The organism is Mesorhizobium wenxiniae, from assembly GCF_002284535.1.
Lineage (GTDB): Bacteria > Pseudomonadota > Alphaproteobacteria > Rhizobiales > Rhizobiaceae > Mesorhizobium > Mesorhizobium wenxiniae.
Genome location: NZ_NPKH01000020.1, coordinates 906,571 through 1,131,365 on the forward strand (window position 1 = coordinate 906,571; position 224,795 = coordinate 1,131,365).

Genomic DNA, 224,795 nt, shown 5'->3' on the forward strand with positions numbered 1-224,795 from the left:
CGCGAGCTTCGCCGTGCCGCCGCTTGTCGCCACGTCGCGCGTCTCCTGCGGATGGCGCGGAAACATCATCGAGTAGACGATCAGTGTGTCCTTGCCAGGCGAAAACAGCTCCGACAGTTTTATCCGGGCCGGCTTGCCGTCGGGGCCAAGCCCGTCGAACACATAGTCCTCAGGCACCAGCCCGCCCGGCGGCAGTGCGCGACGGGCGACGGCTACATCCTCCATGGCGCGGCGCAGCTCGATCTCCTTCTGCAAAAGGGTTTCGCGGGCGGCGCGGTATTCCTGGGATTCGTTGGGAAAGGTGATCATCGTCATCTCCATCAGCCGTGCGTTTGACGACGCCTGCCTGTTTGCGGCAACGCGCCTTGCCTCTCAAGGACGCATCGCGAAGGACGGTTCCGACATTTTTGCACACGCAGGCGGCAGAAGTCCCCTCACCCAGCCTCCGCTTCGCTGCTGACCTCCCCAAGGGAGAGGAGACTGTCAACGCCGGTGCCAACCTCTTCTCCCCGCCGGGGAGAAGGTGGCCGCCCACGGCTCTTGCCTCCGCAAGCCCGAGGACAGGCTCCGCGGTCGGATGAGGGGGACCTCACATGGGATACCGGGACAAACGAAGTTACTGCGCCGCCGGCACCGGGCAGTTGGCATCGCCTTCCTGGCAATTGAGGTAGCCCTGGAAATCCCTCAGCCGGTTGTCGGTAACGCCCTCCTGGCAGCCGGCGACGACCATTGGATACATGCTGCCGGCCATGTCGGGCGGGCCGCCCTGAAATTTGCACTCGGCATCGCGGAAAGCGACCCAGGCGCGCTGCGCATCGACCAGCAGCTTCTTTGACGCCGCATTGTCCTTCAGCCGACCCTCGATCTGCTTGTAGGCGTCGTTGAGCTTTTTGTCGGCCTTCGCGAGCGACTTGCCGGCGCATTCGTTCATGGTCGTTTGATCCATCGCATTGGCGCAATCGTCGGCCGCTCGCGCCTCGTTGGCGAATAGCGGAACGGCGAGGATAAAGGTGGCGAGGCCGGTTTTGGGAAGCCGCATCGTGTTTCTCCGATTTTCGAGGGCCCCCCGCTGTAACAAAGCTTAACCGTGAGACGAATACAGGCAAGATGCAGCTTGTCGCTTTGGTGGACAGTTCCTTTCAGGTCGGCTCCAACAACTGCGAAGCAATAGCGTTGCGGAACGGGATGCATCTCACCGCATTTTTCGTTCAGGATTATAGGTCCATATCGGGGAAGAACCATGCGCGAAGCCGACAATGACGAAATCGACCTGCGCTGCCCGCAGATCGTTGCCGACAATGCCGCCATGGGCCTCAGGCTGCGCGGCATATTTGGTCGCGGCGGCACCGAGGTCGGGGTTGCGCGGGCGACCGAGCTCAAGAACCGCGATAAACTTTCGCCCTCCACCATCCAGCGCATGGTCAGCTATTTCGCCCGCCATGAGGTCGACAAGAAGGGCCGTAACTTCGGCAGTGAAGAAAACCCGTCGGCCGGTTACATCGCCTGGCTTCTATGGGGCGGCGACGAAGGCCGCTCCTGGGCGCTCGAGCTCAAGCAGAAGATCGGCAACGCGCCGACTGAGCGATAACAAAGCAGTTGGCCTTGGAAACAGGAAGATTCGCGGGCGGGCGGATCCCGAACCCACCTCGGGACCGGCCGTGGAGCGCGGCTGACACATGCCGGTGCAGCCCCCTCCGACACCTTCCGTTCGTTACCCCGACCGAACGGCGTGGCAGGGTGTTAGCATTTGCGGATGGCGACCTATGTGAAGCAGTTTCACAACAATACACTTTCCGCAGCGTGAGGGCGGAACCGACCAGAGCCGGGCTAGCCTTCCCAGTCGACTTCGAACATTCCCAGTCGCTCATAGAGCCTGACCGCGGCGGCATTTTCGACCGTGTTGGTTTTGAGATCGACATGCGCAGCGTCCCGTGCGCGAAAGGCGGCGAAGACGTGCCACATCAGCGCTTCGGCGATGCCTCGGCCGCGCGCCTCGGGATGGACGGCAAGGTCCTTCACGAACGCCCTCGTCCAGCACAGCGCCGCGCCCGCCAGCCGACCCTTGCTGTCGATGACCAGGTAACACAAGGCAGGGTCGAATTCCGCGTCGCTTGAAATTCGCGGCCACCATTCGTCGAACGGCCCGTCGGCGCCATCGTCGAACACGGTGGTCAGCAGCGCATGCAAAGCGAGCGCGTCGGTGGCATCGAAGCCGCGCATGAAAAAACCTTCCGGCCAGCGCGGCGGAGCAAGCGTGTCGTCGAGGATCTTGCGCAGCCTTATGTCGTTCGGCGCCGGCGGGCGCGGCTCAGGCATGGTGTTCAGGCATCGGGCTGCAGGCGACGGCGGCCGCGGTCGCGGCCAAGGCCGGTTTCTTCCAGCATGCCCTTGCGCCTGGCGTCGTAATAATAGCCGCTCTGGTAGAGGCGGTCGGCGCGCTTGGCGTTACCGCCGGCCACCAGCCAGGCGCCGCGCAGATATTTCACCGCATATTTCAGATTAGTCTCGGCGTCGAACAACCCGCTCGCCGGCCCGTCATAGCCCATGCCGCGCGCCGTCGCATGCTTGATCTGCATCAGCCCCCAATGGCCGCGATTGTAGGCCTTGGGATTGAAGGTGCTCTCGCGGCTGACGACACGGCGCACCAGATCGACCGGCACCTCGTAGAGGACGGCATATTTCTCGATCAGCCGTTCGATCTCGCCGCGCGGTCCCGCCGAATACTCTTTGGCAGGGCTGGTCGAAAGCAGGGCGGATGGGTCGTCAGGCGCGACATAGGCGGCCTGCTGAACGCCGGGCATCGTCTTGCCTGTCTCGCCGGTGACCGGCATGGCGACAGCGGCCGTCGCATAGACAGGTGCTGCGCCGGCTGGGGCGGCACCGGCCGTCATGGCTGCAGGTGCAGTTGCGGCCAGCGGGGTCGGTCCGGCAAAGGCTGCTGGCTGGACGGGCGTCGCGGCGGGGTCGACGGCCAGCGCCACCGCCTGGACAGGCGCGATGCCGGACGATTCCGGCAGCACCGAAACCGTGTCGGGCAGAGCCAGCGTAAAGCCGGCATCAGCGCCCGCGGCGGCGGTTTCAGTCAGGGAAGGCACGGCCTTCGTCTGCGAGGTCGAGCTGCAGCCGCTGAGACCGGCCGCAGCGAGCATCACGCCGATCGCGGGAAAAATGATTTTTGCTGGCAAGCCGCGCTCGGGTCCGGTTCGTCTGTTAAGAAAGTCCTTACACCAGCGCCTTTCCCCCGGCAATCCGCAGCCTGTTGTGGACTTCGAATGATTTTCGGGTGGCAACAGCAACCTGAAAATGCGATATCTCGTTCTCGATATGTACTGGATTCCCATCCGTTTCTGCGGAAGGAGCACATCATGGAAAGCACCTCTCAGGCCACCGCCGGCCACGCGGTCTTCGAAACCGCGATCGGCTTCATGGGGATCGCCTGGAGCGAGGCCGGACTGACGAGGCTTTGCCTGCCCCAACGCAACCGCGACGCGGTGGAACGCCGGCTGCTGCGCCACGCCGGCAGCGCCGGTTCGAGCGCCCAACCGCAATGGGTTACCGAGCTGATCGGGTCGATACAGGCCTATGCAGCCGGCGAAGACATCGATTTCTCCGGTGTGCCGGTCGATCTCACCGGCGTCGACGATTTCCGCCTCGCCATCTACGACGCGGCGCGCAAGCTCGCCTTCGGCGAGACCACCACCTATGGCGAACTGGCCAAGCGCGCCGGCCATGCTGGGCTGGCGCGTGAGACGGGTGCGGCGCTCGGCGCCAACCCGGTGCCGCTGGTCATCCCTTGCCACCGCATTCTTGCCGCCGGCGGCAAGATCGGCGGTTTTTCTGCGCCGGGCGGCTCGACCACCAAGGGAAAGATGCTGGCGATGGAAGGCGTGCGTGTCGGCCCGCCGCCGCCGGCGCAGGTATCATTCGGATTCTGAGCCTTGCTAGTCCGGAAAGATGCGCCGGCGGAAACGCCGGTCTGTGTCCACCCGCTTGCATTTGTAGACGATGCAGGACTTCGTATCGGCGCTTGGCACTGACGCCCGTGCCCTGACCTCCCCCATGTTGCAGAAACCCTGGCTCCGCACATAGCGGTCGTAGAGCGGCAGCCCCGGCGTGCGCGTCGACTGGTAACGCAGGATGACGGCGCCTTCTCGCGCGATCGTCGCCCGCACTCTGCCGCAGCTCATGCGGCTCGGATCGTAGCGCGAGATCGCCTGCGCCTCGGCGGCCATCAGCGTCAGGCAGGCGGCAAGCAGAACAGCTTTCATGGTCCTCTCCCAAAACAGGACCTGACGCCCGAAGGCGGCACGATCCTTCCCCGCAACGTGCGCGACAGGCGATGCGAACCTCCGCAACGCGCGACGTTGCAAGGCTTTCACGCGATTGGGGCGGCCGTTGGGCAGCGCCGCATCAGCGCCTTTTTCGTACCGTCTTGTTTTTTGCGGAGAAGCGGACTATATGAGGTCCATTGATATTTCGGCCGATCGATCCGGGCCTCGCGATATTCGCGTTTGCTGACGTCTATCTCCAAAATCTCGATACAAACCGGCTGGACTTCGGTTCGGTCAAGCTAAAGCAAACGTATAAGGACTATCGAAATGGCAACAGGTACGGTCAAGTGGTTTAATTCCACCAAGGGTTTCGGCTTCATCCAGCCTGACAGCGGCGGCGCGGACGTTTTCGTCCACATCTCCGCAGTCGAGCGCGCTGGGCTGTCGACCCTGGTCGAAGGCCAGAAGATCAACTTCGAGATCGAGCAGGACCGCCGCACTGGCAAGTCGTCCGCTGGATCTCTGAGCAAGGCAGCCTGATTTTGCGAATGGCGCGCGCCGGGCGATAGCTCGGGGCGCGCGGCAAGTCACGGATGTACTGACGGTCGCGCGAGAAGCGCACCGGAGCGAAAAACCCCGACAAGCCGAAGCAGCAGATTGCTGCCGGCCCGGACCAAACGCTCCCGATCAGGCTTCCAAGCATGGAAGGCGGGATTTTGTCCCGCCTTTTTGCTGTTCGGATTCCATCTCTGTTCGGTTTTCGTGTCCCGGCCGAAGGCCGCAAGCCCCGCCGGGCGTTGCGCCTTTTGGTGCGTCCTGCCCGGAGCGAGCCGCGAAGCGGCGACGAGTGAGGACGGTACTACCCCAGCCACTCCATGGGCACATGCCCCGGATCAGCCTCCACTCGTTTCAGCCAAGCCGCCACCGCCGGATAGGCGTCGAGCTGAAAACCGCCCATCTCGGCCGTATGCGTATAGGCGTAGAGCGCGATGTCGGCGACGCTCAATGCCTCACCGGCAAAGAACGCACTGCCCGCCAGATGCTTGTTCATTACGCCGAGCGCCTTGTTGCCGCGCTCCAGCGTCACCGCCAGCCGTTCCGGCGTCGCATCCTTGGCCCGTTCGGGAAAGGTGAGCAGCGCCTTGCGCACCGCGATATAGGGTTCGTGGCTGTACTGCTCGAAGAACAGCCACTGATAGGCCAGCGCCCGCTCGTATCTGTCGGCCGGCAGGAACCGCGTGCCTTCGGCGAGGTAAAGCAGGATGGCGTTGGATTCGGCAAGCCGCCTGCCGTCGTCGAGCTCGAGCAGCGGCACCATGGCGTTCGGGTTCTTGGCGACATAGGCGGGCTTGCGCGTGTCGCCGGTGTGCGAGCTCACCTCGACATTGGTGAAAGGGATGCCGAGCTTGGCCATCAACAGCCGCGGCTTGTAGCAATTGCCGCTATCGATCATTCCATAGAGTGTGGTCATTTTTGCTCCCATCGCCGCTCCCCCTCGGGAGCCGCCTTACCGGCAATTATCCTGGCAGCGAGGGCTTATTCCAGTGATTTGTTTTGGCGCAACCATCAGCGCCGCTGATAGATCACCCAAACAACGGCACGACGTTGTTGTCTCTGCCAAGCAGCCTGTCGATGGGCAGCGGCTCCTCGTCGAAGTTCGTGCCGGCCAGCGCCGGGCGGGCAAGGTAAAAACCCTGCATCAGGTCGACGCCGCCGTCGAGTGCCACGCGCAGATGCGTGGATTGCTCGATGCCTTCGACCAGCACCTTGGTGCCGCGGTCGTGCAACGCGGAGACCAGCGGCCGGAAAAACCGTTCGGCGGCGGCATGGCGACAGAATTCCGCGAACCAGGTGCCGTCGATCTTGACGATGTCGGGCCGGACAAGCGCAACCCGCTCTTCCGTCGAATGCCCGGTACCGAAATCGTCGATGGCGATGCGGATGCCGTCACGCCGCATCTCGCGCGCCAGGCTGACGAGCACCTTGTCGTCGGCCGCCTGTTCGGTGATTTCGCAGACCAGCATGCCGGGGTACAGATCGAACTCGGCGAGATGCCTGGTCATCAGCCTGATCTCAGCCAGCGCTCGCCCGGGGTCATCGTTGATCAGCGGATTGTAGTTGAAGAATAGGTCGAGCCCGTCGACGCCGATGTTGCGGAAGTTCCGGAGATGCAGCACCCGGCACATCGTCTCGACGAACAGGCGATCCGCCACGGGTACGCCCTCGAAAAATACGCGTGGCGCGACCGACCTGCCGGCGCGGTGCGGCTCGATCAGGCCTTCGACCGCGACGGCCTTCAAAAAGCTGCCGCGCGGCGCGAAGATCGGCTGGTAGGCGCTCCTCAGCCGGAACGCGCCATAGACGCCGTATTCGATACCGACCTCGTCGGCAAAGATTGCCTCGCCGACATTGCGCCGCCTGTCGGGCCGCCCGGTCATGGTACCACCTTGCGTCCGAAAGCCCGTTTCGGCCTCGGCGAAGGCGAGACAGTCGCAGGCACCTCGTCGGCATCGGGCACTGCCACCGGCATCTGCCTGTCCTTGCCGAAGACGTGAAAGCTGGTCGGCGCAAGCTCCGGGCGCGCCAGCGCGAATCCCTGCACCATCGAGGCTCCCGATTTTTCAGCCAGTTCAAGCTGCCAGCTCTCCTCGATGCCCTCGAACACGGTGCGGATGCCTTGCTGTTCGAAACTTGCCACCATGGCGGTCAGCAGTGCGAAACCGGCGCCGGACTCCATCAGTTGCATGAGCCAGTGGGCATCGAATTTGACGATGTCCGGCCTGAGCTCCTTGATGCGGTTGATGTCGGACTCGTCGGCGCCGTAGTCGTCGACCGCTATGCGAAATCCGTTGGCCCTGAGTGCCTCGACGAAATTGTAGAGCGTTTCCTGCGACGCCGATTTCTGCTCGGTCACCTCGCAGACGACCCGGTTCGCATCGATCTCAGCCTCATGCAGCACCAGCCGCATGTCGCGCAGCGCCTTGTCGGCGATGCTGCGATCGGTGAACACCGACGGATCGAAGTTAATGAAAATGAATGCCTCTTGCGGCAGGCAGGCGCCGGCGTTCAAAAGATGCAGCGTCCTTGTCAGCGCCTCGATGTGCAGGCGGTCGACCGTTGGACAGGTGTTGAAAAAGCTCACCGGCGACTGCGGCTCGCCGTCGCGGAACGGCCGGATCAGCCCCTCGAATCCGGTGACGGACAATTTGCCGTTGCTGAAGGCGAAGATCGGCTGGAAAGCGCTCTGCAGCGTATAGATGCCCCAGACACCGCTGGCGGTGCCGTCGTCATGACGGACGATATGGTCATGCCCGATGCTGCGCGACACGGTTCCTCGCTCTGCGAGACTGGCGGAATGGATCGTGATCCAGCCACTCGGGGTTTTACCGCGTGTAGGTGAATTTATTGTTGCCGAATTTGCCGGGGATTTGAGATCTGGCTCATCCGACAGTGCTTGCGCTTGGCGGAATGATGCGACATGAGAAGCGCCGCGGTTAGATGGACCGCCTGCATCCCCAAGGAGATAACATCGTCATGGCCTTTCTTGCTGACGTTCTTTCCCGCGTAAAGCCTTCCGCGACCATCGCGGTGACGCAGAAAGCACGCGAGCTGAAAAACGCCGGCCGAGACGTGATCGGGTTGGGTGCCGGCGAACCGGACTTCGACACGCCGGACAACATCAAGAACGCTGCGATCGAGGCTATCCGCCGCGGCGAAACGAAATATCCTCCGGTTTCCGGCATCGTGCCGCTGCGCGAGGCGATCGTCGAAAAATTCAAGCGCGAGAACAATCTCGACTACCGGCCGGAGCAGACCATCGTCGGCACCGGCGGCAAGCAGATCCTATTCAATGCCTTTATGGCGACGCTGAATCCCGGCGACGAGGTCATCATTCCGAGGCCGTACTGGGTCAGCTATCCCGAGATGGTAGCGATCTGCGGCGGCACCCCGGCATTTGCCGACACCTCCATCGACAACGGCTTCAAGCTGACGGCGGCGGCGTTGGAAAAGGCGATTACGCCGCGCACCAAATGGCTGTTGATGAACTCACCGTCGAACCCGTCGGGCGCTGCCTACACCGAGTCTGAATTGCGCGCTCTGGCCAACGTGCTGTTGAAGCATCCCGATGTCTGGGTGCTGACCGACGACATGTACGAGCACCTGATCTATGGTGACTTCGTCTTCAAGACCATCGCCGAGGTCGAGCCGAAGCTTTATGAGCGCACGCTGACGATGAACGGCGTCTCGAAGGCCTATGCCATGACTGGCTGGCGCATCGGCTATGCGGCCGGGCCCGTGGCGCTGATCAAGGCAATGGATATGATACAGGGCCAGCAGACCTCCGGCGCCTGCACCATCGCCCAGTGGGCATCGGTGGAGGCGCTGAACGGTCCGCAGGATTTCATTGCGAAAAACAAGGCGATCTTCCAGGCTCGGCGCGATCTCGTCGTGTCGATGCTCAATCAGGCGCGCGGCATCACATGTCCGTCACCCGAAGGTGCTTTCTACGTCTATCCGTCCTGCGCCCAGTTGATCGGCAGGAAGACCAAAGCCGGCAAGGTGATCGACAGCGACGAAGCCTTCTGCTCGGAGCTGCTCGAGGCCGAGGGCGTAGCGGTGGTGTTCGGTTCGGCCTTCGGCCTCGGCCCCAACTTCCGCATCTCTTATGCCACGTCGGAGGCGTTGCTCGAAGAGGCCTGCACGCGCATCCAGCGCTTCGCCGCCTCGCTGACCTGATCAGGCGCATCTCGAACACCAAACCCGGCTCGCGGTCGGGTTTGGTGGGCTCAAAAGCCTCAGCCGCCATACTGCTCGTCTGTCACCATTTCCAGCCAGTCGGCATGGACGTCGTCGAGCGCCTCCTGCATGGCTATATGCGCCATCGCCGATTTTGGACCGGCGCCGTGCCAATGCTTTTCATCAGGAGCGAACGAAATGACGTCGCCGGCCCTGATCGCCTGTACCGGCTCGCCCCAGCTTTGCGCGAGGCCGGCGCCTGATATGACATAGAGCGTCTGGCCCAGCGGATGCGTATGCCAGTGGGTACGCGCGCCGGGCTCGAAACTGACCATGATGGCGCGCAGCCGCGCTGGCGCTTCCTTCTCGATGATTGGCGTCTGCCACACGCGGCCGGTGAAGTACTTTTCCGGCGCAATGGCGGTCGGCACGCTGCCGCAGGCAATGATCTTCATCGTCGCGAGTCCTCAGGCTGACGGCGGATCGGTCGGCGACGGCCGTTCCTTTTTGTCGCAAGAAGCGGGCACTTTCGTCCGATAACCATCACGGCGCAACCGCTTTTGCGGCTGTTCGGCGACGGGCTTTGTTACGGGATTTGATGGGAGGCTGGGCTCGCATCCGACGGCTTCGCCGATCAGGGCTCAACATCCACGACATCAGGCGATCCTCAAATCCCTTGCCCTCCCGGCTAACCCGTGGGACGATGCCTTTGGGTAGGTGGCAAACTGAAAAAAGCCCCGCCCGCGACGGTCGACAGGCCGGCCGCCGCTCCCAGGGAAACGCCTGAGTGGAGGTCAGTCATGGGAACTCGCGCCGGAGGACGACGCACGGGACCGAAATGCATTGCCATAGTCGGTCCCTTTGCAAGCGGTAAGACGACACTTCTCGAAGCCATATTGGCCCGCACGGGCGCCATTCCCCGCCAGAATCCCGTTTCCTCGGGAAACACCGTTTCCGATCATTCGCCCGAGGCACGCGCCCACGCCATGAGCGTCGAGGCGACGTTTGCGACCACCGAATTCATGGGCGAGCAACTCACTTTCGTCGATTGTCCCGGCTCCATCGAATTCTCCTTCGAGGCAGAGCCGGTCCTCGCCGCCTGCGACATCGCCGTGGTCGTCGCCGAAGCCGACGAGAAGAAGATCCCTGCCCTGCAGCTGATCATGCGCAAGCTCGACGATCTCGGCGTGCCGCGCATCATGTTCCTCAACAAGGTCGATAAGGCGATATCGGGCGTGCGCGACACGCTGAAGTTGCTGCAGCCGGCAAGCTCGGTACCGTTGCTGCTTCGCCAGATTCCGCTGCGCAAGAACGGCGTCGTCATCGGCTCGATCGATCTCGCTCTGGAGCGCGCCTACATCTATCGCGAATATGCCGAAAGCGAGGTCGCCCAGATTCCCAGCGACGACAAGGCGCGCGAACTGGAGGCGCGCTTTTCCATGCTGGAGACGCTCGCTGATCATGACGACCAGTTGATGGAGCAGCTTCTCGAAGAGATTGAGCCGCCGAAGGACGCGATTTTCGACGACCTCGCCGCCGATCTGCGTGACGGCGCCGTGACGCCGGTGCTGATCGGCACCGCCGAGAAGGGCAATGGCGTGCTGCGCCTGTTGAAGACGATCCGCCACGACGCGCCCGACATCGAGGCGACCCGCAAGCGCCTTGGTGCACCTGATGGCAATGCGACCGTGGTCCAGGTGATGAAGACCATTCACACCGCCCATGGCGGCAAGCTGTCGGTCTCGCGCATCCTGTCCGGCCAGCTTGCCGACGCCTCCGAGCTCTTCCTTTCGAATGGCACCACGGCAAAAGTCTCCGGCATCTACAAAATGCTCGGCAAGGACCAGACCAAGCTCACCTCGGCCAGGGCCGGCGACACGGTCGCGCTCGGCAAGCTGGACGACGTCACGACCGGTCAGACCTTGAGCTCGGCAAAGGGCGGCATCAAGCCACTGGTCACGCTGATGCCGCCGCAGCCGGTCTTTGCGTTCGCGCTGCGCCCGAAGGAGCGCAAAGACGAAGTGAAGATGTCGGCAGCCATCCAGCGACTTGCCGAAGAAGACCCCTCGCTCAGCCTGCGCCACAATCAGGATTCGGCCGAAACCGTGCTGTCGGGCCATGGCGAGATGCATCTGCGTGTCGTGCGCGAGCGGCTGGAGGGCAAGAACCAGATCCCGGTCGAAGGCCATGCGCCGGCCGTGCCTTATCGCGAGACGATCCGCAAAACGGCGCAGCAGCGCGGCCGCCACAAGAAGCAGTCGGGCGGCCATGGCCAGTTCGGCGACGTGGTGATCGAGATCAAGCCGCTGCCGCGCGGCTCCGGCTTCCAGTTCACCGACACCATCACCGGCGGCGCCGTGCCGAAGACCTACATCCAGTCGGTCGAGACCGGCGTGCGCGATTATTTGAAATCCGGCCCGCTCGGCTTTCCGGTGGTCGATGTCGCCGTCAACCTGTCCGACGGCTCCTATCACGCTGTCGATTCGTCGGACATGGCCTTCCAGATGGCGGCGAAGCTGGCGATGAAGGAAGGCATGGCGGCCTGCTCGCCGGTGCTGCTCGAACCGATCATGAAGGTCGAGATCGTCACGCCGTCCGATGCGACGTCGAAGATCATCGCCCTGATCCCGCAACGGCGGGGCCAGATCCTCCGTTATGACGCGCGGCCCGGCTGGCCGGGATGGGATATCGTCGAGGCGACCATGCCGCAGGCCGAGATCGGCGATCTGATCATCGAGCTGCGTTCGGCTACCGCCGGCGTGGCCAGCTATCGCGCGACCTTCGACCATATGGCCGAACTCACCGGCCGCTTGGCCGACGAGGCGATGAACGCCAACGGCAAGGCCGCCTGACACTGGATTTTGGCGCCAGTATCGCAGGCTGCAGAACACAAGGAAACGGCGTCCGGAAAGATCCGGACGCCGCTCTCTTGCGGACCGTCTTCGTGGGAGGCGAAACGGCAGGTCCGCCGCACATGCCGCCAGCGCCTGACGGCCTCAGCGGAAGAATGGTTCGGACGCGGTAGCCGCCTGAGCCCGGATCGCCCGAGTGATGCCCCCATCTCCCGCACGAACCACACCGCGTCCTATGATCTGCTTAGTCGATGCTGGGCGCCTGTGACAGGTTACCTGAGGTTACATGTCACTGTTACGTGACAATTTCGGTCGGCTTTCCCTCAGCGCCAGCAGGTTTCGGGCAACAAAAAAGCCGGATCAATGAAGATCCGGCTGAGTTTGATTGGAAGTGCCTGTTAGGGCTAACCTCCAGAGGGGAACACTCGAGGGCGCTAATGGGAGGAGAACGCGCCCAGGAGATGATCTATATATGTGCTCATCATGCTCAAGAAACAAGCATCTATTTTGCAACACACGCATGCAAAATGACACAGGCTGTGGTCTAACCCATTCCTTGGCCTCATAGGACCAGCAGAATCGTCGAAATGCGGTGCACGGCCAGGCAAAGATCATTGGGAAATAGCGAATCAGAGCCAATTCTCGGCCCGAAACGCAAAAACAACGAATGACGTCGAATCAGGCAATACGCGTTTATTTTTGCAGCAGCCGCATCGGCCCGAGATAGGAATCGCTTTTCGGAAGGCACGATGCGTAGATTTCAAGTGCTAGACCGTATTTTGTGCGTCCAAGTGGACGCACGTCGCTCTGGAAGGAAGCCTCGATGAGGACACGTCAGGCGATCGCCGGCAGCGCGCTATTCTTCATCGCAGCGCCCGGCATGGTCGCGGGATTGCTGCCCTGGCTGTTGACCGATCGCTATCGTCTGCCATGGTCGACCCAGCCCGGCTTGGTCCCGGTCGCCTGGGTCCTGATTGTGGTCGCAGCGGCCTTGCTGCTTCATGCCTTCGCCCGTTTTGCTTTCGAAGGCCTGGGCACGCCCGCCCCGGTTGCGCCGACCGGGCAACTGGTTGTCGGTGGTATCTACCGCCATGTCCGCAACCCGATGTATGTGGCGGTGCTGTCGATCATCCTTGGCCAGGCACTGTTGTTTTCGAGCTGGGCTCTCGTCGCCTATGCCACTATCGCCGCCATTGCCATGGTCTCGTTCGTGAAGTTCTACGAGGAACCGACGCTTGCCCGCCGCTATGGCGCCGGCTACGAGGCCTACCGCCGCGCCGTCCCAGGCTGGCTGCCCCGCCTGACCCCATGGCGCTGCCAGTAAGAGTTGTCGTCGGCGGTGCAAGGCGGAAGCGATTTTCTGAAAGTTAGAACGACCAGCTTCGGGCCTTGGCGATAATGAAATCTCGGAAGACGTGCAGTTTCGCCTGGTTCTTCATCGCATCGGGATAAGCGAAATAGGTGTCGAAGGACGGCACTTCGGTCTCCGGCAGCAATTGCACCAGCCCTGAGTCCTTGCTGACCACATAGTCGGGCAGCATGGCGATGCCGGCGCCACCCTGTACCGCGCGCTTTATCGACAATATGTCGTTGATCTGCAGCGTCGGCACCCTTTGCCCGCCTTCGAAATCGCCGACCGTTTCCAGCCAATTCAATTCCGACAAATGCGCCGGCACCGGCACGCCGAAGGTGACGATGCGATGGCTCTTCAACTCGGCGATCGACGCCGGCTTGCCATACTTGTTGACGTAAGAAGGAGCGGCGTAGAGATGGAAATGCACGGTGAACAGGCGGCGCTGGATGAGATCAGGCTGCTGCGGCTGGCGCAGCCGGATCGCGCAGTCCGCCCGGCGCATGGTGAGGTCGAGTTCCTCGTTCGCCAGGATCAACTGCAGGCTGATCTCGGGATAGAGCTCGATGAATTCCTGCACGCGCTCGGTCAGCCAGCCGGCACCGAGCCCGACCGTGGTCGTCACCCTGAGCACGCCGGAGGGCCGATCCTTGGCCTCGGTCAGCCGCGACTTGATCGTCTCCAGCTTCATCAGCACGTCATGCGCCGTGCGGAACAGCATCTCACCCTGCTCGGTCAGCACCAGGCCGCGGGCATGGCGATTGAACAGCGGCACGCCGACGTCATGTTCGAGCGCGCTGACCTGCCGCGAGATCGCCGATTGCGACAGATGCAGTGTCTCGGCGGCATGGGTGAACGACCCAGCTTCCGCCGCAGCGTGAAACACGCGTAGCTTGTCCCAGTCCAACGCCATGATGCCCCTCGCTCTGTTTTTTTGGCGTTTGAATGAAAAATCAGGCTTTTGCGCGGCTTTTCTCGGCCGCTTCCTTACTCCGCCGCTTCGCGGTGAACTTCGATCCCGGCGAGGTACTTTTCCGCCTCGAGCGCGGCCATGCAGCCGAGCCCCGCCGCCGTCACTGCCTGGCGGTAGATGTCGTCGGTCACGTCGCCGGCGGCGAACACTCCCGGCACGTCGGTGCAGGTCGAATCCGGCGCCGTCCACAGATAGCCGTTCGGCTTCTGCTTTAGCTTGCCAGCGAACAGCTCAACCGCCGGCGCATGGCCGATCGCCACGAATACGCCGTCGACCGTCAGATGCATCTCCTGACCGCTCACCAGATTGCGCAGCTTCAGTCCCTCCACCGACGGCGGCAGCGGCATCTTGCCGGACTGACCGGTGATCTCGTCAACGACGGTGTCCCAGATGACGCGGACATTGTCCTTCTTGAACAGCCGCTCGCTCAGGATGCGCTCGGCGCGGAAGTCGCTGCGCCGGTGGATGACCGTCACGCTCTTTGCCAGATTGGAAAGATAGAGCGCCTCCTCCACCGCCGAATTGCCGCCGCCGATCACGGCGACATCCTTGCCGCGATAGAAGAAGCCGTCGCAGGTGGCGCAGGCCGATACGCCGAAGCCCATGAAGGTCTGTTCGCTCGGGATACCCAGCCATTTCGCCTGCGCGCCGGTGGCGATGATCAGCGCGTCGGCCGTATAGGTGGTGCCGGAATCGCCCTTGGCGCGGAACGGCCGCACATTGAGGTCGACCTCAGTGATGATGTCGTTGATGACGTCGGTGCCGACATGCTCAGCCTGCTTCAGCATTTGTTCCATCAGCCACGGACCCTGGATCGGATCGGCAAAGCCCGGATAGTTTTCGACATCGGTGGTGATCATCAACTGACCGCCCTGCTGCAGGCCGGCGACGAGCATCGGCTTCAGCATGGCGCGGGCGGCGTAGATTGCCGCCGTATAGCCAGCGGGACCGGAGCCGATGATGAGAACAGGCGCGTGCTTGGTGGTCATGGACGGGCTTTCACAACAACCGGACGCGAATGAAGCGTCCGGCACAAGGATCGATATCGGCCCCTAATCTAGGTGTTGCAGGCGACGCCAGCAAGACGACCGCGCCGTCGTCCCCGGAAAGCTTCCGCACAAACAGACGATCCATGAACATCTTGCGCTGTGACTGTCCGAAAATCACCGACTGAGGGATGGAATGGACACCGAAGTCGTTTAATTACAAGATCACGAAAGATTCTTGCGTGAAGCGCCGAAGGTATCCATGCCGCTCAAAGCCGATCTCGACGCCATCGACTGGAAGATCCTGCGCGAGCTTCAGCACGACGGGCGCATGACCAATGTCGAGCTGTCCGGCCGCGTCGGCATTTCGGCGCCGCCATGCCTGCGCCGTGTCAGGCGGCTGGAAGAGACCGGCATCATCCGCAGCTATCGCGCCCTGCTCAATGCGCCGGCGCTCGGCCTGGATGTCGTCGCCTTCTGCCTCATCGGCCTGCATCACCAGGCCGATGCGGAGCTGAAAACCTTCGCCGAACGCACCCGCGGTTGGCCGATCGTGCGCGACGCCTGGATGGTATCGGGCGAATCCGATTTCCTGCTGCATTGCGTGGCGAGCGACCTCGGCGCCTTTCAGACTTTCGTCATCGAGGAACTGGCCTCGGCGCCGAATGTCGACACGGTGCGCACTGCACTGACCATCCGTCGCGTCAAGGACGAAGGCCTGGTGGCTTTCAGCGAAAAGAGAACCTAATCCCTGCCGAGTTCGGCGATGGTCTCGCAGAGTTTGCTGTGATCGTTGCTGGTCGTCAGTTTGCGCGTCGCGAACATACCATCGCCAGAAGTCCGATTGGATCTGCCGTGCACCAGCCAGCCTTCGCATAGCCCGGCTCGCCGTCCGGCCTCCATATCATCAGCCTTGTCGCCGACGATGATCGATCGGCTGATATCCACGTCCAGCAGATCGCGGGCGCGCAGAAGCATGCCCGGATTGGGCTTGCGCATCGGATGGTCACCTACTGCGAGTTCACCCGTCCCGCTCGAATGGTAGGCGCAGGCGAGCACCAGATCGATCCGGCAATTCTGCGCTTCGAGAAGCGCTAGCAGCCAGGCATTGACTGCGGCGAAATCCGGCCAGCCGAAATAGCCGCGGGCAATGCCCGACTGGTTGGAGACTACGATCGCAGGAAGGCCGACGATGTTGGCCGTTCGGATCACCGGCAGCATCTCCGGCCGCAGCACTATGTCAGCCGGATCACTGGGATAGCCGCTATCGACGTTGATGGTGCCGTCGCGGTCGAGGAACAGCGCCGGCGTGCCAGTTGGAAAGGCCGCAGTACCGATCCGTTCGACCCAGAGCCCCGGCTCTTCGAGCGGATACGGCTGCGAGGTCGTGACAGCGTCCCTGTCAGCCATCACAGAGGCGCGCTTCGACCATTTCGCACAGATGATGATAGAGACAAAGATGCCCCTGCTGGATGATCGGTGTCGAGGTCGAGGGCACGTTGAGCAGGATGTCGGAGAGCGGCTTGAGCTTGCCGCCGGTGTCGCCGGTCAGGCTGATCACCGTCATGTCCATCATGCGCGCCTGTTCGGCGGCGGCAAGGGTGCTGGCCGAGTTGCCGCTGGTCGAGATGGCGAGCAGCACAGCACCCGCCGCGCCATGTGCCTCGACCTGGCGTGAAAACACCGTGTCGAAGCCGTAATCATTGCCCCAGGCGGTCAGCACCGCCGCATTGGCCGGCAGTGCGATGACGTTGTAGGCCTTGCGCTCCTTCAGGAAGCGGCCGACCAGTTCGCCGGCGATGTGGATGGCGTCGCTGGCCGAACCGCCATTGCCGCAGATCAGCAGCGCCTTGCCTTGCGAAAGCGCCGCGACGACGGCGGTCACCGCCCGCTCCATCTCGCTGGTGAGGTCGCGCTCGACCATCGCGGTGATCGCGGCCGCCGAGCGGACCAGGTATTCGTTCAGTTCGGACATGAAAACCTCAGTTTGTACTGCCGGCGCGCAACTTGCCGATGGTGCCGGTCGTGCTCTTGCCGACGACGAGATCGACCAGCACGACGCGGCCGCCCGCCTTTCGCACGATTTCGGCACCGACCACCTGATCGATCGTATAGTCGGCGCCCTTGACCAGTATGTCGGGCTTGAGCGCCTCGATCAGCGCGAGCGGCGTGTCCTCCTCGAAGACGACGACGGCGTCGACCGAGGCAAGCGCCGCAAGCACGCAGGCGCGGTCATGCTCGTCGTTGACCGGGCGTCCCGGCCCTTTCAGCCGGCGCACCGAGGCATCGCTGTTGAGGCCCAGAACCAGCCGGTCGCATTGGCTGCGTGCCGCGTGCAAAAGGCTGACATGGCCGGCGTGAAGGATATCGAAGCAGCCATTGGTGAAACCGACACTCAGGCCTTCGTCCTTCCACGTCGCCACCAGCCTTGCAGCGGCAGCGGCATCGAGGATTGCGTCCTTATGGGCAATCGGGCCGTGCGAGCGAAACAGCGCGCCGGTAAGCTCTTCGACCGTCAGCCGCGCGGTGCCGCGCTTTCCAACCACCACGCCACCCGCCGCGTTGGCAATGGCGGCGGCAACGACGCGGTCGGCGCCCGCAGCCAGAGCCAGCGCAAACGTCGCAATGACAGTATCGCCGGCGCCTGAAACGTCGAACACTTCCCGCGCCTGCGTGGCGATGTGGCGGGCATCGTCCGAGCCGACGACGCTCATGCCCTTTTCGCTGCGCGTCGCGACGACGAAATCGAAGCCGTGTGCCGAGATCAGCTCACGTGCCGCTGCCACGATCTCGTCATCGCCAAACACCGCGCGTCCGACCGCTTCGCCGAGTTCCTTGCGATTGGGCGTGATCGCCGTCGCCCCGGCATAGCACGCATAATCGCGGCCCTTGGGGTCGACGAGCACCGGTTTTCCCGCCTGGCGGCAGATCGAGATCAGCTCGCCGGCGACGCCGTCGAGCAACATGCCCTTGCCGTAGTCGGACAGGATAACGATGTCGGCTTGCGCGAGCGCGGCGCGGAAATGCCGGACCAGCGTTGCTCGCTCAGCGTCGCCCAGCGGCTTGATTTCCTCTTCGTCGAAGCGCAGCACCTGCTGGTTGAGCGCGCTGAAGCGGCTTTTCGACGAGGTCATCCGGTTCGCGTCCTGCGCGAGGCCGCCAGTGTCGACGCCAAACTCGGCGAGAATGCGCATCAGATTGACGCCGGCCTGATCGGCGCCGATCACCGAGACCGGTATCGCGGCGGCCCCGAGCGAGACGATGTTGGCGACGACATTGCCGGCGCCGCCCATCGCCGACGTTTCGCCACGCCCGCGCAGCACCGGAATGGGCGCTTCAGGCGAAATCCGCTCGATGACGCCGTTGACGAAACGGTCGAGAATAAAGTCGCCGACCACCAGCACGGTGACGTTGCCGAATCGCGAGATGGCGCGGTGAAGGGGTTCGGGAGAAGGCAGGTATTGCTCGCTCATGTCATCCGCGACGTGCAAAGAGAGCCGGTCCCCAAGCTGTGAAAGCGCTGGACTGGCGGGCTGGTCGTTCATGGCGAAGCCGATATACCGCAATTCGGTCCAGCGCAACGGCAGGCATCGAACGGACCACAGCCAACGCCGGTTGACGGATCAGCTTTTCTGCAAAGCCACATGAACGCCCAATCCGACGAGCACCGCACCGCCCGCACGCCGCATGAGGCGCTGCGCGTGGCTCGAGCGCCGCAGCCTGGTGACCAGCGCACCTGCCAGCACCACGCACATGACATCCGCCGAAGAGAACATCAGATTGACGATCGTCCCGAGGACGAGGAATTGGAGCCAGACGGCAAACGTCGCGGACGCGTCGATGAATTGTGGCAGGAACGCCATGAAGAAGATTGCAGTCTTGGGATTGAGCACCTCGACGGTGATACTCTCGAAAAAGGCGCGGCGGGCGGATTTCGGCTCAATACCTGAGATAACAGCATCGTCTTGCGCCCTGGCGCGAAACAGCGAGACACCCAGCCAGATCAGATAGAGTGCGCCGGCCAGCTTGACCGCGATGTAGAGCGTCGGCACGGCGTGGAAAAGCACGGACAACCCGGCAGCGGCGGCGACGACGTGCACATAGCCGCCAAGATGGATACCCAACGCCGCCGTCAGGCCGGACCAGCGGCCCCGCGCCATGGTTTGCGCAGCCGCGTAAAGCATCGCCGGACCGGGGATGTAGGCAAAGATCGCCGTGGTGGCGAAAAAGGCGATAAGCAGTTCGGTCGACGGCATTATCCTTGCTCCTGTCGTGCCTCGCCGGTGGATCGCCGACTGAAGCGAAAGCTTGCGGCGGCACTGTGGCGCTCACCCAACCGCCGGATTGCGACCTGCTTTATCGACAGCCCCGCAAGCCTCCCCTATAAGGGCCGGAATCGGCACGAGATACCAGAGGCTTTCATGATCATCGTCACGGGCGGCGCCGGCATGATCGGCTCCAACATCGTCGCCGCGCTCAATGCCGAAGGGATCAGCGACATCGTCGTCGTCGACGACCTGACCGACGGCCACAAGATTGCCAATCTCGCCGACCTGCAGATCGCCGATTATCTCGACAAGGACGATTTCCTGCCGCGGATGGAGGCCGGGGACCACGGCCGCATCGAGGCTGTCTTCCACCAGGGCGCCTGCTCGACGACCACCGAATGGAACGGCAAGTTCATGATGGAGGTGAACTACGCTTATTCGAAGCGGCTGCTGCATGCCTGCCTGGCACTGCGGGTGCCTTTCCTCTACGCCTCCTCAGCCTCGGTCTATGGCGGCGGCGCCGAGTTTCGCGAGGAGCCGGAATGCGAACGCCCGCTCAATGTCTATGCCTATTCAAAGAAGCTGTTCGACGACTATGTCCGCCGCACCGTCTTCGATACCGATCATTCGCCGGTTGCGGGCCTGCGCTATTTCAACGTCTATGGACCGCGCGAGGCGCATAAGGGCGCCATGGCCTCGGTCGCCTTCCATCTGTTCAATCAGGTCGAGCAAGGCCAGAACCCGAAACTGTTCGGCGCCTATGACGGTTTCGGACCTGGCGAGCAGAGCCGCGATTTCATCCATGTCGGCGATGTCGCCGAGGTCAATCTGTGGCTATGGAAACGGGGCTCAAGCGGCATCTTCAACTGCGGCACCGGCCTTGCCCAGCCGTTCCGCGCCATAGCCGAAACGGTGATCGGCACGCTGGGGAAAGGCGAGATCGAATTCATCGACTTCCCCGACCACCTGAAGGGAAGCTACCAGAGTTTTACGCAAGCTGATATGTCCCGGTTGCGCGCCGCCGGTTACAATGGTCAGTTTCGCACAGTGGAAACCGGCGTCAGAGACTATGTCGAATGGCTGAAAGCCCAACGATCCTCGTGATCGGCCCACGCTGGGTGGGCGACATGGTGATGGCGCAGTGCCTGTTCTCGGCGCTAAGAGAGCTTCACCCGAACGCCGCGATCGATGTGCTGGCCCCGGCATGGGCGGCGCCACTGGTCAAGCGCATGCCCGAAATACGCCAGCAGATCGATCTGCCGCTGAAATCCGGCGCGCTGGAATTCCGCATGCGAAGGCGCTTCGGCCGCCTGCTGCGCGGCCACTACGGCATCGCCTATGTTATGCCTGGGAGCTGGAAGTCGGCGCTCGTCCCGTTCTTTGCCCGCATTCCGCGCCGCGTCGGCCATCTCAAGGAAATGCGCTACGGGCTGCTGACCGATATCGTTCCCTTGCCCGACCATTTGAAACGGCGCACGGCGCAGGCCTATTTCGGCCTCGCGCGGGGGGGCACGTTCCGCGCTCCCAAGCTCGCTGTCGATACAAAAAACCAGGCGGAATTGCTGGGCCGCTTCGGGCTGGAGGCGAAAAAATTCGTCGCGCTGATGCCCGGCGCCGAATTCGGCCCGGCCAAGCGCTGGCCGAGCGAACGCTATGCCGGCCTTGCCCGCGACATGATGGCCAAAGGTTTTGAGGTCGCGCTGTTCGGATCGAAGAACGACGCCGACGTAACGGCGGAAATCGCCACGCTTGCACCTGGCGTCGTCGATCTCGCCGGCCAGACGCGGCTGGAGGACGCCATCGACCTGATCGCCGCGGCCAGGCTTGCGGTGTCGAACGACAGTGGGCTGATGCATGTTGCCGCCGCAGTCGGCACGCCGATCGTTGCCGTCTACGGCTCGACCTCGCCGCAGAATACGCCGCCCCTCGCCGAGCAGCGCGAACTGGTCTGGCTCGGCCTGTCCTGTTCGCCCTGCCACCGGAAAATCTGCCCGCTCAGCCATCTCAATTGCCTGAACACGCTCGAGGTGGCACAGGTCGCGGCAGCGGCGGAACGGCTGCTGGAAATGCCGGCCGCCGCATGAGGATGCTTATCGTCAAGACATCCTCGATGGGTGACGTCATCCACACCTTTCCGGCCGTCGAGGATGCGCGCCGCAACCGGCCGGATGTGTCGCTCGACTGGTGTGTGGAAGAGGCTTTTGCCGGCATCGTGGCGCTGCATCCGGCGATCGCAACCATCCACACAGTGGCAATCCGGCGCTGGCGCACAAGCCCACTCGGCCGCGGCACATGGCGCGAGGCAGCGGGATTGCGCCGCGCCTTGCGGGATTGCCGCTACGATTTCGTCGTCGACGCGCAAGGATTGCTGAAGTCGGCCCTGGTGGCGAAACAGGCCGCGGCGCCGATCGTCGGCTTCGACCGGTCGAGCGCTCGCGAGCCTTCGGCGACTTTGTTCTACGACCGCCGCTACGCTGTGCCGCGCGATCTGCACGCCATAGAACGCACAAGGCGGCTGTTCGGGCTGGCGCTCGGCTATGAACCGGATTTTTCCGGGCTCGAGTCCGGCATCATGCCGCCGGCCGGCGGTTCGAACTTTGTCGGGGGAAAAACCGCCTTCCTGCTGCATGGCACCAGCCGCGAGGACAAGAAATGGCCGGTCGGCGACTGGATCGAAACTGCCCGGCTTCTCGTGGGAAGAGGAATGACGCCGGTCACCACCTGGTCCAACGACAGGGAAAAGGCGATTGCCGAGGCGATCGCCCAAGCCGTTCCGCAGACCGTGCTGATGCCGAAATCACCGCTTGCCGAGATCGCCGCGATCATCGGCCGATCGGTGCTGGTCATCGGCGCGGACACCGGTCTCACCCACCTCGCCAGTGCCTTCGGCCTGCCGACGGTCGCGGTGTTTCTGGCGACAGAACCCGGCCTGACCGGCCCGCGCGGGCCGTTCTCGTCAACGCTGCTGGCCGCGCCCGGCGGCCGTGTCGTGCCTGCGGAAGTGGTGGCGGAGGCGGAGAGGCTTATGGAGCGCCAAGCGCACGATCTGGCAACCGGAAGGCATTGAATTATTGAATCAATCCAAATGGAAAGGTCGGCGCCGCCCCATCCGCCTGCCGGCACCTTCTCCCCGTATAGTGACGGGGAGAAGGGGGCTGGACGCGAACTCGGCGCCTGTCCTGCAACGCTGATAATTGGCGAAACCGTCGGTCACGGCGTCCTTCTCCCCGTCACTATACGGGGAGAAGTGCCCGGCAGGGCGATGAGCGGCAGCGCAAACCTCGGGCTAAAACAGTGCGATTCAGGAACCAATCCTGCCCGCTCTACCCCTAGATGAACTGCACCTGGACGATCTCATAGCCCCGCGCACCGCCTGGCGCGTTGACCTCGATCGCATCGCCGACTTCCTTGCCGATCAGCGCCCGCGCGATCGGCGAGGAGATCGAGATGCGGCCGGACTTCACATCCGCTTCCTGGTCGCCGACGATCTGGTAGGTCTTCTTCTCTTCCGTGTCCTCGTCGACCAGCACCACGGTCGCGCCGAACTTGACCTTTTCGCCGCTGAGCTTGGTGATGTCGATCACCTCGGCACGGGCGATGAAGTCCTCGAGCTCGTTGACGCGACCCTCATTGAGGCTTTGCGCCTCTTTCGCCGCGTGGTACTCGGCATTTTCGGAAAGATCGCCATGCGAGCGCGCTTCGGAGATCGCTTCGATGATGCGCGGCCGCTCTTCCTGCTGGCGCCAGCGCAGTTCTTCCTTCAATGACGCGAACCCCTCGCCTGTCATCGGGACCTTGATCATGATGCCTGACCTTTCCTGCCGCCGCCCCCGCATTCCGGGAGCGACCTTGTCGATGGGTACAAAAAGAAAACGGTCCGGCAGCCTCGGGCTAACGGAACCGTCTCACCGCAATTTCCCCCAATATAGCAATCTTCGTGGGTTTTTCACGCCAAAAAATCGGTTTTGAAAAATTCACCCGCCATTTTTTGAAATGCCGTCACGGCAGCACGGCTGGCCGGGCGAGCGGTAAAAAACCGGCTGCGATTGCTCACAGCCGGAGTGAGGAGCGTTTTGGGCTTCGAATCAGCTCTTCATGAAACGGTCTATCTGCTCAGACAGCATGCCGTATTCACGAGATCCCTTGCCGGTGCGCTTCTCGATCTCGCGCAGCTGTTCCCGGGCACCGGCGAGATCGCCGATCTGCAGATGCGCCTCGCCGAGATATTCACGTACCAGCGTATAATCAGGATCGATGCGCAGCGCTTCCTCATAATAGCCGAGACCGACGGTGACGCGTCCGGAATGGCGGTGCGAGTAGCCGAGGTAGTTGAGGATGCGAGGGTCTTCCTTGTCTGCAGCCAGGCTGAGCACCGCAATCGCCTCGTCATAACGTCCGGCCATCGCCAGCGCGCGGCCGGCTTCATAGATGTTGTCGTCGTCCAGCATGCCTTGCTTCGGTGCCACGCATTTTTGCTTCTTCTTGTCCCAGACCATGCCTTTCTTACACTGCGTGACGGTCTGGTTGCCGCCGCCGCCACCTCCACCTTCACCGGCCGAAAACACCGGAACAGCAAACAGCGGCAGGGCGGCAACCGCCAGAACCTGGATCAGCAATCGTCTGCGCATCGGACTCTCCTTGAAGCATGACAATGCAAGACTAACGCCGGGCAAAAGCCGTTTCATCCCGGAAAAAAGTCATGGCCATTGAACGCTTTTTGAACGGTCCGCGCCAGTCGGAAAATAGAAGTGCCGAACATGACGTGACGAGCGCTGCAAATTCGCTATCATCCAGCAAACGGCAACGGAGTATGCGGAGAAAGCCAGTGCAGCGGCGCCTTGAAAAGGAATGGGAGCTTTCGATCGGTCCCGACACCGTGCGCCTGTTCATCCTCAAGGCGAAGGCGCTGAGCGCCGCCGTCAACGAAGACTATGCCGATGGCGCCGAGCACGAGGTCGAACTCGACGGCGAGGCGCATGACAATCATCATCATGACGGTCTCGTCGAGGAAAGTTCCGAAAACCTCACCGAAGAAGAATTGCGCGAACTGATCAACGACCTCAATGTCGACGAGGCGGCCGAACTGGTCGCCCTGGCCTGGGTTGGACGCGGCGACTATGACGCCTCGGAATGGGCCGACGCGCTGGCGGCCGCGCGCGAGCGCGCCAACAAGCGCACGGCGAAATATCTGCTCGGCATGCCGCTCTTGGCCGACTGGCTGGAGGAAGGGCTGGAAGCGATCGGTGCGTAACACCGCGGTTACCGTTCGTGATCGGCCAAAACCCTCGTTCAGGCAACTTCCGCATTCGCTCACCGTTAACGGCGAATGGCGGCGCTGACCCCTCCCACATTGATCAGATTGGCCACATTGATCAGATTGGCCGGATTGAACAGATTGGCGTTGTCTTTGGCGGCGGCGATGCTGTCCGCAGGATCGGCCCTGGCCCAAGCTCCGGAATTGCCTGAAACCGTGCCTGTCCCGGAGCTCAATCAGCCGCAACCAGCGCAAGAAGCCGCGCCTGCCGACGTGCCGATCCCCGAACCGCGCCCTGCGGATGGGCCAAAGCCTGATCAACCTGCGACCGACAAAATGGACCAGCAGGACCAGCATAAGGAAGCCCGGCCGGAGCCGCCGGCAATCGCTCCAACGCCGAGCGAAAAGCCCGCCGAGGCCGAACCACCGGCCGCCACCCCGAAACCACCGGAGAAGCCGGCGCAAGCGCAGGAGAAAGAAATCCCTCCCGACCCGCGCTCGGCCTCTGTGCCGCAGGAAAATATGCCGGACGAGGAACTTGCTTGCCGGAGGCGGCTGAAGTCGATGGGTGTCGACTTCGAGGAACGCAAGGCCGAGCACGATGCGGCGGTCGGCTGCTCTATCCCCTATCCGATCGCGCTGAAGACGCTGGGCAAGTCATTGGATATCCACCCCGAAACCGAGCTGAACTGCCAGATGGCCGAGGCCGCCGCGCGCTTCGCTGCCAATACCATCCAGCCGGCGGCCAAGGCCGAACTCGGCGCCAATCTCAAGTCGGTCGGCCAGGCATCCGCCTATGTCTGCCGGCCGCGCCACGGCGGAGGGAAACTGTCCGAGCACGCTTTCGGCAATGCGCTCGATATCGCGAGCTTCACCTTGTCGAACGGGAGAAGGATCGACGTCGGCCCAGTGCCGCCGGAAAAGGACGCGAAATTCCTGAACGCGGTGCGCAAGGCAGCCTGCGGACCGTTCAAGACCGTGCTAGGCCCGGGCAGCGATACGGATCATTCGCAGCATCTCCATCTCGATCTTGCACCGCGCCGCAACGGCGGCGCCTTCTGCCAGTGACGACCGACATGCGCGCCGCAATTTGGCCGCAGCCGTAAACGCGGCCGCTGATTTTTCCTTTACTCTTGGCGGTTAAGCTCTGTCTCATCTGATCATGAGCCCGAAAAGTGGGATCCGGTTTTCGGAGAATGATCATGATCAAACATCGAGACAGAGCCTGATCGGGACCAGGCTCGGGGACAGGGATCTTGTCGATGGCCGGGATATTTCGCGCCGCGCTTATCGCCGTGCGGCAAACCAGACGCGCGCGCATGATTCCCGGCTCGCTTGCCATCGCAGCGATCTCGGCATGCACCACCGGCAGCGTACTTTCGCTGGAACCGGCCGTCGATGTCGGAAGCCAGACATCAGCCGTTCCGAACTACGCGGGCATGCAGCGCCTCGTCCCCTCCAACCCATACATGACCGCCGCCTATCCGCGCATGGACGAGCCGATGGCGCCAACCGAACAGATGCCGGCCAGCGAGGTCGACTGCCGCAAGGAATTGAAGCGCCTGGGCGTCGTCTACACCGACCTTGCGCCGATCCGCGAAGGCCAGTGCGGCATCGACTATCCAGTCAAGGTCTCGGCTATCGGCAGCATCGGGATGAAGCCGGCCGCGACACTGACCTGCGACATGGCCGCCACCTTCGCCGGCTGGACCAGGAATGAACTCGTGCCCTCCGCCCGCTGGCGTTATTTCTCCGGCGTCAAGACCATTCGCCAGGGCTCGAGCTATTCCTGCCGCAGGATCGCCGGCGAAGGCGTGCTGTCGGAGCACGGCAAGGGCAACGCCCTCGACGTCATGAGCATCGAGCTCGGCAATGGCAAAGATATCGACGTGCGCAAGCCCGGCCTATTCGCCTTCCGCACGCGCGGCTTCCTCAACACTGTGCGCGCCGACGGCTGTGAGTATTTCACCACTGTGCTCGGCCCCGGCTACAATTACGATCACCGCAACCATTTCCATTTCGACATCAAGAACCGTAAGAACGGCTACCGCGCCTGCCGCTGAGCCCAAGCGATGCCCACTGCCCAAGTTCTGCGCCGCCGCGTAGAATGACGCCGCATAAGGTGATGCCGTATCGCCTGGGTGGTATCTCGTGAGCCGACGAAGCCTTCGACGACGCGCAACGATCTGGCTGGTGGCGTTCTGTGCCGGCTATCTCGTGCTCGCCTATTTCGCCGCACCGGAATTCTGGACCCTGCGGGACCGCAACTTCCGAACGCAGCGCTTCGAGATGGTGACACACACGCCGCAGGGCATTGCGGGCGATCCGATCAATGTCGGCCTCGTCGGTACCAAAAAAGAGCTGGTCCACGCCTTCGCCGTCGCCGGATGGGACACGGCCGACGCCCTCACGCTGAAGACCGCGATCGAGATCGGCGAAAGCGTGCTGTTCGATCGGCCCTATCCCGACGCGCCGGTCAGCCGGTTGTTATTCGAAGGCCGTGCACAGGATCTCGCCTTCGAGAAGCCGGTCGGCGACAGTGCCGACCGGCGTCATCACGTCCGCTTCTGGCAGACAGATGCGACCGGAGACGATGGCCGGCCGCTCTGGCTGGGTGCGGCAAGCTTCGATCGCGGCGTCGGCCTCAGCCACGACACCGGCGCGATCACCCACCATATCGGTCCCGACATCGACGCCGAGCGCGACTTCCTGATCCGGGACCTTTCTGCCTCAGGCATGCTGATCTTGACCAGCGAGATATCAGGCATCGGTGCGACAAAGACCGGGCGCAATGGCGGCGGTGATCCCTATTTCACCGACGGCAAGGCGGTGGTGGGCGTGCTGCTGCAGTTGCCGTAGGCGCAAGACGAGCCGCTGGCCTCCGGCTCATCGTCGCCCTGATCGAGCATTTTTCGTCGCCACCATGGGATGCCGTGTGAGATGGTTGCGCCCCGCCGCCATGAAAAATGACGTCCATCTATTTTCGAAGACCTCACCGCAATGCTATTGACCCCTCATGCTTTACGCTGAAATCGCTATCGTGGTCGTCCTCATCTGCGTGAACGGCCTTCTGGCAATGTCCGAGCTTGCCATCGTCTCGTCACGGCCTGCCCGCCTCATGGCGATGATCGACCGCAACGTGACGGGTGCCGGACGCGCCTTGGCGCTCGGTTCCAATCCAGGCAAATTCCTGTCGTCCGTGCAGATCGGCATCACCCTGGTCGGTGTTTTGTCAGGCGCCTTTTCCGGCGCCACGCTCGGTGAGCGGCTGTCCGTGTTCCTGGCATCGACCGGCATCCGCGAAAGCCTTGCCGACCCGATCGGCGTCGGCATCGTCGTCGCCCTCATCACCTACTTCTCGCTCATCATCGGCGAACTGGTGCCCAAGCAGATCGCGCTGCGCGATCCCGAACGCGTCGCCGCCAGGGTTGCTCCGGCGATGACCATCCTTGCCACCGTCTCGGCGCCGCTGGTCTTCCTGCTCGACATTTCCGGCCGCGCTATGCTCTGGCTGCTCGGCCAGCGCGGTGAAAGCGAGGAGAAGGTCACCGACGAGGAGATCAAGATGCTGGTCGCGGAGGCCGAGCATCACGGCACCATCGAATCCGACGAGCGGCGCATGATCGCCGGCGTTATGCGGCTCGGCGACCGCGCCGTCCGCGCGGTGATGACGCCGCGCACCGAGGTCGACTGGATCAACCTGCAGTCCGATGACGTGGCGACCCGCAAGCTCTTGATGGAGACCCAGCATTCGCGCCTGCCAGCCGGCGATGGCAGTGTCGACGCCATGATCGGCGTCGTCCAGACCCGCGACGTGCTGGCCGCGATGCTTGGCGGTCGCGCACTCGACCCGCGCCGGCACGTACGCACCGCTCCCATCGTCCATGACCAGGCCGACGCGCTGGATGTCCTTTCGACACTCAAGGGATCCAACGTGCCGATGGCGCTGGTCCATGACGAATACGGCCATTTCGAAGGCATTGTCACCCCGGCGGACATACTGGAAGCTATCACCGGCGTCTTCCGGGCGGACCTCGACGCCGGCGACGAGGAAAACGCCGTCAAGCGCGAGGACGGCTCATGGCTGCTCGCCGGCTACATGCAGGCCGACGAGATGGCGGACGTTCTCGGCATCGACCTGCCCGAGAACCGCGACTACGAGACTGTCGCCGGTTACGTGCTGTCGCACCTGCACCATCTGCCGACGACCGGCGAATGCGTGGACGCGCAGGGCTGGCGCTTCGAGGTCGTCGACCTCGACGGCCGCCGCATCGACAAGCTCATCGCCACGCGCCTGCCCGGCGGCCATCGCGAAATCGTGCGCTAACAATCAACACGATGTATGGGCCTGTTCGCAAGCAGGAATGAGCCTGTTCCGGTTAGGGTGTCCTAATGGTGGTGCCCGTCCTGCTCCGGCAAGGATATCCCGAAAACCCGCACCAAATCGGCGACCTGTTCCGGCGATAGGTAGCGGGGATTGAGGCCGCGCAACAGCAGATAGAGCTTTGCGGTTTCTTCCAGCTCCTCGGTAGCGAATACGGCGGCCTCGAGCGTTTCGCCCGCGACCACGGGACCGTGGTTTGCCAGCAGCACTGAGGAGTAGCGCCCGGCGAGGCCCTTGATCGCAGCGACAACCGCCGGGTCGCCTGGGCGATGATAGGACACCAGCGCGGTTTGTCCGGCGCGCATCAGGTAGTAGGGCGTCATCGGCGGCAGCACCGCCTTGGAATCTATTTCCGGCAGCATGGAAAGGGCGACTGCGTGGGTCGAGTGCAGGTGCACGATGGCGCGCGCCTCTGCCCTCGTCTGATAGAGCGCAGTATGCAATGGAATTTCCTTGGTCGGCGCATCGCCAGACGTCAGCCTGCCTTGCGCATCGAGGCGGGAAATTCGGGCAGGATCCAGGAATCCTAGCGAGGCATTCGTGGGAGTGACCAGCCAGCCCCCATCATCGAGCCGCAGGCTGATATTGCCTGACGATCCCGGCGTCAGCCCGCGCTCGAACAACGAACGTCCGAAGCGGCAGATATCGTCCCTCAGCTTGGTTTCAGTCACGTCGTCGCCCCTTCAATCAGCTCGAACCCGATATCGACCACTGCGGATGGCCCATCGGAGCAGACGAGCCGTGCTCCGATCTCACCGACGGTCACTCGCGGCGTCAGGATGGTCGAAAGTGGCTGCGGCGCACTTCTGGCTACATCGAGACCGTTGTAGCCGAAGATCGCCAGCCGGTCCGGTATCGTGATGCCGTGGGCGAGACAGTGGAAATAGCCGCCGATCGCCATGTCGTCGTTGGAGAAGTAAACCGCATCCAGATCGGGACACCGCTCCAGCAATCGAGCCAGCCCGTCGCGCCCGGCTTCGATCGAAGATGCGGCACGAATGATTTCTTCTCCGATGATGCTCAGCCCGGCTTCGCCCAGGGCCGCACGAAACGCTGCGAAACGCTTGGCCGCGCGGAGGTCCAGGCTGAGGTCGTGGCCGACGTAGCCGATGCAGCGATAGCCGCGCGACATCAAATGCTGAGCGCTCACCCGGCCTGCCTTGCGGTTGGAAAAGCCCACGACGATGTCGATGCCCTCTCCATCGGTATCGAGCAATTCGGCCACTCTGATTCGGGCGTTCCGCAGCATCGCTCCGGTGCGCTCGGTGTGCTCGAGCCCCGCTACCATCATCCCGGCTGGGCGCCAGCTGAGGAGTGACTCGATGACGCTCTCCTCTCGCTCCGGATCGTAGTCGGTCACCGCGACGACAGGTTGGAAGCCGGCGCCGACCAGTACCGTATTGGCGCCGCGCAGCACATCCGGAAAGACGATGTTGCTTAGCGAGGGAATGACGACACCGACGAGCTTGGACCCCATGGAGGCCAGGGTTCCCGCGATCCGGTTTGGCACATAGCCGAGGCTCCGCGCGGCAGTGAGTACGCTCTCGCGTGTCTTGGTCGAGAAGGAACCATGCCCTCGCAACACGCGCGAGGCGGTGCTTTCGCCGACGCCAGCCGCGCGCGCGACGTCAGTGAGGGTTATCATCGCGCCGGTTTGCGTACCGTCTTCTGCTTCGCTCTGCATTCCGGTTTCTCGGCTCGATGCGTCGGTACGACTCCAATTCCTGACGCTTCTTTTGTCACATTCCAGCGCCGCACTCAACAGGATTTGGCAGCGCTGCCACTTTTCGTTTGGCAGCGCTGCCATTCTCGTGCTATGGGCTATGCAAGCGCTGCCAAAATTCAGCCAGGCGCGTGAGACCTGAGGGACCACCGCTACGTTATGGGAGGACACAGATGACGATACTGACCCCGACGCTTCCGGCTGAGGCCGGAGCAGAAGACGACATCAAAAGGATTGCCTACAGCAAAGTTTTCTGGCGCATCGTGCCGTTTCTGATGCTGTGTTATGTCGTTGCCTATCTCGATCGGGTCAACGTCGGCTTTGCCAAGCTGCAGATGTCGATCGACCTTGCCTTCAGTGAAACCGTCTACGGCCTCGGCGCCGGCATCTTCTTCATCGGCTATTTCCTGTTCGAGGTCCCGAGCAACGTCATCCTGCACAAAGTAGGGGCACGCGTCTGGATCGCCCGCATAATGATCACCTGGGGCCTGATTTCAGCCGGTTTCATGTTCACTGCATCTGCCCCGATGTTCTACCTGCTGCGCTTCCTGCTCGGTGTCGCCGAGGCTGGTTTCTACCCCGGCATCATCCTCTTCCTCACCTACTGGTATCCCTCGCATCGGCGCGCCAAGATCATCGCGATATTCATGTCCGCGATCCCCATCTCGGGGATTTTCGGTAATCCGCTTTCTGGCTGGATCATGGATTCGTTCCATGGCAGCAACGGCCTTGCTGGCTGGCAGTGGATGTTCCTGATCGAAGCGGTTCCAGCAATCCTGCTCGGCATCGCAGTCTTTTTCTTCCTTGACAACGGCATCCGTCAGGCCAAGTGGCTGAGCGAAGCGGAGAAGCAGGCGATCGAGCGAGAGATCGCCCAGGAAGAGCACGGCAAGGAACGCTCACACTCCGTCGCCGGCATTTTCCGCGATCCCCGGATCTGGCTGATGTGTCTGATCTATTTCTGCTTCGTATTGGGCCAGTACGGATTGACGTTCTGGATGCCCACGCTGGTCAAGGCGACGGGCGTCGCCGGCAACCTCAACATCGGACTAATCAGCGCAATCCCGTTTATCTGCGCTGTGATCGCCATGAACTTTTTTGGCCGCAGCGCCGACAGATATCGCGAGCGCCGCTGGCACCTGGTGGTTCCCGCTCTCTTTGGAGCAGTCGGCTTTGTGATTGCAGCTACCTCGCCCGATCCCACCATCGCGATTGCCTTTTTGTCGCTGGCCGCAGCGGGTGCGATCACTTGTGCGCCGCTATTCTGGTCGCTGCCCACAGCGTTCCTCGGCGGAACTGGTGCTGCGGCTGGTATTGCGCTCATCAATTCGGTCGGAAATCTCGCCGGCTTCGTCAGCCCCTATCTCGTTGGCTATCTCAAGGATCTGACAGGAACGACCCAGGTCGGCATGTACGCGCTGGCCGCAATTCTAGTGGTCGGCGCGATCCTGGTTCTGACGGTCCCACCCAAACTGGTCAACCGCTAGCCGAACCGCCTCATGCAGGAGTTTCCATTATGACCACCACCGACAAGCAGAAGGATATCCCAGCTGCAGCCGCACTACGGGTCGCGGTTATTGGCCTCGGGTCGATGGGATTTGGGATGGCGGCATCGCTTCGCCGCGCCCGGTTCGAGGTGACCGGCTTCGACGTCAACGAGCAGATGGTGGCGCGCCTTGTCGCTAACGGCGGGCGGGGGGCACAAACCCCCGCCGAGGCCGCCCAGGCCGCGGACGTCGTGGTTTCTGTCGTCGTCAACGCGGCGCAGACCGAAGCGATCCTCTTTGGTGCGGATGGAGTGGCCGAAACCCTGACAGATGGCGCGGTGTTCGTCTCCTCAGCCACCATGGATCCTGACGTTGCACGCAATCTGGCCGCCCGGTTGGAAACCACCGGACGGCTCTATCTCGACGCGCCAATCAGTGGCGGGTCGGTCCGCGCGGCGGAAGGCGCCCTCACTATTCTGGCCTCCGGCAGCGCCGCCGCCTTTGCCAGGGCGCGGCCCGCACTCGACGCGATGGCAACCAAGCTTTATGAACTTGGAGATGAACCGGGCGTCGGCGCGGCATTCAAGATGATAAACCAGTTGCTCGCCGGTGTGCATATCGCGGCAGCGAGCGAAGCCATCGCCTTGGCCGCACGGCAAGGGCTCGATATTCGCAAGGTCTACGAGGTCATCACCGCCTCGGCCGGCAATTCATGGATGTTCGAGAACCGGATTCCGCACGTGCTCGACGGCGACTATGCCCCACGCAGCGCCGTCGACATTTTCGTCAAGGATCTCGGTATCATCCAGGATATGGCGCGCAGCGCCAAGTTCCCCGTGCCGGTCGCGGCCGCAGCGCTGCAGATGTTCCTGATGACCTCGGCGGCCGGGATGGGGCGCGATGACGATGCTTCGGTCGCCCGACTCTACGCAAAGATCACGGGCACCGACTTGCCCGGCGAACCGCAAACCTGACCAGAACCGGACCCAGCCATGCCCCGCTTCGCCGCCAATCTCACCATGATGTTCAACGAATGGCCGTTCCTCGACCGGTTCGCTGCGGCCGCCGCTGCCGGCTTTGAAGCGGTCGAGTTCCTTTTCCCTTACGAGCATAGACCCGATGCGATCGCGGAACGCCTCGCAAAGAACGGTCTTAGCCAGGTCCTGTTCAACCTGCCGCCCGGTAACTGGGCTGCCGGTGAGCGTGGACTGGCCTCCCTGGCAGAACGGTTCGATGAGCTTCAGGTCGGCGTTGAAACAGCGCTCTCCTACGCAGAGGCGACCGGCGTCAAGCGCCTCCATCTCATGTCGGGCATTGCCTCTCGCGACGACAAGGAAGCTGTCGAGGCCTACCGGAAGGCCATCGTCTGGACGGCCGGGAAACTTGCCGACCGAGGCATCCATCTCTTGATCGAGCCGATCAACGGCCGTGACATGCCGGGTTACTTCCTCAACGACTTCGGCTTCGCTGAAGCTCTCGTCCGCGACCTGGCGCTACCCAATCTCAAGCTGCAATTCGACATCTACCATCGTCAGATCATGCATGGTGACGTCACCATGGCGCTTCGCCGGCTGATGCCGCTCATTGGTCACATCCAGATCGCCAGCGTGCCTTCGCGGCATGAACCGGCGACCGGGGAACTCGATGATCACTTCATTTTCGACGAGCTGGACCGGCTAGGATATGCCGGCTTTGTCGGCTGCGAATACCGGCCGAGGAGCAAGACGCTCGACGGGCTCAGCTGGCTCGTTCCCTATACCGGCGAGCGCCAGAGCCCAATTTCCGGTGCCAAGCGTGGAGTTCTACCATGACGCTCTCGCTCGGCTGCATCGCGGACGATTACACCGGTGCCTCGGACCTGGCGAACACGCTGGCCAAAGAGGGTCTGCGTACGATCCAGACCATCGGAATTCCCACGGACCACCTGGCTTTGCCCGAAGTCGATGCGATCGTCGTTTCGCTGAAAATCCGGTCGATCGCCGCATCTGAGGCGGTCGAACGTGCCCGTGCCTCTGATCGCTGGCTGCGCGAGCGCGGCGCCGATCATGTCATGTACAAGATCTGTTCCACCTTCGATTCGACTGACAAGGGCAATATCGGCCCGGTGCTCGATTCCCTGCGCGCCGATGCCGGTGAAACAACGGTGCTGGTGACGCCGGCCTTTCCGCAGACCGGTCGCACCGTTTATCAGGGCAATCTATTCGTCGGTGCGGCGCCGCTCAACGAAAGCCCGCTTAAGGATCATCCGCTCAACCCCATGCACGATGCCAACCTGGTCCGCGTTCTAGCTCGGCAGAGTGCTGCGTCGGTTGGACTCGTCGATCTCTCAATCGTTGCGCGTGGCGCGGAGGCGATCGTCGAGCGGCTGGCACAGCTGGCCTCCGATGGGAACGGAGCAGCCATCACCGATGCCGTCTTCGAGAGCGACCTCGAAGCAATTGGCGCGGCGGCACTTCGTCAGCGATTGTCGATCGGAGCGTCGGGTTTGGGATTGGGTCTTGCGCGCGGCCTGATTGCAGCGGGCACCGTACGTCGCCACGAGAGGACTGCTGTTTACGGCAAGCCGGTCGCGGGACCGGCAGCTATTCTTGCCGGAAGCTGCTCACAGGCAACCTTGAAACAGATCGCCAAAGCCGAGCAGACAATGCCCGTCCTGCGGCTCGATCCGGAAAAGCTTATGAATGGGCGGGAGGAGGCCCAGCTTGCCCTCGATTGGGCGGCCGAGCGGATGGCCCGAACTCCCGTCATCATCGCCAGCAGCTCCAATCCGGATGATGTATCAAGGTTGCAAACCCGCTACGGACGCGATGCGGTCGGCCAGGTCATCGAACAATCCCTCGCGGCGATTGCCGAAGGCCTGGTGGAACGCGGCGTGCGCCGGCTGATCGTAGCGGGCGGAGAGACATCCGGCGCGGTGGTCGACCGGCTTGCCATTCCAGCATTTAGACTCGGGCAGGAAATCGTTGCGGGCGTGCCCGTCTTGCACAGTATCGGAGGTCGCCACGGCGACATGGTGTTGGCTCTTAAATCTGGAAATTTCGGCGGCGAAAGCTTCTTCGCGGACGCTTTGGCCATCATGGCATAAGCGCCGTGGCGGCTCTGGGGCCGTTTCCAGACGGTCAGGTTTCAGATGCGGCTCAGGGAGCTGCCGTTCATCCAGGAGGCGCTGGCGCAAATATCCTGACGCGTCGTCGCGAATGTCGTCACGGCGCTCTTCATGTAAGGAGGGCGGCCCTGCCTGCTGGAAATGAGAGAGGCCACTGGTCGCTCAACCCGTTTTAGAGCGAACCATCCGCCAGCAACTCGCGGGTGAGTTTCAGCGTCGAGAGGAGGGCGGCCTTGTAGCCCTGGTCGCTGTCGAACTGCGCCTGCTCGGCCTGCTCCTCGGGGCCGTTCGGCTCTTTGCCGCGCAGGCCGATATAGCAGTAGAACCGAAGTTGCAGTTCGCCGGCATCATCCTCGAACAGTTCGTTGCGTGCCTCTTCGATCCGGACAATACCGGCTCCGTAAACGTCGCCCTGAAATGCCGTTATCGCGAGATAACCAGAACGAGCTACAAGGGGTCGCCGACAATCCTGTTCGAACGCGAACGGACAACCGCCTAACTTGCGGCTGTCGAAACCGGTGCGCTTACCGCCGCGGGGGCATAGACCATGGTAGACTCGCCGCGCCCCTTTACGGTGATCTCGCGCAGCGGGGTCAGCGGAATCCTGTCTGACACCAGTTCGGCGGTCGCCCGGCCGATCACCAGCGGAACGCCGAGATCCTTCGAGGCGCCCTCCAGCCGCGATGCCAGATTGACCGCGTCGCCGAGCGCCGAATAGTCGAAGCGCTGCTCCGATCCGACATTGCCGACGACGCATTGCCCGGTGTTGACGCCGATGCCGATGCGCAGCGCAATCGGCGTTTCGCCGCGCGTTTCGGCCTCCGCCTGCAATTGTGCGTTCAGCCGATCTAGCGCGGCGAGCATTTCGAGGCTGGCCTCCACCGCATGGATGGCGTGGTCTGGATCGTCCAGCGGCGCGTTCCAGAATGCCATCAGGCAGTCGCCGATATATTTGTCGATGGTGCCGCCATGCGCCATCACGACGTCGGAAAGCGGCGTCAGCAGCCGGTTGATCAGCGTCGTCAGCCGCTCGGGATCGCCCTTCATCGCCTCCGCGATGGTGGTGAAGCCGCGAATGTCGCAAAAGAGAATGGTCAGCGTGCGGACCTCGCCGCCAAGGCGAAGCTGCGTCGGGTCGCGCGCCAGGCGTTCCACCAGGGCCGGCGACAGATATTGCGAGAAGGCGCGCGTTATGCCGCGCCTAAGCTTCCGCTCCGCCGCGAAATCGCGCGCCGCCTGCGCGCTTGCGACAAGAGTAAAGACAAGCGCTGGCGCCAGCGGCGCGACGAAGACACGGCCGTAGCGCAGCGCCATATAGCTGCCGGCGAGGAGCGCCAGCACGGCAACCACAGCGCCGGCCAGGGTCTTCCATCCGGTCGACTTCCAGACGGCAAGAACGCTAATGCCCGCGCCAAGCAGGATCGAGAGAATTGCCGCCCATGCCGGGGCGCGCGCGATGAACAGCTGATGCGCCAGATTGTCGAAGACCGTCGCCTGGATCTCGACGCCGGAAACGAGCCTGCCGGTGCGGATGGTGAACGGCGAGGCGTGGACGTCGGCGCCGCCTTGCGACAGCGTCGGCGCGTTCTGCAGGCTGAGCCCGACCATGACTATGCGGCCGCGGAAAAAATTCTCCGGCAGGAAACTGTCGGGATCGAGCGCCTGATAGTAGGAGACGGTCGGATATGTGCGAGACGGGCCGAAGGCCTGCAGCAGCGCGTTTCGCGGTACAGTGGCCGGCCGGCCGGCGGCGTTCAGAAGCTCTGCCGCAAAGCCGTCGCCATAGCCCGGCACGCGCCGCAGGATGCCGTCGCCGTCGGGCGCGATTGAGGCGATGCCGGTTGCGGCGCTCGTCGCGGTGAAAATGGCCAGCGGCTCGACCCGGACATGCTGGGCGGCCTGCTCGGTCTCGATGAATGTCTCGTCGCCGGCCAGAACCACGTCCGGGCCAAGGCTCTTGACCAACGCTTCGTCCGCGGCCGGCGTCGACGGCTCGGCAAAGATGATGTCGAGCCCGACGGCTTTCGCTCCAGCGCGGCGCAGAGCCTCGACGAGCCGCCCGTGAAGATCGCGCGGCCATGGCCATTGCGGGCCGATCTCGGCAAGCGAGGGCTCGTCGATGGCGACAATGACCGGCCCGTCATCGGGCGGGGGCGGCGGCGAAATAGTCGAGAGATAATCGAAAGCGCGCGCCTCGACGAGCTTCCATGGCGTGAGCAGGGACAGACCAGCAACCAGCAGCACGGCGAGGACCGCGATCGCAAGAATGCCGTTGCGGCGGGAGGGGGTTCCGGGCGTGGAAGCGCCAAGGCCCTTCCACCACGGCCCGCCTGCAAACATCAGAACCGGACCTTCAGCGAACCGACGATGCTGCGGCCCCAGCCGGGGGTGAACGATGCGACCTGAAACTCCTCGTCGAACAGATTGTACGCGGCAATTTCGAGTTCAAATCGTTTGTCGAAAGGTTCCCAGGTCAGGAAGGCATCCGTCGACCAGTAGGATTCGAGCTCAGTCCCCGCCGCATCGCCGGTGCGTGAGCCGACATAGGTTTCGGCCAGCGTGACCTTGATGTTGGACGGGTGAACCCAGGTCAGGCCAAACCGCGCGGACGTTTCGGGGACAAAGGGCAGCGGGCCGCCGAAGCCTGGACTTGTCGGATCTTCGTTCTCTGAATCGGCGTAGGCAAAGGTCGCGAACGCGCCGAAGCCGTTGCCGATCCAGACGTTGGCCGTGGCGCTGATCCGGTCGAGCCGGCCCTCGCTGAGATCGATTGTGGTGGCGGAAGCCGGAACGCCGATCGAAAGTTTCTCGAATTCCTGATGCTGGTAATCGACGGCCGTAAAAAGGCGGCTGTTCCACTCGGCGTCCCAGCGCGCGGCAAACGTGTCCGAAAAGCCGTCGACAGCTAGAGAATTCTGATTGGATTGCAGGCCGAGTATTCCGACCGGCGCCAAGGTCGCCGACGTTATGAACGAGCCTTCGCGCAGGAACCCGGCGCGTAGGTAATGGCCTTCGAAAGGCGTCCAGGCGACACCGAGGCGAGGCTCCAGGCGTTGTTCATCAATCGTGCCACCGTCGAGATAAGTGCCGAATAGGGCTCCCTCCACTTTGAGATTGGGGTTGAACTCGTAGACGGCGTCGAAATAGACTCGCCCAATGGCGACATCGACTGCCGTAGTGGATTCGGATATGATTGTGTCCGGGATAAAAGGAAACACGAAAGAAAACGTTTCGTCTTTTGAGACTTCCAATAGTCCGCCCTCACCTCCGTATCGGAGAGTCAAGTCACCGGTTCCGTAGATGTGATTGAATGCGGCGAGATAGGATTGCTGGCTGGTCTCACTCTCCAGAATGAATCCTGTTTCCCCGAAGCCGATTTCCTCCAAGCGGGTTCTGTTGCTTCGATCCGTAATGTCGGTCGCAAACAGCGCCGCGCTGGCAACGTTCTGGTAACCAAATGTATGGCTCCAGGCGACCCCGGCGTTGCCGGTTCGGGTGTCGCCGGAGTCGGCATACGTTCCTCCTAGCGGCAGAACGGTAGGGTCCAGCACTGTGCTTAGGTCGAACTCGAAGTCCTTGACATCGATATACGCCACCACCCGGTCATTCGGCGTCGGCTTCATGGCCATATAGCCTGTGCCGGTGATCGACCGGTCCTCGAGATCGAACTGGCCGGTCGCTGGATCATCGCCGCGACGCGTGTCGGTCTCCAAACCGTTGATCCTGCCGTAGAAGCTCCAGGGAAAGGGAGCTGCTTGATACCCTTGGGTTTCGGTTTCGCTGTTCCAACCCAGATCGCCGTCATCGGCGACAAAACCCCCGCCGACGGTGGTTTCGATGAAAGGTCGCCGGAGAATGTTGGCGCTCCTCTGGCGGCCGGCCAGCATTTGCGGGTCGAGCATCAAGCCTTGGAAAAACGATGAGAAGCTGGTTGTATTAGGGCCCGGTTCCGTCGGCACGTCGCCGAAACGCAGATTGTTGACGAAGGGATTTAAGCTACCGGCAAGCGCCTGGTCGACATAGCCGGAGCCGGTGAAGGGATCAAAAACCGCGTCGCCGTAGTAGCGGCCCCAGGCGTTGAGATTGAGTAGCCGGAACGCGTCGTTCAACGTCGAGCCGGTGTCGCGATTGGCGCTGAGCGCGGCATAGTCGCCGCCGCGCGCTCTGGTGCGCTTCAGCGCTTCCTGTGCGCTGGCGATCGCCTTGTCGGCTTCGTACTCGTCGATTGCAACCGCCGTGCGGAAGGATGAAATCACCGGATCGTTCGGATCAAGGCGGTCGGCGTTTTCGATAGCCTGTTCGGCGGGTTCCAGCTCGCCGGCTTCGTAATAGGCGACGGCAAGCAGCAGCAATCCATTGGAATAGGCCGGATTGGCGGTCGTGCCGGCGAGCAGGTCGTCACGCGCTTTGTCCAGTTCGCCGGTCTGCAGATAGTAGCGGCCGCGCGCAACCAGCCCGATGTCGAACGCCGGATCGACTGCGAGCGCCGTGTCGATTTCGGCCTTCGCTTCGGCCGTGCGGTCCTGCTCGAGATAGATGATGGCGAGGTTGGCGTGGGGGACAGGATCTTTCGGGTCGAGTTCGATAGCGCGCTTCAGCGCCGCCTCCGCCTCGCGAGTGGCGCCGCGCGCGCTCTGAACGAGGCCGAGAGCGTTCCAGCTCGCCGAGCCGGGCGCCAGCTCCACCGCGCGCTCGAGGTCGGCAAGCGCGCCTTCAAGATCGCCCTTGATTCCGGCCCGATAACTGGCGCGTGCTTGGAGCGCGATCATATTATCCGGGTCGAGCGACAAAGCGCGATCGATTGCCGCTTCCACCTGTTCGCGGTCGTCGAGCAGGAACGCAATTTGTGCCCTGAGGGCGGGCAGCGTCGGATCACCGGGATAGCGCCGTTCGGCTCTTTCGAGAACGGCAATTGCAGCTTTGAGGTCGACCAGAAATCCGGCCGTCAGAGCCTCGGCGATGGCCGCGGCGACGCCGGCATCCGCATTGACCGGCGGAGCTTCGAAATGGCTGGGGTCAGCCAGCGAGCGCGCATAGTAGCCGCCATAGCGCGCCATGACACGCCGGCTGGGATCGAGATGCGGCGCCGCGCGTTCGAACAGATGCGCCGCCTCGGCATAGCGCTGTTCGGCGCCGGCGATCAACGCGTCGATCAGATCGAGCCGGGCTTCCTGCGCGCGCGTCAGCGGGAATTGTCGCGCCTGCCTGGCCGCGTCGCGCGCCGCTTCCCGCCCTTCAAAGTCAAGATTAACCTCGGCCAATGTCACCCAGTCCTCGGCGGATCGGGACGACGGCTCCATCGCCTTTATCTTGGCGCGCGCCTTGCGCATGTCCAGGCTCGACAATGCCGATGCTGGCAGGACGGTGAAAGCGTCGCGCAAGGAGTAGTAGAACAGCATCTGCTCGCGGTCGTCCGAATCGACGATGACGACCTTCGTCGGCGCCGAGCCGATGGTGGCCGCCGCGGCTTCGCCTTCGGCGACGCTGACCGAGCCGAATTCGTTGGCGAGTTCTACCGTGCCTTCCAGCACGATCAGCGAGGTGCGGCCGTTGCCGTCGACGGTCATCGTCCAGTCGGTGCCGCGGATGGCGGCGGCGGCGGCGGGCGTGTCGATGGTCAGCCCTTCGCCGCCGCGCTCTGCTCGCGCCCAGATGGTGCCGCTCTCCAGCTTGAACTCGGTGTCGGACGCCGCGCCGATCTTTTTGACCAGGAGCGTCGTATTGCGGCCAAGCCGCATCTGGGTGCGGTCGGCAAACAGCACTGCTAGGCTGCCGGTGGCGTTGGTGCGCAGATAGTCGCCGGGGACGACGTCCTGCCTGAGATCGACCACCTGCCAAGAGGCGAATTCTAGGAAGCGCACTTCCTCGCCCGATTTGCGGGCAATGACCGACCCGGCCGCCGGCTGGTTGCGCGGCACGACATCGGCCGCTGCCGGCTGGATGCCGACGAGCGCCGTCAACAACAGCGAAAAACTTACCGCCCCCCGCATCGCAGTTCTGAAGCTCCCCCTCTTCGAACGGCTTTATGACGGTTCATTCATCGAACTGTCAAATACTCCGTTGCAGCAGATCGCCGAGCACGGCAAACGTTGCTGCCCGGACACACAGCATCGGAAAACAGGCGGTATGTCCGGGCGGCTGTGACCTATAAGCAGTTGAGTGAAGGGAGTTCAAAGTGGGACCATCTTCGTCGCTTGAAAACCCGTGGCTGACCGAAGCCAGCTGCTTCTGGACAGCGTCGTCCAGACTGTGAAAAGACTGAGGGCGTAGCCCTCCGCAACTCCGCTTTGGGTGACTCCGACCAATGCGCGAAGGGCAGCTTTGAAGGAGCGCCCTGAAGGTCGCGTTATGGCGCAACAACGATGTCCAAGGTGGTCGCCGGCAACGTCCGCTATCGGGCAACAGCTAAAGTCACCTCAACGGCCGACATGCGGCGCAAAGCGGACAGGTTCCACGATTGGCCTGTGCGCAGTTAATCGTCGACCACGATACTAGAGCGGTTCATCGTTTCACGGAAACGCCGAACCGCTCTATCTCTTTGCTTTTGCGCAATTCCGGACGGAAAACCGCTCACACTTTTCCTAAAATTGCTAAGGTATCAGCACGACCTTGCCGGTCGAGCGACGCTCCTCCAGCGAGCGATGTGCTTCGGCTGCCTGGTCCGAGCGGATAGCGGCCGCCCTGCGTCACGGCAAGCTGGCCGCTGGCGGCCAGGTGGAAAAGCTCCGACAGGCCGGCCCTGAGGCCATCGGCAGAGAGCAGCGGAAGCAGGGCAAAACCTCGCAAGGACTGGTTTCGGGTGATCATCGCTTCCAGTTCCGCAGCGCCGATCGCGTATCTGCCCAGCGCCGCAAAGACCAACTCTCCGCCAGGCGCGAGAGCTTGTAGCGACGCCGCCGTCACCGGGCCGCCGACAATGTCGTAGACGACATCGACGCTGGCGCCGCCTGCCGCTTCCCGGACACGCGCGGGCCAATCCGACGTGCTGTAGTCGACCGCGGCATCGGCTCCAAGCGACAGGGCAAGATCGAGCTTGGCCCTGCTGCCGGCGACCGCGATCACGGTGCTGGCGCCCTGGCGTTTGGCGAGCTGGACAAGCAACGAGCCGACACCGCCCGCGGCTGCAGTGACCAGCACCGATTTGCCGGCTGGCGGGCTTTGCCGCAGCAGATGAAAAGCCGTCAGCCCCTGCACCATCGAGTCCGTCGCGTCTTCGAACGAGAGCGCGTCGGGCAAAGGCACGGCCAGCTTTGCGTCGATCGTCACATAGTCGGCATATCCGCCAAAGGGACGCTTCGAAGCGAACAGCGGCGGCGCGACGCGTGTTCCGGTCAGCGAGATATCCACCCCTTGACCAAGCGCCTCCACGGTGCCGGCAGCCTCAACGCCGAGAACCATCGGCAATTGCGGCGTCACCGCGTAGCGATCCCCGCGCATCAGCACTTCGAAGAAATTCACGCCGGCCGCGCGAACACGGATCAGCACCTCGCCGGCCTCCGGCAGCGGCTTCGGCATTTCGACGACGTCGAAGACGTCGGGACCGCCGAAACGGTTCAGTTGAATGGCTCTCATGCATGCACCCATCGCTATGGCATCGGCTGCTGTTTGCCACTATCTGCCTGATCGCGACTACACACTCATTTGTCCCCTGCTGACCAGGAGGTGACCATGGCCAAGCTGGCCAAAAGGCTGCAAACCAAGAGACTGCCTCTGCTGCCGGCGGAACGCGCCCTGAAAGTGATCTCGGGCCGATGGAAGGCTGTTATTCTCTACCATCTCTTCGACGGCCCCCGAAGGCTTTCGGTGCTGAAGACGCTGGTTCCCGATATCACCCAGAAAGTGCTGATCCAGCAGCTTCGTGAAATGGAGGAACACGGTCTTGTCAGACGCGAGATCTTTGCCGAAATTCCCTCGGGCGTCGAATATTCGGCGACGCGACTCGGCCCTCGAGCCTATCCTTTTGGCGCTCTGCGAGTGGGGCCAGCACCATGCGGGTGAGCTGAACGAAATGGACTGCCTTGCCGATTGCATCATCAGGCCTCGGCAGGCGCGGCAGCCAGCCTTAGCCTAATCAAAAAGGGGCGACGCAAGCGCCGCCCCGGAATCCTTGGGAGGATTGTTCTGGTCTGCGGTTCAGGCCGCCTTGACTTCCTCGGCCACCGCGTCAGCCTGACGCGCCGCCTTCAGCACTTTGGCCCACCATGCAACGTCGTTGACCAGCGCGGTCGCCGCCTGGTTCAGGTGCTCAAGCTCGTCGAGCTTCTTTTCACCTTGCCTGACGGCGAGGAAATCGGCCCAGGCAATATGGACGGCGGACTTGACCGGCGCCATCTGGAGCTCAACCGCATGCAGCCTCAGCTGCTCGACGGCCCGCGCGCCGCCGACGCTGCCATAGCCGACGAAGCCGGCCGGCTTCTTATTCCATTCATTGGCGGCGTAGTCGATCGCGTTCTTCAGCACGGCGGTCGGGCCATGGTTGTATTCGGCGGCGGTGAAGATGAAGCCATCGAACTCGGCGACCTTCTTCTGCCAGCGCTTTGCCACTTCATTCTGCGACGGCGCCCAGGCGGACGATGCGACCTCGTCAAAAAACGGCAGCGGGAAGTCGCGCAGGTCGACCACCTCCACGTCGATGTCGGCATGCGACTTGGCGATCTTGGCGATCCACTGGGTCGGAACGTCGGCAAATCGTGCGGCGCGGGTCGAACCGACGACAATGGCGATTTTGGGTTTGGACATAGAGGGGCTCTCCTTCAGGCAAATTTCTGGTATCGTTTAGATACCTGAGCTATATGAGTGACTGCACTCACGAGGCGCAAGGAGGCACCTTTTTGTTACCAAGGCACCCGCACCGCACTGAGGACTGCCGCGCCATCTCGGAAATCCTGCAGCGCGTCGGCGACAAATGGACCGTACTCGTCGTCGGTAAGCTCGGTGACGGGCCGCTGCGCTTCAACGAATTGCGCAGCGCCGTCGGCGGCATTTCGCAGAAGATGCTGACCACCACATTGCGCGGGCTTGAGCGCGACGGCTTCGTCACCCGCACCGTGTTTCCGACCATTCCGCCGCGCGTCGACTATGAGCTGACCGATCTTGGCTACGAGCTTCTTGTGCCGGTCGGTGCGCTCGGCGAATGGGCGCGCAAGAACACCGAGCGGGTCAAGGCGGCGCGGGCGAGGTTCGATGGGATTCACGCCTGAAACTCTTGCGCTGCAAGGGTTTGTGCGCGGCGTGTAGCTTATACGATTTCTACGGCTGCATCGGCAGTCCGGCCCGCAGTGGGCTTTCGGTCCGTTTCGATTTCGTCCCCGATTGACACCTTGCTTCGATGGCGCAGGCCGCCCCTTTGCCGCAATTGCTCACGCTCATCGCGCCGGTGTGGCACGTCGTTGCAACGCAGATTTCGCACCTGCTCGCTTGCCGATTGAGGGTGTAGTTTTCCGAGGCGCAGCTGGCTTCGGCCTCGTCGTGTTTGACCTCGGTATAGGCGGTTGCGGCCAGCAGGCAGAACAAGGCCGCAAGCGCGCCCACCAATGCGTCGTTCAGCAATCGTTGACGCATTGTCTTGTCCCCATGTCCTGCCGGACATGGTCACGAAAATGTGCGAACGCGAATATAAAAAGCATCACACAGCATCGCTGCTCCCATCTCCTTGCGAGAGGCTGGAAGCGGCGTTGCCGTTCGACTTTAAGCCGACGACATCCAGCCGGTCAGCTTTCGGCAGGAACGGCCTTCGGCTTGCCTTCGCCGTCCAGCGCCACCATGACGAAATCGGCATGGGTGACCTTCTCCATCAGGTCGGAGAGGTAGCGCTGCGCCCAGGCCTCGACCTTGAGAGTCATCGAGGTGCGGCCGACGCGCTCGACATGCGTATAGATGCACAGCGTGTCGCCGATCTTCATCGGCTTGGCGAACGACATTTCCTTCACCGCTGCCGTCACCACTCGGCCCTTGGCGCGCTCGGCGGCGCGGATGCCGCAGGCCAGATCCATCTGCGCCATCACCCAGCCGCCGAAGATGTCGCCCGCCGCATTGGCGTCCGAGGGCATGGCAAGCGTCCTGAGCGTCAGATCGCCGATCGGCCGTCCATCCGCATAATGCACCATGCGCCAAATCCCTTCGAGATCGATCGTCCCGATCCCGTATCGGGATGGCGATGATGCGTCAACGCGCCACCAGCCGGCAATGTCGCAGTTTGAAATTCGACTAAGGGCTCAATTGAGCCGTTCCGTTGCCGATGATCGAGTAGCGGGTGAGGCCGAGTGCGGGAGGTCTCGGCGCTTGTGGCGTCGCCATGCATGTTTCTCGCGTCGCCGCGCGCCATGATGATTTCCGTGATTGTTCAAGTGGTGAACGCTGGTTGTCGGGAAGCACCAACGGTGGTTACCTTGATGACAACGTGGGAGGAACAGCCTGATGCCCGGCAAGCGGGCGAAATGCAGAGATTGGAGGAGACGATGCCAGGCGTGGAAGCCGCGATTAGGGAACTGCTGGAGAGTCGATCGGCTGCCATGGGCGCCAAAGACATCGAGTGGCTTATGTCCCTTTACTCCAACGACATAGTCTATTTCGACCTCGTACCGCCGCTTCGGTATGTGGGTTCCAACGCCCTTCGCGAGCGGTTCCTGGATTGGTTTCCCCGCTGGTCTGGTCCGATTGGCCAGGAGCTTGGCCAACTGGATGTTGCGGCCGGCGATGCGGTTGCCGCCGCCTGGATGCTTATCCGAGCGCGTGGCATCCTGAAAACCGGCGCGAAAGTCGACTACTGGGTGCGCGTGAGCAATGCATTTCGTCGAGCTGGAGACAGATGGACGATCACGCACGAGCACGTTTCCCTCCCCGTCGACATGCGGAGCAGGACAGCAGTCTTGGGCTTGACCCCATAGCGTCGCCGGAACGACGTTGGACAGGGGATTTTGATGTCGTTCTTCACGCCTAAAGCAACAGGACTTGAGGGCCTTTCCACCCGTGCGCCCGCTGATCCGAAGGGAATGCATGCTTTTCCGCGATCGGCCGACCATCCGCGTAGTGCACCATGCGCCAAATCCCCTCGATATCGATCTTCTCCCGATCTCGTCGTGGCGCTGATGCGTCACCGCGCCAGCAGGTACTAGACTGAGCAGAGTGAGTTGAGGAAGGCTGACATGAAACTTACCTCATGCCGTCTGACGCCCGATCTATGGTCCGCGCTCGAGGACCTGTTCGATGAGAGCGCCGTCTGCAGTCGATGTTGGTGTATGTACGGGCGTATCGGCAGTGCTTATCGAAAGCGACCAGGTGAGGAAAACAAGGCCGCGTTCCGGCAAGCCGTCGAGCTTGGTCCGCCTCCAGACGTGCTTGCTCTCGACGGCAATACTGCTGTCGGATGGTGCCAGGTGACACCGCGAGATGCCGTGCCCTGGCTCGATCGGCTGTGGCAGCTCAGGCGAGTGGATGATGCGCCGGTCTGGTCCTTGTCCTGCCTCTACGTGCGAAAAAGATACCGCCGGCAGGGCGTCACGTCCCACCTGATCGCAGCGGCGCTGCAAGCTGCAAGGCGCGCAAATGCCCATGCGCTTGAGGCCTATCCTTTTGATGCCGATGTATCGCCGAGTGCTTCCGGCAGTGGATACGCCTCCACCTTCGCTCGCGCCGGGTTCAGGGTCGTCGCTCGCAGGGTGCCAGCCCGCCCGATCATGCGTTATGATTTCAAGCAAAATCCTGATGATGGCGTATGATACTCCGACCGCTTGTCCACGAGGCAAGGGCCGCTTCGGGCAAGACACCGAATGCAGCGAAGTACCGGTCGCTTTTTTCACAGAGCGTGCCGGAAGCTCCGGTGATCGCGGCGGCTTGCGGCGTCTAGGTTGAGCGAAAATTCGGAGCCGGCCGCAGCCACCATGCAGACTTATGATTTCATCGTCGTCGGCTCCGGCTCGGCCGGCTCGGTCCTCGCCGAACGGCTTTCCGCCTCCGGCCGCTTCTCGGTGCTGGTGCTCGAGGCCGGCGGCACCGATCGGCGCTTCTACGTGCAGATGCCGCTTGGCTACGGCAAGACCTTCTTCGACCCAGCGGTCAACTGGAACTACAAGACCGACCCGGATCCCGGGCTCGACAACAACACCGATCACTGGCCGCGCGGCAAGCTGCTCGGCGGCTCGAGCTCGATCAACGCGATGGTCTGGATCAGAGGCGCGCGCGAGGATTTCGATGCCTGGCGAGATGCCGGCAATCCCGGCTGGAGCTACGACGATCTGCTGCCGGCCTTCAAGGCGCTGGAGGACAATGAGGCCGGCGCCGACCAATGGCGCGGCATCGGCGGCCCACTGCACATCACCGACTGCTCGACCGCCGTCCATCCGCTAACCAACCGCTACCTGGCGGCCGGTCAGCAAGCCGGCCTGCCACTCAATCGCGATTTCAACGGTGCCGTTCAGGAAGGCGTCGGCATCTACCAGATCACCACCAGGAACGGCCGCCGCATGTCGGCCGCCCGCGCCTTCCTGCGCCCGGCGATGAAGCGCAAAAACGTCCGCGTCGAGATGAATGCGCTGGCGACCAGAATCCTTTTTGAGGGCAAGCGTGCCGTTGGCATTGAGTACCTGCAGAACGGTGAGACGAAGACTGCCCGCGCCGGTCGCGAAGTCATTCTGTCGGGCGGCTCGATCAACTCGCCTCAATTGCTGCAGCTTTCCGGCATCGGTCCCTCGGCGCTCCTTGGAGCGCTCGGTATTCCCGTCATTCACGCCAATGAGAATGTCGGCGCGAACCTGCAGGACCATGTCGGCATCAACTACACGTATCGGGGCAGGCTGCCGACACTCAACCAGATCCTGCGGCCGTGGTGGGGCAAGCTCATGGTCGGCATGCAATATGTCCTTTTGCGCTCGGGCCCGCTGTCGCTGTCGATGAACAATGCCGGCGGCTTCTTCCGCACCGACCCGGCGCTTTCACGGCCCAACATGCAGCTTTATTTCCAGGCATTCTCGACCGTCATCCCGAAGAGCGGCGAGCGTCCGATCCTGACGCCCGACCCGTGGCCGGGCTTTTCCATCGGCCTGTCCAACTGCCGTCCATCGAGCCGTGGCGAGATCATGATCCGCTCCAGCAATCCGCGTGACTATCCGAAGATCGTCGCCAATGCCTTCTCGACCGAAGCGGACGTCGCCGAAATGCTGGCGGCGGTGAAGTTCGTCCGGAAGATCGCCGCCATGCCGGCGATGGCCGACATCATCGAGGAAGAGGTTTTGCCGGGCCCATCAATCAAGTCCGACGCGGATCTCATTCAGGATTTCAGGAAACGCTCCGGCACTGTCTACCACCCGGTCTCGACATGTCGCATGGGACCGGACGCTGCGCGCGCCGTCGTCGGCCCGCGCCTGCGGGTTCACGGCCTCGCCGGCTTGCGCGTCATCGATGCCTCGATCTTTCCCGATAACATCACCGGCAACACCAACGCCGCCTCGATCGTGACCGGATGGAAGGGTGCCGAACTGGTTCTGGAGGATCAAAAATGAAAATCACCGACGTAAAGACCTGGGTTGTCGGCAATCCGCCGCCCGGCATCGGCGGCAAGTATTTCATCTTCGTCAAGCTCACCACCGACGGCGGCGTCGTCGGCTATGGCGAGGCCTACAACGCCACCTTCTCCGCCCACGTCACCGCAAGAATGATCGAGGACATGGCCGAGCGCTACCTCATCGGCCGCGATCCGCACGACATCGAAAACTTCTTCCGCCGTGCCTATTCGTCCGGCTTCACCCAGCGCCCCGACGTGTCCGGGATGGGCTGTTTTTCGGCGCTCGAAATCGCCTGCTGGGACATTATCGGCAAGGAGGCCGGCAAGCCGGTCTACAAGCTGCTCGGCGGGCAGGTGCACGAAACGCTGCGTTCCTATACTTACCTCTACCCACACAGCGGCAGCGTCCACTCGGAGGATGCGCGCGGCAAGAACGTCTACAACGATCCCGATATGGCGGCCGAATGCGCGCTCGAATATGTCGAGCAGGGCTTCACTGCCGTCAAGCTCGACCCGGCCGGCCCCTACACTGCGTTTGACGGTCACCAGCCGCGTCTCGTCGATATCGACCTCTCCGCCCGCATGATCAAGGCGATCCGCGAGGCGGTCGGCACCAGGGCCGACATCCTGTTCGGCACGCATGGCCAGTTCACCGCGTCGGGCGCGCTGCGCATGGCCCGCGCCATTGAGCCCTATGATCCGCTGTGGTTCGAGGAGCCGGTGCCGCCCGATATGCCGGAAGTGATGGCTCAGGTGGCGCGCGGCACGCCTATCCCGATCGCCACCGGCGAGCGGCTGACGACCAAGTTCGAATTCGCCCGGGTCATCGAGAACCGTGCTGCGACCATTTTGCAGCCGGATCTCGGCCGCTCCGGCGGCATTCTCGAAACCAAGAAGATCGCCGCCATGGCCGAGGTCTACCACATCCAAATCGCACCGCACTGCTATTGCGGGCCGATCGTCGGTGCGGCCAACATCCAGCTTGCCGTGACCTTGCCCAACTTCCTCATTCTGGAATCGCTGAAGCAGTGGGACGGCTTTCACGAAAAGCTGCTGAAGAAAAAGATCGAATGGCAGGACGGCAACGTCATTCCGTCGGCGGAACCAGGCCTTGGCGTCGAACTCGACGAAGCCGTCTGCGAGGCGCATCCCTGGACCGGCAAGGACCTGCATCTGCAGATGATGCAGACGCCGTTGATGCCGTGAGCTGTCTTTAGAAACGTCGTCACCAGTTTGCCGCGCAAACGGGTGAAGAGTATTTACACGCAAGAACGCCGGGCTTTTCCTGCCAAGAGCGAGACCTGACAGGCGGATTGTGAAGCGATTCCAGCATATTGGCCGGATCGCCAGAATCACAATCGAAACGAGCTGAATCAAAGTCTCAACACCTTGATTCAATATCTGAGCGTCAGCGCGCCGGGTAGGATCTCGAAGGTCGCCGGTATGCGCCCGGGGGATTCGCCGTCTACGTCGAGCAGCGCGGCGTTCTTTTGCGCATCACCGAGCGGTTCGACAACCACTTTCTTGCCACGCAAAATGGTGATTGCCGGATGGTTGCGGTGCCGTCCGCCATAGAGCAGACGGATGTCCCAGATCAGTTTCAGCTTGCCGGCCGCACGCAAGATGACGATGTCGAATTCACCGTCGTCCAGTTCGGCATCCGGCGCGATCATCATGCCGCCGCCGAAGAATTTTCCGTTGGCCACCGCCACCAGCGCCACGCGCGCCTCGACCGGGACGCCGTCATCGACGGTGATCACAACGTCCTGGAACCGGTAGCGCATGAATTCCCACACGGTGCGCCAGTAGAACAGCGCCTTGGCCGACACCTTGCCCTTGCGCTTGTCGGCGTTGACCGCGCGGTCGGTGGCGCCTGAAAGCCCGAGGCTGGCGATGTTGATGAAATGGCGGCTGGCCAGCGCGCCATGGTCGTCGACATAGGAGATGCGGCCGGCATCGACGTTGTGGGCCTTGGCATCGGCGATGCGCTTCAATGTCAGGTCGACCTCGCCAGATAGGCCGAGCCCGCGGGCGAAATCGATGCCGGCGCCGCAAGGCAGCAGGCCGAGTTCGGCCGTCCGGCCGCTTTCCGCAAACGCCTGCAGCAGCCCGTCGGCCACTTCGCTGGCGGTGCCGTCGCCGCCCGCCGCGATCACCAGGTCGAAGCCGCTGGCTGCAAGGACGAGCGCCAGCCGTTCGGCGTCGCCGGTCGCCTGCGTTTCGCGCAGCTCGAAATCGCCGAAATGTTTCCTGAGCGAAGCACTGACCTCCGGCCAATGCCGTTTGAGCCGGCTGCCACCGGCAATCGGATTGAGAACCACCCCGACCTTCAAGAACGCCCTCCCAAAGGATCGCAGCGACACTGGTGTCCTAAAATCCTTTGCCGGCATTGAAGCCCGCGCCGCGATGTGGGGCAAGAGCCGAATGTTTGATCATGCTGCTCGCCGCAGATTGGGCGTGTCCCGACCCCCCTCGAAAAAACGCTCGGCCGCCGAGCTCAGTCCCCGATAATCCCGCTATCCACAGGCTCGCGGCTGTTTCGCCAAACGCTCACTCGGCGTACATTAAACCCATCTCAGGCGGCTACCGATTGCCAAGTCGAAAGACAAAGCGAAACGGCGGATTTCCTGAGGCCCGTACGGCCCCTGAATGAAAGCAGGCTTGCCTGTTTTGACGAGGGATGCCGAGACCTACGGGGCCGCGGAAAGCGTGCGAACGCCTACGGCGGACCGATGCTGCCATGAAGGACGGCAAAAACCTTCGATGGCGCGCTGGACGAAGCTCGCAAGGGTGGAGACTGGCGAGGTCCCGAACGGACGCTGCCCTCGGGCGGTGGCTGGCAGGACCGTCAACATCAAGGCCGGCATGGCGCGACGTCTTTACGGAAGTTGCTGCCGCGACCGTGTCCTGATCTGACAGGGAGGCGCTGGGAGAAATCCCGGCGCCGACTGTCTTTCATGGCCATCCCCGCGATGTTGTTGGCGCGGCTTCAGCGTACGCCGGACACCTTGGCCGAGCGCGATCTGCGGTGCCGAGGGCACGATCTTCATCACCAGGCGCAATCGAGCTGCACTCCGTTCTGCCGGCACTGATGAAGGCAGGCGCCACGCTTGAGAACGTCTGCGACTTCTGATGAAGTTCGGCCACAGGCGGAACTCCTGAGACCTTCCCTTGTACTTCGCCACGCACATTCCACAATCGCGGCCAAATCCCGCCTTGATCTACGGCGATTGGTGAACGCACCAGCGCCGCACGTCCTTGTAGCACTCGCCAAGGCAATTCGAAGGGACAAGACCGTGATTAAGACCACCCTTGTCGCCATGACCATCATCGGCTGCGACTGCGATGCCAGGCTTTGCGAGTATATCGGCGAGACGCCGGCCAAGTGGTCGACCATCGCCGATTGCGAAGCAGCGATGAAAAGCCAGATGTCGCATGCGCGCAATTTCAACTACCCACTCGTGTCCGGCATCTGCCGCACGACGCAGACCTCGTCGCGGCTTGCCGCGACGGGCTCGACGCCTGAGTTGGCGGCGGCAGCGCAGACCGCCACCGACCCACTCCCGTCCGAATTGAGCCGTCGGCCCAGCGTTGCTGTCGGGTCGCAGGCAACAGCCACGGAAACAGAGGTTGCCAGGCCGGTCGCCTTTGAAGCCGCGGTCGATGGCGGACGCTCGGTGCTGTATCGCACGAAGAACGGTTACGCCTTGGTCAAAACCGACCTTGGCCGCGCCGCATCCGCGACCCTCGGAATGGCCAAGCGGTCGGCGAACTGGCTGGCGGCGAAAATGCCGAACGGTTTGTAAGCGCCCTCAGGCGATGCCGCTCAGCGCCTTGATCGCAGCCGACCATGGCTGAACGTCAGCGGCTAACCCGCCGCCTCGTCCTTTGCGCCGATCTTGCGCACCAGCGCCGCCGTTGCCAGCATCGCGCCCATGTCTGATATCATCGGCGCGACATGCTTGGCGTAGTCTAGCGGCACCGATTTAGGCAGGTCGAAGAAGTCCTTCGTCTGCGGCAACAGTAGAAAACCGTCGCCGCCATTGAGCGCAACCCGCGCCGGATCATCAGGCCAGGTCTCGCTGAGCCATGTCAGCGCCCGCGCCAGGCGGCCACTCACCAGCGGCTGCGCCGCCTCAACATTGTCGGTGCGGAAGTCGTAGGCGGCATCGAGCTCGGGCACGCCGCATGATAATTCCTGCATCTTGCTGGCGAACATGCCGCGGAAGAACCCGACGGCCACGTCAGTCCGGCGGGCGGCCACCAATATGCCGGGGAACGGCACGATGGTCTCGAAGGCGACGACGATCCCCTTGAATGCTATCGTGCCGCTCTTGCCCGTGCCTTGCCGGAGATCGGCTTCGTAAAGCTCGAACGGAAATCCCTCGTAGCGGCCGGATACGATGTCGTCGAAGCGCTTGCTGTTAAAAGTGCCGATCGTCTCGCGCGGCAGCCGGTCGAACGAATTCGGCGTTACCTCATGCTGGTACCGCATATCCTCAATGAAACCGAAGATGATCGGCAGCAGCGTTTTGCGGAACGACTGCTGCAAGGTGCTCGCCGGCTTGATCGCCTGGAAATAGAGCAGGATCGCCGCCACGAACCCGACGACATAGAGCAGCACATGCGGCGTCGAGAACCATCGCTCGTATGGATCGGCGACCGTGTTGAAAAGCCAGGCCACCAGCGCCACGAATACCAGCAGCAGGGAGATGAACAGCGGCACCCGCCAGCGGACTTGCCGGTAGGCTGCAGCCCTTCCGACCTCATAGGCCTCGAGATTCCTTTTGATGCCGGCGATGTCAGCTTCATCAGGCATGAAATCCGCTGCTTCCATCGCCATCCCACCGTCGAAAGACCGAACACCCAGCTCGGACAATAGCCGATTTTGCCGAAAGTCGCGCGACTACAGCGTTGGGATGGTGGTGAGGCCACACGATTCATCCGAGCACCAGTCAACTATGGCTATCAATTCCCGTTACCAAAAACCGCAACGAAACGGGCCGTAACCTTTTGCCTTAATGCGCCCTCCAGCGCCTCAACGGGAACCAGCCGCTCATGGTCGCCGGCGCGCAGCCGCATGAAGGGATGCAGCCGGTAGGCGGCAATGGCGCCACGCGTGCCGGCGTCAGCGCTGATATCGGCGGTCAGGATGCCCCCGATGCGGCCGGGCCACGGCTGGCGCGCAAAGGCGGTGCCTAGAAAATCGCCGAGCCCATAGGCGACGAGCGCTTTGCCGATCCGCTCCACCGGCTGCACGACATGGGCATGATGGCCAGCGATCAACCCGACGCCTTGCGCGGCCAAATGCCGTGCCAATGCCCGCGTGGCGGCCTGTGGAAAATGCCGGAATTCCCAATCCCAATGTGGCACGGCACAGGTGAGGTCGACGGCGGCGCCGCGCGGCCATCGTGCCGGGTCGGCTTGCATCGACACACGGCCCGCGAACGCAGCCGCGCCGGCATTGCGCCACAGCGTGAAGGCGGCAAAGCCAATTGTCAGCGGTCCGATCGCAAGGCGCTCGACCGGACCGCCGGCGGCGGTACCGATGCTGCGGATGCCGAGACGGGTCAGCGCCGCCACGGTCTCGTCGAAACCCTCGACGCCTTGGTCGAGCACATGGTTGTTGGCGAGCGACAAAACCAGCTTCTCGCGCGAGATGCCGGCGGCCTCCAGCGCCTCGGCGAGAAACCGCTCGGTCATGGCATGATGGGTGCCAAGCTTCGTTCCCGTCGTCGCGCTCGGCCGCTCCACCACCGGGCTTTCGCAATTGCCGATCACCAGATCGGCGGAGCCGAGCAACATGGCGATCGCCGGGTCGCATTGCGGCGCTCTGCGATTGGCCACCGCCGAGATATCGCCGACGAAAGCGAGCCGCACCGTCCGCGCCGGCGGCGGCATCATCGTCGCTGCGGCTGCCGGCGCAAAGCCTTGTTGATCGCCGCTGAGCGAGGGCTTCAAGAAGCGTGGCAGCCAAGACAATTTGTAGGAAAACGGATAGTTCGACACGCGCAGCCTGCACCGGGATGAACGGCCACGGTAGACGATGCGTACGATATAGCGAAGCGCCTCCGTTCGGAATCGTGCTGCCAGATGCCCCGCAGTAGGCGTAACACACAAGATGCGTATATGGTTGCCGCCGAACGGCATACCGGAGGACCAAGATGACGCGATTTTCGAGTTTGCTGGCATCCGCCCTTATTCTGCTGCTGCCGGTTTCTTCCGCCGGGGCCGCAGCCCCCGAACCGGCCGCCCTGTTCGAGGCAAAAACCGTAGCGGACCGCGACAGCACGCTTACTGCGCTGGAAGCCGCCGCGCCCACTGATCCCGCGTCGGCTTACGCCGGCGGCGCCAGCCAATTCTTCACCGCGCTGGAGATCCTGGCCGGCGGCCTGCACCGCCACGGTTTCGAAAGCCCGCAATCATTCATACTGCCGCTGATGCGGCTGCCGGTCCCAGACAATCCCAATCCCGAGCCGCTGACCTACGACGGCTTCCGCGCCATCCTGGTCGCCTTCCGCGATCGGCTGGAAAAGTCCGCCGCCACGCTTGGCTCCGTGCCTGCCGATGCCGGCATCGGCATGGAGGTCGACCTCACCCGTCTCGGCATCGATCTCAACGAGGATGGCCAGATCGCGCCGGACGAAAGTGCCGCCGCGATCATGGCATCCCTGTCACGCGGCGGTGCGCCAGACCCGGCCGCACCCGCCCTCACCTTTCGCTTCGACCGAGCCGACGGCTATTGGCTGCAGGGCTATGCCGAATTCCTGATGGCGCAGGCCGATTTCTGGCTGGCGCATGATTTCAGGAACGCCTTCGACGGTTCGTTCCACATGCTGTTTCCGCGCGCCAAACTGCCGCTGCAGGACACGCTCGTTCCGCCGGACGGCGGCATGAGCGGCGGCATGTTGTCGTCCGAATGGCGCATCGCCGACTTCATCTCGCTGGTTCATCTGGTCAACTGGCCGGTCGTCGAACCGGAGCGCCGGCAGGCGGCACGCCGCCATCTCATTGAGATGATCCGGCTGTCGCGCGAAGACTGGAAGGCGATCCGCGCCGAGACCGACAACGACCGTGAATGGCTGCCCGGCCCGCAACAGAAAGGCGCCAGCCCCCTCACCGGCCTGGAGGTCGGCGAGGAGCAGGTCCAGGCCTGGCACGCCGCGCTTGATTTGGCTGAGGACCTGCTCGACGGCCGCACCTTGCTGCCGCATTTCCGCTTCGCCGACAAAGGCATCAATATGAAGCGCTTCTTCGACGAACCAAAGCCCTTCGACTTGGTGCTGTCGATCACCGGACCGGCCATCGCGCCCTATCTCGAGAGCGGAAAGATCCTCACCAGCGAGGAGTTCGACCACATCCAGCGCCAGTTTGGCGGCGCCGGATTTTTGACATTTGCGCTGTGGTTCAACTGAGGGCGCGTTTTGACATCACTCCTGACACCCTTGTGTCAGCAGCTTGGTTTCGTCTCGCGCCCCTCGCCACTCCGCTCTTTCCATTTTGGCCGATACCTCCCATATTTGGGACATGGCCAAACTTCCTGATAAAAACACGCCGTCGCCGGCGCGTGACGATCGCGCTTCGCCGCCCAAGCGGCGCAGTCCGCTGACCGATTTTCTCGATGCGTCGGAGCCGCTCCACAAGGGCGGTTTTGCCGAGGCGCCGCAGGCCGAGCTTTCCGGCGCGCCGCTGACCGGCTCGATCGCCGATTGGGCCGAGCAGATCGAGCAGGAGGCCGAGAAGGAAGGGCGCCAAGTCTCCCCTCTTGAGGGGGAGATGTCGCCGAAGGCGACAAAGGGGGTCGGCAAAGGAAGCGCTCAACATGAGGGGTCGCCGAGCGCTGCCGCACCGACCCTACCCGGCGGCTCCGCCGCCACCCTCCCCTCAAGGGGGAGGGAAGGCGCCAAGCAAAAAAAGATCCCCGAACGCTCCTCCTCCCCCGGCCGCACGGCACGCGGCACCTCGATGGGCGGCGCGGCTTCGGCCAGAGAACGCGCCGCGGCCGGCCTCAACCCTGTCGCCGGCCTCGATGTTTCGCTCGAGGAGGCCGAGACCATGGCCTCCGGCGGCGTCACCGCCACGGTGGCGGCGCTCTCGGCGCTAATCGAATCCGGCAACCCCTTGCACAAGGATGGCGTGCTGTGGACGCCACACCGCCCGGCCCGACCCGAAAAATCCGAAGGCGGCATCGCCATCAAGATGGTGTCGGATTTCGAGCCGGCCGGCGACCAGCCGACGGCGATCAAGGACCTTGTCGAAGGCGTCAACGACAACGACCGCACCCAGGTGCTGCTCGGCGTCACCGGCTCGGGAAAAACTTTCACCATGGCCAAGGTGATCGAGGAGACGCAGCGCCCTGCTTTGATCCTTGCCCCCAACAAGACGCTGGCTGCGCAGCTCTATTCCGAGTTCAAGAAATTCTTCCCGGAAAACGCCGTCGAGTACTTCGTCTCCTACTACGACTACTACCAGCCGGAAGCTTACGTCCCGCGCACGGATACCTTCATCGAGAAGGAATCCTCGATCAACGAGCAGATCGACCGCATGCGCCACTCGGCGACGCGCTCGCTGCTGGAGCGCGACGATGTCATCATCGTCGCCTCGGTGTCCTGCATCTACGGTATCGGCTCGGTCGAGACATACACGGCGATGACCTTCCAGATGCAGATCGGCGACCGGCTCGACCAGCGCGCACTGCTCGCCGACCTCGTCGCCCAGCAGTACAAGCGCCAGGATATCAATTTCGTGCGCGGCTCGTTCCGCGTGCGCGGCGACACGATCGAGATCTTTCCGGCCCACCTTGAGGACCGCGCCTGGCGCATCTCGCTGTTCGGCGACGAGATCGAGGCGATCACCGAGTTCGACCCGCTGACTGGCCAGAGCACCGGCGAGCTGAAGAGCGTCAAGATCTACGCCAATTCGCACTATGTCACGCCGCGCCCGACGTTGAACCAGGCCATCAAGTCGATCAAGGAAGAGCTCAAGCACCGGTTGGTCGAACTCGAACGGGCCGGCCGCCTGCTTGAGGCGCAGCGGCTGGAGCAGCGCACCCGCTTCGACCTCGAGATGCTGGAAGCCACCGGCTCCTGTGCCGGCATCGAGAACTATTCGCGCTATCTCACCGGCCGTCAGCCCGGCGATCCGCCGCCGACTCTGTTCGAATACATCCCCGACAATGCGCTGGTTTTCATCGACGAAAGCCATGTCACCGTGCCGCAGATCGGCGGCATGTATCGCGGCGACTTCCGCCGCAAGGCGACGCTGGCCGAATACGGTTTCCGTCTGCCGTCCTGCATGGACAACCGGCCGCTGCGCTTCGAGGAATGGGACGCCATGCGCCCGCTTTCCGTCGCGGTTTCGGCGACGCCCGGCGGCTGGGAGATGGAGCAGTCCGGCGGCGTCTTTGCCGAACAGGTCATCCGCCCGACCGGCCTGATCGATCCGCCGGTCGAGGTGCGCCCGGCCAAGACCCAGGTCGACGATGTCGTCGGCGAAATCCGCGAGACCACCAAGGCCGGCTACCGCACGCTGGTCACCGTGCTGACCAAGCGCATGGCCGAGGACCTGACCGAATATTTGCACGAGCAGGGCATTCGCGTCCGCTACATGCACTCCGACATCGACACGCTGGAGCGCATCGAGATCCTGCGCGACCTGCGTCTCGGCGCCTTCGACGTGCTGGTCGGCATCAACCTTTTGCGCGAAGGCCTCGACATCCCCGAATGCGGCTTCGTTGCCATTCTCGATGCAGACAAGGAGGGCTTCCTGCGCTCCGAAACGTCGCTGATCCAGACCATCGGCCGTGCCGCGCGCAATGTCGACGGCAAGGTCATCCTCTACGCCGACCAAGTCACCGGCTCGATGGAACGAGCGATGGCCGAGACCAACCGCCGTCGCGAGAAGCAGATGGAGTGGAACGCGGGCAACGGGATCACCCCGGAATCGGTTAAGTCCCGCATCTCCGACATCCTGGACTCGGTCTACGAAAAGGACCACGTCCGCGCCGACATCTCGCAGTTCACCGATAGCGCCGGCGCGATGATGGGCAACAATCTGAAGGCCCATCTCGACGCGATGGACAAGCAGATGCGTGACGCCGCCGCCAACCTCGACTTCGAGAAGGCGGCCCGCATCCGCGACGAGATCAAGCGGCTGCGCGAGATGGAGCTGTCCATCTCCGACGATCCGCTGGCCAAATATGCCGACATGGAAAGCCCGGTCTCGGGCCGCGAAAAGGGCAAGCACAACAAGGGCCGCGCCATCCACCGCACGGTCGACAATGACGGCAAGAGTCTCTTCCGCAAGCCGCATCTCGACCAGATGGGCGCCGACGGCGCCGTGCCGGTCAAGAAGCCGCTCTTCGCAAAGCCTTCGCTCGACGCCATGGGCCCGGGCACCGACATGCCGACCCCCGCTGGCGCGGTATCGCGCTCGCTGTTCAAGAAACAGTCGGCCGAGGAGGCGCACGGTTCCGATTTCGGCATCCCCGGCGAGCCGACCAAGCCGCTGTTCAAGAAGAACTCGCTGGACGAGATGACGGTGCGGCGGACTGAAAAACCTGTTGAGGGTGACAAGCCAGTCAAGCGCGAACGTGCCGGCATCGGCTCCTACGAAGATCCAGCCGACGCCCGCCGTGAAAAGCGCCGGCCCGGCAAGACCGGCCGGCCGGGGCGGTAGAGTTCTGCAGCCGAGCGCTTAGTGCGCCCGTGTTCCATGAGACCTGATCTGATGCTACTTCAAGACAGTTCCACTGAACCCTTATTTGAACTGTCGATCGACGCTCGCTTTCCATATGCAGATGCAAGTTCTGCTTCGGCTATAATCGCGCGAGGATGGTCGATCCACTCAACGCAGCCTTTTGCTCCATGAGCTATGTCGTCCCCCAGTTGGGCAGGCAGTTTCGAAGGGAAGAATGCTTGAGCTTGTCGAGGAATGGTCGCTGGGACCTGATCATCCACTAAAGCAGCCAATGCTTCGCTGCGCACCAGCTCTCATTCAGAACGAACCGCTGCCGTGGCACGAAGCTTCTGCTGTGATGCAAGAAATTGGGCTCTACGACGGCCAGCGAGCGGCACTCGGGATTGCCTATTTTGCTGGCGACAATTCCACCAGCGAAGGCGAAATTGGCCTAAGCAACACTAATCATCGAATTCGTGAGACTTGGGTGACCAAAGGCGTCTAGAAAGCGCAACCACCGTTGTTGAAATCAACTGGGCGCGACCATCCGAACACGCCCCTTGCCATCCGCCCCGCCCTTGGTGTAGCAGTTTCCACACTCAACGTCTTGAAAGGAGGGCTGCGTGAATTTCGACCACCACCGTCAGCGCGGCCCTGTCCCTGCCCTGCGAGCTTGCTTGCAGGGCTGACCAGGGACGGTCCGGGCTTTTTCCCGCTTCGATTTTTGGTCTGCCCTTCGTGGTGCTGCAACGCCGAGCCTGATGGCCGGCCAGCGCACAGTCAAAGTGCATCGAACCGGAACCTCCCTCCGGGCAGACCAGAGAAACCAAGATGGCCCTGATCAGCCTAAAATCCCTCGGCGTCACCATGAGAGCGCCGCTCTTTTGCAATCTTGATCTCACCATCGGCACCGGCGACCGCCTCGGCATCGTTGCTGCCAACGGGCGCGGCAAGTCCACTTTGCTGAAGTGCCTGACCGGCGAAATGGAGCCGACATCAGGCGACATCACCCGCACGCGCGGCCTGCGCGTCGGCTATGTCGAGCAAGCCGTTCCCGCAGCATTGGCCGAGCACGGCTTTCAGCGGGTGGTGGCCGACGCCTTGCCGGCCGAGCAGGCTGAAAGCGAGCAATGGCGCGTCGACGTGGTTCTCGATTCACTCGACATACCGCAGCCGATGCGCGAGCGGCCGATGCGGGCATTGAGCGGCGGCTGGCAAAGGCTGGCGCTGATCGCCCGCGTCTGGGTCACCGATCCGGACGTCCTGCTTCTCGACGAGCCGACCAACCATCTCGACCTCGCCAAGATCAGCCAACTCGAGACCTGGCTGAACACGCTGCCGCGCGAAGTGCCGGTGGTGATCGCCAGCCACGACCGGGCCTTCCTCGACGCAACGACCAACCGGACGCTGTTCCTGCGCCCAGAACAATCGCCAGTGTTCTCGCTGCCCTATTCCAAGGCACGCGATGCGTTGAGCGAAGTCGACGCCTCGACCGAGCGCAAATTCCAGCGTGACATGAAGGTGGCGCAGCAATTGCGCCGGCAGGCGGCCAAGCTTAACAACATCGGCATCAATTCGGGCAGCGACCTGCTGACGGTCAAGACCAAGCAGCTCAACCAGCGCGCCCAACGCCTCGAGGAGGTCGCAGCACCGGCGCACCGCGAAAAATCGGCGGGCGCGATAAAGCTCGCCAATCGCGGCACCCATGCCAAGGTGCTGATCACGCTCGACGACCTGGCGGTTGAAACGCCTGACCGAACGCCGCTGTTCAGGACCGGCAAGCGCCATATCTGCCAGGGCGACCGCATCGTCCTGCTCGGCCGCAATGGTGTCGGCAAGTCGCGGCTGATCAGCCTGATCAGAAATGCCATCATCGAGCCGGAGACGGCAGTGCAAGGCGTAAAGGTGACGCCGTCGACGGTGCTCGGCTACAGCGACCAGGCGCTGTCGGGCATCAGCGCCGAACACACGCCGCTGGCGATGCTCTCGCGCAGCTTCGATGTCGGCGAGCAGCGCGCACGCTCGCTGCTGGCGGGTGCAGGCGTCAGCATCGACATGCAGGAGCGCAGTATCGGCGTCCTGTCGGGCGGGCAGAAGGCGCGGCTGATGATGCTGGCGCTCAGGCTCGCCAATCCCAATTTTTATCTGCTCGACGAGCCGACCAACCATCTCGACATCGACGGCCAGGAAGCACTGGAAACGGAACTGCTGGCCCATCAGGCAAGCTGTGTGCTGGCCTCGCACGACCGCTCCTTCATCAGGGCGATCGGCAACCGCTTCTGGCTGATCGAGAAGCGGCGGCTGACCGAGATCGACAGCCCGGAGGATTTCTTTCGATCGGTGGCTGAGGGGAATGGCTGAGGAAAGCCACGCATCTGCCGGGCCGGCATTCAAGGTGCTGCCGGCCCACGCTTCCCCGCGAGCCGAAAAAGGCGAGGTCTCGCAAAACCGAGGGAGGAAAACGGTCATGTGGCGCGGACTGTCGTCAAGAACCTGTATGATACCTATGCAAAATGTGACATCGAGGGCGCGCTGGTCGACTGCGCCGATGATATTGTCTTCCGCTGGGTCGCCGAACCGGCGCAGTCGCGCTATGCCGGGGTGGCCAAAGGTAAGCAGGAGTTTCTTGCCCGGCTTTTGGCCCTGGACGACGATTTCGAATACCGGCGCTTCATCCGGTCGAGATCATCGACGGCGGCAACAAGGTTGCGGCGCAGGTCGAGATCCACATGACACGCCGAACCACCGGCGAGGAGTTTGTCATGCGCACCGCCGATTTCTAGACGCTACACGACGGCAAAATCATCGAGATGATGGAGTATTACGACACCGCTCTGGCCGCATCCGTCATCTGAGACGTATCCCGACTGAATGAGGCCCTGCGACAGAAAATTCTCCGCGATCTGTCGGATCATGGCCGCGCGGCACGTCCTCGGGATGCCGACACGGTAATGCCGGCACCAATCGAGGAGAAAGCATGATGTCTATACTGTCATCCGTAGGTCGCATCGCGACCCGTTACTCGGCGGCTCGCGCCCGCTACCTCAGCGAGCGCGCCCTCCTTTCGTTGCCCATCGAACTGCGCAAGGACATCGGCTGGCCGGAAATCGTCATCGACGCACAGAACAGCCCGCGGATTGGCCTGGCTCCTTGACAAGGGCCGACCGTCGCACGGTCGGCATTAAAAAAACGCATCGGCCATGTAGGATCGCCGCTGCCCCCTTCGTCCTGTGGTTCGCAATGCCCAACCAGAGAGGAGCAAGAGATGAACGATCAGCCCCAAACCCAGCCCGCAGCCAAAGTCCTCGGCGGGTTGACGCCCTACCTTCAGCTGGACGGCGCCTTCAAGGCTTCAGAATTCTATCAGAAGGCGTTCGGCGCCGAGCAGGTCTTCTTCTACCCGCCGGACGAGCAGGGCCGGACGATGCACATCCATCTCCACATCAACGGTTCGACCTTGATGATTTCCGATTTCTATCCCGAGCACGGAATGTCCGCGGTGAAGCCGCAAGGCTTCACAATGCAGCTGCATCTCGGCAGCGACGACATCGACGCCTGGTGGAAGCGGGCCGTCGATGCCGGCTGCGAGGTCGTCATGCCGCTCCAGGTGATGTTCTGGGGTGACCAGTGGGGCAATATGCGCGACCCGTTCGGTGTCGAGTGGGCGATGAACGCGCCGGTGAAGAAGGCATAGGAGAAGCACGATGTCCTATGTCGATGGTTTCGTTCTCGCGGTACCCAAGGCAAATCTCGATTCTTACAAGAAAATGGCTCAGATGGGCGGCACTGTCTGGATGGAGCATGGGGCGCTCGCCTATGTCGAATGCATCGGCGACGACGTGCCCTATGGCGAGCTCACTTCGTTCCCGCGCGCCGTGCAGGCCAAGGACGACGAGATCGTCGTCTTCTCCTGGGTCGTCTATGAATCGCGGCAGAGCCGCGATGCGGTGATGGCCAAAGTGATGGCCGATCCGCGCCTGAACGGCGACTTGTCGACGATGCCATTCGACGGCAAGCGCATGATCTTCGGCGGCTTTCAGCCGTTCATCGAGTTGTAGGCCGGCAACGCATTACGCTAGGCGGTCGAGCAGCGGCTTGAGCCGGTCGCCATAGCGTTTCCACAGATCGACCGAGCCCTGGTACATCGGCTGGCGCACCTGCGCCGCCGACGCCGTGCGCACCGGCCGGTCGGTCTCGTGGAACGACAGCACCGCATCGTCCCATGGCAGGCCGAGATGGGCGATGAGCGCCCGCGTCTGCCCTTCCTGGTCGGCGACGAAATCTTCGTAACGGACATCATGCACGACATCAGGCAGAACGGTGCGCCAATGCGCCATCATATCGGTGTAGAGATTGTGGAAATCGGCGAGCTCGCCGAGGTCGTAGCCGTAGCGGTGGCTGTCGCCGCGGAAATGCACCTTGTAGATCGACAGGCATGTCGCCGCCGCATCGCGCACGCAATGAATGATCTTGGCCTTGGGCAGCATCAGATGGATGAAGCCTACCAAAAGGAAATTGCCGAGCATCTTGTCGGTGATGTGCCGGAAACCCGGATAGCGGGCGTGCAGCAGGTCTAGATAGGCCTGGCCTGCCTCGGCATAGGCCTTGTCGGGCATGTCGGCGATGCCCCAGGGAAAGCCGCCCTTCATAGCAGGCGGAAACTGCTTGCCGAGCGCCGTCTTCAATATGCCGAGCTCACCGGCGCCATAGACCTGCGGATGGCTGGCGATGATCTGCTCGACCAGCGTGCTGCCGGAGCGCGGCATGCCGACCACGAAGATCGGCGTATCGTCGGCGATCCCACTCGGTCTGTGCTTGTCGAAGAAGGGCTTGTCGAACACCGCCTTCATCGCCTCGAATTCGGCGCGTGTCTTGGCCGCATCGTAGTCGATGCCCGTGCGGCGGATCGCATTGCCTTCGGCGAAATAATCGAAGGCACGGCCATAATCCTTCAAATCGTCATTGGCCTTGCCGAGGCCGAAGGAAAGCTGCATGCGCGCCAGGCTGCCTTCCGGCGCCTTGGCGTGCTGCGCCTCCATCCCGGCAAGCTCGGCGTCGCGCTCCTGCTGGCGCTTGACTTGGGTGAGCATCAGCCAGGCCCTGGCCATGCCGGGATCGACCGCCAGCGCCTGCCGGAAATGCTCCGCCGCCTCTCCGAGGCTGCCCTTCTCCATCAGCCCGACGCCCAGTCCGTGCAGCAAATCGGCGTCCTTCGGCCGAATTGCCAGTGCTTCGCGGAAGACGGCAAGCGCCTCGTCGAGCCGCCCAGCCTCCTGCAGCGTTTCGGCAAGCCCAATGCGGGCGCGGACATGGAACGGGTTGCGACCGATGGTGCCGCGATAAATCTCCTCCGCGCCCTCGAACTGTCCGAGCTGCTTAAGCGAGGAGCCGAGATTGTCGCGCGCCGCGAGCTGGTCCGGCCGCAGCGCCACCGCGCCACGGAAGAAATCGACGGCTGCACCGACACGGCCGAGGTCGCGCATCACCGTGCCGAGGTTGTTGAGGAAATCTGGATTCTTGGGTTGCAGGCGCACCGAGTGTTCGAGGAGGTCGAGTCCTTCGGCGCTGCGCCCGGTCTGGTGCAGCAGAAGCCCGAGGAAATGCGCCGCCGCTGCGTGATCGGCCTTTTGCGCCAGCACCTGCCGATAGAGCATCTCGGCTTCTTGCCGGCGGCCGGCCTGATGCAGTTGCAGCGCCTGCTGCACGCGCTGGTCGAGCCCTAGCGGCGGCTGTCCGCCTGAGCCGAAATTGGCGCCCGCGCCTGCCGGTCTTCTCGGATCTCTGTTGATGGGAAACCTGCCGTGTTTTGTCCGCCTGCCGCGATCTAGGCCATCGGCGCGGCAGGTTCAAGGGTTCGCAGGCCAGCTTACCGGAAATCGGCCTGGGTCAGCACATACATGTTCTTGCGACCGTGCGAATAGGCTTCGCGCGCAACATCCTGGATCGACGAACGCTCCGCATCGAAGGCGCTGAGATACTCGGCTTCCGCTCCACTGGTGGCCGGACTTGCCGCCGAAGCGCTGCAATCTCCACAAAGAACGGCACTTCGAACATGCCGTCATGGCCGACGAAACGAATGCGCTTGGCCGCCGCGTCATAGGAGCGGCTGCGGTTGGGAAAATTCAGCGTCATGATCAAGCTCCTCAGCGCATGACCCGAACCCGAGGTTCGAAAAAGGATCGTGCAAATCAAAGTAGTACAGCGCCCTTTGCGCGTCCAAAAGGACGCGCAAAGGGCGCTGTAGGCACTGTCAGATCAGGCGGTTGGTCTCCGCAACCTGTCTGGCCCGCCGCACCGTGCCGTCGGTGTCGGCGATCTTTCGCCTTGCTGCCTCGTCACTTCGTATCGTCAGACGCGCCGACATGACTTTCGCAGGCCCGACGGTCGGCTTGACGATGGAATTGACTGTTACGGTTACGCCACTCGGGGTTTTCACAGAGATCATGAAATTTTCCTTTCAAACGAAATAAAGCATAGATGCCGGTACAAAAGTTCCGGAGATGTCTCAGAAATTTTCAGAAAGCTCTTGAATCATATAAGCATTCTACAAATAATTATAGAGAGAGAATTTTGTCAATGGATCACGATCCGGCAGGAATCTTCTTGAATAAACCGCAATTTCGGATTAAACGATTGAGATCGTTTTTTGGGCCAAGCTTGGCAACTCGCGGCGTCAGAGGTTCTCGACCCGCCAAACTCATTCCAGATCGCCGATACCCAAATTGCCGATACAGGGACACACGACATTTAGTCCCGGTGCCGCAACGTGGGCACCACCTATCGGATCCAAGCCGGAAACGAGACTTCGAGGCACGAGAATGACTGGCCGAACTACCCATTCCATAGCGCATTTCGAGGCACCCTTCATGCTCGGCGGCCTGGAAGGAAAATTGCCGGCCGGCGACTACGACATCGACCACGATGAGGAACTTATCGATGGCATGTCGTGGCTTGCCTGGCGCCGTGTCGCCACCTTCATCCATCTGCCGGCAAGGACGGTGAAAAGCCAGACCAGCCAATTGGTCGCCATCGACCTCGCCGAACTCGAAACCGCGCTGAGGCGCGACCAGGAGAATGCTGCATGATCCGCTTCCAGCAGAACGCGCGCCCGCGCACCGACACGCCCGCTCATCTTTTCGCGATTGGCCAGACCGTTCGCATGAAGAGCCGCATCGGCCTTGTCCAGAAGACCGCAGAGCTGTTCCAAATCAAGAGCAAGCTGCCGGTCAAGGACGGCTCGCCGCAATACCGCATCCGCAGCGACGAGGAGACCTACGAGCGGGTCACCACGGAAGACAATCTCGAAGTGGCCGACAATCCGAGCGCCTAATGCATGTCGCCCAAAAGTGCGAAGCGGTTTTGGGACAACGACATGCATAAAACAATGCTTAAAGCGCGTCGGCTGAATCCTTTCAACGCGACGCGCTTTAGGCCCACATCAGATCAACAGCGCAGCAACCGCGAGACACGCAAGCCCAAGAAGGACTGCGGCAGCAAAGCCGGCATCGCCCTTCGGCTCGGCCGTCAAACAGGCGGAAGCCGGTTTGAAGCCGAAGTCCAAGGGCTAGCGGCGGACGGATGAGCAGCCCGGCATTCATCCAGCCACCGCGCGATCGGATCAAAGATCACACGACGTCGAAGCCATATGGTCAGGATTGGCTAGGGCCGAGTTCATCGCCATTGCCATAGAGCGAGGCTGCCGGCGTAGAGGCAGGAAGCGCCAGCTACCCTCACCTGCCTGTGTCCGGTTGATAGATGGCTTCCTCCCCGTCCGGAGACGAGGAGGAAACCAGCCTCTCAGCAGGGACCGTCGTCGACGATGCGATAGTCGGCGGCGCGAGCCTCGCAGGCGTTGGGGAAGGTGCGCAATTCGCCACGGCGGCGTGCGCAGACGGGGGCATATTCGCGCGTGCAGAATGTCTGCTCTTCGCCACCGCCGCCGCCGTCGCGGCACTGGCCGTCGCGGATGATGCGATACCCGGCCCGCTCGGCAAGGCAGGCATTGGCGAAGGTCTGGCGGTCGCCACCGCGCCGGGCGCAGACCGGATCATACTGCTTGGTGCAGAATTGCGGCCCCGGCCTTGGCGGGCGGTACCCCGGTCCTTCCTCCACCACCACCGCTGTGCAGGCTGCAAGAACTGCCGACAGCAACACGATGGCAAAACCCTGCCGCGAGAAGATTGCCGCAAGAAATTTCATAACTATATCTCCCTCGAGCCCCCGCTCCGGTGCAAACGCGCGCGCTCCACTCCAAGCCGATCCTCGCCATTCCACCGCCAAATGCAACCCCTGTTTGCAAGCTCCCAGCCCGCTGGACCATGCATGGCCAGGCGCTTGGGCGATGACCGGGCGAGCACCCCCTTCTATCGATGCCATGCGTCGGAATGCGCCCATTGGGCGGCCCGCGGACGCTACCTTGCAACGATCACCTTTCCGTGCGATAAATTTCGTGTTCGGGCATTTGCGACCCGGAGAGCGGAACGTTTTGGACGACCTTTCCCCGATACTGTGAATCTCTGACGGCCCCGTTTTTCGGCGGGGGGTTTTGACCATGCGCCAATGCATGACTGCCGAAGCAACCACCGGACTTGCCCACGGCGTCAGGCGGCGGGCAAACCACAAAGACTGACACGGGTGAAGGAGTTTCCCCAATGGCCCAGACCGGCACCGTTAAATTCTTCAACGCTACCAAAGGCTTCGGCTTCATCACGCCAGATGACGGCGCCAAGGACGTGTTCGTCCATATCTCCGCGATCGAGGCCTCGGGCCTGCGCACGCTCGTCGATGGCCAGAAGGTCACGTTCGACGTCGAGCCCGACCGCATGGGCAAGGGACCGAAGGCGGTCAATCTCCGCGCGGACTGAACCGTCGGCGCGCGCACGTCCGCTCGGACGTGCCAGGAATGTGCCCCGAGGCCCTCCAAAGGCCTTGAACCGGCTTTCAGAGCCGAACCCGAGTTTCGAAGGCGCGGCGGTTTTCGTCGCGCCTTTTTCGTGGCAGGGCGGCATGCCAATGCTCGCAAAACTTTCTCTTGCCGATAGCGCTAAAATAAAGGACAAATTTCCACTCGGGCATTTGCCGGCCCGAGACTGGACTTTATGGGATCAAAGGAGCTTCCCATGCCGCAGACCGGCACCGTCAAATTCTTCAATCATGCCAAAGGCTTCGGCTTCATCACGCCGGATGATGGCGCGAAGGATGTCTTCGTCCACATTTCGGCCGTGCAGGCGTCGGGTCTTCCCGGTCTTGAGGATGGGCAGAAGGTAACATTCGACACCGAGCCGGACAAGCGCGGCAAGGGTCCGAAAGCCGTCAACCTGTCGATCGGCTGAGCCGAGTTCGAGACAGCGTCGGACGGTCCCGTCGTGCAGGTCCGCTCCTTGTTGAGCGTACGATATTTGTGCCTTGCGCCATGCTTGATCGAATATCGACTGGTCCCATCCCGTCAATTTCGTTCAGCCCCCGTTCAGCCACGGTCGCCTATTAGCTTCGGTAAAGCCGGACCGCATCCCCCAAATTACCGGGCCGGCACGAAGGAGACCGACATGAACCGAATTTTCAAGACCACCATCCTGTCCGCCGCGATTGTTGCGACCACGCTCGCGACCTTGCCAGCGGCCAGCGCTGGTGACTGGCGTCACCGGCACCACCATCGTGGCAATGGCGATGCGATCGCGGCAGGCGTCCTTGGCCTCGCGGCCGGCGCCCTGATCGTTGGTGCGCTCAACAACCCGCAGCCCAGCTATTACGACCCCGGCTATGACGATTATGGTCGTTATCCACGGCCCGCCCCGGTGCGCCGCTACTACGCGGAACCGCGAGTCGTCTACAATGACGGCTATGCCGAGCCATGGACCCGTGGCTGGTATGAATATTGTTCAGATCGCTATCGGTCTTTCAACGCCCGCACCGGCACGTTCACCGGCTATGACGGCGAACAGCATTTTTGCACCGCGAACTGAGGCTTCCCTGCCCCCAAACAAACGCGCTGTCGCCAGGCCAGCGCTTTTTGGTCGTAGGCATGCATAAAGGCAGGAGACCGATGCGCGTCGCGTGAGGCTCCTCAGCCGCAATGCGTTTAAATCAGGAATGGATTGCTCCGGCGCTCCTCGCCGAAGCGGCCGCCGGGACCGTGGCCGCAGATGAAGCCGATGTCGTCGCCGAGCGGCAAAAGCTTGTCCTTGATCGAGGCGATCAGCGCGGCGTGGTCGCCGCCCGGCAGGTCGGTGCGCCCGACCGAGCCGCGAAACAACACGTCGCCGACATGGGCGAACTTAGCAGCACGATTGTAGTAGACGACATGGCCGGGCGCGTGGCCGGGGCAATGAAGGACTTCGAACGCGTGCTGGCCGAACGAGACGGTATCGCCTTCGCTGAGAAAGCGGTCGGGCACGCAATTGCGCACCGGATCGGTGATGCCGTAGTGTTTCGCCTGTTTCTCGAGATTGGCAAGCAACGGACGGTCGGCCTCATGCGGGCCGATGATCTCGACGCCGAGCGCCTCCTTCAGCTCCATGGCGCCGCCGGCATGGTCGATATGACCATGCGTGATCCAGATCGCGCCGGCGTTGATCGCATTGTCCTTGAGCACCGCCAGCACCTTCTCGATGTCGCCGCCCGGATCGACGACGACGCCTTGTCTGTCGTCCATGTCGAAGAGAATGGTGCAGTTTTGCTGGAAGGCCGTGACCGGCACGACGCCGGCGTTGAGCTGACCCATGATCGTCCTTTCGCTGTGTCGCCCCTGATGTAGATCCACACGCGAACGTCGTCCACCGCATCCGGCTGTCGCCACAACGCAAAAACGAAATGGGCGGCCGAAGCCGCCCATGCAAAAGCCCGAAACCGCTAGGCTGACTTCTTCGTCGCATTCATGACCGCGCCGATGATGGCCGTCAGAATGGCGCCACCACCTGCACCGCCGAGGATGTTCTGCACATTCAGCGCGCTGCCCAATCCGCTCGTTGCCGCTGCGGCTGCAGCCGGATCGATCGTGCCACCGCCGAGCAGGCTGCCGAGGATGGCCGCACCGCCGACGCCGCCAAGGGCGCCGCCCAGGATTTTGGTAAGCTGCCCCACTGCCGCTGTCTTGAGAGCCGCGCCCACCGCCTGGCCACCGATGATACCCATAATCACCTGAACAATGATCGGAAGAAGCGTGTTCATGTCCATATTACCAGTCCCTCCATAGCTGCCAGCCTCCCGGGCCGACAGCATCATGAGACGCCGAATTGGACGAAAGTCAAATGCAGAGGTGCTTAAATAAAAGGGGCGGCCCGAAAACCGCCCCTACTTATAAAAAAAGCTGTGACTTTCGTTATTCTGCTGCGATTGCGTGCTTGGGTTGAACGGCTGCAGAATAGTCGTTCATCAGAGTCTTGGCAATTTCACCCACCTCGAATCGGTATGGACCGATCTCTGAAACGGGCGTCACCTCGGCCGCTGTTCCGCTAAGGAAGCACTGCTGGAAGCCTTCGAGCTCTTCCGGCATAATGGTGCGCTCGATCACCTCGAAGCCGCGATCCTTGGCAAGGCCAATCACCGTACGGCGGGTGATGCCGTCGAGGAAGCAATCGGGGGTGGGCGTGTGGATCTTGCCGTCCTTGACGAAGAAGATATTGGCGCCGGTCGCTTCCGCAACCTGACCGCGCCAGTCGAGCATCATGGCGTCGGCATAGCCCTTGGCTTCGGCGGCATGCTTGGACATGGTGCAGATCATGTAGAGGCCGGCAGCCTTCGATTTCGACGGCGCGGTGCGCGGATCGGGGCGGCGCCATTCGGCCAGATCGAGACGGATGCCCTTCAGCTTCTGTGCCGGATCGAAATAGCTCGGCCACTGCCAGATGGCGATGGCGCAGTTGATCCGGCTGTTTTGCGCCGAAACGCCCATTTGTTCGCTGCCGCGCCAGGCGATCGGCCGGACATAGGCATCCTGGAAACCCTGCTTCTTCAACAGCGTGCGGCAGGCGTCGTCGATCTCGGCAACCGAATAGGGAATCTTGAAGCCGAGCAGGCGTGCCGATTCGTGCAGGCGCTCGCTGTGGTCGGTCAGCTTGAAAATCTCGCCGCCATAGGCGCGCTCGCCCTCGAACACCGCGCTGGCGTAGTGCAGGCCATGGGTCAGCACGTGGATCTTGGCGTCGGCCCATTTGACGAACTCGCCGTTCATCCAGATGAAGCCGTCCATTTGGTCAAAGGGAACGGATGCCATGGTAACCTCCCGCGGGCGGCCGCCCGCACATCATCGTTGCGCGTTTCTTGTCAGCCGCACGGGCGGCCGGTATCTCGAAGCGTAGGCGGATATATAAGCTCTGGCAAACACAGGAAGTTCCGGAAAAACGGCCTTCCCTTGCCTTTTCGTTCGCAATCCGCCGAAAAGCTTGTCAAAAATTAGCATTGCCGGGAAATTACGTCAACAGTACTGACATAATTTCCCTTTCGCACGGAGAAAAGATGACAGATCGCAGCCACCCAGCCGGAAAACCGATCAGGACGGCGATCACCGACGAGGACGGCATCGACTTTGCCATCATCGAACTGTTCTTCTTCGCCTATCGCGATTTTACCTCCGATCCGGACCAGATCCTGTCCGACTATGGCTTCGGCCGGGCCCATCACCGGGTCCTGCATTTCGTCAATCGCAGGCCTGGACTGACGGTCGCCGAACTCCTCGACGTGCTGAAGATCACCAAGCAGAGCCTGGCGCGCGTGCTCAAGCAGCTGATCGACACCGACCACATCGTCCAGCTGCAGGGCCCGCGCGACCGCCGCCAGCGCGAGCTCTATCCGACAGCCAAGGGCCGCGCTCTGGCACTGGCGCTGGCACGGCCACAGTCACGCCGCATCCATGCTGCATTGGAAGATGCCGGAGCCACCGAACGCACCTTGATCGAGCGCTTCCTGGAAGCAATGGTCAATCCGGAACTAAGAGCGCAGATCGACATTGTGCCCGCAAAAACGTCAGGGAAAAGCCATGGAGACCATTGAAAGGGTTGATCAACCGGCAGCACCGGACGACGACGCGCCGCATCTGCTGGTGATTGATGACGATACCCGTATCCGCAATCTTCTCAAACAATATCTGACCGAAAACGGCTTTCGCGTCACCGTTGCCGGAAATTCCGGCGAAGCGCGGCGCAAGCTCGCCGGCCTCGATTTCGATCTGCTCGTGCTCGATATCATGATGCCGGGCGAAACCGGTGTCGATCTGGCCAAGGCGCTGCGGGCAAGCAAGAACGTGCCGATCCTGATGCTTACCGCGCTCTCCGAGACCGACAGCCGGATTACCGGGCTCGAGGCCGGAGCCGACGACTATCTGCCGAAGCCTTTCGATCCCCGCGAATTGATCCTGCGCATCAACAACATCCTGCGCCGCGGCGGTCCGGCAACGACGCCCAAAGTCGAGCAACTGGTCTTCGGCCCTTACACGTTCCAGATCGCCAGGCGGGAGCTCAAGCGCGGCGGCGAGGCTCTGAAGCTGACCGACCGCGAGCAGGAGATCCTGGCGATCTTCGCGGCGCGGGCCGGCGAAACGATACCGCGTCATGAGCTTGTCGGCGACGAGTCCGAAGTCGGCGAACGCACCATCGACGTCCAGATCAACAGGCTGCGCCGCAAGATCGAACGCGATCCGTCCAATCCGGTCTGGCTGCAGACCGTGCGCGGTATTGGGTATCGGCTCAGCGTGGAATAGACTGACGCCCACAGCCCCTTGTTGAGTGGCTGAAGATGAGCAAAAAGGGCGAATGGCGACCACGCAACTGGAACGGCCGGGAGATCGCGGCTTGAGCGCTCGCGCCACGCGGGCACTGAAGGCGGTGCCGCTCGCCTGGAAACGGTTCTGGCGCCTCGTTTCGCTTTACATGCCGAAGCGGCTCTATGCCCGCTCGCTGATCATCGTCATCGCACCGATGATCCTGCTGCAATCGGTCCTCGCCTTTGTCTTCATGGAACGCCACTGGCAGACCGTGACACAGCGCCTGTCGCAGGCCACGGTCCGCGACATTGCCGCAATCGTCGACCTGGTGGAAACCTATCCGAACGACGCCGACTACGCCAACATCATCCGCATCGCGCAGGATCGCATGCAGCTGAAGATCGACTTGCTTCCGCCCGATCCGCTGCCGGCGCCCGGTCCAAAGCCGTTCTTCTCGATCCTCGACGAAATTCTCTCGTCCGAGATCACCCATCAGATCAACCGTCCGTTCTGGATCGATACGGTCGGCAATTCCAATATCATCGAGGTCCGTGTCCAGCTCGAGGGCAAGGTGCTGCGCGCCTTCGTGCGCCGCAGCCAGGCCTATGCCTCGAACACGCACATTTTCCTGATCTGGATGGTCGGCACCTCGCTGGTGCTGCTGATGATCGCCATCCCTTTCCTGCGCAATCAGATCCGGCCGATCCTGACGCTGGCCGAGGCCGCCGAAAGTTTCGGCAAGGGCCGGCCGATGCCGCTCGATTTCCGTCCGCGCGGCGCCGAGGAGGTTCGCCGCGCCGGCTTTGCCTTCATCCAGATGCGCGAGCGGATCGAACGCCAGCTCGAACAGCGCACCGCCATGCTGACCGGCGTCAGTCATGATTTGAGAACCATCCTCACCCGCTTCAAGCTGCAGCTTGCGCTGACCGGGACCAAGGCCGACACCGAGGCGCTCGGCCAGGATATCGATGACATGCAGTCGATGCTGGAAGGCTATCTCGCCTTTGCCCGCGGCGAGGCGACGGAAGACGCCGGCCGTTTCAATCTTGAAGCCTATTTCGACAAGCTCGGCGAGGAGGCCACGCTGCGCAAACGCAAACTGTCGACCACGCTCGCCGGCGACCCAAATTTGCATGTGCGGCCCCACGCCTTTGCCCGGCTGTTGTCCAATGTCGTCGGCAACGCCTTCCGTTACGCCAAGACGGTGGAGATCAACGCCAACCACGGCCGCGGCTCGCTGCTCGTCACCATCGACGACGACGGTCCGGGCATTCCACCCGAAAAGCGCGAGGACGTGTTCAAGCCTTTCGTGCGGCTTGACGAGGCCCGCAATCTCGATGCCAGCGGTACCGGCCTTGGCCTTGCCATCGCACGCGATATTGCCCGTAGCCATGGCGGCGACATCATGCTGGACAAGAGCCCGCTCGGCGGCTTGCGCGCCGTCATCAAGGTTCCGGCCTGACTAGAGCGACGTGCGTCCGATTGGACGCACAAAGTACGCTCTGACGCTTTTGAGCCTACGCATCGTGCTTTCCTGTGGTTGCAGACGGCCATCGGCTATGCCTTCATCGGGGCGTCATGAAACCATGCTGAAGAGCGCGCATGAAGCGCGTGATCCTGATTGATTCGGCCTTGCGGCCTCGCATCAAGGAAACCGACGACCTTTCAAGCAAAGGGCTGCTATGCGCATCCTGATGGTCACCGACGCCTGGCGCCCGCAAGTCAACGGCGTCGTCCACACGCTGGAACGGCTTTCGGAAACCCTCAAATCCTTCGACGTTGAGACGGACTTCCTGACCCCGAACATATTTCGCACCTTGCCCCTGCCGACCTACCCGGATATCCGGCTGGCGCTGACGAGGCCAGGCCACGTCGCGCGCCTGATCGAAGCGCGCAACGCCGATCATGTCCATATCGTCACCGAGGGCCCGCTCGGCATCATGGCGCGGCGCTATTGCCGCAAGGCCGGCCGGCCGTTCACGACAAGCTATCACACGCGCTTTCCGGAATATCTGAGCGCGCGGCTGCCAATACCGGAAGCCTGGGCCTATCGCTGGCTTCGCGATTTTCACAATTCCGGACAAGGCACACTGGTCGCCACACAATCGCTGGCGGACGATCTGGCGGCGCGCGGCTTCACCAAGCTCAGGCCATGGACGCGCGGCGTCGACACCGACCATTTCCGCCCGGACAAGCAGAAGGATCTGGGGCTCAAGCGACCGATCTTCCTCTGTGTCGGCCGCGTTGCGATCGAAAAGAACCTGGCCGCCTTCCTCGACCTGGATTTGCCCGGCAGCAAGGTAATCGTCGGCGAGGGACCGGAGTTGCCCAGGCTCAAGGCCAGATATCCCGATGCCCATTTCCTTGGCCACCGCCCGAACGACGAACTGGCCGAAATCTACGCCTCGGCCGATGTCTTCGTCTTTCCCAGCCGCACCGACACGTTCGGCAATGTCATCATCGAGGCGCTGGCCAGCGGCACGCCGGTCGCAGCCTATCCGGTGACCGGACCGATCGACATTGTCGGCGACGGCGTTGGCGGAGCGGTGTCGAACGATTTGCGTGAAGCCGCGCTCGCCGCGCTCCACGTCGACCGCGCCGAGGCGCGCCAAGGGGCAATGCGCTATAGTTGGAAGGCCTGCGCGGAAATGTTCCTGGAGGCGGTTGAAGAGGCGCTGGGCACCACGCGAAAACTAGCCGCCTGAGAGGCTTGCTAGAACAGTCGGCCACCGTCAGGCACCCTGCGTTCGATTGCGCCGAGGACGACAGCACCCTCCTCGTCGGGAAAGCCAAGCGTCAGCACTTCCGATATGAAGGGTCCGATCTGCCGCGGCGGAAAATTGACCACCGCGAACACCTGCCGGCCGATCAGCGTCTCGGGCGCATAATATTTGGTGATCTGCGCCGACGATTTCTTCACCCCGATCGCCGGGCCGAAATCGATCTTCAGCTTGATCGCCGGCTTGCGCGCCTCGGGGAACGGCTCGGCCTCGACGATCGTGCCGGCGCGAATATCGACCCGGTCGAAATCGGCGAAGCTGATCTCGGGCTTGCGCTGGCTGCTCGAACTCATTGAGGGTCAGGTCTGGCTCAGGCGTTTCCGTAGGTCTCGAACAGGACGCCGGCCAGCGCATCCTTGGCCGAGGTTCCCGACCAGACGACGAACTGGAACGCCTGGAAATAGCATTCGCAGGCTTCCAGCGCCGACGACAACAGCACCTCGACCTGCTGGCTCGACGGCTCGACCCCGCCGGCGAGCAGCAGTGACTGGCGGAACATGATCGCGCCTTCCTGTTCCCAGAGGTCGAAATGGCCGAACAGCATCTGCTCGTTGATCAGCGAAAGCAGCCGCATCACTTCGAGCGCGCGCGCCTCCGGCACCTTGATGTCGAAAGCGCAAGCCAGATGCAGCGCCTCGAAATCCTCCATCCAGGAGAATGAGACGTGGTAGTCGGTCCAGCTTCCGGCAACCGAAATCGAAATCTCGTCATCGCCGGCCCGTTCGAAGGACCAGTCGTTGTTGTGGGCCACCTGCTCGATAACATCCACGGGATGGATTTCGCGCGAGAATTCGAGTTCGAGAAGTTCCATGAATGCTTCCTGTCGTTCCTTCGCATCGGCCCGAAAATCGGTTCGATTTTCGGAAAGCACGACGCGAACGTTCAAAGTTCTAGAGCGTACTTTGTGCGTCCAAGTGGACGCACGTCGCTCTAGTGAGCGCCACACGCTCCGCGGGGCACACGCAACGAACAATCCTGTCTAGAACTCGGACGGCCGGGACTTCGTCAACGCAAAGACCCCAGACCGGACCCCACCGCCCGGCGCATGACCCTGCTCCGAATCATGCAACAAATTCAGTCTATTGATCGGGAGTCGCGTGACCAGCCCAATTTTTCGCACTGCGTCATTCGCATGTGGAAAGCCGCTGTCACAAAGATTCACGCAATGCCGGTAAGCGATTCACGACAAAGCGCTTTTTGCGATTGTGCTTTGTGGAAAAGTTTAACGATTATTTTTTTGATCTGGGCTTTGCCGCAGCCGCAGGTGCGGCCTGTCCGGTCAATTCGGCGAGCTTCGCCTCGAGCGCCTCGATGCGCGCAGCGAGACGGGAGTTTTCCTCCCTGGCCTTCGCCGCCATATCGCGGGCGGCCTCGAATTCTTCGCGCTGCACCAGGTCCATTGAGTTGAGAACGCGCTCGGCCTGCCCCTTGAAGGCGGTTTCCACTTCGCGGCGCACGCCTTGCGCGGCACCCGCAGCGTCGGTCATCAGCTTGGCGAATTCATCGAGAATGCGATTCGGTCCGGTCGACATGGCAAATCCTCGCTTGCTCGATTTGACGTAGTGGCGCGCGACGCGGAATGCAAGCATCCACGTCGCCTTGACCCCGCCAAAACCCTGCCGCATGGTCCGCGCCCGAACATGATCGCAACCGGGAGACCCTGTTGAGCGAATATTTTATGCTGCCGTTTGCCGCCCTGCCCTTTCCCGATATCGACCCGGTCATCGTCAAGATCGGGCCGCTGGCGGTGCATTGGTATGGCGTCGGCTACATCGTCGGCATTCTCTTTGCCTGGTGGTATGCCAAGCGGCTCGTCACCAATGCAAGCCTCTGGCCCGGCGGCACCGTGCCCATGAAGCCCGAGGATCTCGACGACTTCATCATGTGGGCGGCCATCGGCGTGGTGCTTGGCGGGCGTGTCGGCTACGTGCTGTTCTACGACCTGCCACGTTACATCGCCCATCCGCTCGATATCCTTGCCGTCTGGCAGGGCGGCATGTCGTTCCACGGCGGGCTGCTCGGCGTCATTCTCGCCATGACGCTGTTTTCCTGGTCGCGCGGTATCCGCACATGGTCGCTGTTCGACGTGGTGGCGGCCGGCGTGCCGGTCGGCCTTGGCCTCGTCCGCATGGCGAATTTCATCAACTCCGAACTCTGGGGCAGGCCGACCGACGTGCCATGGGCGGTCGAATTCCCCAATGGCGGGCCATACGCGCGCCATCCGAGCCAGGTCTACGAGGCGCTCCTCGAAGGCCTGGTGCTGTTTCTGGTCCTGCGCTTCCTCACCCATTCCAGGCTCAAGCTGAAGACACCGCGCTTCGTCGGCGGCGCCTTCATCGCCGGCTACGGTCTCTCGCGCATTTTCGTCGAATTCTTCCGCGAGCCCGATCAGCAGCTCGGCTACCTCCTCGGCACTGGCTGGCTAACGATGGGCATGGTGCTGTCGCTGCCGATGCTGCTGGCCGGCATCTGGGCGATGGCGACGGCAAAGCCGGTTACACAGCCACAGCCGGTATGACCCGACTGAAAGCCCGCATCGTCGAGCTGATCGGTGCGGCGGGGCCGATCCCCGTCAACCAGTATATGGCACTTTGCCTGTTCGATCCGCGGGACGGCTACTATACGACGCGCGAGCCGTTCGGAGCTGCCGGCGACTTCGTCACCGCGCCGGAAATCAGCCAGATGTTCGGCGAGCTGGTCGCTGTCTGGCTCTACGAAGCCTGGCTGGCGAACGGCCGGCCGATGCCGGTCACCATCGCCGAGATCGGCCCCGGCCGCGGCACATTGATGAAGGACATCCTGCGCACGCTTTCACGGCTCGATCCGGCGCTGACCGCCGGCGCATCGTTCGCCATGATCGAAACCAGCCCGAGGCTTGCAGATGTCCAGAAGCAAACGATTGCCGCCGCGCCTACCGCGATCGGCTGGCACGAAAGCATCGAGATGCTGCCGCAGACCCCGCTTTTCATCGTCGGCAATGAATTGTTCGATGCGGTGCCGATCCGCCAGTTCGTCCGTGCCGGAACAGGCTGGCGCGAACGGATGATCGGCCTCGATGACGCTGACGAATTGCACTTCTTCGCCGGCGCCGGCTCGGTCGATCCGACGCTGTTGCCGGACGATGCCGAAAACGCGCCACAGGGCGCCATCGTCGAGGTCGCGCCGGCCCGAGCCGCGCTGATGGCGACCATCGCTGAGCGATTGGCCCGGCTCGGTGGCGCCGGCCTGTTCCTCGACTATGGCTACCTCCGACCAGGGGTCGGCGACACGTTACAGGCCGTGCGCAAGCACGATCACGAAGATGTGCTGGCCAATCCGGGAGAAGCCGATCTCACCGCCCATGTCGATTTCGCCGCCCTTGCCGCGATTGTGCGGGCGCATGGCCTCGATGCCCATCTCTCCACGCAAGGCGAATTCCTGGTGGAAATGGGTCTTCTCGAACGCGCCGGCCAGCTCGGCGCCAATGCCAATGAGGCTGCTCGCGAAAAGATTGCAGGCGAGGTCGAACGCCTCGCCGGTCCGCAAGCCATGGGCGACCTGTTCAAGGTGCTTGCCGTTCTGCCTGCCGGCATCGCCGTTCCGCCCTTTGCAACGGCGGATTGACTTTTCGCTGCCGCCTCTCCCACTCTCCCAATTTCCGACTGTCGCCCGTTTTGGACGTCGCCGATCTTTGGACTGTAGCCCATCTTGGAATGTCGCCGATTTTTGGACTGTCGCTTGACGAAATCGCCCACACGGACAACAACGCCGCCATGCTGAATCAGACCAAACCGGATCCCGTTCGGTCGCCCTTGCTGGAAAAGGCGCGGCCGCAAGGCATTCGCCATGGCTATTTCACCCGCGTCGGCGGCGTCTCCAGCGGCATCTATCGGGGCCTCAACATCGGCACCGGCTCGAGCGACGACCAAACGCGGGTAGCCGAGAACCGCCGCCGCGTCGCCGACTGGATGGGCGTGCCGGCGAGCCATCTCCTGACCGCCCACCAAATCCATTCGCCCGACGTCGTCATCGTCAGGGAGCCTTTTCCCGGCGTGCGGCCGAAGGCCGACGCCGTCGTCACCGACCGGCCAGGCATCGCAGTCGGCGCCTCGACCGCCGATTGCGGACCGGTGCTGTTCGCCGATGCCGAGGCGCGTATCGTCGGCGCAGCACATGCCGGCTGGAAGGGCGCCTTGTCGGGCGTGCTGGAAAACACCATTGCCGCGATGGAGGGCCTCGGCGCCCGGCGCGAGCGCATCGTTGCGGTTCTCGGTCCGTCCATCGGCCCCAAAAACTACGAGGTAGGACCGGAATTCGTCGCCCGCTTAGTCGAGGCCGATGCCAACAACATCAGCTATTTCGCGCCGTCCGCGAAGTCGGGACATGCAATGTTCGACCTCAACCTCTACACCGTCCATCGCCTGACCCGGGCCGGTGTGATCGCCGACGGGCTCGGCCGCTGCACCTACGCCGAGGAGGATCTGTTCTATTCCTACCGGCGCAGCACCCATCGCAAGGAGCCGGATTACGGGCGGCAGATTTCGGCAATCGTTTTGGAGACTGAATAATGGCGCTGCATTTCGAACGGTCGGAATTTGACGCGCGGCGCGATCGGCTGATGATCGAGATCGCCGAGAAGAAACTCGATGCCGTCCTGCTGTTTGCGCAGGAGAGCATGTACTGGCTGACCGGCTACGATACGTTCGGCTTCTGCTTCTTTCAGTGCCTGGTGGTGAAGGCAGACGGTTCGATGATCCTGCTCACGCGCTCGGCCGATCTGCGCCAGGCGCGCCACACCTCGATTATCGACAACATCGTGCTGTGGACCGATCGCGACGGCGCCAATCCGGCGATCGACCTGCGAAATCTGCTCAACGATCTCGACCTGCTCGGCGCCCGCATCGGAGTCGAATACGACACCCACGGCCTGACCGCCTACAATGGCCGGCGCCTGGACGAGCAATTGCAGACCTTTGGCCAGATCGCCGACGCGTCCGGCATCGTCAGCCGGCTGCGCCTGTTCAAGAGCCCGGCCGAAATCGCCAAGGTGGAAAAGGCCGCAAATCTCGCCGACGACGCGCTGGATGCGGCCCTACCGCTGATCAAGCAGGGTGGAGACGAAGCCCTGATCCTTGCTGCCATGCAGGGCGCGATCTTTGCCGGCGGCGGCGATTATCCGGCGAACGAGTTCATCATCGGCTCAGGCGTGGACGCACTGCTTTGCCGTTACAAGGCTGGCCGCCGCAAGCTGAGCAAAAACGACCAGCTGACGCTCGAATGGGCCGGCGTTTTCCACCATTACCATGCGGCGATGATGCGCACGGTGCTGACCGGCAAGGTGACGAAACGTCACCAGGAACTGTTCGATGCCGCGCGCGCCGCACTTCTGGCCGTCGAAAAGGTGATGACGCCCGGAAATACCTTCGGCGACGTGTTCGACGCGCATGCCCGCACGCTCGAGGCGCACAACTTGACCAAACACCGGCTCAACGCCTGCGGCTATTCGCTCGGCGCCCGCTTCACCCCATCATGGATGGACATGCCGATGTTCTATCAGGGCAATCCCGAACCCATCGCGCCAAACATGACGCTGTTCGCCCACATGATCATCATGGACTCCGAAACAGAGACGGCAATGACGCTCGGCCGTACGTATCTGACGACCGAATCGCAGCCGAAACCGCTGTCCCGCCATGATCTCGACTTGATTGTGCAATGAATCCATAATGGTAAGAATGCAAGGGGCGTTCATCGCCAGGGAGTTTTGAGGCAAATGAGGCGATCGCATGTGACGACCGTGTCATTGCTCGCGGCGCTGACGCTGGCCGCCTGCACCAACGCGAAGGACGTTCTCGAACCCTCCGCCATCGCCTCGCAGTCGACACAGGCCGTACCAACGACCGGAACCGGCACGGCTGCAACGCCCACCACACCTGCAACGACCGCCCATCCTTCCGCAACGGCACAGCCTTCCGCCCCCTCGCAGCCCGCAAAGAGCGCCGCCGTCATCGCACGAACCCGCCTGCAGGTAGCGCCGATCGTCGGCGCCTCGGTGGAAGCCGCGACACCGCTGACCGCGGAGCTTCAGACGCGAGCCAAGCAGCGCGGCATCACCTTGGCCGGTAGCGCCGGCCAGACCCCTACGCACGTGCTGAAGGGCTATTTCTCGACGATGTCGGAAGGCAAGGACACCACCGTCATCTATGTCTGGGACGTCTATGACCCGGCAGGCAACCGGCTGCATCGCATCAACGGCCAGCAGAAGGCACCCTCGGCCAATGGTGGCGAAGGCTGGGCTGCGGTCGCGCCGGAGACCATGCAGGCGATCGCCGACCAGACGATCGACCAGTTTGCCACATGGCTTGGCGGCCAAGCGGGGTGACTGGCGGGCTGACATGTTGCCGGCTCCCCGTCGTAGACGTTTATTGACATTAGCCTGCGGATTCCGCTCACGACGCTTGCAATACCGGCACGGGCCGCTAAAAGCCCCGACTAAGGGGCTCAAGAGAGTCTGCCAGAGTCTCCATCCTTCACCAGGAACGGTGCATGAAGCTTTTCGCGGGCAATTCCAACAGGGTGCTGGCCGAAGCGGTCGCCCGCTATCTCAACATCCCGCTGGGCAAAGCCAGCGTCAGGCGCTTCGCCGATCAGGAAATCTTCGTCGAGATCCAGGAGAATGTGCGCGGCGAGGATGTCTTCATCCTGCAGTCCACCTCGTTCCCAACCAACGATCACCTGATGGAACTGCTCATCATGATCGATGCCTTTATGCGCTCGTCGGCCAAGCGCATCACGGCGGTCATTCCCTATTTCGGCTATGCCAGGCAAGATCGCCGCGCCTCGGGCCGCACGCCGATCTCGGCCAAGCTGGTCGCCAACATGATCACGCGGGCGGGCGTCGATCGCGTCTTGACGCTGGATCTCCACGCCGGCCAGATCCAGGGCTTCTTCGATATCCCGACCGACAACCTGTTCTCGGTGCCGGTCATGGCCCGCGACGTGAAGGCGAAATATAAGCAGCTTGCCAATGTCATGGTTGTGTCGCCGGATGTCGGTGGCGTGGTCCGCGCCCGCGCGCTGGCCAAACGCATAGATGCTCAACTCGCCATCGTCGACAAGCGTCGCGAGCGCCCCGGTGAATCGGAAGTCATGAACGTCATCGGCGACGTGCGCGGCAAGGATTGCCTGCTGATCGACGACATCATCGATTCGGGCGGCACCTTGTGCAATGCGGCCGATGCACTGCTTGCCGGCGGCGCCACCAGCGTCACTGCCTACACCACCCATGGCGTTTTGTCGGGCGGCGCCATCGCCCGCATCGGCGCCTCGAAGCTGCAGGAACTGGTCATTACCGATTCCATCCAGCCGACCCAGGCGGTGCTCGACGCCAGCAACATCCGCGTCATCTCCATCGCCGACCTGATGGGTGAGGCGATCTCGCGCACGGCGACCGAGGAATCGGTATCGAGCCTGTTCGACTGAAATCTGCCAGCGCTACATCGCCGCGCGTTCAGCGGACGCGCAAAGGGACGCTGTAGCACTTTGATTTCGCGCATGGTCACCAGCGAAATCGGTTCCGATTTCGCTGAAGCGAACCGAAGGTTCGGGTCATGCGTTACCCGTTCGACACCCTGATATTGTCCCTTGACCCTCGCATATAGCCCCGCGGCGATGCCCCCAGCATACGCTTGAACATGGTGATGAAGGCCGGCACGCTGTCATAGCCGAGGTCGAACGCCACCCTTGTGATCGGCTCGCCATCGGCCAGCCTCGGCAAGGCCGCGAACAGGCAGGCCTGTTGGCGCCATGTCGACAGCGACAATCCGGTCTGGCGATGAAAGGCGCGGGTGAAGGAACGGCGGCTCATGCCGACGATATCGGCCCATTCGTCGATTGTCGCGTGCGGCGAGGGTGCTGCAACGAAGCGCCGGCACAGTGCCGCAAGCTTTGGATCTGAAGGAAAAGGCAGGCCGAGCGGCCGTTCCGGCAGGTTCGGGATTTCATGCAGCAGGAGGCTCATGATCAGCCCGCCGCGCCCCTCCAGCTCGGCGCCCTGCGGCAGCTTTTCCGATTCCACGATCAGGCTGTGCATCAGATCTGTAATACCGACGACGCGCAGCCCATGCGGCAGCCCCGCAATGGCGTCCGGCATCACATAGACCGAGCGCATGCTGACGTCGCCAAGCATCTCGACGGAATGCTCGGTGCCGGCGGGAATCCACATGGCATGATCGGGAGGCACCATCCAGCGGCCATGCCGCGTCGTCACCAGCACGACGCCGACAAGCGCATGCAGCAACTGACTGCGACTGTGACGGTGCTGCGGCACGTGGTAGCCGTCGGGATATTCGGTCGGCAGGGCCACCGCTGGCCCGACGGCCTGCTCCAGCCACTGCCAGCGGCGCTCATGCAACTGCCCGAGGTCGGCAAGCTGGCCGAGATCGGTGTCGCCCACTTTGAAGATTTCATTGCCACGCGGCATTGAGTAATGGCCCACTCGCGAAACTATTGGACCAAACCACGAAAGAAGTCGCCCGGCAAGTGACTTATAAGGCAACCCGGCTATGAGGCCGCCTGCGCGAGCGCCCGCCAAAAAGACCACGGAGCATGCCTTGACCGATACGACAGCCACCACCGCCGCCACGCCTGCGACGGCCAGCCACGCTTCGGCGCAAGCGACGGCCTTTAGCGTCATTCTTGCGGTGAGCTTCTGTCATTGTGTCAACGACATCATGCAGTCGCTGCTCTCGGCCATCTATCCGCTGCTGAAAGACAATTACGGTCTCGATTTCTGGCAGATCGGCCTTTTGACGTTCACCTTCCAGGTAACGGCCTCATTGCTGCAGCCGCTGATCGGAATGGTCACCGACAAGCGGCCGATGCCCTATTCGCTGCCCTACGGCATGGCGTCCTCGCTGATCGGCCTGATCGTGCTGGCCTATGCCGGACACTATTGGCTGCTGCTGATCGGCGCGTCGCTGATCGGCATCGGCTCGGCGATCTTCCACCCGGAATCCTCGCGCATCGCCCGCTTCGCCTCGGGCGGCAGGTTCGGCCTGGCGCAATCTCTGTTCCAGGTCGGCGGCAACTTCGGCCAGGCCATCGGGCCGCTGCTGGCTGCCTTCATCGTCGTGCCTTTCGGCCAGACCAGCATAGCGTGGTTTGCCGTCGGATCGCTGATCGGTATCATCGTGCTGTGGCGGGTCGGCGGCTGGTACAGCCGTCTGCGCGCTTCGCTCGCCAACCGCAAGGCGGCAGGTTTTGTATCGCCCTTCCCGCGCCGCAAGGTTATGGGCGCGTTGGCGGTGCTGACCTTGCTGGTGCTGACCAAGAACGCCTACATCGCCAGCCTCGCCAGCTACTACACCTTCTACGCCATCGATAAATTCGACGTTTCGGTGCAGATGTCGCAGGTCATGCTGTTCCTGTTCCTCGGCGCCTCGGCGCTGGGCATCCTGCTCGGTGGCCCGTTCGGCGACCGCTACGGACAGAAGGCGATGATCTGGTTCTCCATCGTCGGCGTGCTGCCCTTTACGCTGGCTCTGCCCTACGCCAATTTCGAATGGACCATGATCCTGACGGTGCTGATCGGCCTGATCCTGTCCTCGGCATTCTCGAACATCGTCGTCTTCGCGCAGGAACTGGTGCCCGGCCGCGTCGGCATGATCGCCGGTATCTTCTTCGGCTTCGCCTTCGGCATGGGCGGCATCGCCGCCGCCGTGCTCGGCGTCGTCGCCGACATGAAAGGCATCGACTTCGTCTTTCAGGTCTGCTCCTACCTGCCGCTGCTCGGGCTGCTGACGGTTTTTTTGCCGAACATGAAGGAAGCGAGGAAGCTCGAGGGGAGGCCACGATCGGGTGAAGCTTGAATTTGGTTTCGGCCTCGCGCCGTAGAGGGTCGGGAGCGCCGTCTTCCTGCCCACCTCACGCGTGGAACGGGCACAGATCGATTGTTGCCGTCATGTGCCGCAAAGCTTTAAATGCACTGATCGCGGCAACCACTCTCGAACGGACATCCTTGTCTGAAGGAACCGGCAGAGAGTGAATGACCCGCCGGATCTGCAGATCACCAATCAGCAGGTTCAAGAACCAATCGGCAGCTACGCGCGCAGATGGCGCAACCAGCGCACCGCTCTCCAAGTCGCGCTGGATCGACCCCGGCCTCGGCTTCTGTCAGCCGCTTTCGTAGTTCATGCCGTCGACATCCAGGCCTGACGTCAGCCACTCGGGAAAGCCGCCTTCGAACCGGCGTGAGGCCCAACCTCGCGCCCTCAGGATTGCCAGCGCGTCGGCAGAGAGGACGCACTGGACACCCCGGCAATAGGCGACGATGACCTTCTCTCGTGGAAGCTCCGCAAGTCGTTCTTCCAGCTCATCCACGGGAATGTTGATCGCACCCGGCAAATGCCCCGCCGCGTATTCCTCCTGCGGCCGCACGTCGAGCAGCACGATTTCGTCGTTCCGCATGCGGCGCACGAGTTCCTCGCGCGAGATGTTCTCCAGCCTGTCCGGCCGGCTCATAGTGTCGTTGATAAGTTCGCGGATTTGCTCGCGCCTATGGTTGGCAAGGCTTCGCAGGGCCGCGAGCACGTTTTCAATCGGGCCATCTGCCAAACGATAGAGCACGCGTTTCCCCTCTCGCCGGGTCTGCACCAAGCCGGCCCGCTTGAGGTGTTGAAGATGCTGCGACGTGTTGGCCAAGGCGATCCCGGAAAGTTGCGTGAGCTGCTCCACGGCGAGTTCGCCGTCGGCAATGTGTCGGAGAAGAACCAGCCGATGTGCATGTCCCAGCGTGCGGGCGAGATCCGCTATTTCGTCAAAGATCGGATGATGGACACCTGCGTTTTTCATATCGCGTGGCCTACCATGAATCCATCAATCAATCAATCAATACATTGAATGAGAGATTTAATCGACTAGTGTCTGACGCCCAAGACAGGAGCGACAAGCCAGGAGCATAGAAATGAATGAGCAGTTGGAATTCGTTGTCCGCGCAGCCGCGATCGGAGCGGGCGCGACGGCGGTGATGGATCTTTGGGGATTGTTTCTAAAGCGAGCGTTCGCGATTCCATCGCTCGATTATGCCTGCGTCGGCCGCTGGATCGCGCACTTTCCGCGAGGCCGTTTCGCGCATGTGAATATCGCTCAGGCTCCTGGAATTCCGGGCGAAACGCCGATTGGATGGGTCGCGCATTACGCGATCGGCATCGTCTTTGCTGCATTGCTGATGGGAGTATGGGGCATCGACTGGGCACGATATCCGACATTGCTTCCCGCCCTTCTTGTCGGGATGTCCACTGTTGTCGCCCCGTTCTTCGTCATGCAGCCAGCCTTTGGAGCCGGAATTGCAGCCTCGAAAACTCCCAACCCGCACACTGCGCGTCTGCGCGGCCTCATGACTCATCTGTCCTTCGGGGTCGGACTGTATGTCGCAGCATTGCTTTCGGCACTCCTGTTCCGGTCTGACACTGATCGGTTGCGGTCGGCTTTCAAGCGCGATCCAAACGTTTGAAAATGGGGCGCAAACCCGAAATTCAAAGCGAAACACTGCCCATGCCTGCAACGGCTGCACCTCGGGCCGACTGGTGCCCGGCCGGGTCGGCATGATCGCCTGTATATTCTTCGGCTCCGCCTTCGGCATGGGAAGCATCGCCGCCGCCGGGCTTGGGTCGTCGCCGACATGAAAGGCGTCGACTTCGTCTTCAGGTCTGCTCCAACCTGCCGCTGCTCGGCCTGTTGACGGTGTTTTGCCGAACTCGTCGCCTTCGTGAACGTGATCGAACTGCACGGTTGATTTCGCCGCGGTCCCTTTCCATCTTGGGATTCTAAAAGGCCCGAGAGATTCGTATGACGGAGTTAGTGACCGGCGCGACCTGGACTGTCTCGCCGATGCCTCAGAGCCAGGCCACCTGCGGCTGGCAAGGGGGCTGGTTTGAGACAGCTGCGCGTCGCTATACCCGTGCGGTGGAAGGCAACATTCGCTCCGATTGTCACTTGATCATGGCAACTACAAAGGGTGGAGCGATCCGGCATGAGTTCAGGACTGACAGCGGTCTGCGGTATTCCGGCCGAGACCGAGTGGGAACCGTGTCCTTCCTGCCTGCGGGTTGCGAACGGCGACTCTCCTTGGAGCACGTCGCATGGGAGTGGGGCGCGATCGCCGTGCATCCGGGATCCGTCGCCGCAGACATCATGTCGATCGCTCCATTCATCGAGCCTTCAGACCCATTTTTGTACGGTCTGATAGCGCAAATGAAAAATCTCCTGTCCGTCGATGGCGCGCTCGACGCCACTTATTGCAGCGTCATGACGATAGCGCTTGCCGAATATCTGCTGCGTCGATCCGGTCGCCCCGTTCGCGCCAAGGGAATCCGGCAACTCTCGGCCAGGCAGCTGCGTATGACGATGGAACGCATCGATCATTTGCTGCCGCAGCCGGTCCAGATCGCCGATCTGGCCACGCCGCTTGGTATTTCAGAAGGCCATTTCTACAGGGCTTTTCGGGGCGCCGCGGGCCGCACGCCCGTTCAAGCTATCTCTGAACGGCGCGTCGAGCGCGCGGCTTCATTGCTGGCTCAGACGGATTGTTCCGTTAACCGTATAGCTCTCGAAGTGGGCTTGGCGAGCCCAAGCCACCTTGCAAGGCTATTCCGTACCATACTCGGCACGACGCCGTCGGAATATCGACGTGAGTTTCGAGCGGTCGCCGTCCCGGCAAGAAACGATCAGGATGAAGCGATCCGGTCAGGATGAGGCGCGCATTTGCTCCGTGTTTTCGGCTAGCTTGCCCGCACATCAAACGGAGTACCCTCGATGTCTCGTCCCGAGTTTCTCACCACCCGCCGCGATCTTCTCCGTTCCACCGCAACGCTGGCCGCAGTCGCCGCGGCCGGCCAATTTCCGATCAAGGCAATCGCGCAAGAGCGCTCGGCCATCATGCGGCCGATCCCCAAGACGGGCGAGATGATCCCCGCCGTCGGTCTGGGCACTTTCGAAACATTCGACATCATGCCCGGTGAACCGCGAGACAACATTCGCGAGATCATCCGTTCCTTCCATCAGATGGGCGGGCGCGTCATCGACACGTCGCCGCTGTACGGCATGTCCGAGGTCAGCGTCGGCGATTTCGTGACCGAACTGGGCATAGCGGATGACATTTTCGTCACCAACAAGACTTGGACAACGGGCGAATATCTCTCGGACAACAGTCACTCGGAGGCGCAATTTCTTCGCTCGCGCGAGCGCCTCTGGCGTAGCCGGATGGATGTCCAACAAGTTCATAGTCTCGAGAATCACGATCAGGTCCTGCACCTGCTGCGCCAATGGAAGGAGGAAGGCCTGATCCGCTATATCGGGGCGACGCAGTGGAGCGCCGAATACTACGATACCATGGAGCGGTTGGTTGCAGGCGGCACGCTCGACTTCGTTCAGATCGCCTACACCATCCATACGCGGGCGGCCGAAAAGAGACTGCTGCAGGCCTGTGCGGACAATGGCGTCGCCGTGCAGGTGAACATTCCCTTCGAGAAGGCGCGCCTGTTCACGCCAGTTGCCGAGCAGCCTCTTCCGCCTTTCGCCGCCGAATTGGGCATTGAAAGCTGGGCTGAGTACTTTCTCAAGTTCATCATTTCCCACCCCAACGTTACCGTAGTGATTCCGGCAACCAGCAATCCCGAACACCTGGTTGACAACATGGGCGCGCTCTTTGGCGAGCTGCCGGATCGGTCGATGCGAGAGCGTATGGCGGAATACTACACATCCCTTCCCGGTGTGTCCGATGCCCTCCGGCAACCGCCCTATCCAGGAAAGAACTATGGAGGGGTCGTGAAGTGGCCCTTCGCTTGAAGAATGCTCCCGCAGTTCTCTCGATCGCCGTTCTTCTGGTGACCTGCGGCCAGCTCAGCGCCAACGAACGGGCTCTCGCGGGACAATTCACCATCGACCGCACCGAAGTGACAATCGGACAATTCACCGGCTTCGCTGAAGCGACGGGGCTGATGACGGCCGCCGAAACCTTGGGTGGCGGACACGAGTGGGGCTCGGGATGGGAGCGGCGTCCTGGATGGACATATCGGACGCCCTTCGGAGAAGCGCCACAATCGACGAGCGAGCCGGCCGTTCATGTCAGCTGGCACGAGGCGGCAGCCTATTGCGCTTGGGCCGGCGGCCGCTTGCCGACCATCGAAGAATGGGTCCAGGCGGCCTATCGCGAAACCCGCCCTGCCCCATCGGCGGGCTTCATCGCCGGCAGGCAATATGCATATCCTGTCGGCGACACGCCCATCGGCGCCAACACGCGGGGCGACGATCCTTGGCCGCGCCATGCGGCAGCGGGTACCACGCAGGTCGGGGTCAATGGTCTCTACGATATGGGTGGCAACGTGTGGGAATGGCTTGCCGATCGTGATGGCCAAGCGGCTCTAACTGCCGGTGGTTCCTGGTGGTATGGTGCCGAAGAGATGGTGTCCAGCGCGATGCAATGGAAACCTGTCGATTTCTACGTCGTCTACATAGGTTTTCGCTGTGTCTACGATCACGGACGTGCCCGATAAATCCTGAGTTGCGGGCTGATGACCGGCGGGGCAAACTGCCGCATTTTGGCGATCTTGGTTATTCTCACTGGAAGCGCAGAACGTCTGCCCATTGCGGGAACAGGGCTTGTTCCCGCGGTCGGCAGACATTCGGGCGTTCGGAGCTTCCTCACGCCCGCCTTTGGCTTGCACCTCGTCCCACCTTCCGCTATAGAGCCGCCACCCGCGTAGACACCCTTGGAGGCAACGCGGCGGAAGGCTGTCCGGCCTAACGTGATCCCAAAAAGATTTTGGACCCGATCATGTAAGGCCATGACGGCTTTCGACGTTTACGGCCCCAGGCACCTCGCCGGCCGCGAACGCTCCAGAACAACGCGAAAGGAAATGCCATGAGCGATACTTACGAGCTCAAGGCCGAAGCGCGCGAACAGGTCGGTAAGGGGTCCGCCCGTGCAGTTCGCCGCAACGGTAAAGTGCCTGCAGTAATTTACGGCGACAAGCAGCCTCCCCTGGCGATTGCGCTGACCTACAAGGACATCTACTACAAGATCCATGGCGGCGGGTTCCTGACCACGATCGCCACGATCGATGTCGACGGCAAGAAGATCCAGGTCCTGCCAAAGGACTACCAGCTCGACCCGGTCAGGGATTTCCCGGTCCATGTCGACTTCCTGCGCATCGGCAAGGACACCGAAGTCAATGTCGACGTGCCGGTCCACTTCATCAACGAGGACAAGTCGCCCGGCATCAAGCGCGGCGGCGTGCTCAACATCGTGCGTCATGAAGTCGAGTTCCATTGCCCTGCCAATGCGATCCCGGAGTTCATCACCGTCGATCTTACCGGCACCGATATCGGCGATTCGATCCACATCTCGGCGGTCAAGCTGCCGGCCGGCGTCAAGCCGGTGATCTCCGACCGCGACTTCACCGTCGCGACCATTGCCGGTTCCGCGGCGATGAAGCCGGAGGCGGAAGAGGCGGTCGAAGCGGCTGAACCCGAGGCGGCTCCTGCCGCCGAAGAGAAGTAATCCCTTTCCGCCTAGTGTGGCGAATCCGAAATTCGCATCACTTTGGAGCAGCGCACCGGGCGAATTTCGGATTCTAAAGGCCACACTAGCAACCATGAGGTTCTAGTGTGGTTTTTGGATTTGAAGTTCCTGAACGTTGATGCCTTCAAAGCGGCAGGAACTTCAAATCCACCACACTAGAGGTGACGATGCTGCTGTTTGCAGGCCTCGGCAATCCGGGCGCGAAATACGCCAACAACCGGCACAATGTCGGCTTCATGGCGGCGGACGCAATCGCCCGCCGCCACTCCTTTTCCCCCTGGTCGAAGAAGTTCCAGGGTCTGATCGCCGAAGGTGCGCTTGCCGGCGAAAAGATCATCCTGATCAAGCCGCAGACCTTCATGAACAATTCAGGCCAGTCGATCGGCGAAGCGCTGCGCTTCTATAAGCTCACTCCCTCGGCGCTCACCGTCTTCTACGACGAGATCGACCTCGCCGACGGTAAGGTCCGCGTCAAGACCGGCGGCGGCGCCGGCGGTCACAACGGCATCCGCTCGATCGACGGCCATGTCGGCAACGCTTACCGCCGCGTGCGCATCGGCGTCGGCCATCCCGGCGTCAAGGAATTCGTCCAGCATCATGTGCTTGGCGATTTCGCCAAGGCCGATCGCGAATGGGTGGAGCCGCTGCTCGACGCCATCGGTGATCATGCCGACTTGATCGTGAGGGGTGATGAGGCCGGCTTCATGAACAAGGTCAGTGTTGCCGTCCAGCGAAAGACCGGCGTCGTGCCCAAGCCGGAAAAGCCCGGGCAAAAACAACAGGGTGCAAAACAGCAGAGCCACGTCCGTCAGGCGCGGCCGCAGCAGCCGGCAGTCAAGCTGCCCGAAACCGGCCCGATGGCCGCCATGCTGAAGAAGCTGTTTGGCGGCAAGGATTAGGCCATGGACATGGATGACGTTCAGGAATTGGTCCGCCGCGTCAGGCAGAAATATGTCGATCACTTCGTCTCAGCTGTCGGCGAACTTGCTGCCGGCAGCCAAGGATCGCTTGCAACCGAGGTCAAGTTCTCGAACGTCGATTCCTTCTATCGAAATTTGATCGCAGTTGACTTCGTTTCCAATGACGGACAGCCCAATCCGCAATTCATCAATAGCGATACCTATCTGAAGTTCTCTCCGGATATTCGCGCCGAGATCGGCGGAATGGACGTCTTCATATCGCCGTTCAAGTGGGACGAGGTCCATTTCAAGTTCGATACAAAGGATCTTGACGACGATCTCTTCGAGGAATGGTTTCGCACTTGGTTCGATATCGATGGCGAGCGCGAGACGATGGAAGTTGTCGGAAACATCATTCACAGCACGCAGTTGCACGATGGGCGGCTGACGGTTGATTTCGGAACCGCCGACGTCGACGCGTTCTGGCATCTCCTACAGATATTGAGCAAGTCGGGCGTTCCCTCGCTGGCCATAGGCACCGACGACATTGCGCAACCGTTGAACTGAATTGCGGCTTGACGATCGTCGGGGCTTTCGCCCATAGCCCTCATCAAATTTCGATTTCCCGATAGGAACGGATAAAAATGGGTTTCAAATGCGGCATCGTTGGCTTGCCCAACGTCGGCAAGTCGACGCTTTTCAACGCGCTGACTAGGACGGCGGCGGCGCAGGCAGCCAACTATCCATTCTGCACCATCGAACCGAACACCGGCGAGGTGGCGGTGCCCGACCCGCGCCTGCAGAAGATCGCGGCGATCGGCAAGTCGAAAGAGATCATCCCGACCCGCATCTCCTTCGTCGACATCGCCGGCCTGGTGCGCGGCGCCTCGAAGGGCGAAGGCCTGGGCAACCAGTTCCTGGCCAACATCCGCGAGGTCGACGCCATCGTCCATGTGCTGCGCTGCTTCGAGGATGACGACATCACCCATGTCGAGGGCCGCATCGATCCCGTCGCCGACGCCGAGACCGTCGAGACCGAGCTGATGCTCGCCGACCTGGACAGCCTCGAGCGCCGCATCGTGCAGTTCCGCAAGCGCGCTTCCGGCAAGGACAAGGAGGCGCTGACCGTGCTGCCGATGATGGAAGCAGCTCTTGAACTTCTGCAGGCCGGCAAGCCCGCCCGCATCCTGCTCAATGGCATTTCCGCGGAGGATCTGCGCATCCTGCAGGGGCTGAACCTTTTGACCTCGCACCCTGTGCTCTATGTCTGCAATGTCGCCGAGGCCGACGCCGCCACCGGCAACGCGCACACCAAGGCGGTCGAACAGATGGCTGCCGCGCAAGGCGCCCGCACCGTGGTGATTTCCGCGGCGATCGAAGCCGAGGTCGCGCAGCTCAGCGACGAAGAGGAAATAGAATTCCTCGCGACGCTGGGCCTCGATGAGCCTGGCTTGAACAAGGTGATCCGCGCCGGCTACGAGCTGCTGCAGCTCATCACCTATTTCACCGTCGGCCCGAAGGAGACACGCGCCTGGACCGTGCACAAGGGCGCCAAGGCGCCACAGGCGGCAGGCGTCATCCATACCGATTTCGAGCGCGGCTTCATCCGCGCCCAGACCATCGCCTACAACGACTTCGTCACGCTGGGCGGCGAAGTGGCGGCCAAGGAAGCCGGCAAGGCGCGCGACGAAGGCAAGGAGTATGTCGTCCAGGACGGCGACATCATGCTGTTCAAGTTCAACACCTGAGCTGACCGACGGCACGCCGGAAGCCATCACGGCCGCCGCTGCGATCACAGCCCTGTGCACGCCGCACGGGCCGTTTCCGCGCGGCTTGACTGCCCGCAATGCCCGGTCTAAGGGGCGTCTGCACCGGCCCGTGCTTTCGTCGAAAGCGCCTGTCCCGTGCAATCCGAAACGACGCGCCCGCTCGAACCCATCCTTTTGGCCTCAGCAAGGGAGACCCGGTGATGATCAAGGCATTCGTCGTGGACAATGATCGCCTGCGCCTCGCCGACGATCTCTTGGCAAACAGCGACAAGATCGTCTGGGCCGATCTTCTGAACCCGACAAAGGAAGAGGAAGCGGCCATCGAGGCCTGGCTCGGTGTTGCCATTCCGACGCGCGAGGAGATGGAGGAGATCGAGATTTCCAGCCGCCTTTACGTCGAGGACGGCGCCTATTTCATGACCGCCATTCTGCCGGCCCAGACCGAGGCCGACGATCCCCTGATGTCGCCGGTCACCTTCGTGCTGGCCGGCAACAGGCTGATCACCGTGCGCTATCACGAACCGAAGGCCTTCAAGACGTTTCCGCTGCGCGCCGAGAAGGTGGCGACCGGCTGCACCAGCGGCGACACCATCCTGATCGGCCTGCTGGAGGCGATCGTAGACCGCCTCGCCGACATTCTGGAGCGCGCCGGCCGCGACATCGAAACGATCTCGCGCGACATCTTCGAGGCACGCTCGACCAAGGTTTCCAAGCGCAACCGCGACTTCCAGGAATTGCTCAAGGCGATCGGCCGCAAGGAGGACATCGCCTCCTCGATCCGCGACAGCCTGATTTCACTGCAGCGGCTCGCCGGTTTTCTCGCCCACGCCTCGACCCAGACCAAGATGAGCAAGGACATCCGCGCGCGCATCAAGACCTTGTCGCGCGATGTGCTGTCGCTCGCCGACCACGCCACCTTCCTGTCGCAGAAGATCAACTTCCTGCTCGACGCGACGCTCGGCATGATCTCGATCGAGCAGAACGCCATCATCAAGATCTTCTCCGTCGCCGCAGTCATCTTCCTGCCGCCGACGCTGGTCGCTTCGATCTACGGCATGAATTTCGACATCATGCCCGAGCTCAAATGGCAGCTCGGCTATCCCTTCGCCATCGGCTTGATGATCGTGTCGGCGATCCTGCCTTTCTGGTATTTCCGCCGCCGCGGCTGGTTGTAGCTTCTATTCCGTTGGGCGCGATGGCCTGGCGCACCAGAAATTACTTGACCAAATTGCGCCCTGCCTGCATCCGGGAACCCCGATCCGTGGCGATCGTACAAACTTGAACCGGATTCCAGACCATGACCGGAAAGACCTGGGCCTATGAGGATTTCGTCGAGGGCGCCTCGCTTGACCTCGGGACGAAGCTGGTGAGTGCGGCCGAGATCATCGAATTCGCGCAAGAGTTCGATGCGCAGCCGATGCATCTCGACGAGGCGGCGGGCAAGGCCAGCATCCTTGGCGGGCTGTCGGCCTCCGGCTGGCACACTTGCGCGATGTTCATGCGCATGCTGTGCGACGCTTTCCTGCTGGACTCGACCTCGCAAGGCGCCCCCGGCGTCGACCAGGTCCGGTGGAAAAAGCCGGTGCTGGCCGGAGACATCTTGCGCGGCAACACCACCGTCCTTGCCAAGCGCCTGTCCAGGTCCAAGCCCCACCTCGGCCTCGTCACCCTGCGCAGCGAGCTTTTCAACCAGCGTGGCGAAGGCGTCTTCGAACTCGAGAACACCGTCATGTTCCTGACGCGAGGGGCCAGCGCGTGAGCCTCGACGAGTTCTTCTGCATCGGCGTCACCGTCACGCTTGGGTCGCATACATTCGAACCCGAGGCGATCAAGGCGTTCGCCAGGAAATACGATCCGCAAATATTCCACCTCGACGAAGAGGCGGCGAAGAAGAGCGTATTCGGCGGCCTGTGCGCGTCGGGCTGGCACACAGCTGCAACCTGGATGAAATTGAACCTCGAGGCCGGCGTGGAGGCCGGGGGCGCCCGCTGGGTCGGCGCAGGACCCGCACCCGAATTCGGCCCCTCGCCCGGTTTCAAGAACCTCAAATGGCTGAAGCCCGTCTATGCCGGAGAAACCGTGACCTTCACCCGCACAGCGCTTGCCCACCGCCCCATCATGTCACGGCCGGGGTGGCGGCTGCTCACGCTTCGCTCGGAGGCCTTCGATTCGACCGGGGACAAGGTCATCGAATTCGAAAGTGCCGTGCTGGTGAAGGTGGGGTGAGCTTTCCTTCTCCCCTTGTGGGAGAAGGTGGATCGCGCGAAGCGCCAAGACGGATGAGGGGTGTTGGAAGAAATGATACGTCTAAAAATCCAATGATTGGAAGCGCTTACGCCTTCAGCGCTGCGATCGGTTCAACACCCCCCATCCGACCTCGCTTCGCGACGCCACCTTCTCCCACAACAAAGGGAGAAGGAAAAAGCGTATCAATGCCCTTCGAATCCGATCAGCGTCCTGACCGGCACGCCGAGCGCTTCGAGCTTCTCGCGGCCGCCGAGGTCCGGCAGGTCGATGACGAAGCAGGCGGCGAGGATGTCGGCGCCGATCTGCCGCAACAGCTGGACCGCCGCCGCCGCCGTGCCGCCGGTGGCGATCAGGTCGTCGACGAGGATGACCTTCTCACCCGGAGACACGCCATCCCTGTGCATCTCCATCTCGTCCAGCCCGTATTCGAGGCTGTAGGCGACGCGCACCGTCTCGTAAGGCAGCTTGCCCTTCTTGCGGATCGGCACGAAGCCGGCCGATAGCTGATGGGCGACAGCGCCGCCAAGAATGAAGCCGCGCGCCTCGATGCCGGCGATCTTGTCGACTTTCTGGCCGGCATAGGGATGCACCAGCTCGTCGATGGCGCGGCGGAAGGCGCGCGCATTGCTTAGCAGCGTGGTGATGTCGCGAAACAGGATGCCCGGCTTGGGATAGTCCGGAATGGTGCGGATCGCGTCAAGCAGCGTGTCTTCGAGCGAAGGTTTCATGGGGCGGCTCTCCGGGCATTCGTCCGATTCGACTTGAAGACGTGAAAAGGAACTCCGGCCGATCGTAACCCGGCGCGGCCGGCGACGGCTACCGCGATATGGCGGCTGGAAGAAAATTGTCCGGCAAAGGACTGGGCCGGCGGTCTTCGGAGGCAGCGTTCGGAAATGCAAAAGGGCGCCTTTCGACGCCCTTTCGATCTGGTGGCGTAGCTCAGTGCGCCACGCCGGCCCACACCTTGCGCTTGGTCAGATAGACCAGCGCGCCGAACAGCAACAGGAAGACCAGCACGCGAAAGCCGGTTTTCTTGCGGGCTTCCAGATGCGGCTCGGCCGCCCACATCAGGAAGGCCGACACGTCGCGGGAATACTGGTCGACCGTCTGCGGCGCGCCGTCGTCATAGGTTACCTGGTCGTCGGAGAGCGGGTTGGGCATCTTCAGCGACACGCCGGCTATGAAGTACGGATTGTAGTGCGTGCCTTCCGGTATCTCCATGCCCGCCGGCGGCTGCTCGTCATAGCCGGTCAGCAGCGAGTGGATATAGTCGGGACCGCCCTGGGCGTATTGCGTGAAGATGTCGAAGACGAAACGCGGAAAGCCGCGCTCGACGCCGCGCGCCTTGGCCAGCAGCGACATGTCGGGCGGGGCAGCCCCGCCATTGGCGGCCGCTGCTGCCTGATCGTTGGGGAACGGCGCCGGGAAATAGTCTGACGGTATGCCGGGACGATCGAACATGTCGCCGGCATCATTGGGACCATCATTGATCGTGTACTCGGCCGCCAGCGCCTTGACCTGCGCTTCTGAATAGCCAAGGTCTTCCAGCGTGCGGAACGCCACCAACTTCATCGAATGGCAGGCCGCGCAGACTTCCTTGTAGACCTTGAGCCCGCGCTGCAACTGCGCCTTGTCGTAGGTGCCGAACGGCCCGGCGAAGCTCCAGTCCATCTCCTTGGGCTCATGTATCGGGAAATGCGTCGGCGCGGCTTCGTTGTGCGCCTCCTCCTGGGCGATCGCCCCTGTGGTCGCGGCCGCAGTGCCTGCCAACACAAGGGCGAGCAGCGCCAGCGAGGTGAGAATCTTCTTCATATCAAATCCCCTTGAGATTCTCTGCCGCGCTGTCGTCGTCTCGACCATCATCTTGTCCGAAAACCGGTCTCCACTTTTCGGGGTCATGCTCAGCCCTTGGTTTCCGGTGCGGCTGCCGCGTGAGCCGGGTGCCCGCCACCGCCATGCTTGTTCTTCTCGAGCACCGCCTCGGTGATCGAATTCGGCAACCGCCGCGGAGTCTCGATCAGGCCAAGCACCGGCAGCGCGACCAGGAAGAAGGCGAAATAGAACAATGTCGCCATCTGCGCCATGAAGACATAGCTGCCTTCAGCCGGCTGCGAACCCAGCCAGCCGAGCAGGACGGCATCGATCACGAAGAGCCAGAAGAACAGCTTGTACCAGGGCCGGTAGACCGCCGAGCGCACCTTCGAAGTGTCGAGCCACGGCACCAGGAACAGCATGGCGATGGAGCCGAACATCGCGAGCACGCCGCCAAGCTTGGAGTTGATCGGCCCGATATTGAAGGTGATGGCGCGCAGGATCGCGTAGAACGGCAGGAAGTACCATTCCGGCACGATATGGGCAGGCGTCTTCAGCGGGTCGGCGACGACGTAATTGTCGGGATGGCCGAGAAAATTCGGCAGGTAGAAGACGAAGTAGGCGAAGATGAACAGGAACACGAGCATCCCGAACGCGTCCTTGATGGTCGCGTAGGGGGTGAAGGCGACGGTATCGGTTTTCGACTTGACCTCGATGCCGGTCGGGTTCGACTGGCCGACCACATGCAGCGCCCATATATGCAGCACGACGACGCCGGCGATCATGAACGGCAGCAGATAGTGCAGTGAAAAGAAGCGGTTCAGCGTCGGGTTGTCGACGGCGTAGCCGCCGAGCAAAAGCTGCTGGATCCAGTCGCCGACCAGCGGGATGGCGCTGAAGAAGCCGGTGATGACGGTCGCGCCCCAGAACGACATCTGCCCCCAGGGCAGCACATAACCCATGAAGCCTGTCGCCATCATCAGCAGATAGATGATGCAGCCGAGTATCCATAGAAGCTCGCGCGGCGCCTTGTAGGAACCGTAGTAGAGACCGCGGAAGATGTGGATGTAGACCGCGACGAAGAAGAACGACGCGCCGTTCGAATGCATGTAGCGCAACAGCCAGCCCGAATTCACGTCGCGCATGATCTTTTCGACCGAATCGAAGGCGAGAGTGCTGTCCGCCGCATAATGCATGGCCAGCACGATGCCGGTCAGCATCTGCGCCGCCAGCATGAGCGCCAGGATGCCGCCAAAAGTGTACGCGTAGTTGAGGTTGCGCGGCACCGGATAGGCGACGAAGCTGTCATAGACCAGCCGCGGCAGCGGCATGCGGGCGTCGAACCAGCGTCCGATACCGGTCTTGGGCGTGTAGGTCGAGTGTCCCTCGCTCATCGAAATATCCCTTAGCCTAGCCGATACGGATCTTGGTGTCGGAAATGAACTGGAACACCGGCACCGTCATGTTCTCCGGGGCCGGCCCGCCGCGGACGCGTCCGGCCGTGTCGTATACCGAACCGTGACACGGGCAGAACCAGCCGCCGAACTCGCCTTCCTGGCCGAGCGGAATGCAGCCGAGATGGGTGCAGACCTGGACCATCACTATCCAGGCCTCTTTGCCCGGCATGGTGCGGTTGGCGTCCGTCGCCGGCGCATCGGCCGGCAGATTGGCGTTGCGGGCGAGCGGATCCTTGAGCTGGGCCAGATTGACCGCCTCGCCGTCCTTCATCTCTTGTTCGGTGCGGTTGCGCACCACAACCGGCTTGCCGCGCCATTTCACGACAAGCGACATCCCCGGCGTCAGCGAGGAGACGTCGACCTCGACCGAGGCCAGCGCCAGCGTCGAGGCATCCGGGCGCATCTGGTCGATGAACGGCCAGGCGACGGCACCCGCGCCGACCACCGCCGCCATACCCGTGGCGACGTAGAGAAAATCACGACGGTTGGGATCCTGGATGTCGGTTGCGCTCACGGGTGCCTGATCCTTTCGCCTCTTCCGTGCCGGTGGCCGAGGCTTGTTCCCCGCTCTTTCACGCCAACCCGACAGCGCATGGCGAACAGGCTTGCGAATTCCTCCGGCAATTGGCCTTCGGTTTATGCGTGAAGCCCGTTTTTGTCCAGACGGGTGAAGGCACAAGGGCAGATTGTCGCGGGGACGCAATTCGACGTCGGGCGGCGTGGCGACGGGCACATGTCGAACACGCCGAAAACGACCGTAAATCAACCGCAAAGCAGCGCCTGCGTTTGCCTCGACAGAAGCCCCGGCCTCGGTCTATCCTCGGCTCATGGCGCATGTCATCGACCGCGACAAATGGGCCAAGGCGCCCGACCGCTGGCCCGACCATTGGCAAGGCGAGCTGCAGTGCGGCACCTACGGCTCCAAAAGCTGCCTGATCTTCAACTATCTGCAGGAGATCGGCGGCGGCGCGCGGCTGCACATGCATCCCTATTGCGAGATTTTCATCATTCGCACTGGCACCGGGCTGTTCACCGTCGGCGACCGGCAGATCGAGGCGTCGGCCGGCCAGATCCTGATCGTGCCGCCGAACACGCCGCACAAATTCACCAATATCGGCCCAGGCCCGCTGGAGACCACCGACATCCACGAAAACGGCAGCTTCATCACCGACTGGCTGGAGTAGACCATGATCCCGAAGGTCCGCGTCAGCGAAAAGTCGAACCGGTTTTCGGAATAATCGGGGGCAACTGGTGGTGTAAATCTGACGCTGGGGTGCCGCCTCAGCTCGTACCGAACATTCGCGCCACCCCGGGAAATGTCGTCTCAGTCGAGGCTGGCCGGCGACGAGAACGGCTGATTGGCGTCGACCACGAAGATGGCCAGCTCATCGAGATCGGTTGTGCCGGCGCTGAACACTTCCATCGGCGTGTTGGCCCCGTGTCCGGTCATGGCCTTGCCGGCTTCGGCGTAGGTTACGCCGTGGGGCGTTCTCTGGCCGAGCTTGCCGGCCAGCACATAGAAGGCCTCCGGTCCCGGATGCGTATGGATCGGCGTCTTGGCACCGGGCGCTCCGCCGGCGCGGTTGACGCGCAGCAAATACTCGCTGGCGCTGATCGGCGGAAGGGGTCCGATCTCGACGACCTTGGCTCCGCCGGGCGTCGAGCCATCCTTCGGCCCAAGCGTGAACAGCCAGACCTTGCCCGCGACCTCCGCCGCAAGCGAGGTCGGGCCGGCAGCGCTCTGGGCCTGCGCCAGCGTTGGGAAATTTTCCAGCCGCCAAAACAATGGTCCGGGCGGCAGTTCCTTCAGCTTTTTCTCAACCACCGGCTCGACGGCGAATTTGCTTTCTGCCGGCATTGAGGCTGACGTCATCGGCCCGAAAGCACACAGTGAGAACAGAAGCACGCCAATACGGCGGGCGCTGAGAGAATGCGGCTTCATGGTCGGTCCTCCTTTGCATGGTCGTCCCCTCGACCCAATATTAGCTGCTACCCCAATATTAGCTGCTACTAAGATAGCATCTGTGCCGCCTTACGGCACGACCAAATTTCGGGGCACCCAGAGAGCGACTGCCGCCAAAGAGGTCGGATCGCACGAAGGTCCGCTTGTGGCGCGACCGCGCCGGGCACCGGCAATTCGGCTGCACTGTAAATGCCGGCTGCAGCAGACATCCTGGCACCGACGTGGTCATGACCCCGCAGCAGTCACACTGATCCGGGCGGCGCAAAGAAGCAGAAGACGGTGGCCTGCGTCGGGTAAAGGCAGATGTGATAGTTGCCGTCGCTCGACCTGATCTCGCTGCCGTACGGGATTCGGAAGCTCTGTTTTCGCGTCACCAGATGGTGGTCGCCGGGGAACAGCACTACGGCAAAACCATCCGGCGCTTCCGTCACTGAGTTGGCCGGGATCATCTGGCAATCGCCGAGGGCGCCATCGCCGTTGCAGCAGCTGGGCGGGTAGTACCATCCCGTTCCTGCATTGTGCGCGCTGACACCCGGCGAACAAAGAGCCCCGCCCACGAAAATGGCGGCAACGGTCGGCAGGGGACGGGGTCTCAGCATTGAACCGATTCCAAATCTTCGGAACGACTGAGACATTGGATCGTCGCCGCACCCAATGTAACGAACAACTGGTGATAGATCGGTGAAAATTTGCCGAAAACAAAGATGTTCCGTCACCATTCAAGCCTTTGCAGGAATCTGCTATAATAAATTGGAAATCCCCCGTGGGAGGCGGAGGATGGATTCCCGGGCTGCCCGGACATTCGCCATCAACGGCGTCATCGTCGATGTTGCCGGAGGGTTTGTGCGTGACCGGGAAGGGCGCGAGATCGCCCTCAGACCGCAGGCCTTCGACCTCCTGAAATATCTCTTGGAAAACGCCGGCCGACTGGTCACCAAAGATGAGCTGATGCAGGCAGTGTGGCCAGGCGTATTCGTGACCGACGACAGTCTGGTGCAATGCGTACGCGACATCCGCCGCGCGCTTCACGACGAGAGCCAGTCAGTACTCAAGGCCGTGCCGAAACGCGGATACAGGCTGGCGATCGTGGCCGCGGACCCGCCTTCGGCGCCGGTAAGGTGGAGATGGACCGCGGCGACTGTGGCGCTGGGCTTGCTGGCGGCAGGCGCAGTCTGGCTCTTCATGGGTCTCGCCATCGAGAAGCGTTCTGACACGGTCCTGCCATCCGTCGCGGTGCTGCCGTTTCAAGCGATCGGCGGTGAAGCAAGTGTGCAGCGTCTGGCCGGCGGGCTCACAGAGGATATCATTACCGATCTCGCACGGTTTCCGGAATTCCGGGTCATTGCCCATAACTCGACGGAAGTCTACGAAGGCAAGCCGGCCAACCCGACTGAGGTCGGTGCAGCGCTCGGCGCGGGCTTTGTGGTCGAAGGCTCGATTCAACGCCAAGTCGATCGCGTGCGGGTTACGGCTCAGTTCATCGACGCGAAGACCGGTAATCATCTATGGTCGAACCGGTGGGACCGGCCGGACCGGGACCTGTTTGCGATTCAGACGGAGATTGCCGAGCAGGTCTCCAACCGGCTTGGCGGCGGCGCCGGCCTGATCCAAGAGGCAGGCCGGATAACGGCGCATCGCAAACCTCCCGGCAACCTCAACGCCTACGAACTCTACCTCATCGGTACCGAGAAGCTGGAACAAATCAATCGCGCCGACGTCGAGGAAGCCATCAGACTTCTCAGCCGCGCCACCGAACTGGACCCTACGCTGGCCCGCGCCTGGGTGGAACTGCACCATTCGCATTCCGTGCTGGCCAGTTTCGACATCGACCCCGAAAAGAATCGACGTATCGCCGCCGAAGCCGCTAAACGTGCAGTCGCGCTCGATCCGGCCGATGCCGAAGCGCATGCCGTTCTCGCCCGGAGCCTGGTCGTAAAGGGCGATCTCGCGCGCGCCAAGGCGGAATTCGACGCTGCCCTGCGAATGGCTCCAAATCAGTTCGAGATCGTGACCTTTTATGTGCCTTGGGCTTCGACTTTTGGCGAGGCCGAGAGGGGCGCCGAAATGGCTGACCAGGCGATCCACCTCAATCCGAACTACCCGTTGTGGAGCACCAGGTTGTTTGCCCACGCCTATTTTGTGGTCGGCCGCTATGACGACGCGCTGCTAATGATGGACCGGTTGGCGCCGGAGAATTATGGGATCTGGGGATGGACATATCGCCCCGCCGCGCTGGCGGCAGTTGGGCGTACCGAGGAGGCGAAAACCCTGATCAGCGAGGCCCTTAAACGGTTCCCCGACCTGACCATCGAGGGAAGGGTGAACGAACCTCTTGTCAACACAGATGCGGACCGCAAGCGTCTCATGGAAACCATGCGCCTTGCCGGTTTCCCGCCCTGCGCCAGCCCCGAGCTACTGGCGAAGATCGACAAACCGGTGCGTCTTCCCGAGTGCCTTGCAAACTGATGGTCGTGGTTCGGGCGTTGGCGAGTTGGCAACGGCGCTCGCTATGCGCCACCCGGCAACGGCGAGGCGCAGGGAACGAGCTGCTACGGCAGTTCAGCCTCAAGGCGATCGAAGCGGATCCGAACGCCCAGTTCGGCTATATCGCGATGGCCTGGTCCTATCGCAATGACGCAGTTTTCTGGCACAAGCAGGAAAATAACCCCGACGAGGCGTTGAAGCACGCCGCCGAATACGCCGACAAGGCTCTCCAACTCGCTCCGGACGATGCCAACGCGCATTATGCCGGAGCCCGCATCCATACCGAAGCCGGAGAGGTCGAGCAGGCCATTGCGCGGTACGATCAGGCGATCGCCCTCAATCCCAGCGCCTCAAATGTCCTCGCCGGCAGTGCATCCCCGCTGCTCTTTGTCGGCCGAATCGACGAAGCTATCGATCGGATCAAGCAGGCGATGGGCATCGATCCTTTCCACCCTGATTGGTACCACTGGGACATGGGCTGGGCGCTCCGGGAAAAGAACGATTGCGAGGCCGCGCTGACGGCGATGCGGAAAATGTCCAGAATCCCCAGCGGCGCACACCGAATGCTTGCGGGGATCCACGCTTGTCTGGGAAACCAGCGGGAGGCAAAGTAAGCGCTTGCGGTTTTCCTCAAAGACTCGCCCGGCGACTCCATCAGCCAACAACGCAAGCAGTGGGAGAAGAATTACACCGCTCCCGGGAGCCTCGAGCGCTGGATCGGACACATGCGGTTCGCGGGCTTGCCGGAGTGACCGCGTATGCGGCCCGGCAGAAGACCGATTGGCCACTAAACCTTTGAAGTCTTAGGGCGTACAAGCGCTGATTGCGCTCAATGTAGGGTCATCCTTCGCAAGGAACATTGAGTGCGGGAAAGTCGGCAATCGGGCCGACTTGCGCCATAATGCGCTCGCACCCGAACTTCTGGAACGGGTCGAAATCGGTATTTCGTCTTCGGTACCATCAGGTTTTCAACACTATTGTCTATTTCGCGCCGAGCCTGGCCAGCACGGCCTTGGGGATGTTGTATTCCCGGATCACTGCGTCGTGCTTGCGCAAGCCGCACAATTCGCGCTGGATGAAATAGCCGTGGACCGCCTCCGCCGCGTCCCTGAGCAGCCGGGCACGATGTTCGCCATCGTCGCCATGTTCACGCAACCTCGCCAGCGTTTCATCCACGCGGCGGCCGGCACGGCCGAGCGCCGCCGCCTTTTCGCCGAGGATTTCATGGCCGAGCAGGTCGAGCGCGCTCTCCTGCGCTCCCGACCGTCCGAAATTCGATGGCATTCGCACCGACATCCTCCACTCCGGTTTTGCTGAATCCTGGGCCTACTCCGCCGGCCGCGTCTCCTCCAGCACGCTCTCCTCGTTGAACAGGAAGCCGCCGGACTGCCGCTTCCACAGCCGCGCATAGAGCCCGTCGAGCGCGACCAGTTCGTCATGCGTGCCTTGTTCGACGATACGGCCGCCGTCGAGCACCACCAGGCGATCGAGTGCCGCGATGGTCGACAGCCGATGCGCGATGGCGATGACAGTCTTGTTCTCCATCAGCCTCGCCAGATTTTCCTGGATGGCCGCCTCGATATCGGAATCGAGCGCCGACGTCGCCTCGTCGAGTATCAGGATCGGCGCGTCCTTGAGGAAGACGCGGGCGATCGCCACGCGCTGGCGCTGGCCGCCAGACAATTTCACGCCGCGCTCGCCGACAAAGGCCTCGTAGCCCTGGCGATCACGATTGTCGCGCAAATCGAGGATGAAGTCGTGCGCCTCGGCCTTCTTTGCGGCCGCGATCACCTCGGCGTCGGTTGCTTCGGGCATGCCGAGCTTGATGTTGTCGCGCAAGGAACGGTGGAAAAGTGCGGTATCCTGGCTGACGACGCCGATACTGGCGCGCAGCGAATTCTGCGTCACCTTGGCAACATCCTGCCCGTCGATGGTGATCTTTCCGCCCTCGAGGTCGTAGAGGCGCAGGATCAGATTGGCGAGCGTCGTCTTGCCGGCGCCGGATGGCCCGACAAGTCCGACCTTCTCGCCCGGCCGCACGACAAGGTCGATGCCGTTGAGCACGCCGAACCCCTTGCCGTAGTGGAACTCGACCTTCTTCACGTCGATGCGGCCGCCGACCACGACAAGCTCCCTGGCGTCGGACGCGTCGGTCAGGCCGTGCGGCTGCGAGATCAACGCTTTGGAGTTTTCCAGCACGCCGAGATTCCGCAGGATGCCGTTGAGCTGCATCATCAGTCGGCCGAGCAGCATGTTGAGCCGCAACACCAGCGACAGCGTGAAGGCGACGGCGCCGACTGTGATCGAGCCTTCGACCCAGAGATAGACCGCAAAACAGGCGATCGCGGTGATCATGATACCCGACAGCGTCGTCAGCGCCATGCGCACGCCGGTCAGCCTGCGGGTGAACGGCCGCAGCGCGTCGAGATAAATATCGAAACCGCTCCTGATGTAACGGTCGTCGCCATCGGCCGAGAACAGCTTCAGCGTCTGCACGTTCGAATAGGAATCGACGAAGCGGCCGGTGATCATCGAACCGGCCTCAGCTGTCTGCTCGGCATGCTTGCGGATCGCCGGCAGATAGCGCTTGGCCAGCCAGCCGAAGGCAGTGATCCAGATCACCACCAGCACCGCCAGCCTGAGATCGAGGCCGGCGACCAGCACCAGCGTCGTCACCGTATAGACGATCATGAACCAGACGACCTCGATGAAGCTTTCCATCAAATCGCCGGTCGCCTGCCCCGCCTGCCAGACCTTGGTGGCGATGCGGCCGGCGAAATCGTTCTGGAAGAAGTCGTAGGATTGGCGCGAGACATGGCGGTGCGCCTGCCAGCGCACCAGATTGTAGAAGCCGGGGGTGATCGTCTGCTCGTCGACCAGCGCCGCCAAGCCGACGACGATGGTGCGGATGACCAGCACCACGGCGGCCATGAAGACAAGTTCGGGACCGGCGGCGGTCCACAGCGCGTCCCAGCTGCGCTCGCCGGGGAGCTGGTCGAGAATGTCGACCAGCCTGCCGACGAAGTAGAACAGTCCGGCCTCGACCAGCGGCGCGATACCGCCGATGACCAGCATAGCGAAGAAGGCGACCTTCGCCTGGCCGACATAGTGCCAGAGGAAACCGCTGACGCTGATCGGTGGCCGAAGGTCCGCGGGCTCCCTGAACGGATAGACCCAGTTCTCGAACCAGCGATAGACGGCAATCATCATTCGGCGGCCATCATTCTGCTGCCCTCATTCTGCTGCCATCATTCTGCTGCCATCATTCTGCTGCCCTCATTCTGCTGCTTGACCCTTGATGATGGCATCGTTGGCGGCGGCACCGTCGTCGAGCAGGAAGCCGCCCGACTGGCGCTGCCAAAGCTGCGCATAAAGCCCGCCGGCGGCGACGAGTTCCTCATGCGAACCTTCCTCGATGACGCGGCCCTTATCCATGACGACGAGCCGGTCCATCGCCACGATGGTCGAGAGCCGGTGCGCGATGGCGATGACGGTCTTGCCCTGCATGAGTTTGTAGAGGTTCTCCTGGATCGCCGCTTCGGCCTCCGAATCGAGCGCAGACGTCGCTTCGTCGAGGATGAGGATCGGCGCGTCCTTCAGCATAACGCGGGCAATGGCAATGCGTTGCCGCTGGCCGCCGGACAATTTGACGCCGCGATCGCCGACGTGCGCATCGAAAGCCGTGCGGCCACTGGCGTCCGAAAGCCTTGATATGAAATCAAGCGCCTCGGCGCGGCGAGCTGCCTCGACCAGCATCTCGTCGCTGGCGTCCGGTCGGCCATAAAGGATGTTCTCGCGCACCGAACGATGCAGCAGCGAGGTATCCTGCGTGACCATGCCGATCTGGGCGCGCAGCGAATCCTGCGTCACCGCCGCGATTTCCTGGCCGTCGATCAGGATCTTGCCGCTCTCGAGATCGTAGAAGCGCAAGAGAAGGTTGACCAGCGTCGACTTGCCGGCGCCCGAGCGGCCGACGATGCCGACCTTTTCGCCCGGCTTCACCGTCAGCGACAGGCTTTCGATCACGCCCTTCTGTTTGCCGTAGTGGAAGCGGATGTCCTCGAAACGGATCTCGCCCTTGGTCACGGCAATATCCTTGGCCCCAGGCCTGTCTTCGACGAGGCGCGGCAGCGAGATCGAACTGATGCCGTCCTGCACCGTGCCGATGTTCTCGAACAGGGTGGACATTTCCCACATGATCCATTGCGACATCCCCCAAAGCCGAAGCACGAGGCCGATGACCAGGGCGACGGCGCCGATCGTCACCGCCTGGCCGAGCCACAGCCACAGCGAGATCGCGGTGACCGAAAACAACAGCAGCGAATTCAGGATGTAGAGCAGGCCGTAGAGCCGCGTCACCAGCCGCATCGACCGGTAAACGGTATCGAGAAAGCCGGCCATGCCTTCCCGCGCGAAGGACGCCTCGCGCCGCGCATGCGAGAACAGCTTGACCGTCTGGATGTTGGAGTAGCTGTCGACGACGCGGCCGGTCATGGTCGAGCGCGCATTGGCCTGCTCCTCGCCGACCTTGCCCAATCGCGGAATGAAATAGCGCAAGAGCAGGATATAGCCGGCAAGCCAGACGGCAAGCGGTGCCGCCAGCCGCCAGTCGGCCGAGCCGACAATGAACAGCATGCCGAGGAAATAGACCACGACATAGTTGAGCACGTCGATGAGCTTGATGACGCATTCGCGCACGGCGAGCGCCGTTTGCATCAGCTTGGTCGCGATGCGTCCGGCGAACTCGTCCTGATAGAAGGCCATCGACTGCTTGAGCAGGTAGCGATGCACCTGCCAGCGGATACGCATCGGATAGTTGCCCATCAGCGTCTGCTGGTTGAGGAGCGCATGGAACCAGACCGTCGCCGGCAGCGCGAAAACCACGATGAAAGCCATGCCGGCGAGCTTCCAGCCCTCGGTCTTCAGAAATGTCTCGCGATTCTGCGCCGACAGCCAGTCGACGATCCGGCCCATGAAGCCGAACATCCACACCTCGGCAAGGGCGATAGCCGTCACCAGCGTCGCATCGACAGCGATGTAGGGCCAGGCGCCGCGCGTATAGTGGACGCAGAAGGCGATCAGCGTCTTCGGCGGCTCGACCGGCTCCTCGGCAGGGAACGGATCGAGCCTTGTTTCAAACCAGCGGAACATTGTCTTGGTACTCATGTGCTTGTTTTCGCTCACGCGGCGCGGAGCGCGTGGCATCCTTGGAGCGCGTAGCGTCAAAGACCGGCGTCCCGGAATCACTCGGGCCGCCGGTCCTGCTTCGCGCAATATAGGATGTCGCGGGCTTTTCGCCGACAGGCTCGCTTGACGATCCTGACAGTGCTGTGTCGACGACCCGGAGTTTCGCGCTGGTTTTTGCGCCGGGCCGGATCAGCCCGATGATCCGGCGCAGCAGCGACGGCCGGCTGCGGTCGGGAACCGCGCGCGAGAAATCGACGTCCGGCAGCATGCCGCGATGTGGGCGCCGGCGGGTCTCGGCGTGAGCCGCAGACGAATAGGTTTCGCCGATCAAAAGCGCCCATGTCGCCATCCTGTGCTCGTGCAGGCTTCTTGAACCGGGAATTTTGCAGGGATCGAGCATCGGTCCGTCCTCCATGTGAAAATACAGAAAAAAGTCCGGCCTGTTCGCGGGCCAATGGCCGGCGAAAGGCAGGGATTGAACAGAGGCGTGTTCAGGCGGGGCGTTCAGCCCCTTCGACAGCTTGAAAAACATCGCAGGATTCCTTCGAAGGCCGAAAAGGGTTTCGGCTAAGAATCGGTGCGATCGAAGTCTAAAAGGTCAGGAGAATCGTCGTACCGAAACCGCCGGCAGGCTGGTAAGCCCACAAGAGGGGCGCTGGATGTACATGATCATCATGAATTACCCCTCCATCGGTTCGGGTTGACAATGCCCGGCGTATAATCGACTTCGCAGAAAATGACCACCCGCCAGTCCAGCAATTTCCAAAACCGCGAGCCTGCTGTGGCCGATCTGCCACTTATTAGAAGGATTCGGAAATGAACAACCGTCTCCGCATCGCGCTCTACCAGCCGGATATCGCCGGCAACACCGGAACAATCCTGCGCTTCGCCGCTTGCCTCGGCCTCGGCGTCGACATCATCGAACCGGCCGGCTTCCTGCTCTCCGACCGGGCGCTGAAACGGGCCGGCATGGACTATCTCGAACTGGCGGCGCTGACCCGGCATGTCGACTGGCACGCCTTCGAGAACTGGCGCAGAGGCGAAGCGCGGCGGCTGGTGCTGCTGTCGACCAGAGCCGCGAACGCCTACACCGATTTCGCCTTCGCCGACGCCGACATTCTTTTGTTCGGCCGCGAATCCGCAGGCGTGCCGGATCCTGTCCACGAGGCGGCGGATGCGCGACTGATCATCCCGATGCAGCCGGGCGCGCGCAGCATCAACGTCGCGCTGTCCGTCGCCATGGTGGCCGGCGAAGCGATCCGGCAGCTCGGATAGCATTCGCAGACCCTCAGTGGGCGCAGCGAACACGGCCGCTTTCTGGCCGACGAGCGCACCGTCTCTTGTCATTCTCACCCAGGCGCACATCGCCTTCTCCTGCGGTTTGCATATCAAGGGTTTCTTCGTTACAAGCTCAACTTAACTTGAGGTCAAGCAGAAAATCCCAAGATGGCTGCAGCAACGGAACTGACGGTCGGCCAGGTGGCGACGCGAAGCGGGGTGGCGATATCGGCGCTGCATTTCTACGAGGCGCGCGGACTGATCCGCAGCCACCGCACATCAGGCAACCAGCGGCGCTACGGTCGCGACGTGCTGAGGCGTGTGGCGATCATCAGGATCGCGCAGGAGGTCGGCATCTCGCTGGCCGAGATCGGTGCTGCACTTGAATCGCTGCCTGAGGGCCGCACACCGACGCGCGAGGACTGGAACCTGCTTTCAACGGCCTGGCGCGACCAGCTCGATCAGAAGATTGCCCAGCTGAAGAAGCTGCGCGACGGGCTGACCGACTGCATCGGCTGCGGCTGCATGTCGATCGACAAGTGCCCGCTGCGGAACAAGGAAGACCGATTGAGCGCCCAAGGCCCAGGAGCAAGGCGGTTGTTGGTCGCTCGTTAATCTGCCGCCGGCAATCGCCTGATGGTGAACTCGATGACGTCGCCCGGCCGCTCGAACCAGCTTTCGATCTCGGTCCAGTAGGCCTGCTTGGGAAAGCGCTCGAACCACTCCTTCGCCTTAAGCCGCGCATCGGAGCGCGGCAGGACGAAGGTCTCGCGCAGGAACCCGTCGCGTGGCATGCGCTCGCGCTTGGCGCGCGAACGGTCGAGCCTCTTCTTCAGGCCATCCAGCGGCGGTCTTGCCGGGGTGCGCACGAAAGAACTCCATTCACACTTGACCCTTGCACCTAAGAGATTAGGGATCACGGCCGGAAAAGACGAGTCATTTGTCGGGGTACGCGCCCCACAGCCGGAGACAGCATTTGCAACGACCCGAAATACCGGCGGGGCTGCCGGCCGACATCGAACAGAAGAAGATGAAGGCGCGGCTGTGGTTCGAGACGTTGCGCGAGCGCATCTGCGCCGCCTTCGAGCAGATCGAGCAGGACCTGCAGGGGCCGCAGGCCTCATGGTCGCCCGGCCGCTTCGAAAGGACGCCGTGGGAGCGCGACGCCGGCAAGGGCGGCGGCGGCACCATGTCGATGATGCGTGGCCGCGTTTTCGAGAAGGTCGGCGTCCACACCTCCACCGTCTATGGCGAGTTCTCGCCGGAGTTCAGGAAGCAGATGCCGGGCGCCGAGGAAGACCCGGGCTTCTGGGCGAGTGGCATTTCGCTGATCGCCCATCCGTGGAACCCCAACGTGCCGGCGGTGCACATGAACACGCGTATGGTCGTCACCTCGCGCCAGTGGTTCGGCGGCGGCGCCGACCTGACGCCGGTGCTCGACCGTCGCCGCACCCAGGACGACCCGGACACGGTTGCCTTCCACAGGGCCATGCGATTCGCCTGCGAGAAGCACGCTGGCGTCGCCGACCACGCAAAATTCAAGGCCTGGTGCGACGAGTATTTCTATCTGCCGCACCGCGACGAACCGCGCGGCACCGGCGGCATCTTCTTCGATTGGCTGCATTCGGGTGAGGACAAAGGCGGCTGGAACGCCGATTTCAACTTCGTCCAGGATGTCGGGCGATCTTTTCTCGTCGTCTACGGACATCTGGTGCGGGCCAATTTCAACGACAACTGGACCGACGGCGACCGTGAAGAACAGCTCATTCGCCGCGGCCGCTATGTCGAATTCAACTTGCTTCACGATCGCGGCACTATCTTCGGACTGAGGACCGGCGGCAACGTGGCCTCGATCCTGTCCAGCCTGCCGCCGGAAGTGAAATGGCCGTAAAATCTCGGTGAGTTGGACGTGAGCCGCAATCAGGTCCAAATCGTTTGATTTTGGCGGCGAATGTGGCGCGCAGAATATCTTTTTCGTCTAATATCTAATTGAAAAAGCAAGACTATTTTTCGTTCCGGGCCGGGAAACGCCGGCGGTTCATCCTCCCCTAGAACCGCGACCCGACGCGACCGGACGGCCCATGATTGAGTGGGGCACCTTCCCAAAATGGTGCCCTCATTTTCCAGGAGAGCATGCCATGCGCAAGCTTATTATGTCGGTTGCGGCTGCTGCCGTTCTTGCCTCTGGTGGCGCTGCCTTCGCAGCGGTCAAGCACACCACGGGCACGGTCAAAACTTATGATGGAACAACCATGAGCCTTGTTCTGGATGACGGATCTGCCTTTACGCTGCCCAAGGCCTTCAAGAATCCTGGCCTGAAGGCCGGCGAAAAGGTCCGCGTTTCGTGGGACATGAGCGGCAAGCACAAAATTGCCGAGGCAGTCAGGATCGTGAAGTGATCGCCTGCTCGCTGGAGCAAGACGAGGTCTTGCCGCCGGGGTAGCCTAAGAGGGCGGAGCAGCGCTGCTCCGCCCTTTCGGTTTCTCGCGCATGACCCCGAAAACTGCTTCCGGTTTTCGGAACGGATCATGCGCAGATGACAAAACGTTGGAGCGTCCTTTACGCGTCCACCGGACGCGCGGCGCTCTAACGCAACCAAAACCATTCGATCGTGTTATGCTGGCTCGGTCAGCGCATGACCCGAATGCCGATTCCGGTTCGCCAGGGATCATGCGTCGATCAACGTGTGGAGCTTCCGTGTCAGAGCAGATGCGGCGCTCCGAGGAGGAAAAAGGGAGAATCCGATGAAGGAATTCCACTGCGGCTCGCTCGTTCCGGGTTGTGACTGGCATACGCGCGCCGACGAGGAAGCCGAGATCATGCGTCGTGCGGTCGAGCACATGCGTGAGACGCATGGCGAGACGATCATCCGCGAGACGATGATCGAAGCCATCCGTTCGCGCATCGAAAAGCCCCGCGACGCGGCCTGACTATGCCTAAGAGACTGTTTCGAAATTCGCTCGGGCGAGTCATATGGTGGTGGTTTCGAGAACCGGAGCGCAGCGGACATTTGGGTCCGTGAGCACCGAAAGCGCAGAAAACGCCATCAGATGGCCGCAGAGTAGAGTTTCCAAACGTTTTCTAACTTTCGAGTGCTTCTGCGGCGCGCTCGAGAAGTGCGCCGCGATCCAGCGCAAAGCCGGACTCGACCCACTCGTTTTCGAGGTTTTTCAAGGTTGCGCCGAGTTTCGGTCCGGGCGACGCGCCAAGCGTCGTCAGATCGGCGCCCTTAAGCGGAAAGTCAGGCTTTTTCCATTTTCCGGCGAAGGCGAGCAGGCGCGAGAAGCCGCCGGCTTCTAGCAGCGCGTCATTGTCCTCGACGGCGCGGCCTCGAGCGGAAGCGAGCGACAGCCGCAAGCGATCGACAAGGCCCTGATGATCGCCACGATAGAGCCGTTTTGCGAGTTCCGCTTCGGTCGTCTTCGGCTCGACAGGCGCTGTCAGCGCCCACTGCCTGAGACGGCCGGCATCGCTGACGGAGAATCTCAGCCGCTCGGCGAGCGTCTTCAGCCGCGCGGCGTCCGGCGGCACGATCGCTTCCAGCCTGAGCAGCGGGTCCGGCGTCCAGCCTAGATCCTTCTCGGCCCTGGTCAGCGCATGGATCGCATCGATGCCCCATTTCTCGGTCTCCGGCAGAACGCTGGTGAGCACGCTGGCCTGGCGCATCCACAGCAAGGCGCGCGATGGATCGGGGGCCGACAGCAGCTTCTTCAACTCGGACCAGACGCGCTCGACCGAGAGTTGGCCAAGCCCCTCCTTGAGCCGGGCGCAGGCCTTCAGCCCTTCGGCATCCGGCCGGCCGTCGCCATACCAGGCGAAGAAGCGGAAAAAGCGCAGGATGCGTAGATAATCCTCGCGGATGCGCGCCTCCGGATCGCCGATGAAACGCAGCCGGCGCGCCTCGATGTCGGCGACGCCGCCGACCAGGTCAACGATCGTCCCGTCGGCCTCGGCATAGAGCGCGTTGATGGTGAAATCACGCCGTTCCGCGTCGGCCTTCCAGTCGCGTCCGAACGACACCTTGGCCCTCCGTCCGTCGGTCTCGATGTCGGCGCGCAGCGTAGTCACCTCGAACGGCTTCCCGCCGGCGACAATCGTGATGGTGCCGTGCTCGATGCCGGTCGGCACAGCCTTGAAGCCCGCCGCCTCGGCGCGGCGGATGGTTTCATCAGGCACGGTCGTGGTGGCAATATCGACGTCGGCGACCGGCTGGCCGATGAGCGCATTGCGCACCGCGCCGCCGGCGACACGCGCCTCCTCGCCGCCATCCGCCAGCGCCGCCAGCAGGCGCTGCAGGTGCTTTTCGCCGAGCCAGTCGGCTTTGCCCGCGAGCGACACTCGGCCGCTCACGTATAGAGCCTTTCATAGAGCGTGCGGATGATGCCGGCGGTAACGCCCCAGATGCGTTGTCCGTCATAGGGCATCTCGTAAAAGACCCATTCGAGGTCGTTCCACATGCGGCTTTCGCGGCCGTGGTTGGCGGGGTCCATAAGAAAGCGCAGCGGCACTTCGAAGGCGGCGTCGACCTCCTCGGAATTCAGCGTCAGTGAAAAATCCGGCCGCACTATTCCCAGCACCGGGGCGATGCGGTAGCCGCTGCCGGAGACGTAATCAGGCATGCGGCCGATGATCTCGACCCGGTCCTGGCCGAGCCCGATCTCCTCGAATGTCTCGCGCAATGCCGCCGCCTCCGGGCTCGGATCGGTTGGATCGATCGTGCCGCCCGGAAAGGCCACCTGCCCCGAATGGTTTCGCAGCTTTTCCGCCCGTTTGGTCAGCAGAACCGTGGCATCGCGACCGTGATCGACCACCGGGATCAGCACGGCGGCATCGCGCAGCGCCTTTGCGAGCTTCAAACGCGGATGGCCGGGGTTGAAGCGATGGTCGCCATAATCGTCGGCGGCATGCGCCAGCGGCTGCGCCGCGACGCGGGCGCGAAAATTCTCGGCCGAAAACGGCCCCCGCGTCACTTGGTCCATAGCGTCACCTGGTCCACCATACGCTGCCGATCACGCACTCAGCCGCTGCAGTTTTTCCGCGGGCATTATCGGATAGACCGCGCCCTTCGAGCGGACGACAAACATCCTTCTGCCGCCGACATCGATCTCTTCGCCATGCTCGACCAGTTCGTACATGACCGGCCGCGCCACCAGCGCTTCCAGCCGTCCGCGCACCAGCACATAGGGTTTCAGGCCACCGGTCGCGTCTTCATCGACGAAGCTTAGCGGATGGTCCGGTCCGGCCTCGACCACGTCGCCGACATTGGTGCGGAAAGTGATGACTTGGCTATCGCCGCTGCCGGAAACGTCCATCTCGACGGCGATGAAGGGCGCGTCGACGACGCGGATGCCGACCCTTTCCACAGGTGTTACAAGATAGGTCTTGCCGTCTTCGTCCTTGCGCAGCACGGAGGAAAACAGCTGCACCAACGGCATACGGCCGATCGGCGTGCCCTGGTAGAACCAGGTGCCGTCCTCTCTGATCTCCATGTCGAGATCGCCGCAAAAGGCCGGATTCCAGCGCTCAACCGGCGCCGGCCCCTTGCCCGCGCGGGCGGCACGCGAGATCAGTGCCTCCAGTCCGCACGCCTCGGTGGCGGCCGTCAGGCTCTCTTCACGATCGTCGGCGCGTTCTGTCATGGTCACGAAATAGTCACTGTTGTTCCGCTTGTCAGCCTAAGCCAGTGATTTAAGTTCAAAGACAGGCGCCATGCGAGGCCGAATCGCGGCACTCTGCAGCGTCGAAGGTGCAAGCCGGTATCTCCAACGAGAAGGATCGATGCTGCATGAGCGTGATGATCAAGGAAAGCCCGATCAGCGAAAAGGACATGATCGCCCAGGCCGAGACGGCGCTGGCCGACATTTCCAGGGTTCGCGATGGCGTCGGCCGCGTCATCTTCGGCCAGGAAAGCGTCGTCGAACGCACGCTTGTGGCGCTGCTCGCCGGCGGCCATGCGTTGCTGGTCGGCGTGCCCGGCCTCGCCAAGACCAAGCTAGTCGAGACGCTGGGCATCGTGCTCGGCCTCGATTCCCGCCGCATCCAGTTCACGCCTGACCTGATGCCGTCCGACATTCTCGGCTCCGAGGTGATGGAGCAGGACGAATTCGGCAAGCGTTCCTTCCGCTTCATCTCCGGGCCGATCTTCGCGCAGCTGCTGATGGCCGACGAGATCAACCGCGCCTCACCCCGCACCCAGTCGGCGCTGCTGCAGTCGATGCAGGAATACCACGTCACCATTGCCGGTGTCCGCCACGACCTGCCGGCGCCCTTCCACGTACTGGCGACGCAGAACCCGTTGGAGCAGGAAGGCACCTATCCGCTGCCCGAGGCACAGCTTGACCGCTTCCTCATGCAGGTCGACATCCTCTATCCGGAAATCGAGGCGGAGCGCCGCATTCTTCTGGAAACCACAGGCATCGAGGACGCCAAGGCGCAGAACGTAATGCAGCCGGCGCGGCTGAAGGAGATCCAGACCCTCATTCGCCGCATGCCGGTGCCGGAAAGCGTCGTCGAGGCGATCCTCCAACTGGTGCGCTCGGCGCGCCCCGGCCAGGGCAATGCCGAGACCGACAAGCACGTCGCCTGGGGGCCAGGCCCGCGCGCCAGTCAGGCGTTGACACTGTGCGCCCGCGCCCGCGCCCTCTATGACGGACGGCTGGCGCCGTCGATCGACGATATCAGAGCGCTGGCAGAGCCTGTGCTGCAGCACCGCATGGCGCTGACCTTTGCCGCCCGTGCCGAGGGCACGACCGTGCGCGACGTGGTGGCGAAACTGGCAAAAGGCATCTGATGGCGCGTATAGGCGAGGCCCAGGCACCGGCGGCGACGCGTGACGCGCTCGCCCGCGGTCGGTTGCGGGCGTCGCTGGTGCCGGACCTGCTGGTCGAAGCACGCCGCATCGTCAACACCGTGATCGCCGGCTGGCACGGCCGCCGCAAGCGGGGCATCGGCGAGAATTTCTGGCAGTTCCGGCCCTATGTCGAAGGCGATTCCTCGCGCGTCGACTGGCGCCGCTCGGCCCGCGACGACCACGTCTATGTGCGCGACCGCGAATGGGAGGCCGCCCATACGGTGTGGCTGTGGGCAGACCCCTCGCCTTCCATGCTCTACAAATCGACCGGCGCCACCGTCTCGAAGGAATCCCGCGCGCTGGTGCTGGCGCTGGCCATGGCAGAGCTTCTGTCGCGCAGCGGCGAACGCATCGCCTGGCCCGGACTGACCGATCCGTTCACCGCCCGCAACGGCGCCGAGCGCATCGCAGCACAACTCACCCATGCCGGCGAATTGCCGGCAAAGCCCGACCTGTCCGCCATCCGCCGCTTCTGCGACATCGTCATCGTTAGCGACTTCCTCGATCCGGTCGAGGACACCATCGCCTGGCTCGACGTGCTCGCCCGCCACGGCGTGCGTGCCCATCTGATCGAGGTCGCCGACCCCGCCGAGGAGAGATTCCCCTATGCCGGCCGCACCGAGTTCACCGATCCCGAAACCGGCGACAAGCTGACCGCCGGCCGCGCCGAAACGCTGGGCGATGATTACCGACTGCTTTACATCGCCCGCCGCCAGGAGCTGACCGACTGGTGCAAGCGGCTCGGCTGGAGCTTCACCGTCAACCACACCGACCGTCTCGCCTCCGATGCGCTGGTGCGTGTCCACATGGCGATGACCGTCGATGGCAGCTCAGCCGGGAGGATCCGCGCATGAGTTGGTTGCCGCTCTCCTTCGGGGCGCCGATGGTGCTGTGGGGCCTTCTGGCACTGCCGGTGATCTGGTGGCTTTTGCGGTTCACCCCGCCCAAACCGCAGACCGAGGTCTTCCCGCCGCTGAAGATCCTGGCCCGGGTGCTGAAGCGCGAGGAGACGCCGCAACAGAGCCCGTGGTGGCTGACGCTGCTTAGGCTGCTGATGGCGGCTCTTATCGTTACGGCGCTGGCCGAACCCGTCTTCAACCCGCGTGAAAGACTGCCGGCCGAGGGTGCCGCTCTTGCGCTGGTCATCGACAATGACTGGGCAAGTGCCGCCGACTGGGGCCAGCGCGTCGCCACTGCCGAACGGCTGATCACCGATGCCAGCTCCAACGACGTGCCCGTCATCATCGCCTTCACCGCCGAGAAGCCGAACGCCGAGATCGGTCCCTTCGACGCCGCCACCGCGCTCGACCGGCTGCGCGCGGCCAAGCCGCGGCCGATCCCGACCGACCGCCCTGCTGTCTACGCCCGCGTCGCGGCAACCCTGGAGACCTTGCCGGGCGCCAGTGTCGCGGTGCTCGCCGACGGTCTGGCGGCGGAAGGCGACGAGGCCGCCTTCAACATGCTTTTGTCGAAGAACGCCGCCCGTGTCGTCTGGGCCGCCTCCGACCGGCCTAGCTTGATCGGCCTGACCGGCGCCGACAACCAGGTGGACGGCTTCGAGCTGACCGCCATCCGCGCGCTGAGCGATCCGACCCCGGCTCAGGTGACCGCCGGCGCCTTCGACGACAAGGGCCGCCGCATCGCTGACGCCACGCTGACCTTCTCGCCGGGCGAATCCACCGCCACCGGCACGATGGCGGTGCCGTTCGAACTGCGCAACGACTTCGCCTCGATCGCGCTCGACGGCCAGCGGCAGGCCGGCGCCGTCCGCGTGCTCGATGAGAATTCCAAGCGCCGTCGCGTCGGACTGCTGTCGCAGGCCGAAGCCGACCAGGCGCAGCCGCTTTTGTCGCCGCTGTACTACATCCGCCGCGCGCTGCAGCCCTTCGCCGATCTGACTGAGCCGTCGAGCGCCGACCTTGCCGACGCCATCCCGCAGCTCCTCGACCAGAAGCCGGCGATGATTGTCATGGCCGATGTCGGCACCATTCCGGAGCAGGTGCGGCAGAGGCTGGTCGACTGGGTCGACAATGGCGGCACGCTGGTGCGGTTCGCCGGCTCGCGGCTGGTGGCCGCCGGCAATGACGACGACCTGCTGCCGGTCAGGCTGCGTACCGGCGAGCGTTCGCTCGGCGGCGCGCTGTCATGGACGACGCCGCAGCCGGTCACCGACTTCCCGAAGACCGGTCCCTTCTCCGACCTCGCTCCGCCCGCTGAAGTCACCGTCACTAGGCAGGTGCTGGCCGAGCCGACGCCCGACATCGTCGAGCGCACCTGGGCCACGCTTGCCGACGGCACGCCGCTGGTGACCGGGATGAAGAAGGGCAAGGGCACGCTCGTCCTGTTCCATGTCACGCCGGAGGCGACCTGGTCGAACCTGCCGATCTCCGGCAGCTTCGTCGAGATGCTGCGCCGCATCGTGCAACTGTCACGCAATCAGGGTGCAGCGGTCGCCAATGCCGAAGCCGCCGCCACCTCGCTGGCGCCATACCGCATGATATCAGCCGACGGCACGCTGGTGCCGCCGACGCCGGATGCACGGCCGCTGGTGCCGGGCGCCGGCCCGCTGCCGGTGACGTTCGAGAACCCGCCTGGTCTCTACGGCTCCGAAACCGGCGTCCTCGCCCACAATCTGCTCAATGCTGAAAGCAGATTTGCACCGCTGGTCCGTCCTCAGATCACCGTTCCGGTCACCACCATCCAGTACGCCTTCGACGAATCGCACAATTTGAAGGGCCCGCTGGTGGCGACAGCCCTTTTGCTGATGGTGCTCGACACGCTGGCCGTGTTCTGGATGGGCGGCCTGTTCTCGCGCCGGCCGCGCCGCGCCGGCACGGCTGCTGCAACCACGGCCGCTCTGCTGATTGCGCTCGGCGCGCTGGTCGGCCACACCGACATCGCCCGCGCCGACGATTCCAAACCTGGCGACGAGCGGGCGATCGAGGACATTTCGAAGACCCGGATCGCCTATGTGCAGACCGGTGAACGGAGCGTCGATTCGATCAGCCAAGCCGGGCTGGAGGGCCTGACCCGCTTCCTGATCGAGAAGACCGCGCTCGAGCCGGGGGCGCCGGCGAGCGTCGATATCTCGAAGGACCAGCTGTCCTTCTATCCCCTGATTTACTGGCCGATCGACCCTGCCGCACCGATGCCGAGCCAGGCCGCGATCGGCCGCGTCGACGCCTATATGCAGCAGGGCGGCACGGTGCTGTTCGACACGCGCGACCAGTTCGCCACCGGCATCGGCGCGGATTCGGCTAGTCCGGCGACCGAGCGGCTGCGCGACATCCTCGGCAATCTCAACGTGCCGCCGCTGGAACCGGTGCCGTCGGATCACGTACTGACGAAATCCTTCTACATCCTGCCTGAGTTTCCCGGACGTTTCGCCGGCGGCCCGCTCTGGGTCGCGGCGTCGCTCGAAGCCACCAACACCGAGAACCGCCCGGTGCGCACCGGCGACGGCGTCTCGCCGATCATGATCACCGCCAATGATTTCGCCGGCGCCTGGGCGGTCGACGAGAATGGCGACCCGCTTTTGCCGACCGTCCCGTCAGACCCGATGCAGCGCATTTATGCGCTACGCGCCGGCGTCAACATCATGATGTACATGCTGACCGGCAACTATAAATCCGATCAGGTGCACGTGCCGGTGCTGCTCGAACGGCTGGGGCAGTAAGCCATGAACTGGTCGCTCGCCTTCGAACCGCTCATCTCCTGGCCGCTGCTTGGCTTGGTGCTGGCGCCGCTGTTGCTGCTGGCATTGGTCGGCCTGTGGTTTCGCCAGCGCGGCGCGGTCTTCCGTCTCGCCGGCCTGCTCGCGCTGGGTGCGGCCCTGCTCAACCCGGTGTTCCTCGACGAAGAGCGCGAGGCGCTGAAAAGCGTCGTGGCCGTCGTTGTCGACCGCAGCCAGAGCCAGGACATTGGCGAGCGCACCAAGCAGACCGACGAGGCGCTGGCCGGGCTTCAGCAGCGCCTTGGCCGCTTCAAGCAGTTCGACGTCCGCGTCGTCGAGGCCGGCAAGTCGGGAGCCGCCGAGGAGCGCACCGAAACGCGGCTTTTCGGCGCGCTTGAAAGCGCTTTCCGCGACGTACCGCCTTCGCGCATCGGCGGCGCCATCATGATCACCGATGGCGAGGTGCATGACGCCCTCGCCGGCACACCCAACTTCAACGCCCCGCTGCACGCGCTGATCACCGGCAACGACCAGGAAAAGGATCGCCGCATCCGCTTCGAGAATGCGCCGCGCTTCGGTCTGGTCGGCAAGCCGCTCGAAATGACCTATCGCGTCATCGGCACCAACAATGAGGCCGGCTCGGTCGACGTGCGCGTGTCGGTCAATGGCGAGCAGGTTTCGGTCGAGCGCGCCACCATCGGCCAGGCCATGCCGCTGCAGGTGACCATTCCCGGCGCCGGCCGCAACATCGTCGAACTCGCTATCGATCCCGAGCCCGACGAACTCACCGACACCAACAACCGCGCTATCGCGCTGATCGACGGCATCCGCGAGAATTTGCGCGTGCTGCTGGTCTCCGGCGAGCCGCATGCCGGTGAGCGCACCTGGCGCAACCTTCTGAAATCCGACGCCTCGGTCGATCTGGTCCACTTCACCATTCTGCGGCCGCCGGAAAAGCAGGACGGCACGCCGATCAACGAATTGTCGCTGATCGCCTTCCCGACGCGCGAGCTGTTCGTCGAGAAGATCAAGGATTTCGACCTGATCATCTTCGACCGCTATCAGCACCGCGACGTGCTGCCGATCCTCTATTACGACTATATCGCCGAATATGTCGAAAAGGGCGGCGCCCTGCTGATCGCGGCAGGGCCCGAATATGCCGGCGAAAGTTCCATCGCCCGCACGCCTTTGATGTCGGCGCTGCCGGCGATGCCGACCGGAGAAGTCGTTGACAAGGCCTTCTATCCGCGCCTCACCGAGCTCGGCCAGCGCCATCCGGTGACGCGCGGGCTCGACGGTTCCGCCACCGAGCCGCCGCACTGGAGCCGCTGGTTCCGCACCATCGGCGTCGAGAACCCCGAGGGCGAGGCGGTGATGAAGGGCGCCGACAACCGTCCGCTGCTCCTGCTCGACCGCAAGGGCGAAGGCCGCGTCGGCATGTTTCTGTCCGACCAGGGCTGGTTATGGGCGCGCGGCTTCGAGGGCGGCGGCCCGCATGTCCAGCTCTATCGCCGCATCGCCCACTGGCTGATGAAGGAGCCTGAACTCGAGGAGGAGCGGCTGACCGCCGACGGCCGCGGCATGATGCTGGAAATCCGCCGCCAGACGATGAGCGACGATCCCGGCCCGGCGCAGATCATCACCCCGTCCGGCAAGGCGATGACCGTCAAGCTAGAGAGAGCCGAACCCGGCGTCTTCCTGGGCAGCATCGAAACCAGCGAGATCGGCCTCTACCAGGTCGGCAATGGCGACCTGAAGGCGCTTGCCCATGTCGGCCCGGTCAACGCACCGGAATTCACCGACGTCGTCTCCACCGAGAACCGGCTGAAAGCGCCGGCCGAGGCCACCGGCGGCAGTGTGCGCCGGCTGGCGCAATCGTCGGCCCTTGGCAACCTCACCGGCGGCGTGACGCTGCCGTCGGTCGTCCCGGTCCGCTCCACGGGCGCGGCCGCCGGCAACGACTGGATCGGCCTGCGCACCACCGACGACAGCGTGCTGAAGGCCGTCTCGCGCGTGCCGCTGTTCGGCGGGTTCCTCGGTCTCGGCCTGCTGCTTCTGGCATTGGGCTCGATGTGGTACCGCGAGGGGCGGTAGCGCAGCGGTTTATCCTTCTCCCCTTGTTGTCGAGAAGGTGGATTGGCGCGCAGCGCCAAGACGGTTGAGGGGTGCTGGACGGAGTGCCGTCGACGCCAAGCTGGAACACCCCTCATCCGACCGAGCTGCGCTCGGCCACCCGCTCCCACAGGGGGAGAAGGAGAAAACGGCACTACTCCTCCGGTTCCGTCGTGAACATCAGCGGGTAGCCCTTGGCCTTGCCGGCATCGGTCGCCCGCATCGCCTTGGTCTCGGCGACGTCCCTGGTGAAGACGGCGACGACGCAGACGCCGCGCTGGTGCGCGGTGATCATCACCCGCCGCGCTTGGTCTTCGCTCAGCTTGAATTCGCCCTTGAGCACCGTTACCACGAACTCGCGCGGCGTGAAATCGTCATTGAGAAGGATGACCTTGTAGAGCTTCGGCCGTTCGATTTGCGGCTTCGTTTTGGTGCGGGGTTTGGTGACGATCTCAGGCATCGGAACCGGCAACTGCGCGCAAGAAACTTCGCGTTTATTCTGGCATAGGCAAAAGCGGGCGTCCATTTGAGCCGCGCACAAACCGCCTTTCCGGCGGGCGCGCCGTTCACAAGTCTGAGATTGCCGCTGGCGGCTTAGGGTCGACCTCCCTCCGATGAGAAAGCTTACCTTCTCAACACCGCCGACAGCACGTCCCTGATGCCGATGGCGCCGACGAAGCGCGACTGGTCGTCGAACAGCGCCACGGGTGCGGTCTGCGAGCGGTGCATGGCCAGCATCACGGTCTTCAGCGAGGTGCCGGGATTGGCCCAGAACACCTGCGCCGTCTCCTCCGGCTGGGCCTCGACATCGGCGCAGGACACCCAGAACGCCGGCTTGCCGTCGCGCTCGGCCGCCGCCACCAGCCCGTGCTCGTCGATCTTGAAACGCGTCGTCTTGCGGCGGTCGAGCCACACCCAGCCGTCCTCGCCGTGCTCGAGGTCGCGGCGGTCGCGCATCACGTTCCAGGCGGTCAGCACCGAGAGCGGATTCACATTGGCGATGAAGTCGCGGACATAGTCGTTGGCGGGGCGCAGCACGATGTCTTCCGGCGCGCCGGTCTGCACGATGCGCCCGCCTTCCATGATGGTGATGTGGCTGCCGATCTTCAGCGCCTCCTCGAGGTCGTGGCTGACGAAGATGATGGTCTTTTTCAGCTCTGCCTGAAGCTGCAGCAACTCGTCCTGCAGCTTGGTCCGGATCAGCGGGTCGAGCGCCGAGAACGGCTCGTCCATCAGCAGGATCGGCGCTTCGGTGGCAAACGCACGCGCCAGCCCGACGCGCTGCTGCATGCCGCCGGAAAGTTCGTGGGCGTATTTCGACGCCCACTGGTCGAGGCCGACGAGCTTCAACTGGCGCTCGACGCGCGCCTTGCGCTCGGCGTCGGGCACGCCGGACAGCTCGAGGCCGAAGCCGACATTTTCAGCGACGGTGCGCCAGGGCAGAAGGCCGAACTGCTGGAACACCATGGCGACCCGCGTCTGTCGGATGTTGCGCAGCGTGGCGGCGTCGCAGGCCGCGACATCGACCATGCGGTCGCCGTCCTTGACCATGACATTGCCGCGCGCCGGCACGTTGAGCAAGTTGACGGCGCGGAGCAGCGTCGATTTGCCGGAGCCGGAGAGGCCCATCAGGACGGAAATCTCGCCCTCGTTGACGGTCAAATTGGCGCCGGCGCAGCCGAGCACGGCGCCGGTCTTCTCCAGGATTTCCTGACGCGTCGCGCCGCTGTCTACGAGCGCCAGCGCTTCCTTGCGCGCCGCGCCGAAGATGATGTCGACATTCTTGAAATCGACCGCGGCGCTCATTTGGCGGCTCCCGTGCCGATGCGGCTGATCCGGTCGAGGATGATGGCGAGCACGACGATGGCGAGGCCGGCCTCGAGCCCGAGCGGGATGTTGACCGAGTTCAGCGCGCGCACCACCGGCTTGCCAAGGCCGTTGGCGCCGATGAGCGCAGCGATCACGACCATGGAGAGGCAGAGCATGATGCACTGCGTCAGCCCCGCCATGATGGTCGGCAGCGCCGCCGGCAGCTCTACTTTCCACAAGAGCTGGCGTTTTGTCGCGCCGAAGGCCTCGCCGGCCTCGATCATCGGTTTCGGCACCGAGGTGATGCCGAGATGGGTCAGGCGGATCGGCGCGGGAGCGGCGAAGATGACGGTAACGATGAGGCCGGGAGCGATGCCGAGGCCGAAGAGAATGAGCACCGGGATCAGGTAGACGAAGGTCGGCATAGTCTGCATCAGGTCGAGGATTGGCTGGAGATAGCGGTAGCCACGCTCGTTATGCGCCGCCCAGATGCCGATCGGCACGCCGATGGCCATGGAGGCCGCAGCGGCGGCCACGACCAACACCAGCGTCTCGACGGTTTCCTGCCAGAGATCCTGGTTGACGATGAAGAGGAGGCCGAGCGCGACGGCAAGCGCCAGCTTCCATGATTTCTGCAGGTACCAGGCAAGCCCGGCTATGGCGGCAACCAGGAGAACCGGCGGGACGAGCAGCAAAAGATCGACCAACCCGTCGAGAACGACGGTGAGCCCGTCGGCGATACTGTCGAAAAACCATTCGAAATTGGTGGTCAGAAAGTCGAAGAAGGTCTTGCCCCACCGCCCGATCGGGATCTTGAAGCTCGAAATCAGTTGCGAAACCGGATCCATGGCAAATGTCCCCTCATTCTACTTCGCCCTCCCCCTGGCGGAGTGGGTCGAACCGCGCAGCGGAGTGGGGTGGTCACGGTTATGCTCCGTTCTGCACCACCCCCACCGCGGCGCGTGCCGCGCCGACCCTCCCCGCAAGGGGGAGGGTGTAAATCTGCTACGAACCCAGCGCAGTTTTCACGGCGGCCGCGGCGTCGCCGCCGTCGAAGGTCGTCACACCGGCGAGCCATGGGGTAATCGCGTCCGGATTGGCCTTGAGCCATTCGGTAGCCGCGGCCTTCGGGTCGGCGCCATCATTGAGGATCGCACCCATGATCTCGTTTTCCATCTTGAGCGAGAACACCATGTTCTTGAGCAGCGCGCCGACGTTCGGGCATTCGGTGGTGTAGCCGGCCCGGACGTTGGTGGCGACGGTCGCGCCGCCGAAATTCGGGCCGAACACCTCGTCGCCACCCGACAGATAGGCCATCTTGATGTTGGCGTTCATCGGATGCGGCTCCCAGCCGAGGAAGACCACGTCTTCGCCTGATGCGGCAGCCTTCTGCACCGCCGACAGCATGCCGGCCTCCGAGCTTTCGACGAGCTCGAAATCCTTCAGGCCGAACTTGTTGGAGGCGATCATGTCGAGGATCAGGCGGTTGCCGTCATTGCCGGCTTCGATGCCGTAGATCTTGTTGTCGAGCTTGTCCTTGAACTTGGCGATATCCGCGAAATCCTTGAGACCGGCGTCATAGGTGTGCTGCGGCACGGCGAGCGTATACTTCGCGCCTTCGAGGTTGGTTACGACCGTCTCGACCGACTTGTCTTCGAGATAGGGCTTTATGTCGGCTTCCATGGTCGGCATCCAATTGCCGAGGAAGACATCGACGTCCTTGTTCTTCAGCGAGGTGTAGGTGACCGGAACCGACAGGACCTGCACGTCGGGCTCGTAGCCGAGCGCTTCGAGGATAACGCTGGCGGTAGCGGTGGTGGCGGTGATGTCGGTCCAGCCGACATCGGCAAAACGCACCGGCTTGCAGCTTTCCGGCTCGGCGGCGAGTGCGCCGCCCGCGGAAAGAAATGCCGCCAGACCGAAGCCGGCGGCGAATAGTTTCATACGCGACATCATGTATTCTCCCATTGTGATCTATCGGCGAAGCGAAGTTGCGGTTTTGTCTCCACCTTGTTTCGTCAGCCAAACACCATTCTGGTGCGGTTTCAAGCGATAAGACAATCGCGACCAACGGCGCGGGTTGGCCGATCAGCGACACGTTCGCCGCTTTCTGGTGAAATGTCAGGACGCCCCCTCCCCGCGCCGGGACAACTCGGCTTAAAAGGGCGGCATGGCCAAGCTGTACTTCCACTACGCGACGATGAATGCCGGCAAGACGACGATGCTGCTGCAGGCCTCGTACAATTACCGCGAGCGCGGCGTCGCCGGCCACTACCGCAAGGGCGATACCGGGCTGATCTCGTCGCGCATCGGCCTGGAGACGGAGGCCGAGATGTTCCGCGACGGCGACGATCTGTTCGCCCGGGTCGCCGAGCATCACGACCTCACGACCGTGCATTGCGTCTTCGTCGACGAAGCGCAGTTCCTCGAGGAGGAGCAGGCGTGGCAGCTTGCCCGCATTGCCGACCGGCTGAACATTCCGGTGATGTGCTACGGCCTGCGCACGGATTTCCAGGGCAAGCTGTTTTCCGGCTCGCGCACGCTTCTGGCGATATCCGACGATCTACGCGAGGTGCGCACCATCTGCCGCTGCGGCCGCAAGGCGACGATGGTCGTGCGCCTCGGCGCGGACGGCAAGGTGGCGAGACAGGGCGAACAGGTGGCGATCGGCAAGGATGTCTATGTCTCGCTCTGCCGCCGCCATTGGGAAGAAGAAATGGGCCGCGTCGCGCCCGACGATTTCATCGGCTTCACCAAAGCCTGACCAGCGCTATTCCGCGTTGCGTGCGCATGGACCGAACGGTGCCAGGACAGAGGGGGAAGAACTGCGGCAGGGAAAACTGCGATCGGTGAGCTTCGTTGCTTTGCGACGGCAGTTATGCTATTGGTTTGGGCATGGTGCTGATCGCGCCAACGACCCGCCGCCGAGGCGGGTTTTTTGTGTCGGGTTTCGGCGCTATCCTTCGCAAACTCCTAATCTTCCGCCTTCCCTTCCCCCTATGCCGCACATATATTCCGGCGGTTCGCGACACGAACAAATGCCGAAGCGGGAGGCCCCAATGGCGACTTTGCAGAATTTCGATGCCGAAATTGCCAAGACCAAGCAGGTCGTGCAGGACATGCGCACCAAAATCGAGCAGTCCGGCACGGTGCTCGACACGCTCGCCAAGACCGACAATAAGATCGGCGACGCCAATTTCGACCTCGAGAACGCCCGCATCGAGGATGTGCTGAAGCAGCAGAAGGTGATGGAAGGCAACATTGCCGACCTGATCATAGGGCTGGAGGACGCCACCAACGTCTTCGGCGCCGAATTCGAGAGCATGAAGAACTACACCGGCTGGGAAAGCTTCGTTGGTATATTTTCCGACCAGAGCAAGCAACGCATGCGCACCGACCGCGTCCGCAACATGTCGCTGGCCGGCAATCTGCAGGAGCTGCTGGCGAAATCCGACACCATTGTCGGCATCCTCAAGGCGCAGAAGCAGATCCTCGACCAGCGTTACAAGACCTCCGAGGCCAGCCTGTCGCAGGTGATCGAGCGCCGCAAGGCAACCATGTCCAATCTGGAGACCGTGCAGAAGCGCATCGAGGAGCTCAATCCGATGCTGCTCGACATCGAGAACAAGATCGCCGCCTCGACCAGCCAGAAGGAGCGCACCGAGCTCGAAGGCGAACGTTCGAAACTGGCCACGGAGTACAACGAGAAGCAGGCCAAGGAGCAGGAACTGCTGGCCGAAAGCCAGACGCTGGAGCGCTACACGTCGATGTTCCAGACCTTCGTCGATTCGCTCAACAACCAGATTGCGGCGCAGTCGACGCTGATCAACAAGCTGACCATCGATACCGAGCAGCGCATCGTGCTCTACAAGGCGCTGGAAGATTCGCTGAAGACCGCCGCCCAGCAGGACGTCGCCCACAAGATCAACACGCTGGGCAGCCAGGTCGACAACACCGCCGAGGAGACCATGGCCGGCATCGGCGCGGCCTCTCAGAAGCACATCGGCGATCTCCTCGAGATGCACGAGAAGAACATGGTGGCGACCGCCGACATCCAGCGCCGCAAGAAGCTGGCCGACGATGCCTTTGCCCGCCGCTTCGACGACGTGCTGAAGAAGCACAATGCCGCAAACTACGTGCAGTCATAATTGCTGCACTCGCATCGCTCCGAAGGGCTGGCTGCATGACCCCCGAAAACGAAGCGGCAACGCGCTATTTCTCGGCGATCACGGCGGCACTCAGCGGCCTCGAAGTGTTCATGCGCGACGATCGCTCGCCGCTCTACCGGCACGGCATTGTCGCCAAGATCGTCGCCGAATATATTGCGCGGCTCGATAACTCCTTTTCCTGCTGGCGCAACCGGCTGGGCTTCATGGAGACGTTCCGAATTTCGCGCGCCGAAAGCGGCTTTCCGGTCTTCCAGAACGTGCTCGAGCTGGAGAACGATCGCCGCCAGGCCGATACGCGTCTCGCCAACATACCGCTGGCCGACGAGTTGCGCGAGGAAATGGCCGACTTCATCCTGCGCCACAAGGAATTCCCGGAAGCGCTGCAGAAGTCGATGGCCGAACGGCTCTATCTGGAGGGTGTCAGGAGCGAGACGACCTTCGGGCCGTTCACCTTGGCGCAGACGGCAAAAGTCTCGGTCAATCCGAAGACCGGGCGGCCCTACTACCTCGTCCACTGGGCCGCCTTCGACGGCAGCGCCAACCTGCCGCTGGTCTACATGGTGACGGTCGAGGATTCCTCCGAAGAGATGATCGGGCAGCTTGTCGACCGCAGCGGCAAGCTCAACGACAAGGTCGACATTCCGCTCCCCGTCGAAGGCCTGCTCAATCCCGAGCTAGCCCACCGCTTCGACGACTTCACCGAGAAGAATTCCGCCTATACGCTGTCGCCGGCGACGATCGCCGTCAACCTCGACAAGGATTTCGAGCAACTCCACCCCAAGCAACTGCGCCGCGTCGTGCTCGGCCCGTTCTATTCCGCCGGGATCACCGACAACAATTCGACGGTCAGCGACGTTCTGGACAAGGTGCGCAAACCGGAAAACGCCTGGCTGCTGACCTGGACCATCCAGGAGGTCTACTCCAAGGCCGAAAAGCCCGGCCGCAAGGGGTTATTTTCGAGCGAGAAGACGACGCAGGAATTCTTCATCGACACCGACGATCTCGAGGCCGCGCGGCAGGGCGTGTCGAGCTACGAGAAGCATGCGCTGATCCCGCATGAGGCCTATCAGGCGCTCTACGCCGCCGGCGAGGCGCAGAAGATCTTTTCCGGCTACAAGGTCCACATCCTGTCCAAAGGACAGGTCATCAGTGACGTCTGACCGTAAACCGCGGAGCATCCTTCATGGACACCGGCCTGACCACGATCTCGGAAGCGGCAATCGAAAAGCACCGCGCTACCGCGCAGAGCTTCATCACCCGCATCGTCGTGCTCGAGGACCCGTCGCGGGAATCCGGGACCGCGCTGGCCGGCACCAACCGCCGCTTCGTCTCGACCGTCTCGGTCGGCTCGGTTCGCCGCACGCGCGAGGTCGAGCTTTCCAAGACCGTCGCCGCCGTCCATCCCGGCGACCAGCTGCTGAGCATTGCGCAGCACATGCTGCTGTTTCGCACCCGGCGCGGGCTGGCGATCGCACTGGCCATTTCAGACGTCTTCGCCGAAGGCTCCGACCTCGAAAGCCTACAGGCGAAAAACGCCCGCGCGCCGCTCGAAGGCGACGAGGCCGCCACCTTCAAGAAGCTGCTGTCAGCCTCGGCCTATATTTCGGCCTTCAGCCTCGCCTCGTATCTGTTCCAGCTGATCGACAGCGACGGCGAGGCGCCGAACGACACGCCGGAGCCGGACTTTTTGTTCGACACGCCGCCGGACGCGGTGAAGTCGATCGTGGCCGGCCTCGACAGGGCGATATCAGGCGCGAAGGACGATGCCGATCTGATGACCCGGGCGCGCGCCTTCGCCCGTGTCGCCATCGACGGGCTTTTGGCGCGAAAGGGCCGCTTCGACGGCATAGGTCCGTTCGAGAACGCGCATATCCGCATCGACGTCGACGACTTCACCCTTGACGGCTTCGACGTCGCGCCGGGCAAGCGGTCGAAGCCGCTGGTAATGACCTTCAAAAAGCCGGAAGAGGTCGTCGGCAACCACATCGCCAAGTACCAGTCGGTGAAGCTCGCTAAGATGCTGATGGCTTACGATTTCGAGCGCGAGCTGAACCCGTTCGTCGAGCTCGGCGGCTTCCTGTTCACCTTCATCGGCGACGGCGCGCCCGGCACCGGAAAAACGACGCTGATCCAGATGATCGCCGGTCTCGTCAACGGCTACTGTCAGGTCGCCGGCTATCCCTTCGCCTACGAGAATTTCGGCGTCGACCAGATCTCCTCCTACCAGGGCAAGTCGGGCCAGAACTGCCGCCAGTTCATCAACAATGTGCTGAACCCGCGCGTCATCGGCTTCGGCACCATCGACGATATCGATCAGGTGGCGGCACGCCGCTCCGACGATCGCGCCTCGGCAGGCCAGCAGGAAATCACCGGTGTCCTGATGGACGCGTTTGCGGGTGCCGGCACCGTGGTGCGCGGCAACTGCTCCTTCGGCATGTTCTCCAACTATCCCGAAAACGTCGACGACGCGCTGCGCCAGCGCGCCGGCGCCCGCTGGCTGGTCGATGGGCCACAAACGCGCGACGACTACATCGACATTTTCGTGCTGCTCGCCGGCAAGAACCACAAGATCCCGCTCGGAGACCACAAGCTCTATGCCGCCCAGGAAATCCAGCGCGCGGTGATGGAAGCCTATGAAGAGCATGAAAAGCCCAAGGAAGACGGGCTGATGAAGGTCTATGAGCGCTACATGAAGGAGAACGGCGCACCGAAATCGATGGCCGACATCGGCACCTATCTGCACATGATCAAGGAGGCCGAGCCGCGCTTCACCGGCCGCGCCATCAAGAACGTCACCGATGCGATCAAGATGCGCGCCATGGATATCGAGCTCCCGGACGAATGGTTCGAGAAGCCGGAACTCTTCATGCACAAGGGCTACGACCACAAGAAGGCGATGATCGAGGAACTGCGCGGCCCGTTCTCGATGGATATGGTCATGCAGGAGGTCAACCGCTACGCCGACTCGGAGTTCCGCTATTCCGACAAGTCCGACGACGCGGCGGTGACCAAGTTGATCCGCGACACCCGCCTGCGCAACCGCGCGGTGCGCGAGATCGAGGAATTGAAGAAGAAGGGCCTGTGGAATGCTTGAGATGCGCCGACGCTCCCTTCTCCCCCTGTGCGAGAAGGTGTCGCCGAACGCGACGGATGAGGGGTATTCGTCAAGCTGGAACACCCCTCATCCGGCCGAGCTTCGCTCGGCCACCTTCTCCCACAAGGGGAGAAGGGATAGATGAGCCCCGCCAGGAAATCCGATCTGCTGCGCGAGAACGAACTGATCTATGGCCGGCTGCTGACCATCGACGAGCCGCATCTCATCCAGCGCTACAACAAGGCTTTGGTCGCCTTCGGCCTGAAACCGACGAAGCTGAGCAGTTTCGAGATCGACCGCACCGGCTTCTCGCCGCAGGTGGCCGAGGAATGCGGCGACTACCACTACCTAGATCCCAACGAGATCAACCGCCGTTTCATCATCCTGACGCCGTCGCAGATCGACCTGCCGGTGGTCCACACCGCCTTTTCCAATACCTCGCAACTGATGTTCGAGTTCATGTCGACGAACCAGCGCGCCATCGACGCGCTGACCATCAAGGATGTCATCTACGGCGAGATCGAGGATTCGGTCCCCAAGGTCGACGACATCGAGGATCTGCTGTCGATCAACCAGGTCGAGTTCAAGGTGCTGTCGGCGGAAGACGTGCTCGGCAAGGCCGCCGAACTCGGCAAGCTCGTCGACCAGCTGAAGCAGGAGCCGGACGCCTGGCGCGACAACGCCATGCTCACCCGCATGGTGGAGCTGGCCAAGATCTGCGGCGACATCCGCGAGAACGCGCTGGTGCCGGATCAGGTGATCTTTCGTCACAGCGCCTATTGGACCAGCCATTTCGGCGGGCTCTATGTGTTCATCGACCCGGACATGACGACGGTGATCAGCGACCCGGCAGCCCCAGGCTTCCGTCGCTCGCGACCGTGGCAAGTGAGCTACCTCTCGATCAATGATGCCGACCGGGTGTTCAAGTTCCTAGCCGCGACCGGCCGCATCGAACTGCCGCGTGCCTCATGGATCGAAACATCAGGCTATCTCGAACATCGCGCCGAAATGGTGGTGCGCACGCTGATCCGCGATGCCGAGCCCGACCGTAATCTGACCGATGTCGACAAAGTCTGGCTGCAGACCTGGATCCACGGCCATGCCGACCTGATCACCAGGGACGGCAATTTTCCCTTCCTCAACGCGGCCAAGCGCGAGATCGCTCACCTTGGCTATCTAAAGATCGAAGACGTGTTCCCGCACCAGCGCTTCCTGGTGATCCGGGCCAAGCCCGGCCATCCCGACGCCTGGCTGACCAACCAGCTGATCTCGGATTTCGTGCCGCAGGACTTCGTCTCTCGCTACGTCTTCAACAAACCGGGATTCTACAGGGACTATGACGGCTTCAGCGACGCCTGGAGATCACATGTTGTGGACGTTCTGAAAACCACATATCTGAAAGACAAGGTGGCGTTTCGCACACGCCTCTACGGCCTTACCGATTGAATGACCGGCTGACTGACGAGGGGGTGACATCGCCATGCTTGATCCGATCGTGAATTTCTTCACACGGATTTTCCAGTGGATCGGCCGCGGCATCGGCTTCGCCGTCGGCGTGATCCTGTGGCCGTTCATGTGGGCCGGGCACTGGTATACGCAGCGCGGCTGGATCCTGAAGGCGGTGCTCGGCCTCGCTCTGCTCATGCTGATCGGCCTCTACGGCTACTTCATCTGGAACACGCAGGTCTGGAGCAATTTCAATCCCGCGTATGCGGAGGCATATAATTTCACGCAGCCGGCCGGAACCGCCCCGGCGCAGCCCGCTCCTTCCGCCACCGGGGAAACCGCCGGTGTCGAGGGAGAGGTCAAGACCTGCACCAACTCAGCCATTGTCCAGGTCGCGGCCGATCTCATCGATTTCAACGTCAACGAGAACGCCTGGATCTCGTCGATGATACTCTACAAGCTCGGGTTCTTCGGCATGGACTGGGACCGCACGCCGTTTCTCGACAACAAGGCCTCCTTCCAGCGCGGGGTCAATCAGGCCATCCGGCGCACCGCTGTCGAGCTTGTCGACACGCTGGGCCGCGTCCGCGGCACCAGCCAGATAGATCAGAACCTGCAGGATGCGCGCGGCGCGATCACCTTCGACGAGGAAACCTGGTATTTCGGCCTCAGGCCCTTTGGTCCGAAAACCCCGACGCCGAGTTTCTATCGCACGGCGGCGAGCAGCCTTCGCGCCTTCAACGACCGGCTCATGAAATGCGAGGTTGTCTTCAACGCGCGCGCCGACAATCTGTTGCAGTTCGTCGACCGGATCGCGAGTGACATAGGCTCGACGTCGGACCTGATCCGCGACCGTTCGCAGAATTTCAACAGCGGCTGGTTCGACACGCGGGCTGACGACCGCTTCTGGTTCGCCTACGGCCAGCTCTACGGCTATTACGGCATCCTGACGGCGGCGCATCACGACTTCCAGCAGATCCTCGACAATCGCGGCCTCACACCACTTTGGAACAGCGTGGAAGGCCAGCTCAAGGCGGCGCTCGCCATCCAGCCTTTGATAATCTCGAACGGCCGCGAGGATGGCTGGATCATGCCCACCCACCTCACCACGATGGGTTTCTATGTGCTTAGGGTGCGATCGAACCTCGTCGAGGTCAGGTCCGTTCTGGATCGGTGAAGGGCCAATAGTGAAAGACGTCCTGGCTTGAAATCACCGCTGTCCCTGGTCGAAGTCGGCAACTTGTCGAGGCAATAGCTCGGCCGCATGTCGCGGAGAGCGGAACCTGACTGCCTCGTCGTCGTTCAACCGCTGGGCGGCGGCCAGCGAGGACACGAGATGGATATCCGGGAAGTTGCTCGAAATTTCTACGCCACGGTCGACACGCAAGACTGGGACAAACTGGCCAGTCTGGTCTCTCCAGATCTCGCCGTTCATCTCGGCAGTGCCAACCCGATCGGCTTCGATGACTGGCGCAAATCGCTGACCGAGTTCTTTGTTGGATTTCCGGACGGACATCACGTCGTCGACGACTGTGTCAGCGACGCCAACAAGGTGGTCACGCGCGGCCGCTTTCAGGCACGCACACCGGCGTCTTCCATGGTGTCGAACCGAGCGGAAAATGCGTATCGGTTGGTGTGATTCACATCGATCGCGTTGAGAACGGCATCGTAGTCGAACATTTCGGCCAGCTTGACGGCTTGGGGCTGATGCACCAGATCGGCGCATTCTAACGCGGCCGTTCGAAGCGCCGACCGGGGCTCGAACCCTGTCGCATTCCGTGCATTCCGCGGCTGTTTTGAGACGGCAGGACGGCGCGTGCTCTGGCTTTTATACGGCGCGACAACCGGGCGCGAAGATCCGGGAAAGGTCGACCGGGAAACAGAGAGCTGCCTTTCTTCATAGGAAACATAGTTGCATGTAAGTTGACGCCACGGCAGCGACAGGATTAGAACGTGCCCTCGCCTGAAGTGCCAGGCTGTTTCGAACAGGCTTGCGACCACACTGATCAAACCCGTCCCCTCCACCGTCCAATCCAGAGGAAAGCCGCCATGGCCGAAGTGAAGTCCGACATCGAGATCGCGCGCGCCGCCGACAAGAAGCAGATCCAGGCCATCGGCCAGAAGATCGGCATTCCAAGCGAGCACCTTTTGCCTTACGGCCACGACAAGGCGAAGATCTCGGCCGAGTTCATCAAGTCGGTGAAGACAAACAAGGACGGCAGGCTGATCCTCGTTACCGCCATCAACCCAACGCCGGCCGGCGAAGGCAAGACGACGACGACGGTGGGCCTCGGTGACGGTCTCAACCGCATTGGCAAGAAAGCCATCGTCTGCATCCGAGAGGCCTCGCTCGGGCCGAATTTCGGCGTCAAGGGCGGTGCTGCCGGCGGCGGCTATGCGCAGGTCGTGCCGATGGAGGATATGAACCTCCACTTCACCGGCGATTTCCATGCCATCACCACGGCGCATAATCTGCTTTCGGCACTGATCGACAACCATATCTACTGGGGCAACGAGCTCGGAATCGACATCCGCCGCGTCGTCTGGCGCCGCGTCATGGACATGAACGACCGCGCACTGCGCGAGATCATCTGCTCGCTCGGCGGCGTCGCCAACGGCTTTCCGCGCGAGGGGGGCTTCGACATCACCGTCGCGTCGGAAGTCATGGCGATCCTGTGCCTTGCCACCGACCTGAAGGACCTGGAAAAGCGCCTCGGCGACATCATCGTCGCCTATCGCCGAGACAAGTCGGCCGTCTACGCCCGCGACCTCAAGGCCGACGGCGCCATGGCCGTGTTGCTCAAGGACGCCATGCAGCCCAACCTCGTGCAGACGCTGGAGAACAACCCGGCCTTCGTCCATGGCGGCCCCTTCGCCAACATCGCGCATGGCTGCAACTCGGTCGTCGCCACCACGACGGCGCTGAAGCTCGCCGATTATGTCGTCACCGAAGCCGGTTTTGGCGCCGATCTCGGTGCGGAAAAGTTCTTCGACATCAAGTGCCGCAAGGCCGGCCTGAAGCCGGCGGCCACGGTTATCGTCGCCACCGTGCGCGCCATGAAGATGAACGGCGGCGTCAAGAAGGAAGACCTCGGCAAGGAAAACGTCGAAGCGGTCAAGAAGGGCTGCGCCAATCTCGGCCGTCACATCGAGAATATCAGGCAGTTCGGCGTGCCGGCCGTGGTCGCCATCAACCATTTCTATTCCGACACCGACGCTGAAATCAGGGCGATGAAGGACTACGTCGCCTCGATGGGCGAAGAGGCGATCCTGTGCAAGCACTGGGCCCACGGCTCGGCCGGCATCGAGGAACTCGCCAACAAGGTGGTGGCGCTGGCCGAATCCGGCTCCTCGCAGTTTGCGCCGCTCTATCCCGACGCGATGCCGCTGTTCGAGAAGATCAACACCATCGTCCAGCGCATCTATCGCGGTTCCGAAGCGATCGCCGACAAGTCGGTGCGCGACCAGCTCCACGCCTGGGAGCACGCCGGCTACGGACACCTGCCGGTCTGCATGGCCAAGACGCAGTACTCGTTCTCCACCGACCCGAACCTGCGCGGCGCGCCGACCGGCCACACCGTGCCGGTGCGCGAGGTCAGGCTGTCTGCCGGCGCCGGCTTCATCGTCGTCATCTGCGGCGAGGTCATGACCATGCCCGGCTTGCCCAAGGCGCCGTCCTCGGAGAAGATCTTCCTGAACGAAATGGGCCAGATCGAAGGTCTGTTCTGAGATTTTGAAGGCCGGAATGATAAAGGCGCCGCATCGCTGCGGCGCCTTTTGCTTATCCACGACAGACTTCTAAGCGGCGTTCCGTGCCAGCGCGCGCTGGTTGGAAGCGTCGATCGTGTCGCGTTCGGGCAGCGTGCCGGTCTTCAGACAGTCGATCCATTCGGCGGTCTTGAGAACGGCAGCGAAGCGCGACTGCAGTATGATAGTCACCACGCGGTGGATGTCCTCGGCCGAAGCATAGCCGGCGCTGTTGGCATAGGGCACCGAGCCGGTGGCGTCGGACAGGAACTCCACCGCAAAACCCATATGGACTGCGTGGATAACGGTCGAGAGATCGCAATTATGCGTCATGTAGCCAACGACGGTAATCGTGTCGATGGCGTTGGCGCGCAACCAGTCCTCGAGGTCCGTACCGGTGAAGGCGCTCGGCAAGGTCTTTTCGACGTAATGATCGCGGCTTCGCCTTGATATCTCGGGAATGCAATTCGGCGCCGTGGCTCCCTTTGGCGAAAATCGGCGACGTTTCGGGCGCCAGCTGCTTGATGACCACGACCTTGACGCCTGCCTCGGCGGCTGCGTCCATCGCTCGTGCTGCGTTGACGACGCTGTCGCGAAACGGCGGATATTGGATGGCCAGGTTGCCGCCATCATAGTCGTTCTGGATGTCGACGACGATGAGGGCGCGGCGTGGCGCCTTGCCTTTGACTGGTTCAGACACTGAGCTTTCCTTTCCCGTTTGGCTTTGATTGGTCGAGGATAGGCCTGCTGCCGGATTGCAAAAGTGTCCCAATTGACATTATTCAAAAGGATTGGGACAATTCGGATCTAACCCTTATTGGTGCTCAGCATGGCCGATCCGATCGTTGCCGCCATCGCCTTCGATGGCATCAGTCCGTTCCACCTTTCCGTGCCGTGCCTTGTATTCGGCGAAGACCGCGCCGCGCTCGACCTGCCGCGCTTCGACTTCCGCATCTGTGCGATCGAAAGCGGGCCTATCCATACCGAAGCAGGATTGACCGTGACTGCGCCGCAAGGGCTTGGCAGCCTCGACGGCGCGGACATCGTCATCGTCCCAAGCTGGCGAGATCTCGAAAATCCCCCACCTGCGGTTCTGGTAGAGGCGCTGCTGCGAGCGCACCGCAACGGCACATTGATTGTCGGACTGTGCCTCGGCACCTTCGCTGTTGCGGCGACCGGACTGCTTTCGGGGCGGCGAGCCGCGACGCACTGGGCCTATACCGAGCAGCTGCAGGCGCTTTATCCCGACATGATCGTCGATCCGGACGTGCTCTACATCGACAATGGCGATGTCATGACATCTGCCGGCGTCGCCGCCGGGCTTGACTGCTGTCTCCACATCGTGCGAGCCCGCTACGGCGCCGAGGCGGCTCTTCGACTTGCCCGGCAGATCGTGCTTTCTCCCCATCGGCAAGGTGGGCAGGCGCAGTTCATAGAACGCACCATCGCCAGGACCGGCAACGCGGATCGCTTCACACAGGCCCTCGACACGGTGCGCAAAACGCTTGGCGATCTGCACAGTCTGGACAGCGTCGCCGACGCCGCCGGTCTCACCCGCCGGACGTTCACGCGCCGCTTCCAGAAAACGATCGGCACCAGTTTCGGCGACTGGCTGATCGATCAGCGCGTCGCGCTGGCGCAGCGGCTGCTGGAAGCAACGGAAAAATCGATGGACACGGTTGCTCCTTCGAGGCCGGGTTCGGTAGCGCCACGTCGCTGCGCCAGCACTTCGCGGCACGGCTCAGGACCTCGCCCGCGCAGTACCGGCGCGAATTCTCGAAGAACGCTGATCAGGACGCGCACGCCGCCTCGCATTGATCCGGATGCTCAGCCGCGCCTGACCGGCCGCGCCGGGTTGCCCACAACCGTGGTGTTTGGCGGCACATTGCGCGTCACCACAGCACCCGCTCCGACAATGGCGCCGGCGCCGATGCTGATCCCAGCGAGGATGACCGCACTGCCGCCGATCCAGGCATTGTCGCCGATCTCGACCGGCTTGGCGATCTCCAGCCCGGCCTGTCGCCCCGCTGCCTCTTTGTGATGCTCGGCGCAGTAGATCTGCACGTTGGGGCCGAGTAGCGTTCCCTTGCCGATGCGGACTGGCGCCGTATCGAGGATGATGCAGCCGGCATTGAGGAAGACGCCGTCGCCGAGAAAGATGTTGAAGCCATAGGCGCAGTGGAACGGCGCTTCGATCCGGGCGCGCTCGCCCGCAGCGCCGAGCAGCGACTTCAAGGCAGGTCCGACGTCGCCACGTTGCCGGGGCGGCAAGCTGTTGTGTTCGAACACCGCGTCGCGAGCGAGGATGCGCAGCGCCTCCAGCTCTGAGTCGAGGCAAGTATACCACTCGCCCGCGGCCATATTTATGCGCTCGCTTCCGTTCAAGGCGATGCCCTCCTGTCTTACCCTGCTGTTTCAACGTGATGTCAAAGCACAGTCCATAAAAATCGGGTAACGCAGAGATCGCAGGCCTCTGGTCAAATGCCGATCCTATGCTAGCCTAGTTCGTGTGATCGAGGGGGGATCAATCATGCTGTACATCCTTGCACTTCTGATCGGCGTCGTTGCCGGCCTTCGCGCCATGACCGCGCCCGGCGCCGTCGCCTGGGGCGCTTATCTCGGCTGGCTGCCGGTCGCCGTAACCTGGGCTGGTTTCATGGGCCATTGGATCACGGTCGGCATCTTCACCATCCTGGCCGTCGCAGAGCTCGTCACCGACCAGCTGCCGTCGACGCCGAGCCGCAAGGTCCCACAGCAGTTCGGCGCACGCATCGTCATGGGCGCCTTCACCGGCGCAGTGATCGGCGCGACCGGCGGCGCCACGATCGGCGGCCTGATCGCAGGCGCCATCGGCGCGGTGATCGGCACGCTGGGCGGCGCCGAGCTGCGCAAACGCCTGGCGATCGCTTTCGGCAAGGACCTGCCAGCCGCCCTTGTCGAGGACGCGGTGGCGATCATCGGTGGCCTGCTGATCGTGGTGGCGGTGGCATGACGGCAAAGACATTCGACGCCATCATCATCGGCGCCGGACAGGCCGGCCCGTCGCTCGCCGGCCGGCTGACGGCGGCCGGCATGAGCGTGGCGCTGATCGAGCGAAAACTGGTTGGCGGCACCTGCGTCAATACCGGCTGCATGCCGACCAAGGCCATGGTGGCAAGCGCCTATGCCGCGCATCTTGCCCGCCGCGCCGCCGACTACGGCGTGACGCTCTCCGGCCCGGTCGGCGTCGACTACAAGGCGATCAAGGCGCGCAAGGACAAGGTGTCGAACGACGCCCGCGGCAACCTCGAAAGCTGGATCGCCGGCATGGACAAATGCACGCTTTATCGCGGCCATGCGCGCTTCGAATCTGCCAATTCCGTGCGTGTCGGCGACGACCTGCTGAGCGCCGAGAAGATATTCCTCAACACCGGCGGCCGCGCCTCGGTGCCCGACCTGCCCGGTGTCAACGACATTTCGTACCTGACCAATTCGTCGATGATGGATCTCGACGAGTTGCCGCGCCATCTCGTCGTCGTCGGCGGCAGCTACGTCTCGCTCGAATTCGCGCAGATGTTCCGCCGTTTCGGATCAGAGGTCACTGTGATCGAAAAGAGCCCGCGGTTGATCGGCCGCGAGGATGAGGATGTCTCAGCCGCCATCCTGTCCATCTTCGAAAACGAAGACATCACGGTCCATCTCGGCGCCGATGACATCGGCTTCGCCAGAAAGGGCAACGAAATTGCCGTGACCTTCTCCGCCGACAAGGCGCCGGCGGTCGGCTCGCATGTGTTGCTGGCGCTGGGCCGAACGCCCAACACCGACGATCTCGGCCTCGACAGAGCCGGCGTCGAGGTCGACAAACGCGGCTTCATTGTCGTTGACGACCAGTTGCGCACCAGCGTGCCCGGCATTTGGGCGATGGGTGACTGCAACGGCAAAGGCGCCTTCACCCACACCTCCTACAATGACTACGAGATCGTCGCCGCCAATCTGCTCGACAACGATCCGCGCAAGGTGAGCGACCGCATCGAGGCCTATGCGCTTTATACCGATCCGCCGCTCGGCCGCTGCGGCATGACGGAGACAGCGGTAAGAAAGTCCGGGCGTCGCGCGCTGGTCGGCCAGCGGCCGATGACCCGCGTCGGCCGCGCCGTCGAGAAAGGCGAGACGCAAGGTTTCATGAGGATCCTGGTCGACGCCGGCACCAAGGAAATCCTCGGCTGTTCGGTGCTCGGCCCCGGCGGCGACGAGGCGATACACTGCGTGCTCGATCTGATGTACGCCAAGGCGCCGGTCAGCACGCTCGCGCGGGCAACCCATATCCACCCCAATGTCTCCGAACTTCTGCCCACCATTGCCCAGGAATTGAAGCCGCTGGCATAGGCCGGGCAGGCGTTTGGAACCAGTAGTGTCCACCGCACCCCTTCGGGAGCCGGCCGAGAGAGTCTTGCGCCCATAGCGCGAAAAGCTGGACCAATCGACAGCGTATCGGCGAAAGGGCATGTGTTCGGCCTCTTTCTTGGAGGAATATCATGCAAAAATCGATCGAGCGCATCGCCGGCGACAGCGAGGGCGTTTCCTATGAATTCCCGGTGTTCCGCTTCGAGGGAGCGGACAAATCGGCATCTTCGGCCTATCTGCAGGCAGCGCTGCATGCCGGCGAACTGCCGGGCGTCGTCGCCATTGACGCGCTGATGCCCATGCTCGGAAAAGCCGAAGCGGAGGGCCGCATCAAGGGCAATATCACCGTCGTACCGCAAGCCAATCCGATCGGCCGCGCCCAGTATCATTTCGGCGAGCATCAGGGCCGCTTCCATCTGGGCACCCGCACCAACTTCAACCGCGGCTTTCCGCTGCTGGCCGTGCCCGACATCTCACTCCTGCCGGACACGACCCGTGGCACCGTCGACCAGCGGCTGAAGATCCGGCTGCTGCAGGTTTCCATCGGCCACGACATCGTGCTCGACCTGCATTGCGACGACGAGGGCCTCGCCTACCTCTATGTCCACACCAGCCTGTGGCCGGCGATGGCGGATTGCGCGGCCGCCATGGGCGTCGACGCGGTGGTGCTGTGGGATGAGGACACCGACGGCACCTTCGAGGGCGCCTCGATCATGCCGTACCAGAACGTTCCCGCCGACGTCGCGCGCCTCGATCGACGCGTCGCCACCACGGTCGAATATCGCGGCATACTCGATGTCGATGGCGCTCTGGCCGCCTCAGATGCCGAAGGGCTCTATCGGCTGCTGGTGGCACGCGGCGTGATCGTGGATCAGACCCTGCCCGAGCCCGGCGGCCTTGCCGGGCCTAATTTTTTCACCGGCATTGTCGCACCGCTCGAAAACATCGACATGATGCCGGCGCCCCGAGCGGGCGCGGTCCTTTACGAGGTGAAGCCCGGCGACCGTGTGGCAAAAGGCGCACTGCTTGCCACCATCGTCCATGCGCCAGGTGAGCCCGACGGCCGCACGCAAGTGTTCGCACCGCAGTCGGGCATCATCCTGACACGGCGTTCCCGGCGCATCATCCGTGCCGGCGAAGACCTGCTGAAGCTGGTCGGCGACAGGAAGAGCGCCGACGCAAGGTCGGGGACGCTGGAGGACTGAGGGCCTATGCCCTTCGCCAAGCGCTTCATTGAATCCAGTTGCGTGGCCGTTCAATCGCCGCTATTGGAATCGCCATGAACATGCGCTCGATCAAGACCGTTTGGTGGTGGGCTCGCTGACAGCGGCCTGTTCGAAACGCGTGCGCGTGAAAATAGAAGGTGGCCGCAACGGAATGTCCGGGCGGCCATTTGTTTTTTCAAGCCATGCCCCGGGTCCGTTGCCCCAAGACGCTGAAATAGCCAAGACGCTGATGGAGACGGCAATGACGACGAAAATTCTGGAGAACGGGGCGGAGCGCTTCGTCACGGCGGGTGGCGTGACGATTACCCGCGAGCGCCATGATCGCCCTTACGAAGGCGCGATCGACGCCTATATCGACGGGCTGAATGCGCGCCGTGGCGCCGTGTTTTCCTCGAATTACGAATACCCCGGCCGCTATACGCGCTGGGACACCGCCATCATCGACCCGCCGCTGGTGATCTCGGCGCGCGGCCGCGCCATGCGCATCGAGGCGCTGAACAGCCGTGGCGAGATGCTTCTACCGGTGATCGGCAAGGCGCTCGGCGGCCTTGACGACGTGACGATCGCCGAGACCTCGAAAAGACTGATCCGCCTCGACGTGGCCAGGCCCGGCCGTGTCTTCACTGAAGAAGAACGCAGCCGCGTTCCCTCCGTCTTCACCGTGTTGCGCACCATAACCGCTCTGTTCAAGACGGAGGAAGACGCCAATCTCGGCCTCTACGGCGCCTTCGGCTACGATCTCGCCTTCCAGTTCGATCCGGTCGACTACAAGCTCGAGCGCCAGCAAAGCCAGCGCGACCTTGTGCTGTTCCTGCCCGACGAGATCCTGGTCGTCGATCACTATTCGACCAAGGCCTGGACCGACCGCTACGACTATTCCGGCGACGAGTTTTCGACGGAGGGATTGCCCCGCGACGAGATCGTCGAGCCGTTCAAGACCGCCGACCGCATTCCGCCGCGCGGCGACCATGAGCCGGGCGAATATGCCAATCTGGTGCGCAAGGCGATGGAGAGCTTCAAACGCGGCGACCTGTTCGAGGTGGTGCCCGGCCAGATGTTCTACGAGCGCTGCGAGACACCGCCTTCCGACATTTCACTCAAGCTGAAGACCATCAACCCGTCGCCCTATTCCTTCTTCATCAATCTCGGCGAAGGCGAATACCTGATCGGCGCTTCGCCGGAAATGTTCGTGCGCGTCAACGGCCGCCGTGTCGAGACCTGCCCGATCTCCGGCACGATCAAGCGAGGCGACGACGCCATTTCCGATTCGGAGCAGATCCTGAAATTGCTCAATTCGAAGAAGGACGAATCCGAGCTGACCATGTGCTCGGACGTCGACCGCAACGATAAGTCGCGGGTTTGCGACCCAGGCTCGGTGCGCGTCATCGGCCGCCGCCAGATCGAGATGTATTCGCGGCTGATCCACACCGTCGATCACATCGAGGGGCGGCTGCGCGAAGGCATGGACGCCTTCGACGCGTTCTTGTCGCATGCCTGGGCGGTCACCGTCACCGGCGCGCCGAAATTATGGGCGATGCGCTTCATCGAGCAGAACGAGAAGAGCCCGCGCGCCTGGTATGGCGGGGCGATCGGCATGGTCAATTTCAACGGTGACATGAACACCGGCATGACGCTTCGCACCATCCGCATCAAGGATGGCATCGCCGAGGTGCGCGCCGGCGCCACGCTGCTCTTCGACAGCATTCCCGAGGAAGAAGAAGCCGAAACCGAACTGAAGGCATCCGCCATGATCTCCGCCATCCGCGACGCCAAGTCAGGCAATGCCGCCGACACCGAACGCGCCACCGCGCGCGTCGGCGACGGCGTCAACATCCTGCTGGTCGACCACGAGGACTCCTTCGTCCACACGCTGGCCAACTATTTTCGCCAGACCGGCGCCAATGTATCGACTGTGCGCACACCTGTGCCGGACGAGGTCTTCGACCGGCTGAAACCCAACCTGGTCGTGCTGTCGCCCGGTCCCGGCACGCCGAAGGACTTCGACTGCGCCGCCACCATCAAACGGGCCCGCGCGCGCGACCTGCCGATCTTCGGCGTCTGCCTCGGCCTGCAGGCGTTGGCCGAGGCCTATGGCGGAGAGTTGCGGCAGCTGCACGTGCCAATGCATGGCAAACCGTCGCGCATCCGCGTGTCGAAGCCGGGCATCATCTTTTCCGGCCTGCCCAAGGAGGTGACGGTCGGCCGCTATCACTCGATCTTCGCCGATCCGGTGCGGTTGCCCGATGCTTTCGTCGTCACGGCCGAGACGGAAGAAGGCGTGATCATGGCCTTCGAGCACAGCAAGGAGCCGATCGCCGCGGTGCAGTTCCACCCGGAATCGATCATGACTCTCGGACACAATGCCGGCATGCGCATCATCGAGAACATCGTTGCGCATCTGCCGCGCAAGGCCAAGGAAAAGGCGGCTTAGCTCCGGTTTCGGCGGCCGGAAGCAATCAATGACCGCTATCGATCCGAAAACCACCGCCAAGCGCAAGGTCGCCAGCCTCGCCTTCTGGTCGATAGTCGTCGCTTTCGTCGTGCTCGGCCTGAAGCTGGCGGCCTGGCACGTCACCGGTTCCGTGGCGCTGTATTCGGACGCGCTGGAATCGATCGTCAACGTCATTGCCTCGGCCGCAGCCTACTGGGCGATCCAGGTCAGCTACAAGCCGGCCGACCAGGATCATCCATTCGGCCATCACAAGGCCGAGTATTTCTCGGCCGTGCTGGAAGGCGTGCTGATCGTTCTGGCAGCCCTGCTGATCCTCAACGAAGTGTGGTGGTCCTTGCGGCATCCCGCCCCACTCGAACAGCCCTGGACCGGCCTCGCCATCAACGGTGTCGCGACAGTGATCAACGCCTTCTGGGCCTTAACGCTGATCCGTGCCGGCCGTGCCGAGAAGTCGCCGGCACTGGTTGCCGACGGCAGGCACATCATGACCGACGTGGCGACCTCCGTCGGCGTGTTCATTGGTCTGGTCGGTGCCGTGCTCACCGGCTGGCAAGTCCTCGATCCCGCTCTTGCCGTCATCGTCGCGCTGAACATCCTGTGGCAGGGCTGGCACGTCATCGGCTCGTCGATGAACGGGCTCATGGACCGCGCCGTCGATACACAGGAGCACATGCACATCCGCGACGTCATTTCGGCCAATTGCAAGGGCGCAATGGAAGTCCACGATCTGAAGACGCGGATTGCCGGCCGCGCCACGTTCATCGAGTTCCACCTGGTCGTCGATGCCGATATGTCGGTGGGCGCCAGCCACGTCATTTGCGACCGCATCGAGGATGCGCTGAAGGCCGAGATCCCCTCGGTGCGCGTCACCATTCATGTCGAGCCCGACGACGAGGCAAAGCTGCCCAAGGGCACGACGGCCGTGCCGTTCGCGTGAGGCGGTTCTGTAGGCCCTCAAAACTTCTCAAGGCATGCAGGCGGATTGCGGCATCGGCTCCAGCCGGTAGACCTTGTCGTCGGATGCGGTCTCGCCTTCGGCCGTCTTCGAGCATAGGTCGATGATCGGCAGGCTGCTGTTGGGATTGGCCAGCATCATCGTGCCGTTGGCGCCGCGGCGCAGATAAATCTCCTTGGCTGCGATGTCGCAGGAAAAGTCGCTCGTCTTTCCGCTCGCGACACAGCGCCACTGGTCCGCTTCGCCGTCACAACTGTAGGTCTGCGTGACCTCGGCGGCGTTCCGACGCGTGGTTAGGGAAACAGCTATGTCGGCGCCGCTTGGCCAGCTTGCCGGATCGCCGCCCTTGGCGAAGGAGGCCAGCTCGATCGGGCCCCGGAAAACCCTGATGGTGTGGGTAAGCTGATCGGGATGCGAGTCGAGATGCGCGGCATCGTAGTCGCGCCCGTAGCAGAACGGCTGGTCCGGTTTCAGCCGCTCACGCAGCGGTGCTCCCAGCGCCGGATCGACCGGATCGATGCGCGCGAATTCGGCCTTGCAGGTCTGCGTCGGCATACGGTCGAGCCGAAAGCCGTCGTCTTCTGTGCCGAGCGCCTGCTTGGCGTATTCCTTTTCACCCAGCTCATCCTCGGCGCCAGCATCGAGATTAAGGTTGCGATGCACGCCGGAGACGATCAGCCGGCCTTTTTCATCAACGTTCAGTAAGGCCATGGTGCGGTCGCATTCCATGCCGCAATGAAGCTCGCTCGACTGCGGATCACCCTTGCCGCACCAACCGCCAACCCACTCGGGTTTCTTGGCGCCGCGCACCGTCGTCGCCATGAAGCCGTTGTAGCCGGACGGACCGCTGCTCGGCTCCTCGTTGGGATGGCTGACCGGATCGCTGCCGTAGTAGAAGAAAATCCGTCCCACCTTCTGGTTCGGATGTACCTTGAGATGCGCGGCATCATAGACACGCCCGAAACAGGCATCCTTGCCGTCCGGGCTGAGTTCGGTGAGCTTAGGCGTATCCTCGGCAAAGGCGGTGCCGGCAACAGCGGCAAGCAAGGCGACACCAAGTCCGGCGCCCACAATGGTATTCGATGTCATCTGCCCCTCCTCGCCCGACAGGACGTGACTTCAATTTATGCTAGGATCGAGGCCGAAGCCACGCAATTTGCGAGGACGGCATTCTGGAGAACGACATGATGCGACGCCGCGATATTTTCCGCTTGAGCCTTGCCGGATCCGCCGGCCTTTTCGGGCTGCGCCCGGTCAAGGCAGCGGCCGTGGAAGAGGAAAGGCAGAAGGTCGCCTATCACCTCAGCGACCTCGACAAGGTCGGGTTCGTTTTGGGCAATATCAAGAACCATTATGAGGGCACCGGCGGCAAGGTCGACATCGTGCTGGTCGTGTATGGCCCGGCACTCGCCGCTTTCAAGTCGAAGAGCGCGTCAGCTGCCATTTCCAGCCGTTTTTCCGGCCTGGTCCGCGACGGGCTGACCTCACATGCCTGCGCCAACACCATGCATGGCATGGATGTTGCGCTCACCGATCTGCTCGACGGCTTTCATGCCGCCGAGACCGGCGGTGTCGTCAAGCTCGCCGAATTGCAGCACCAGGGCTACGCCTATTTGCGGCCCTGAACCTCTACTGACTTGAACATGAGGGCGGCGAGGCCCTACGAAGGGTGGGAGAGTCCCGGAGGAATAGACGTGCCAGCCACCATAACCGCCATTGTCACCCCCACCCTGGTCATCCCCGACCTCGCCGGCAAGGCGGTGCTGATCACCGGCGCTTCGACCGGCATCGGGGCGGCACTTGCACTGGCCTACGCCGCGCAGAAATGCCGCGTCGCACTGCATTACAATTCGAGTCGGGCAGCTGCCGAAAACCTGGCCGGGACCATCCGCACCGGAGGCGGCGAGGTATTCCTGATCCAGGGCGATTTCTCGATCTCCGCCGATGTCGAGCGCGTCGTCGAGGACAGCGCGCAACACTTCGGCCGGCTCGATGGCCTGGTCAACAATGCCGGCGGCATGCTTGGCCGCGTACCCTATGCCGAGCAGACCGAGGCGCATTACGACGCGGTGATGGATCTCAACGCCCGCTCCGTGCTGACCGCCTCGCGCAAGGCGATGCCATGGCTGAAGCGCCAGGGCGGCTTCATCGTCAACACCTCGTCGATTGCGGCGCGCAATGGCGCCGGCGGCGGCGCCGGCCTTTATGGCTCGGCCAAGGCCTTCGTCTCCAATGTGACCCGCGGCATGGCCAAGGAACTGATCGGCTTCAACATCCGCGTCAACGCGGTGGCGCCGGGCACCATCGCGACGCCTTTCCATGAGCGCTATTCGACCGAGGAGCACATGAAGGGCATGGTTGCTACCATTCCGCAGGGCCGCGCCGGCACGCCCGAGGACTGCGTCGGCGCCTATCTGTTCCTCTCGTCCGCTCTGTTGAGCGGTTACATCACCGGCCAGGTGATCGAGGTGAATGGTGGCCAGTTGATGCCGTGAGCGGCGACCTGCATGCTTACCGCGGAAGCCAACGGAGAAAACGGCAATGTACGGTCTGATCGGCAAGATGCGGGCGACACGCGGCCAGCGCGACGCAATGATGGATGTCCTGCTTGCCAGCACCGGCGCCATGCCTGGCTGCCTGAGCTACATCATCGCCACCGATCCGGCCGATGCCGACGCGATCTGGGTGACCGAAGTGTGGACCGACCAGGCAAGCCACAAGGCTTCGCTGCAACTGCCGGAAGTCCAGGCGGCGATTGCCAAGGCGCGGCCGATCATCGCCGGCTTCGAATTCCAGGTCGAGACCCGGCCCGTAGGCGGCTTCGGCCTGCCGGCCGTCAAAACCGGCTGACGCCTGGGCTGACGCATTTTTCACCGCCGCGGGGGTTCGCATCTCCCCGCTTCGGGGCTAAGACCGAAAAATGGATTCCCTGCCAGACCAGCCGACCGTCGAACGCATGGCGCGGGTGCCCAAAGTCTGGCAGTGGCTGGCACTGCTGATCTTCTCGATCCTGTTTGCCGGCGCGCTTGAATTCGGCGCCTTGCCGGCAGCGCTGCTGATCGGACCGATGCTGGCGGCGATCCTGGCCGGCACCAACGGCGCCACGGTGCGCGTGCCGCGCCCTTTGTTCGGCGCCGCCCAGGCGATCGTTGGCTGCCTTGTCGCCGCTTCGATCTCCCCTGACATCTTTCCGGTCTTCTACAAGGAATGGCCGCTGTTCCTCGGCACCGTGGTGGCGACCGTTGCGGCGTCCAGCCTGCTCGGCTGGCTGATCAGCCGCTGGCGCATCCTGCCCGGCACCACTGCCGTCTGGGGCTCATCGCCGGGCGCGGCCACCGCCATGGTGCTGATGGCAGGCGCCTTCGGCGCCGATCAGCGCCTCGTCGCCTTCATGCAATATCTGCGCGTCATCTTCGTCTCGGTGACTGCCGCACTTGTTGCAAAGATGTGGGTCGACACATCAGGCATCGAGGTCCCGGCCGTCATCTGGTTCCCGCCGATCGATCCAACAGCCTTTGCCGGGACACTTGGCGTGGCGCTCGTCGGCAGCCTCATCGGAAAGCTGCTCAGGCTGCCGTCACCCTTCTTCCTCGGCACCTTCATTTTCGGCACTGCTGTGCATCTCGGACTAGGCGTGCCGATGCAGTTGCCGCCTTGGCTGCTTGCCCTCGGCTATACGATGATCGGCTGGACCATCGGCCTGAATTTCACCAGGGCAATTCTGCAGCACGCGACGCGGGCGCTGCCGCAGATCGTCGGTTCGATCATCATCCTCATCGCCTTCTGCGGCGGTCTCGGCTTCATGATCAGTCATGTGCTCGGCATCGATCCGCTGACCGCCTATCTGGCGACCAGCCCCGGCGGCATGGACAGCGTCGCCATCATCGCCGCCGCCGCACAGCACGTCGACATGTCCTTCGTCATGGCGCTGCAATCGGCCCGCTTCCTCGTCGTGCTGCTGGTCGGACCGAGCGTGGCGCGGCTGGTGGCGCGAAGTCTGAGGGAATAGAGGTAATTTGCGGCTCCAGAAAGACCTGCGGCGCTGTCACCTAAATGGATCAGGCGCGACGCAATCTGCTCGCGGCCGCTGAAGGACCAGCCCAAGTCGCACAGGACTGCGTCGTGTAGGTATAGGAAACGCCAGTCGTTCGGCCCCACTTGCCTCTCTTTGGCTGCTCCTGTATGAAAACCGCCATGATCAACCGCGCCACCTCCGTCGCTTCCCGTCAGACCGGCTTTGCTGGCGAGACCGTGCGCGCGCTTGCTTCCGCTCTGCTGCTTCTCGGCCTTATCGGCGATCGCCGGGTTCGCTGAAGGAGCGCCCGGCGGTCGAACCGCCGCTCACGCGCATGCTCCTTGGCCAGTCTCAAAATTGGCAAGTCACATCAAACGAATGAACATCTGGTAAAGGCGCCGCTCGGCACCAAATCCGCCTGAAGGCGGATCCCGCGAGCCGCCGGGAGAGACGACAATGAACGCACGAGAAGAGATCCGCGCCGACAGCGGGGAGATGGGCAAGGATGCAGCCCGGGGCATGCCGGAGGCAGCCCGGAAATACCAACCCTACCCGACGGTCGGTCTCACCGACCGCATTTGGCCTTCGAAGGTCATCGACAAAGCGCCGATCTGGTGCTCGGTCGACCTGCGCGACGGCAACCAGGCGCTGATCGACCCGATGGGGCACGAGCGCAAGGCGCGCATGTTCGCCCTGCTCCTCGACATGGGCTTCAAAGAGATCGAGATCGGCTTCCCGTCGGCCTCGCAGACCGATTTCGATTTCGCCCGCTGGTGCATCGAAGAGGGCAATGTCTCAGCCCATGTCTCGCTGCAGGTACTGGTGCAGTGCCGACCGGAACTGATCACCCGCACCTTCGAGGCGCTGCAGGGCGCCACCAACCCGATCGTGCATTTCTATAATTCGACCAGCGAATTGCAGCGCCGCGTCGTCTTCGAGAAGGACGTTGCCGGCATCAGGCGGATCGCCACCGATGCGGCCAAGATGATCACCGACATGGCGGCGAAGGCCGGCGGCGGTTATCGTTTTGAATATTCGCCGGAGAGCTTTACCGGCACCGAGCTCGAAGTGGCGCTGGAAATCTGCAACGCCGTCACCGAAATCGTGAAGCCGACGGCGGAAAACAAGCTGATCATCAACCTGCCGTCCACGGTCGAGATGTCGACACCCAACATCTATGCCGATCGCATCGAATGGATGTGCCGCAATCTCGACAACCGCGAGAACCTGCTCATTTCGTTGCATCCGCACAACGACCGCGGCACCGGCGTTGCCACCACCGAACTCGGTCTGATGGCGGGTGCGGACCGCGTCGAAGGCACGCTGTTCGGCAATGGCGAGCGCACCGGCAATGTCGACATCGTCACGCTGGCGCTCAACATGTACACGCAAGGCGTCGATCCCGAGCTCGACTGCTCCGACATCAATCGGATGAAGGACGTCTATGAATATTCGAACCAGTTGAAGATCCCCGAGCGCCATCCCTATGTCGGCGAGCTCGTCTATACGGCCTTTTCAGGCTCGCACCAGGATGCCATCAACAAAGGCATGAAGGCGTTGCGCAAGGCCAACACGCCGTACTGGGAAGTGCCTTATCTGCCGATCGACCCGGCCGATGTCGGGCGCAATTACGAGGCGATCATCCGCATCAACTCGCAGTCCGGCAAGGGCGGCATCGCCTATGTGCTGCAGGCGGACTACGGCCTCAACCTGCCGCGCAACCTGCAGATCGAGTTCAGTCAAGCGATCCAGGCGATCACCGACGCCGAAGGCAAGGAGGTGCCGGCCAAGCGCATCTATGAGCGTTTTCTCGACACCTATGTCGATCAGCCCGGCGCGCGGCTGAAGTTCCTCGACCACCACACCTATCCGGACCTTGAGACCAAGGGGCAGCGTGCGGTGGAGGCCATCATCCTCGACAGGGGCAAGGAGGTGACGATTTCAGGCTCCGGAACCGGCCCGATCGACGGCTTTGTCGACGCGCTGTCGCGCCATGTCGGCGTGCCGATGTCGGTGCTCGACTATTCGGAGCACTCCATGCAGCGCGGCTCGAATGCCTCGGCCATCTCCTATGTCGAGATGGAGCATCCCGGCGGCAAGCTGTTCGGCGCCGGCATCAACACCAACATCGTGGCCGCTTCGCTGGAAGCCGTGGTTTCCGCCGCCAATCGCATTGTCGGCCGAAAGGTCGAGTAGAGCAATCCCAGGAAAAGTGTGTAGCGGTTTTCCGTCCGAATTGCGTAAAAACAAATACTTAGAGCCGTTCGTCGGTTCTACCAAAGATGAACCGCTCTAGACAAGCTGTCGAAAGCTAACAGCGCTGGAGCAAGATGAACCCACATGGTATCTTCTTGCTCTGGCCTTTCGCGCCATTAACCACCGGAAAATTATCCGGTGGGGTACGCGATCGCATAATGGATGCATGCTTGTATGGCAGTGCAGGCTCTATATGATTGCGTCTCAACCTGTGCCGACTTCGAAAGGATCGACACTTGCAGCATGCCACGCCTGCCGCCCCCGCAGTGCGCGAGACGTTGGAGCGATTGCTAGCCAGCGAAACGTTCGGGAGATCCGAACGAGCGCGTAAGCTGCTTCGCTATCTGGTCGAGCGCGAGCAGGCAGGCGAAGCCGACAAGCTCAAGGGCTTTTCCATCGCGATGGATGTTTTCGGCAAGGACGGCGATTTCGATCCGTCGACCGACGCCGTGGTCCGGGTGCAGGCGGGCAGGCTGCGCGAGCTTCTGCAGCATTACTTCGCCAATGAGGGCGTTGCCGAGCCGATCCGCATCGCCATTCCGCGTGGCGGCTATGTTCCATCCTATGAACTCAACGCGATCCGCCTGCCGGCCGAGCCGGCGCCGAAGGAACACACCGAGGCGGCTGCAACCTTGTCGGGATCGCTCGAAGAACCCCGTATGGCCGCACCTGCCGTATCGTTGATGTCCCCTGTCGTTCGCGAGCCGGCGCCGTCGCTGCTGCGCCATCTCCAGTTCTTCTGGTTGGCGATCGCTCTGGTCATCGCCATGCTGGGCGTGCTGATCCTTCGCCAGGGAAGCGGCGCATTGCTGGCGGGAAGCGATGCCGCTTCGACGATCGAAAACGCGGTGGCAACCGGCAGCATTGCGCCATGGGCTCCGATTGAAAGCCTTCCGCTCGTCTACATTGCGGTGAAAACCAACAGCGCCGAGGCTGCCCGCGTCGCGGCATCGCTGCGCGCCGGCCTCAGCAGCTTCGACACGGTCAACTTCATCGGTCGGGACGCCGACGGCCCGCCCGATCCGGTCACCGATGCAATCAGCTTCGTATTCGACGTCTTGCCGGGACCAACGGCGGGCGATGTCACTCTGGAGCTTCAAAGCGTGGCGACCGGACGGGTCCTGCTGTCACGCAACTTGACTGCCGCCGACAGCACACCCTCCACCGTCGAGGATAGTGTCGCCGGCATTTTGAGTTCGGCCGTTCCCGCCTCTGGCACGATCTACAACTACATCGAACAGAGCGGCCTTCAGACCGGCCTGACGGAATGTCTGCTGCTCAACGACAAGTACTATCTCGACCAGGGCGCCAAAACCCATGAGGCTGCCTATCGCTGTCTCGAAAACCTGATCAACCGGGATGCGAAATCGTCACTCGTCTATTCGGAGCTCGCGACCCTGCATCTCGAGGCGGCCACAGATCACTACGCCTATCCGGCCGGCGCCACGATCGAACAGGCGATGTCGCTTGCCCGTCGCGCCGTGCAGATGGGGCCGACCAGTCCCTATGCCCACCGTGCCTATGGCTATCTCAATTCCCGCCTCGGCAATTCGGAGGAATCGATCCGCTGGATGCACAAGGCCTACGAACTCAACCCTTACGACCTCAGCATGGCGGCAGCTTACGCCTATGGGCTGATTTTTGCCGGCAGGTATAGGGAGGGAACACCTATCCTAGCTCACGCCGCCGAAACTTCCAGCGCCCATCCGACCTGGTGGGACTACGGGCTTTTCGTCGGGCAGTTCATGGCGGGCGATATGAATAAGGCCGCGCTTGCCAGTGATGCGTTGCAAGCGACGCCCACGAAATCGCACTATCTGGCTGCGCGGCTGATCGGCGCGAAGGCAACCGGCCGCAATCAACTGGCGCACGAACTCGCGGACGAGATGACTGTCAAATTCCCGAAATTCGCTGCAGATCCGCGCGCAACCTTTGTCAAGCGGAGATACCCCGCCGATCTGATCGACCGGCTGGTCGAGGCCTTGCGTGCCGCCGGGCTCGGCAATGCCAGCTAGCGCTTCTAACGCACGGCTGATCGCGGAAATTTTACTGGCCATCGACTTGGACAAGGCGCAGTCGAGCCAAAATCTGGAATCTCGCGTCCTGTTTGATTTTGCAATAAAACCTTAAAATTCATGATTTCATCCCTTTACGCTGCCGAACGGGGCGCCGGCCCGAAGACGGTTGTCTTCCTGCATGGCTTCGGCGGTTGTCACGGCGACTGGCAGGAGGTGATTTCGACACTGGCACTTGGTTCACGGACGCTGGCCTATGATCTTCCGGGCCATGGGCTATCCCTCGATTTCCCGGGTGGTGGCCCGGCCAAGGCGGCCGCTCGGGCCGTTCTTGCAAACCTCGCCGCACGCAGAATTAGGAGGGTGCATCTCGTCGGCCATTCGATGGGCGGTGCGGCGGCAGTGCTGATGGCATTGGCCGAGCCCGAAAGGATAGCCTCGCTGACGCTTCTGGCGCCGGGCGGTTTTGGGACTGAGATCAACGGGCCGCTGTTGCGCCGTTACGCCGCCGCTGCCGGCAAGAGTGAAATTCGCGCCTGCCTGGCCGCCATGTCCGGACCGCGAAGCCTGCCCTCGGAGCGCATCGTGGATATGCTTGGCGAAATGCGTGCGCGTCTCGGCCAGTTGCAGAAACTTGTCGAGATCGCGGCCTCTATGACCAGGGGTGATCGGCAGGGCGTCATCTCGCGCGAACGGCTCGAAACACTTGATATGCCGGTGATGGTGGTTTGGGGGATAGATGACGCGGTGCTGCCCTTCACACAGGCCGATAGTCTGCCGGCGCATTTCCACCTGCACCACGTGTTGGAGGCCGGCCATATGCTGGTCGAGGAAGCGCCCGGTCTTATCGCCGAGATCGTCCGCCGCAACATGAAACGCCGCAGCAGGCCGCATCGTCCAAAATCCGCCGCCGCGGCGGATCGATCCCTGCCTGCCAAAGATTGATGGTGCGGCTTCGGGCTGGCTTTGGTCTGGTAAGCCGCTTAACGGCTTATCGATCTCGCAAGTGCATTTTGCCAACGGCTGTGTTAATTCGGTGTTAACCAAACCCGCGAGGCAACGCCGATGAAGGATGCAGGCGAGAACATCACCCAGATCGATCAGTCGCGAAAACTGTCCGACGCCATACGCGACGTGAAAAACGCCTTCGCCGACCGCGACGACGTCGTAGTCGACATGCGCGAGGCGCATCGCATGCGGCTCGATTTGCTTGCCGCCGAACTCGCGCCCATCTTCGCCGACGTGCCCGCCGACATGGACAATTTCGACTTCGCCGTCTCGTCCGGGCTGCAGCCGCGCCTATGGATCGACGCCGTCAGCCATGTCGCCATGGGGCGCGACCGCCGCACCTATCGCTTCCTCAAGGACACACGCATCGGCCGGGTGGTGCTCGCCGAATCAACCGAGATGAAACCGGTTGCCGATCAGGTGACGCGCTACGTCGCGGAGCGCGTCGTCGAACGCCAGCGAATGATGGAAGGCGGGGTCGAGCAGGCTGTCGCCAGCCTGAAACGTGCCTTGGTCCCGGAAGCCGAGCCGCCACTGCGATCCGTGCGGCGCGGCAAGGGTTGGTCGGCGTTTCTCTCCGGTCTTGGCCTGATCGCCGCCGGCGCCCTGGTCGGGCTGGCTGTATCGATCGTGTTGTTCTGGGACCGCCTTGTTGCGATGGGACTGGTTTTTAGACCATGACCCTGAACCGAAGGTCCGCGTAGCCAATAGTGGAACCCGGTTTTCGGAAAAGCTCATGGTCAAACAAGAAGATAGAGCCCCATCCCGATTCCATCGGGATGGAATAGGCTCTAGGCCATAGCGTCCGCGCCAAGCTCCAGAATCTCCAGATCGGAAGGCGGGATGGCCGGGCCGGTCAGGCCACGTCGCGTCAGCCTGATCCGCCAATTGTCCTTATCGCCATCGATCTCCAACAGATTATATTGCGCCGCCGGACGCCTGCCGCCTGGCGCCTGCCCTGCGGCGGCGACGCCGACCACCGGAATTTGGGCGCCGCGCCCTTTGATGGAGAACAGCGTCGGCTCGTGCGAATGGCCGTGCAGCACAAGCTCGGCCCCGTGCCGCTGAACGACCTTGTGGAAGCGGGCAATGCCGAACAGCCGCTTGGGCTGCGAAACGGCGCCGCGCACTGGCGGATGGTGGATCATGATCACCCGGAACAGTCCGAGCTTGGCCGTAGCATCGAGCACTTCGCGCAGCCTTTCCGCCTGGTCTTCCAGAAAGAAGCCGTTGGCCATGAACGGAGCCGTGGCCCGCGCCGTCGACACACCGATCAGCGCGACGTTGCGACGCACGCGCAGATACGGAAAGGCGTCGCGATCGATCGGCGTATTGATGCCGTCGCCGGTCATCCATGCCGTCCACGACCGGCAGGCCTTGTCGAAGGCGCCAGGCACATAGGCGTCGTGGTTTCCTGGAACAACCGACACATCATCGGGAGAACCCAGCGTCTCCAGCCAGTGCTTGCCCATCTCGATCTCGCCGTCGAGCGCCAGATTGACCAGATCACCGGTGACAGCAAGGTGATCCGGTGCGCTCGCCTTAATATCGGCGACGATCGTGTCGATGACGGCATCGCGCATGTGGCGGCGGCGATTGCGCTGCCAGTTGACGTAACCGACCACCCGCTTGGAGGCGAGATCGCGATAGGTTACACCGGGAAGCGGTCCCAGATGGATATCGGAAATATGCGCGAGCCTGAACATCCCCACTTCATAAGCGACGCGCGCGCTGCTTTCCACCCACGGTTTCGTGGGTGATGACGCAGCCCGATCTGGAACAAGTTTTCCGCCAGGCCGGCTGGCCGGGTCTCAGGGCAAGGCTGTTTCATCTGTATTTCGTGCTGCGGCGGCCGATGACGCTCGGGGTGCGCGGCTTGATCCACGACCGCACGTCCAATTCCGTGTTCCTCATTCGCCACACCTATGTACCGGGCTGGCAGCTTCCCGGCGGTGGCGTCGAGCTGGGCGAGACGATGATCGAGGCGCTGGCGCGCGAGCTCTCCGAGGAGGGCAATATTGCATTGACCGCGCCGCCGGTGCTGAAATCGATGCATTTCAACCGTCGGGCCAGCCGCCGCGACCATGTCGGGCTCTATTTGGTCGAGCAGTTCAATCAGACGGCGCCGAAGCTGCCGGACCGCGAGATCGCCGCAGCCGGTTTCTTTCCTCTCGACCGCCTGCCGGAGGCAACGACGCCGGCCACACTGCGACGGATTGCCGAGATTTTTGGCGGCGCGGCGGCGTCGCCCTACTGGTAGGTCACGCCGCCTTCCTGAACCGATTGCGATTATGCGGCGCCGCGTAGTCCAGTTCCGGCCCGACCGGCACGATGTGCGTCGGGTTGATCGTTTCATGGCTGCCGTAATAGTGCGCCTTGATGTGGTGCAGGCTCACCGTGCCTGCGACCCCTGGGACCTGATAGAGGTCGCGCAGATAGTTCGACAGGTTCGGATAATCGGCGATGCGGCGCAGGTTGCACTTGAAATGGCCGACATAGACCGGGTCGAAGCGGACCAGTGTGGTGAACAGCCGCCAATCGGCCTCGGTGATGCGGTTACCGACGAGATAACGCTGGCGAGATATGCGATCCTCGAGTTGGTCGAGCGCCGAGAACAGTTCGCCAAACGCTTTCTCATAGGCCGTTTGCGAGGTGGCGAAGCCGGCGCGGTAGACGCCGTTGTTGACTGAGGGATAGACCAGCGCATTGACCGCGTCGATTTCGCCGCGCAGTGCTTTCGGATAGAAATCGATGCTGGCATCGCCCCATTTGTCGAAGACTGAATTGAGCATCCGGATGATCTCTGAGGACTCGTTGGACACGATTGTTTGTTCTCGCCTGTCCCACAGAACCGGGACCGTCACGCGGCCGGAATAGGCGTGATCGGCCTTGGTGTAGATCTGATGCAGGAAATCGAAACCGTAGAGCGTGTCGCCGGTGGCGCCGTCCTCGGCCAGGAAGGTCCAGCCGTTGGCGCCCATGAAATGATGGACGACCGAGACGGAAATCACGTCCTCGAGTTTCTTCAGTGCTCGAATGATCAGCGTCCGGTGCGCCCAGGGACAGGCAAGCGAGACATAGAGGTGGTAGCGGCCCGGCTCGGCCTTGAAACCGCGCTTGCGGCCTTCGGCCGGCGTACCGTCAACCGTGACCCCGTCGCGCCATTGCGACTGCGCCCGCACGAACTCGCCGTCGCTGCCCTTGGTGTCGTACCCGCTGTCCTGCCATTTGCCGCCGACCAGCAATCCCATGCGATGTCCTTTCGTCTTCGTAGGGATGTAGGCACAAACCGACGATGCGGAAATCGCCAGGCGTTGAACAGTTCGTCAATCGCCAGGGGCGGCAACCGAAGGGCGGCAAGCAAACGGCCGATTGCAGTGGCTGAAGATTGGTGCTAGCGGAAAATCCGCATGTTCGACTTCGCTTTGATCCGGTTCGACCGACGACGAAAGGGCGCCCGCGCTTGATGAAGCGCTGACTGGCGAACGCTGCCGTTTGCAGCAAACCTTTTCCCGTATACCGGAACGCAAAGACCATGAGCCTTGCCGACGTGAAATACCTGCCGGAAAATCCGGCGCATGACCCCGAAATCGAAGCCATAAACGACGAAGCCTTCGGGCCCGGCCGTTTCGTGCTGGGCGCCTACAAGATCCGTGAGGGCGGCCCGCACGAACGCGCTTTGTCCTTCGTGGCCGTCGATGGCGATATCGTTGTCGCTTCGGTGCGCATGACGCGCATCGCGGCCGGCTCCGGTCGCGCGCTGATGCTCGGACCGCTTGCCGTGCGGCCGACCTTCAAGAATCTCGGTATCGGCCGCCGGCTGGTGGCAATCGCGCTGGAGGCCGCCGCCAAGGCCGGCACGCCGGCCGTGATGCTTGTCGGCGACGAGCCCTATTACGGCCCGCTCGGCTTCAAGAGAATCCCGCGTGGGCAAATCTCCATGCCGCGCCCGGTCGATCTCGACCGGCTTTTGTCGCACGAGATCGTGCCGGGCGCGGTGGCAAGGCTGGTGGGGGAGGTTTGCCACGCCGATCAGGCAAGGATTGCCGCGAACGTCGCCGCGATGGCGTGACCGTCCGGATGCGGTTGCGCCGTCCTGTCGGGCTTCGTAGCATGTGGCCGATGGTGCATGTCGCCCAAAAGTGCGCAGCGGTTTTGGGGTAACGACATGCATAAAAACAGAGATTTAAAGCGCGTCGATTGAATCCGTTTCAACGCGACGCGCTTTAGATAACGCGAGCGCTTTAGGTGGGGGACGCCGACATGAACCCGAACGGCCAGATTGCGATCGTCACCGGCGGCGGCTCCGGCCTCGGCGAAGCGACGGCACGTGCACTGGCCGCGAAGGGCGCGGACGTTGCCATCCTCGACCTCGGCATCGAGCGTGCGGCGAAGATTGCGGCCGATATCGGCGGCATCGCCATCCAATGCGACGTAAGCAGCGCCGACGGCGGTGCTGCTTCAGTGGCGGAAGTGGCAAAAAAGTTCGGCGAACCCCGTATCCTGGTCAATTGCGCCGGCATCGCCATCGGCATGAAAACGATCGGCAAGGACGGCCCGCACCCGCTCGAGCAGTACCGCAAGGTGATCGAGGTCAATTTGATCGGCACCTTCAACATGATCCGCCTCGTCGCCGACCGGGCCGCGAAACTTGAGCCGCTGGAGGGCGGCGAGCGCGGCGTCATCGTCAACACGGCATCGGTCGCCGCCTATGACGGTCAAATTGGCCAGGCGGCCTACTCAGCCTCCAAGGGCGGCGTCGTCGGCATGACGCTGCCGGTGGCGCGCGACCTTGCCCGGTCGGGCATTCGCGTCTGCACCATCGCGCCCGGCATCTTCAAGACACCGATGATGGCCGGCATGCCGCAAGAGGTGCAGGATTCGCTTGGCGCTGCGGTACCCTTCCCGTCCCGTCTCGGCGAGCCTTCCGAATATGCAGCCCTTGTGCTGCACATCATCGAAAACCAGATGCTCAACGGCGAGACCATCCGCCTCGATGGCGCCATCCGCATGGCGCCGAAGTAGCCGACCATGAGTGCCTAAGTCGCCCCGCAGGCGAAGACCGGCCCGCTCGCCGGCCTGACGGTGATCGAGATAGCCGGGATTGGACCGGTGCCGTTAGCCGGCCTGATGCTGTCGTAGATGGGAGCCGAGGTGCTGCGCATCGAGCGGGCTGGGTCGACCCGGCCGTTTCTGACGCTACCGGATGAATACGACATCGACCGTCACGGCCGCTTCAACCTGCGGTTTTACCTGAAGCGCTGGGAAGGCGCCGAACTGGTGCTGCGCCTTGCCGATAAGGCCGACATGCTGAGCGAAGGGTTTCGTCCCGATGTCATGGAGCGGCTTTGGTCTTGGGCCGGACGCGGTACTGGCACGCAACTCGGCGCTGATCTACGGCCGCACGACGGGATTCGGCCATAACGGACCGCTATCGGATCGTGCCGGCCACGACATCACCTACCTCGCCTATTCGGGTGTGCTGCACGCCATCGGCCAGGAAGGAGGCCGGCCAGTCCCACCGCTCAAACCTCGTCGCCGACTATGGCGGCGGCGCCGTGATGCTGGTGCCGGCGCACTGGCCGCCCTGTTTGAGCGTTCGCGCTCCGGCAGGGGCCAGGTGATCGACGCCGCGATGACCGAGGGCGCTTCGATGCTGACGACACCTGTGCACGCCTTGATGGCAGCGGGCCTGTGGAGTGACATGCGCGGCGCGAACCTGCTCGATTCCGGCGCGCCCTTCTACGATTCCTATGAGACGGCGGACGCACGCCACGTCGCCGTCGGCCGCCTTGAACCCCGGTTCTTCGCCGAATTCGCAAGACTGCTGCCGCTCGACGAACGTTTTGTACGCGGCCAATACGACAGGACATTGTGGCCGCAGATGCGCGCCGCCATTGTCGATCGAGTCGGGCAGAAGACACGGGACGACTGGGACCGTGCTGCGACCGATGCTTGCGTTGCACCGGTTCTGTCGCTGCGGGAAGCCAGGGATCATCCGCACAATCGCGCTCGTAACGCCTTTGTGACGTCGGGTGCGCTTGAGCGCCCCGCCCCGGCGCCGCGCTTTTCGCGCTCCCGGCCGACGCTTGCCGCCATGCCGGCCGATCACCATTGTCAGGGGCGACCGTGCTGGCACGCTTCGGCCTTTCGGAAAGCGAAACTGAGGCCCTTGTCAAATGCGGTGTGATAGGTTGATAACCGGAGAATAAAAATCAGCTTAAGACGGGTGGATTTTGGCCGACCGAAAAAAGGACGTGATCCGCGAGACCGACGCCGAGGCGATCAGGCTGGCAAAGACGCTGATCCGCAGTGCCCGTTTCGGCGCGCTGGCGGTGATCGAGCCCGGGACCGGTTCGCCGCTGGCCAGCAGGGTTGGTGTCGCCACCGATATCGACGGCGCGCCGCTGATCCTTGTGTCGATGCTATCCGCCCATACCGGCGCGATCCTTGCCGACCCGCGCTGTTCGCTGCTTGTCGGCGAGCCCGGCAGGGGCGACCCGCTGGCGCACCCGCGGCTGACGCTCGTCTGTCGGGCAGCACGGCTTGAGCGCGGGTCCGGCGAGCATGCCCGCGCCGAACGGCGCTATCTCAACCGCAACCCCAAAGCAAAGCTCTATGCCGGACTTGGCGACTTCTCAATCTTCCGCCTCGAGCCGGAGCGGGCCAGTCTCAACGGCGGCTTCGGCAAGGCCTACTTGCTCGAACGTGCCGATCTGGTCACGACCGCGCCGATCGTCGAAGAGCTTGCCGCTGGTGAACAATCCGCCCTCGACCACATGAATGCCGACCATAGCGACGCAATTGCCGTCTACGCGCGCCATTTCGCCAAGGCCGCAGGCGACGGCTGGGTCGTCACCGGCTTCGACGCCGACGGCATGGACCTGGCGTTGGGCGACGATGTCTGCCGGGTGTTCTTTCCCGAGCCATTGAGGACGGCGAGCGAGCTCAGGCATGTTCTGGTCGATATGGCAAAGCCCGGCCGAGTGGCGGATTAAACACAGTCCGACAGTTAATCGCGTCGGGCCGAAAGCAAGTCTTGAGGTTTGAGCGAGATGTTCTACGCTTTCCCCGGTAGCGTTGAATCGCCAGCGCACATTCGCGAGTGAGCCTATGGAATCAGACGCTATTGCCCCCATAGCGCCGGATGAGCAGGAAGGCATGGGGGATCGATGGTCTCGAAAAAGCTAATTGCCAATGCCGAATCAGCGGCTGCGTTTCTGACGCTGATGGGCAACGAGAAACGACTGTTGATCATGAACTATCTGGCCGACGGTGAAATGTCGGTCGGCGCTATCGCCGAGAAGGTTCTGCTCAGCCAATCCGCCCTGTCGCAGCATCTGGCCAAACTGCGGGCGCTCGATCTCGTCGAGACCCGGCGCGACCGGCAGATGATCTACTATTCCTGTAAATCCGATGCCGTGCGCGAACTTCTCAACACGCTGGACGGGATTTTCGGCGAGGGTGAGCTATCGCAGATGGCATACCGCCCGCGTCGCTCCGGGACGTAACCGGCCAATGCATGTCGCCCAAAAGCCTGCCCTTGGGCTTGACCGAGGGTGCGAAGCGGTTTTGGGATAACGATATCCATAAATGCAAGAACTGGCCCGGGCACCCTTACCTCGCTAACGATTCTAAGAGCGACTTGCGTCCAGTTGGACGCAGAAAGTACGCTCTAACACTTTGGATCCACGCGTCGTGCTGTCGGAAAGCTCACCACGATCGGGCCGATGCGAGTCAGCTGAGGCAAGCATGCGGCCCATTCGTATCGACGACCCGCAAGACCCGCGCGTCGCCGCTTATCTCGACATCCGCGAGCGCGATCTTGCCGGCCGGCAGGGCCGTTTCGTTGCCGAAGGAAAGGTGGTGCTCGAAATGCTGCTCGAGGCCAAACGCTTTGCGGCCGAATCGGTGCTGGTACTCGAAAATCGGCTGGCAGGCCTCGACGGAACCCTGCGCAAAGCACCCGTGGACCTTCCGGTCTACGTGGCGGCCAGCGAGGTCATGGACAGGATTGCCGGCTTTCACATGCATCGCGGCATATTGGCGATTGGCCGCAAAGGCGCGGCGCAGCCTGCAGAGGCCTTGCTGGATACCCTGCCCGCCCGGGCGTTGATCGTCGTGCTGGTCGGCATTGCCAACCATGACAATATGGGCTCGATCTTTCGCAACGCCGCCGCCTTCCGCGCCGATGCCGTGTTTCTAGACTCGACCTGCTGCGATCCGCTGTACCGCAAGGCGATCCGCGTTTCGGTAGGCGCCGCGCTGAAAGTTCCCTTCGCCTCCTTCACTGAGACCATCGGCTTCCCTACAGCGCTCGACCGGCTGGGCTTCGGCCAGTTCGCTTTGTCGCCGCGCGGGCGAACCGGCATCCGCGATACGAAAAGGACTGAACGGCTGGCGCTCTATCTCGGCACCGAAGGCGAAGGCCTGCCCGAAAGCCTGCTCGCCCGCCTGCGGACGGTGCGGATCGATATGGCAGAAGGCTTCGACAGCCTGAATGTCGCCGCCGCGTCAGCCATCGCCTTACATCATTTTTCGGCAAGCAGCACCTGAGCCGCAGAAGACAGCATCACTGCCTGGGTTCAATGCGTCGATTCGGCCTTCTGCAGCGCCCGCACGCGATCGGCAAGGCTGCGTTCGCCGCTTCCCGGTTGGTTGGGTGCCGCAAGAACCTTTGCGATCGGCGACTCCGGCCCGTCGAGCTTCGCCGTCAGGGCGACGACTTGCGCCGCCAGGTCGCTCATCTGCTCACGCAATGCAGCGCTGGCGCGGCGCGCATCGTCGCCGTCTTCGGATTTGGATGCCTCGAAGGCGGCAAGCTCCGTTTTCAGTTTCTTGTTCTCGCGGGCCAGTTCCGTCAGCCTCGCCTCCAACCGCTCTCGGTCGCTGTCGAGCTTGGCGATGGCGTTTTGGATGTCGTCGTCGTCGTCCTTGACGGCCGCATCGCCCTGACTACCTTGCACTCCGACGAGACGCACCGCCGAGGCGTTTTCCACGCTTTCGCTTTTCGACTTTTGGCGAAGCCGCGCGATTTCCTTTTCGCGGCGGTCAAGCTTGTCCTCGCGATCGGCAAGCGTGGCGAGCAGGCGCTCGACCTTCTTGTCCAGTTCGCCGGTCCTTTTCTTCTCGGCCTTCAACGCGTCTCGTGCGGCCTTGCTCTCGGCCGCGCTCTCCTGTTGGCGCCTGTCCGCCTCCTTGCGCTGGCCACGCAGCACCGAAATGTCGTCGGCCAGTTTTTGCAGTTCGGAGTCGCGCGCCACAAGTTCGATCTGACGGCTGCTGGAAGAAAAGCAGGCGTCGTCATACATATGCTCCAGTTTTTTCAGCTCGAGCACACGCTTTTCCAGGGCATGTTCGGTTTGAGCAAGCCGATCCGACAAAAGCTGCAGCTGGTCTTCGCGCTGTCGAAGGTCTTCGCCCTTGGCTTCGAGTTCGGAAAGGGCCTGTTTCTTGTCCTTCCGCTCGAGCGCCAGCTCCTTCAGGGCCTCGCGGCCGCGGCTGATCTCGACAAGCTGTTCGGCCGCCTTTTCGCGCAACGACTTGACGCTCATTTCGAGCCGGCGCGTTGACATGGCGAACTCGGCGCGGATGCGATCCTTCTCCGCCTGAATCTCCGCCAGCGTCAGCGGCATTGAGCCCTCGACGCGTTTGCGCGTCAGCATCACGGCCCGCCGCCAGATGGCCGGGGCAATCATCAGCGCCACAAAGCCGGCGCAGAGAAAGCCGAGGACAAAGAACAGGACCGACTGAACCAAGGTGACTATCCGTTATGGACCGTTAGGGACTGTGCCACGTTCGCATGACGGAATTCCAGTGCTGCGGCAAGGGTCTGCCGCAGCAATGTTCAAGTCTTCGACCCTGGAACCAATCGGGATGACGAGGCAACCGCCTGCTCAGAACGGATTCCAGGTGGCACGCTGGGTAAGTTTGAGATAACCGAGATTGACGCCAAGCCGGGCGCCGACGCCGGTACGGATCGGCACCAGCAGCACATTGTTGTTCTTCATCACGTTGAAGCCGACGCCAGCCACGAGATAGGCGGAGCCGGCAACGCCGCCGAAACGATTGTAGAGGCTGTTCACATCGTCGAGATTGTAGACCAGCATCATCACCCGCGAGCCCTCGCCGCCAAAATCCCAGCCGAGCGACGGGCCCTGCCAGAACACTTTGTGATCGCCGGCATTCTTGGTGTAGAGCGTGCCTTCGCCATAGGTCAGGCCACCGATCAGCGCGCCCGAGCCCTCCTCGCCAAGCAAATAGCCATTAGGCAGGCCGTAGGAGGCGAAAATCTTCTCGACGACGGTGGCGAGCCCGCCCGATGTTGCGCCGAAGAATTTATGCCCGGAATCGACGATCTCCTGAGCGGTGTATTCCTGGGCCCGCGAAGGCGAGGTTGAAAAGACGACGACAAGGCCCATCAGAGCGATCGCCATTGAGGTGACACGGGAAAAACTCCGGTCAGAGATGACACGGGAAACCCGGTCAGAGACGACACGGAGAAAACTCCGGTCGGTGATGACACGGAAAAAGCTCCGGTCGTAGTATCGGGAAAACATGCTTCCAATCTCCGTCAGGGAGCACTTTCGCCGACGCCTCGCATCCGTGCGGCTCTTTGGCGGCCGCTAAGGATGACTGTTATGGGCAAACTATGCCGTAATCCTTTTTCAACCATTAAGCTTTCACATGAAGATGGCGGTTAGAAGGCTGGTTTCGAGCCGGTTTCGCGTCGCCCGCGCAGTATCCGCACCCTGCGTGAACACACCATTTTCGATAACGGCAATTCCGGATTTGTTGCTGCACGCTCAGGCGCTGTGTATTCAGTAGGCCTTGGGAGAGAGCGTGATTCGTGTGGACAGGCGTGACCATTGATCGCCCGGCCATTTTTAGTGAAATTTTGCAGGGACTTTCGCCGATGGCCGAGCTTTTCACCCTTTCCGCACCCGACCTCGCAGCGCTTTTGTGCAGCCGGGTCTGCCACGACATCATTTCGCCGGTCGGCGCCATAAACAACGGGCTTGAGCTGCTGGACGAAGGCGGCGCCGACGAAGACGCCATGAAATTGATTCGCCAGAGCGCCAGAAACGCTTCGGCCCGCCTGCAATTCGCCCGCATCGCCTTCGGCGCAGCCGGTTCTGCCGGGATGATGATCGACACGGGGGACGCCGAGGCCGTTGCGATCGCCTTTTTTAAGAACGAAAAGCCGGAACTGGTCTGGAACGGAACCCGTGCGCTGCTGCCCAAGAACAAGGTGAAGCTCCTGCTCAACCTAATTCTCGTCGCCAACGCCGCCATTCCGCGTGGCGGTAAGCTTACGGTTACTCTTGAAGACCTCGACACAGAACCACGCTTTGCGCTCGCCGCGAGCGGTCCGATGCTGCGCGTGCCGCCCAAATTCCTGGAACTCCATTCCGGCAACAAGCCTGAAGAACCGATCGACGCGCATTCGGTGCAGCCCTACTACACGCTGCTTCTGGCGCGCGAGGCGAACATGACGATATCGATACACGCAACCGCAGAAGAAATCGTGCTATCAGCCGCTTAAAGTTACTAAGGTGAGTAACAAGAATAGATAAGTATTTTTAGACAATGTTTACTACGCCTTCACGGACGAATGAAATGAACCTTCCAGGCTAGTTCGACCGAAGCATCGACAACAAGTTCCGTAAAAGCTGGTCTTGCAAAAATTTTATCTATTGGCTTTTCAGCTTCTTTACCGGATTGATCCTACCGTGCCTTTCAGTACCGCGACGCTGCCGGATTGCCGCATGGCACAGAGGGCCCGGAAATGAAACGCTGCATGTTCATCGACGATTCGAGCGTCATCAGGAAGGTCGCAAAGCGCATCCTGGGTGGTTCCGACATGCTGGTCATCGAAGCTGCGCGCGGTTTTGACGCGGTCGAGATGTGCACTGCTGACATGCCGGATATCATCGTCGTCGACGGCGCCTTGCCGGACATGCAGGCGGAGGACGTTATTCGCCGCGTACGCGCCATCGAAAGTCCGATACAGCCCCAGATCCTGATTTCGCTGGTTGAGGTCGACGTCGCTTCGATCATGCGGGCAAAGCGCGCCGGCGCTCAAGGCTATCTGCTGAAGCCGTTCAATCGGCCGCAACTTGTCGAGTGCTTCCGCACCCTGAGAATTGCAGCCTGATTCGCCTACCCCTGGCACATGGCCCCGGAGGTCGGCGCTCAAATGTCTGCGCTCACAATCGCAAAAGTCCGGCCGAAGCCGGATTTTTGTCGGAAAATCGATCGGATCGGCGTCGTCAGCTCAGGCGCTGACACGGATATCTTCCGGCTCGCGCAGCACATAGCCGCGACCCCAAACCGTCTCGATGTAGTTCTGGCCGCCGGAAGCGGCGTCGAGCTTCTTGCGCAGCTTGCAGATGAAGACGTCGATGATCTTCAGTTCCGGTTCGTCCATGCCGCCGTAAAGGTGGTTGAGGAACATTTCCTTCGTAAGCGTAGTGCCCTTGCGCAGCGAGAGCAGCTCCAGCATCTGGTATTCCTTGCCGGTCAGATGCACGCGCTGCCCACCGACCTCAACGGTCTTGGCATCGAGATTGACCACCAGGTCGCCGGTGGTGATCACCGACTGGGCATGGCCCTTGGAACGCCGCACGATGGCGTGGATGCGGGCAACCAGTTCGTCCTTGTGGAACGGCTTGGTCATATAGTCGTCTGCGCCGAAGCCGAGGCCACGTACCTTGTCCTCGATGCCGGCCATGCCGGAGAGGATAAGGATCGGGGTCTTCACCTTGGAAAGGCGAAGTGTTCTCAAGACCTCGTATCCCGACATGTCGGGCAGATTGAGATCGAGAAGGATGATGTCGTAGTCGTAGAGCTTGCCTAGATCGACACCTTCTTCGCCAAGATCGGTCGTGTAGACATTGAAACTTTCCGATTTCAGCATCAGCTCGATGCTTTGTGCGGTCGCACTGTCATCTTCTATCAGCAGAACACGCATTTCATTCCCCTTTTCTGCTGCCGGACCATTTCACGACCCGTCCAGGACCGGAGCAGTGATTGCCTGAGCAGAGGCTGCCATCGAATGGTTAACAAAACCTAATTCCGTGCCGTTGACGGTATCAGATTTTTTAACCCCTTTCTACACCTTGTTGAATCTAATAGTGAATCACGGAACCAAAACGCTAATGCAAAACATTAATGAGTCAGGCTAAGTGACTCCAGAGACTCGCTGGCCGTGCTTCCGCATCGAGAGCCGGAATTTTTACCCGGCCTTAAGTCCTGAGCCGTATGATTAACAATGCCCGTAAACGAATGGTTACCGCCGGCAAAAAACTTTAGGAATTTATTTCCCATAGTTCCGGTAAAGTCGGTGGAGACCGGTGAAGCCTGAGTTTGCCAGGTGGATTGGACGATATGTGCAGGTGTGCGTTTCCAGGAGTACCGAATCATGAAGTCACGTGAAAACCTCGTTCGACTGAAGCAGTTTCAGGTGAACGAGAAGCGGCGGCAATTGCTGCAACTCGACATGATGATCGCCGAATTCGAGCGCATGGCTGTCGAACTGGAGCTTCAGATCACTGCCGAAGAAAAGAAAGCCGGCATCACCGACATCAACCATTTTGCCTATCCGACCTTCGCCAAGGCAGCGCGCCTGCGCCGCGACAATCTCAGAAATTCGCAAAGCGACCTCGCCCAGCAGCGAAGCGTTGCCGAATCACTGCTCGGCGAAGCCGAAGCGGAGCTTTCCAAAGCGGAAATGCTCGAATCACGCGACACGAAGATTCGCGACGCCGAGACCGGCGGCCGCAGCGCCATGATCGGCTGAAAACACGGCTTTAAGGCCAGTCAACACCCAGCGATCAGGGCGTTGCTCATCTGGAACGTCGCCGCTCATCGGTCGAGCAGCCGCCAGTTTCAGGCCTATGCTACCAAATCCCCTTCATATTCCGCGACCGGCCGCATCCGGGCATCCCTAATGTCGGGCGTATGCGGTTCCGACCAGGACCTTATCTGGTTGAGCAGCCCATCAGGGTTCTGGCCGAGTTCGGCGCGTCGAGCGGATGTCCAGCGGGCCCGACCGCGCAGGCCTCATGGAACTTGGCTAGGGCGATGCGAAAGAGCTTGCCGCCTAATGTGGCGAAGACCCGCTCGATGACGCAGGCGCAATCCATGCCTTTCCCGCCGCCATGCCGATCGGCAATATTGTGCTGACGGTCTGAAGCAGAGAGAGCCGTTGCGGCAAAGCAAAAAAGGGCGCGGATTGTCGCGCCTTTTGACTTACTTGGACCAGCCCTAGTGCCGATATTGCTGGATGCGCGTCGTGCGCAGCCCGGCAAGGCCATATTCGTCTATCGACGCTTGCCAGGACAGGAATTCCTCGGTGGTCAGCTTATAGCGCTGGCATGCCTCTTCGAGGCTCAGAAGCCCGCCGCGCACCGCCGCCACCACTTCGGCCTTGCGCCGGATAACCCAGCGACGTGTGTTCGTCGGCGGCAGATCGGCAATCGTAAGGGGGCTGCCGTCAGGCCCGATAACATATTTGACGCGCGGTCTAACAAGATCGGTCATCGTACTCTCTACTAAAAACTCAAAGACCCAATCCCCACCACATTACCGCCACAGCTTTAAAAATTGCCTAAGCGAACCCTAATAGCTAGGTAAGGATCATGAACGGCGCGTTAGTCTCTTCGTCGGCATTTGAGGCATCTGCCCGCAAGCGCCGTATCCGTCCGAAAAAATCGGCCGGCTCGCGAAGCTGGCGCACCCGGAAAGCTTGACCTATATTCCGGCCATTGGCATTCAAGCGCCGTCATCCAAGGCGCCGTGCAGAACGAAAGAACCATGAACAGCCTCGACCTTCCCGGACGCCCCGAAGATACCCGCATCGTTGTTGCCATGTCGGGCGGCGTCGATTCGTCGGTCGTTGCCGGCCTATTGAAGCATGAAGGCTATGACGTCGTCGGCGTCACGCTGCAGCTCTACGACCACGGCGCGGCAACCCACCGGGCCGGCTCATGCTGCGCCGGCCAGGATATCGACGATGCTCGCCGCGTCTCCGAGACGCTCGGCATTCCGCACTATGTGCTCAATTACGAGGAGCGCTTCCGCAAGGCGGTGATCGACCCCTTCGCCGAGAGTTATGTGGCCGGCGAAACGCCGATCCCTTGCGTTTCCTGCAACCAGACGGTGAAATTCGCCGACCTTCTGGCGACCGCCAAGGAGCTCGGTGCCGACGCGCTGGCCACCGGCCATTACATCCGCTCTGGAGCCAACGGCGCCCATCGCGCACTGTACCGGCCTGTCGACGCGGACCGCGACCAGAGCTATTTCCTTTTCGCCACCACGCAGGCGCAGATCGACTATCTGCGCTTTCCGCTCGGCGGCCTGTCGAAGCCGCAGGTTCGCGCCATCGCCGAGCAAATGGGGCTAACGGTCGCCGCTAAGCAGGACAGCCAGGACATCTGCTTCGTCCCGCAGGGCAAATATTCCGACATCATCGCCAAGCTCAAGCCGACTGCTGCCAATCCGGGCGACATCGTCCATATCGACGGCCGCGTGCTCGGCCGCCATGAAGGCATTTTGCGCTACACGATCGGTCAGCGCCGCGGCATCGGCATCGCGTCGGGCGAGCCGCTCTACGTCGTCCATCTCGACGCCGACCGGGCCCGCGTCGTCGTTGGTCCGCGCGAGGCGCTGGAGACGCATAAGATCTATTTGCGCGACATGAACTGGCTGGGCGACGCTGCACTGTCAGATATCCCGACGGCTGGGCTGGAGCTTTTCGCCAAGGTCCGCTCGACACGCCCGCCGCGCCCGGCCGTGCTGCATCACAACGCCGGGATCACTTCGGTGGAACTGGTCGACGGCGAGTCCGGCATAGCGCCCGGCCAGGCCTGCGTGCTCTATTCCGACGACGGCAACGAAGCCCGCGTGTTCGGCGGCGGCTTCATCGAGCGTTCCGAGCGTGGCGCCGAGGCCGAGGCGATGCTGACGCGGCTGGCAGCCCGCCCGGCGCAGATTCCCGCCGAATAGACGAAGATCCCGATTTTATCGGGATGGATCAGGCTCTGATACAGCCGCATTTTCTCTCAGGAAGACGATCCGGTGTGGATAACCGTGCCGGCGGTCAGGATACGCAGCACCCTGATGGCTTCCTCGCCGCTGGTACGCGGTTCTGCCCGCGTCTCGATGCACTGGAGGAAATGCTCGAGCTCGCGCGTCAGCGGCATGCCCTCGCCCACCGCCACATAGGACGGCTCGTTGGTGGTGAAGGCCCATTGGCCGCTGTCTTGCCACACCGCGTGGCGGTAAACGGCGAGCTTGCGCTCCCACGGCTCGACATCGTCGAACACCGCCATCGCCTTGGTGCCGACCACGGTCAGCCGCCGTTCGCGGTAAGGGTTGAGCCGCGACGCAAAGAGATGGCTGCGCAGACCATTGGGAAAGCGCATGTGCAAATGCGCGAAATCGCTGAGATTGTCGAGGAGCGCTGCCCCCTCGCCACGCACCTCGATCGGTTCCGTGCCGGTGATGGCCAGGATCATCGACAGATCGTGCGGCGCAAGGTCCCACAGCGCATCGTTTTCGGTATGGAACTTGCCGAGCCCGAGGCGGTGCGAATGGATATAACGGACCTCGCCGAGCTCGCCATTGTCGATCAGAGCCTTCAACGTCTCGAAGGCTGGATGAAAGCGCAGCACATGGCCGACCATGAAGACGCGGCCATTGTCGGCCGCCGCCTTCACCGAGCGCTCGGCATCCGCCACCGTCAGCGCGATCGGCTTTTCCACCAGCACGTCCTTGCCGCCCTGGACTGCGCGCACCGCCATATCGGCGTGGAACTGCGGCGGCAGCGCCATGACGATGGCATCGACGTCGCTGCGGACAAACAGCGCCTCCGGCTCGATCGCCAGGCAATCCTGCTCACTGGCGAAGCCTTCGGCGCGGGCAGGGTTGACGTCCGAGACCGCGTGCAGCGCGCCGAGCGCCTTGAGGGTGCGGATGTGGTTGCTGCCCCAGTATCCGCAACCGAGGACTGCAATGCGCGGTTTCATCAATTCCAACTCTAGAATTTCGTGGCCGAGACATAGCGGCGGGCCCCGCCGAACTCAACCCCGGCATTTCTGCGCGCAATTATCTGCCCGGCAAAGCTTTTCGGCCATCAGAGCGACCTGTGTCCGCTTGGGACGCACAAGCACGCGTCTCAAGACCGTAAACCTTCGCATCGTGCTTTCCGAAAATCGATTCCGGTTTTCGGAAGCACGATGCGATAGAATGTGCCGGCATGCCGGCTGCATCGATGCTTGACAGGCTTGGCCTCCCAACCTTATATCCGCCCGACCTTGGCGAACGCTTCGACATGCCTTCTGATTTAAGGCGGATTTCGGACCTTCGCCGCCCTGGCGGGGTAGCTCAGTTGGTTAGAGCACGGGAATCATAATCCTGGGGTCGGGGGTTCAAGTCCCTCTCCCGCTACCACCTAATTTTTCCACAATGTTCTCTGCTTGGACTTGGTCGCCCCGAAACCCCGCAGAACAGCAACCCTTCGGCCGAAAGCTGTGGAGTGGCTGTAGCGGTGAGAGCGACTCATTTGTTCTCTGTTGGCCCATACTCTCCAAAGCTGAGGAGTACGCGTTTTTACTCCCGAGCTTTTGCTCTCTGAATTTGCGGGACTTTTCGGTTCCGACCTTGGAGTGGTTTTGCTGCGACGCCGCTATGCGGAGAACCCAGGAAGCAAACCAACCGGTGACCAATTGGTCAGCCGCTTCGGCCTAGGAGCGGGGCTCCGGTGCCGAACTTCAAATGTCTGGAATGGGGCCGTCAGCAATCAACCGTCGTCGAAGCCAGACTGTACAGCGCTGCGCCTGCAAGACCAAAACGGCGATGACGATGCGTCCACACTCTGTCGTAGGCTATTGCGCTCTGCGAGATCGATTGACCTTGTCAGACTTCGCTTGGATTTTGCACGCAGGGCACAAGCCAGGCGCAAATAACTTAATCCCCCGATCGGCCAGAACATTTTGCCGCCTACGCAGTTTGCTTAGGCTTTGGGCTGGATGCCTTGCGCTGTGACCTAGTCTTAGTCGGCGGCATTGGTGGCCGTGGGCGAGGCCCTTGCAGAGATTGAGCGGCGGCTTCGGCCAAAGTGCTCGCCACAAAACCGGTACCGACTTCCGCGATAAGTTTCACCGGCTCGATCGTGTCGTTGCTGTTGCATAGCAAAACACCAACCCGGAGTGATGGACGTGAGCGTTTGAGGCGCCGGGTCATGTAGCGAGCATGCTGAACCGACGAAGGGTTCAAGAAGACAATCACAATTGTTTCCAAACCATCTATTGGGAGTTGCCTAATTCGACCGGGCGAGAGCGATGTGTGCTCTATATAGTTTGCGGTGGCGCCCTGTGCCTTGAGCACCTGAACGAGCATAGCTGCTGCGGCATCGTCCAATTCGCCTCGACCGCCTGCACATGCGATCACTCTGCCTTCTCCATTCGCCAGAGGCAGTTCCAGCTTCGTGGTGGATTCGATAGCCAAGGCTTGCTTTGGCTCAGATTCCTCATTGGATTCGACTTGTGCATAGTCATCGAGATTGTCGACCAGCGCCTGAGCGCTTTCTGCCACTCGTGAGCGCCTCTCATCTGTGAGTACGCCTCTAGAGCGATCTTCTTCCGCTAGAGCCAAGGCAGGCACCGCAACTGTTTCGTAAAATGACAGGATAGTATTGTCTTCGAGATAGGCTTCAGCGCGATCCGTCGCTTCGGCGGGGTCGCCGGCGAGAAGGCGCTGATAGAGCTGCTGATGTGGATCGAGAACTGGTTCGTTCCCTAGGAGTACATCGAGAAATTCGAATTGAGGAACGTGCCGACCGAGGACGACAAGGCAAACGGTTAGAGGTGTCGACAGGAGAAGCCCCATGGGCCCCCATAGCCAGGTCCAGAATATCGCAGCAACAATAATAGCGAGCGGGGACAGCCCGGTGCGGGAGCCGTATACCCAGGGTTCGACAACGTTGTTGCTGACGAGCTCAAGAACGACAAATAGCGCCGCCGTCCAGAGCACCATTGTCCAGCCGGGATCAACGGCCAACGCCAGCGCCAACGGGAATATTGAAGCGATGATCGGTCCGATGTAGGGAATAAAACGCAGGATCAAAGCCATGAGCCCCCAGAGCGGAGCATTTGGTACGCCGATGACCCAAAGCCCGATGCCGATTGGCAGGGCATAGGCTACGTTTACAGCCAGCTGCGTCAGAAGATAGCGGGCCACGCGCGCTCCTGCATCTTGCAAAGCAGCAGTCGTCCGTTGAAGGTCGCCGGCTCCGACCAAACGAATAAAACGGTCGCGCAAATCTTCACGCCTCAAAAGCATGAAGATAACGACCACAATAATGATGCCACCGGTGGCTAGGGGTTGAATGAGCGGCCCAACGACAGTCCGCAAAAGCGGGATCGGGCCAGGCGGCGGCGTGATAACCTCCACAGGCAGTGGCGGAGTGGAAGGATTGTCGGATCCGGGAGCTCTGACGGTATCGGGTTTCTCGTCACCCTGGATTTCCCGTCCCAAGCGCGCGAGCAACTTGGATAGCCGCTCGAAGACACCACCGCCAACGTTGGCGTCCTTTATGATTTCGACCTTCGATACGAGGTTGTACTGGTAGAGCGGAATGTTTTGAGCCAGCGTCCCAAGTTGAGAGGCGACCACTGCGCCGAACATGAAGATGGCGGCGAACGCGCCAATCACAACCGCGATCACTGCTGCTAGTCGAGGGACCCGTGCCTTACGCAAAGCCGCAACGAGCGGCGATAGCGCGAACGTCAGCAGTATCGCTACCGCCAGCGGGATGAATATCTCCCGGCCAAAATACAAAGCTGCCACGGTAGCGATGACAGCAATGGCTTTCGGATATGCGGGCGGATGCGTTGGGTGGGTGTCGATCACCACGTTCGGCGCTCGTCTACCGCCGGGCGCGATGCCTAGAGTCGTGGGCGTAGGTGTAGACATGTTTGAGGTGTCCGATGTGCCGCAGCTGCCACCATAATCGAAATCGAACGATAACGTTCCGAACGTCGAGTGGGATCAAGGTTGCCAATGAGCCATCGCCGCCGACATGTGGATCATTCATTCACCAGGACAACAAACGGTAGCCTCGGGCCTCGGCCTGCTTCGAGGCATCTTAGAGGGTGTGTGAAGGCGTCCTACCCTCAAGCGTCTCGAACCGAGCCGAATAACGGCTGTCGATGGAACAAGCATCACCCGGTACCGATTGTGCTGGTCAAGGCGATGTGCCGACGCGTTGGATTAATCAGTGGTCGAGGTACGAAAGCGATGTTGAAGTATACGAATCTGCAAATAGCAGCCGGTGTTGCCGGGACGGCGATGATCCTGGCTTCTTCGACCGGGCCATCGCTGGCGCAAGAGTGGACCGCTTTCGGCATCCGAAAAGCGGGCTTCACCTTCGACGTGCCGCCGGGCTTCGCGCTGGATCATATCGCTGAAGATGGCCAAGCTGCGACCTTCCTCGGGCCACAAGAAGCGAGTCTTGTCGTTCGAGGCGACCACGTTTCAGGTGGCAAATTCAAACAGAACGTCGAAGCGCTGATGGCTGATGACGAAGGGCATGGGTGGAAGGTCACTTATCGCCGGCTCACCGACTCTTGGGCGAGCTACTCGGGTGTCAAGGATGGGATGATCCGTTACGTGCGGGCCATCGTAACTTGCGACGATAGGGTCGCGGTCTTTGTGATGGATTATCGGCAAAGCGAAAAGCTTGGCTACGATCCGGTCGTCCTCAGAATGGTGAAATCTCTGGACCCGGAAGGTTGTTAGTCTTTTGCCTGGTTAAAGCCTCAATGGGCGTCGAATGGGCCCGCTGCCGGTACGAGCGACAGCGGGCTTTGGGATTATTCCGACCACATTCGCGGGAGCGGTGAGCAGTTGCTCAACCGGTTCTGCGCCGCCGGGCTTGAGGGCGTGATTTCCAAGAAGGCGGACGAACCCTATGTTGCCTCTCGTGCCGGTGGCTGGCTGAAGATCAAATGCATCAAGCGACAGGAATTCGTCATCGTAGGCTGGACGCCGTCCGACAAGGCGCGTGAATTTCGCTCCTTGCTGCTCGGGGTTCAGACCTCGGCCTTGAGGCCGGCTCCGACACATCGCGACCTTGAAGATCCAAGCGCTCAGCCAACTAGAAGCCAATCCCTCTACGCCAGGTGTAACGCACGCAGGTTCTCACACCGCGCGTAAGCCGCCGAGCAAGACGGCGCTAGGGCGCGTTCTCCAGTCCAACCTCGGGCTTGCGTAAGATCTGTTTAACGGCAGACCAGCGGAAGCCTCTCGACCATTTCTCTTGGCTTTTGAGCTCCGAGCTTTGGATCCAACGATTTTCATTGCTTTGGAGGGCTCCCAAAGCTCACCCTTTGGAATGTCCCGCAGGTGTGGTCTGTCTGCCGCCGCTTCGTCAGCACGAAGCTCAGGTCGCGTCAGGCTCTAAACCCCAAGCCCCCCGCCCAGAGACTGATGCGACCGTTCTTGAGTACCGGACCGCGTTGGCGACGATCGCGCTCAACAACGAAGACGTCGCGATCTTGCGCGGCCATGGAGGCCGAGGGCTAGCCGTGCTTCGGCGGTCAACCCGCTCCGCCCCGCCACCTCACAACCAAGTAGATCAGGAACAGCACGACCCATAGTGTCAGCACGATACCAGCGAGCGGTAACCAATTGGCCATTGTTCCGCTCTCCCCAACACAAGGCCCGCCGCAAACCCGAAGAGGCGGCGGGCTCTGGAGCCTGGGGTCTCCCCGCGTATCTCGCAGGCCCGGCTCAACCAGCGAGCTTAACCTCATAGAGTCGGAATGGTTCCGGCCGAAATCAAACCCAACCTGCCGCTGTCGTACTGTTTCAGCCCCACGTGGGAACGGAAGGGATGTTTGCGCGTTCAATTGTGCCCGGTCGGGGGATGCTGCTGTTCAGCTGATGTTCAGGTTCAAATTCCGAAACTGACGCAAATGCCACCCGTGGGCGGGTGCGCATAAAGTGACTCTACCGCGAAAACTCTCGGTTTGATGATAGCCGTCAGTATCGCCCTCCCCACATTGGCGGGCGGAGCTGCGGCCGATCCATGGAAGGATGAAAGCGGGCATGGGCGCTGGATCGGTCGCTATGAACATCGCGAAGACTACCGCCTGCGGCGCTATTGTCGGGAGCGCAACAGCTATAAGGAAGAATTCTGCCGTGGCCGATGCAAGATAGAGCGGAAGTGGGACGACGACGAGTATAAGGAAGAAATCAAGTGCAAACGCGGCTGGAGGCGTCCCATTTACGAGTATGGCGGCTATTAGACCGCAGTCTCTCCTTCGATCGGCGGCACTTGAGCAAAGCGCACATCGCTAATAAGCCGCACCTTCAACGCCAGGTGTCGGATTGCCCATTCTGCGGGCGCAGGTAGTTCTGGTATCGGCGTTTGAGCAGAGGGAAAACGGATGGGCGAGTCTCCCGCCGCTACCGATAGCAGCCGCGATAGGCAAGAGCCTGGCGAAACCCAGAGCGGAGACGAGCCAGCGGCCGATTCCAACGGTGCACCTTTCGCGCGGACCCGGACGGCGTTTTCCGAGCTCAGCCGAACACTTGTCGGACTTGGCCGGGCATTGCGAGGCGACCTGGCTGTCGCGTCGGGCCCAGCGGCCAAGAGGATTCGCGAACTCGGCAGCGGCGCCCTGCAGCGTCTGCGTGATCTGGATTTCTCGACAGCGAGATCAACAGCCGCCGAGTTGGCGGGGCGCACCTCAGCCGTTTGGTCGCGGGTGACTCGTCGGCGCACACACTCGTCCGGTACCGGAGTCGCGCGAGGAAACCAGCGCCATCGGAGATCGATCTTGGTTCGAGGTGCGGTCGCACTGGGCGCGGCATCTCTCGTCTTCCTGGTCGTCCTCTTTTCGTGGGCCCTGAGCGGCGTGCCGTGGGACGAAATTGCCGACGGCTCACTCAAGCCGGTGGTGGTGCTTGAGACGACCGATGGCAAGCCATTGGTCAGGCAGGGACCCATTCAGGGACCCTACGCTACGCGCGAGGATTTTCCGGCTCATCTGATCGATGCGGTGCTCACCTCAGAGGATCGGCGCTTTTACGACCATTCCGGCATCGATCTGAAGGGCATATTACGCGCGCTGTACAGGAACGTCGGAGCCGGCGAGGTCGTGCAGGGCGGCAGCACGATCACGCAACAGTTGATCAAAATCCTCTATCTGGAGCGGGACCGTACCTGGAAACGGAAAATCCAGGAGGCCGTGATCGCCTTCTGGCTCGAGCAGAAGCTCGGCAAGGACGAGATTCTCACGCGGTACCTCAACAACATTTATCTCGGAGAAGGCGCGACTGGCGTCCCGGCGGCCGCCCGCATCTACTTCGACAAGGAGGTCCGCGAACTCGACCTCGGTGAATCAGCGATGCTGGCCAGCATCATCCGTGCTCCGTCGCAACTCAATCCGGTGATCAATCCGGAAGGGGCGCGCCAACAAGCGGAGCTCGTGCTCGATGCCATGGTACAGGGCGGCAAGGCAACCGCCGAGCAGGCGACGACGGCGACCGCCGACTTCGCCGAACTCCGTCCAACGAAGCCCGCGGCAAGGTCCGGCAGCTGGCTTGCAGACTGGGTAATGCAGGAGGCGCACGAGCTTGCCGGGCCCTATCGGGGCACGATTAAGGTCAGGACGACGATGGTGCCGCGGCTGCAGGCGATCGCCGAGAAGGTCGTGGCCGAAGCACTCGACAAGGAAGGCGCGCAAGCAGGCGCCTCGCAGGCCGCGCTGGTGGCAATGACGCCGCAAGGCGCCGTGGTGGCCGTGGTCGGCGGGCGGGACTATGGCAAGAGCACGTTCAACCGCGCGACTTCAGCCATGCGCCAGCCCGGCTCGGCCTTCAAGCTGTTCGTCTACTACGCCGCACTGAAGGCAGGCCTCACGCCCTTTGACCAGGTCGAGGATGCGCCGATCGAGATAGGCGGGTGGTCCCCGGAAAACTTCGGCGGCGGCTACAGCGGCCGGGTCAGCATATCCGAGGCATTCGCGCGCTCGCTGAACGTTGCCACGGTGGCCCTGGCAATGGAGATCGGGATCGACAAGGTCGCTGCCGCTGCACGGGAGCTGGGCATCGATGCAAAACTGGCTGAAACACCGAGCCTGGCTCTCGGCTCCTCGGAGGTCAGCCTGCTCGACCTCACCGGCGCCTACGCTTCGGTGCGCGCAGGCATCGCGCCCATCGAGCCGTGGGGGATCGTGTCGTTCCATGCCGACGGCCAGCCGCGCGCCTTTCGCGTTGGGCCGTCCAAGCAGCCAACGACCGATCTTCGTCCGCATCAGCGGGACCTAGTCGGCCTGTTGAGGCTGGTCGTCGAGCGGGGGACTGGTCGAGAAGCCGATCTCGAGGTGTTTGCGGCGGGCAAGACCGGCACCAGCCAAAACCATCGCGACGCCTGGTTCGTCGGCTTCACCGAGCCGCTGGTGGTGGGTGTGTGGGTCGGCAACGACGACGAGACGCCGATGAAGAAGGTGACGGGCGGCCAGCTGCCGGCGAGAATCTGGCGGGATTTCATGCGGGCCGCCCTTGCCGCACTTGACGACAGCGTTCCGGATGGCGACGACCAAGCTACTGTGGCCAGTTCCTCAGGCGAAGCGGAGGCATCGGCCTCCTGCAATTTTCGAGCCTGCGCACGCGCTTATCGCTCGTTCCGCCCCGCCGACTGCACATTTCAGCCCTATCGCGGGTCGCGCAGGCTCTGCGAGAAATAGCCTGCGCCATGCGATCTGTGGGCTGCCGTCCGGCACTCTGAGAGGTTCGTGGACACGTCGCCAATAGCCGCCGAATACGCCCTATCAGTTGGCAACGGGTCGTGTATGAGCCCGACGGTAGCGCCGAACTCGTCGCCCGTGAACTATCCGCAAGCCATTGATCTAGCCACCTGGCCAAGGTTCGAAGTCCTGTCCGCACACCTGGACAATGCTCGAAATGCTCCGCCTCGTGCTTGATTGGCTGGTCGTGTCCTTCGCTCTCTATCCTGTGCCTTCGTTGTTGGTCCGATATCTAATTTCCGCTCCCGCAATACCCTCGCGGCTTCTATCAGGGCTTCACGATCGTTGCCGTTGGCTTGATGAGCTCGCGGACTTGCTCGATCGTCACGCCATTCTCGCGGGCGAAATATTCCACCTCATAATCTTCGTCGGCTGACACGCGATTGCGATCGCGAACGTCTCGCTTGTTCTTGTCGTCGGCCATGTCGTTCTCCTGATGAGCTTCGGAACGGTGGCAACTCCGGCAAGCAGATTTTGTTTCCGCCAGCCGCGCTTCGCATCTAAATTCGCCTCTTGCCCCAGCGCTACGACCACAGAGAAGACACCTTTAGATAAGACTAAGCCGGCAGGCCATTATTGAGGATCCTCTTATGAACCCGACCGAATTGCAGGCGATTGGCGACACGCTGATGCGGGTAGTGACGCCAGAGATGACACCAAAACAGCTCCTAAAGGCTGCAAAAAAGGAGCATCCGGACGCGTCGAAAAAGGACATCGCCCGCGCGGCGTTCTTCTCGATCATTGCGAACGCGGACCAAGACATCGGCAAATCCAGGAATTTGCAAGCCTTTGCGTTGGCGGAGCGAACCCAACAATCTGATTAAGATTGATGTCGACATGAAGGGGCAGCCGGGGGGGTACTCGACACATGCTGCGAGATCGGGTGTTCCCACTCGATCAGCCCGCGCGCCCTTCCGGGGACGCGGGCTTTCCTTGTTTCACGACTTGCCGGTGGGGTCTGGCGCTTTTTCAGGATCCATGCCTCGCGCACCAATGATGCGCGACCGGTCCCAATCATTTCAATTAGTTCGCTTGCTTGCGCCTCCGTTATACCGGTCTCCTCCGCGAGGCCCTTCGCCTGAGCCTCCTTCAGTCGCTCGCGGCTGGGCTTGTCATCTCCCATTTAAAAATTCCTTTCCCACGGTAGTATAGTACCACATCGAGAGGGTGACTTGTTCCTCGAACCGCTAAGCGCTCGACCAAAATCTAGTCGGCTGGGGGGAATTTGAACTGCTCGGCGTCGAGCGTGAGGCTGGAAAGCCGGCATTCGCCCTGATGGCCGAGCCGGGGACCCGCAAATATATCGGCAGTGCTTTCGTCAAGCGTGAATCGCGAGATGCGCGAGCGGCTTTGGAAAAGGGTCGAGGAACTTGCCGGGTCTCCGCCCAAGGACATGCCAAAGCGGCCGGCAACGCAGTCAAGCCCAAAAACAACCGTCACAACTTGTCCGCACGATCCGCCTCCTTCGTCGGTCCCTCTGGTTCTGCATGCTGCCTCAACGCCAGAAGCGCCTCGTGTTGACAAAGGCGTCGTGCGCTTTCGTGGCGTCCTCAAGAAGCTTGGACTTCTCTTCAGCGCTGAAGAGATCCTTCGCACCAGCCACGTCCGAAAGCTCCAGCGCTGCCAGCATATCGGGGGCGGTGGCGAGATCGTTAAGGCTGCCGAGCTGATCCTGCAGACCCTTCATCACCGTGATGAACCGTCGATGGCGTTTGGCTTCCGCGTTGCTCTCGTAAAGCGGCTCGAAGAACTCCGCCGCATAGCGCAGCTTCTTTGCGGCGATGCGCAGTTCATGGCGGGTCCGGTCATCGGCATCGATGAGATTTTTGCCGCCCTTCGCCACCTTTTTCCAAAATTTGTCAAATACGCCGGAGGCGAAATCCCTTGACGACTGCTCGTACAACGTTTCGTCCGATTGGTCGGTTCGCCAGTCCCCGATGGAAATCCACTCGGCGGCATCGATCATCAAGGAGCGGGCGCGCACCGAGGAAAGCGATGCCTCGACCACCGCATAGGCTTCGTCGCGCGCGTCTTGAAGACGGCTTGAAAGAGCCTCGCTCGAAGCGCGGTCGATCATCGCGTCGATATTGCGCGCATCGCCAAGTTCCGAGGCGAGCCATTTCAATTCTTCTCGCAGGTGGTCGAAACGGCTGTCGGCGAACAGCGACTTGCAGATCGAGCAAAGGGAGCGCAGCCGTCGCAGCGACACGCGAGTCTGGTGCAGGGCCTCGGCATCGCGGGACCAGCCAAGCGCCGTTTCATTGAGACGAAACTGTCTGAGACAGGCCGCGGCGATGCGCGCGAAAGCCGTTGCCGTGCTCATCTCGGACGTGAGCGGGGTCGAAGCCGCTTTCACGGCACCGGGCGCCGAGCCAAGCAGACGATAGCCCCGTTCCGCTTTGCTCAGCACCCCGAGATGCGCCGGCGTGATCAGGTTGACTTTCCGGGCGAGCGCAAACAGCGCAGTCGGTGAGCCCGCCTTCTTTTCCAACTCGATCTCGCAGAGCGGCGCCTCCCGATCGGCTGCAACGACCTTGCCAAGATCCAACGCGACTTCGATCGTCGCGTCGCCATCCATCACATTCCAAGAATGCCGTTTGACATGAACCTCGAACAAGGGCGCGAGCTTTGGGCCGGCCCCTGCAAGCAGGTCTCGGATATGCGGATCGTCAAGTATCGGTGTATCGCCGGCGACCGGTCGCTGCCATTCCTCGCGTGTGAACGATCCGGCCGCGGCGCCATCGCCGGCCTTGACGGTTTGTATCCGTTCATTTCCCGATTGCCGAATACGAAGCGACAGGCCGCGCTTGGACAGATCCCATCCGGGGGTGTCGAAATAGATGGATCTCAGCTGAAGATTGATGGGCGGGGATCCGAACGGATTTTTCTTCAGGAGTGACCCCGCACCGGACTGCGAAAGCTCGAGCTTCAGTTCCGTTTCCTGCATGATGTCCTCGGCGCAGCGTCGCTTCACGGCAATCGGAGAGACCTCACGTATGGTGCGTCATAAGACTGTCACAAACAACCGCCCGCCCTCGACCAACTGCGGCCGGGGCCCAAGCCGGCAAACGACAATGCGCGAGTCGGAACCACACTTCTCGGTTGTCGTTCATCCGATGATGCAGGAGAAGGACTTAGAGATGGCTACCAAAGAAAAGAAGGAGGCGAGCCGCGTAGTGAAGGGGCAAGAGCTGGAGGTAGAGCACCTGACGGAAATAACCGACGTCTCGCCGAAACAGGCGCGGGCCTTGTTGCGTAAGCATGGTGCCGACTGGACCAAGCTCAAAGACGAAGCCGAAGATTTGAAGGAAGGTTGAAACTCTCGGCGCGGCTTCTTCTCTCTGTCTCTCCGCCCCATTGCGGAGCGAATGCAGCCGCTGCAAGCCAACGGTGAAGATCACATTGCTCGAGGTTCATCCCGAGCACCTGCCCAAGCGCCTGATGATCCATAAGCCGGTTAAAATCGACGGCAAGATCCATTGGACCATCGAGCGGTTCCGGGGGGGTGAGTGCGTAGAGCGCAAGTTTCTTAGAACCAGACCGAGCCTAACGAATTGACGCTATTTGGAATGAACGTTGTTGAGGATGCACGTCATGAACAGTGGCAAGATGCAAGACATCTCCACCTTGACTAAATTGGTCACGCCGGAAATGTCGACCAAGCAATTGATGAAGGCTGCCCGGAAGGCGCACCCGAAGGCCTCGAAGAAGGCAATTGCTAGAGCGGCATTCTATTCTCTTATTGCCAATGCGGACAACCAAGACCCCGGCAAGTCGAAAAGGCTTCAAGCGTTCGCAATCTCTGAGAGGATACAGTCGGATTAGGGCAAGATTGAAGGCCACCCATGGTGCCAGGAATGTGCTCTTTTCATCATCGGCTATCGTCGTCAACAGGACGAGCCAGTCGGCGAAGTTGGCGTTTGGTAAGTTGCTGCGGCACATCAACAGGTGTGGCCCGGACTTTGCCCTTGATCTTATTCTTGATTTCTCCGATGCCGACTCGGCCGGCTTGGGCGAGGCCAGAGCCCAGCATATCCAGTGCAGCCCGGGGATGTCTCCGGATGAGTACGCCCAGAGCCCGCACAGCGGCGGCGCCTTCTACGCGATGTAAAATCGTGTCCGAATAGGGCTGAAGAAGTCGCCGCTCCACGAATTTCGGCAAGCCGGAGCGAGCGTCCGGAACGCGCCTTGCCTCTAGTGCGTGGCTCGGCGCACGCGACTGTCCCGGTCCTTGTCTCCACGCGATTTCTGTTCCGGCAGAACTTTGTGTGCGGCGTCCGAAACGACCGCCATCATCGCGGAGGCAGCGCTCTGTACCATCTCCGTGGCCAAGCCCGCAGCGCGCGCCGATTTCTTGGCCCCGGTCTTAGCTGCCGATTTGGTGGCGTCGGCGATTTCCCCCCGCTCGCTCACCAAAACAGCCGCAGCGGCACCGGCGCCTGCTGTGATCGCATTGGCCAGCAGGTCTCGGCCGACCGGGCTCGCTAGCAAGTTGCGCAAAAGGGTCGATTTCCGCACCGATTTAGGGACCTTAAACCCGCCGATCTTCTTGGGAAGCTTGCGTTTGCTTTTAGCCATGAAACGTTCTCCTTTCGGTTTGGGGAACGCAAGGAGGATGATAGGGTTCCAACGCTGTGAGACATGGGCTAATTCGGCCTGCATAGTTGCGAAAAACTGTGCACCAAAAACGCTAGTCTGCTTGGCGACCGTCAAAATGTGCACTCAGAGCGCAACGAGCTGCTGCGGTCTTAGCTTCTGCTCCATTTGCCACCTGGGCTGCTGCGCACGGCTTCCTCTTGCGCTTCAAGGCCGCGCCTCCTCCTCAAGTGCTTTTATCTCGACACGCATTTCCTTGTCGAAGACCAGCAGGCTTCCAATCTCTGAGTCGTCGGGAAGCGGCTCGCAGACAAGCCACCATATATCGCGCTCGCCTGTCATTGGGACAAAGACGCGACGACGCACTTTAAGCGGATCGTGGATCTCAAGCGCTTACCTCGGCAGAGCGATTTGCAGAATGAAAATGCGAAATCAAAAAGAAAGGGCGTCCCCGGTGCCATTCGATGATTTTCTGACAACGGACGCCACATCTGCACTGCGAGAGGCGAGGCTGTGGCCCAAGCAGTCATGGACCGTTGTTCTGTCATAGCCCGCCGCGCTGACGCTTCCACGGAAATCACTGATCTTTTCGCCGTGATAATGGAAGCGTGCGCCGTCCATCATGCTGGCCGAGCATATCATGAGGTCGTGAGTGAGTACGCGGCCCGCATCTGTTTCTTGGTGAATGGCACCGAGAACCTCTCGAGGCTGGACGATATTCTCGACGTGCTAGTTCAACGCGATGAGAAGCACGCCCAGGCTCTCGCCAGAGCGCGCGCCATCAGCCGAACCAAGCGGGGTCGGGCTCCCTACTGACGTCCGCTTCCAGGTGAAGGCAACGGCGCCTGAATGACCGAAATTGGGCGCAAAGCTGCCGTTGGTATGTTGCAACAGAATGATTTGCTTTGGCCAAAAGACGACCTGGGCCGTCACGCAATTCCCCGGAACAGATCCTCTCGAAGCGTGTTCCGCCAGCTCCAAGCTGAATTGGAGCACAACCATGAAGCCCGAAGACGCCACCTACCCTCCTCTTGATGTCGCCAAGCCTGTCGCCCCTGGGATCTGGATCGTCGATAGCGGACCGCTGAGCGTGATGGGCATTCCAGTCCCGGTGCGCATGACGGTTATCCGGCTCGGGAATGGCAGTCTCCTGCTGCATTCACCAACACGGTTCGCTTTTGAGCTGAGAAAGCAGCTCGAGCAGATTGGTCTGATAGTGCATCTGGTTGCGCCAAACAGTGCACACTGGACCTTCCTCAAGGAGTGGCAGAACCATGTGCAGGGAGCGCAGACTTGGGCTGCTCCGGGCTTGCGCCATCGGGCAAAGGTCCGCCGGGCCGGCGTCAGGATCGATCACGATCTGGCCGCAGCGGCGCCGGAAGCCTGGTCGAAAGATCTCGATCAGGTTGTCGTTCCAGGAGCCGGTGGGTTCACCGAAATCGCGTTCTATCACAAGAACAGCCGAACTATGGTGCTTACGGATCTCGTTCTGAATCTCGAGCCGGAAAAGCTGCCGTTCATCATCAGGCCGGCGGCGCGCCTCTTAGGCGTCACGGCACCTGTGGGGAAGACCCCCATTTACCTGCGGATGATCATCAAACGGAAGCATGAGCAGGCGAAGGCGGCCGCGGAGCGCCTCGTGGCGTTTCAGCCAAAGCGCGTGATCTTCAGCCATGGCCGGTGGTTCCACGAGGATGGGACGACATTACTTCGCCAGTCGCTGGCCTGGCTTCTCTGAGGCGGCCGCAGAGAAGATTGTCAGCAGGAAGTAGCCATCAACTCCCGTTGCCGTTCCCATTCGACGGGCAAACCCCTGACGAGTGCCTGGAGCTGACCCCCCCTGGACTGCCGTCCGTCGAGTATGGCTTCGACCAGATCGGGGTCGAGCAGCGTCAACTGGAGCACATGGGATACGAAGGAGCGGTCAAGCCTTTCGGCCGCGGCAAGTTCGATCACTGTGGCGAACTCGCCTGTTTCCAGCATGTGTTTCCACCGGAACGCCCGCGCCAGCGCCCGGATAAGAGTGTTGTCTATGCGTGGCCGTGCTGGGGTCCATTGCTGTGTGCCGGCGGGCGAGATGATAATCTTGCGGCCACCACGCTTGCGCAGGGTCAGCGGCAGATGGACGGTGAGCGATTTGCCGTCAGGGCTGAGTTCGGCATATTTGGCCTCTGACGGCATCATGCAGTCCTCCTGTGCTCCGGCTGCTGTCGCAGCTCCGTCGCGAGGCTGGCCATGCCTTCCGTGCGAAGCCGGATGGAAATGCCCTCGACGGCGACATCCACCCGCTCGACCAGAAGCTGGACGATGCGGGCCTGCTCGGCCGGGAAGAGCTCATCCCAGAGTGGATCCAGCTGGACGAGGGCTTCACGGACCTCGGTTTCAGTGATGTCGGAATCGTCCTTTCGCTTGGCCATCCAGGTCCTTACGATCATCTCGGGCGTTCGAAGCAGCGCCCGAAGCTGGTCGATGACCGCAGCCTCGATCTCGCCTGCCGGCACACGGCGGACCGGGCATGTCTCCGGTCCGAGCTTCTGCACGCTCGTGGTGACGTAGTAGCGGTAGAGCTTTCCCTTCTTGCGCGTGTGGGCCGGGGTCATGGCGTAGCCGCTCGGAGCAAAGATCAGCCCCTTGAGCAAGGCTGGCGTCTGCCTGCGGCTCTGTCCGGCCCGCTTGCTCGGGCTATCCGCCACGATCGAGCGAACCTTGTCCCAGAGTTCGCGCCTGATGATCGCCTGATGCTCGCCGGGATAGTTGGCGCCCTTGTGCACCGCGTCGCCCACATAGACCCGGTTGCTGAGGAGCTTGTAGAGCAGGCCTTTGTCGAAGGCCTTCCCGTTCCTGCGCCTAAGACCCTCCGCATTCAACGTTCGCGCCAGGATGGTTGCCGAACCTATCTGCAGGAACCGCTCAAAGATCGAGCGCACAATGGCTGCCTCATCCTCTTGGATCAGAAGCTTGCGGTTCTCGACCCGGTAGCCAAATGGAACGTTGCCACCCATCCACATGCCCTTTTGCCTGGATGCAGCGAACTTGTCCCTGATGCGCTCGCCGATGACCTCGCGCTCGAACTGGGCGAAGGAAAGCAGGATGTTCAGCGTCAACCGGCCCATGGAGGTCGTGGTGTTGAAGCTCTGGGTGATCGATACGAAGGTGACGTTGTTCGCCTCGAACAGCTCGACCAGCCGGGAAAAGTCGGTGAGCGCCCGCGAGAGCCGGTCGATCTTGTAGACCACCACCACGTCGACCAGGCCGGCATCAACATCGCGCAGCAGCCGCTTCAGGCCGGGGCGTTCCAGCGTGGCGCCGGAGATGCCGCCATCGTCGTAGCGGTCGGGCACCAGCACCCAGCCCTCTGACCGCTGGCTCGCCACATAGGACTCACAAGCCTCGCGCTGGGCGTCGAGGGAATTGAACTCCATGTCGAGCCCTTCCTCCGACGACTTTCGCGTATAGACGGCGCAGCGCAGCTTTCGCACCGCCGGCTTTTTCTCGAATGCACCCGTGTTCACTGGCCCCTCCCCTTCTGGCTCTTCAAACCGAAGAAGACCAAGCCATTCCAGCGCGTGCCGGTGATCGCGCGGGCGATTGCTGAGAGCGATTTGTAGGGCCTGCCATCATATTCGTAGCTGTCGGCCAGGACCGTCACGCAATGTTCCACCCCCTGCCATTCACGCATCAGCCTGGTGCCGGCGATAGGTCGGTTATCAGAGCGGGTACCGCGTCCGCCCGAGCGGGGCTCCAGATCTTCGGCCAGCGCCGCCAACCGCTTCAGAGTCTCCGGCTTCAGCCCGCCATAGGCGAGTTCCTGCACCCGGTAGGCCAGCCTGCTCTCCAGGAACTTGCGATTGTAGGGCGGCGGTTCCGCGGCAAACAGGTCGCGCCACATCCCCTTCAGGGCAACGATGTCCATCGCCTTAATCGCCGCCAGCCTGCCGATCACCGCGTCCGTCACGCTCCATTCTCCACCGGTTCGAGTTCGGCTGCATGACCGCTCTGGTTGGCGGTGAAGTCCACCGAACTATTCTCCCGCTCACCAGATAGTCTGCTTGACTGTCGCGCCCGAAGCCGAACCAGGCCGGCAGCCAGAATGCTGGCGATTTCCGACAACCGCTCAACTGTCGAGAGCCGGTCGGGAGATAGAGCGTTCAAGCCCGCACGGCACTGACTGTCTGGTGTAGGTTTTCGCGCGCTCATGGTGAGCGAGGGTAGCCGGTTTCCAACTTTGCTCCAGCCAACCGGGGATCAATGCGCGATGCAGCGAAAACAAAAGAAATGCCGCAACCGTCCAGATCTGTCACGCCAGTCCGGGGAACGCGTCAGTAATTCGAATTGTCCGAATTAGCTTCACAAGTCGCTAACCCGACCGCCTCAAGTTGGACGATGGGGTACAGGCGAGCGAGGTCACGCTGATGGGGCATCAGCATCTGTTGAATATCCCTAAGAGCAAGGACTGGCGGCAGGTTGTCGCTCTCATCAGCGGCGGCGCCAGCATGGCAAAAATCGCTGGAGCCACCTCACGCGCCGTAGAGCGCAGCATGATTGAAGCCGCCGACGATCCGACGGTGCGCCAGACATTCTATCTCCTGACACAGCTGCCCCTGGCGGCCCGCGCCGAGGACTTCGGCAGAGAACTAAGACAGCTCGGCCTCCGTGTGGGCGCCAGCCCGACATTGATCGAAATCGGCAACGCCATGATGGAGTCCATTGACCAGTTCACATCGCGTCTTGGCCGCCGCACGGATTATGGTGAGATCGCGCAGTTGTCGGCGGTCGAGAGCATCCAGGCCGTCGCCGGCCGCGAACTGCCAGATCTCTTCGGCACCGGCGCCGATCGAGTGCAGGATGTCCTGGCTGGCTTGGGCACCGTTAAACAGTTCGCCATCCTGGCACGCGACTTCTTCTCGCGCCTGACCCGACGCCACCTCAATTTCTACCTCCATCGCGAGCTATCGAACCACGTCGGTATAGGCCGGCGATTCAGCAGCATGGCCGAGCATCAGGAGTTCGAGGCGGCGTTCAGTCTCCACTGCAGCGAGTCCTCGCGCATCATCAAGGAATTTGCTGGCGAGTGGTTCTCCAAGCATGTCTTCGAAGGCGGGATAGATCGCGACAAAGCGGGCAGGTTCGTCCATGTAGCGGCAAAGAAGATCCGTGAGGAACTGCGCCGGCGCGAGCCACAAGATGCTTGAAACGCTGGTCGTCTGCGGCGGTGAAGCGGCTCCTCAGCGACGGTCGGGCGTTGTGATCGAGCTGGACGTATCGCCCATCGCACATCCCAAAAGCCGGATCAGATTCAATCCCGGAGAGATAAATGCGCAACTGGTAGACGATCTGCCTGACGCATTGGCCGATGCGGTCGAGGTGGCCGCCTATGTGTTCAGTGCGGATCGTCTCGTGCGAAGAGGATCAAGCAGCTCGCGCCGCATTGGGGCGGAATGGCAGCGGCAACTGCGTTTCCGAATTCCCGTCAGGCGGCATGACCTTTGGACCAGGCCAGAGGTCAAGGAGAAGCTGCGAAGCGCCCTCGCTTTCCTCTCCGGAGATCAGATCGAATTCGAGTTTACGAAGGCCCGCGACCCGCGCTCGATCGAGCCGCACCTGGGGTTCCGAGATAGTGGCGCCCAGGTCATTCGACCGGACAAGGTCATCCTGTTTTCTGGCGGCCTCGACTCCCTTGCCGGAATCGCCGAGCACGTGGTTGGAGACCGCGGCAGCGCCGTGTTGGTCGCTCACCAGAGCGCGACCCAGATTGCAAACTACCAGAACGCGCTCGCCGACAAGATTGCCCTGCGAACGGGACCGAAGCAGACCTTCTATGCGCCCATCTGGGTGCGGCGTGGCGAGTCCAATCCGACTGAGCATAGTCAGCGGCTGCGCTCGTTCCTGTTCGCGTCGCTTGGCATGGCCTACGCATGGATGTTTGGCCTAAGCTCGGTGTTCTTTTATGAAAACGGGGTCACCAGCTTCAATCTTCCGGTGGCAGAACAAGTGGTTGGCACCAGAGCCAGCCGCACCACGCACCCGAGTGTCCTTCGCCGCTTCGGCGATCTGTTTTCGCTGCTCCTCGATGAGCCGGTCACGTTTGAAAATCCATTCCTATGGAAGACGAAAGGCGATGTCGTGGCCACCATCGGCAGGCATGGCTGTTCAGACCTGATCGGCGCAACGACGAGCTGCGCCAAGATCCGCGATTTCTCCATGACCGGCCAGCATTGCGGCTCGTGCTCACAGTGTGTGGAGCGGCGGTTTGGGGTGCTTAACGCAGGTCTGGGAGATCATGAACCTGCCACGACTTATGTCACTGACCTATTCGTCGGCTCGCACGACGACGGACGTGACCTCGCCATGGTGGAGGCGCATGTGCTGCGGGCTCAAAGACTCGCGACAATGTCGGAGCACGCTTTCGCGTCCAACTATGGCCAGATCTTCCGAACCCTTTCAGATATCGACGGCACACTCGAAGCGGCCGCACACCGGGTTTATCATCTGCACCGCCGCTATGGCGCCTCGATCATGCAGGTCGTGGATCAGCAGTTGGCGAAGTATTCGAGCCTCGATGACATTCTCAGGCTGCCGCCAACGTCTCTCCTCGGAATGCTTCGGACACCGGTAGCCAGACAAATTCCCTTTCAGGATCCCATTGAGGACGAACCTCGACCTTCTGTAGAGGCGAAGTCAAACGCGTCGAAGACCGCCGATCGCCGCATCGCCTTCGCCGTCACTGCTCAAGGGCACGTCAAATTTCCTGAATGTCCAGCTCTGCCCCGCAACATCTCGGCCCTTCTCGCACACCTGGCCCAGCAGTTCATATCCGACCTGGAACAGGGACGAGATGGGGCTGACCACTCCTATGTGAGGACCAAGCAGCTTACGGACCTGTTCGACATTTCGGGGGACGATCTGCGCCAACGCGTGAGAAGAGCTCGGCGATTCCTGGAAAAGCATTTTGAAAGGGCCACGGGTTACACGCTCGACGAACATGACATCATCCAAAGCATGAAATGGACGGGCTACAGGCTGAATCCGTATCTTATCCTTATGGACGCTCGCGCCCTTGAGGCTCGCGTTTCACGACAATCCTCAAAAGGTGTCACGACTCGCGAACAAATGCCTGGGATTCAGGGGTTCGGCACGGGATGACGCGTCACGTCATTGTCTGCCGATGAGCATGTCTTAAAAGCCGCGAACTACCGAGAATGCCTGCCATGAACAACGCTTCCACTCGCGCTCTAGCGCAAAAGGGGGAAGCCGGCTCAGGAGCAGCATATGGCAGAAACTCGCCCCACCTATCTCAATCAGCATGAACTCGCACTTCGCTGGCGTCTCAGCCCACGCACACTCGAACGCTGGCGCTGGCTGAAGACCGGGCCCCACTACCACAAGCTCGGCGGTAAGATCGCCTACGCGCTCGCCGATGTCGAAGCCTACGAGCGCCGCCGCCGCGCCGAAACCCACTCGTCGATCCTCGGGTCGTGGGAGTGATCGCGATGGAAGAGAAAAAAGCTGACCCGGGAGCGCTGGCAGGCGCTCACCGGGTCGATGTCACGATGCTGGCTGTCACAGGTGACGCAGATGTCAGTAGCGGAAACACCGTCGAGCTTCAAATTCACCAGATTCTGGCGCGCTCTTCCTGTTCTCGCCCGGTGGCAGCGGTGGTGGCTGAACACGCCTTCTCGACCGGGAGGCCAGCATGACGGAGGTTTATCAGGCCAGCCCGGTAAAACGGTGTCGGGCGACAAAGCTGAAGGCCGCCGAGAACAGCGCGCGAGAACTGATCGCAACGCCTGTAGGCCAGATCGGGGAGGCTGCATGATCGAGCTGGCTCTCCTGGCTGCCCGGCACGAACTTGGTGAGCGCGCTGATGGCCGCTTCATGCAGATGTTCGACTACTGCCGGGTCCACGCCATCAGTATGTTGTCGGCCGGCCCGCATATCGGCTGCGCCTCGGTGATCCCGGTAGTGCACCATCGCGGCGAACGCTTCGACTTTGCCGCCCGCGGCAACGAGGCGGTCGACGCCGTGGTGGTCGAGGCGCTCGGCACCGACGAAGAACGCGTCATCGATCTTGTTGCTTGGCGCCTGGATCGGCCGGATCGTCCATTGACGATGTTCGGGCGGGTCGGATTGCTTGGGCTGTCGGCAGCGCTGAACCCGGCGACGTTCTTCATGGGCGCGGCGTTGCAGGTTCACGACACCCCGCTCGGGTGGCTGAAATCTGCATGCCGGGGTTGCGCCATTGTCGTCCCGGATGTCGCCGCGAGGCAGTTGCGCGACGTGGGCGGCCCGATTGCTGCGTCGAGCCTAGCCCAGGGACGCAGGATCCGTGCCTTGATCGATAGTGTTCCTCGGCCCGCCATTCTTGTACCGGAAAGGCGCGCGGCATGATGGGGGATCTGGTTCCACTGGAAAAGTTCGCCGCTGAAGACGGCCGACCGCCAGCTTTTACCGACGAGGCGCTGGCGTTGCGTTTTGCCGAACTGCATCGAGATGATCTCAGATATGTCGCGGCATGGTCGAAATGGCTGCATTGGACGGGCGCCTACTGGAAAGTCGACGAGACGCTGCTCGCCTTCGACTTTGTACGCGCCGTCTGCCGAGAAGCAGCGGCCCAGTGCAACAATCAAAGAACGGCGGCGACGCTTGCCAGCGCCAAGACCGTCGCGGCGGTAGAGCGGCTGGCGAAGGCCGACCGGCGGCTTGCGGCCAGGGTCGACCAGTGGGATGCCGACCTTTGGACATTGAACACGCCGGCCGGGGCCCTCGATCTCCGAAGCGGAGTTGTGCGTCCGCATGATCCAAGCGATTACATCACCAGGATCACTGCCGCGTTCCCCGGCGGTCCCTGCCCGACCTGGCTCTCGTTCCTCGATCGGGTGACGGGCGGCGACGCCGAGCTTCAGTCCTTTATGCAGCGGATGTTCGGTTACGCGCTCACCGGCGACACCACGGCCCATGCGCTGTTCTTCCTGTTTGGCACCGGCGCCAACGGCAAGTCGGTGACCATCGATACCGTAGCCGGGATCCTGAATGATTATCACCGAACGGCGGCCATCGAGACATTCACCGCATCTACCACGGAGAGACATCCGACCGATCTGGCCGGCCTTCGCGGCGCGCGGCTGGTCACCGCGGTCGAGACGGAGGAAGGCAGGCGCTGGGCCGAGAGCCGCATCAAGACGCTGACTGGCGGCGACACCATAGCCGCGCGGTTCATGCGGCAGGACTATTTCGAGTTCGCGCCGCAGTTCAAGCTGGTTATCGCCGGCAATCACAAGCCCGGACTTCGATCCGTCGACGAAGCAATCCGACGGCGGTTCCATCTGCTGCCGTTCACCGTAACGATCCCGCATGCCGAGCGAAATCCCAATCTACGCGAGCAACTGAAGGCGGAATGGCCGGGGATCCTGTCCTGGATGCTCGAAGGCTGTCTCGACTGGCAGCGGCGGGGACTATGCCCGCCCAAAGCGGTGGTGGACTCAACCGTAGCGTATCTGGACGCCGAAGACGCGATCTCGGCCTGGATTGACGAGCGCTGCGTGCGTGACCCATCGGCCTGGAGCGCAGCTACCGAGCTGTTTGCCTCCTGGAAGCATTGGGCGGAGCAGGCCGGCGAATTCATCGGTTCGGCCAAGAGATTTGGGCAAAATCTCGAGACGCGTGGATTTTCACCTCAACGCAAGCGGGATGGACGCGGCTATGTTGGATTGGAGCTACCACCAGGAGATGCTGTTCGTCGGCATTGGCAGGGTGAATGACAGGGTGTGACGCATGTGACGCGTTTTCCGGTATTCACCGTTCACGCGCGCGTGACGCCGATAAGCTGAACAAGCGTCACATGCGTCACACTTTCCTGCGATGCCTGCATTTTTCGCCTGCTCTCATGGGGTGCTGAGAGTTACAACGACTGGCCTGTGGTCCGAGGCCGCGACGTTCGGCTGGTCCGGGATAACCGTTTTGATGTCCGACCTTTTCACGACCTGGAGAAACTCGGGTCCAAGCAGGATATGATCGATCTGGTTGCGAGTACCTTGGTACTCATACGTCCATCTCGTGTCCCAATCATCTCGGTTTGCGAAAAAGGCAGTGTCGCCGGTTTGCAGTAAGTCCGGCCAGATGTCGTCATAGCCCTGGACGCGGCGAATGGCCGGCTGGCCACGCCCGTCATTGAGATCGCCAGCAACCATAAACAGCTCGCCGGCCTCAATGTGGTCGATAGCGTAGCGCCTTAAGATCGAGGCTTGCGCAATGCGCTGCTCATCCGCCTCGGGACCGTTGCCCTCGCTGACGAAATGCGCGCCGTACAGAGTCACTGGCCTTCCGGCGAACTCGAACCTGACCGAAAGACCTTTGCTGATGCCAGTTTGGTTCTCGGAATCGTTATCGTCGGCTTCCTCGAAGTATCCCTCAACCCCGGCAATTGACGGCTGCTGATTCGAAAGCACTAGTTTGGACAGCACTGCTACTTTCTGCTGGGTGTTGGAGTCCGTGCATTGACAGACAAAATTGTGGGGATAGGTGACCCCAAGGGCGGTGATTTTGCCATTCAGTTCAGCCAAGTCTGTCACATTGCCCACCTCAGTGAGAACAACAATGTCGGCGTCGAGGCTAGCTACCACCTTGGCGACTTCTTCCGCTGCTTCAGCAAATTTTTGATCGCGAAAGGCAGGCGTCCACAAGGCGAGGTCCGCCTCAGCCCGCATCGAAAGTGGATACCCGAACTTAACGTGCACTGTTGGGCGGGTAAGGAAATTGGCGTTGAACGTCGCGATGGTCAGCTCCGCGGCCGACACGCCTGTCGTGATCAGCGCAAAGAACAGGACGAGCGGCAAGATCATAGCAGCCTTCCCCCTAGCGAGAGCTGGAGCTTAGCGCTTCAGCCGACGCACGTCACCACCTGGCCGTCCATACCAGCGCGTTAGTTGTGTGCACGAGACGGTGGCCATTTTTTATCGCGTCCGCGGCCTTTCCGGCAAGCATAGAGGAGTTCGCAGCGCGGCGCGGCAACCGCCGCCGCAGCGTCACATTCTAAAGCCGAGTCACTACTCGTATCACTTGCGGGAAATATCGTAGCGGTGCGCAAAATGGCAGGGATTACAGGTACATAACCCTACTGCTATAATCAACGCATGACGCAGGGCGTTGGTTTCGCCACCTGCGCGAGAAGGAACTGATGCAGGTGAAGCACAGCGATGAGAAGCTCTTCGGTTGTACTGCTCCTGCAGAGGGTGCGACCATCAGCCGAAGCGGCAACATCGAATGTGCTCCTCCTCGCCTCGCAGTGGAGTACCGTCCTGCCGCGGCTCTGATCCCCTTCGCCAAGAATGCCAGGACGCACTCGGATGCGCAGGTGGCGCAGATTGCGGCATCGATCCGGGCGTTCGGCTGGACAAACCCCATCTTGGTCGACGGCGAGAATGGCATCATTGCCGGCCATGGGCGGCTGCTTGCGGCCAGGAAACTCGGGATGGGCGAAGTGCCGGTCATCGAGCTTGCCGGCCTGAGCGAGGCGCAGAAGCGGGCGCTGGTGATCGCCGACAACAAGCTGGCGCTCAACGCCGGCTGGGACACTGAATTGCTGGGTCTCGAACTGGCCGATCTCGGCGAACTCGGCTTCGATCTATCGCTCACCGGCTTCGACGTGCTGGAGATTGCCGCGCTGACCAGCGCCGGCACTTCTGGCCTGACCGATCCGGACGACATCCCCGAGACGCCGGAGCAGCCGGCCACCCTGCCCGGCGATGTCTGGCTTTTGGGCAAGCATCGCCTGATCTGCGGCGACAGCACCAATGCTGAGGATGTCGAGCGGGTGCTTGCCGGCGTCAAGCCGCACCTGTGCGTTTGCGATCCTCCATATGGCGTCAGCTACGATCCCTCATGGCGAGAGCGGTTCGGCGATGGAGAAGGTCTCGCCAGAGGCAAGGTGCTCAATGACGACCGCGCCGACTGGCGGGAAGCATGGGCGCTGTTTCCGGGAGATGTGATGTATGTCTGGCATGGCGCCCTTCATGCCGCCACGGTGGCTACTAGCCTCGAAGCCAGCGGCTTTGCCGTCCGGGCCCAGATCATCTGGGACAAGACCCGTCTGGTCATCGGCCGCGGGGACTACCACTGGCAGCACGAGCCTGCCTGGTATGCGGTCAGGAAGGGCAGGAAGGGCCACTGGGCGGGTGATCGCAAGCAGACCACCGTCTGGGCGATCCCGCACCGGAAGTCGGACACGGGCCACGGCACGCAGAAGCCCGTTGAATGCATGCGTCGACCCATCGAGAACAATTCCTCGCCAGGCCAGGCTGTGTACGAGCCGTTTTGCGGCTCTGGAACCACCATCATTGCCGCCGAGATGACCGGCCGCTGCTGTCACGCGATCGAACTGAACGCAGCCTATGTCGACGTCGCGGTGCTGCGCTGGCAGGCGTTTACAGGCAGCATGGCGATCCTGGAGGGCGACGGCCAGAGCTTTGCCGAGGTAAAGCTTGAGCGGATCGGGACCAAGCCATGACCACCAAGACAGCCATCCTGCAGGCGATACGCCACAAATGTCTGGACTGCTGCGTCTATCAACCCGCCGAGGTTCGGGAGTGTCCCGTCAGCACGTGCGGTTTGTGGCTGTTCAGGTTCGGGATGGACCCCGACCCAAGCCGGACCCGCGGCTTCGCCAAATCCCCCGTGTACACGGACCCTTCGCGGCAAGACATGCCTATCTCGAAGGCGAGGCAGCACATCGGAAACGGAGAGAGCTGAGATGGCCCGCCCCAGCCATCAGCCCCATGCTTTTCATCGCCGCCAGGTAGAGGCGCTGGCAGGCTATGGTGTTCCGGAGGGGGACATTGCCGGGATGGTCGGCATCGATGCGAAGACGCTGCGCAAGCACTATAAACACGAACTGGCCTTTGGCCACACAAAGGCCAATGCCAAGGTGGCGGAGAACCTCTTCCGCAAGGCAACGGGCGAAGGTCGTGAAGCGGTCATCGCCGCCATCTTCTGGCTCAAGGCACGCGGCCGCTGGAAGGAGACCTCGGTCAACGAGCACTCAGGCCTGGACGGCAAACCGATCGAACAGGTGCATGAGATCCGCCGCATCATCCTTCGCGCCCCGGATCCTGCAAGTTTGGGCAAGACTCCTGCCGGCTCACCACCAGCAAACCTTCCCGTCACCTTCTGGGACGCGGACCGAGGCAAATGAGCCCCGATATCGAAGCCCCTCTGGAAAACCGGCCACTGAGCTCCAGGGTGGAGGCGCTGGCCGGCTTCGGGCTTAGCACGGCCGACATCGCCTGCGTGCTCGCCACAGACGAGCAGGACCTCAAGGCGACCTACGCCCATGAGCTCGAGAGCGGCGCCATCAAGGCCAACGCACGGGTCGCCGAAAGCCTTTACCGCAAGGCGACCGGTGAAGGTCGGGAGGCCGTCACTGCCGCAATTTTCTGGCTGAAGACCAGGGCGCGCTGGAAGGAGACCTTCATCCATGAGCTAGAGGGGAAACTGGACACCTCAGTGACCTTCGTGACGACCTACGAAGATATGAAGCTCCTGTAGGGCACAGCGCTTCACCTGGCAGATCTTAGGGCGAACAGCCCAGCTCCGCAGATCAAAACTGCGCCGAGAACGGTGGTGATCTTCGGCACCTCGTCGAAAAACAGCAGCCCCCAAAGTGGAACCCAGACGATGGCGGTGTACTCGAAGACCGCTACGTTGCCTGCTGGGGCAAGGCGGTAAGCCTGGGAAAGCAATGTCATTCCGGCAGATGCGATCACACCGCAGCCGGCCATCAGCAAAGTATCCTGGAGCGTAGGCCAGACCCATGGGCGCGTGAGGAAGGCAAGACTTGGATGATTGGCGTCTTCAAGGCCGCCCAAGCTCACAAGCGCCGCCAGCGCCGGCGCGCCAGTGAGGAAGGCCAGGTTCTGATAGAAGGTGATAACCGCGGCGACCTCGCTGTCGCCAAGCTTCCTCGCCAAGACCTGGGCCGACGAATACAGAGCAGCAGCCAGGAGGGTCAACACAGCTGCCCATTCGAAGACAGCAAGACCCGGTTGCAGCGTTATGATGACGCCGAGCAGACCGACAATGAGCGCGATCAGGGTTGCGGTGTGAGGTCGCTCTCCGAGGAAGAGAATCCCGAGACCTGCAATGATGAGCGGGGCGACGAAAAAGAGTGCGACAGCATCGGCCAGAGGAAGCGCTGCGATCGAGAGATAATAGAAGAGGTATGCTCCCAGCGAGATTACCGCTCGGATGGCGAGCAGCCCGGCTCGCTTTGAGAAAATAGACCGCAGTCTGGCGGTCGCGCCTACCAGCACCAGCAGAATGGGCAATGCGACGATTGATCGAACAGTCATCGCTTGCGTAACGGGATAGGTGTCCGAGAGGCCCTTCAGGATCACGTCCTGCAGTGAGAAGACGAGAACGCCCAGGCAGAGAAAGCCAGTGGCTGCTAGGGACTTGTTCTGCATCGGTACGTCCTAGTGAAGGGGCGCAGCTAGCTTGGCTAGGGCCGAGCTCGATAGGGCCTGCACAGCCGCACCTGTAATCCACACTGACGTAAACGATCGTCGCGAGATTGCGTTCTGGCCGCAGACTAAGGGGCGTGCTCATACGAATTGGAAGTAGCTGCATCCGCGGCGGCTGCGCCTCTGTGGCGGGCGCGATAAGGAACCAACGTGCTGACAAAAGGATGGTTATCTGCACTGGAGGCGAAAACTCCGTGTCCTCATGAAGTGCCTTCCAACAAGTCTGCGTCATATAGGCGGCGCTCCAGCTCAACCGCGTTGCTGCTGAAGCCTATTTCCTGAAAGAACTTGCTGAACCGTGTCTTGTGAGCACACTGCAAACGGTGGTTTGCAGTTTGCACACCCCTGGATGACCAAAGATGACGAGAGCAGTCGCCTACTATCGTGTCTCCACACAACGTCAAGGACGCTCGGGCTTGGGCATTGAGGCCCAGCGTACCGCGGTCGCCCGCTTTGCCGAGGCCGAGGGCATGATCATCCTCCAGGAGTTCACTGAGATCGAAACCGGAAAGGGCGCGGATGCTCTTGATCGACGTCCGCAACTGACCGCTGCCCTTGCCCGGGCCCGGCAGCTCAAATGCCCGGTCGTTGTAGCGAAGCTCGATCGCCTCTCGCGCGATGTTGCCTTCATTGCTGGCCTGATGGTCCAGCGCGTTCCTTTCATCGTGGCCGAACTCGGTGCTGATGCCGATCCGTTCATGTTGCACCTCTATGCCGCCTTGGCCGAGAAGGAGCGGCGTATGATCTCGGAACGCACCAAAGCCGCCCTCGCCTCTCGCAAAACGACCGGCATGAAACTCGGCAACCCGAGCAATGCCGCCGACGCAGCAGCGAATGGCCGGAAGATATCGGTTGATGAAGCCGATCGATTTGCGCAGACCGTGCTGCCGATTATCGCGTCCATTCAACGTTCTGGCATCGCCAGTCTGCGTGGCTTGGCAATCGCCTTGAACAATCGCGGCGTTCGCACAGCGCGCGGTGGCCGGTGGCAGGTCTCGAACGTGCGCAACATCTTGGCGCGGCAATCTCCTGCGAACTTGCTTTTATAGGCGGGATTTTACCGCCGATCGACACCGGCTACGAGGCGCCAGCCGTCTATGCCTGGGCGCGCAGAAAGGATCTTGGCGAAGGCGCCGTCTGCGATCCATGAGTTCAGGCAGTCTCTTTCGCCCGCATTTTCTGTGATAACCTTCTGGCCAGGCAATCTCCTGCGAACCTGCTTTAATAAGCGGGAATTAGCCTCCGGTGCAGTACTGCTGCGTCAAAGCCGTTCGGCGGCAGTGCATTCTCCGCGCCCCCAGCAATGCACATGACCGGCAAAGACCAACAAACGGACATCACATAGACCGAGGCATTGAGTCCCCAGTCAGCCCTCCGCCTTGAAGTTCTTGGCTTCCTTCTTCGCTTTTGCCTTCCCATATTTTTCGGCAAGATCCTTAGCCTGCTTAGGCGAAACGTCTGTCGTTTCCGCGAGATGCATTGCCTCCTTGTCCGAGAGGCGATTGTCTTTCTTGCCTTGCTTTGTAGCCATGTTCGAATCTCCTAATTGTTGGAGACCTAACGGACTGGAGGTTAGAGCGTTCCTTGGAACGGAACGCCGTTCTGGACATTGCTTGGAATGAGGAGGTGACCATGCCCAAATTTCGCTTTGAGACCGTCGAATTCGGCCAGACCACTACGTTCGAGGAAGATCTGTCCGGCGCAGACCTAGCCAGCCCAAGAGCAATCGAAAGGGCCCACGCTGCGTTGATAGCCGGCGCTCCTGCTGGCGTCGATCAGTCCGGTTCGATAACCAAGGTTTAGATGAAGCCGGGTATCTGGTTGCCACCGTCAATTTTTCCGACGTGCTTCGTGACAATTCGGATCTGCAACCTCAAATCAGCGACCCGCCCACCGAAGAGCCAGGTGTGATGCGGTCTGGCTGAGGCGCCTCTCGCGTTCGGTAAGATGGATCCCTCCAGCAGTGTGATCTGAACGGAAGGTCACTTGCTCAACTCAAGCGCAGCATCGCTGCGCTGATAAACACTGCAGCCGCTACTATCACGACAATGACAATCACCAGGACCGGCCCATAGCTGCCAGGCTGGATCGCGGCCTCGCCTTCCAGCGGGCGCATCGCATTGGCGTAGGTCGCCGCGTTAGCAAACTTTGCTCTGCCACGTACCGGGTGTGCGCTCTCCACCGGGACGTTGCCGGCCGCTTCCGCGTCTGTCTCCATCGGAGCGGCGGCTGGGTCGACCCCTGGTGTCTTGTCTCCTTCGCGTCCGGCATCGATATCCCCCCTGGCCCGTGCCGGGCTTCGTCTATTGGGTGCGTCGGTTGTCATTTCGGTTGCCATTAAAGCGTCCTTTCCGGAGCAGACCTGTCCTACCGAACCGAAAGACTTCAATAGTGTTCCGGTGAAAACAAAATCGGCGATAACTTGGCTCCGATGAACCAAGCCTTCGGAAACTCCGACGTGGAATCGGTGATGTATTTCCCACCAAAAACGCCAAGCCGAAGCATCTGCATGGGGGAAAGGTCCGGCTTGAACTCAGGATGGAAGTCCTGGCCGGTAGTAGCCGACAACGCGTAGCGATACCCGGTTTGCATCTTGTCGTTAACTTCAACGATACGCACTCGTTCATCCCTTGCCAGGTGGTGACGCACACCCCTCAATTGAGCCTATAGATTTCCAAATTCAAAACGGCTGCGAAGCTGACCCACAAAAAATAGGGCCAGAGAAGAACAGATGCCGCGTAATCGACTTGCCAGAAGGAGACGATGGTCAGGGCAATCAAAAGCCATAGCGCGACGATAACCACCAGCCCGCCCCGAGGACTATGAAGGGAAAAGAACACCCACGACCAGACGGCGTTTAGGGTGATCTGAATAAGGAAAAATACGATGGCGGTAAAAGCCCAATCGCCACCCGACTTGAGCACACGATAGAATGCGTATGCCATCAGCACATATAAAGCGGTCCAGACCGGCCCAAACAGCCAATTCGGTGGATTGAAGGTGGGCTTGATGAGGTGCGCGTACCAGGTCTCGACATTCGGGATCGTAGCGAAAGTGCCCGCGGCGGCGGCCGCCAACACGGGTGCTACCGACGCCAACACCAATAGCAGGTGGTTTGTGCCTTGATTGAACATGAAGCTCTCATACGATTGTGTCGCACAGTAACGGCCCAGCGCCGATCACAGTTGCACCAGTGACGAATTGCCTGGCCTAGTGAAACGGCATATGAGCATTCTAATGAGAATTGCAGCGTAAACCTCTGCAAGAACTCGGCATTTTCGCACCCGTATCGATGAATCCGATTTGCCCAGACCGTGCTGCAAATCATCGCATCCATTTCAGCGGTCCGGCATCACCAGCCTGCGTGGCCTCGCAATCGCCCTGAACAATCGGGGCATTCGCACAGCGCGGAATGGCCAGTGGCATGTACCGAACGTGCGCAACATTTTGGCGCGGCAATAGGTTGCATTTCGTGCACCGAAGCTTCCGGTCGGATGTCCCATTCCATGGACCCGAAGCGGTCTCCGCTGGCGCGACGCGCGGCGCGCCAAGTCTTTAACGGCCCCAATTTTCGATCGCCTTAAACCCCCGGCGGATACTGACATCTGGCGCGCGGCTACAAACGGCGGCCTTATGGCAAGACCGAAATGCGCCCCAGAAGGGCCACCAATTCCGCCTGACGTTTTGTTTCGGTCTTGGCGAAAAGCGAGGCGAGCTGGGACCGGATTGTGGTGCGGCTCAAGCGCCAGCTGCGGGCAATCTCTAAAGGCGCATCGCCCTGTGCCAAGCGCAACGCGAGGTGCGTTTCCGCGCTCGTCAAGCCAAACATCCTTTGCAGTGTCTGAGGATTTGGCCCTGATCTGTTCTCACGGTCCAGCAGCGCCACAATGCTCGTTCCGTTAGGAGCGATAACTCCCTGCTCGTTCAGTATCACCGGCCTGTCGCCTATGCTCCGGATCACCACCCAAGACAGTGAACCCGGCAGGAACTGTGCCGGAACATTCGCGATCAGCCGCCTTAGCGCTCTAGCAAGCTCGCTGGGTGTATCAGCCGCATCGCCCTGCCGCTCTAGCGTAGTTTGGGCGGCTGGGTTCCATTCAACCACTTTCTTTTCGCGGTTCAGTACCAGATAGCCGCAACCCATGCGATTGAGCATCCCCACAACGGATTCCGTACTGCGCCGCCGTTCTTCCTCGGCCCTCGCGCTAGGCACGTTGTCGGTAAGCCAATGTTGCAAAAAATCTGTTCCGCGTGTGCTCATCAGGCCTTAATCTCAAATCAGGCGTTAGGTTCCAGGGGCCTGAGCCGCGAGAGTGCATTGAGAACAGAGGCTGGCAAATCGGCAACGGTTGCCGACTTGGTGCCGAAGCGCTCAGAGACAGGCGCATAAAATTTGGTTATCGCCCGTCCCTGGCATTGCCGTAAGCGTTCGGGCCAGTGTCGGGCGTATAGGTCAGGCCGACGTCGTTGCTGCTGCATTTTTTGCAGCGAAGCTTTGGCCGAATGTCCCATTTCATGGCCGGCGCGTCAGGTCCGAAGCGGTCGCGGAGCTTCACCAGGTCGAGCACTTGTTTGTTTGTGGCGACAGGCCGGGTTGTTGCAGAACGCCGTCACCGCCATCTTGGCATCGATCAAAGATTGGTAGGTCGTCCAGCCTTTTGCCATCAACTGTTCTGTCGGTCGAAAAGAATGGCCATGCCGCGCTCTGCCGCCGCCGTGGCGATCATCTTCTCGATCGCGACATCGGAATGGCGGTTGCCAGTTCGCCCTCGCAGGATTGAGATCGACTCCGCCAGAGATAGGGACGGCGCTTCTGAATTTTCGTCCAGATACTTTTCAATAGCGATGGCCAGTGCGGCATCCTCCGTCCGGCGCCGTTCCTGCGTGCTCCCGCACGCGCTTCCAGAGCCGCTCACGGATCGCGCGTAGCAATGACGCGGCAAGGGGCTAGTGCCACTATTCCATGGTCCATCGTCTTCAGAAGGAAGGCGTGCAAATCTACGAAATCGCCAGGCACCTGCAACGAACGGATGAGGCCCACGCATCTTGGCTAGCGAAGACGAGGGCCGATCGGGGTGCCCCCGACCTGCAGCACCGTGTTGAGGTCAATGCTGCACGGGCCAAGAACTTGTTCGAAAGCCGGTTGTTCCACCGGACTCCTCAAACAAAAGCCCGCCCCGGCGAACCGGGACGGGCTGCGAAGAGGACGAGCCCCGGCGGCCGAATCGCCAGGGCTTCGAGCACGGCTCGACGGATTATGCGGCCTCATCGAGAGCACGCTCGTTTACGCCCGACTCGCCCAGCTCTGTCAGGGCTTCGTCTGTCGCCACTTCTTCATCCAACGTGGCCCTCAGTAGATCCAGGGCGTCATCCATACCGAGTTGTTCAGCCCACGCGATGAGCGTCCCGTAGCGGGCTATTTCGTAATGTTCCACAGCTTGTGCCGCGGCGACGAGCCCTGCATCCAATGCCGGAATCCCTTCATATTCTTGGAGGATCTCCGAGCCTTCTTCGAGAATGCCGTCGATGGCGGGGCAGGTCTTGCCGCTGGCAGGCTCTCCCAGAATCTCGAACACCTTTTCCAGACGATCAACCTGCTCCTCGGTCTCCATCCGGTGCTTTTCGAACGCAGCCCTGACTTCTTCCGATTCGGCACCTTTGGCCATTTTTGGCAGGGCTTTCAGAATCTGTTTTTCCGCGTAGTAGATGTCTCTTAGGCCGTCGAGGAACAGGGCCTCAAGGCTTTTGGTCTTGGTGGTTGGCATTTTTCCGATCTCCCGTAGCTTAAGCCATCCTTCTGGAGGCTTCAGTCCAACCCGCATTACCGGAACTTGTTCCGGCGGATTTCAAAAACCTGTGCACCTGCATAATGCCACTCAGGCCAGCATCATGCCGGCGGGAACCTCAGGCGTTGCCGGGTTTTCCAGGGATACTATTGGCATCAACGGCAACGACCGGGCGCGACCGACCAAGACGGCGAAGGCGCTGGGCCAGCGAATTGGCAGGTGAGGCTATGGAACGGGGCATCGATATTGGCGTCGAAGTGGCGATAACCGTCCCCATCCTGAAGCTGCCCGGCAACGGGCGGGCCAGCGTCAGCATGCCGATATACGACTTCCCCCTGTTGACGCGCCGAAGACGGTCGGGCGAAAAAAATCCGCTCACCGGATTGGTCGCGGACCGATAGCAAAGATCACAAATCGACGGTGAAGGTTGTCGGCCCTGTCACGGTCGACCAAGCCTCAGTTATTAACCGAACAACGTCGCTAGCGGTATGAAAGGCAGGCGCCACGGAGCGCCGGCAAGTGAAGATCTATTCCCACCGCTTCTGGAACCCGCGCAGCCGCCCTAGGCGAAACTACCCTAGGACGAAGATTCGTGGCGGTGCCACAATGGATGACCTCGAAGGACCCGATGGTCGGCGGGCTCCGGGAACCCGCCACCGCGGCGAGGGCGCCCGACGGCGCAAAGCCGAGCAGGATCATCAATTGCGGCGCCACATCTTCCAGGCTTAGGACATTAAACCGGAACATAACCCTCACAAACGAGTTCGAGCGCTAAATAGGCATTCTCTCACCAATTCGACCGCCTAAATCGCTTCACTTTCAAATTGGCCGAAAAGGCGAAGGAACTAGGCTATGAGCACTTTCTCTTCCCAAGACACCGACATCCGTCCCGGTGGTTATGATGCCGACTCCGTTGGTCAAACGATTCAGCTTAACCAAGTTAGTTGGGGGGCTATTTTTGCTGGCGTAGTAGTGGCGCTCGTAGTGCAGGCCCTGCTTACGATGCTGGGTGTTGGGATTGGAACTGCGACCCTCAATCCTGGCACACCTGATAATCCTGACGGCGCTACATTCTCGATTGTTGCTGGCATCTGGTACGTCGTCGCCGGGATCATTGGTGCCTTTGCCGGGGATTACATATCCGCGCGGATGTCTGGTAAAATCGTACCGACCACGGGCGCTTTGCACGGGTTGACTACTTGGGCGTTGACGACACTGCTTGTGATCTACCTGCTGACCAGCAGTGTCGGCAGTCTGGTTGGTGGTGTTTTCAGCGGCGTCGCCACGGCTCTTGGCGGTGCCAGTCAGACAATCGCCCAAACCGCCGCGCCAATGCTCGCAAATTCCAATCCTCTTGAGGCACTTGAGTCGCAGGTTAGGGCCACCGGCACCGACTCTGACGCTCTGAATGCCGCTGCCATGAATGCTATGCGAAGCCTTGTCATGGGAGATCCAGCTAGTGCTGATGCGGCGCGGAAACAGGCGGCGCAAGCTTTAGCGACCGCTCGAGGTATACCGTTGGACCAGGCCACGCAGCAGGTCACCGCCATGGAAAAGCAATATTACGACACTGTAGAGTCTGCGAAGCAGCGAGCGATTGACGCGGCCGATGCCACCGCGTCGGTCGTATCGACTGGTGCCATCCTTGCTTTCGTGGCGCTGGTCCTAGGTGCCGTAGCCGGCTGGATTGGTGGCCGTTCGGGCGTCGTCCAACCGATCTATGCCGATCGGGTTTCACCTAGCCGCCGCGCGACACTCCGTAACATCGAATGAAAGAGCCTGCCGAGAGGAAGCGTCTCTTTTGGCCAGGCCGGCAGCGCAGTGGGGGGATCACGCATTGACACTTTGTCTCACGTCGCATCACCAGCCTGCGGAGCTGACGTGTTCCGACTTCGGAACGACTCGCTCACACGGCTGTTGATTAGCGCGAGGAGCAATTCATGGCCCAGGACGTGACCTCTTCCAACTCCGTCGGTGCTGCGGGGGCCACAACGCGGCGTGCGTCATCGGTAAAAATTCCGCCATTCCAACCCGTGCAACTCGCCAAGTTAGTCGACAAGGTACCCACGGGCGAGAGGTGGATCCATGAGATAAAATACGACGGCTATCGTACGCTTGTTGCCATTGGGGGCGGGGCGGCGAAGGCATACACAAGGTCCGGGCTTGACTGGTCTCATCGCTTTGCGCCGTTGCTTGAGGAGGCTGGTACTCTTGATGTTCGCTCCGCGCTGATCGATGGCGAGGCGGTGGTTGTCGACGAACAGGGACGATCCAGTTTCCAGAAATTGCAATCGGCGCTCAAGGGTGATCCAGGCGCGATCGTGTATTACGGGTTTGATTTGCTTTCGCTTGATGGCAAGGATCTTACCAGCCTTCCTTTGATCGAACGCAAGGAGAAGCTGCACTCAATTCTTCCGCTGGCATCCAGGCTCATCCATTATTCCGACCACATCCGTGGAAACGGTGAACAGCTGCTCAACAAGTTCTGCGCAGCCGGGCTTGAAGGCGTAATTTCCAAGAAGGCGGACGAACCCTATGTTGGCTCTCGTGCCGGTGGCTGGCTGAAGATCAAATGCATCAAGCGACAGGAATTCGTCATCGTAGGCTGGACGCCGTCCGACAAGGCGCGTGAATTTCGCTCCCTGCTGCTCGGGGTCAACGAAAACGGAAAACTGCGCTACGCGGGGAAGGTTGGCACGGGTTTCAACGACCGCGAGATGGCCAGCCTCCTTAATTTGATGAGACCGCTGGAGGTGATGGCCGCGACGGTCCAAGCACCCCGCGCGGCTGTCCGCGACGCCCACTGGCTGAAGCCGCGCCTGGTTGCAGAGATCGCCTATACCGAGATGACCCATGAAGGCGTGCTGCGGCATCCCAGCTATCTGGGGTTGCGGGAGGACAAGCGGCCCGAGGCCGTGGTGATGGAAACAGAAACCCCTGTCCAACAGGCTTCGGCGCCCGCGGCGAACAGCATCAAGATCAGCAACCGGGAGCGTGTGATCTATCCTGAATCGGGGATCACCAAAGGCCAGCTCGCCGACTATTATGCAGCGATAGCGCCGGCGATGCTGCCCTGGGTTGGCAGTCGCCCGATTAGCCTGGTCCGTTGCCCGCAGGGTCGCGCAAAGAAGTGCTTTTTTCAAAAGCACGACGCAGGCAGCTTCGGCACGCACGTTCATCATGTCGCCATCCAGGAAAAGGACGGACATGAAGAGCCTTATTTGTTTATCGACGATGCCGACGGGTTGCTGACCTGCGTCCAGATGGGCACGATTGAATTCCATGGCTGGGGCGCGCGCATCGAAGATGTCGAAAAGGCCGACCGCCTTGTCTTCGACCTCGATCCGGACGAAGGGCTCGACTTCGAGGCGGTCCGAAGCGCTGCCTTCCAGTTCCGCGATATCCTGAACCAGATCGGCCTGGCCACATTCCCGATGGTCACGGGCGGCAAGGGGGTCCATGTGATCGCCCCGCTTACGCCGAAGGCCGAATGGCCAGAAGTAAAGGATTTCGCGCGCCGGCTGGCCATGGCAGTGGCCCAGATTGATCCTGCCAATTTCACGGCCGCCCTTCCCAAGGCGCAACGCAAGGGCCGCATCTTTGTGGACTATCTGCGCAATCAGCGGGGTGCGACTGCGGTGATGCCCTACTGCGTTCGCGCACGCCCCGAAGCACCCCTCGCGGCACCCATCACCTGGAAGGAAATGGAAACGATCGACAAGCCGTCACATTGGCATGTTGGCGACGCGACCGAGTTGGTAAAACGCGTTGGCTCGAAAGCGCTTGCCAACTGGGGGCGGGCCGATCAAGTCCTCCCGGATCTCTGAAGCGATGAAGATCGCGACCTACAACGTCAACGGCGTGAACGGCCGCTTGCAGGTCCTGCTTCGCTGGTTAGAAGAAGCTCGCCCAGACATAGTCTGCCTGCAGGAGCTGAAAGCGCCGCAGGAGAATTTTCCGATAGCAGCGATCCGGGCGGCGGGCTATGGCGCGATCTGGCACGGCCAAAAGAGTTGGAACGGCGTTGCCATTCTTGCGCGTGGGACTGACCCTCAAGAAACCCGCAGGGGACTTCCTGGCGATCCCGACGACGCACACAGCCGATACATTGAAGCTGCCGTAAAAGGGATCCTGATTGGCTGTCTTTACCTGCCCAACGGCAACCCGGCCCCCGGCCCCAAGTTCGAATACAAGCTGCGTTGGTTTGAGCGCATCACCGCACATGCGGCTGAACTCCTTGCCTCCGGAGCGCCGGTGGTCCTGGCCGGCGACTACAACGTCATGCCGACCGAGCTCGACGTTCACAAACCCGAGCGCTGGCTTGACGATGCGCTTTTTCGTCCAGAGGTGCGCGAAGCCTTTCGACACCTGGTTGCCCAAGGTTGGACCGACGCATTGCGCGAACTCCATCCGGGCGAACGGATTTACACTTTCTGGGACTATTTCAGGAACGCCTACGCCCGCGATGCAGGCCTTAGGATCGATCACCTCCTGCTCAGCCCCTCAATCGCTGGACGATTGCGCGGCGCCAATGTAGATCGCCCCGTCCGCGGTTGGGAAAAGACGAGTGACCACGCCCCAACCTGGATCGACCTTGGCACCAGTGGTGCTGACGTCGGACAGTTCCGGTCAAGAACAACCGGCCGGTCGAGAAGTGGCGAGTAGCCTTTTGCTTTTTGGTGCCTGCGGTTCGACCGAGGCTTGTTCCGCACGCTCCGCGTGCAGCGCCCGCGCCGCATTGAGATGTTCCAACACACCAGGCAGCTTGTCCGAGGCGAAGTGCTGGAGGTCGGCGTCTTCCCCGGAGCCGATTTCCCAGGCCAGAAGCTGAGCGGCCTTCTGGTGTTGACGATCTGTGCCGCTAGATAAGCAAGATCGAATTCGGCGCCGTCCAGCTTTTCGAGGTCGGCACGAATCTTCTTGTTATCGGGGTCCAACTTGTCTGGCAGCGGAATTTTGCTCTTGTCCGCTAAAGATTTAAGCTCTTCGTTCGCCTTGCCATGATGCTCGGCCATTCGGTTTGCGAACTGCCTCACACCATCTTGCTTCGTTTTGCCGGCGGCCAGTCGGCCGAAATCCACCTTCGCCATCCCCCCGGCCGGGGAAGAGAGCTAACCGGCGCGTCTGCGATGTCTGACCCGTCAGCGCAGTGAGCCCCGCAGCAAAAGTCGCCGCAAAGTTCTTTTCGCCAAGGAGGGAGGCTGCTCTGGATCGAGCAGATCGTTTTCCGCCAGCGTTTCGGCAATCGCTGAAGGTTCTTCAGGCTCGTATGGCTGTAGCGTGCGCCCGCCGCCACGGAGGGCGTTGATGGCCGCAATAAGACTGCCGCGCATCTCTACTGCCGCCCTGACCTCCTCCACCGTTTTTCCCAAATGTTCTGCCAACAAGTCATTCCGGACTTCGATTATCTGATCGCGGACAGCACTTACACCCGAGCGTCCCGGAACCGCTTCAATGACGAGGTCACACTCAGTATCGAATCCCATCGACCTGTTGTTGAAATTGGACGACCCCACTCGTAGCAGCCGGTCGTCGACGATCGTGACCTTTGCGTGGACGTAGATTGCTTCGCCAGCTTTAGTGACGGGGGTGTAGATCCGGAAGCGACCGTGCCTGTCAGCGGCGGCTATCAGTTGCAGCAGCCGATAGCGCGCCGTGTCCATCGCGACGGATTCGAGGAAACCATCGGCCGATTCCGGATTGATGATCACAATCTCCGGCCCATCCTTCTGCCGCAGGCGCTTTGCCATGGCCTCCGCGATGCGCCGCGACGCGAAATACTGGCTTTCGCAGTAGATCGTCTCCCGAGCAGCCGCGATGGCATCCAAATACAGACGCTCGATCTCCCGGACTTCGCTGCGCTGCTGGTATTTGGGAATGGTGCGTGCGATGCCGACATCGACATCTTGGAAGACAGGCTGGACCGAAGATGGCCAGATTTCTGCACATCCGGTCGGTGGGGGCAGATCTTCACCGCTTGCCCATTTCCAGCGCTCGCGCGCCAACTCGCCCAGAGCCTGGGCAACATCCCCGTCGACGACCGTCGAGACATCGTGCCACGGATCGTAGCGTCGTCCGCTCGGCCGCCGGCGTCGCGAGTCCTCATCGCGATGCTCACGCGTGTCCCATCTGTCGGCGGTCATGTCGATTCCGCCGCAAAAGGCGAGAACGTCGTCGATGACCACGACCTTCTGATGATGCGCTGCCGCTTTCGGATGTGCGCCGTCGAGCTTGAAATGAATTCGCCTGCTTGTCATCCAATCAAGGATGGCGAGCGGCGTCGTTCCACGACCGAGGGCTTGTATGGCGCCCAGATCCCACTTGAGCACAAAGACCTGAACGTCGGGGCGATGCTTGTCGATCCAGCGCAGGAATGGCCCGAGCTTGTTGGGACCGTCCAACGTCTTGCCTTCCGGCTCGAACCTGATGCGGGTATCGAAGTCCCAACCGACCAAGTAGACCGAGTGCCGCGCCGCCAGGACCGCTTCTTTTACTGCCTTGAAATAGGCTTCGGCGTCTATGATGAGCGCAAGACGGCTTGCGTGCTCTATCCGCCAGCAATTCCTGCCCGGTCTGGTAATCTGAGGCTTTAGGGACATCTAAGTAGGCTAAACCTCGTCTTGTGCTGGTCAAGTCGCCGCGCAAAACCTACACGACATGCGCAGCGAAAATATTAAGTACACTTCAGCGGGAAAGGACACAGGGATATCCGCTTAACCAAGAAACATAGGGCGCGGAGGAGAATAAGCGTCATCGCCTCGTTTTAAGCGCGTCCGATATGTCTTTCTTCACGGGGTTCTTCAACGTTTCACCAGCGGCATCCGGCACCTCATCAGGATTGTCCTCAGCCGGTAAATAGCCGCGCGGTCGGTTTTCTGGCCTCGCGGTGACTGTTCTGTCGTTCCGGGCTTCCCATCTTTCGGGGCGTTGCTCATCGTCCTGCTCCGTTAACTGCTGTCCGTGAGAACCCCCCGCGACCCACGATTGTTCCGGTGCTGCTGTCCGGCGCACCAATATGCGGCACCCAGCACAGCCATTTAGAACATGAAGAGGCCCTTCCTTGTGCATCAAACAAACGTCTATCGGCCAAAGCGTGCCGACCCGCGGAACGGAATGGCCCGCCAGCGCTTAATGTTGCAATGCAACATAATTCGGACAGTCCGGGGTTATCGTGCATTTCGCAAAGGATGCACGATATGACCTCCCCCCGATCCATTGCCCGACGCGCCGGTTTCGGTTTTGGCAAAGCACCAAAGACCGGACTTGCCGCCACCGTCGGCTCGCATCCGTACCTCTCAGGGGCGGTAGCCGGCGCGGTGGTATTGGCGCTGACTACTTTCGTGAACTTCCGGCTGGCCGCCGCTGCGGAACGCCGCAATCCTCCCACCGGCAATTTTGTCGAGGTTGATGGGGTTCGCTTGCACTATATTGAGGAAGGAGTAGGCGAGCCGCTCGTCCTCCTGCACGGCAACGGCAGCATGATCCAGGATTTTGCGTCGAGCGGCCTCATCAACATGGCCTCCAAGAGGTACCGGGTGATCGCGTTTGACCGCCCGGGCTTTGGACATAGCAAGCGGCCCCGGAGCAGAATTTGGACAGCGGAGGCACAAGCGGAGTTGATCGAAGCCGCATTGGGCAAAATCGGGGTCTCTAAGGCGATCGTGCTCGGACATTCATGGGGCTGCTCCGTAGCAGTGGCTCTCGCGCTCAAGTCCCCGAGTTTGGTGGCCGGTCTCGTGCTCGCGTCAGGTTACTATTTCCCCACTGTGCGCGCGGACGTTGTGACGATGTCTGGGCCCGCAATACCAGTTTTTGGAGACGCCATTCGCTACACTCTCTCTCCGTTGCTCGCTCGGCTAATGTGGCCGCTCCTGACCCGGAAGATATTTGGCCCGGGGCCAGTGCCGGAAAAGTTCGAGGTTGGCTTCCCTAAGGAGATGACGTTTCGTCCCTCCCAGATCCGCGCGAGCTCAGCGGAGAGCGCGCTCATGGTCCCCGGGGCCTTCGCTGCCCGCAACCACTACGCTGAACTCAAGATGCCCGTCGCGATTGTCGCAGGCGAGGAGGACAGACTGATTAATATCGACGAGCAGTCTGCACGGCTGCACTCGGAATTGCCCAACAGCACCATGCATCCCGTGCCCGGTGCCGGGCACATGGTACACCAGACCGCGCCGACTGCTGTAATGGCTGCCATCGAAGTCGCTGCCTCGGCGGGTGCACTCCGCCACGGACGCTAGCTTGGCGCGATCTGTGAGCCTGAGCTGTACCTCGGAGTCGCGCGCGATACCGGCAAGCTGAGCGGGTGAGCATAGCTGGACAAGTGATTGCGATCCGAAGTGGAGAAGGTTGGATCTCAGTCCCCTTCCCTCCGCCAGGATGTACAAACCTAACTAAGGCTCACATCTGGGATCAGGCCTGCACGCTCCCCAACTCCGCTAACAACGGACTGTAATATGGAACAGTCGCCTAACCCTCTGCATGGCCCCTTTAGACGAGTCTTTGATCATTGCTTGAGGAACGTGCCTGTGTAGGTCTGGCCGGAAAGCGACGATAGTTCCGGAAGCTCGGTACTGTGCTGGCATCCGCGTTTTGTAATTCTTGACATTGGCGCCTTCGGCGACGCCGAGTTTCCCGGGAGAATTGTTGGGACGAATTTTGGAACGAATTTCCACGAGCCGCATTACAATCGGCTAAGCTAAGACGGGGTTTGGGATGAATGAGCTGACGCAGGCGAACATTATCGCCCTCAAGAACCCGGATATGTCTGGCAAGGATATTCAGGACTTCGACTACCAGGATTTTTTCGAGAACGGCGCCATAGCGCTGCATCTGGTAAACGCGGATGGCATCATCCTGCACGCCAACAAGGCAGAACTGGACCTTCTCGGCTATCCTGCGGAGCAATATGTCGGCCGCCACATTGCCGAATTCTATCCCGACCGGGATGCGATCGAGGATATTCTAACGCGCCTTGCCAGTGGCGAGAAGATCGCGAGATATCCGGCGCGTTTGAGGACCAGTGACGGATCGATAAAACATGTCGAACTCACGTCGAGCGGCAATTTCCTAAATGGCAAGCTGATCAACACAAGGTGCTTTACCGTCGACGTCTCCGACCTGCAGCGGGTGCGCACCGAACTGACGCGCCGGGACAACACTCATCGCCAGATCCTCGATAGCCTTCCCGTTGCCATCTATACAACCGATCAGCATGGAACGATCACCTACTTCAACCGTGCCGCCGCCGAGTTCGCAGGGCGTGAGCCCGAGATCGGCAGGGACAAATGGTGCGTGACGTTCAAGCTGTTCACTCCCGACGGCAAGGAATTGCCGCACGACGAGTGTCCGATGGCGATTGCGCTTCGGGAAAACCGGCCTGTTCGCAATCAGGAGGCGATAGCACAGCGCCCGGACGGATCCTTATTCCCGTTCCTGCCCCACCCCACGCCGATACGTGATGAGAACGGCAATCTGATCGGCGCCGTCAACATGCTGCTCGACCTTACCGACCGCCAGTGTGCCGAAGAGGCCAGGCTCCATTTGTCGGCTATCGTGGACTCTTCGTTCGACGCAATCGTCAGCAAGGATCTGAACACCATAATCAAGAGCTGGAACCATGGCGCCGAACGGCTGTTCGGCTACACCCCCGATGAAGCCATAGGCAGATCGGTGACCATGTTGATCCCGGCTGATCACCAGGACGAGGAACCCCGCATCCTCGAACGCATTCGCCGCGGCGAGCGCGTCGAAACGTACGAAACCATCCGTCAGCGCAAGGATGGCAGCCTGGTTCCGGTCTCGCTCACGGTATCGCCTGTGCGTAACGCAACCGGGCAGATCATCGGCGCATCGAAGATTGCCCGGGACATCACGTCGGCGAGGGAAAACGAGCATCGTATCCGCATGCTGATGCGTGAGGTCAACCATCGCGTTAAGAATCAGTATTCGGTCATTCTTTCAATGATCCGCGAGACCAACAAGCGGGCCAAAAGCCCCGCCGAATTTGAACGAGAGGTTCGCGAGCGTATCACGGCTCTGTCGCGGTCGCACGATCTGCTCGTGATGGGTGACTGGAAAGGCGTCACCGTTTTCGAACTCCTGTTGTCGCAGGCGAAATCTTTCGGCAACGAGGAGCGAATTTCGATGTCCGGACCGTCCATCATCCTTAGCCCAAATGCAGTCCAGTATCTCGGCATTGCCTTTCACGAACTCGCGACCAATTCGGCCAAATACGGCGTGCTTTCAGGGGGTCAAGGCCAGATTTCGGTCGCATGGAATGCCACGGGTTCCGGTGCCTCGAGACTCTTCCACCTCACCTGGACCGAGACAGACGGTCCTGAGGTGGAAACGATCGGTGAAGGCGGCTTTGGAACCGTCGTGTTGAAGCGGGTGGCACCCGAGGCAATCGGGGGGAAAGGAAATCTCGAGTACGGCCCACACGGAATCACCTGGAGCTTGGAAGCGCCATTGGCCACCGTCGAGACGTCGATTGGGAGCGAACTGTAGGGCACTATTTATCGAGTGGCCAAAAAGGGAATGAAGATTTTTTTCATGACCTTTGCACAGCGGTCGATCGAGTGAACCCGCGCCGCCTGCGGAGAGGAACGCGGCTGATTGGAAGCGCCAGGTGCAGCGTGCCTACTACGACTTCTTGATGTTCCAGTTCTTCTTCGGTTTCGGTGCCGATCCCCCAGGAAGAGCGGTTTCAGATCTCAGTCGTTGCTCCCGCAGCCGAGCCGTCTTTGCATCTCGTGCCACGCGCTCGATGTGTGTTAATGCCCGTGCAGCATCCGACGTGCGCTCCTGTCTGTCGTGTCTTTCTTTATCGGTGAAGCCTTGTTTTCGTGCATCGTTTGTCCTCGATCTGAAGGTACGGCGCTTTTGTTGCCGACCCGAACCATTGTCGCCGGATCGTGTTCCCCCCAGACAACAAAAAAGCCCGCCGCACCTTTCGGCACGGCGGGCACAAGTCGTTCACCAGGCACAGGGGGCGGAGGATCGGGTGTGCCCGGGCACGGATCGTGAAAAATCATAGGCGCGACGGCGTCTACCAACCGGCAGTTGGAATGCTTCAACAGTTTGTTGTCATCCAGGATCGTTGCCGGCCGCAACTAGACGATACCGGAAGTGATTGCGGATGTGGTCGCGCGAAATTCTTCGGCAGCACCAGCGCAAGGCTGGGCAGTGCCATCCGTGACCGACTCGCCCCTGATGATCATCGCGGCAGCGGCATTGTAGTCTTGATGAAGAGTTCGCACAGAGTACGATGTCCGCACCTCTTTTTAGACCGCGTCGAGCCCGCTGAATCGAACCGGGATGAGTTTCCGAGCCTTGAGTTGCCCTGCCGGGTCCTTGTCAATCGGTATGGATTGCAATCACCTCGACCATGTGCCTGCTTAGAACCGCGAGGTGCTCTTCGTTCATCGGCTTCATGACGGTGGGGCTTTCCTCAACCAGTCTGCTGCCAGATAGCTTTATGCCTTGTTCGTCTGTCACAGTAACGCCCGCCACCGTGGTTCGACCACTCACTCGATCCGGTGGAGGACGCTGCTCGATCGCGAGATCGCGACGGTTGGGGAATTGCCGAAAATGGAGAAGGTTAGTTCCCAGCGCCCTTCCCTCTACCATAATTAACAGAATTAAATCAGCCACTTAGGTGCAATCGAATGCACCTAGGCGGCTGATTTCATGTCGCGCCATGTTGCAAACTGCTACCGTTGATTTCCAAGGGTTTCCTGCGACTATCGGCTGGTCCGTGCGACATGAACGCGACATGGCTGTGGCTGAAACAAAGCCCGCAGTTCCGCGTTGAGGCTCGTCTAATCTCATGGGAGCTCTCAAGAATGGATTCGGCAACTGCGGCAGTGATGCTTTTGCTTTCGTGCAGCCCGGGCGAAGCCTCGGTCTGCCGCCCCGTTGATGTGGCGCCAGCCAACTATGCATCGCTTGACGAATGCCAGGCTGCGTTGGCGGACAGGCTCGCGAGCGCTCCCAACGGCGAAATCGTCGGCCGATGCCGAGCAGTCGACGCGACCTTCACAGGTTCGCTGCCTGCCGGGTACACGACGGTTCTAGTCACACGGGGGATGGGTCGCGACGCTGTAACGAGTAGCTATCTCGTGCGCCATGAAGGTGAGTAAAAAAACCCGCCACCGTATTAAGGCAGCGGGCTGCCTGGGGAACATTCCGGCTTAACATATGTTATACGGGGTATGGCAAAGCTCCCTCCGCTCCCAGCGCCCTCATCTCGCATCGTGCTTCTCGCGCTCTGCCTCGATCTTGCTTTGCGCAAGCAGCAACAGGCCATCAAGCAAGCGAGCCAGCCTCCCGTTAGGCAGCGGGCTATGGCCGTCATTTGAGCGTGATTAGATCCAGCGGTCCCGGCGCCGGTCGCTGGCCACAAGAACGAGGCCCACCGGCAAGCCTATAGCCGCACCCAGCATGAAGGCGGCCGACACCGTGCCAGGGTTTTCTTGAACGACGCCGGAAGCCGTAGACGCCCTTTGCGAAGTGCTTGCGTTGTCCGAGACACGCTATCAGCCGCGCCCTCATACCAACCAGTGGCTTCCTCGACCACCTCTTCAGCGCGCTCCGCGAGCGAACGATTGATCTTGTTGATCTCGCGCTTCAGCTGCGCAACCTGCTTCTCCAAGGCTTCCTGAGCGTCCCGCTGCGTCTCCGTCGGCTTTGCGGCTTCGTTTGGGTTGTCGGCCATTGTGATCCTCCCTTTGGGTGGGTTCAACGGCCGCCGCAGCGTATGGTTCCTCAGCAACAAAAGCCCGCCACCGTGAGGCAGCGGGCTGGGTCGTGAGTTGGCTTGAAATTAGTGCCGCCCTATCGGGCCTTCGAGGAATTCGACAAAGGCATCCTTGATTTTGTCTTTCGGTGCGTGAGCGTGGCACCCCTTCAGTATGTCGGCGGCGATCTCGGTCGGTTCACGACCTCAGCGAAAAGTGCGGGGTGCATCGAAATACAATTTCAGCGTTCGAGACCGATCAGACCGCACCAAACAACTCAACGCTTGCTGTGATCCGAGCTGCGCTTGAGGCCGCAGGCGTTATCTCGTTGCCGAGAATGGCGACGGCCGGGGGTGAGCCTCAAGAAGTCGCCAGCGCGCGCTACCGAGTTGCCCGACGGCGAGGCCGGCATCATCGAAAACAACGAGATGTAGGCGCCACTACGGAAGTGTATCATTTAATACAATCTTCGATTGGTAGACTCGCGCGTTGCACGGGCAGTTAGTTTCTGCATCAGGCCAAAGGGGGAAATGGCCGCGATGGAGGAGCAACGATGTCTGTGCAAAAGAAAGACTATCGAACGAACAGAGCTGACTACGCGGTTGCCGCGAAGCAGCATGGCCGAGTGGCCGCAGATGGCGATCGCGATGAACTGCTCGCGAGTAAAAAGAAGTCCCTGTGGCTAAGAGATCGGCGATCCGCCAAATTGGCCGCAAACCCATCGGAAAGCTCGCCTGAACCGAGAGCGAGGCGGCGCGGTTAACTGGCTTCTGATCCGCATAGTTGCAATTTGTGCTGCACTGCCACTGACTATGCGGCCCTCTGAATGACCCGCCTATCTGTTGCGGAAGAGCTTTGAAAGCGCCGCCGGTCGCATTCACTTCCCTCCTCGTCATGACGAACGGTGTTCGTTCGAATGATGCTATTCCGTTGTCTTGAGCGCAGGTTTTTGGTCAGCCAGCACAGCGCCTCCTCCTCGCTGGTGGTCAAGGCCCGCGATGAAACGGCCAATCACATACGATCCTAAGCGCCACGTGCGCTACGATCCGGACCTGCTGCCCCGCACGGGGCACAGGTTCAAGCCAGCCAAACCGGCCCACGATGCCGTATGGTGGCCCAATATCATCTCGGCAATTGCTATTGCCGGTTTCTTCCTCACGTTCATCTGGAGCTAAGACGATGCTACCTTTTGTGCAGGCAGATGGCCTCCATGCAGAAGACCCGCCGCTACATTTGCGAAGCGGCGGGCCTCCGCCCCACCCCGTACCTGACCATGCAATTGCGGTGCCAGACGCGTATTGACCCATTGCGAGGCACCTTATGGCTTCTACACAGCGGAATTACACCGAGCCGGAACGCTTGCTTGTCTCGTGGGTTGAGATGCAGGAGATGCAGGCGTGGCCAAGAAGCCTTCTATCGCCGAAACGTTGCGACGAACCTCCGTCCAACTGAAGAGGATCCGGAAACGCGTCGCCAGTGGCGGTCACGTGGACCAGATGGAAGAGGTCGATGCCCTGGTGGGCCTCGCCAAAGAAATAACCGACCGGCAACTGGCCGGGTTAGGCCCGGCAGATGAAAACGATGGCTCTGTGCAAGACGGTGACGATGCAAAGGACTCGTCGACCCCTGACATTCCGTGATCACGGAATTACTCGAATCTCGAAGCTCGGACAGTATCAACGGCGGCGGACCCCAATCCGCCCGGCCGGCGCCCTATTCAGCAATTACCCCGCCCCCCAAGTGGCGCCGGCCACTTTCAGCCCCCTCGTTCGAAAGTTGGCTTCCAATCGCGATTGCGCGCCCGCTGCTGGCTTTCGTAGTCAGGAATGCATGTGAAGAATACCTGCCGACGGTCACGACCAGCAGCCTTACAATTTGAGCAGACAAAGAGCCCGACCAGGTCGTCATGCATTGAGCCGTGCTCCCGGCCGAGCCTGTCAATTAGCGCCTGGATATCGAGCTTTGTGGATTTGCAGCACGAGGGTCTTTTGGGGCATGGCGATCCCCGTTGAAGGGGCTCGCCGCAACGGAGAGGATTATATTCCTGAGGCCCATGTGAAAGGCAAGCGGGTCTGTTACTCTAAAGCCAACCATTTCGGCCGGCGATGTATATCCACGCACCAGAAATGAAGGGTTGCGGCACCCAAGATAGCGCCGACATAGAGCCGGCCTTCGCGGGCGGACGGACCGGCACCTAAATAGAAGGCCGTTGCGAGGAGCAGCAAGCCAACGCACATGGCGCACATCCCAATTCTCCGCATAGTGCCTCCAGTCTTTCCCGAAAATCCTGCAGCGACGCATGCCGCAAGTCTTCCTCGCCTCGTAGGTGCTTCACACGGCCTATCAGCCCCGGCTTGACCCATTGCGTCGCCGGCCGCTTCATACCCTTCGGCGCCGGCCCTGCGTGCTCCTGGACGCGCTTCCATAGCCGCTCGCGGATCTCGCGGCTTGAATTGATAAAGGCAGACCCGACATATTTTCGCGTGCCGATCTCCCCCATGAGAGCGAATGCCGGCTTGCCTGCCTCGCGCTCGACGCCGAGCAATTCAAACTCGCCGACAGCATAGCACTTAGCCTTCAGCGAGTTGGTCGATGGGCCGCTGCGGTATCTGCTGTCCCGGCGCTTCGACACCATGCCCTCAAGGCCGGCCTGGTCGATCAAATGGAAGATCGATTTTGCGTCGCCCTGTAGAGCCTGGCTGAACTGGATGCGACCACCGGTCGGGATCATACCGACGAGGATCTGGCGACGATCTTCTAGAGGCATATCGCGCAGATCGTGGCCGTTGAGGTGCAGAAGATCGAAGGCGACGAAATAGAGATCATGCTGCCGCCTGGTGATCGCCTTCCGCAAGGCGGCAAAATCCGACAGGCCGGCTTCATTGGTGACGATGATCTCGCCGTCGATGATGGCGCTTTCCAACTTGAGCTCGCCGGCTGCCTTGACTAGGTCGCGGTATTTCGCGGTCCAATCGACGCCGCGCCGCGTGAAGATGCGAACGCCGCCGGCATCAATGATCATCTGCGATCGGTAGCCGTCGAACTTGACTTCGTGAATCCAGCCTTCGCCCTCGGGAGGCTTCTCGACCAACGTCGGCATCAGCGGGGGGACAAATTTCAAACGCATGCATTGACTCGCAAAACCGCGATTCAATTAGCATGCTCTTAATTAGTTCCAATTTTAACGGATCGTTGACCGCGCCGTCCTATTTTGGGACAGCGCGGTCACCCCAAGGGCTGCGCAGGCGGCTCCGGCAATTCAGCAGCCCGCCTCACTGTCGGAGCCGCTTCCACACTCCTCTAGAATACTAGCAACGGTTGAATCAACTGTTACCGCACGTGCTTTCCAGTGCGCTTTCCCAGTCGTTAGACTTTGAAGGAACAGGCCCTCGCCTTCACGGTTTTGACGCTTAAGACAGTTGATCACAGCCAAGAGAACATCCGCAACGCCTGGGCCGCGCTCAAGCCCCGAGCCTATCCACGAGGGCGAAGCGCTGGCCAAAGCCATTATTGAAACGGTCGAGCGGCTGAGCCGGTGAGCGCAAGCAGCGAAGCCCGCGCCCTCTGGGAAATGGACGCGGGCTGATCGGAGGAGTGGATTGTCATTCCCTACGGCTGCGTAGCGGGCCTAGCGCGAATTAGCCTCTGGACCTGTTGTCGGTCCTCCGGTGACCATTGCTCCGGATCTTCCCCGTGAGCGATCCTGCCGTGAAGTTCAACATGTTTCATCACTTCCGCCTCGTCGCCGCCGTGAACGATGCCGGGCAGGTTTCATTTCCGGGATAGTCCTTGCACCGATATGAATAGGTCATGGCTTCAGCCTCCCTTGTTTTTCGGCAGAATAGCACGCGCCGGCCTGCACCCCGAGAGCCGGTAAGCGCACAGCAGGGAGGCCCGCGCCTCTGGCGGAGAGCGCGGGCCTTCGGGTAAGGGCCCCCGATCTACAGCGGGCAAGCGAGATGGGCGTGCCATTGGTCACAGACAATTTTTAGAAATCGCTAAAGTTCACCCTGACTGAAGGCGCGGAAAGGGCTCCAGGCGTCCCTACGGGGCTCCCTGATGGCGCTGGCGAGATCGGCCAATGAAATCACTGGCGGTCTGTCTGGGAAGGCTAAGGGCTACACGCCACGAGCGCAGATCGGCGATGATCTTCTCGTAGGTGGCCAGGCCGTGAACCCATAAATAATGTGGAATGACCGGGATGGGTGGGAAGCGGTCGTTGGTCTCGTCCCAACGAGCAAAGTAGCGCCCCTGAGGTGACACATCCGGGCCGGACCCCGGGGCAGTCTCGCGTGCCGCCCGGGATAACTCGCGAGGCTAAGCCCAGAACGCATCCCAGGCGTAGAGGTCGTAGAAGTACTCCCGGCCGTCAATCACCTTGCCATTCCTGATCTCCAAGACAATGCAACAGAGCACATCCAGCCGTTTGCCGTTGCGCTTCCCAATATTGCGATGGACGCCGACCACGCGTCCGGTCTCGCTCGCCATCACATGCAAAAGATCGGCCCTGAAGGTCCCGTTGGTTTCGCCGCCATAGCGGCCGAACTGGCCAAAGGTCGCCTCGCGGCCTTCGTAGTCTCCGGCGATCGGACTTTTCCCCGGAGTATGCCACGTGCAGGATTCGTCGATGATTTGCGTGAGCGTGTCCATGTCTCCCGAGTTGAACGCGTCATAACCGCGCCGAACGAGCTCGGAGTTCTGATTCCTTAGCGTCACGTCTGCCATAATGCTGACCCGACCGCGCTAGGTCGCGTGAGAGCCTAATGGGCGTCGCCCAACTCATATCAGCATCATACACCCGGCACGGTGCGCGCGCACGAGGAAGCTTGCCTTCGCTCTTCTCCGCAGGAAGGTCAGCTACGGGTCGGAAGCTGCCGCTCGATTTATGAGTTTTCGCCCTAGGTTGAGAACTCATACAATTGACTGATTTTCATTGGTATTCTTTGCCCTCAATGAGTCGCTGGAGGCCGAAGTGATGTCGAAGAGCTTATTTTGGTTGTCGGATGAGGCGTGGAGTGCGATGGAACCGCATCTTCCTCGCGGCAAAGCGGGGAAACCTCGGGTTGATGATCGCAGGGTGATTTCGGGCATCCTGCATGTTCTCAAGACCGGCTGCCGCTGGCGCGACGTGCCTGCAGCCTATGGTCCGCCAACCACAATCTACAATCGCTACAACAGGTGGTCGCAGCGCCGAATCTGGCAGCGTATCTTCGAGAAGATGGCGGCTGCCGGGCCCGTTCCGGATGAGCTTTCCATCGATAGCAGCCACGTCAAGGCGCATCGCTCTGCGGCAGGCTCAAAAAGGGGGAATTCTCGGAAGCGATTGGCCGCTCGCGTGGTGGAAGAACGAGCAAAATCCATGCTTTGGCCGATGATCGCGGCCGACCGGTCGCCTTCGCGCTGACGCCGGGCAACATCGCCGACATCACCATGGCCATTCCCTTGATCGGCATGGTGGCCAAGCCCAAAAGCCTACTGGCCGACAAAGCCTATGATGCCGACAGTCTGCGCAATTGGCTGAAGCGGGCCAAGATCAAGGCGGTCATTCCATCAACTGCCGCACGGCGCACGCCCTATCCGCTCGATCACAAGGCATATCGCCGACGAAACCTCATCGAGCGCATGTTCTGCAAGCTCAAGAACTGGCGCCGCATCGCAACCCGATACGATCGCCATGCACAGAACTACCTCTCAGCCCTCGCTCTCGCTACAATCATTTCAGCCTGGGTCTGAATGAGTCCTCAACCTAGGGGATGCCGCTCTGACCTGAAGCTCGAACACACCTCGAAGCATGATACCGAAAAAAATCATGCGGCGCCCGCGCGGCCGGGATCCATTCCAGCAAAATGGTCGTCGACGCACAGAGCCCCCGAACAGCCTCTGAACTGAACGTCGGCATTTCTGTCGAAGCACCCATTTCTGGCGAGATGACCGAAGGACGTATTCGGGTCGGAACTTCCGGTTCCTTTTTGACGCGGTCAGCGGAACGACCGCTTGTTGCTAACTTATCCTGATAGCGGACGGGCGGCTTCCGGCCCGTAGCTGTCGACTAGACTAAGCACGCCCGGCCTCCCATTCAACACTATCAGGATTGGCTTACCATCCACTTAGCAAGGCGTTGATACCTAAACATCGGTTTTGCTGCCGACCTCCCATTCTGGCCAGGGAAGCATGAAGAAGGCGACCATGGCCAGCAGGCACGCCGCGGCGATGAACGCGAAGACAGCAGCGAATTGATTGACGCTAAACGTGCTCGCGGTGGACGCCACCCATCCAGTTGCGCCCTGCAAGATGGCAACGCCGAGGAATGCAGCTGTGTTCAGAATTCCGAATGCCCGGCCGACGACCTGAGGATCATATGCACTCTTAGTGTCTGCGAACTGCAAGATCGTGAAGCCGGTGAGCGCCCCAAGCGCAACGCACATCGTAGCATC

The 224,795-nt window shown here is 61.8% G+C and carries 223 protein-coding genes, 1 tRNA gene and 11 pseudogenes (2 of these 235 only partly in view); 140 read left to right on the top strand and 95 right to left on the bottom strand.

The genetic code is table 11. The features are described 5' to 3' along the window. Both CIT31_RS14700 and CIT31_RS14705 read right to left on the bottom strand, forming a co-directional pair. Positions 1–309, bottom strand: the 5' portion of a protein-coding gene (locus tag CIT31_RS14700) for a DUF899 family protein (RefSeq protein WP_065012069.1). The gene continues 435 nt to the left of window position 1, outside the view; 309 of the gene's 744 nt are visible here — the first part of the coding sequence; the start codon lies at positions 307–309; the stop codon falls past the left edge of the window. Between the two features lie 307 nt (positions 310–616). Continuing rightward, positions 617–1,039 carry a lysozyme inhibitor LprI family protein gene (locus CIT31_RS14705; RefSeq protein WP_095519135.1) on the bottom strand — a complete coding sequence of 141 codons (423 nt, stop codon included), beginning with the start codon at positions 1,037–1,039 and terminating at the stop codon, positions 617–619. Between the two features lie 201 nt (positions 1,040–1,240). On the opposite strand from CIT31_RS14705, the gene CIT31_RS14710 reads away from it, so the two are divergent. Then, complete coding sequence (locus tag CIT31_RS14710) at positions 1,241–1,588, top strand: hypothetical protein (RefSeq protein WP_029350104.1); 348 nt, start codon at positions 1,241–1,243, stop codon at positions 1,586–1,588. A gap of 239 nt (positions 1,589–1,827) precedes the next feature. Here the strand turns inward: CIT31_RS14710 and CIT31_RS14715 are convergent, their stop codons facing one another. Together CIT31_RS14715 and CIT31_RS14720 are read right to left on the bottom strand one after the other, a co-directional pair. Next, complete coding sequence (locus tag CIT31_RS14715) at positions 1,828–2,316, bottom strand: GNAT family N-acetyltransferase (protein WP_095519136.1); 489 nt, start codon at positions 2,314–2,316, stop codon at positions 1,828–1,830. A 5-nt stretch (positions 2,317–2,321) separates the two neighbouring features. After that, entirely contained in the window at positions 2,322–3,185 is an 864-nt protein-coding gene (locus CIT31_RS14720; protein ID WP_095519137.1) for a lytic transglycosylase domain-containing protein, read from the bottom strand. Between the two features lie 180 nt (positions 3,186–3,365). On the opposite strand from CIT31_RS14720, the gene CIT31_RS14725 reads away from it, so the two are divergent. Then, positions 3,366–3,935, top strand: coding sequence for a methylated-DNA--[protein]-cysteine S-methyltransferase (locus tag CIT31_RS14725; RefSeq protein ID WP_095519138.1), 570 nt, complete (start codon positions 3,366–3,368; stop codon positions 3,933–3,935). A 6-nt stretch (positions 3,936–3,941) separates the two neighbouring features. Here CIT31_RS14725 and CIT31_RS14730 read toward each other — a convergent pair whose 3' ends face one another. Continuing rightward, the gene (locus CIT31_RS14730) at positions 3,942–4,268 is read right to left on the bottom strand and encodes a hypothetical protein (RefSeq protein WP_095519139.1); all 327 of its coding nucleotides are present in this window, start codon (positions 4,266–4,268) and stop codon (positions 3,942–3,944) included. Between the two features lie 330 nt (positions 4,269–4,598). On the opposite strand from CIT31_RS14730, the gene CIT31_RS14735 reads away from it, so the two are divergent. Then, positions 4,599–4,811: a cold-shock protein gene (locus tag CIT31_RS14735; protein WP_023678332.1), complete on the top strand. Its 213-nt coding sequence runs from the start codon at positions 4,599–4,601 to the stop codon at positions 4,809–4,811. A gap of 319 nt (positions 4,812–5,130) precedes the next feature. Here CIT31_RS14735 and CIT31_RS14740 read toward each other — a convergent pair whose 3' ends face one another. From CIT31_RS14740 to CIT31_RS14750, 3 genes are all read right to left on the bottom strand, one after another. Beyond that, positions 5,131–5,742: a glutathione S-transferase family protein gene (locus CIT31_RS14740; protein WP_095519394.1), complete on the bottom strand. Its 612-nt coding sequence runs from the start codon at positions 5,740–5,742 to the stop codon at positions 5,131–5,133. Positions 5,743–5,854: 112 nt separating this feature from the next. After that, positions 5,855–6,709: an EAL domain-containing protein gene (locus CIT31_RS14745; RefSeq protein ID WP_095519140.1), complete on the bottom strand. Its 855-nt coding sequence runs from the start codon at positions 6,707–6,709 to the stop codon at positions 5,855–5,857. Then, complete coding sequence (locus tag CIT31_RS14750) at positions 6,706–7,599, bottom strand: EAL domain-containing protein (RefSeq protein WP_095519141.1); 894 nt, start codon at positions 7,597–7,599, stop codon at positions 6,706–6,708. Before CIT31_RS14750 ends, CIT31_RS14745 begins: the two co-directional genes overlap by 4 nt. Before the next feature lie 206 nt (positions 7,600–7,805). Between CIT31_RS14750 and CIT31_RS14755 the strand changes: the two genes are divergently transcribed. Then, positions 7,806–9,008: a pyridoxal phosphate-dependent aminotransferase gene (locus CIT31_RS14755; RefSeq protein ID WP_095519395.1), complete on the top strand. Its 1,203-nt coding sequence runs from the start codon at positions 7,806–7,808 to the stop codon at positions 9,006–9,008. A 59-nt stretch (positions 9,009–9,067) separates the two neighbouring features. Here CIT31_RS14755 and CIT31_RS14760 read toward each other — a convergent pair whose 3' ends face one another. Continuing rightward, entirely contained in the window at positions 9,068–9,463 is a 396-nt protein-coding gene (locus tag CIT31_RS14760) for a (R)-mandelonitrile lyase (protein ID WP_095519142.1), read from the bottom strand. A 345-nt stretch (positions 9,464–9,808) separates the two neighbouring features. Between CIT31_RS14760 and CIT31_RS14765 the strand changes: the two genes are divergently transcribed. Continuing rightward, complete coding sequence (locus CIT31_RS14765; protein ID WP_095519143.1) at positions 9,809–11,860, top strand: elongation factor G; 2,052 nt, start codon at positions 9,809–9,811, stop codon at positions 11,858–11,860. An 823-nt stretch (positions 11,861–12,683) separates the two neighbouring features. Next, on the top strand, positions 12,684–13,184 hold the full coding sequence (locus CIT31_RS14770; protein ID WP_095519396.1) for a methyltransferase family protein: 501 nt from the start codon (positions 12,684–12,686) through the stop codon (positions 13,182–13,184). A gap of 43 nt (positions 13,185–13,227) precedes the next feature. Here CIT31_RS14770 and CIT31_RS14775 read toward each other — a convergent pair whose 3' ends face one another. Together CIT31_RS14775 and trxB are read right to left on the bottom strand one after the other, a co-directional pair. Then, positions 13,228–14,124: a LysR family transcriptional regulator gene (locus CIT31_RS14775; RefSeq protein WP_023799796.1), complete on the bottom strand. Its 897-nt coding sequence runs from the start codon at positions 14,122–14,124 to the stop codon at positions 13,228–13,230. Positions 14,125–14,198: 74 nt separating this feature from the next. Continuing rightward, entirely contained in the window at positions 14,199–15,173 is a 975-nt protein-coding gene (trxB, locus tag CIT31_RS14780; protein WP_065012013.1) for a thioredoxin-disulfide reductase, read from the bottom strand. Between the two features lie 259 nt (positions 15,174–15,432). On the opposite strand from trxB, the gene CIT31_RS14785 reads away from it, so the two are divergent. Further along, positions 15,433–15,918: an Lrp/AsnC family transcriptional regulator gene (locus tag CIT31_RS14785; RefSeq protein ID WP_095519144.1), complete on the top strand. Its 486-nt coding sequence runs from the start codon at positions 15,433–15,435 to the stop codon at positions 15,916–15,918. Here the strand turns inward: CIT31_RS14785 and CIT31_RS14790 are convergent. The 4 genes from CIT31_RS14790 to CIT31_RS14805 all read right to left on the bottom strand — a co-directional run bounded on the left by CIT31_RS14790 (position 15,915) and on the right by CIT31_RS14805 (position 19,426). Then, positions 15,915–16,580, bottom strand: coding sequence for a D-glycero-alpha-D-manno-heptose-1,7-bisphosphate 7-phosphatase (locus CIT31_RS14790; RefSeq protein ID WP_095519145.1), 666 nt, complete (start codon positions 16,578–16,580; stop codon positions 15,915–15,917). The genes CIT31_RS14785 and CIT31_RS14790 overlap by 4 nt on opposite strands. Next, on the bottom strand, positions 16,573–17,145 hold the full coding sequence (locus CIT31_RS14795) for a D-sedoheptulose-7-phosphate isomerase (RefSeq protein WP_095519146.1): 573 nt from the start codon (positions 17,143–17,145) through the stop codon (positions 16,573–16,575). Before CIT31_RS14795 ends, CIT31_RS14790 begins: the two co-directional genes overlap by 8 nt. Positions 17,146–17,152: 7 nt before the next feature. After that, complete coding sequence (rfaE1, locus tag CIT31_RS14800) at positions 17,153–18,643, bottom strand: D-glycero-beta-D-manno-heptose-7-phosphate kinase (protein ID WP_095519397.1); 1,491 nt, start codon at positions 18,641–18,643, stop codon at positions 17,153–17,155. 150 nt (positions 18,644–18,793) lie between these two features. Beyond that, entirely contained in the window at positions 18,794–19,426 is a 633-nt protein-coding gene (locus CIT31_RS14805) for a LysE family translocator (protein ID WP_095519147.1), read from the bottom strand. Positions 19,427–19,591: 165 nt separating this feature from the next. Between CIT31_RS14805 and rfaD the strand changes: the two genes are divergently transcribed. The 3 genes from rfaD to waaC are packed head-to-tail and all read left to right on the top strand — an operon-like array spanning position 19,592 to position 22,505. Further along, positions 19,592–20,542, top strand: a complete 951-nt coding sequence (rfaD, locus tag CIT31_RS14810) for an ADP-glyceromanno-heptose 6-epimerase (protein ID WP_095519148.1) — start codon at positions 19,592–19,594, stop codon at positions 20,540–20,542. After that, positions 20,515–21,522, top strand: a complete 1,008-nt coding sequence (waaF, locus tag CIT31_RS14815) for a lipopolysaccharide heptosyltransferase II (protein WP_095519149.1) — start codon at positions 20,515–20,517, stop codon at positions 21,520–21,522. Before rfaD ends, waaF begins: the two co-directional genes overlap by 28 nt. Beyond that, entirely contained in the window at positions 21,519–22,505 is a 987-nt protein-coding gene (gene waaC / locus CIT31_RS14820; RefSeq protein WP_095519150.1) for a lipopolysaccharide heptosyltransferase I, read from the top strand. Before waaF ends, waaC begins: the two co-directional genes overlap by 4 nt. A gap of 262 nt (positions 22,506–22,767) precedes the next feature. Here the strand turns inward: waaC and greA are convergent, their stop codons facing one another. Further along, positions 22,768–23,241 carry a transcription elongation factor GreA gene (greA, locus tag CIT31_RS14830; protein ID WP_095519151.1) on the bottom strand — a complete coding sequence of 158 codons (474 nt, stop codon included), beginning with the start codon at positions 23,239–23,241 and terminating at the stop codon, positions 22,768–22,770. 282 nt (positions 23,242–23,523) lie between these two features. Further along, the gene (locus CIT31_RS14835; RefSeq protein ID WP_095519152.1) at positions 23,524–24,066 is read right to left on the bottom strand and encodes a tetratricopeptide repeat protein; all 543 of its coding nucleotides are present in this window, start codon (positions 24,064–24,066) and stop codon (positions 23,524–23,526) included. A 197-nt stretch (positions 24,067–24,263) separates the two neighbouring features. On the opposite strand from CIT31_RS14835, the gene CIT31_RS14840 reads away from it, so the two are divergent. Beyond that, positions 24,264–24,689, top strand: coding sequence for a DUF3775 domain-containing protein (locus CIT31_RS14840; RefSeq protein ID WP_029350061.1), 426 nt, complete (start codon positions 24,264–24,266; stop codon positions 24,687–24,689). Positions 24,690–24,754: 65 nt separating this feature from the next. Here CIT31_RS14840 and CIT31_RS35135 read toward each other — a convergent pair whose 3' ends face one another. Beyond that, the gene (locus CIT31_RS35135) at positions 24,755–24,928 is read right to left on the bottom strand and encodes a hypothetical protein (RefSeq protein ID WP_165778404.1); all 174 of its coding nucleotides are present in this window, start codon (positions 24,926–24,928) and stop codon (positions 24,755–24,757) included. Between CIT31_RS35135 and CIT31_RS14845 the strand changes: the two genes are divergently transcribed. The 4 genes from CIT31_RS14845 to CIT31_RS14860 all read left to right on the top strand — a co-directional run bounded on the left by CIT31_RS14845 (position 24,858) and on the right by CIT31_RS14860 (position 29,019). Then, entirely contained in the window at positions 24,858–25,760 is a 903-nt protein-coding gene (locus CIT31_RS14845) for an extensin-like domain-containing protein (protein ID WP_165778441.1), read from the top strand. The two genes, CIT31_RS35135 and CIT31_RS14845, sit on opposite strands and share 71 nt — an antisense overlap. Before the next feature lie 194 nt (positions 25,761–25,954). Continuing rightward, entirely contained in the window at positions 25,955–26,755 is an 801-nt protein-coding gene (locus tag CIT31_RS14850; protein WP_095519154.1) for an extensin-like domain-containing protein, read from the top strand. Between the two features lie 88 nt (positions 26,756–26,843). Continuing rightward, positions 26,844–27,551: an LssY C-terminal domain-containing protein gene (locus CIT31_RS14855; protein ID WP_095519155.1), complete on the top strand. Its 708-nt coding sequence runs from the start codon at positions 26,844–26,846 to the stop codon at positions 27,549–27,551. A gap of 157 nt (positions 27,552–27,708) precedes the next feature. Beyond that, the gene (locus CIT31_RS14860; RefSeq protein ID WP_095519156.1) at positions 27,709–29,019 is read left to right on the top strand and encodes a hemolysin family protein; all 1,311 of its coding nucleotides are present in this window, start codon (positions 27,709–27,711) and stop codon (positions 29,017–29,019) included. A gap of 62 nt (positions 29,020–29,081) precedes the next feature. On the opposite strand, the gene otnC is transcribed toward CIT31_RS14860, so the two are convergent. Together otnC and CIT31_RS14870 are read right to left on the bottom strand one after the other, a co-directional pair. After that, positions 29,082–29,747, bottom strand: a complete 666-nt coding sequence (gene otnC / locus CIT31_RS14865; protein WP_029350051.1) for a 3-oxo-tetronate 4-phosphate decarboxylase — start codon at positions 29,745–29,747, stop codon at positions 29,082–29,084. After that, positions 29,744–30,760 (bottom strand): LacI family DNA-binding transcriptional regulator, encoded by a 1,017-nt coding sequence (locus tag CIT31_RS14870; RefSeq protein ID WP_095519157.1) that lies wholly within the window; start codon positions 30,758–30,760, stop codon positions 29,744–29,746. Before CIT31_RS14870 ends, otnC begins: the two co-directional genes overlap by 4 nt. A 212-nt stretch (positions 30,761–30,972) precedes the next feature. Between CIT31_RS14870 and CIT31_RS14875 the strand changes: the two genes are divergently transcribed. From CIT31_RS14875 to otnK, 4 genes are read left to right on the top strand one after another with little or no spacing between them, the layout of a single operon-like run. Further along, positions 30,973–32,286, top strand: a complete 1,314-nt coding sequence (locus CIT31_RS14875; protein WP_095519158.1) for an MFS transporter — start codon at positions 30,973–30,975, stop codon at positions 32,284–32,286. Between the two features lie 29 nt (positions 32,287–32,315). Beyond that, entirely contained in the window at positions 32,316–33,260 is a 945-nt protein-coding gene (ltnD, locus tag CIT31_RS14880) for an L-threonate dehydrogenase (RefSeq protein ID WP_095519159.1), read from the top strand. An 18-nt stretch (positions 33,261–33,278) separates the two neighbouring features. Beyond that, positions 33,279–34,097, top strand: a complete 819-nt coding sequence (otnI, locus tag CIT31_RS14885) for a 2-oxo-tetronate isomerase (RefSeq protein ID WP_095519160.1) — start codon at positions 33,279–33,281, stop codon at positions 34,095–34,097. Beyond that, on the top strand, positions 34,094–35,371 hold the full coding sequence (otnK, locus tag CIT31_RS14890; RefSeq protein ID WP_095519161.1) for a 3-oxo-tetronate kinase: 1,278 nt from the start codon (positions 34,094–34,096) through the stop codon (positions 35,369–35,371). The genes otnI and otnK overlap by 4 nt, the downstream gene beginning before the upstream one ends. Positions 35,372–35,564: 193 nt before the next feature. Here the strand turns inward: otnK and CIT31_RS14895 are convergent. From CIT31_RS14895 to CIT31_RS14910, 4 genes and pseudogenes are all read right to left on the bottom strand, one after another. Further along, positions 35,565–35,759, bottom strand: a pseudogene (locus tag CIT31_RS14895) (DUF1857 domain-containing protein); the annotation flags it as partial. A gap of 128 nt (positions 35,760–35,887) precedes the next feature. Next, a complete protein-coding gene (locus CIT31_RS14900) occupies positions 35,888–37,732 on the bottom strand; it encodes a CHASE2 domain-containing protein (protein WP_095519162.1) in 1,845 nt (614 codons plus the stop codon). Further along, positions 37,732–41,382 carry a tetratricopeptide repeat protein gene (locus tag CIT31_RS14905; RefSeq protein ID WP_095519163.1) on the bottom strand — a complete coding sequence of 1,217 codons (3,651 nt, stop codon included), beginning with the start codon at positions 41,380–41,382 and terminating at the stop codon, positions 37,732–37,734. The genes CIT31_RS14900 and CIT31_RS14905 overlap by 1 nt, the downstream gene beginning before the upstream one ends. Positions 41,383–41,982: 600 nt before the next feature. Further along, a pseudogene (locus CIT31_RS14910) lies at positions 41,983–42,964 on the bottom strand (quinone oxidoreductase family protein). Positions 42,965–43,060: 96 nt separating this feature from the next. Here CIT31_RS14910 and CIT31_RS14915 point away from each other — a divergent pair. Continuing rightward, a pseudogene (locus tag CIT31_RS14915) lies at positions 43,061–43,463 on the top strand (winged helix-turn-helix transcriptional regulator). Positions 43,464–43,525: 62 nt separating this feature from the next. Here CIT31_RS14915 and CIT31_RS14920 read toward each other — a convergent pair. Further along, positions 43,526–44,131, bottom strand: coding sequence for an NADPH-dependent FMN reductase (locus CIT31_RS14920; RefSeq protein WP_065011992.1), 606 nt, complete (start codon positions 44,129–44,131; stop codon positions 43,526–43,528). 92 nt (positions 44,132–44,223) lie between these two features. On the opposite strand from CIT31_RS14920, the gene CIT31_RS14925 reads away from it, so the two are divergent. Further along, positions 44,224–44,592, top strand: a complete 369-nt coding sequence (locus CIT31_RS14925; protein ID WP_029350030.1) for a winged helix-turn-helix transcriptional regulator — start codon at positions 44,224–44,226, stop codon at positions 44,590–44,592. 49 nt (positions 44,593–44,641) lie between these two features. Here CIT31_RS14925 and CIT31_RS14930 read toward each other — a convergent pair whose 3' ends face one another. Continuing rightward, positions 44,642–44,941 carry a hypothetical protein gene (locus tag CIT31_RS14930; protein WP_245316244.1) on the bottom strand — a complete coding sequence of 100 codons (300 nt, stop codon included), beginning with the start codon at positions 44,939–44,941 and terminating at the stop codon, positions 44,642–44,644. Positions 44,942–45,102: 161 nt separating this feature from the next. After that, positions 45,103–45,498, bottom strand: a complete 396-nt coding sequence (locus CIT31_RS14935; protein ID WP_091579483.1) for an acyl-CoA thioesterase — start codon at positions 45,496–45,498, stop codon at positions 45,103–45,105. A gap of 192 nt (positions 45,499–45,690) precedes the next feature. On the opposite strand from CIT31_RS14935, the gene CIT31_RS14940 reads away from it, so the two are divergent. The 4 genes from CIT31_RS14940 (at position 45,691) to CIT31_RS14955 (ending at position 50,096) form a co-directional block, all read left to right on the top strand. Continuing rightward, on the top strand, positions 45,691–46,278 hold the full coding sequence (locus tag CIT31_RS14940; protein ID WP_095519165.1) for a YybH family protein: 588 nt from the start codon (positions 45,691–45,693) through the stop codon (positions 46,276–46,278). A gap of 258 nt (positions 46,279–46,536) precedes the next feature. Next, entirely contained in the window at positions 46,537–47,109 is a 573-nt protein-coding gene (locus CIT31_RS14945; protein WP_206073364.1) for a GNAT family N-acetyltransferase, read from the top strand. Positions 47,110–47,271: 162 nt separating this feature from the next. Next, positions 47,272–48,888, top strand: a complete 1,617-nt coding sequence (locus CIT31_RS14950; RefSeq protein ID WP_095519399.1) for a GMC family oxidoreductase — start codon at positions 47,272–47,274, stop codon at positions 48,886–48,888. After that, positions 48,885–50,096 (top strand): mandelate racemase/muconate lactonizing enzyme family protein, encoded by a 1,212-nt coding sequence (locus tag CIT31_RS14955; protein ID WP_095519167.1) that lies wholly within the window; start codon positions 48,885–48,887, stop codon positions 50,094–50,096. Before CIT31_RS14950 ends, CIT31_RS14955 begins: the two co-directional genes overlap by 4 nt. A 188-nt stretch (positions 50,097–50,284) precedes the next feature. Here the strand turns inward: CIT31_RS14955 and CIT31_RS14960 are convergent, their stop codons facing one another. Beyond that, positions 50,285–51,223: a diacylglycerol/lipid kinase family protein gene (locus CIT31_RS14960; RefSeq protein ID WP_095519168.1), complete on the bottom strand. Its 939-nt coding sequence runs from the start codon at positions 51,221–51,223 to the stop codon at positions 50,285–50,287. A gap of 963 nt (positions 51,224–52,186) precedes the next feature. Here CIT31_RS14960 and CIT31_RS14965 point away from each other — a divergent pair. Further along, positions 52,187–52,696: a hypothetical protein gene (locus tag CIT31_RS14965; RefSeq protein ID WP_095519169.1), complete on the top strand. Its 510-nt coding sequence runs from the start codon at positions 52,187–52,189 to the stop codon at positions 52,694–52,696. Positions 52,697–52,758: 62 nt separating this feature from the next. Here the strand turns inward: CIT31_RS14965 and CIT31_RS14970 are convergent, their stop codons facing one another. Next, positions 52,759–53,727, bottom strand: a complete 969-nt coding sequence (locus tag CIT31_RS14970) for a DUF3137 domain-containing protein (RefSeq protein ID WP_095519400.1) — start codon at positions 53,725–53,727, stop codon at positions 52,759–52,761. Between the two features lie 131 nt (positions 53,728–53,858). After that, positions 53,859–54,899, bottom strand: coding sequence for a CapA family protein (locus CIT31_RS14975; RefSeq protein ID WP_095519170.1), 1,041 nt, complete (start codon positions 54,897–54,899; stop codon positions 53,859–53,861). Between the two features lie 155 nt (positions 54,900–55,054). On the opposite strand from CIT31_RS14975, the gene CIT31_RS14980 reads away from it, so the two are divergent. From CIT31_RS14980 to CIT31_RS15015, 8 genes are all read left to right on the top strand, one after another. Then, on the top strand, positions 55,055–56,305 hold the full coding sequence (locus tag CIT31_RS14980) for a hypothetical protein (RefSeq protein ID WP_095519171.1): 1,251 nt from the start codon (positions 55,055–55,057) through the stop codon (positions 56,303–56,305). Between the two features lie 112 nt (positions 56,306–56,417). Continuing rightward, positions 56,418–59,567 carry an excinuclease ABC subunit UvrB gene (gene uvrB / locus CIT31_RS14985; RefSeq protein ID WP_095519172.1) on the top strand — a complete coding sequence of 1,050 codons (3,150 nt, stop codon included), beginning with the start codon at positions 56,418–56,420 and terminating at the stop codon, positions 59,565–59,567. 235 nt (positions 59,568–59,802) lie between these two features. Further along, the gene (locus CIT31_RS14990) at positions 59,803–60,072 is read left to right on the top strand and encodes a hypothetical protein (RefSeq protein ID WP_095519173.1); all 270 of its coding nucleotides are present in this window, start codon (positions 59,803–59,805) and stop codon (positions 60,070–60,072) included. Between the two features lie 326 nt (positions 60,073–60,398). After that, positions 60,399–61,928, top strand: a complete 1,530-nt coding sequence (locus CIT31_RS14995; protein ID WP_095519174.1) for an ABC-F family ATP-binding cassette domain-containing protein — start codon at positions 60,399–60,401, stop codon at positions 61,926–61,928. Positions 61,929–62,036: 108 nt separating this feature from the next. Further along, positions 62,037–62,300 (top strand): nuclear transport factor 2-like protein, encoded by a 264-nt coding sequence (locus CIT31_RS15000; RefSeq protein WP_245316246.1) that lies wholly within the window; start codon positions 62,037–62,039, stop codon positions 62,298–62,300. Between the two features lie 244 nt (positions 62,301–62,544). Beyond that, complete coding sequence (locus CIT31_RS34225; protein WP_165778405.1) at positions 62,545–62,721, top strand: hypothetical protein; 177 nt, start codon at positions 62,545–62,547, stop codon at positions 62,719–62,721. A gap of 111 nt (positions 62,722–62,832) precedes the next feature. Then, a complete protein-coding gene (locus CIT31_RS15010; RefSeq protein WP_029350009.1) occupies positions 62,833–63,261 on the top strand; it encodes a VOC family protein in 429 nt (142 codons plus the stop codon). Between the two features lie 10 nt (positions 63,262–63,271). Further along, a complete protein-coding gene (locus CIT31_RS15015; RefSeq protein ID WP_095519175.1) occupies positions 63,272–63,625 on the top strand; it encodes a DUF1428 domain-containing protein in 354 nt (117 codons plus the stop codon). A 12-nt stretch (positions 63,626–63,637) separates the two neighbouring features. Here the strand turns inward: CIT31_RS15015 and CIT31_RS15020 are convergent, their stop codons facing one another. The 3 genes and pseudogenes from CIT31_RS15020 to CIT31_RS15030 all read right to left on the bottom strand — a co-directional run bounded on the left by CIT31_RS15020 (position 63,638) and on the right by CIT31_RS15030 (position 66,012). Next, positions 63,638–65,221, bottom strand: coding sequence for a tetratricopeptide repeat-containing sulfotransferase family protein (locus CIT31_RS15020; RefSeq protein WP_245316296.1), 1,584 nt, complete (start codon positions 65,219–65,221; stop codon positions 63,638–63,640). Between the two features lie 212 nt (positions 65,222–65,433). After that, positions 65,434–65,699: pseudogene (locus tag CIT31_RS15025) on the bottom strand (DUF1488 family protein). A gap of 118 nt (positions 65,700–65,817) precedes the next feature. Continuing rightward, the gene (locus tag CIT31_RS15030) at positions 65,818–66,012 is read right to left on the bottom strand and encodes a hypothetical protein (RefSeq protein ID WP_095519177.1); all 195 of its coding nucleotides are present in this window, start codon (positions 66,010–66,012) and stop codon (positions 65,818–65,820) included. A 373-nt stretch (positions 66,013–66,385) separates the two neighbouring features. Here CIT31_RS15030 and CIT31_RS15035 point away from each other — a divergent pair, with 373 nt between their 5' ends. From CIT31_RS15035 to CIT31_RS15045, 3 genes are read left to right on the top strand one after another with little or no spacing between them, the layout of a single operon-like run. Beyond that, positions 66,386–66,652, top strand: a complete 267-nt coding sequence (locus tag CIT31_RS15035; RefSeq protein ID WP_095519178.1) for a hypothetical protein — start codon at positions 66,386–66,388, stop codon at positions 66,650–66,652. Continuing rightward, complete coding sequence (locus tag CIT31_RS15040) at positions 66,649–66,897, top strand: hypothetical protein (protein ID WP_065011972.1); 249 nt, start codon at positions 66,649–66,651, stop codon at positions 66,895–66,897. Before CIT31_RS15035 ends, CIT31_RS15040 begins: the two co-directional genes overlap by 4 nt. A gap of 3 nt (positions 66,898–66,900) precedes the next feature. Continuing rightward, positions 66,901–67,149, top strand: coding sequence for a hypothetical protein (locus CIT31_RS15045; protein ID WP_245316247.1), 249 nt, complete (start codon positions 66,901–66,903; stop codon positions 67,147–67,149). Positions 67,150–67,364: 215 nt separating this feature from the next. On the opposite strand, the gene CIT31_RS15050 is transcribed toward CIT31_RS15045, so the two are convergent. Next, a complete protein-coding gene (locus CIT31_RS15050) occupies positions 67,365–67,766 on the bottom strand; it encodes a Kazal-type serine protease inhibitor family protein (protein WP_029349995.1) in 402 nt (133 codons plus the stop codon). A gap of 452 nt (positions 67,767–68,218) precedes the next feature. Between CIT31_RS15050 and CIT31_RS15055 the strand changes: the two genes are divergently transcribed. From CIT31_RS15055 to CIT31_RS15065, 3 genes are all read left to right on the top strand, one after another. Beyond that, positions 68,219–68,431 carry a cold-shock protein gene (locus tag CIT31_RS15055; RefSeq protein ID WP_023799871.1) on the top strand — a complete coding sequence of 71 codons (213 nt, stop codon included), beginning with the start codon at positions 68,219–68,221 and terminating at the stop codon, positions 68,429–68,431. 255 nt (positions 68,432–68,686) lie between these two features. Next, the gene (locus tag CIT31_RS15060; protein WP_006202521.1) at positions 68,687–68,899 is read left to right on the top strand and encodes a cold-shock protein; all 213 of its coding nucleotides are present in this window, start codon (positions 68,687–68,689) and stop codon (positions 68,897–68,899) included. Positions 68,900–69,112: 213 nt separating this feature from the next. Continuing rightward, positions 69,113–69,529 (top strand): BA14K family protein, encoded by a 417-nt coding sequence (locus CIT31_RS15065; protein WP_095519179.1) that lies wholly within the window; start codon positions 69,113–69,115, stop codon positions 69,527–69,529. Between the two features lie 116 nt (positions 69,530–69,645). Here CIT31_RS15065 and CIT31_RS15070 read toward each other — a convergent pair whose 3' ends face one another. From CIT31_RS15070 to CIT31_RS15080, 3 genes are all read right to left on the bottom strand, one after another. Beyond that, complete coding sequence (locus CIT31_RS15070) at positions 69,646–70,287, bottom strand: MBL fold metallo-hydrolase (protein ID WP_095519180.1); 642 nt, start codon at positions 70,285–70,287, stop codon at positions 69,646–69,648. Positions 70,288–70,415: 128 nt separating this feature from the next. Beyond that, the gene (locus tag CIT31_RS15075; RefSeq protein WP_065012051.1) at positions 70,416–70,739 is read right to left on the bottom strand and encodes a hypothetical protein; all 324 of its coding nucleotides are present in this window, start codon (positions 70,737–70,739) and stop codon (positions 70,416–70,418) included. Positions 70,740–70,884: 145 nt separating this feature from the next. Beyond that, on the bottom strand, positions 70,885–71,778 hold the full coding sequence (locus CIT31_RS15080; protein WP_095519181.1) for a branched-chain amino acid aminotransferase: 894 nt from the start codon (positions 71,776–71,778) through the stop codon (positions 70,885–70,887). 242 nt (positions 71,779–72,020) lie between these two features. Between CIT31_RS15080 and CIT31_RS15085 the strand changes: the two genes are divergently transcribed. The 4 genes from CIT31_RS15085 to CIT31_RS15100 all read left to right on the top strand — a co-directional run bounded on the left by CIT31_RS15085 (position 72,021) and on the right by CIT31_RS15100 (position 75,968). Then, entirely contained in the window at positions 72,021–72,554 is a 534-nt protein-coding gene (locus tag CIT31_RS15085; RefSeq protein WP_029349986.1) for a MarR family winged helix-turn-helix transcriptional regulator, read from the top strand. Further along, the gene (locus tag CIT31_RS15090) at positions 72,541–73,260 is read left to right on the top strand and encodes a response regulator (protein ID WP_036267167.1); all 720 of its coding nucleotides are present in this window, start codon (positions 72,541–72,543) and stop codon (positions 73,258–73,260) included. Before CIT31_RS15085 ends, CIT31_RS15090 begins: the two co-directional genes overlap by 14 nt. Positions 73,261–73,312: 52 nt before the next feature. After that, positions 73,313–74,725, top strand: coding sequence for an ATP-binding protein (locus CIT31_RS15095; RefSeq protein ID WP_029349982.1), 1,413 nt, complete (start codon positions 73,313–73,315; stop codon positions 74,723–74,725). Between the two features lie 220 nt (positions 74,726–74,945). Next, entirely contained in the window at positions 74,946–75,968 is a 1,023-nt protein-coding gene (locus CIT31_RS15100) for a glycosyltransferase family 4 protein (RefSeq protein ID WP_095519182.1), read from the top strand. A gap of 8 nt (positions 75,969–75,976) precedes the next feature. On the opposite strand, the gene CIT31_RS15105 is transcribed toward CIT31_RS15100, so the two are convergent. The 3 genes from CIT31_RS15105 to CIT31_RS15115 all read right to left on the bottom strand — a co-directional run bounded on the left by CIT31_RS15105 (position 75,977) and on the right by CIT31_RS15115 (position 77,575). Beyond that, the gene (locus tag CIT31_RS15105; RefSeq protein WP_029349979.1) at positions 75,977–76,336 is read right to left on the bottom strand and encodes a tRNA-binding protein; all 360 of its coding nucleotides are present in this window, start codon (positions 76,334–76,336) and stop codon (positions 75,977–75,979) included. A gap of 17 nt (positions 76,337–76,353) precedes the next feature. After that, positions 76,354–76,854 (bottom strand): type III secretion system chaperone family protein, encoded by a 501-nt coding sequence (locus CIT31_RS15110; RefSeq protein WP_006202532.1) that lies wholly within the window; start codon positions 76,852–76,854, stop codon positions 76,354–76,356. A 418-nt stretch (positions 76,855–77,272) separates the two neighbouring features. Next, entirely contained in the window at positions 77,273–77,575 is a 303-nt protein-coding gene (locus CIT31_RS15115) for an accessory factor UbiK family protein (RefSeq protein WP_095519402.1), read from the bottom strand. 131 nt (positions 77,576–77,706) lie between these two features. Between CIT31_RS15115 and lgt the strand changes: the two genes are divergently transcribed. The 6 genes from lgt (at position 77,707) to CIT31_RS15145 (ending at position 83,504) form a co-directional block, all read left to right on the top strand. Further along, a complete protein-coding gene (lgt, locus tag CIT31_RS15120) occupies positions 77,707–78,561 on the top strand; it encodes a prolipoprotein diacylglyceryl transferase (protein WP_095519183.1) in 855 nt (284 codons plus the stop codon). After that, complete coding sequence (locus CIT31_RS15125) at positions 78,558–79,646, top strand: class I SAM-dependent methyltransferase (RefSeq protein WP_095519184.1); 1,089 nt, start codon at positions 78,558–78,560, stop codon at positions 79,644–79,646. The genes lgt and CIT31_RS15125 overlap by 4 nt, the downstream gene beginning before the upstream one ends. A gap of 149 nt (positions 79,647–79,795) precedes the next feature. After that, positions 79,796–80,590: a peptidoglycan editing factor PgeF gene (pgeF, locus tag CIT31_RS15130; protein WP_095519403.1), complete on the top strand. Its 795-nt coding sequence runs from the start codon at positions 79,796–79,798 to the stop codon at positions 80,588–80,590. Continuing rightward, entirely contained in the window at positions 80,590–81,741 is a 1,152-nt protein-coding gene (locus CIT31_RS15135) for a M24 family metallopeptidase (protein WP_095519185.1), read from the top strand. The genes pgeF and CIT31_RS15135 overlap by 1 nt, the downstream gene beginning before the upstream one ends. A gap of 54 nt (positions 81,742–81,795) precedes the next feature. Beyond that, positions 81,796–82,404, top strand: a complete 609-nt coding sequence (locus CIT31_RS15140) for a hypothetical protein (protein WP_095519186.1) — start codon at positions 81,796–81,798, stop codon at positions 82,402–82,404. Between the two features lie 164 nt (positions 82,405–82,568). Continuing rightward, on the top strand, positions 82,569–83,504 hold the full coding sequence (locus tag CIT31_RS15145) for a ribose-phosphate pyrophosphokinase (protein ID WP_065011960.1): 936 nt from the start codon (positions 82,569–82,571) through the stop codon (positions 83,502–83,504). A 133-nt stretch (positions 83,505–83,637) separates the two neighbouring features. On the opposite strand, the gene CIT31_RS15150 is transcribed toward CIT31_RS15145, so the two are convergent. Then, a complete protein-coding gene (locus CIT31_RS15150; RefSeq protein WP_065011959.1) occupies positions 83,638–84,504 on the bottom strand; it encodes an AraC family transcriptional regulator in 867 nt (288 codons plus the stop codon). Positions 84,505–84,634: 130 nt separating this feature from the next. Here CIT31_RS15150 and CIT31_RS15155 point away from each other — a divergent pair, with 130 nt between their 5' ends. Further along, on the top strand, positions 84,635–85,891 hold the full coding sequence (locus CIT31_RS15155) for an MFS transporter (protein WP_165778442.1): 1,257 nt from the start codon (positions 84,635–84,637) through the stop codon (positions 85,889–85,891). 55 nt (positions 85,892–85,946) lie between these two features. On the opposite strand, the gene CIT31_RS15160 is transcribed toward CIT31_RS15155, so the two are convergent. Continuing rightward, positions 85,947–86,162 carry a TetR/AcrR family transcriptional regulator C-terminal domain-containing protein gene (locus tag CIT31_RS15160; RefSeq protein ID WP_245316249.1) on the bottom strand — a complete coding sequence of 72 codons (216 nt, stop codon included), beginning with the start codon at positions 86,160–86,162 and terminating at the stop codon, positions 85,947–85,949. 33 nt (positions 86,163–86,195) lie between these two features. Then, the gene (locus tag CIT31_RS15165) at positions 86,196–86,873 is read right to left on the bottom strand and encodes an ArsR/SmtB family transcription factor (RefSeq protein ID WP_095519188.1); all 678 of its coding nucleotides are present in this window, start codon (positions 86,871–86,873) and stop codon (positions 86,196–86,198) included. 112 nt (positions 86,874–86,985) lie between these two features. On the opposite strand from CIT31_RS15165, the gene CIT31_RS15170 reads away from it, so the two are divergent. The 12 genes and pseudogenes from CIT31_RS15170 (at position 86,986) to CIT31_RS15225 (ending at position 96,496) form a co-directional block, all read left to right on the top strand. Further along, the gene (locus CIT31_RS15170) at positions 86,986–87,534 is read left to right on the top strand and encodes a DUF2938 domain-containing protein (protein ID WP_095519189.1); all 549 of its coding nucleotides are present in this window, start codon (positions 86,986–86,988) and stop codon (positions 87,532–87,534) included. A 70-nt stretch (positions 87,535–87,604) separates the two neighbouring features. After that, positions 87,605–87,851: pseudogene (locus tag CIT31_RS35140) on the top strand (hypothetical protein); the annotation flags it as partial. An 18-nt stretch (positions 87,852–87,869) separates the two neighbouring features. Then, on the top strand, positions 87,870–88,775 hold the full coding sequence (locus CIT31_RS15180; RefSeq protein ID WP_245316251.1) for a helix-turn-helix domain-containing protein: 906 nt from the start codon (positions 87,870–87,872) through the stop codon (positions 88,773–88,775). A 60-nt stretch (positions 88,776–88,835) separates the two neighbouring features. Continuing rightward, the gene (locus CIT31_RS15185; RefSeq protein WP_206073365.1) at positions 88,836–89,867 is read left to right on the top strand and encodes an aldo/keto reductase; all 1,032 of its coding nucleotides are present in this window, start codon (positions 88,836–88,838) and stop codon (positions 89,865–89,867) included. Next, entirely contained in the window at positions 89,852–90,574 is a 723-nt protein-coding gene (locus tag CIT31_RS15190) for a formylglycine-generating enzyme family protein (RefSeq protein ID WP_245316252.1), read from the top strand. The genes CIT31_RS15185 and CIT31_RS15190 overlap by 16 nt, the downstream gene beginning before the upstream one ends. A 368-nt stretch (positions 90,575–90,942) precedes the next feature. Next, complete coding sequence (locus CIT31_RS15195) at positions 90,943–91,581, top strand: 50S ribosomal protein L25/general stress protein Ctc (protein ID WP_095519191.1); 639 nt, start codon at positions 90,943–90,945, stop codon at positions 91,579–91,581. Between the two features lie 188 nt (positions 91,582–91,769). Beyond that, the gene (gene pth, locus CIT31_RS15200) at positions 91,770–92,501 is read left to right on the top strand and encodes an aminoacyl-tRNA hydrolase (protein ID WP_095519192.1); all 732 of its coding nucleotides are present in this window, start codon (positions 91,770–91,772) and stop codon (positions 92,499–92,501) included. 3 nt (positions 92,502–92,504) lie between these two features. Beyond that, a complete protein-coding gene (locus tag CIT31_RS15205; protein WP_095519193.1) occupies positions 92,505–93,068 on the top strand; it encodes a hypothetical protein in 564 nt (187 codons plus the stop codon). 77 nt (positions 93,069–93,145) lie between these two features. Continuing rightward, on the top strand, positions 93,146–94,249 hold the full coding sequence (gene ychF / locus CIT31_RS15210; protein ID WP_095519194.1) for a redox-regulated ATPase YchF: 1,104 nt from the start codon (positions 93,146–93,148) through the stop codon (positions 94,247–94,249). Between the two features lie 221 nt (positions 94,250–94,470). Continuing rightward, positions 94,471–95,445: a magnesium/cobalt transporter CorA gene (corA, locus tag CIT31_RS15215; RefSeq protein WP_065011947.1), complete on the top strand. Its 975-nt coding sequence runs from the start codon at positions 94,471–94,473 to the stop codon at positions 95,443–95,445. 122 nt (positions 95,446–95,567) lie between these two features. Next, on the top strand, positions 95,568–96,029 hold the full coding sequence (locus tag CIT31_RS15220; protein ID WP_095519195.1) for a MaoC family dehydratase: 462 nt from the start codon (positions 95,568–95,570) through the stop codon (positions 96,027–96,029). After that, on the top strand, positions 96,026–96,496 hold the full coding sequence (locus CIT31_RS15225; protein WP_095519196.1) for a MaoC family dehydratase: 471 nt from the start codon (positions 96,026–96,028) through the stop codon (positions 96,494–96,496). Before CIT31_RS15220 ends, CIT31_RS15225 begins: the two co-directional genes overlap by 4 nt. A 203-nt stretch (positions 96,497–96,699) precedes the next feature. Here CIT31_RS15225 and CIT31_RS15230 read toward each other — a convergent pair whose 3' ends face one another. The 4 genes from CIT31_RS15230 to petA form a co-directional block, all read right to left on the bottom strand. Continuing rightward, a complete protein-coding gene (locus CIT31_RS15230) occupies positions 96,700–97,245 on the bottom strand; it encodes an adenine phosphoribosyltransferase (RefSeq protein ID WP_095519197.1) in 546 nt (181 codons plus the stop codon). A 211-nt stretch (positions 97,246–97,456) separates the two neighbouring features. Next, complete coding sequence (locus tag CIT31_RS15235) at positions 97,457–98,329, bottom strand: cytochrome c1 (protein WP_095519198.1); 873 nt, start codon at positions 98,327–98,329, stop codon at positions 97,457–97,459. An 89-nt stretch (positions 98,330–98,418) separates the two neighbouring features. Next, positions 98,419–99,723 carry a cytochrome b gene (locus CIT31_RS15240; RefSeq protein ID WP_095519199.1) on the bottom strand — a complete coding sequence of 435 codons (1,305 nt, stop codon included), beginning with the start codon at positions 99,721–99,723 and terminating at the stop codon, positions 98,419–98,421. A 16-nt stretch (positions 99,724–99,739) separates the two neighbouring features. After that, on the bottom strand, positions 99,740–100,300 hold the full coding sequence (petA, locus tag CIT31_RS15245; protein ID WP_029349928.1) for a ubiquinol-cytochrome c reductase iron-sulfur subunit: 561 nt from the start codon (positions 100,298–100,300) through the stop codon (positions 99,740–99,742). A 313-nt stretch (positions 100,301–100,613) separates the two neighbouring features. On the opposite strand from petA, the gene CIT31_RS15250 reads away from it, so the two are divergent. Continuing rightward, a complete protein-coding gene (locus tag CIT31_RS15250; protein WP_095519200.1) occupies positions 100,614–100,970 on the top strand; it encodes a cupin domain-containing protein in 357 nt (118 codons plus the stop codon). Positions 100,971–101,110: 140 nt separating this feature from the next. Here CIT31_RS15250 and CIT31_RS15255 read toward each other — a convergent pair whose 3' ends face one another. Beyond that, positions 101,111–101,728 (bottom strand): cupin domain-containing protein, encoded by a 618-nt coding sequence (locus CIT31_RS15255; RefSeq protein ID WP_095519201.1) that lies wholly within the window; start codon positions 101,726–101,728, stop codon positions 101,111–101,113. A gap of 263 nt (positions 101,729–101,991) precedes the next feature. After that, on the bottom strand, positions 101,992–102,348 hold the full coding sequence (locus CIT31_RS15260; RefSeq protein WP_245316259.1) for a hypothetical protein: 357 nt from the start codon (positions 102,346–102,348) through the stop codon (positions 101,992–101,994). A gap of 178 nt (positions 102,349–102,526) precedes the next feature. Here CIT31_RS15260 and CIT31_RS36055 point away from each other — a divergent pair. The 3 genes and pseudogenes from CIT31_RS36055 to CIT31_RS15270 all read left to right on the top strand — a co-directional run. After that, positions 102,527–102,817 (top strand): annotated as a pseudogene (locus CIT31_RS36055) (winged helix-turn-helix domain-containing protein); the annotation flags it as partial. A 72-nt stretch (positions 102,818–102,889) separates the two neighbouring features. Continuing rightward, positions 102,890–104,215: a tetratricopeptide repeat protein gene (locus CIT31_RS15265; RefSeq protein WP_245316262.1), complete on the top strand. Its 1,326-nt coding sequence runs from the start codon at positions 102,890–102,892 to the stop codon at positions 104,213–104,215. Beyond that, positions 104,215–104,847, top strand: a complete 633-nt coding sequence (locus CIT31_RS15270; protein ID WP_095519203.1) for a tetratricopeptide repeat protein — start codon at positions 104,215–104,217, stop codon at positions 104,845–104,847. The genes CIT31_RS15265 and CIT31_RS15270 overlap by 1 nt, the downstream gene beginning before the upstream one ends. A gap of 367 nt (positions 104,848–105,214) precedes the next feature. On the opposite strand, the gene CIT31_RS15275 is transcribed toward CIT31_RS15270, so the two are convergent. The 4 genes from CIT31_RS15275 to CIT31_RS15290 form a co-directional block, all read right to left on the bottom strand. Continuing rightward, positions 105,215–105,529: a DUF6665 family protein gene (locus tag CIT31_RS15275; RefSeq protein ID WP_029349917.1), complete on the bottom strand. Its 315-nt coding sequence runs from the start codon at positions 105,527–105,529 to the stop codon at positions 105,215–105,217. A gap of 30 nt (positions 105,530–105,559) precedes the next feature. Beyond that, positions 105,560–107,443, bottom strand: a complete 1,884-nt coding sequence (locus tag CIT31_RS15280) for an ABC transporter ATP-binding protein (protein ID WP_095519204.1) — start codon at positions 107,441–107,443, stop codon at positions 105,560–105,562. A gap of 66 nt (positions 107,444–107,509) precedes the next feature. Next, positions 107,510–109,384, bottom strand: coding sequence for an ABC transporter ATP-binding protein (locus CIT31_RS15285; protein ID WP_095519205.1), 1,875 nt, complete (start codon positions 109,382–109,384; stop codon positions 107,510–107,512). Next, complete coding sequence (locus tag CIT31_RS15290; protein ID WP_095519407.1) at positions 109,368–109,820, bottom strand: hypothetical protein; 453 nt, start codon at positions 109,818–109,820, stop codon at positions 109,368–109,370. The genes CIT31_RS15285 and CIT31_RS15290 overlap by 17 nt, the downstream gene beginning before the upstream one ends. Positions 109,821–110,236: 416 nt before the next feature. Here CIT31_RS15290 and CIT31_RS15295 point away from each other — a divergent pair, with 416 nt between their 5' ends. Both CIT31_RS15295 and soxR read left to right on the top strand, forming a co-directional pair. After that, on the top strand, positions 110,237–110,695 hold the full coding sequence (locus CIT31_RS15295) for a tRNA (cytidine(34)-2'-O)-methyltransferase (RefSeq protein WP_095519206.1): 459 nt from the start codon (positions 110,237–110,239) through the stop codon (positions 110,693–110,695). A gap of 171 nt (positions 110,696–110,866) precedes the next feature. Further along, a complete protein-coding gene (gene soxR / locus CIT31_RS15300) occupies positions 110,867–111,313 on the top strand; it encodes a redox-sensitive transcriptional activator SoxR (protein WP_095519207.1) in 447 nt (148 codons plus the stop codon). On the opposite strand, the gene CIT31_RS15305 is transcribed toward soxR, so the two are convergent. Next, positions 111,310–111,567 (bottom strand): hypothetical protein, encoded by a 258-nt coding sequence (locus CIT31_RS15305; RefSeq protein WP_095519208.1) that lies wholly within the window; start codon positions 111,565–111,567, stop codon positions 111,310–111,312. The two genes, soxR and CIT31_RS15305, sit on opposite strands and share 4 nt — an antisense overlap. 107 nt (positions 111,568–111,674) lie before the next feature. Between CIT31_RS15305 and hemF the strand changes: the two genes are divergently transcribed. The 3 genes from hemF to CIT31_RS15320 all read left to right on the top strand — a co-directional run bounded on the left by hemF (position 111,675) and on the right by CIT31_RS15320 (position 113,628). After that, a complete protein-coding gene (hemF, locus tag CIT31_RS15310) occupies positions 111,675–112,589 on the top strand; it encodes an oxygen-dependent coproporphyrinogen oxidase (RefSeq protein WP_065011929.1) in 915 nt (304 codons plus the stop codon). Positions 112,590–112,836: 247 nt separating this feature from the next. After that, positions 112,837–113,097, top strand: coding sequence for a DUF1344 domain-containing protein (locus CIT31_RS15315; RefSeq protein ID WP_029349900.1), 261 nt, complete (start codon positions 112,837–112,839; stop codon positions 113,095–113,097). A gap of 345 nt (positions 113,098–113,442) precedes the next feature. Then, complete coding sequence (locus CIT31_RS15320; RefSeq protein WP_029349897.1) at positions 113,443–113,628, top strand: DUF1059 domain-containing protein; 186 nt, start codon at positions 113,443–113,445, stop codon at positions 113,626–113,628. 151 nt (positions 113,629–113,779) lie between these two features. Here the strand turns inward: CIT31_RS15320 and CIT31_RS15325 are convergent, their stop codons facing one another. Genes CIT31_RS15325 through CIT31_RS15335 form a run of 3 tightly spaced genes read right to left on the bottom strand, consistent with a single transcriptional unit; the run spans position 113,780 to position 116,337 of the window. After that, positions 113,780–115,048 (bottom strand): CCA tRNA nucleotidyltransferase, encoded by a 1,269-nt coding sequence (locus CIT31_RS15325; RefSeq protein ID WP_065011928.1) that lies wholly within the window; start codon positions 115,046–115,048, stop codon positions 113,780–113,782. Next, positions 115,045–115,677, bottom strand: a complete 633-nt coding sequence (locus tag CIT31_RS15330; RefSeq protein WP_095519209.1) for a CoA pyrophosphatase — start codon at positions 115,675–115,677, stop codon at positions 115,045–115,047. Before CIT31_RS15330 ends, CIT31_RS15325 begins: the two co-directional genes overlap by 4 nt. Before the next feature lie 30 nt (positions 115,678–115,707). Then, positions 115,708–116,337: a DUF1285 domain-containing protein gene (locus CIT31_RS15335; protein ID WP_095519210.1), complete on the bottom strand. Its 630-nt coding sequence runs from the start codon at positions 116,335–116,337 to the stop codon at positions 115,708–115,710. 146 nt (positions 116,338–116,483) lie between these two features. Here CIT31_RS15335 and CIT31_RS15340 point away from each other — a divergent pair, with 146 nt between their 5' ends. From CIT31_RS15340 to CIT31_RS15355, 4 genes are read left to right on the top strand one after another with little or no spacing between them, the layout of a single operon-like run. Continuing rightward, positions 116,484–117,488 (top strand): AAA family ATPase, encoded by a 1,005-nt coding sequence (locus CIT31_RS15340; RefSeq protein ID WP_095519211.1) that lies wholly within the window; start codon positions 116,484–116,486, stop codon positions 117,486–117,488. Further along, complete coding sequence (locus tag CIT31_RS15345; protein WP_095519212.1) at positions 117,488–118,402, top strand: DUF58 domain-containing protein; 915 nt, start codon at positions 117,488–117,490, stop codon at positions 118,400–118,402. Before CIT31_RS15340 ends, CIT31_RS15345 begins: the two co-directional genes overlap by 1 nt. Then, positions 118,399–121,224, top strand: coding sequence for a DUF4159 domain-containing protein (locus CIT31_RS15350; RefSeq protein WP_095519213.1), 2,826 nt, complete (start codon positions 118,399–118,401; stop codon positions 121,222–121,224). Before CIT31_RS15345 ends, CIT31_RS15350 begins: the two co-directional genes overlap by 4 nt. 3 nt (positions 121,225–121,227) lie before the next feature. Then, entirely contained in the window at positions 121,228–123,315 is a 2,088-nt protein-coding gene (locus CIT31_RS15355) for a hypothetical protein (protein ID WP_095519214.1), read from the top strand. A gap of 172 nt (positions 123,316–123,487) precedes the next feature. Here the strand turns inward: CIT31_RS15355 and clpS are convergent, their stop codons facing one another. The 4 genes from clpS to CIT31_RS15375 form a co-directional block, all read right to left on the bottom strand. Next, positions 123,488–123,793 (bottom strand): ATP-dependent Clp protease adapter ClpS, encoded by a 306-nt coding sequence (gene clpS / locus CIT31_RS15360; RefSeq protein ID WP_095519215.1) that lies wholly within the window; start codon positions 123,791–123,793, stop codon positions 123,488–123,490. A 164-nt stretch (positions 123,794–123,957) separates the two neighbouring features. Further along, positions 123,958–125,139: a choline ABC transporter ATP-binding protein gene (choV, locus tag CIT31_RS15365; protein ID WP_095519216.1), complete on the bottom strand. Its 1,182-nt coding sequence runs from the start codon at positions 125,137–125,139 to the stop codon at positions 123,958–123,960. Further along, positions 125,136–125,990, bottom strand: a complete 855-nt coding sequence (choW, locus tag CIT31_RS15370) for a choline ABC transporter permease subunit (RefSeq protein ID WP_065011919.1) — start codon at positions 125,988–125,990, stop codon at positions 125,136–125,138. The genes choV and choW overlap by 4 nt, the downstream gene beginning before the upstream one ends. Before the next feature lie 157 nt (positions 125,991–126,147). Then, complete coding sequence (locus tag CIT31_RS15375) at positions 126,148–127,095, bottom strand: choline ABC transporter substrate-binding protein (protein ID WP_082982767.1); 948 nt, start codon at positions 127,093–127,095, stop codon at positions 126,148–126,150. A 217-nt stretch (positions 127,096–127,312) separates the two neighbouring features. On the opposite strand from CIT31_RS15375, the gene CIT31_RS15380 reads away from it, so the two are divergent. The 8 genes from CIT31_RS15380 (at position 127,313) to CIT31_RS15420 (ending at position 137,580) form a co-directional block, all read left to right on the top strand. After that, positions 127,313–127,906, top strand: coding sequence for a thymidine kinase (locus tag CIT31_RS15380; protein WP_095519217.1), 594 nt, complete (start codon positions 127,313–127,315; stop codon positions 127,904–127,906). 295 nt (positions 127,907–128,201) lie between these two features. Beyond that, positions 128,202–129,290 (top strand): hypothetical protein, encoded by a 1,089-nt coding sequence (locus CIT31_RS15385; protein ID WP_095519218.1) that lies wholly within the window; start codon positions 128,202–128,204, stop codon positions 129,288–129,290. A 35-nt stretch (positions 129,291–129,325) separates the two neighbouring features. Continuing rightward, positions 129,326–130,471: a hypothetical protein gene (locus CIT31_RS15390; protein ID WP_095519219.1), complete on the top strand. Its 1,146-nt coding sequence runs from the start codon at positions 129,326–129,328 to the stop codon at positions 130,469–130,471. 23 nt (positions 130,472–130,494) lie between these two features. Then, positions 130,495–132,405: an AAA family ATPase gene (locus tag CIT31_RS15395; protein WP_095519220.1), complete on the top strand. Its 1,911-nt coding sequence runs from the start codon at positions 130,495–130,497 to the stop codon at positions 132,403–132,405. Between the two features lie 141 nt (positions 132,406–132,546). Beyond that, entirely contained in the window at positions 132,547–133,851 is a 1,305-nt protein-coding gene (locus CIT31_RS15400; RefSeq protein WP_095519221.1) for a DUF6638 family protein, read from the top strand. Between the two features lie 34 nt (positions 133,852–133,885). After that, positions 133,886–135,028: a DUF2333 family protein gene (locus CIT31_RS15405; protein ID WP_095519222.1), complete on the top strand. Its 1,143-nt coding sequence runs from the start codon at positions 133,886–133,888 to the stop codon at positions 135,026–135,028. 159 nt (positions 135,029–135,187) lie between these two features. Then, positions 135,188–135,490 carry an ester cyclase gene (locus CIT31_RS15410; RefSeq protein ID WP_165778444.1) on the top strand — a complete coding sequence of 101 codons (303 nt, stop codon included), beginning with the start codon at positions 135,188–135,190 and terminating at the stop codon, positions 135,488–135,490. A 410-nt stretch (positions 135,491–135,900) separates the two neighbouring features. After that, the gene (locus CIT31_RS15420; protein WP_095519225.1) at positions 135,901–137,580 is read left to right on the top strand and encodes a formate--tetrahydrofolate ligase; all 1,680 of its coding nucleotides are present in this window, start codon (positions 135,901–135,903) and stop codon (positions 137,578–137,580) included. A gap of 69 nt (positions 137,581–137,649) precedes the next feature. Here CIT31_RS15420 and CIT31_RS15425 read toward each other — a convergent pair. After that, positions 137,650–138,298, bottom strand: a pseudogene (locus tag CIT31_RS15425) (cysteine hydrolase family protein). Between the two features lie 129 nt (positions 138,299–138,427). Between CIT31_RS15425 and CIT31_RS15430 the strand changes: the two are divergent. Then, positions 138,428–139,416, top strand: a pseudogene (locus tag CIT31_RS15430) (helix-turn-helix domain-containing protein). A gap of 9 nt (positions 139,417–139,425) precedes the next feature. Here the strand turns inward: CIT31_RS15430 and CIT31_RS15435 are convergent. Then, complete coding sequence (locus tag CIT31_RS15435; protein ID WP_065011908.1) at positions 139,426–139,983, bottom strand: sugar O-acetyltransferase; 558 nt, start codon at positions 139,981–139,983, stop codon at positions 139,426–139,428. Between the two features lie 145 nt (positions 139,984–140,128). Here CIT31_RS15435 and CIT31_RS15440 point away from each other — a divergent pair, with 145 nt between their 5' ends. From CIT31_RS15440 to CIT31_RS15460, 5 genes are all read left to right on the top strand, one after another. Then, on the top strand, positions 140,129–140,590 hold the full coding sequence (locus CIT31_RS15440; RefSeq protein ID WP_095519226.1) for a DUF4126 domain-containing protein: 462 nt from the start codon (positions 140,129–140,131) through the stop codon (positions 140,588–140,590). Continuing rightward, on the top strand, positions 140,587–141,963 hold the full coding sequence (locus CIT31_RS15445; protein WP_095519227.1) for an FAD-containing oxidoreductase: 1,377 nt from the start codon (positions 140,587–140,589) through the stop codon (positions 141,961–141,963). Before CIT31_RS15440 ends, CIT31_RS15445 begins: the two co-directional genes overlap by 4 nt. A 149-nt stretch (positions 141,964–142,112) precedes the next feature. Continuing rightward, entirely contained in the window at positions 142,113–143,186 is a 1,074-nt protein-coding gene (locus CIT31_RS15450; protein ID WP_095519228.1) for a M14 family metallopeptidase, read from the top strand. Between the two features lie 262 nt (positions 143,187–143,448). Then, positions 143,449–145,638, top strand: coding sequence for an anthranilate synthase (locus tag CIT31_RS15455; RefSeq protein ID WP_095519408.1), 2,190 nt, complete (start codon positions 143,449–143,451; stop codon positions 145,636–145,638). A 28-nt stretch (positions 145,639–145,666) separates the two neighbouring features. After that, positions 145,667–146,596, top strand: a complete 930-nt coding sequence (locus tag CIT31_RS15460; protein ID WP_065011905.1) for a cation diffusion facilitator family transporter — start codon at positions 145,667–145,669, stop codon at positions 146,594–146,596. A gap of 27 nt (positions 146,597–146,623) precedes the next feature. On the opposite strand, the gene CIT31_RS15465 is transcribed toward CIT31_RS15460, so the two are convergent. After that, positions 146,624–147,703: a hypothetical protein gene (locus CIT31_RS15465; protein ID WP_095519229.1), complete on the bottom strand. Its 1,080-nt coding sequence runs from the start codon at positions 147,701–147,703 to the stop codon at positions 146,624–146,626. A 98-nt stretch (positions 147,704–147,801) separates the two neighbouring features. On the opposite strand from CIT31_RS15465, the gene CIT31_RS15470 reads away from it, so the two are divergent. From CIT31_RS15470 to CIT31_RS15510, 8 genes are all read left to right on the top strand, one after another. Next, positions 147,802–148,239, top strand: a complete 438-nt coding sequence (locus CIT31_RS15470; protein WP_095519409.1) for a DsrE family protein — start codon at positions 147,802–147,804, stop codon at positions 148,237–148,239. Positions 148,240–148,308: 69 nt separating this feature from the next. Beyond that, complete coding sequence (locus CIT31_RS15475; protein ID WP_095519230.1) at positions 148,309–149,109, top strand: SDR family NAD(P)-dependent oxidoreductase; 801 nt, start codon at positions 148,309–148,311, stop codon at positions 149,107–149,109. Between the two features lie 46 nt (positions 149,110–149,155). After that, positions 149,156–149,464, top strand: coding sequence for a putative quinol monooxygenase (locus CIT31_RS15480; RefSeq protein WP_095519231.1), 309 nt, complete (start codon positions 149,156–149,158; stop codon positions 149,462–149,464). A 70-nt stretch (positions 149,465–149,534) separates the two neighbouring features. Continuing rightward, entirely contained in the window at positions 149,535–150,623 is a 1,089-nt protein-coding gene (locus tag CIT31_RS15485; protein WP_095519232.1) for an AbrB family transcriptional regulator, read from the top strand. Positions 150,624–151,085: 462 nt separating this feature from the next. Continuing rightward, the gene (gene leuA, locus CIT31_RS15495; protein ID WP_095519233.1) at positions 151,086–152,825 is read left to right on the top strand and encodes a 2-isopropylmalate synthase; all 1,740 of its coding nucleotides are present in this window, start codon (positions 151,086–151,088) and stop codon (positions 152,823–152,825) included. Positions 152,826–153,121: 296 nt separating this feature from the next. Next, entirely contained in the window at positions 153,122–154,900 is a 1,779-nt protein-coding gene (locus CIT31_RS15500) for a tetratricopeptide repeat protein (RefSeq protein WP_095519234.1), read from the top strand. Between the two features lie 120 nt (positions 154,901–155,020). Continuing rightward, positions 155,021–155,845, top strand: a complete 825-nt coding sequence (locus tag CIT31_RS15505; RefSeq protein WP_095519235.1) for an alpha/beta fold hydrolase — start codon at positions 155,021–155,023, stop codon at positions 155,843–155,845. 120 nt (positions 155,846–155,965) lie between these two features. Next, a complete protein-coding gene (locus CIT31_RS15510) occupies positions 155,966–156,589 on the top strand; it encodes a hypothetical protein (protein ID WP_095519236.1) in 624 nt (207 codons plus the stop codon). 110 nt (positions 156,590–156,699) lie between these two features. On the opposite strand, the gene CIT31_RS15515 is transcribed toward CIT31_RS15510, so the two are convergent. After that, positions 156,700–157,614, bottom strand: a complete 915-nt coding sequence (locus tag CIT31_RS15515; RefSeq protein ID WP_095519410.1) for a metallophosphoesterase family protein — start codon at positions 157,612–157,614, stop codon at positions 156,700–156,702. Positions 157,615–157,667: 53 nt separating this feature from the next. Here CIT31_RS15515 and CIT31_RS15520 point away from each other — a divergent pair, with 53 nt between their 5' ends. After that, positions 157,668–158,168 carry an NUDIX domain-containing protein gene (locus CIT31_RS15520; RefSeq protein ID WP_095519237.1) on the top strand — a complete coding sequence of 167 codons (501 nt, stop codon included), beginning with the start codon at positions 157,668–157,670 and terminating at the stop codon, positions 158,166–158,168. Position 158,169: 1 nt separating this feature from the next. On the opposite strand, the gene CIT31_RS15525 is transcribed toward CIT31_RS15520, so the two are convergent. Then, positions 158,170–159,159, bottom strand: a complete 990-nt coding sequence (locus CIT31_RS15525; RefSeq protein ID WP_095519238.1) for a glutathione S-transferase family protein — start codon at positions 159,157–159,159, stop codon at positions 158,170–158,172. Positions 159,160–159,443: 284 nt separating this feature from the next. Between CIT31_RS15525 and CIT31_RS15530 the strand changes: the two genes are divergently transcribed. The 7 genes from CIT31_RS15530 (at position 159,444) to CIT31_RS15555 (ending at position 164,464) form a co-directional block, all read left to right on the top strand. Continuing rightward, complete coding sequence (locus tag CIT31_RS15530) at positions 159,444–159,980, top strand: GNAT family N-acetyltransferase (RefSeq protein ID WP_095519239.1); 537 nt, start codon at positions 159,444–159,446, stop codon at positions 159,978–159,980. 191 nt (positions 159,981–160,171) lie between these two features. Beyond that, positions 160,172–160,933 carry a 3-hydroxyacyl-CoA dehydrogenase gene (locus CIT31_RS15535; RefSeq protein ID WP_095519240.1) on the top strand — a complete coding sequence of 254 codons (762 nt, stop codon included), beginning with the start codon at positions 160,172–160,174 and terminating at the stop codon, positions 160,931–160,933. Positions 160,934–161,062: 129 nt separating this feature from the next. Further along, positions 161,063–161,332, top strand: coding sequence for a hypothetical protein (locus tag CIT31_RS35745; protein ID WP_280950334.1), 270 nt, complete (start codon positions 161,063–161,065; stop codon positions 161,330–161,332). Continuing rightward, on the top strand, positions 161,241–162,098 hold the full coding sequence (locus CIT31_RS15540; protein ID WP_095519241.1) for a CoA transferase: 858 nt from the start codon (positions 161,241–161,243) through the stop codon (positions 162,096–162,098). The genes CIT31_RS35745 and CIT31_RS15540 overlap by 92 nt, the downstream gene beginning before the upstream one ends. Positions 162,099–162,144: 46 nt before the next feature. Next, positions 162,145–162,906, top strand: coding sequence for a HugZ family pyridoxamine 5'-phosphate oxidase (locus CIT31_RS15545; RefSeq protein ID WP_095519242.1), 762 nt, complete (start codon positions 162,145–162,147; stop codon positions 162,904–162,906). Positions 162,907–163,080: 174 nt separating this feature from the next. Then, on the top strand, positions 163,081–163,419 hold the full coding sequence (locus CIT31_RS15550) for an ArsR/SmtB family transcription factor (protein ID WP_065011891.1): 339 nt from the start codon (positions 163,081–163,083) through the stop codon (positions 163,417–163,419). A 241-nt stretch (positions 163,420–163,660) separates the two neighbouring features. Then, positions 163,661–164,464, top strand: coding sequence for a TrmH family RNA methyltransferase (locus CIT31_RS15555; protein WP_095519243.1), 804 nt, complete (start codon positions 163,661–163,663; stop codon positions 164,462–164,464). A 29-nt stretch (positions 164,465–164,493) separates the two neighbouring features. Here CIT31_RS15555 and CIT31_RS15560 read toward each other — a convergent pair whose 3' ends face one another. Both CIT31_RS15560 and CIT31_RS15565 read right to left on the bottom strand, forming a co-directional pair. Then, positions 164,494–165,666, bottom strand: coding sequence for a coiled-coil domain-containing protein (locus CIT31_RS15560; RefSeq protein WP_095519244.1), 1,173 nt, complete (start codon positions 165,664–165,666; stop codon positions 164,494–164,496). A gap of 138 nt (positions 165,667–165,804) precedes the next feature. Continuing rightward, positions 165,805–166,344: a DUF1134 domain-containing protein gene (locus CIT31_RS15565; RefSeq protein ID WP_051694969.1), complete on the bottom strand. Its 540-nt coding sequence runs from the start codon at positions 166,342–166,344 to the stop codon at positions 165,805–165,807. Between the two features lie 479 nt (positions 166,345–166,823). On the opposite strand from CIT31_RS15565, the gene chpT reads away from it, so the two are divergent. Together chpT and CIT31_RS15575 are read left to right on the top strand one after the other, a co-directional pair. Then, complete coding sequence (gene chpT / locus CIT31_RS15570) at positions 166,824–167,453, top strand: histidine phosphotransferase ChpT (protein WP_095519246.1); 630 nt, start codon at positions 166,824–166,826, stop codon at positions 167,451–167,453. A 243-nt stretch (positions 167,454–167,696) separates the two neighbouring features. Then, positions 167,697–168,065: a response regulator gene (locus CIT31_RS15575; RefSeq protein ID WP_095519247.1), complete on the top strand. Its 369-nt coding sequence runs from the start codon at positions 167,697–167,699 to the stop codon at positions 168,063–168,065. Positions 168,066–168,185: 120 nt separating this feature from the next. On the opposite strand, the gene ctrA is transcribed toward CIT31_RS15575, so the two are convergent. Beyond that, entirely contained in the window at positions 168,186–168,881 is a 696-nt protein-coding gene (ctrA, locus tag CIT31_RS15580) for a response regulator transcription factor CtrA (RefSeq protein ID WP_006203583.1), read from the bottom strand. Between the two features lie 450 nt (positions 168,882–169,331). On the opposite strand from ctrA, the gene CIT31_RS15585 reads away from it, so the two are divergent. Continuing rightward, a complete protein-coding gene (locus CIT31_RS15585) occupies positions 169,332–169,709 on the top strand; it encodes a flagellar export protein FliJ (RefSeq protein WP_029349790.1) in 378 nt (125 codons plus the stop codon). Between the two features lie 467 nt (positions 169,710–170,176). On the opposite strand, the gene sciP is transcribed toward CIT31_RS15585, so the two are convergent. Next, complete coding sequence (gene sciP, locus CIT31_RS15595; protein ID WP_006203587.1) at positions 170,177–170,452, bottom strand: CtrA inhibitor SciP; 276 nt, start codon at positions 170,450–170,452, stop codon at positions 170,177–170,179. A 273-nt stretch (positions 170,453–170,725) separates the two neighbouring features. Here sciP and mnmA point away from each other — a divergent pair, with 273 nt between their 5' ends. Then, positions 170,726–171,916, top strand: coding sequence for a tRNA 2-thiouridine(34) synthase MnmA (mnmA, locus tag CIT31_RS15600; protein ID WP_029349783.1), 1,191 nt, complete (start codon positions 170,726–170,728; stop codon positions 171,914–171,916). A 56-nt stretch (positions 171,917–171,972) separates the two neighbouring features. On the opposite strand, the gene CIT31_RS15605 is transcribed toward mnmA, so the two are convergent. After that, on the bottom strand, positions 171,973–172,938 hold the full coding sequence (locus tag CIT31_RS15605; RefSeq protein WP_095519248.1) for a Gfo/Idh/MocA family protein: 966 nt from the start codon (positions 172,936–172,938) through the stop codon (positions 171,973–171,975). A gap of 347 nt (positions 172,939–173,285) precedes the next feature. Between CIT31_RS15605 and CIT31_RS15610 the strand changes: the two genes are divergently transcribed. Continuing rightward, positions 173,286–173,362, top strand: a tRNA-Met gene (locus tag CIT31_RS15610). 549 nt (positions 173,363–173,911) lie between these two features. Here the strand turns inward: CIT31_RS15610 and CIT31_RS15615 are convergent. Then, positions 173,912–175,825 (bottom strand): AI-2E family transporter, encoded by a 1,914-nt coding sequence (locus tag CIT31_RS15615; protein ID WP_342586929.1) that lies wholly within the window; start codon positions 175,823–175,825, stop codon positions 173,912–173,914. A 384-nt stretch (positions 175,826–176,209) separates the two neighbouring features. On the opposite strand from CIT31_RS15615, the gene CIT31_RS15620 reads away from it, so the two are divergent. From CIT31_RS15620 to CIT31_RS15635, 3 genes are all read left to right on the top strand, one after another. After that, complete coding sequence (locus CIT31_RS15620) at positions 176,210–176,710, top strand: hypothetical protein (protein WP_245316266.1); 501 nt, start codon at positions 176,210–176,212, stop codon at positions 176,708–176,710. 1,235 nt (positions 176,711–177,945) lie between these two features. Further along, positions 177,946–178,221, top strand: coding sequence for a hypothetical protein (locus tag CIT31_RS15630; RefSeq protein ID WP_095519252.1), 276 nt, complete (start codon positions 177,946–177,948; stop codon positions 178,219–178,221). Between the two features lie 141 nt (positions 178,222–178,362). Then, a complete protein-coding gene (locus tag CIT31_RS15635) occupies positions 178,363–180,666 on the top strand; it encodes a PBP1A family penicillin-binding protein (RefSeq protein WP_095519253.1) in 2,304 nt (767 codons plus the stop codon). A gap of 328 nt (positions 180,667–180,994) precedes the next feature. Here the strand turns inward: CIT31_RS15635 and CIT31_RS35150 are convergent, their stop codons facing one another. Then, a complete protein-coding gene (locus CIT31_RS35150; protein WP_342586930.1) occupies positions 180,995–181,150 on the bottom strand; it encodes a DUF3606 domain-containing protein in 156 nt (51 codons plus the stop codon). A 166-nt stretch (positions 181,151–181,316) separates the two neighbouring features. On the opposite strand from CIT31_RS35150, the gene CIT31_RS15645 reads away from it, so the two are divergent. Next, positions 181,317–181,550, top strand: coding sequence for a hypothetical protein (locus tag CIT31_RS15645; RefSeq protein WP_095519254.1), 234 nt, complete (start codon positions 181,317–181,319; stop codon positions 181,548–181,550). A 671-nt stretch (positions 181,551–182,221) separates the two neighbouring features. Here CIT31_RS15645 and CIT31_RS15660 read toward each other — a convergent pair. Then, on the bottom strand, positions 182,222–183,673 hold the full coding sequence (locus CIT31_RS15660; protein WP_095519411.1) for a CYTH and CHAD domain-containing protein: 1,452 nt from the start codon (positions 183,671–183,673) through the stop codon (positions 182,222–182,224). Between the two features lie 127 nt (positions 183,674–183,800). Here CIT31_RS15660 and CIT31_RS15665 point away from each other — a divergent pair, with 127 nt between their 5' ends. From CIT31_RS15665 to CIT31_RS15680, 3 genes are all read left to right on the top strand, one after another. Then, positions 183,801–184,043: a hypothetical protein gene (locus CIT31_RS15665; RefSeq protein ID WP_133116158.1), complete on the top strand. Its 243-nt coding sequence runs from the start codon at positions 183,801–183,803 to the stop codon at positions 184,041–184,043. 277 nt (positions 184,044–184,320) lie between these two features. Beyond that, positions 184,321–184,551, top strand: coding sequence for a hypothetical protein (locus CIT31_RS15675; protein WP_095519413.1), 231 nt, complete (start codon positions 184,321–184,323; stop codon positions 184,549–184,551). Positions 184,552–184,558: 7 nt separating this feature from the next. Then, positions 184,559–184,837 (top strand): hypothetical protein, encoded by a 279-nt coding sequence (locus CIT31_RS15680; protein WP_095519256.1) that lies wholly within the window; start codon positions 184,559–184,561, stop codon positions 184,835–184,837. Positions 184,838–184,920: 83 nt separating this feature from the next. Here CIT31_RS15680 and CIT31_RS15685 read toward each other — a convergent pair whose 3' ends face one another. Beyond that, positions 184,921–185,439: a hypothetical protein gene (locus CIT31_RS15685; protein WP_245316268.1), complete on the bottom strand. Its 519-nt coding sequence runs from the start codon at positions 185,437–185,439 to the stop codon at positions 184,921–184,923. 883 nt (positions 185,440–186,322) lie between these two features. Here CIT31_RS15685 and CIT31_RS15695 point away from each other — a divergent pair. Continuing rightward, positions 186,323–187,060 carry a DUF4336 domain-containing protein gene (locus CIT31_RS15695; protein WP_095519415.1) on the top strand — a complete coding sequence of 246 codons (738 nt, stop codon included), beginning with the start codon at positions 186,323–186,325 and terminating at the stop codon, positions 187,058–187,060. A 20-nt stretch (positions 187,061–187,080) separates the two neighbouring features. On the opposite strand, the gene CIT31_RS15700 is transcribed toward CIT31_RS15695, so the two are convergent. From CIT31_RS15700 to CIT31_RS15710, 3 genes are read right to left on the bottom strand one after another with little or no spacing between them, the layout of a single operon-like run. Further along, complete coding sequence (locus tag CIT31_RS15700) at positions 187,081–187,506, bottom strand: hypothetical protein (protein ID WP_245316269.1); 426 nt, start codon at positions 187,504–187,506, stop codon at positions 187,081–187,083. Then, the gene (locus tag CIT31_RS15705; RefSeq protein WP_245316271.1) at positions 187,503–188,834 is read right to left on the bottom strand and encodes a recombinase family protein; all 1,332 of its coding nucleotides are present in this window, start codon (positions 188,832–188,834) and stop codon (positions 187,503–187,505) included. Before CIT31_RS15705 ends, CIT31_RS15700 begins: the two co-directional genes overlap by 4 nt. After that, a complete protein-coding gene (locus CIT31_RS15710; protein ID WP_095519258.1) occupies positions 188,831–189,277 on the bottom strand; it encodes a DUF2924 domain-containing protein in 447 nt (148 codons plus the stop codon). Before CIT31_RS15710 ends, CIT31_RS15705 begins: the two co-directional genes overlap by 4 nt. Positions 189,278–189,698: 421 nt before the next feature. Here CIT31_RS15710 and CIT31_RS15720 point away from each other — a divergent pair, with 421 nt between their 5' ends. The 7 genes from CIT31_RS15720 (at position 189,699) to CIT31_RS15740 (ending at position 195,080) form a co-directional block, all read left to right on the top strand. Beyond that, complete coding sequence (locus tag CIT31_RS15720; protein ID WP_095519260.1) at positions 189,699–190,514, top strand: hypothetical protein; 816 nt, start codon at positions 189,699–189,701, stop codon at positions 190,512–190,514. Continuing rightward, positions 190,507–192,465, top strand: a complete 1,959-nt coding sequence (locus CIT31_RS15725) for an adenine nucleotide alpha hydrolase family protein (protein ID WP_095519261.1) — start codon at positions 190,507–190,509, stop codon at positions 192,463–192,465. The genes CIT31_RS15720 and CIT31_RS15725 overlap by 8 nt, the downstream gene beginning before the upstream one ends. Positions 192,466–192,591: 126 nt before the next feature. Continuing rightward, positions 192,592–192,807 carry a helix-turn-helix transcriptional regulator gene (locus tag CIT31_RS15730; RefSeq protein ID WP_095519262.1) on the top strand — a complete coding sequence of 72 codons (216 nt, stop codon included), beginning with the start codon at positions 192,592–192,594 and terminating at the stop codon, positions 192,805–192,807. A 5-nt stretch (positions 192,808–192,812) separates the two neighbouring features. Continuing rightward, complete coding sequence (locus tag CIT31_RS33830) at positions 192,813–193,019, top strand: hypothetical protein (RefSeq protein ID WP_133116159.1); 207 nt, start codon at positions 192,813–192,815, stop codon at positions 193,017–193,019. Further along, entirely contained in the window at positions 193,016–193,138 is a 123-nt protein-coding gene (locus tag CIT31_RS35750) for a hypothetical protein (RefSeq protein WP_280950335.1), read from the top strand. Before CIT31_RS33830 ends, CIT31_RS35750 begins: the two co-directional genes overlap by 4 nt. Next, a complete protein-coding gene (locus tag CIT31_RS15735; protein WP_095519263.1) occupies positions 193,135–193,710 on the top strand; it encodes a hypothetical protein in 576 nt (191 codons plus the stop codon). The genes CIT31_RS35750 and CIT31_RS15735 overlap by 4 nt, the downstream gene beginning before the upstream one ends. Further along, a complete protein-coding gene (locus CIT31_RS15740; RefSeq protein ID WP_095519264.1) occupies positions 193,707–195,080 on the top strand; it encodes a phage/plasmid primase, P4 family in 1,374 nt (457 codons plus the stop codon). Before CIT31_RS15735 ends, CIT31_RS15740 begins: the two co-directional genes overlap by 4 nt. 123 nt (positions 195,081–195,203) lie before the next feature. Here CIT31_RS15740 and CIT31_RS15745 read toward each other — a convergent pair whose 3' ends face one another. Continuing rightward, complete coding sequence (locus tag CIT31_RS15745; RefSeq protein WP_095519265.1) at positions 195,204–196,160, bottom strand: endonuclease/exonuclease/phosphatase family protein; 957 nt, start codon at positions 196,158–196,160, stop codon at positions 195,204–195,206. A 335-nt stretch (positions 196,161–196,495) separates the two neighbouring features. On the opposite strand from CIT31_RS15745, the gene CIT31_RS15750 reads away from it, so the two are divergent. From CIT31_RS15750 to CIT31_RS15765, 3 genes are all read left to right on the top strand, one after another. Further along, positions 196,496–197,824, top strand: coding sequence for a site-specific DNA-methyltransferase (locus CIT31_RS15750; protein WP_095519266.1), 1,329 nt, complete (start codon positions 196,496–196,498; stop codon positions 197,822–197,824). 243 nt (positions 197,825–198,067) lie between these two features. Next, on the top strand, positions 198,068–198,508 hold the full coding sequence (locus CIT31_RS15760) for a hypothetical protein (protein ID WP_206073366.1): 441 nt from the start codon (positions 198,068–198,070) through the stop codon (positions 198,506–198,508). After that, on the top strand, positions 198,505–198,861 hold the full coding sequence (locus CIT31_RS15765) for a hypothetical protein (RefSeq protein ID WP_206073367.1): 357 nt from the start codon (positions 198,505–198,507) through the stop codon (positions 198,859–198,861). The genes CIT31_RS15760 and CIT31_RS15765 overlap by 4 nt, the downstream gene beginning before the upstream one ends. Positions 198,862–198,872: 11 nt before the next feature. Here the strand turns inward: CIT31_RS15765 and CIT31_RS15770 are convergent, their stop codons facing one another. Next, positions 198,873–199,778 carry a DMT family transporter gene (locus tag CIT31_RS15770; RefSeq protein WP_095519268.1) on the bottom strand — a complete coding sequence of 302 codons (906 nt, stop codon included), beginning with the start codon at positions 199,776–199,778 and terminating at the stop codon, positions 198,873–198,875. Between the two features lie 416 nt (positions 199,779–200,194). Here CIT31_RS15770 and CIT31_RS15775 point away from each other — a divergent pair, with 416 nt between their 5' ends. Next, positions 200,195–200,884, top strand: a complete 690-nt coding sequence (locus CIT31_RS15775) for a recombinase family protein (protein WP_095519269.1) — start codon at positions 200,195–200,197, stop codon at positions 200,882–200,884. 317 nt (positions 200,885–201,201) lie between these two features. Here CIT31_RS15775 and CIT31_RS34230 read toward each other — a convergent pair whose 3' ends face one another. Further along, a complete protein-coding gene (locus CIT31_RS34230; RefSeq protein ID WP_165778446.1) occupies positions 201,202–201,366 on the bottom strand; it encodes a hypothetical protein in 165 nt (54 codons plus the stop codon). Between the two features lie 101 nt (positions 201,367–201,467). Between CIT31_RS34230 and CIT31_RS34235 the strand changes: the two genes are divergently transcribed. Continuing rightward, complete coding sequence (locus CIT31_RS34235) at positions 201,468–201,638, top strand: hypothetical protein (protein ID WP_165778447.1); 171 nt, start codon at positions 201,468–201,470, stop codon at positions 201,636–201,638. A 187-nt stretch (positions 201,639–201,825) separates the two neighbouring features. Here CIT31_RS34235 and CIT31_RS15785 read toward each other — a convergent pair whose 3' ends face one another. From CIT31_RS15785 to CIT31_RS15820, 6 genes and pseudogenes are all read right to left on the bottom strand, one after another. Next, positions 201,826–202,173, bottom strand: coding sequence for a hypothetical protein (locus CIT31_RS15785; RefSeq protein ID WP_245316272.1), 348 nt, complete (start codon positions 202,171–202,173; stop codon positions 201,826–201,828). Positions 202,174–202,220: 47 nt separating this feature from the next. Further along, positions 202,221–202,454 (bottom strand): hypothetical protein, encoded by a 234-nt coding sequence (locus CIT31_RS15790; protein WP_206073368.1) that lies wholly within the window; start codon positions 202,452–202,454, stop codon positions 202,221–202,223. 35 nt (positions 202,455–202,489) lie between these two features. Continuing rightward, the gene (locus tag CIT31_RS15795; RefSeq protein ID WP_095519271.1) at positions 202,490–202,969 is read right to left on the bottom strand and encodes a TspO/MBR family protein; all 480 of its coding nucleotides are present in this window, start codon (positions 202,967–202,969) and stop codon (positions 202,490–202,492) included. Positions 202,970–203,466: 497 nt separating this feature from the next. After that, entirely contained in the window at positions 203,467–204,096 is a 630-nt protein-coding gene (locus CIT31_RS15800; protein ID WP_095519272.1) for a helix-turn-helix transcriptional regulator, read from the bottom strand. A 669-nt stretch (positions 204,097–204,765) separates the two neighbouring features. Continuing rightward, positions 204,766–204,861 (bottom strand): annotated as a pseudogene (locus tag CIT31_RS35155) (Crp/Fnr family transcriptional regulator); the annotation flags it as partial. 229 nt (positions 204,862–205,090) lie between these two features. Next, complete coding sequence (locus tag CIT31_RS15820; protein WP_095519419.1) at positions 205,091–205,600, bottom strand: YciE/YciF ferroxidase family protein; 510 nt, start codon at positions 205,598–205,600, stop codon at positions 205,091–205,093. A gap of 248 nt (positions 205,601–205,848) precedes the next feature. Between CIT31_RS15820 and CIT31_RS34240 the strand changes: the two genes are divergently transcribed. From CIT31_RS34240 to xth, 4 genes are all read left to right on the top strand, one after another. Continuing rightward, positions 205,849–206,022, top strand: a complete 174-nt coding sequence (locus CIT31_RS34240) for a hypothetical protein (protein ID WP_165778448.1) — start codon at positions 205,849–205,851, stop codon at positions 206,020–206,022. Between the two features lie 451 nt (positions 206,023–206,473). Beyond that, complete coding sequence (locus tag CIT31_RS15825; RefSeq protein ID WP_095519274.1) at positions 206,474–207,394, top strand: PhnA-like protein; 921 nt, start codon at positions 206,474–206,476, stop codon at positions 207,392–207,394. Between the two features lie 167 nt (positions 207,395–207,561). Continuing rightward, positions 207,562–209,448, top strand: a complete 1,887-nt coding sequence (ligD, locus tag CIT31_RS15830; protein WP_095519275.1) for a DNA ligase D — start codon at positions 207,562–207,564, stop codon at positions 209,446–209,448. 4 nt (positions 209,449–209,452) lie between these two features. Beyond that, the gene (gene xth, locus CIT31_RS15835) at positions 209,453–210,286 is read left to right on the top strand and encodes an exodeoxyribonuclease III (protein ID WP_095519276.1); all 834 of its coding nucleotides are present in this window, start codon (positions 209,453–209,455) and stop codon (positions 210,284–210,286) included. On the opposite strand, the pseudogene CIT31_RS36060 reads toward xth, so the two are convergent. After that, positions 210,251–210,711: pseudogene (locus tag CIT31_RS36060) on the bottom strand (DUF4142 domain-containing protein). The gene xth and the pseudogene CIT31_RS36060 overlap by 36 nt on opposite strands. 51 nt (positions 210,712–210,762) lie before the next feature. Continuing rightward, the gene (locus tag CIT31_RS15845; protein WP_095519277.1) at positions 210,763–212,220 is read right to left on the bottom strand and encodes a phospholipase D-like domain-containing protein; all 1,458 of its coding nucleotides are present in this window, start codon (positions 212,218–212,220) and stop codon (positions 210,763–210,765) included. A 597-nt stretch (positions 212,221–212,817) separates the two neighbouring features. Between CIT31_RS15845 and CIT31_RS15855 the strand changes: the two genes are divergently transcribed. Together CIT31_RS15855 and CIT31_RS15860 are read left to right on the top strand one after the other, a co-directional pair. Further along, positions 212,818–213,861, top strand: coding sequence for an alpha/beta fold hydrolase (locus CIT31_RS15855; RefSeq protein WP_095519420.1), 1,044 nt, complete (start codon positions 212,818–212,820; stop codon positions 213,859–213,861). 475 nt (positions 213,862–214,336) lie between these two features. After that, the gene (locus tag CIT31_RS15860) at positions 214,337–216,130 is read left to right on the top strand and encodes a PAS domain S-box protein (RefSeq protein ID WP_095519278.1); all 1,794 of its coding nucleotides are present in this window, start codon (positions 214,337–214,339) and stop codon (positions 216,128–216,130) included. An 852-nt stretch (positions 216,131–216,982) separates the two neighbouring features. On the opposite strand, the pseudogene CIT31_RS33450 reads toward CIT31_RS15860, so the two are convergent. Both CIT31_RS33450 and CIT31_RS15875 read right to left on the bottom strand, forming a co-directional pair. Continuing rightward, a pseudogene (locus tag CIT31_RS33450) lies at positions 216,983–217,081 on the bottom strand (protein-L-isoaspartate(D-aspartate) O-methyltransferase); the annotation flags it as partial. A gap of 967 nt (positions 217,082–218,048) precedes the next feature. Further along, positions 218,049–218,339 (bottom strand): hypothetical protein, encoded by a 291-nt coding sequence (locus tag CIT31_RS15875; RefSeq protein WP_095519279.1) that lies wholly within the window; start codon positions 218,337–218,339, stop codon positions 218,049–218,051. A gap of 170 nt (positions 218,340–218,509) precedes the next feature. Here CIT31_RS15875 and CIT31_RS33670 point away from each other — a divergent pair, with 170 nt between their 5' ends. Together CIT31_RS33670 and CIT31_RS33835 are read left to right on the top strand one after the other, a co-directional pair. Next, positions 218,510–218,866: a helix-turn-helix domain-containing protein gene (locus CIT31_RS33670; protein WP_108722850.1), complete on the top strand. Its 357-nt coding sequence runs from the start codon at positions 218,510–218,512 to the stop codon at positions 218,864–218,866. 892 nt (positions 218,867–219,758) lie between these two features. Further along, positions 219,759–220,001: a hypothetical protein gene (locus CIT31_RS33835; protein ID WP_133116160.1), complete on the top strand. Its 243-nt coding sequence runs from the start codon at positions 219,759–219,761 to the stop codon at positions 219,999–220,001. Positions 220,002–220,555: 554 nt separating this feature from the next. Here CIT31_RS33835 and CIT31_RS15895 read toward each other — a convergent pair. The 3 genes from CIT31_RS15895 to CIT31_RS15905 form a co-directional block, all read right to left on the bottom strand. Next, positions 220,556–221,488: an ATP-dependent DNA ligase gene (locus CIT31_RS15895; RefSeq protein WP_095519282.1), complete on the bottom strand. Its 933-nt coding sequence runs from the start codon at positions 221,486–221,488 to the stop codon at positions 220,556–220,558. Between the two features lie 482 nt (positions 221,489–221,970). Continuing rightward, entirely contained in the window at positions 221,971–222,090 is a 120-nt protein-coding gene (locus CIT31_RS35170) for a hypothetical protein (protein WP_245316276.1), read from the bottom strand. 588 nt (positions 222,091–222,678) lie between these two features. Next, positions 222,679–223,086 (bottom strand): nuclear transport factor 2 family protein, encoded by a 408-nt coding sequence (locus CIT31_RS15905; protein WP_095519283.1) that lies wholly within the window; start codon positions 223,084–223,086, stop codon positions 222,679–222,681. 250 nt (positions 223,087–223,336) lie between these two features. On the opposite strand from CIT31_RS15905, the gene CIT31_RS15910 reads away from it, so the two are divergent. Then, positions 223,337–224,094 (top strand): IS5 family transposase gene (locus tag CIT31_RS15910; RefSeq protein ID WP_095519422.1). Its coding sequence is split into 2 segments (ribosomal slippage): positions 223,337–223,664 and positions 223,664–224,094, totalling 759 coding nucleotides; the frame shifts between segments, so codons are not numbered across the junction. Positions 224,095–224,486: 392 nt separating this feature from the next. Here the strand turns inward: CIT31_RS15910 and CIT31_RS15915 are convergent. After that, positions 224,487–224,795: the final stretch of an MFS transporter gene (locus CIT31_RS15915; RefSeq protein WP_165778450.1), read on the bottom strand. It continues 981 nt past the right edge of the window; 309 of the gene's 1,290 nt are visible here — the last part of the coding sequence; its start codon lies beyond the right edge, outside the window — the gene reads right to left on this strand; its stop codon occupies positions 224,487–224,489.

Bases quoted from the DNA above. Each gene is read 5' to 3' on its own strand.
- CIT31_RS14705 (WP_095519135.1), bottom strand. From the start codon at position 1,039: ATGCGGCTTCCCAAAACCGGCCTCGCCACCTTTATCCTCGCCGTTCCG.
- CIT31_RS14710 (WP_029350104.1), top strand. From the start codon at position 1,241: ATGCGCGAAGCCGACAATGACGAAATCGACCTGCGCTGCCCGCAGATC.
- CIT31_RS14715 (WP_095519136.1), bottom strand. From the start codon at position 2,316: ATGCCTGAGCCGCGCCCGCCGGCGCCGAACGACATAAGGCTGCGCAAG.
- CIT31_RS14725 (WP_095519138.1), top strand. From the start codon at position 3,366: ATGGAAAGCACCTCTCAGGCCACCGCCGGCCACGCGGTCTTCGAAACC.
- CIT31_RS14730 (WP_095519139.1), bottom strand. From the start codon at position 4,268: ATGAAAGCTGTTCTGCTTGCCGCCTGCCTGACGCTGATGGCCGCCGAG.
- CIT31_RS14735 (WP_023678332.1), top strand. From the start codon at position 4,599: ATGGCAACAGGTACGGTCAAGTGGTTTAATTCCACCAAGGGTTTCGGC.
- CIT31_RS14740 (WP_095519394.1), bottom strand. From the start codon at position 5,742: ATGACCACACTCTATGGAATGATCGATAGCGGCAATTGCTACAAGCCG.
- CIT31_RS14745 (WP_095519140.1), bottom strand. From the start codon at position 6,709: ATGACCGGGCGGCCCGACAGGCGGCGCAATGTCGGCGAGGCAATCTTT.
- CIT31_RS14755 (WP_095519395.1), top strand. From the start codon at position 7,806: ATGGCCTTTCTTGCTGACGTTCTTTCCCGCGTAAAGCCTTCCGCGACC.
- CIT31_RS14760 (WP_095519142.1), bottom strand. From the start codon at position 9,463: ATGAAGATCATTGCCTGCGGCAGCGTGCCGACCGCCATTGCGCCGGAA.
- CIT31_RS14765 (WP_095519143.1), top strand. From the start codon at position 9,809: ATGGGAACTCGCGCCGGAGGACGACGCACGGGACCGAAATGCATTGCC.
- CIT31_RS14770 (WP_095519396.1), top strand. From the start codon at position 12,684: ATGAGGACACGTCAGGCGATCGCCGGCAGCGCGCTATTCTTCATCGCA.
- CIT31_RS14775 (WP_023799796.1), bottom strand. From the start codon at position 14,124: ATGGCGTTGGACTGGGACAAGCTACGCGTGTTTCACGCTGCGGCGGAA.
- trxB (WP_065012013.1), bottom strand. From the start codon at position 15,173: ATGACCACCAAGCACGCGCCTGTTCTCATCATCGGCTCCGGTCCCGCT.
- CIT31_RS14785 (WP_095519144.1), top strand. From the start codon at position 15,433: ATGCCGCTCAAAGCCGATCTCGACGCCATCGACTGGAAGATCCTGCGC.
- CIT31_RS14790 (WP_095519145.1), bottom strand. From the start codon at position 16,580: ATGGCTGACAGGGACGCTGTCACGACCTCGCAGCCGTATCCGCTCGAA.
- CIT31_RS14795 (WP_095519146.1), bottom strand. From the start codon at position 17,145: ATGTCCGAACTGAACGAATACCTGGTCCGCTCGGCGGCCGCGATCACC.
- rfaE1 (WP_095519397.1), bottom strand. From the start codon at position 18,643: ATGAGCGAGCAATACCTGCCTTCTCCCGAACCCCTTCACCGCGCCATC.
- CIT31_RS14805 (WP_095519147.1), bottom strand. From the start codon at position 19,426: ATGCCGTCGACCGAACTGCTTATCGCCTTTTTCGCCACCACGGCGATC.
- rfaD (WP_095519148.1), top strand. From the start codon at position 19,592: ATGATCATCGTCACGGGCGGCGCCGGCATGATCGGCTCCAACATCGTC.
- waaF (WP_095519149.1), top strand. From the start codon at position 20,515: ATGGCTGAAAGCCCAACGATCCTCGTGATCGGCCCACGCTGGGTGGGC.
- waaC (WP_095519150.1), top strand. From the start codon at position 21,519: ATGAGGATGCTTATCGTCAAGACATCCTCGATGGGTGACGTCATCCAC.
- greA (WP_095519151.1), bottom strand. From the start codon at position 23,241: ATGATCAAGGTCCCGATGACAGGCGAGGGGTTCGCGTCATTGAAGGAA.
- CIT31_RS14835 (WP_095519152.1), bottom strand. From the start codon at position 24,066: ATGCGCAGACGATTGCTGATCCAGGTTCTGGCGGTTGCCGCCCTGCCG.
- CIT31_RS14845 (WP_165778441.1), top strand. From the start codon at position 24,858: ATGCTGTCCGCAGGATCGGCCCTGGCCCAAGCTCCGGAATTGCCTGAA.
- CIT31_RS14850 (WP_095519154.1), top strand. From the start codon at position 25,955: ATGGCCGGGATATTTCGCGCCGCGCTTATCGCCGTGCGGCAAACCAGA.
- CIT31_RS14860 (WP_095519156.1), top strand. From the start codon at position 27,709: ATGCTTTACGCTGAAATCGCTATCGTGGTCGTCCTCATCTGCGTGAAC.
- CIT31_RS14870 (WP_095519157.1), bottom strand. From the start codon at position 30,760: ATGCAGAGCGAAGCAGAAGACGGTACGCAAACCGGCGCGATGATAACC.
- CIT31_RS14875 (WP_095519158.1), top strand. From the start codon at position 30,973: ATGACGATACTGACCCCGACGCTTCCGGCTGAGGCCGGAGCAGAAGAC.
- ltnD (WP_095519159.1), top strand. From the start codon at position 32,316: ATGACCACCACCGACAAGCAGAAGGATATCCCAGCTGCAGCCGCACTA.
- otnI (WP_095519160.1), top strand. From the start codon at position 33,279: ATGCCCCGCTTCGCCGCCAATCTCACCATGATGTTCAACGAATGGCCG.
- otnK (WP_095519161.1), top strand. From the start codon at position 34,094: ATGACGCTCTCGCTCGGCTGCATCGCGGACGATTACACCGGTGCCTCG.
- CIT31_RS14900 (WP_095519162.1), bottom strand. From the start codon at position 37,732: ATGTTTGCAGGCGGGCCGTGGTGGAAGGGCCTTGGCGCTTCCACGCCC.
- CIT31_RS14905 (WP_095519163.1), bottom strand. From the start codon at position 41,382: ATGCGGGGGGCGGTAAGTTTTTCGCTGTTGTTGACGGCGCTCGTCGGC.
- CIT31_RS14920 (WP_065011992.1), bottom strand. From the start codon at position 44,131: ATGTCCAAACCCAAAATCGCCATTGTCGTCGGTTCGACCCGCGCCGCA.
- CIT31_RS14935 (WP_091579483.1), bottom strand. From the start codon at position 45,498: ATGGTGCATTATGCGGATGGACGGCCGATCGGCGATCTGACGCTCAGG.
- CIT31_RS14940 (WP_095519165.1), top strand. From the start codon at position 45,691: ATGTTTCTCGCGTCGCCGCGCGCCATGATGATTTCCGTGATTGTTCAA.
- CIT31_RS14945 (WP_206073364.1), top strand. From the start codon at position 46,537: ATGAAACTTACCTCATGCCGTCTGACGCCCGATCTATGGTCCGCGCTC.
- CIT31_RS14950 (WP_095519399.1), top strand. From the start codon at position 47,272: ATGCAGACTTATGATTTCATCGTCGTCGGCTCCGGCTCGGCCGGCTCG.
- CIT31_RS14955 (WP_095519167.1), top strand. From the start codon at position 48,885: ATGAAAATCACCGACGTAAAGACCTGGGTTGTCGGCAATCCGCCGCCC.
- CIT31_RS14970 (WP_095519400.1), bottom strand. From the start codon at position 53,727: ATGGAAGCAGCGGATTTCATGCCTGATGAAGCTGACATCGCCGGCATC.
- CIT31_RS14980 (WP_095519171.1), top strand. From the start codon at position 55,055: ATGACGCGATTTTCGAGTTTGCTGGCATCCGCCCTTATTCTGCTGCTG.
- uvrB (WP_095519172.1), top strand. From the start codon at position 56,418: ATGGCCAAACTTCCTGATAAAAACACGCCGTCGCCGGCGCGTGACGAT.
- CIT31_RS14990 (WP_095519173.1), top strand. From the start codon at position 59,803: ATGCTTGAGCTTGTCGAGGAATGGTCGCTGGGACCTGATCATCCACTA.
- CIT31_RS14995 (WP_095519174.1), top strand. From the start codon at position 60,399: ATGGCCCTGATCAGCCTAAAATCCCTCGGCGTCACCATGAGAGCGCCG.
- CIT31_RS34225 (WP_165778405.1), top strand. From the start codon at position 62,545: ATGATGTCTATACTGTCATCCGTAGGTCGCATCGCGACCCGTTACTCG.
- CIT31_RS15010 (WP_029350009.1), top strand. From the start codon at position 62,833: ATGAACGATCAGCCCCAAACCCAGCCCGCAGCCAAAGTCCTCGGCGGG.
- CIT31_RS15015 (WP_095519175.1), top strand. From the start codon at position 63,272: ATGTCCTATGTCGATGGTTTCGTTCTCGCGGTACCCAAGGCAAATCTC.
- CIT31_RS15020 (WP_245316296.1), bottom strand. From the start codon at position 65,221: ATGCTCTATCGGCAGGTGCTGGCGCAAAAGGCCGATCACGCAGCGGCG.
- CIT31_RS15030 (WP_095519177.1), bottom strand. From the start codon at position 66,012: ATGATCTCTGTGAAAACCCCGAGTGGCGTAACCGTAACAGTCAATTCC.
- CIT31_RS15035 (WP_095519178.1), top strand. From the start codon at position 66,386: ATGACTGGCCGAACTACCCATTCCATAGCGCATTTCGAGGCACCCTTC.
- CIT31_RS15040 (WP_065011972.1), top strand. From the start codon at position 66,649: ATGATCCGCTTCCAGCAGAACGCGCGCCCGCGCACCGACACGCCCGCT.
- CIT31_RS15045 (WP_245316247.1), top strand. From the start codon at position 66,901: ATGTCGCCCAAAAGTGCGAAGCGGTTTTGGGACAACGACATGCATAAA.
- CIT31_RS15050 (WP_029349995.1), bottom strand. From the start codon at position 67,766: ATGAAATTTCTTGCGGCAATCTTCTCGCGGCAGGGTTTTGCCATCGTG.
- CIT31_RS15055 (WP_023799871.1), top strand. From the start codon at position 68,219: ATGGCCCAGACCGGCACCGTTAAATTCTTCAACGCTACCAAAGGCTTC.
- CIT31_RS15060 (WP_006202521.1), top strand. From the start codon at position 68,687: ATGCCGCAGACCGGCACCGTCAAATTCTTCAATCATGCCAAAGGCTTC.
- CIT31_RS15065 (WP_095519179.1), top strand. From the start codon at position 69,113: ATGAACCGAATTTTCAAGACCACCATCCTGTCCGCCGCGATTGTTGCG.
- CIT31_RS15070 (WP_095519180.1), bottom strand. From the start codon at position 70,287: ATGGGTCAGCTCAACGCCGGCGTCGTGCCGGTCACGGCCTTCCAGCAA.
- CIT31_RS15075 (WP_065012051.1), bottom strand. From the start codon at position 70,739: ATGGACATGAACACGCTTCTTCCGATCATTGTTCAGGTGATTATGGGT.
- CIT31_RS15080 (WP_095519181.1), bottom strand. From the start codon at position 71,778: ATGGCATCCGTTCCCTTTGACCAAATGGACGGCTTCATCTGGATGAAC.
- CIT31_RS15085 (WP_029349986.1), top strand. From the start codon at position 72,021: ATGACAGATCGCAGCCACCCAGCCGGAAAACCGATCAGGACGGCGATC.
- CIT31_RS15090 (WP_036267167.1), top strand. From the start codon at position 72,541: ATGGAGACCATTGAAAGGGTTGATCAACCGGCAGCACCGGACGACGAC.
- CIT31_RS15095 (WP_029349982.1), top strand. From the start codon at position 73,313: ATGGCGACCACGCAACTGGAACGGCCGGGAGATCGCGGCTTGAGCGCT.
- CIT31_RS15100 (WP_095519182.1), top strand. From the start codon at position 74,946: ATGCGCATCCTGATGGTCACCGACGCCTGGCGCCCGCAAGTCAACGGC.
- CIT31_RS15105 (WP_029349979.1), bottom strand. From the start codon at position 76,336: ATGAGTTCGAGCAGCCAGCGCAAGCCCGAGATCAGCTTCGCCGATTTC.
- CIT31_RS15110 (WP_006202532.1), bottom strand. From the start codon at position 76,854: ATGGAACTTCTCGAACTCGAATTCTCGCGCGAAATCCATCCCGTGGAT.
- CIT31_RS15115 (WP_095519402.1), bottom strand. From the start codon at position 77,575: ATGTCGACCGGACCGAATCGCATTCTCGATGAATTCGCCAAGCTGATG.
- CIT31_RS15125 (WP_095519184.1), top strand. From the start codon at position 78,558: ATGACCCGACTGAAAGCCCGCATCGTCGAGCTGATCGGTGCGGCGGGG.
- pgeF (WP_095519403.1), top strand. From the start codon at position 79,796: ATGCTGAATCAGACCAAACCGGATCCCGTTCGGTCGCCCTTGCTGGAA.
- CIT31_RS15135 (WP_095519185.1), top strand. From the start codon at position 80,590: ATGGCGCTGCATTTCGAACGGTCGGAATTTGACGCGCGGCGCGATCGG.
- CIT31_RS15140 (WP_095519186.1), top strand. From the start codon at position 81,796: ATGAGGCGATCGCATGTGACGACCGTGTCATTGCTCGCGGCGCTGACG.
- CIT31_RS15145 (WP_065011960.1), top strand. From the start codon at position 82,569: ATGAAGCTTTTCGCGGGCAATTCCAACAGGGTGCTGGCCGAAGCGGTC.
- CIT31_RS15150 (WP_065011959.1), bottom strand. From the start codon at position 84,504: ATGCCGCGTGGCAATGAAATCTTCAAAGTGGGCGACACCGATCTCGGC.
- CIT31_RS15165 (WP_095519188.1), bottom strand. From the start codon at position 86,873: ATGAAAAACGCAGGTGTCCATCATCCGATCTTTGACGAAATAGCGGAT.
- CIT31_RS15170 (WP_095519189.1), top strand. From the start codon at position 86,986: ATGAATGAGCAGTTGGAATTCGTTGTCCGCGCAGCCGCGATCGGAGCG.
- CIT31_RS15180 (WP_245316251.1), top strand. From the start codon at position 87,870: ATGACGGAGTTAGTGACCGGCGCGACCTGGACTGTCTCGCCGATGCCT.
- CIT31_RS15185 (WP_206073365.1), top strand. From the start codon at position 88,836: ATGTCTCGTCCCGAGTTTCTCACCACCCGCCGCGATCTTCTCCGTTCC.
- CIT31_RS15195 (WP_095519191.1), top strand. From the start codon at position 90,943: ATGAGCGATACTTACGAGCTCAAGGCCGAAGCGCGCGAACAGGTCGGT.
- pth (WP_095519192.1), top strand. From the start codon at position 91,770: ATGCTGCTGTTTGCAGGCCTCGGCAATCCGGGCGCGAAATACGCCAAC.
- CIT31_RS15205 (WP_095519193.1), top strand. From the start codon at position 92,505: ATGGACATGGATGACGTTCAGGAATTGGTCCGCCGCGTCAGGCAGAAA.
- ychF (WP_095519194.1), top strand. From the start codon at position 93,146: ATGGGTTTCAAATGCGGCATCGTTGGCTTGCCCAACGTCGGCAAGTCG.
- corA (WP_065011947.1), top strand. From the start codon at position 94,471: ATGATCAAGGCATTCGTCGTGGACAATGATCGCCTGCGCCTCGCCGAC.
- CIT31_RS15220 (WP_095519195.1), top strand. From the start codon at position 95,568: ATGACCGGAAAGACCTGGGCCTATGAGGATTTCGTCGAGGGCGCCTCG.
- CIT31_RS15230 (WP_095519197.1), bottom strand. From the start codon at position 97,245: ATGAAACCTTCGCTCGAAGACACGCTGCTTGACGCGATCCGCACCATT.
- CIT31_RS15235 (WP_095519198.1), bottom strand. From the start codon at position 98,329: ATGAAGAAGATTCTCACCTCGCTGGCGCTGCTCGCCCTTGTGTTGGCA.
- CIT31_RS15240 (WP_095519199.1), bottom strand. From the start codon at position 99,723: ATGAGCGAGGGACACTCGACCTACACGCCCAAGACCGGTATCGGACGC.
- CIT31_RS15250 (WP_095519200.1), top strand. From the start codon at position 100,614: ATGGCGCATGTCATCGACCGCGACAAATGGGCCAAGGCGCCCGACCGC.
- CIT31_RS15255 (WP_095519201.1), bottom strand. From the start codon at position 101,728: ATGAAGCCGCATTCTCTCAGCGCCCGCCGTATTGGCGTGCTTCTGTTC.
- CIT31_RS15260 (WP_245316259.1), bottom strand. From the start codon at position 102,348: ATGCTGAGACCCCGTCCCCTGCCGACCGTTGCCGCCATTTTCGTGGGC.
- CIT31_RS15270 (WP_095519203.1), top strand. From the start codon at position 104,215: ATGGTCGTGGTTCGGGCGTTGGCGAGTTGGCAACGGCGCTCGCTATGC.
- CIT31_RS15275 (WP_029349917.1), bottom strand. From the start codon at position 105,529: ATGTCGGTGCGAATGCCATCGAATTTCGGACGGTCGGGAGCGCAGGAG.
- CIT31_RS15280 (WP_095519204.1), bottom strand. From the start codon at position 107,443: ATGATGATTGCCGTCTATCGCTGGTTCGAGAACTGGGTCTATCCGTTC.
- CIT31_RS15285 (WP_095519205.1), bottom strand. From the start codon at position 109,384: ATGTTCCGCTGGTTTGAAACAAGGCTCGATCCGTTCCCTGCCGAGGAG.
- CIT31_RS15290 (WP_095519407.1), bottom strand. From the start codon at position 109,820: ATGCTCGATCCCTGCAAAATTCCCGGTTCAAGAAGCCTGCACGAGCAC.
- CIT31_RS15295 (WP_095519206.1), top strand. From the start codon at position 110,237: ATGAACAACCGTCTCCGCATCGCGCTCTACCAGCCGGATATCGCCGGC.
- soxR (WP_095519207.1), top strand. From the start codon at position 110,867: ATGGCTGCAGCAACGGAACTGACGGTCGGCCAGGTGGCGACGCGAAGC.
- CIT31_RS15315 (WP_029349900.1), top strand. From the start codon at position 112,837: ATGCGCAAGCTTATTATGTCGGTTGCGGCTGCTGCCGTTCTTGCCTCT.
- CIT31_RS15320 (WP_029349897.1), top strand. From the start codon at position 113,443: ATGAAGGAATTCCACTGCGGCTCGCTCGTTCCGGGTTGTGACTGGCAT.
- CIT31_RS15330 (WP_095519209.1), bottom strand. From the start codon at position 115,677: ATGGACCAAGTGACGCGGGGGCCGTTTTCGGCCGAGAATTTTCGCGCC.
- CIT31_RS15335 (WP_095519210.1), bottom strand. From the start codon at position 116,337: ATGACAGAACGCGCCGACGATCGTGAAGAGAGCCTGACGGCCGCCACC.
- CIT31_RS15340 (WP_095519211.1), top strand. From the start codon at position 116,484: ATGAGCGTGATGATCAAGGAAAGCCCGATCAGCGAAAAGGACATGATC.
- CIT31_RS15345 (WP_095519212.1), top strand. From the start codon at position 117,488: ATGGCGCGTATAGGCGAGGCCCAGGCACCGGCGGCGACGCGTGACGCG.
- CIT31_RS15350 (WP_095519213.1), top strand. From the start codon at position 118,399: ATGAGTTGGTTGCCGCTCTCCTTCGGGGCGCCGATGGTGCTGTGGGGC.
- CIT31_RS15355 (WP_095519214.1), top strand. From the start codon at position 121,228: ATGAACTGGTCGCTCGCCTTCGAACCGCTCATCTCCTGGCCGCTGCTT.
- clpS (WP_095519215.1), bottom strand. From the start codon at position 123,793: ATGCCTGAGATCGTCACCAAACCCCGCACCAAAACGAAGCCGCAAATC.
- choV (WP_095519216.1), bottom strand. From the start codon at position 125,139: ATGAGCGCCGCGGTCGATTTCAAGAATGTCGACATCATCTTCGGCGCG.
- choW (WP_065011919.1), bottom strand. From the start codon at position 125,990: ATGGATCCGGTTTCGCAACTGATTTCGAGCTTCAAGATCCCGATCGGG.
- CIT31_RS15375 (WP_082982767.1), bottom strand. From the start codon at position 127,095: ATGTCGCGTATGAAACTATTCGCCGCCGGCTTCGGTCTGGCGGCATTT.
- CIT31_RS15380 (WP_095519217.1), top strand. From the start codon at position 127,313: ATGGCCAAGCTGTACTTCCACTACGCGACGATGAATGCCGGCAAGACG.
- CIT31_RS15385 (WP_095519218.1), top strand. From the start codon at position 128,202: ATGGCGACTTTGCAGAATTTCGATGCCGAAATTGCCAAGACCAAGCAG.
- CIT31_RS15390 (WP_095519219.1), top strand. From the start codon at position 129,326: ATGACCCCCGAAAACGAAGCGGCAACGCGCTATTTCTCGGCGATCACG.
- CIT31_RS15395 (WP_095519220.1), top strand. From the start codon at position 130,495: ATGGACACCGGCCTGACCACGATCTCGGAAGCGGCAATCGAAAAGCAC.
- CIT31_RS15400 (WP_095519221.1), top strand. From the start codon at position 132,547: ATGAGCCCCGCCAGGAAATCCGATCTGCTGCGCGAGAACGAACTGATC.
- CIT31_RS15405 (WP_095519222.1), top strand. From the start codon at position 133,886: ATGCTTGATCCGATCGTGAATTTCTTCACACGGATTTTCCAGTGGATC.
- CIT31_RS15410 (WP_165778444.1), top strand. From the start codon at position 135,188: ATGGATATCCGGGAAGTTGCTCGAAATTTCTACGCCACGGTCGACACG.
- CIT31_RS15420 (WP_095519225.1), top strand. From the start codon at position 135,901: ATGGCCGAAGTGAAGTCCGACATCGAGATCGCGCGCGCCGCCGACAAG.
- CIT31_RS15440 (WP_095519226.1), top strand. From the start codon at position 140,129: ATGCTGTACATCCTTGCACTTCTGATCGGCGTCGTTGCCGGCCTTCGC.
- CIT31_RS15445 (WP_095519227.1), top strand. From the start codon at position 140,587: ATGACGGCAAAGACATTCGACGCCATCATCATCGGCGCCGGACAGGCC.
- CIT31_RS15450 (WP_095519228.1), top strand. From the start codon at position 142,113: ATGCAAAAATCGATCGAGCGCATCGCCGGCGACAGCGAGGGCGTTTCC.
- CIT31_RS15455 (WP_095519408.1), top strand. From the start codon at position 143,449: ATGACGACGAAAATTCTGGAGAACGGGGCGGAGCGCTTCGTCACGGCG.
- CIT31_RS15460 (WP_065011905.1), top strand. From the start codon at position 145,667: ATGACCGCTATCGATCCGAAAACCACCGCCAAGCGCAAGGTCGCCAGC.
- CIT31_RS15465 (WP_095519229.1), bottom strand. From the start codon at position 147,703: ATGACATCGAATACCATTGTGGGCGCCGGACTTGGTGTCGCCTTGCTT.
- CIT31_RS15470 (WP_095519409.1), top strand. From the start codon at position 147,802: ATGCGACGCCGCGATATTTTCCGCTTGAGCCTTGCCGGATCCGCCGGC.
- CIT31_RS15480 (WP_095519231.1), top strand. From the start codon at position 149,156: ATGTACGGTCTGATCGGCAAGATGCGGGCGACACGCGGCCAGCGCGAC.
- CIT31_RS15485 (WP_095519232.1), top strand. From the start codon at position 149,535: ATGGATTCCCTGCCAGACCAGCCGACCGTCGAACGCATGGCGCGGGTG.
- leuA (WP_095519233.1), top strand. From the start codon at position 151,086: ATGAACGCACGAGAAGAGATCCGCGCCGACAGCGGGGAGATGGGCAAG.
- CIT31_RS15505 (WP_095519235.1), top strand. From the start codon at position 155,021: ATGATTTCATCCCTTTACGCTGCCGAACGGGGCGCCGGCCCGAAGACG.
- CIT31_RS15510 (WP_095519236.1), top strand. From the start codon at position 155,966: ATGAAGGATGCAGGCGAGAACATCACCCAGATCGATCAGTCGCGAAAA.
- CIT31_RS15515 (WP_095519410.1), bottom strand. From the start codon at position 157,614: ATGTTCAGGCTCGCGCATATTTCCGATATCCATCTGGGACCGCTTCCC.
- CIT31_RS15520 (WP_095519237.1), top strand. From the start codon at position 157,668: ATGACGCAGCCCGATCTGGAACAAGTTTTCCGCCAGGCCGGCTGGCCG.
- CIT31_RS15525 (WP_095519238.1), bottom strand. From the start codon at position 159,159: ATGGGATTGCTGGTCGGCGGCAAATGGCAGGACAGCGGGTACGACACC.
- CIT31_RS15530 (WP_095519239.1), top strand. From the start codon at position 159,444: ATGAGCCTTGCCGACGTGAAATACCTGCCGGAAAATCCGGCGCATGAC.
- CIT31_RS15535 (WP_095519240.1), top strand. From the start codon at position 160,172: ATGAACCCGAACGGCCAGATTGCGATCGTCACCGGCGGCGGCTCCGGC.
- CIT31_RS15540 (WP_095519241.1), top strand. From the start codon at position 161,241: ATGTCATGGAGCGGCTTTGGTCTTGGGCCGGACGCGGTACTGGCACGC.
- CIT31_RS15550 (WP_065011891.1), top strand. From the start codon at position 163,081: ATGGTCTCGAAAAAGCTAATTGCCAATGCCGAATCAGCGGCTGCGTTT.
- CIT31_RS15555 (WP_095519243.1), top strand. From the start codon at position 163,661: ATGCGGCCCATTCGTATCGACGACCCGCAAGACCCGCGCGTCGCCGCT.
- CIT31_RS15565 (WP_051694969.1), bottom strand. From the start codon at position 166,344: ATGGCGATCGCTCTGATGGGCCTTGTCGTCGTCTTTTCAACCTCGCCT.
- chpT (WP_095519246.1), top strand. From the start codon at position 166,824: ATGGCCGAGCTTTTCACCCTTTCCGCACCCGACCTCGCAGCGCTTTTG.
- CIT31_RS15575 (WP_095519247.1), top strand. From the start codon at position 167,697: ATGAAACGCTGCATGTTCATCGACGATTCGAGCGTCATCAGGAAGGTC.
- ctrA (WP_006203583.1), bottom strand. From the start codon at position 168,881: ATGCGTGTTCTGCTGATAGAAGATGACAGTGCGACCGCACAAAGCATC.
- CIT31_RS15585 (WP_029349790.1), top strand. From the start codon at position 169,332: ATGAAGTCACGTGAAAACCTCGTTCGACTGAAGCAGTTTCAGGTGAAC.
- sciP (WP_006203587.1), bottom strand. From the start codon at position 170,452: ATGACCGATCTTGTTAGACCGCGCGTCAAATATGTTATCGGGCCTGAC.
- mnmA (WP_029349783.1), top strand. From the start codon at position 170,726: ATGAACAGCCTCGACCTTCCCGGACGCCCCGAAGATACCCGCATCGTT.
- CIT31_RS15605 (WP_095519248.1), bottom strand. From the start codon at position 172,938: ATGAAACCGCGCATTGCAGTCCTCGGTTGCGGATACTGGGGCAGCAAC.
- CIT31_RS15620 (WP_245316266.1), top strand. From the start codon at position 176,210: ATGTTGAAGTATACGAATCTGCAAATAGCAGCCGGTGTTGCCGGGACG.
- CIT31_RS15630 (WP_095519252.1), top strand. From the start codon at position 177,946: ATGATAGCCGTCAGTATCGCCCTCCCCACATTGGCGGGCGGAGCTGCG.
- CIT31_RS15635 (WP_095519253.1), top strand. From the start codon at position 178,363: ATGGGCGAGTCTCCCGCCGCTACCGATAGCAGCCGCGATAGGCAAGAG.
- CIT31_RS35150 (WP_342586930.1), bottom strand. From the start codon at position 181,150: ATGGCCGACGACAAGAACAAGCGAGACGTTCGCGATCGCAATCGCGTG.
- CIT31_RS15645 (WP_095519254.1), top strand. From the start codon at position 181,317: ATGAACCCGACCGAATTGCAGGCGATTGGCGACACGCTGATGCGGGTA.
- CIT31_RS15660 (WP_095519411.1), bottom strand. From the start codon at position 183,673: ATGCAGGAAACGGAACTGAAGCTCGAGCTTTCGCAGTCCGGTGCGGGG.
- CIT31_RS15665 (WP_133116158.1), top strand. From the start codon at position 183,801: ATGCGCGAGTCGGAACCACACTTCTCGGTTGTCGTTCATCCGATGATG.
- CIT31_RS15675 (WP_095519413.1), top strand. From the start codon at position 184,321: ATGAACAGTGGCAAGATGCAAGACATCTCCACCTTGACTAAATTGGTC.
- CIT31_RS15695 (WP_095519415.1), top strand. From the start codon at position 186,323: ATGAAGCCCGAAGACGCCACCTACCCTCCTCTTGATGTCGCCAAGCCT.
- CIT31_RS15700 (WP_245316269.1), bottom strand. From the start codon at position 187,506: ATGATGCCGTCAGAGGCCAAATATGCCGAACTCAGCCCTGACGGCAAA.
- CIT31_RS15725 (WP_095519261.1), top strand. From the start codon at position 190,507: ATGCTTGAAACGCTGGTCGTCTGCGGCGGTGAAGCGGCTCCTCAGCGA.
- CIT31_RS15730 (WP_095519262.1), top strand. From the start codon at position 192,592: ATGGCAGAAACTCGCCCCACCTATCTCAATCAGCATGAACTCGCACTT.
- CIT31_RS33830 (WP_133116159.1), top strand. From the start codon at position 192,813: ATGGAAGAGAAAAAAGCTGACCCGGGAGCGCTGGCAGGCGCTCACCGG.
- CIT31_RS35750 (WP_280950335.1), top strand. From the start codon at position 193,016: ATGACGGAGGTTTATCAGGCCAGCCCGGTAAAACGGTGTCGGGCGACA.
- CIT31_RS15735 (WP_095519263.1), top strand. From the start codon at position 193,135: ATGATCGAGCTGGCTCTCCTGGCTGCCCGGCACGAACTTGGTGAGCGC.
- CIT31_RS15740 (WP_095519264.1), top strand. From the start codon at position 193,707: ATGATGGGGGATCTGGTTCCACTGGAAAAGTTCGCCGCTGAAGACGGC.
- CIT31_RS15745 (WP_095519265.1), bottom strand. From the start codon at position 196,160: ATGATCTTGCCGCTCGTCCTGTTCTTTGCGCTGATCACGACAGGCGTG.
- CIT31_RS15750 (WP_095519266.1), top strand. From the start codon at position 196,496: ATGCAGGTGAAGCACAGCGATGAGAAGCTCTTCGGTTGTACTGCTCCT.
- CIT31_RS15760 (WP_206073366.1), top strand. From the start codon at position 198,068: ATGGCCCGCCCCAGCCATCAGCCCCATGCTTTTCATCGCCGCCAGGTA.
- CIT31_RS15765 (WP_206073367.1), top strand. From the start codon at position 198,505: ATGAGCCCCGATATCGAAGCCCCTCTGGAAAACCGGCCACTGAGCTCC.
- CIT31_RS15770 (WP_095519268.1), bottom strand. From the start codon at position 199,778: ATGCAGAACAAGTCCCTAGCAGCCACTGGCTTTCTCTGCCTGGGCGTT.
- CIT31_RS15775 (WP_095519269.1), top strand. From the start codon at position 200,195: ATGACGAGAGCAGTCGCCTACTATCGTGTCTCCACACAACGTCAAGGA.
- CIT31_RS34230 (WP_165778446.1), bottom strand. From the start codon at position 201,366: ATGGCTACAAAGCAAGGCAAGAAAGACAATCGCCTCTCGGACAAGGAG.
- CIT31_RS34235 (WP_165778447.1), top strand. From the start codon at position 201,468: ATGCCCAAATTTCGCTTTGAGACCGTCGAATTCGGCCAGACCACTACG.
- CIT31_RS15785 (WP_245316272.1), bottom strand. From the start codon at position 202,173: ATGGCAACCGAAATGACAACCGACGCACCCAATAGACGAAGCCCGGCA.
- CIT31_RS15795 (WP_095519271.1), bottom strand. From the start codon at position 202,969: ATGTTCAATCAAGGCACAAACCACCTGCTATTGGTGTTGGCGTCGGTA.
- CIT31_RS15800 (WP_095519272.1), bottom strand. From the start codon at position 204,096: ATGAGCACACGCGGAACAGATTTTTTGCAACATTGGCTTACCGACAAC.
- CIT31_RS15820 (WP_095519419.1), bottom strand. From the start codon at position 205,600: ATGCCAACCACCAAGACCAAAAGCCTTGAGGCCCTGTTCCTCGACGGC.
- CIT31_RS34240 (WP_165778448.1), top strand. From the start codon at position 205,849: ATGGAACGGGGCATCGATATTGGCGTCGAAGTGGCGATAACCGTCCCC.
- CIT31_RS15825 (WP_095519274.1), top strand. From the start codon at position 206,474: ATGAGCACTTTCTCTTCCCAAGACACCGACATCCGTCCCGGTGGTTAT.
- ligD (WP_095519275.1), top strand. From the start codon at position 207,562: ATGGCCCAGGACGTGACCTCTTCCAACTCCGTCGGTGCTGCGGGGGCC.
- xth (WP_095519276.1), top strand. From the start codon at position 209,453: ATGAAGATCGCGACCTACAACGTCAACGGCGTGAACGGCCGCTTGCAG.
- CIT31_RS15845 (WP_095519277.1), bottom strand. From the start codon at position 212,220: ATGTCCCTAAAGCCTCAGATTACCAGACCGGGCAGGAATTGCTGGCGG.
- CIT31_RS15855 (WP_095519420.1), top strand. From the start codon at position 212,818: ATGACCTCCCCCCGATCCATTGCCCGACGCGCCGGTTTCGGTTTTGGC.
- CIT31_RS15860 (WP_095519278.1), top strand. From the start codon at position 214,337: ATGAATGAGCTGACGCAGGCGAACATTATCGCCCTCAAGAACCCGGAT.
- CIT31_RS15875 (WP_095519279.1), bottom strand. From the start codon at position 218,339: ATGGCCGACAACCCAAACGAAGCCGCAAAGCCGACGGAGACGCAGCGG.
- CIT31_RS15895 (WP_095519282.1), bottom strand. From the start codon at position 221,488: ATGCGTTTGAAATTTGTCCCCCCGCTGATGCCGACGTTGGTCGAGAAG.
- CIT31_RS35170 (WP_245316276.1), bottom strand. From the start codon at position 222,090: ATGAAACATGTTGAACTTCACGGCAGGATCGCTCACGGGGAAGATCCG.
- CIT31_RS15905 (WP_095519283.1), bottom strand. From the start codon at position 223,086: ATGGCAGACGTGACGCTAAGGAATCAGAACTCCGAGCTCGTTCGGCGC.